Source organism: Streptomyces sp. NPDC002386 (assembly GCF_053593175.1).
The window spans coordinates 56,725-249,739 of sequence record NZ_JBSFBX010000014.1 but is presented as its reverse complement, the minus strand read 5'-3'; the positions used below and the strand labels follow the sequence as shown (position 1 = coordinate 249,739).

The following is a 193,015-nucleotide window of genomic DNA, read 5'->3' as shown; positions in this document are numbered from 1 at the left end:
CGCGTGACGGGCGGCCGCCCCCGTCCCCCAACACCCAGCGCCCACTCCCCCCCCCCCCCCCGGCCCCCGGGCGCTACCACCCACCACGGGTGATCCCTCCCGGCGGCCGGAACGCAATGCTTGCCGCTGAGGGGTTCGCGCGCCGCCCCGCCTGGCGGTCCGGAGACGCCCCGTCGGTCACGCGAGGAGGAGCCATGACCGAGTCGCGTGGAACGACACCGGGCACCGGACCGTCGCATGCGTTCGGCGGGGCGGCCGCAGATCCGGGACAGGGACCGGGAGACGCCATGACGGTGCTCGCCCGGTCGTGGCTCTGGATCCTGGGGTCGGCGCTCGTGACGATCGTCCCGGGTGTGCTGATCCTCGTCTGGCCGGACGAGACCCTGCACGTCCTCGCCGTTCTCATCGGCCTCTATCTGCTGCTCATGGGCGCGCTGCGGTTCGTCACGGCCTTCTCCCGGGAGGGAGCCGGGGAACGGCTGCCCGGGCTGCTCATCGCTCTGCTGTTCGTCCTGGCCGGGGTGCTCTGCCTGCGCAACCCGCTGCAGACCATCGCCGCGCTGTCACTGATCGTCGGGCTCGCCTGGCTGGTGTCCGGCATCCTCACGCTCTACACCGCGATCTCCGCCGAGGACCTCCCGCACCGCGGGGTGGTCCTCGGCGGCGCGCTGCTCGGCATCGTCGCCGGGATCGTGGTGCTCGTCCTGCCCACCGAGTCGGCGCGGGCGCTGACCCGGCTGCTCGGGCTGTGGCTCGTGCTGCTGGGCCTGGTCGAGCTCGCGGTCGCCCTCGCCTGGCGCTCCGCGACACGCAAGGCGGCCACCGCACAGGCCGCCCCGCGGAGCACTTCGTGAGACACCCCGCGGGCGGCACGGCCGCGCCTCCCCGGCCCCGGCCCGCCGCCGCGGGACCGCCGGACGGTTCCGGCGCACCGCCACGAGTACCACCGGACGGCGGTGACGCACCGGCCACGATCACCCGCCTGGGGTGAGGCCACCCCGCCCCGCCCCGCGCACGCTGGGATCGGCACACACCGGCCCGGCCGGCTGGACGGGCCGGAGCCCCGGACTGAGGAGAGAAATGAGCGCGCAGACCTACCTCGCGTACGACTATCCACTGCTGAGCGCCTTCTGGACGATGCTGGTGTTCTTCCTGTGGATCATGTGGTTCGTCCTGCTGTTCCGGGTCATCGTCGACGTCTTCCGTGACGACGGCATGAGCGGCTGGGCCAAGGCCGGCTGGACGCTCTTCGTGATCGTGGTCCCCTTCCTGGGCGTCCTCGTCTACCTGATCGCCCGCGGCAAGGGCATGGGGGAGCGGGAGATGAACCAGGCACGGGCCCAGCAGGCCGCCTTCGACTCCTACGTCCGGGAAACCGCGCAGGGCGGCGCGGAGCGCAGGAGCAGCGCCGACGAACTCGCCAAGCTGTCCGAGATGCGCTCGCGCGGCGACATCAGCGACGACGAGTTCCGCAGGGCGAAGGAACTGGTCCTCAGCGCCGGCGGCACCGGCACCGGCACGGGCACGGCCACCGGCACGGCGCAGCAGCCCGCTCGCGGCGTGCCGACCTCGTCCGGACGCTGAGCATCTCCCACCACGACGAATGGAGGTATTGGTATGACCGCGTCACCGCGCACCAGCTCGCACACCCGGACCGCCAAGCAGCAGTGGGCCGGCGGACTGACCGCCTTCGCGGGCATCATGCTCATGATCGCCGGACTGCTCAGCCTGTTCCGCGGCATCATGGCGATCGCCCAGGACGACGTCTTCGTCACGACCCCGAACTACGTCTTCAAGTTCGACCTCACCAGCTGGGGCTGGATCCACCTGGTACTCGGTGTGATCGCGGTGGCCGTCAGCTTCGGTCTGTTCGGACCGTCGATGTGGGCACGGGTCGCCGGTGTGGCCATCGCCGGGCTCGTCATCATCGCCAACTTCCTGTCCCTGCCGTACTACCCGGTCTGGTCGGTCGTGATGATCGCGCTGTCCGGCTTCATCATCTGGGCCCTGTGCGTCGTCAAGCGTGACGACGCCTCCGCGATGACCTAGCACCGGGGCCACGACCCCCCGTCACCGTCGTGCCGAGGAGGACGCATGGACAGGTATCCGCCCATCGCGGAGCACGGAATGGTGGGTGACCTCCAGACGGCGGCCCTGGTGTCGTCCGGCGGAACCGTCGACTGGTGGTGCACCCCCCGTTTCGACTCGCCCAGCGTCTTCGCCTCGCTGCTGGACAGCGAGCGCGGCGGTCACTGCCGGCTGGCGGCGGAGCATCCGGACGGCGACGGCATGTCCGTACGCCAGCTGTACCTGTCCGACACGGCGATCCTGGTCACCCGGTTCATGGGGCCCGGCGGCGTCGGCGAGGTCGCCGACCTCATGGTCCCCATCGACTCGGCCGAGCCCACCGGCCGGCACCGTCTGATCAGGATCGCCCGGGTCGTGCGGGGCACCCTGCCCTTCGTCCTCACCTGCCGGCCGCGCTTCGACTACGGGCGCGCCCGGCACTCCCTGACCCTCACGGACGGCCATGCGGCCGTCCTGCGGGGCCCGGGCACGGACCTGCACGTCCAGACCACCGGCGGCATCACGCTGCGGGCCGACGGCGACGACGTCACCGCCCGCTTCACCCTCTCCGCCGGTCAGGCCGCCGCCGTCGTCCTGACCACCACGGACGGGGGAGCCCCGGCTCCCGAGACGCCGTCCCTGGCCGGCGTCGCCGAGGACCTGGAGCAGTGCCGCGACTTCTGGCTCACCTGGCTGCGGTCCTGCACCTACCGCGGCCGCTGGCAGGAGGTGGTCAACCGCTCGGCGATCACCCTCAAGCTGCTCACCTACCGGCCGACCGGGGCACCCGTCGCCGCGGCCACCATGGGACTGCCCGAGCAGGCGGGCGGCGAGCGCAACTGGGACTACCGCTACACCTGGATCCGGGACGCCTCCCTGTCCGTCGGCACCCTGATCGACCTGGGCTTCCTGGACGAGGCGTACGCCTTCCGCCGCTGGCTGCGCGACCGCGTCGAGGCCGGCGGCACCACCTCGGGCGACCCCCTGCAGATCATGTACCGGGTGGACGGCGACCCTCACCTCACCGAGGAGACCCTCGACCACCTGGAGGGCTACCTGGGCTCACGGCCGGTACGGGCGGGCAACGCGGCAGCCGACCAGCTCCAGCTCGACATCTACGGGGAGGCCTCCGACGCCTTCGTGGTCGGCAAGGACGTCGGAGCGATCCGCGGCTGGAAGGCGCTGAGGGGCGTGCTGGACTGGCTGGCGGGCAACTGGGACCGCCCCGACGAGGGCATCTGGGAGACCCGCGGGGGCCGGCAGAACTTCACCTACAGCCGGCTGATGGCCTGGGTGGCGTTCGACCGGGGCATCCGCGCGGCCACCGCGTTCTCCCGCCCGGGCGACGTCGAGCGCTGGACGGCCGCCCGGGACGCGGTCTTCGAGCAGATCACCGAGCGCGGCTGGCACGACAAGCGGAAGGCCTTCGTGCAGCACTACGACACCGACGTGCTGGACGCCTCGCTGCTGCTGATGCCCCGGGTCGGCTTCCTCTCCCCGCACGACCCGGACTGGATCAGCACCCTCGACGCCATGGACGAGGAACTGGTCAGCGACAGCCTGGTCTACCGGTACGACCCCGCCGCGTCCCCCGACGGACTGCGCGGCTCCGAGGGCACGTTCAACCTCTGCAGCTTCCTCTACGTCGAGGCGCTCGCCCGCTCCGGCCGGCTCCTGCAGGCCCGGCACGCCTTCGACAAGATGCTCACCTACGCCAACCACGTCGGCCTGTTCGCCGAGGAGATCGGCCCCTCGGGCGAGCAGCTCGGCAACTTCCCCCAGGCGTTCACCCACCTCTCGCTCGTCACCGCCGCCAGGGCGCTCGACGAGGAGCTGAACCGGGCGAACGCGATGCCGAGCGACGGCGGGACGCGGCACCCCGGCGTCCACGGCTTCAGGGTGCCGCCCGAGGCCGCGGACGGAGGCACCGCGGGTGACTGACCAGGCGGTGCCGGCCGCGGTCCCGCCGGGGGAGCGGCGGGTCCTCGCCGCACTCGCCCTCGCCCAGTTCATCTGCAGCTTCGCCGGCTCCAACATGAACGTGATGATCAACGACATCAGCAAGGACCTGGACACCACGGTCCAGGGGGTGCAGATCTCCATCACCCTCTTCCTGCTGGTCATGGCCGCGCTGATGATCCCCGGCGGCAAGATCACCGACCGGTACGGCCGCAAACGGTGCTTCCTCGCCGGTCTCGTCGTCTACGCCGTGGGCGCGCTGCTGTGCGCGGTCGCACCGGGACTCGGTGTCCTCATCCTCGGCAACTCGATCCTCGAGGGCGTCGGCACCGCCCTGCTGATCCCGCCGGTGTACATCCTCACCACGCTGCTGTACCCCGACGTCACCTCCCGCGCCCGGGCCTTCGGGGTGATCATGGCGCTGGGCGGCATCGGCGCGGCGGCGGGACCGCTGATCGGCGGGCTCATCACGACCGGCATCAGCTGGCGGGCGGCCTTCGTGTTCCAGGCGCTGGTCATCGCACTGATCGTGTGGCTGAGCCGCGGTATCCGGGACCCCCTGCCCCCGGACCCGCACCGCGCGTTCGACACCGGGGGTGCGGTCCTGTCGGCCACCGGCCTGGTCCTCATCGTCATGGGCATCCTGGCGGCGGACAACGACGTCTGGCTGACGATCGCGCTGCTCGTCCTCGGCGGCCTCGTCCTCGCCTGGTTCTTCCGGTCCACGCGCGCGAAGGAACGGGCCGGCCGCGAGCCCCTGCTCTCGCTGAGTCTGTTCCGCGACCGCACCTCCAACCTGGGGCTCGTCACGCAGAACGTCCAGTGGCTGCTGCTCATGGGCACGTCCTTCACGGTGGCCGCCTACCTCCAGGTGGTCCGCGGTTACGACGCCATCCGGACCGGAGTGATCTTCACGGCGGCCACGCTCGGGCTGCTGCTGACCTCGCTGGCCGCCGAGCGGCTGGCCGAGCGGCGGTCGCAGCGGACACTGGTCATGACCGGCTTCGCGCTCTCCGTCGTGGGCGTGGCGGCCCTGGTCGCCCTGGTCGCCTCCTTCTCCACCGCCTGGGCCTTCGTGCCCGGGCTGCTGCTCATCGGGCTGGGACTCGGCGTGATGCTGACCCCGTCGGTGAACGTCGTCCAGTCGAGCTTCCCGGAGGAGCGGCAGGGCGAGATCTCGGGGCTGTCGCGCAGCGTGTCCAACCTCGGTTCGTCGTTCGGCACCGCCATCGCGGGCACCATCCTCGTCGCCGGGCTCACCACTGGGGCCTACGCCGCCGCGATGATCACCCTCGGCGTGATCGGCCTCGGCGGCCTCGCCGCGGCTGCCCGCCTGCCCCGCGCGCCGGGCCGCTCGGCAGCAGGGGACGCGACGGCCTCCACCGCGCCTGGAACCGGGGCCTCCACCACGCCTGGGACCGAGGCCGGCACCGCGCCTGGGACCGAGGCCGGCACCGCGCGTGGGACCGAGGCGGAACCGCCCGTCCCGGACCCCGGACGCCCCCCTGCCCCGCGCCGCCCGCACCGCGCGTGACATCATCGGCCCCGGTCAGGACCGACGCCGAACGCGGTGGCAGGAGCCGCACGAGGAGCACGATGAACCCCGGTCTCACCGCCCCGCCCGCGGTGGGCACCTCGCTGCTGGACGACTTCTCACTGGAGATGACCGGCAAGGACGTGCCGAAGCTGGAGGAGGCGCGCCACAGCATCCCGCCGGGCACGCGGATCAACGTCACCTTCCTGGCGGGCGAGGACCTCGCCACCCGGCTGGCCGCGGCCCGCGCGGTCAAGCGGCTCGGCTTCGTCCCGGTGCCGCACATCTCCGCCCGTCGCCTGCCCTCCCGGGCCCACCTGGAGGAGTTCCTGGCCGGCCTCGCCGCGGACGGCACCGCCGAGAACGTGTTCGTCGTCGGCGGCGACCCCGCCCGCCCCGAGGGCCCGTACCCGGACGCCCTCTCCGTGATCCGCACCGGGCTGCTCCAGCGGCACGGCGTGCGCCACATCGGCATCAGCGGCTACCCCGAGGGCCACCCCGCCATCACCGACCGCACGCTGTGGTCCGCGCTCACCGACAAGTCGGCGGCCCTCGGCGCCGAACGGCTCACGGGCGACGTCATCACCCAGTTCGGCTTCGACGTCGACCCCGTGCTCGGCTGGCTGGAGGCCGTCCGCGCCCGGGGCGTCGCCCTGCCGGTCCGCATCGGCGTACCCGGCCCGGCCGGGGTGCGCCGGCTGATGACCTACGCCGCCCGCTTCGGCGTCGGCACCAGCGCCTCCGTGGCCCGCAAGTACGGCTTCTCGCTGACCAACCTGATGGGCACGGCCGGCCCCGACCGCTTCCTGCACGCCCTCTCCCGGCACCACGACCCCGCCCGGCACGGCAGGGTGAAGGTGCACTTCTACACCTTCGGCGGGCTGCGGGCCACGTCCGAGTGGATAGCCCGGTTCCGGCACGGCGAACGGACGGACTGACCCCGCGGGGCGAATCGGCGGCCGCCTGGCCACCGGGACGTACGTGTCGGATTCTCGCCAGCGAGGGACCCCCGTGGTGTCCGATCCTTGAGCCATGCAGACAGGGCAGACAGGGATGCACCACGACCGGGAGCGCTGCGTACGTGCCGTGCGGTCCAAGGACGCGCGGTTCGACGGATGGTTCTTCACAGCCGTCCTGACCACCCGCATCTACTGCCGGCCGAGCTGCCCGGCCGTGCCGCCCAAGGCGGAGAACATGACGTTCCTGCCGAGCGCGGCGGCCTGCCAGCAGGCCGGCTTCCGGGCCTGCAAGCGCTGCCGCCCCGACACCAGCCCCGGCTCCCCGGAGTGGAACCTGCGCGCCGACCTGGTGGCCCGGGCGATGCGGCTGATCGCCGACGGGGTGGTGGACCGCGAGGGCGTACCCGGGCTGGCCGCACGGCTCGGGTACAGCGCACGGCAGGTGGAACGCCAGCTCCTCGCCGAGCTCGGCGCCGGACCCCTCGCCCTGGCCCGGGCCCAGCGCGCCCAGACCGCGCGGCTGCTCGTCGAGACGACCCCGCTGCCCATGGCGGAGATCGCCTTCGCGGCCGGCTTCTCCTCCATCCGGGCCTTCAACGACACCGTCCGCGAGGTCTTCGCCCTCTCCCCGAGCGAGCTGCGCGCCCGGGTGCCCGCAAACCGCGCGGCGAGCACCCCCGGCACCCTCGCGCTGCGGCTGCCGTTCCGTGCCCCGCTCAACCCGGACAACCTCTTCGGCCACCTCGCCGCCACCGCCGTACCGGGCGTGGAGGAGTGGCGGGACGGCGCCTACCGGCGCACGCTGCGACTGCCGTACGGACACGGCATCGTCGCCCTCACCCCGCGCCCCGACCACATCGCCTGCCGGCTCACCCTCGGCGACCCGCGCGACCTGACCGTGGCCATCAGCCGCTGCCGGCGCCTGCTCGACCTGGACGCCGACCCCGTCGCCGTCGACGAGCGGCTGCGCGCCGACCCGCTGCTCGCCCCGCTGGTCGACCGGGCACCCGGCCGCCGGGTGCCGCGCACCGTCGACGAGGCCGAGTTCGCCGTCCGCGCCGTGCTCGGCCAGCAGGTCTCCACGGCCGCCGCCCGCACCCACGCGGCCCGCCTGGTCGTCGCGCACGGCAAGCCCCTGGACGACCCCGAGGGCGGCCTCACCCACCTCTTCCCGTCCCCCGAGGCGCTGGCCGCCGTGGACCCCGAGACCCTGGCCATGCCCCGTACCCGCCGCACCACCCTCACCACCCTGGTACGCCGACTGGCCGACGGCACGCTGCACCTGGGCGTCGAGTCCGACTGGGCCGAGGCCCGGGCCCGGCTGCTCGCCCTGCCCGGCTTCGGCCCGTGGACGGCCGACGTCGTCGCGATGCGGGCCCTGGGCGACCCCGACGCCTTCCTCCCCACCGACCTCGGGATCCGGCGCGCCGCCCGGGAACTGGGCCTGCCCGCCACCCCGGCCGCGCTCACCGCCCGCGCCGGGTCCTGGCGACCCTGGCGGGCCTACGCGGTCCAGTACCTGTGGGCCGCGGACGGACACCCCATCAACTTCCTGCCCGTGTGAGGACGTTCACGATGAAGCAGCACACCGTCACCGACAGCCCCTACGGCCCCCTGACCCTCGTCGCCGAGGACGGCGTCCTCTGCGGCCTCTACATGGCCGGCCAGCGCCACCGCCCACCCGAGGAGACCTTCGGCGACCCCGACGACACCCCCTTCGCCGAGGCCCGGGAGCAGCTCTCCGCCTACTTCGCCGGCGAGCTGAAGGAGTTCACCCTCGAACTCCGCCTGTCCGGGACCCCGTTCCAGCGCGGCGTCTGGGACCGGCTGACCCGCATCCCCTACGGCGAGACCCGCTCCTACGGCGAACTCGCCACCGAGCTGGGCAACCCCGGGGCGTCCCGCGCGGTCGGCCTCGCCAACGGCAGGAACCCGATCGGCATCATCGTGCCCTGCCACCGGGTCATCGGCGCCGCCGGCGACCTCACCGGCTACGGCGGCGGCCTCGACCGCAAGCGCCGCCTCCTCGACTTCGAACGGGGACCGGCGCTGTTCTAGCCCCCGTCACGCGGCCGTCCGAGCCCCTGCTCCGGCTCGCCCAGGCGGCTCAGCAGAGCCGGCAGCGCCGTGCCGATCGGCTCGCGGACGATCTCGTCGGCCAACTCGTCGTACGGTGTCGGCTCGGCGTTGACGATGATCAGCCGCGCCCCGTGGTCGGCGGCGACGCCGGCGAGGCCTGCCGCGGGCTGGACCTGGAGGCTGGTGCCGACGGCGATGAAGATCTGGCATGCCTGGGTGATGGCGACCGCCTCGCCGAGGACGACCGGGTCGAGCCGTTCGCCGAACATCACGGTCGCCGACTTCAGGACGCCGCCGCACGTCAGGCACGGCGGGTCGGCCTCACCGGCCTCGACCCGGGCCAGCGCGTCCTCCATCGGCCCCCGGGCATGGCACCTGGTGCACACCACGCTCCGTGCGGTGCCGTGCAGCTCCAGGACCTTGCGGGCGGGCATCCCGGCGAGCTGGTGCAGCCCGTCCACGTTCTGCGTGATCACCCTGACCGGAACCCCGATGCGCTCCAGTTCGGCCACGGCCCGGTGCGCGGCGTTCGGTCCGCGGTCGCGCGCTCCGTTCGCGCGGCGCATCTGCCACGACCGGCGCCGGATCTCCGGATCGGCCATGTAGTACTCGTACGTCACGAGCTTCTCGGCCTCCGGGTCCCGCCGCCACAGCCCGCCCGGGCCGCGGTAGTCGGGGATGCCGGAGTCGGTGGAGATGCCGGCCCCGCTCAGCAGGGCGACGAGGGGCTTGGTCATACGGCCGAGGGTAGGACGGCGATCAACGGCACCGCGAACGGATATCTCGGGGTAAGGCCCCGGCGAGGGCACCGGCTGCTAACGTCCCGGCATGGCCAAGGTGACCGTCTCGCTCGACGCGCAGCTCGTCGTCGAGGTCATGGTGCTCGCCGGCGTCGGCAATCCGCAGGACGCCGTGGAACTCGTGGTCCGCGACTACATCGAGCGCGGACACCGCACCGAGGCGCGCGTCGCCGAGCGCGAGGAGGCGCTGCGCGACGTGGACGCCAGGCCCCCGGACCCGGAGGGCTGAACCCCCGGCCCCTCAGGCGACCCGGTGGCCGTTCTCCAGCTCCGCCGTGCCCGCGCCCTCCGCCAGGACGTCCAGCGCCGCCAGCACCCGGCGGCCGAGGGCGCCGGGCAGATGGTTGGGGAGGTCCTCGCGGGGCACCAGGCGCCAGGACAGCAGCTCCTCCTCCTGCAGCCGGATGGCGTCGAACTCGGCCCCGGTGAGGACTCCGCCGTCGTACAGGTAGGCCACCAGCGGCGGCCGTCCCGTGCCGGCCACCCAGTCCACCGCCAGCAGTTGGCCGAGCTCCCGGTCCAGGCCGATCTCCTCCAGGGTCTCGCGGCGGGCACCCTGGCGCGGAGTCTCCCCGTCGTCGGACTCGACGGTCCCGCCCGGAAGGGCCCACCCCTCGCGGTAGTTGGGCTCGACGAGCAGCACCCGCCCCTCCGGGTCCCGGAAGAGCGCGGCGGCCGCGGCGAGGACTCGGGGCAGGCTCGCGATGTACGCGGCGAAGGTGTCCGTGCTGGTCATCCAGGAAGGGTAACCGGACACCGGACGGCCAGGTCGTGTCCGCAAAGTCACGCCTGCGTCGCGGCGTCCGGCACGCACTCTCGCCGCACCGGCCGAAAGGCCGAGTACACCCGGTACGAGGGCATCCGGCCGGCACGCCGAGAGCACGGACCGGACGCCGCAACGCCCGCCCTGCGGGCGAACGACGCGGCTTCGCGGGCACGACCTAAGCGCCGTCGGTCGCCAGGCGCACGGTGCGTTCGGCCAGCGCACTGATCCGCACCCCGTCGAAGCCGAACACCGCGCTGCGCACCGTGTCCTGGAGCGGCTCGGTCCACCGGGCCGGGATCGCGGCCGCACCGGTCATCACACCGGCCACCGAACCGGCCGTCGCGCCGTTGGAGTCGGTGTCCAGGCCGCCGCGGACGGTGAGGGCGATGGTCCGGGTGAAGTCGCCGTCGCCGTACAGCAGCCCCGCGGTCAGGACGGCCGCGTTGGGGACGGTGTGGATCCAGCCGAGCCCGGACGTCTCCTCGGACACCGTGTCCAGGGTCTCCTCCCAGGACAGGCGGGCCCCGTGCAGGGACATCACCCGGCGCACGGTACGGGCCAGCCTGCTGCTCGCCGGGATCACGGCCAGGGCGCTCTCCAGCGCGTCGCGCACGTCCGGCGCGGTGAGCGCCGCGGAGATCAGCGCGGCCGCCCACATCGCCCCGTACACGCCGTTGCCGGTGTGCGACAGCACCGCGTCCCGGCGGGCCAGCGAGGCCGCGCGGCGCGGGTCGCCCGGGCAGGCCCAGCCGTGCACGTCGGCCCGGATCAGGGCGCCGATCCACTCCTGGTAGGGGTTGTCGTACGTCGCCGTCAGCGGCGGCTTCAGACCGTTCGCGAGGTTGCGGTACGCGGCCCGCTCCGCGGTGAAGGTCTGCAGGTACGGCAGCCCGAGCAGCCACAGGTCGCCGACCTGCTCGGTGCTGAAGCCGAAACCGTGGGTCTCCAGCAGGTGCAGGCCGAGGATCGCGTAGTCGACGTCGTCGTCCCGGCAGCTTCCGTGGACGCGGCCGCGCACACACCGGCGCCACTCGGGCCGCAGCAGGGCGGCGTCGGCCGGGTCGGCGGGCTCGGGCAGGTAGTCGGTGAGCGGCAGCGCGTCCGCCCGGCGCAGATAGCGGTCGATGCGATCGCGCGTCCACACCTCGCCCTGCTCGACCGGCTTGCCGAGCATGTTGCCCGCGATCCGGCCGAGCCAGCCGCCGTGGACGCGATCGGCCAGGTCCGGCCCGTCGTCGAGGTCACTCATGGCTGGTGCCTACCCGGTTTCCCCGGCCGCCTCCCGGCCGTTTCCCACCCTTCGGGCAGGGCATGGCGGCGCGGACGTCCTGCGGTTATGGTCACAGCGGCGCGACTGGCCCCGACGTGCGCGGGGCCCGGAGAGCAAGGGGAATGCAAGGTGGCGGACGCTGCAGTGAACGGGACCCGTCGGGTGCTCATCGCCGCGGACAAGTTCAAGGGCTCGCTGACGGCCGTGGGGGTCGCCGAGCGGGTCACGGCCGGGCTGCGCAGGGTCGTGCCCGGTCTCGAGGTCGAGGCGCTGCCGGTGGCCGACGGCGGCGACGGCACGGTGGACGCGGCCGTCGCGGCCGGCTTCGAGCGCCGTGAGGTCCGGGTGGCAGGGCCGCTCGGACAGGAGGTCCCGGCCGCGTACGCGCTGCGCGGCGACACCGCGGTCGTGGAGATGGCCGAGGCGAGCGGGTTGCAGCGGCTGCCGGCCGGCGTGTTCGCGCCGCTGACCGCCTCGACGTACGGCTCGGGTGAGCTGTTGCGCGCCGCGCTGGACGCGGGCGCGCGGACGATCGTGTTCGGCGTCGGCGGCAGCGCCACGACGGACGGCGGCGCCGGGATGCTGTCGGCGCTGGGCGCGCGGTTCCTGGACGCGGACGGGGAGCCGGTGCCGCCGGGCGGCGGCGGTCTCGCCGCGCTGGCGCGGGCCGACCTCTCCGGGCTCGACCCACGCCTGGACTCGGTGGAACTGGTCCTCGCCAGCGACGTCGACAACCCGCTGACCGGTCCGAAGGGCGCACCCGCCGTGTACGGCCCGCAGAAGGGCGCCACCCCGGACGACGTGGCGGCCCTGGACGCCGCGCTCGCCCACTTCGCCGAGGTGCTGGAGACCGCCGCGGGCCCGCGTGCCGCCGACTTCGCGGCGGCGCCGGGCGCGGGCGCGGCCGGCGGCATCGGCTACGGCGCCCTCCTGCTGGGCGCCCGGTTCCGGCCCGGGATCGAGGTCATGCTGGACGTGCTGGGCTTCGCCCCGGCGCTGGAGCGCGCCTCGCTGGTGATCACCGGTGAGGGTTCGCTGGACGAGCAGACCCTGCACGGCAAGGCTCCTGCGGGGGTCGCCGCCGCGGCCCGCGCGGCCGGGAAGGAGGTCGTCGCGGTCTGCGGGCGGCTCGCCCTGCCCGAGGAGGCGCTGCGGCGGGCCGGGATCGGCCGGGCGTACCCGCTGACGTCCGTCGAGCCGGACGTGGCGAAGTGCATCGCGGACGCGGGGCCGATCCTGGAGCGGGTCGCGGAGCGGATCGCACGGGACCTGCTGGGCTGAGGCAGGGGCTACGGCAGCGGGGTCAGCTCGCCGTTCGCGTCCCGGTAGTAGCTGCCGCTGGTGAGGCCCCACACCTTGTACTTGTTCTGCAGCCAGTGGTGCGAGATCTCGTGCACGACATCGGCGGGCCGTTCCCAGACCACGGAGTGTCCGGCGCCGTCGAGCTGGAACATCAGCTTGTGCGGTCCCTGGACCGCCTTGTAGAGGGCCGGCACGGAGAAGCGCTGGACGTCGGGCACGGGGGACGAGGCCGGGGTGTTGACGGTCCTGTCCAGCGCGCCGTGGACGAGCAGGAGGGGCACCCGGTCGCCGAGGACGGGGGTGCCCGGCGGGTTCTGGAACTTCGCGGTCTCGTTGTTCCAGCCCCACCAGTAGGAGTTGCGGTACCGGTGGATGCCCTCCGGCTTGCCCGAGGGGAGTATCGGGCCCCAGGTGCTGCCGACGGGGTCGTTCTCCATCATGGCGGCCCACACGCGGTCGACCATGCCGGGCTCCCGCTGGTACACGCTGCCCTGCTCGGCGTTCCACGCCGTCGTGAAACCGGTCTTGTTGCTGACGTGCATCGGGAAGCCGAAAGCGGCGGCGGGCAGGGACACGGGCAGCACGGCGGCCTCGGCCGGACGCCCGAAGGGGTGCGCCGGGTCCTCCGACCACCGTCCGAGCGGCGGGAAGATCGGGGCGAGCAGGAACAGGCTCTTGACGTCCTCGGGATGCTGCAGGGTGTAGGGCCCCATCACCGGCCCGGCGGCGGACCAGCCGATGAAGTCGATCGGGGTGGTCATCCGGGGCAGCGACTTGATGAAGGCGATCACGGTCGCCAGCTCCGCCCACTCGCTCTCGGAGTTGCCGAGCTGGTGCGGGTACAGCGGCGGTCCGGTGTACGGGCTCGGCAGCGGGTTGGGGGTGAGCGCGGCCCGCTGCGCGGGGTTGGCGTTGCGGGGTTCGTCCATCTTGGGGCGCGGGGACCTGCCGTTGCCCTGCAGGTCCATCATGAAGACGTCGTAGTGGTGCGAGGCGATCTGCTGGGCCCAGCTGTACGCGATGTCGGAGTCGGGGCCGACGAGGTCGTACCCGGCGACCACCGGCACGCTTCTGCCGTGCAGCATCAGCACCGGGGTGCGGGGCTGGTTGCCCTGGGTGCCGTCGTACTCCCGGACGTAGAGCTCCACGGCGTCGCCCTCGTTGGCCGGGATCGTGGAGATGTGCGGGACCTTGTGCTCGTGGAAAGTGGGTGCGGACATGGCCGCCTCCCGGTGAAAATCTGGCGAGTTCGGGGTAAGTGCCCCCTTTTCAACGCTCCTCCGCTCGCCGACCTCCTGCAACTCGGCCCCGTACAGGAGTACTTGATTGGTCAACGGGACGCCGAAGCGGCTCCCGAACGCCGAACGGGTGTGGCCCGAGTCCTCAGGACTCGGGCCACACCCGTCGGTGCCGGCGAGGGCGCTAGGGCAGCTGGGCCGCCCGCGACTCGCGGCGGTTGTCGCGGAAGTTGTTCACCCGGCGGGCCGTGGCGAACAGCGGGATCACCGCACCCATGACGAGCTGCAGCGCGCACCCGGTCTGCAGGAGCAGCTGTCCGCTCGGGGCGTCGAAGGCCCAGGCGGCCAGGAGGCCCATCGACAGGACGATCCACGACAGCATCGCCCCGGCGAGGCGGCCGCGCGGCTTCGGGTACTCGACGCGGCTCACCATCAGCCACGCGGTGCCCAGGATCGCCAGCAGGGTGGCCACGAAGGGCAGCTCCAGCAGGACGATCGAGACGACCGTCAGCGCGCCGAACGGCGAGGGCATGCCCTGGAACGTGCCGTCCTTCACCGTCACGCAGCTGAACCGCGCCAGCCTGAGCACCACCGCGAGGAGCACCACGATCGCTCCCAGCGCCGCGACTCTCTGGTGCGCGTCGTCCGCGACCATGCCGTAGACGAGGACGAAGTACGCGGGCGCCAGGCCGAAGCTGATCAGGTCCGAGAGGTTGTCCAGCTCCGCGCCCATCGGGGACGAGCGCAGCTTCCGCGCGACCAGGCCGTCGAACAGGTCGAAGACCGCCGCGCAGAGCATCAGGATGACCGCCGTGGCCGCGCTGTGGCGGGCCATGCCGGACTCCTGGCTGCCGGTGAGGTGCGGGATCAGGATGCCGGTGGTGGTGAAGTACACCGCCATGAAGCCGCACGTGGCGTTGCCCAGCGTCAGGGTGTCCGCTATCGACAGCCGGAGAGAAAGAGGCATCTCCTCGTCGTCGTCCACGTCGTCGGCCTCGGGCACCCAGCCCGCCTGGGTCTCCGGATCAATCACGGTCAATGCGAGTCACCCCAGCCACGGTCTTCTGTCCGACCTCGACCGCGACCTCCACGCCCTCGGGCAGGTAGAGGTCGACACGCGAGCCGAAGCGGATCAGACCGATGCGGTCGCCCTGCTCGACCTTCGTGCCCTCGGGGATGTACGGCACGATGCGGCGGGCCACCGCGCCGGCGATCTGGATCATCTCGATGTCGCCGAGTTCGGTGTCGAAATGCCAGACTACGCGCTCGTTGTTCTCGCTCTCCTTGTTGAACGCGGGAACGAAGCCGCCGGGGATGTGCTCGACCGACGTCACGGTGCCGGCGAGCGGCGCGCGGTTCACGTGCACGTTGAGCGGGCTCATGAAGATCGCGACGCGGGTGCGGCCGTCCTTCCAGGGCATGATGCTCTGCACCACGCCGTCGGCGGGCGAGATGACCCGGCCGGGGGCGATCTCACGCTCGGGGTCGCGGAAGAACCACAGCATGCCCGCCGCGAGCGCGGTGACGGGCACGGCGACGGCCTTGGCGGCGCCCGAGCGGCGAGCGCGGGCCAGGCTGAGGGCTGCGGTGGCGACGGTCGGAAGAAGCCACGGCGATGCTCCGCGCGCGAGGCGTGCGCCTACCAGGCTGTCGCGGTGTGCAGAGGTTTGGCTGTGGGGCATGGATGACCTTCGTAGCGGATGATGCCGCGCTCTGACGGGGGACGGCGGCTTTCCCGGGATCGTACCGGTCGCAGGTCACAACTGGGCAAGCCAGGAAGCCGAGTCGGCGGCTGAGGTGTATCTACGGGGTGTGATCTTCTTCTCGAAGAAAACACCCCGTACCCGGACAATCAGCCCTGGAAGCGATACTCCTCGAGCAGCCTGCGCCCGATGATCATTTTCTGGATCTCGGCGGTACCTTCACCGATCAGCAGCATCGGAGCCTCCCGGTAGAGGCGCTCGATCTCGTACTCCTTGGAGAAGCCGTAGCCGCCGTGGATCCGGAAGGCGTCCTCCACGACCTCCTTGCAGTACTCGGAGGCGAGGTACTTCGCCATCCCAGCCTCAAGGTCGTTTCGTTCCCCGGAGTCCTTTTTGCGTGCCGCGTTGACCATCATGGCATGCGCGGCCTCGACCTTGGTAGCCATTTCGGCCAGCTTGAACTGGATGGCCTGGTGCTGGGCGATGGCCTTGCCGAAGGTGTGCCGCTGCTGGGCGTACCGAACGCCCAGCTCGAAGGCGCGCTGCGCGACGCCGCAGCCGCGGGCCGCCACGTTGACGCGGCCGACCTCCACTCCGTCCATCATTTGGTAAAAACCTCGGCCGGTGACGCCGCCGAGCACCCGATCGGCCGGAACCCGCAGGCCGTCCATGATCAGCTCGGTGGTGTCGACGCCCTTGTAGCCCATCTTGTCGATCTTGCCCGGAATGGTCAGGCCGGGGCGGACCTCACCGAAGCCGGGCTCCTTCTCGACCAGGAAGGTCGTCATCGACTTGTGCGGAGCCGTGCCCTCGGGGTGACCTTCGTCACTTCGGACGAGAACGGCGACGAGGGACGAGGTCCCGCCGTTCGTCAGCCACATCTTCTGGCCGTTCAGGATGTACTCGTCGCCGTCCTTGACCGCCTTCGACGTGATCGCCGACACATCCGAGCCCAGGGCCGGCTCGGACATGGAGAAGGCGCCGCGGATGTCGCCGGCCGCCATGCGGGGCAGGAAGTGGTCCTTCTGCTCCTGGGTGCCGTGCTGCTTGAGCATGTACGCGACGATGAAGTGCGTGTTGATGATGCCGGAGACCGACATCCAGCCGCGGGCGATCTCCTCCACGCACAGCGCGTAGGTCAGGAGCGACTCGCCCAGACCCCCGTACTCCTCGGGGATCATCAGACCGAACAGGCCGAGTTCCTTCAGGCCGTCCACGATCGCTTGCGGGTACTCGTCGCGGTGCTCCAGCTCGGTCGCGACCGGGATGATCTCCTTGTCCACGAAATCGCGGACCGTGGAGAGGATCTCCTGCTGGACGTCGGTCAGACCGGCGGTCTGGGCGAGGCGCGCCATGGCTACTTCTCCGTCTTTTCCGAAGGGTCGTTCAGCTCCGGGCGGCCGGGCTGCTCGCCGCCGCGCTCCTTGATGTACGTCTCGGTGGGCACCATGACCTTGCGGCGGAAGACGCACACCAGGGTGCCGTCCTGCTTGTAGCCCTTGGTCTCGACGTAGACGATGCCGCGGTCGTTCTTCGACTTCGACGGCCACTTGTCCAGCACGGTCGTCTGGCCGTAGATCGTGTCGCCGTGGAAGGTGGGCGCCACGTGCCTGAGCGACTCGATCTCCAGGTTGGCGATCGCCTTGCCGGAGACGTCCGGCACCGACATGCCGAGCAGCAGCGAGTAGATGTAGTTGCCCACCACGACGTTCTTGCCGAAGTCCGTCGTCTTCTCGGCGTAGTTGACGTCCATGTGGAGCGGGTGGTGGTTCATGGTGAGGAGACAGAACAGGTGGTCGTCGTACTCCGTGACCGTCTTGCCCGGCCAGTGCTTGTACGTCGCCCCGACCTCGAACTCCTCGTAGGTGCGTCCGAACTGCATCGCGCTCAGGCCTCCGGGATCTCGAACTTGCTGGTGCGCTGCATGCCGGCGGCGCGGCCCTTGCCCGAGATCACCAGGGCCATCTTGCGGCTGGCCTCGTCGATCATCTCGTCGCCGAGCATCGCGGAGCCCTTCTTGCCGCCCGCCTCGGAGGTGTAGTAGTCGTACGCGTCCAGGATCAGCTCGGCGTGGTCGTAGTCCTCCTGGGAGGGCGAGAAGATCTCGTTGGACGCCTCGACCTGGCCCGGGTGCAGCACCCACTTGCCGTCGAAGCCGAGGGCGGCGGCGCGCCGGGCGACCTCGCGGTAGCCCTCCACGTTGCGGATCTGCAGGTAGGGGCCGTCGATCGCCTGGAGGTTGTTGGCGCGGGCGGCCATCAGGATCTTCATCAGGATGTAGTGGTAGGCGTCCGCCGGGTAGCCGGGCGGCTGCTCGCCCACGACGAGGGACTTCATGTTGATGGAGGCCATGAAGTCGGCCGGGCCGAAGATGATCGTCTCCACGCGCGGGGAGGCCTGCGCGATCTCGTTGACGTTGTTCAGGCCCTGGGCGTTCTCGATCTGCGCCTCGATGCCGATCTTGCCGACCTCGAAGCCCATGGTCTTCTCGATCTGGGTCAGCAGCAGGTCCAGCGCCACGACCTGCTGGGCGCTCTGCACCTTCGGCAGCATGATGCAGTCGAGGTTCTGGCCGGCGCCCTCGACGACGGTGACGACGTCCCGGTACGTCCACTCGGTCGTCCAGTCGTTCACCCGCACGACGCGGGTCTTGCCCGTCCAGTCGCCCTCGTTGAGGAACTTGACGATGGTGTGCCGCGCCTCGGGCTTGGCGAGCGGCGCGCACGCGTCCTCGAGGTCCAGGAAGACCTGGTCGGCGGGGAGGCCCTGGGCCTTCTCCAGGAAGCGGGGGTTGCTTCCCGGTACCGCCAGGCAGGAGCGGCGGGGGCGAAGGCGGTTGACTGTCGTCATGCGGGGACCTCCAGGGGGTCGAGCTTGTTCGCTTTCCGGATCTCGTCGGCTATGCGGCCGATGATCCCGGTGATGTCGAAGTCCTTCGGGGTGAACACCGCGGCCACTCCGGCGGCCCGGAGCTCCTCGGCGTCACCGTTCGGGATGATGCCACCTGCGATCACCGGTATATCTGTGGCACCGGCCACACGCAGGCGCTCCAGCACGTCCGGCACGAGCTGTGCGTGCGATCCGGACAGGATCGACAGGCCCACGGCGTGGACGTCCTCGGCCAGGGCGGCGTCCACGATCTGCTCGGGGGTGAGCCGGATGCCCTGGTAGACCACCTCGAAGCCGGCGTCGCGCGCGCGGACGGCGATCTGCTCTGCGCCGTTGGAGTGGCCGTCGAGGCCGGGCTTGCCCACGAGGAAGCGCAGCTTGCCGACGCCCAGGTCGCGGGCGGTGGCGTCCACCTTGGCCCGGACCTCGGCCATGGCCGAGCCGGCCTCGGCGGTGACGGCCACCGGCGCGGAGGACACGCCGGTCGGTGCCCGGAACTCGCCGAAGACCTCGCGCAGGGCGCCGGACCACTCGCCGGTCGTGACGCCGGCGCGGGCGCACTCCAGCGTGGCCTCCATCAGGTTGCCGGTGCCCTTGGCGGCCTCCTTCAGCCGGTCCAGCGCCTTGCAGGGACGCGGGTGGTTGAAGGGCGGCTGGTAGCGGGTGTCCCGCCAGTTCTCCAGGGAGGCGACGACCCGGGCCTCGACCGCCGGGTCGACCGTCATGATCGCGGTGTCCAGGTCGGCCGTGAGCGGGTTCGGCTCGGTCGTCTCGAAGATGTTGACGCCGACGATCTTCTCCTGGCCGGACTCGATCCGGGCCCGCCGCTCGGCGTGCGAGGAGACCAGCTGCGCCTTGAGGTAGCCGGACTCGACGGCGGCCATCGCGCCGCCCATCTCCTGGATCCGGTCCATCTCGGCCAGCGACTCCGCCACCAGGGCGTTCACCTTCGCCTCGATGACGTGCGAGCCCTCGAAGATGTCCTCGTACTCCAGCAGGTCGCTCTCATGGGCGAGCACCTGCTGGATGCGCAGGCTCCACTGCTGGTCCCACGGCCGGGGCAGACCCAGGGCCTCGTTCCAGGCGGGGAGCTGCACGGCCCGCGCGCGGGCGTCCTTGGAGAGGGTGACCGCCAGCATCTCGAGCACGATCCGCTGGACGTTGTTCTCCGGCTGCGCCTCGGTCAGGCCGAGCGAGTTGACCTGAACGCCGTAGCGGAAGCGGCGCTGCTTGGGGTTCTCGATGCCGTACCGCTCACGCGTGACCTTGTCCCAGATGCGGCCGAACGCCCGCATCTTGCACATCTCCTCGACGAAGCGGACGCCCGCGTTGACGAAGAAGGAGATGCGGGCCACCACGTCGCCCATGCGCTCCTGCGGCACCTGGCCGGAGTCGCGCACGGCGTCGAGCACGGCGATCGCGGTGGACATCGCGTACGCGATCTCCTGCACCGGCGTGGCCCCGGCCTCCTGCAGGTGGTAGCTGCAGATGTTGATCGGGTTCCACTTCGGGATGTGGGAGACCGTGTACGCGATCATGTCCGTCGTCAGGCGGAGCGAGGGCCCCGGCGGGAAGACGTGCGTCCCGCGGGACAGGTACTCCTTGACGATGTCGTTCTGGGTCGTGCCCTGGAGCTTGGTGATGTCCGCGCCCTGCTCCTCGGCGACGACCTGGTAGAGCGCCAGCAGCCACATGGCGGTGGCGTTGATCGTCATCGAGGTGTTCATCTGCTCCAGGGGGATGTCCTGGAACAGCCGGCGCATGTCACCGAGGTGCGAGACGGGCACGCCCACCCGGCCGACCTCGCCGCGGGCGAGGATGTGGTCGGGGTCGTAGCCGGTCTGCGTCGGCAGGTCGAACGCCACCGACAGACCGGTCTGGCCCTTGGCGAGGTTGCGCCGGTACAGCTCGTTGGACGCCTCAGCCGTGGAGTGGCCGGCGTACGTGCGCATGAGCCACGGCCGGTCCTTCTGACGCTCAGTCATCTATGACCTCCGGGTCCTCAGATGTTCCGGAAGCGGTTGATGGCGTCGATGTGCTCGGCGCGCATCTCCTCGTCGCGCACGCCCAGGCCCTCCTCGGGGGCGAGGCACAGCACGCCGACCTTGCCCTGGTGCAGGTTGCGGTGCACGTCGTAGGCGGCCTGGCCGGTGTCCTCCAGGGAGTACACCTTCGACAGGGTCGGGTGGATCTTGCCCTTGGCGATGAGGCGGTTGGCCTCCCAGGCCTCGCGGTAGTTGGCGAAGTGCGAGCCGATGATCCGCTTCAGCGACATCCACAGGTACCGGTTGTCGTACTCGTGCATGTAGCCCGAGGTCGAGGCGCAGGTGGTGATGGTGCCGCCCTTGCGGGTGACGAACACGGAGGCGCCGAAGGTCTCGCGGCCGGGGTGCTCGAAGACGATGTCGATGTCCTCGCCGCCGGTGAGCTCGCGGATGCGCTTGCCGAAGCGCTTCCACTCCTTCGGGTCCTGGGTGTTCTCGTCCTTCCAGAACCGGTAGCCCTCGGCGTTGCGGTCGATGATCGACTCGGCGCCCATCGAGCGGCAGATGTCCGCCTTCTGCTCGCTGGAGACGACGCAGATCGGGTTGGCGCCGCCGGCGAGGGCGAACTGGGTGGCGTAGGAGCCGAGGCCGCCGCTCGCGCCCCAGATGAGGACGTTGTCGCCCTGCTTCATGCCGGCGCCGTTGCGGGAGACGAGCTGGCGGTAGGCGGTGGAGTTCACCAGGCCCGGGGCCGCGGCCTCCTCCCAGCTCAGGTGGCCGGGCTTCGGCATGAGCTGGTTGGACTTCACCAGGGCGATCTCCGCGAGGCCGCCGAAGTTGGTCTCGAAGCCCCAGATGCGCTGCTCGGGGTCGAGCATCGTGTCGTTGTGGCCGTCCGAGGACTCCAGCTCGACGGACAGGCAGTGGGCGACGACCTCGTCACCGGGCTTCCAGGCGTTGACGCCCGGGCCGGTGCGCAGGACGACGCCGGCGAGGTCGGAGCCGATGATGTGGTACGGCAGGTCGTGGCGCTTGGCCAGCTCGTTGGTGCGCCCGTAGCGCTCCAGGAACCCGAAGGTGGACAGCGGCTCGAAGATCGAGGTCCACACCGAGTTGTAGTTGACGGAGGAGGCCATCACGGCCACCAGGGCCTCGCCCGGACCCAGTTCGGGCAGCGGCACGTCGTCCAGGTGGATCGACTTGCGCGGGTCCTTGTCACGGGTCTGCAGGCCCGCGAACATCTCCGTCTCGTCCTTGTGGACGGTGATCGCGCGGTACGACTCGGGGAGCGGCATGGCGGCGAAGTCGGCGGACGTGGCGTCCTTCGACTGGATCGCGTCCAGGATGTCCTTCACGGTCACGGTGTTGCCTCCGGCGGTGAGCGCCCTGAGGGAGGGGCGCTGGGGGATCGTCGGTGCTGCTGGGAGTGCTGCTGAGGGTTTTGAGGGTGTGCCGTCGGTTCGGCGGGGGTGGTGCTTCGGCAGCGCTTTGTGGCGCGGGAGGTTGCCTGTGACGCAGGCGTCCGGGCGCGCAGGCCGTCCGGCTTGCGGGGACAGCCGGCGCACGAATGGTCTCTGCGCGCCGGCCGCCCGGACTCCTTCAACGTATGACACCGCGTGTCATGCCGCAAGGCACTGAGTGCCAGAAGCTGCTCTCAGATGAAATCTTTACGTAACAAATGAGCGATGATCGATCGAACGGGCTCCGAAATCCCGCTGAAAAGCGCCCCTGACATGCCAAAACGGCCACCCCGAAGGGTGGCCGTCATCACAGGGCACGCGGTGTCTCAGCGCTCCTTGAGCGCCTCCTCGATGGTGCGCATGACCTCGTCGAGCGGGGCGTCGGTGCGGGCGACCGTCACCAGCACCTCACCGTGCGCGGAGACCGTCGCCGGCGCCGTGGTGGCCGCCGGTGCGGGCGCGGGGCCGCGGCCGGCGCCGATACCGGTGCCGAACGTCTTGCGCACGATCGCGAAGGCGTGGTCGAGCTGTGCCTCCACGTCGCCCTGGCCGCCGGCCCGCAGCCAGCGCCTGAGGACGTGGTTGTGGGCGGTGACGACGGCGGAGGCGGCGACCTCGGCGAGCAGCGGGTCGTCGTTGGCGTCGTCGGCGTGCGCGTGCTCGTCGAAGTGGCCCAGCAGATAGCGGGTGAACAGACGCTCGTAGCGGGCCACCGAGGCGATCTCCGCCTCGCGCAGGGTGGGTACCTCGCGCGTGAGCTTGTAGCGGGCGACCGAGATCTCCGGCCGGGCCGCGTACATCCTCATGACTTCCTTGATGCCGCGGCACACCGTGTCGAGCGGATGCTCGTGCGCGGGAGCGGCGTTGAGCACCGCCTCGGCGCGGATCAGGGTGTCGTCGTGGTCCGGGAAGATCGCCTCTTCCTTGGAGCGGAAGTGGCGGAAGAAGGTGCGGCGCGCGACCCCGGCCGCGGCCGCGATCTCGTCGACGGTGGTCGCCTCGTACCCCTTGGTCGCGAACAGTTCCATCGCTGCGGCCGCCAGCTCTCGGCGCATTTTCAGCCGCTGGGCGGCGGCGCGGCTGCCTGCGGCACTTTCCGGTGCGTCGGGCGTGGCTGGTGTACGTGAGGACTTGGCGGGCTGGGGCATGACCCGAACGTACTGCATGTGCGCGGCAGAATGCGCAGGTCCGGGGGATCCCCCGCCCGCGAGGGGCGGGGGAGTTCCCGCTGGGCCGAGCAGTCCGCCCCAGTCCGTCTCCGTGCGGGACCAGTCCCCGGCGCCGTCAGCGGCGGGCATACTCGCGGAAGCCGCGACCGGTCTTGCGGCCGAGGCAGCCCGCGGCCACCAGGTGCTCCAGCAGCGGCGCCGGGGCCAGCCCCGGGTCGCGGAACTCGCGGTGCAGCACCTTCTCGATCGCCAGCGAGACGTCCAGGCCGACCACGTCCAGCAGCTCGAACGGGCCCATCGGGTAGCCGCCGCCGAGCTTCATCGCCGCGTCGATGTCGTCCAGCGTCGCGTAGTGCTCCTGGACCATCTTGATCGCGTTGTTGAGGTACGGGAACAGCAGCGCGTTCACGATGAAGCCGGCCCGGTCGCCGCAGTCGACGGCGTGCTTGCGGATGCGCCCGCAGACCTCGCGGACCGTGGCGTGCACGTCGTCGGCCGTGAGGACCGTGCGCACGACCTCGACCAGCTTCATCGCCGGGGCCGGGTTGAAGAAGTGCATGCCGATCACGTCCTGCGGGCGCGAGGTGGCGCGGGCGCAGGCGACGACGGGCAGCGAGGACGTGGTGGTGGCGAGCACCGCGCCCGGCTTGCAGACCTTGTCCAGCGCGGCGAAGAGCTGCCGCTTGACCTCCAGGTCCTCGGCGACCGCCTCGACCGCCAGGTCGACGTCGGCGAAGGCGTCGTAGGAGCCCGCCGGGGTGATGCGGCCCAGCGTCTCGGCGGCCGCCTCGGCCGTCATCCGGCCCTTGTCGACAGAGCGCGAAAGCGACTTGCCGATACGGGCCTTCGCGGTCTGCGCCTTCTCCTCGCTGCGGGCGGCGAGGACGACCTCGTAACCCGCCTTGGCGAAGACCTCGGCGATGCCGGAGGCCATGGTGCCCGAGCCCGCGACGCCCACGGAGCGGACCGGACGGCCCTCGGCCCCGGTGCCGCCGGCGGCCGGCGTCAGCGGGTCCGGCACGACCGTCGCGCTGCCCGGCGCCTCGTAGGTGTAGAAGCCGCGCCCGGACTTGCGGCCGGTCAGGCCCGCCTCGCTGAGCTGCTTGAGGATCGGGGCGGGCGCGTGCAGCCGGTCGCGGGACTCGGCGTACATGGCGTCCAGGACCGTGCGCGCGGTGTCGATGCCGATCAGGTCCAGCAGGGCCAGCGGGCCCATGGGCAGACCGCAGCCGAGCCGCATCGCGGCGTCGATGTCCTCGCGGGAGGCGTACCGCGCCTCGTACATCGCGGCGGCCTGGTTGAGGTAGCCGAACAGCAGCCCGTCCGCGACGAACCCGGGGCGGTCGCCGACCGCGACCGGCTCCTTGCCCAGCTCGATCGCGAGGTCCGTCACCGCGGCGACCGCGGCCGGCGCGGTGAGCACCGAGGAGACGACCTCGACCAGCTTCATCGCCGGGGCCGGGTTGAAGAAGTGCAGGCCCAGCACCCGCTCGGGGCGCGCGGAGTCGGCGGCGAGACGGGTCACGGACAGCGCGTTGGTGCCGGTCGCGAGGATGGTCTCCGGGCGCACGATGCCGTCCAGCTCACGGAAGATCTGGTGCTTGATCTCGTACGACTCCGGGACCACCTCGATGACCAGGTCGGCGTCGGCCGCCGCGCGCAGGTCGGTGGAGAGGCGGACCCGGGCCAGCACGCCGGCGCGGTCCTGCTCGGTCAGCCGGCCGCGCTCGACGGCGCGGGCGGTGGCGGCCTCCAGGGCGGCGAGCGCCCGCGCGGTCTGGGCCTCGGCGACGTCGATGCCGATCACCTCGCGGCCCGCCTTCGCGAGAACCTCGGTGATGCCGGTGCCCATGGTGCCGAGGCCGACGACGGCGATCGTCTTGAGCGGGGACAGAGGGGTGTCGGACAGGGGAGTGGCCATCGCGGGACTCCAGGAATGAGGGTGACGACTGGGAACGCGCCGGGTGCGCCCGAAGGCGCACACCGGGGCGGAGAGGAGTGCGGGTGTTGCCGGGCTGCTGGCGCACACGCCCGGTGCCGGCACCACGGGCGTGCACACGCCCGGGAACGGCGGAATCCGACCGGCCCTGTCCCGGAGCCGGGTCGTACTGCGGTACCGAGGTACCGAACCGACCGGCGCACGACGGCTGCGTCACCAAACCGTCGTGAGCGAACTGCGAGTGGGTAACTCGCTCGTCTGAGCTTAACCGGCCAGTAACGAGCGCGCCAGCCCCGCGCCGCAGCCGACTTTGTGATGTAGCTCCCTCCGCCCCGGCGACCGGCCTACGCTGGCCCCGTGGACGAAGAGTTGCGATCGCTCACGGAACGCTTACGGCAGGAGTCGCACGCCTCGCCCGGCTACGAGCGGCTCTTGGCGACCGCGGACCACGACGAACTGGCCGAGGTGCTCACCGCGCCCGGACAGCCGCTGTGGGCCCGGGAACTGGCCGCGTTCCGGCTGGGCCGGGCCGGCGACCGGCGCGCCTTCGAAGCGCTCGTGCTGCTGCTCAACCACCGCGACCCGCCCCGCTGCGCCTCCGCCGCCCACGCCCTCGCCCGGCTCGGCGACCCGCGCACGGCCCGCGCCGCGGCGGCCCTCGCCACCAACGAACTGCGCGTCGCCTACGCCCTGCACCCGGTACGGCTCCTGGTCGAGCTGCGCGCCCCGGAGTCCGTGCCCGCGCTGATCACCACCCTGGAGCGCCGGCTGCGCCCGCACGACCCCTACCGGCGGGTGGCCCTCGCCTGCGTGGACGGTCTCGGCGCGCTCGGCGACGCCCGCGCCCGGCGGGTGCTGGGCGAGGCCCTCGCGCACCCGGCGCTCGCCGAGGCGGCGGTCCGCGCACTGGCGCGCATCCCGCGCCAGGCGCACAAGTGACGCCGGGTCAGCCGCCCAGCACCCGGGCGTACCGCACCTCGGGCACGAGTTCGCCGCCCGCCTCGAAGGGCTCCTCGGCGCCGTCCCAGCGGAAGCCGGCCCGCTCGTAGAAGCGGCGGGCGCGGGTGTTCTCCCTCAGCACCCACAGGAACATGCGAGGGTGGCCGGCGCACCGTTCGACCGCCTCCGCCAGCAGGGACCGGCCCACCCCGGTGCCCAGGTGGTCCCGGTCGACGTAGACGGCGTACAACTCGGCGTCCCCGGTGCGCACTTCTCCGTCGCGGTACGGCCCGCACGCCGCCCAGCCGACCACCTCGCCGCCCCGCTCGGCGACCAGGTTCACCACCGCGCCGTTCCCCTGCTGGAACCAGGTCCGCCGCTGCTCGGCGTCCCGGGCCACGTCCAGCGCGTCGAGATACGGCTGCGGCATGAGCCCGCGGTAGGCGTGCCGCCAGCCCCGGATCCGGATCTCCGAGACACGGTCGCAGTCGCCGAGGACCATCGGGCGGATGCTCAGGGAGGGGTCGTCCATGACCGCACCCTAGGGAACCGGTCCGCCCGGCGCCCGTGAATATCCGGCGGCCCGGCCGACACGGGGCCGGGCCGGCCGGTCAGCCGCGGAAGCCCAGCAGCCGGTGCAGCTCCGCGCCGCGCGAGGCCGTCGGGGCCGCCTTGCCGGACGGGGGTACGGGGTCCGGCGACCTCTCGCAGACCGCGTCGGCCGCCCCGGCCGTGCCGGCCTGGCGCGGGAGTCTGCCGTCGGACAGGTAGTCGGCCAGGTAGCGGTCCAGGCACGCGTTGCCGCTGAGGCTGATGCCGTGGTTGCCGCCGCCCTGCTCGACCACGAGCCGGGAGCCCGCCAGCAGCCGGTGGGCCGTCACCCCGCCCGCGTACGGCGTCGCCGCGTCGTCGGTCGCCTGGAAGAGCAGCGCCGGCGGCAGCTTCGTGTTGGCGACGTCCACCGGCCGCAGCGCCCCGGTCGGCCAGAACGCGCACGGCGCGTTGTACCAGGCGTTGTTCCAGGCCATGAAGGGCGCCTTCGCGTACACCCCCCAGGTCTCCGTCCGCCAGCGGTTCCAGTCGCGCGGCCAGGACACGTCACGGCACTGCACCGCCGCGTAGACGCTGTACCCGTTGTCGGCCGGGCCGTCCACCGCGCCGTAGTCCTGGTACGCCTTCACCAGCGGCCCGGTCCGGCCCTCGTTCGCGTACGCCGCGAACGCGGCCGCGAGGTGCGGCCAGTAGCCGTTGTAGTAGCCGCCGGGGATGAAGGCGTCCTCCAGTTCGGCGGCGCCCACCTTGCCGCCGGCCGGCTTCCTCGCCAGGGCCGCGCGCATCGCGTACCACTTGGCCTCGACCTTCGCGGGGTCCTTGCCGAGCCGGTACGTGGTGTCGTGCCGGGCGATCCACGCCATCAGGGCGCGGTGCCGGGCGTCGAAGGCGTAGTCCTGGCCGACGTTGTCCTCGTACCAGACGCCCGTCGGGTCCACGATCGAGTCCAGCACCAGGCGCCGCACCCGCTCGGGGTAGAGCTTGGCGTACACCGCGCCCAGATAGGTGCCGTAGGAGTAGCCGAAGTAGCTGATGCGCGGCGCGCCCAGGGCCCGGCGCACGGCGTCCATGTCACGTACGGCGTCGACGGTGTCGATGTACGGCAGCACGTCCGCGTACTTGCGGCCGCAGGCGGCGGCGAAGGACCGGGCGCGCTCCAGGTTCGTCCGCTCCAGCGCGGGTGTGGCGGGCACGGTGTCGGGCCGCACCGGCGTGAAGCGGCCCTTCGAGCAGTCCAGCGCGGGCGTGCTCTTCCCCACGCCCCGCGGGTCGAAGCCGATGACGTCGTACTGGGCCGCCACCGATCTGGGCAGGGCCGAGGCCACGTAGCCGGCGAGCCTCAGTCCGCTGCCGCCGGGGCCGCCGGGGTTGACCAGCAGCGGGCCCTGGGAGGTCGGGGCGGTGTGCGGGACGCGGGACAGGGCGAGCGTGATCTGCCGGCCGGCGGGCCGCGCGTGGTCCAGCGGCACCTTCAGCGTCGCGCACTGCAGGGCCGGGTAGTCGTCGGTGCCGCACTTCTTCCAGGTCAGCTTCGGCGCCGGAGCGGTGGGGGCCGCCTGCGCGGGGACGGCCGTGACCGAGCCCGCCACCATGGCGGCGGTTGCGCACAGCACGGCTGCGCGTGTCCTCATGGGTCCTCCCGGGACGGAGGGTGACGCGAACCGTGTGATCACGGTCCTCGCCGGATCGTCCCGGAAACGACGCCCCGCAGAACCCGTTCCGCCGATAGTTGACCCGGTTGGGCCGAGGGATGCCCTCCAACGCTCTCAGAGGAGGGTGAGCTGGGTCGGCTCCGCGGCGGCGGGCTCCTCGGCGGCCCCGGCAGGACGGATCCGCCGGGCCGCTCCCGCGCGCCCGGGGCCGATGCCGTACTCCTGGGCCAGCTCGTGCACCTGACGGGTGATGCGGCGCTGGTACCACTTGGGCGCGTAGGCGCCCTCCGCGTACAGCCGTTCGTAGCGGCGCACCAGGTGCGGGTGGTGCTGCCCGAGCCACGCCGTGAACCACTCCCGCGCACCCGGCCGCAGGTGCAGCACCAGGGGCGTGACCGAGGTGGCCCCGGCCGCCGCGATCGCCCGCACCGTCTCCCGGAGCCGGTCCGGGTGATCGCTCAGGAAGGGGATGACCGGCGCCATCAGCACCCCGCAGCCGATGCCGTGCTCGCCGAGGACCCGGACCACGTCCAGCCGCCGCTCGGGCGCGGGCGTGCCCGGCTCCACGGTGCGCCACAGCCCGGTGTCGGTGAACCCCACCGACACCGAGATCCCGACGTCGGTCACCCGGGCGGCCCGGGTGAGCAGCTCCAGGTCGCGCAGGATCAGGGTGCCCTTGGTCAGGATCGAGAAGGGGTTGGCGTGCTCGGTGAGGGCCGAGATGATGCCCGGCATCAGCCGGTAGCGGCCCTCGGCGCGCTGGTAGCAGTCGACGTTGGTGCCCATCGCCACGTGGTCGCCCTGCCAGCGCCGGGAGGCGAGCTGACGGCGCAGCAGTTCGGGGGCGTTCACCTTCACCACGATCTGGGTGTCGAAGCCGACGCCCGTGTCGAGGTCCAGGTAGCCGTGCGTCCTGCGGGCGAAGCAGTAGACGCACGCGTGCGTGCAGCCGCGGTACGGGTTCACCGTCCACTCGAACGGCATCCGGGAGGCACCCGGCACCCGGTTCAGGATCGAGCGCGCCCGGACCTCGTGGAACGTGATCCCGGCGAACTCGGGCGTGTCGAAGGTGCGGGTGGTCACCGCGTCCGCGCCGAACAGGGCGGGGTCGGCCCGGCGGTGTTCGGGCTCGCCTGTGAGGTTCTCCCAGCGCATGAGGCCTCCTCGGTAGCACTGCCGCACAGAATAGAACATCTGTTCCCATGATCGTGCGACCCCCGATTTGGGCGGCCGGGCACCGGGGTGGTTGGCTTGCTCCCACTTCGAGAAAACTGGTCCTGGAGGAACGCAATGGCGCAGGTCGAGGCCACTACGGAGCGGGTCGTCGCGGCGGACGCGGAGAAGGTGTTCGACGCCCTCGCCGACTACAGCGGCACGCGGCAGCGGCTGCTGCCCGAGCACTTCAGCGAGTACGAGGTGCGCGAGGGCGGCGACGGGGAGGGCACCCTCGTCCGCTGGAAGCTCCAGGCCACCAGCAAGCGGGTGCGCGACTGCCTGCTGGAGGTCAGCGAGCCCACCGACGGCGAGCTGGTCGAGAAGGACCGCAACTCCTCCATGGTCACCACCTGGCGCGTCACCCCCGCCGGCGAGGGCGGCTCCCGGGTCGTCGTCACCACCACCTGGCAGGGCGCCGGCGGCATCGGCGGCTTCTTCGAGCGCACCTTCGCGCCCAAGGGTCTCGGCCGGATCTACGACGCCGTCCTCGCCAACCTGGCGCGCGAAGTCGAGAAGTGACCGGGCGCGTCCACGCCTGACCCCAAACACCGTCCGGTGGAGGGGTGTTGTGCCCTCACCGGTTCGAGTGGATTCGCATCCCTTCCGAGCTTGTGCCGTAACTCGCCGTACTTGTCCGCAGTTGTCGTCTCGCGCGGTAATTGTGTGACAGGTGCGACGAGGGGAGCGGTACGTGGGTGGGACGACTCTGGTGCGGGACGAGCCGGTGACGGCACCCCCGGGGACACCCGCGCCGCCGGTGCCGGAGGCACCCGAACTCGGCGCGCGCCGCGTGCGGTTGGTCTTCCTCGGGCTGATGCTGGCGCTGCTGCTCGCCGCGCTGGAGCAGATGATCGTCGCCACCGCGCTGCCGAAGATCGTCGGTGAGCTGCACGGGCTGGACAAGATGTCCTGGGCGATCACCGCCTATCTGCTCACCGCCACCATCGGACTGCCGCTGTACGGCAAGCTCGGCGACCTCTTCGGCCGCAAGGGCGTCTTCCAGTTCGCGATCCTGGTCTTCGTGGCCGGTTCCGCGCTCGCCGGGCGGGCGCAGAGCATGGACCAGCTCATCGCCTTCCGCGCCGTCCAGGGCGTCGGCGCGGGCGGACTGATGATCGGGGTGCAGGCGATCATCGCCGACATCGTGCCGCCCCGGCAGCGCGGCCGCTACATGGGCCTGATCGGCGCCGCGTTCGGTGTCGCCTCCGTCGCCGGTCCCCTGCTCGGCGGCTACTTCACCGACCATCTGTCCTGGCGCTGGTGCTTCTACGTCAACGTCCCCTTCGGCCTGGTCACCCTCGCCGTGGTGAGCGCCGTCCTCAAACTCCCCAGGCCCCGCGTCCGCGCCCGCCTCGACGTGCCCGGCGCGCTGCTGCTCGCCGCCGCCTCCACCTGCCTGGTGCTGCTCACGAGCTGGGGCGGCACCGAGTACGCCTGGGACTCACGGGAGATCATCGGCCTCGGCGCGGGCGCCCTCGCCGCCACCGTCCTCTTCCTCGTCGCCGAGCACTTCGCCGCCGAACCCCTCATCCCGCTGCGGCTGTTCCGGGACTCCGTCTTCAACGTCACCGGCCTGGTCGGCCTGGTGACCGGCGTGGCGCTGTTCGGCGCCGCCAGCTATCTGCCGACCTTCCTGCAGATGGTCGACGGGGCCAGCGCCACCGAGTCCGGGCTGCTGATGCTGCCCATGATGGCCGGCATCGTCGGCGCCTCGATCATCGGCGGCCAGCTCATCAGCCACACCGGGCGCTACAGGCTCTACCCCGTCCTCGGCGGCGCCCTGTCCGCCGTGGGGATGTGGCTGCTGTCCCGGCTGGAGGTGGACACGCCCCGGCTGTACTACAGCATCTGGATGGCCGTCCTCGGCGCCGGCATCGGCCTGGTGCTGCCGGTCCTGGTGCTCGCCGTGCAGAACTCGGTGCGCCCCGCCGACCTCGGCACCGCCACCAGCGCCAACAACTACTTCCGGCAGATCGGCGGGAGCGTCGGCGCCGCCGTCTTCGGCACGCTCTTCGCCGGCCGGCTCACCGACGCCCTGCGGCGCGAACTGCCGCCGCGCGCGGGCGCCGCCCTGCCCGACCCCGAGTCCCTGACCCCGCAGCTCGTGCACGCCCTCCCGCCGGCGCTGCGCGACGCCTACATCCGCGCCTACGCCGACGCGATGCCCCGGATCTTCCTCTACCTGGTCCCGGTGCTCGTCCTCGGCCTGCTCATCGCCTTCTTCCTCAAGGAGAAACCGCTGGTGTCCCACAACGCCGCCGAAACCGAGCCCGTGACCACCCCCATTCCGCAGGCCCGCCACCAGGCCCCGGCCGGGGCGCCCCGCTCGCCGCACGCCGCCGGAGTCCCGGTCTGCGGCACGGTGCAGCACCCCGACGGGACCGTGGTGCCCCGTGCGGCGCTCACCCTCATCGACGTCGCCGGACAGCAGATCGGGCGCGGCGCGAGCGGCGACGACGGGCGGTACGCGCTCGCCACGCCCGGCGTCGGCTCGTACGTGCTGATCGCCGCCGCCGGCGGCCACCAGCCGCAGGCCGTCTCCGTCACCGTCGGCGAGCGGCCCGTCGAACTCGACGTCGTCCTCGGCGGCGCCGGACGCCTCGCCGGCAGCGTGCTCACCGCCGACGGCAGCCCCGTCCGGGACGCCACCGTCACCCTCACCAACGTGCACGGCGAGGTCGTCGCCAGCACCCGCAGCGGCCGTGAGGGCGGATACGTCATCACCGAGCTGGTGGCGGGCGAGTACACCCTCGCCGCCAGCGCGCCCGCCTTCCGGCCCGCCGCGCTCCCGGTGACCGTGCAGGCCGCCCGGGAGACCCGGCAGGACGTGGAACTCGCGGGCGGCGCGGTACTGCGGGGCACCGTCCGGGCGAGCGGCGGCCGCCCGGTGGAGGACGCCCGCGTCACGCTCCTGGACGCCGCCGGGAACGTCGTGGACACCCTCACCACCGGAGCCGACGGGGCGTTCCGGTTCGTGGACCTGTCCTCCGGCGAGTACACGGTCATCGCCGCGGGCTACCCGCCGGTCGCAACGGTTCTGCAGGTGGCGGGCGGCGGCCGCACGGAGCGCGATCTGCAACTGGGCCACGAGGACTGACGGGGGGCGCCCGCAGAGCGCCGAGCTGCGCGCCGGGGCGGTCCGGTGAATCCAATTCCAGGATTGCCGCACATCGCGACCGGCGGCCCCCGTACCGTAGTGGGCGGGCGGCACAGATCGTTTGCGAACAGCCGTGGGGAGAGAGGGCCGGGGCCATGGACCATGGCGGCGAGCGGGACACACCTCCCGGCCGCGGCGCCGGCGACGCCGCGGCAGGACGGATTCCGCTCGCCGTGGTGGTCGTCGACCGCGACGGTCTGGTGTCCCACTGGAGCAGCGGCGCGGGCCGCCTGTTCGGCGTCGGCCGGCAGGAGGCGGTCGGCCGCCCCGCGGTGGATCTGCTGCCGGTCTCCGGCGCGCTCTCCGACGACCCGCACGGCGACGCGATGCCGGACGCATACGGCCCCTACGAGGCGTACGACGGGCTCGGCCCCGATCTGGAGGCCTCCCTCGGCGGCCGTACCGCCTACCCGGCGGCCGGCCGGGCCCGTCAGTTCCCGCACAAGGACGGGGGGTCCGGGGCCGCGGCGGAGGACGGCGAGCGGATCGACGTGCTCTGGTGGGCCTACCCCCTGGTCGGCCCGGGCCCGTTCCGGCTGCTGGTGCTCGCCGCCGACGCCGCCCGGCTGCGCGAGGAGCGCGGCTACGACGACGAGACGGCCGAGCACATCTCGCCCGGCTTCGCCCGCCACACCGAACTGCCAGCCTCCGACGAACTCGAGCGCCGGCTCCCCGAGATCCTGCCCAACATGGGCCCGGACCTCAGCGGCCGCATCGTCTCCCAGATCCTCGAACTCGGCTATCCCGTACTGGAGTTCAGCCAGTTCGACCGCGTGCCCGTCACCCCGTACTGGGGTGTGCCGCGCCGCCCCGGCCGCAGCCGCGCCGAGGTCGTCGTACCGCAGCAGCGGACCGCGCCCGTGATCCCGGCCGGAGCCGAGCGGGACCTCGAGTACGCCGCCGTGCGCGAGCGGCTGGAGTTCCTCAACGAGGTCAGCTCCGGCATCGGCACCTCGCTCGACCTCGGCGAGACCATCCGCGAGGTCACCAGCGCCGCGGTGCCCCGGTTCGCGGACTTCGCCGGCACCCACCTGCGTTCGGCGGTGCTCGCCGGCGAGGGCTTCCCGGACGGCCCGCCGGACGCGAGCACGGTGATGCACCGGGTCTGGGTCGAGCACAACGACGAACCGGGCCGCTGGGACGACACCGTGCCGGTCGGCGAGACGTTCGCCTTCCCCGAGCACACCCCGTTCTACAAGTGCATGGTGACCGGCGAGCCGGTGCTGATACCGAAGGTCACCGAGGAGCTGTCCGACCGCATCTCGGGCGAGTTCGAGAAGCGGGACCTCAGGCCGCTCATCGGCGGCCGCTCCCTGCTGATCGTGCCGCTCAAGGCACGCAACGTCGTCCTCGGCTTCATGGTGCTGATGCGCCGCCCGGACCGCGCCGCGTTCGACGACATGGACCGCACCACGGGCGCCGAACTCGCCGCCCGCGCGGGCCTGGTGCTCGACAACGCGCGTATGTACACGTACCAGGAGAACGTCGCCGACACCCTGCAGGACAGCATGCTGCCGCAGGTCACCCCGCGGATGGCCGGCTGCGACGTGGCCACCCGCTATCTGCCCGGCGCCCGCCTCGGCCGGATCGGCGGCGACTGGTTCGACACCATCAAACTGCCCGGCTCCCGCACCGCCCTCGTGGTCGGCGACGTCATGGGCCACGGCCTGAACTCCGCCGCGATGATGGGGCAGTTGCGCACCGCCGTGCAGACCATGGCCACCATGGAGACCCCGCCCGCCCAACTGCTGCGCAACCTCGACGACCTCGCCCGCCGGCTCGGCGAGAACTACCTGGCCACCTGCCTCTACGCGGTCTACGACCCGATCCGCGGCGAACTGCACCTCGCCAACGCCGGGCACATCCCGCCCGTGCTGGTGCGGGCCGAGGACGGCCGCAGCGAACTGCTCGACCTGCCGACCGGGGCGCCCATAGGCGTGGGAGGCGTCCCCTTCGAGGCCACCGTCGTCCGGGTCGCGCCCGGTGACCGGCTGGTGCTGTGCACCGACGGCCTGGTCGAGGTGCGCGGTTCCGACATCGGTGAGGGCCTGGCCGCGCTCTGCGAGTCCGCCGCCCATCCCGCGGCCTCGATGGACGACGCCTGCGACACCATCATCCGGGCCCTCAACACGCACGGCGGCCGCAAGGACGACGTCGCCCTGCTCATGGCCCGGCTCAACGGCATCCCCGGCGACCACGTCGCCGAGTGGCACTTCGACGCGGACCCGGGCGAGGTCGCCCGGGCCCGTAGCCTGGTCCGCGACCGGCTGCTGGACTGGGAGCTGCCGCAGGCCGTGGAGACGGCGCGACTGCTGGTCAGCGAGGTCGTCACCAACGCCGTACGGCACGGTGGAGGCGGCCGGGTCGGACTGCGCGTGGTCCGCACCGACGCGCTGCTGTTCGAGGTCACGGACGACGAACCCGCCCTGCCCAGCATGCTCGCCGCGGGGGCGTACGACGAGGCCGGGCGCGGACTGCGGGTGGTCAGCAGGCTGGCCCGCGAGTGGGGTGCCAGCGCCACCGGACACCGCAAGACCGTCTGGTTCGAACAGGGCCTCACCGACGGGCGATGAGCGGGGGCGCGCCGTCCGCTCCGCGCGCTCCCCGCGACGGCCGCGGTCCGTGCATCCGGTGAAGGTGGCCTCCGGCCTCTTGCCCCGCACACGGCCGGCGCGATATCCCGATCACGCAACCGACCGTGGGGAGATCGCCATGAACGTCTCGGACAACTATCGCAACTCCTGGGAGAGTTACTGGCGGGAGACCGCCGACGGTACGGGAGAGGCGATCTGGGACTCCGACCCGTCCCTGAGTGCCGAGCCGCACAGCGAGCTGCTCCTGCCGTACGCCGACACCGGGCGCACCATAGTGGACCTGGGCTGCGGCAACGGCACCCAGACCCGCTTCCTCGCCACCCGGTTCGCCCGCGCCGTCGGCGTCGACCTCTCGCACGCGGCCGTCGAGCACGCCCGGCGCGCCACGGACGGCGGCCCGGTCGAGTTCCAGCAGCTCGACCTGACGGACGGCGGCGCCGTACGCGAGCTGCACGAGCGGCTCGGCGACACCCATGTGTACATGCGCGCCGTGATCCACCAGAGCGAGCCGCACGCCCGCGCCGCGGTGGCCGCCGCGGTCGCCGAGCTTCTCGGCACCTACGGACGCGCCTTCGTGGTGGAGCTGACGTCCGGGTCCCGCGACGTGCTCAAGCAGGCCGCCGGCGGGCCCGAGGGACCGGGTCCCAAGCTGCGCCGGGTCTTCCACCACGGTCTCAAGCCCGCCGACGCCGACGACGAGGAGATACCGCGCCTGCTCGGCGAGGCCGGACTCGAGATACTGGCCACCGGCGAGACCACCGTGCCGCAGACCGAGCACCTGGCCGACGGCACCCGCATCGACCTGCCCGCCCGCTGGTTCGTGCTCGCCGGCAAGTGACGAGGTCCCGGGGCCGGCGGTCCTGCGCACGGGGGTCGTAGCCGCCGCCCCGGGGCACCGCGTAACGTGCGGTGCATGAAGATCCTCATCAGTGCGGACATGGAGGGTGCCACCGGCGTCACCTGGCCGGCCGACGTGCTCCCGGGGACGCCGCAGTGGGAGCGGTGCCGGTCCATGTTCACCTCCGACGTGAACGCCGCCGTGCTCGGCTTCTTCGAAGGCGGCGCCGACCAGGTGCTCGTCAACGAGGCCCACTGGACCATGCGCAACCTGCTCCTGGAGCAGCTCGACGAGCGGGTCGAGATGCTCACCGGGCGGCACAAGTCGCTCTCCATGGTGGAGGGCGTCCAGCACGGCGACGTCGACGGCATCGCGTTCATCGGCTACCACGCGGGCGCCGGCATGGAGGGCGTCCTCGCCCACACCTACCTCGCGAACCAGATCACCGGGGTGTGGGTGAACGACGTCCGCGCGAGTGAGGGTCTGCTCAACGCGCACGTCGTCGCCGAGTACGGCGTCCCCGTCGTGCTCGTCACCGGCGACGACCTGGCCTGCGAGGACGCCCTCGGGTACGCGCCCGAGGCGCGGAAGGTCGCGGTCAAGGACCATGTGTCCCGGTACGCGGCGGTCTGCCGTACCCCGGCCCGCACCGCGGCCGACATCCGCGCCGCGGCCAAGGAGGCAGCGCAGCTCGCCGTCCGGTACGAGCCGGTGCCCGGCGGCCCGTTCACGGTCGCCGTCGAGTTCGACGCCGAGCACCTGGCGATGGCCGCGACCGTCGTGCCGGGCGTGGCACGCGTGGGCGAGCGCAAGGTGGCGTACACCAGCGACACCATGTACGAGGGAATCCGGACCTTCAAGGCGGTCACCACGATCGTCTCGGCCGCAGTGGAGGAGCAGTATGGCTGACCAGCAGGCACTGGACGAGGTGGTGGAGTTCACCTCCGGCCTGATCCGCATCGACACCACCAACCGGGGCGGCGGCGACTGCCAGGAGCGGCCGGCGGCCGAGTACGCGGCCGAGCGGCTGGCCGGGGCGGGCCTGGACCCCGTGATGCTGGAGCGGACCCGGGGGCGGACCAACGTGGTCGCCCGGATCGCGGGTACCGACCCGTCCGCCGACGCGCTGCTGGTGCACGGCCACCTCGACGTGGTGCCCGCCGAGGCCGCCGACTGGAGCGTCGACCCGTTCTCGGGCGAGATCCGCGACGGCGTGGTGTGGGGGCGCGGCGCCGTCGACATGAAGAACATGGACGCGATGATCCTCGCGGTCGTCCGCTCCTGGGCCCGGCAGGGCGTCCGGCCCCGCCGGGACGTCGTCGTCGCGTTCACCGCCGACGAGGAGGCCAGCGCCGAGGACGGCTCCGGGTTCCTCGCCGACGAGCACCCCGAGCTGTTCGAGGGCTGCACCGAGGGCGTCAGCGAGTCGGGCGCCTTCACCTTCCACGACGGCTCCGGGCGGCAGCTCTACCCGATCGCCGCGGGGGAGCGGGGCACCGGCTGGCTGAAGCTGACCGCGCGCGGCCGCGCCGGGCACGGCTCCAAGGTGAACAAGGAGAACGCGGTCACCCGGCTCGCCGCCGCCGTCACCCGCATCGGCGAGCACGAGTGGCCGCTGCGGCTCACCCCGACCGTGCGGGCCGCGCTCGGTGAACTCGCCGCCCTGTACGGCGTCGACGCCGACTTCGAGGACGTGGACGGGCTGCTGAGGAAGCTGGGCCCGGCCGCCAAGCTGGTCGAGTCCACCGTCCGCAACAGCGCCAACCCGACGATGCTGGACGCCGGTTACAAGGTCAACGTCATCCCGGGCGAGGCGGTGGCCTACGTGGACGGACGGTATCTCGCGGGCGGCGAGGAGGAGTTCCGCAGCACCCTCGACCGGCTCACCGGGCCGGACGTGGACTGGGAGTTCGCCCACCACGAGGTCGCCCTGCAGGCCCCCCTCGACTCGCCCACCTACGCGAAGATGCGGGCGGCCGTGGAGGAGTTCGCGCCCGAGGGACACGTGGTGCCCTACTGCATGTCCGGCGGTACGGACGCCAAGCAGTTCTCGCGGCTCGGCATCACCGGCTACGGCTTCGCGCCGCTGAAGCTGCCCGAGGATCTCGACTACCAGGCGCTCTTCCACGGCGTCGACGAGCGCGTCCCGGTCGAGGCGCTGCACTTCGGCGTCCGTGTCCTCGACCGGTTCCTGCGGACGGCCTAGACGATGGGGGACGACATGAAGCAGCCGTACGGTTCCTGGCCCTCGCCGATCGACGCGGCGCTGGCCGCGGCGCACGACGGGCAGCCGGAGTGGGTGGGCTTCGTCGGCGACGAGGTCTGGTGGACCGAGCCCCGGCCCGCCGAGGGCGGCCGCCGGGCCCTGGTGCGGCGCACGGCCGAGGGCACCGAGGAGTCGGTGCTGCCCGCGCCGTGGAACGTGCGCACCCGGGTCATCGAGTACGGCGGCCGGCCGTGGACTGGCACGGTCCGGGACGGCGCGCCCCTGGTGGTGTTCGCGAACTTCGCCGACCAGCGGCTCTACCGGTACGAGCCCGGCGGCGAACCCCGCCCACTCACCCCGCTTTCGCCCGTCGGGGGCGGACTGCGCTGGGCGGAGCCCCGGGTGGACCTCGCCCGCGGGGAAGTGTGGTGCGTGCTGGAGGAGTTCACCGGCGACGGACCGGACGACGTCCGGCGCGTCCTGGCCGCCGTACCGCTGGACGGCTCGGCCGCCGGTGACCGGGCCGCCGTACGCGAACTCACCCCCGAACGGCACCGCTTCGTCACCGGCCCCCGGATCTCGCCCGACGGCCGCCGGGCCGCCTGGCTGGCCTGGGACCATCCGCGGATGCCGTGGGACGGCACGGAACTGCTCGTCGGCGAGGTCGGTGACGACGGCACCCTGCACTCGGTGCGCACCGTCGCCGGCGGCCCCGAGGAGTCCGTCGCGCAGGTGGACTGGGCCGCCGACGGCGCCCTGCTGTACGCCGGCGACCGCGGCGGCTGGTGGAACCTGTACCGCGACGGCGCCCCGCTCTGCCCACGCGAGGAGGAGTTCGCCGGGCCGCTGTGGAAGCTCGGCCTGAACTGGTTCGCGCCCCTGGACAACGGCCTAGTCGCGGTCGTGCACGGCCGCGGCGCCGCCGTGCTCGGGATACTGGACCCCGAGTCCGGCGAGGTCGTCGACGCCGCCGGACCGTGGACCGAGTTCGGGCCCAGCCTCGCGGTCCACGGCGAACGGGTCGTCGCGGTCGGGGCCGGCGCGCGCACCGGGCCCGAAGTGGTGGAACTGGACACCCGGATCGGCCGCGCCCGGGCCATCGGAGCCCGCCACCGGGACGCCGTGGACCCCGCGTACTACCCGGAGCCCGAGACCCGTGTCTTCACCGGCCCCGGCGGCCGCGAGGTGCACGCCCACGTCTACCCGCCGCACCACCCCGGCCGCACCGCCCCCGACGGCGAACTGCCGCCGTACGTCATCTGGGCGCACGGCGGCCCCACCGGCCGGGTGCCGTGCGTACTCGACCTGGAGATCGCCTACTTCACCTCGCGCGGCATCGGAGTGGCCGAGGTCAACTACGGCGGCTCCACCGGGTACGGCCGCGCCTACCGGGAGCGGCTGCGCGAGCAGTGGGGCGTGGTCGACGTCGAGGACTGCGCGGCCGTCGCCCTCGCCCTCGCCGAGGAGGGCACCGCCGACCGAGGCCGGCTCGCCATCCGGGGCGGCAGCGCGGGCGGCTGGACCACCGCCGCCTCCCTGACCGGGACGGACGTGTACGCCTGCGGCACGATCATCTACCCCGTCCTGGACCTCGCCACCTGGGGGCCGGGGGAGACCCACGACTTCGAGTCGCGCTACCTGGAGTCGCTGATCGGTCCGCTGGCCGAGGTCCCCGACCGGTACGCCGAGCGGTCGCCCACCGCGCACGCGGACCGGCTCACCGCGCCGTTCCTGCTGCTCCAGGGCCTGGACGACGTGATCTGCCCGCCCGCCCAGTGCGAGCGCCTGCTCGCCGGCATCGAGGGCCGGGGGGTGCCGCACGCCTACCTGACCTTCGAGGGCGAGGGGCACGGCTTCCGGCGGGCCGACACCATGGTGCGCGCCCTGGAAGCCGAACTGTCCCTGTACGCACAGGTGTTCGGGCTGGACCCGACCCCCGCCGTGCCGAAGCTGGAGCTGGGCTCATGAGGGAACTCGACCGGCCGGAGAGGCTGGCCCCCGGCGCGCGGGTGGCCGTCGTCGCGCCCAGCGGGCCGGTGGCCGAGGAACGGCTCCAGGCCGGTCTCGACGTGCTGCGCGGCTGGGACCTCGATCCGGTGGTCGCGCCCCATGTGCTGGACCGGCACGGGGAGCTGGGCCACCTGGCGGGTGCCGACGCCGACCGGGCGGCCGACCTGCAGCACGCCTGGTGCGACCCGGCCGTGGACGCGGTGCTGTGCGCCCGCGGCGGGTACGGCGCCCAGCGCATGGCCGATCTGCTCGACTGGGACGCGATGCGCGCGGCCGGGCCGAAGGTGTTCGTCGGTTTCAGCGACATCACCGTGCTGCACCAGGCGTTCGCCACCCGGCTGGGCCTGGTCACCCTGCACGGGCCGGCCGCCGCGGGCGCCGACTTCATCAAGAGCGCCCGGGCGCAGGAGCATCTGCGGGCCACCCTGTTCGCCCCGGAGACGGTCCGCACCCTCGCCTCCGGCCGGCCCGCCCTGGCACCCGGGCGGGCCCGCGGGGTGACCCTCGGCGGCTGTCTCAGCATGCTGGCCAGCGACCTCGGCACGCCCCTGGCCCACCCCGGCGCCCGCGGCGGACTGCTGCTGCTCGAGGACGTGGGGGAGGAGCCGTACCGCGTGGACCGGCTGCTGACCCAGCTCCTGCGCTCCGGCTGGCTCGACGGCGTCGCCGGGATCGGGCTCGGCTCCTGGCACGACTGCGGCCCGTACGGCATGCTCCGCGCGGTCCTCGCCGACCGGCTCGGCGGGCTCGGGGTGCCGGTCGTCGAGGAGATCGGATTCGGGCACTGCGACGGGGCGTTGACGGTGCCGTTCGGGGTGCCGGCCGAACTCGACGCCGATGCCGGGACCTTCACGCTGGACGAGCCCGCCCTGCGCTGACCCGGGACCGGCCGGGCCCCGCACGCCGTGGGGCCCGGCCGGGGACGAAAATGCGCTGCGGTGCCCCGGCCGGTGACGCGTAGGCTGGCCGGATGCCGCACACCGCAGCCCACTACCTCGCCACCGGCCCCCGTGTGGGCATCCGCGCCTTCACCCTGGACGACGGCCCCGAGTTCACCGCCCGGGCCAGGGAGAGCAAGGACCTGCACCGGCCCTGGCTGTTCCCGCCGGACACCGACGAGGGCTACGCGAGCTACGCCGGGGCGCTCCTGAAGGATCCGGCCAGGGCCGGGTTCCTCGTCTGCGAGAAGGACACCGGGGACATCGCCGGGTTCATCAACATCAACAACATCGTCCGGGGCGGCTTCCAGTGCGGCGCCCTCGGCTACGGGGCCTTCGCCCACGCGGCCGGCCGGGGACTGATGCGCGAGGGACTCGGCCTGGTGATCGGCTACGCGTTCGGGGCGCTCGGCCTGCACCGGCTGGAGATCAACGCCCAGCCGGACAACGCCGCCTCCGTCGCGCTGGCCCGGGGCGCGGGCTTCCGTCTGGAGGGCTTCTCACCGGACATGATCTTCATCGACGGTGCCTGGCGCGACCACGAACGCTGGGCGCTGACCGCCGAGATGCGCACCGGCAACTGACCCGTCCGCCCGAGGGAGATCCATGCGAACGCTCGTCCTGCTCGACGCCCCCTCCAACCTGGGGCTGCGTCCGCCGGCCCCCGGCACCGTCCCGGGCTGCTACAAGCTGGCGGGAGCCCTCCGCGAGCAGGGCCTGCTGCGGCGGCTCGGCGCGCGGGAGGGCGGTGTGGTCGTACCGCCCCGCTACGACCGCGGCGACTGGCGGGAGGGCGACGGCGTGTTCAACGCGGCCGCGCTCGCCGGTTACACCGTGCGGCTCGCCGACCGCGTCGAACGCCACCTGCGCGCCGGGGAGTTCCCGATCGTGCTCGGCGGCGACTGCTCCATCCAGCTAGGAGCCTCCCTCGCCATGCGCCGCCTCGGCCGGTACGGGCTCGCCGCGATCGACGCCTCGCACGACTTCCGGCACCCCGGGAACTCCGGCCGGATCGGCGCCGCGGGCGGCGAGGAGGTCGCGATCGGCACCGGACGCGGCCAGGAGGACCTGACGAACCTGGAAGGCCTCCGGCCCTACCTCAGGGACGAGGACGTACGGTTCTTCGGCATCCGCGACGCCTTCACCGACGACCTGGCCGAACTCGCCTCCCTGAAGATGCCGGTCGCCACCGTCGGCGGTATCCGCGCCGAGGGCGCCGGGCCGGTCGCCCGGGCCGCAGCCGAGGCCTTCCGGGCCCCCGGACTCGACGGCTTCTGGGTGCACCTGGACGCCGACGTCCTCGACCCGTCCGTGATGCCGGCCGTCGACAGCCCCGACCCGGACGGCCTGCTGCCGGCCGAACTGGAGGAACTGCTGCGCCCGTTGATCGCGTCCCCGCGCTGTGTGGGCCTCAACGTCACCATCTACGACCCCGACCTCGACCCCGAGGGCACGGCGGGAGCCCTGCTGGCCGACCTGGTCGTGGCCGCCTTTGCGCAATCCTGACCGGCAGATCCCCTGGCCGACTCGCCGCACGCCGGGTTCCATGGTCATCGTGACGAGGATCCGACGTGAGGTCATCACCCTGCCCGCCGCGCGGTTGGGCCCCGACAACCCACTGCCTCCGCTACGCCCCCTCGACGAGGTGCACCGCGTCGACGACCGGGACCGCGGGGACATGCCCCGGGACATGGCCCGGCAGCTCGACCACGAGCCGCTGCGCAGCCTGCTGCCGGTGCGGCTGCGCGACGGTTACGGCAGAACCCGCGAGCCCCGCGCCCTCCAGGCGCTGGTGATCGAGAACGACCGGCTGCGCGCCACCGTGCTGCCCGGCCTCGGCGGCCGGATCGCCTCCCTGGTCCACCTGCCCACCGGACGCGAGCTCCTCTACCGCAACCCGGTGTTCCAGCCCGCCAACTTCGCGCTCAACGGCGCCTGGTACTCCGGCGGCATCGAATGGAACATCGGCGCCACCGGCCACACCACCCTCTCGTGCGCACCCCTGCACGCCGCCCGCGTCCCCGCCCCGGACGGCTGGGGGCACCGCCCACGCCGTTCGGGCAGCGGGGGAGAGATGCTGCGCCTGTGGGAGTGGGAGCGGCTGCGCGACCTGCCCTTCCAGGTCGACCTGTGGCTCCCCGAGGGGTCCGACTTCCTCTACGTGGGCGTCCGCATCCGCAACCCGCACGAGCACCCGGCGCCCGCGTACTGGTGGTCCAACATCGCCGTCCCCGAGGACCGCCGGGTCCTGGCCCCGGCCGAGGAGGCCTGGCAGTTCGGCTACGAACGCCGACTGCGCCGGGTACCGGTCCCCAGCCACGACGGCATCGACCGCACCCACCCCCTCAACAGCCCCTACGCCGCTGACTACTTCTACGAGATCCCGGACGGCCGGCGGCGCTGGATCGCGGCGCTGGACGCGGACGGGCACGGGCTGGTGCAGACCTCCACCGACGTGCTGCGCGGCCGGAAGCTGTTCGTGTGGGGCAGCGGCCCCGGCGGCCGCCGCTGGCAGGAGTGGCTGACCGAGCCCGGCACCGGCGGCTACTGCGAGATCCAGGCCGGCCTCGCCCGCACCCAGCTCGAACACGTCCGGCTGGAGCCCGAGAGCGAGGTGTCCTGGCTGGAGGCGTACGGCCCGCTGGACGCCGACCCCGACGGCCCCTCGTGGCCGGCGGTCGTGCGGGGGGCCGAGGAGCGGCTCGCGGCGGTCCTGCCGCGGGCCCGCGTCGAGCAGGCGTACGCGGACTGGAAGCCGCACGCCGACACCGAGCCCGGCGAGCGGCTGGCCACCGGCTCGGGCTGGGGCGCGCTCGAGGTACGGCGCGCCGACTGGAAGCTGCCCGGCACACCGTTTCCCGAGTCGGTCCTCGGCGAGGAGCAACAACCCTGGCTGGAACTGCTGCGCACCGGCTCGCTGCCCGAACCACGCCGGGTCCGCCCGCCCGGCGGGACCCTGGTCGCCCCGCACTGGCGGGACATGCTGGAGACCGTGCCCGCCACCCCGCACACCGAGTACCACCTCGGCGTCGCCCAGTGGCACGCCGGCGACCGCGCCCAGGCCGTGCGGAGCTGGGAGCGGGCCTTGCCGCTCGCCCCTTCGCAGTGGCCGCTGCTGCGCTGCCTGGCCGTCGCCGACCAGGAGTCCGGCCACCACGAGCGGGCCGCCGACCGGTACGCGGAGGCCTTCGACGACCTGTGCCGCGAACGCCGTGACGACGGGGAGGCCTGGACCGCCGCCGTGGCCGCGCTCGGCCGGGAGGCGCTCCAGGCGCTGCTGCGGGCGGGGCGCACCGAGCAGGCCCGCGCGGTGTGGGAGGGCCTGCTGCCCGCCGTGCGGCACCGCGGCGCCTTCCGGCTGCTGGAGGCGGGGCTGCTGCTCGCCGAGGGGCGACGGGCGGAGGCCCGGGCCGTCCTCGGCGAGGGGTTCGAGGTGGCCGATCTGCGGGAGGGCGCCGACGTGATCGAGCTGCTGTGGGCCCGGCTCACCGACGAGCCGCTGCCCGCCCGCCTCGACTTCCGGATGCGGCCGGACGCCGGCTGAGCGGACGGCTCAGCCGCTCTGGTCGACGTACTCGAAGATCGAGCCGTCCGGGTGCATCGCCAGCAGGTTCCGGCCCGCCGGGGTCGGCACCGGCCCGGCGATGACCCGGGCGCCCAGGTCGGTCAGCAGCCGGTGCGCCTCGGTCACGTCCTTGACGGCGATCGTCGCCGTCACCTTGCGCAGCACCTCCAGCTCCGCCTCCGGGCCGCTCATCAGGAGGAAGGAGCCGATCGCGGCCACCTGGACCCCACCGCGTTCGAACCGCAGCGCCTGGCCGCCCGCCAGCCGTTCGTAGAAGGGGACCGCGGTGTCGAGGTCGTCGACGCAGATGCGCAGTGTGGCGCCCAGAATCTCCATACGCCCGAGCCTAGTTGGGACGTCCGGGCCGGCGCAGGCCGTGTCCGCGCAGGGGTGCCCGGCGATGCCGTTACCGCCCCGGTCCGACGGGTAGGCGTACTCCATGGACCGTTTGGATCACCTGGAACATCTGGACAAGCACCTCGTCGAAGAGCTGGCACAGGTGGCACGCGAGACGGTACGCGACGAACTGCGCGAGCAGAGCCGCAAGCAACGCCGCACCGCCATGCTCTACGCCGCCTCCGGCGCCGTCGCCCTGTACGCGGGCGGCGCCCTCGCGCTCGCGGTGGGCCTCGCCCTGGCCGTGGGCCTGCCGGGCTGGGCGGCCGCACTGATCACCGCCGCGATCCTGGGCGCCCTCGCCTACGTGCTGCGCGGCGCCGCCCACCCGAAACACGGGCACGGCTCCGCCACCGCCCAGGTGGCGGCCGCCACCCACCCCGGCACCCCCTACCCCCCGATGCCCACCGAGGCCCCGCCCCCGCCGGACGACGTCCCCCACCACAGGGCCTGACCTCCACCCCCGCGCCCCGGACCACACCCCGCAAGGGGCGCGGGCAACCACCCGGCCACACCCCCCCGGCACCGTGAGCCGCGAAAGCAGACGGCCCCACCTCAGGAGGGCCGGGCGGCCACACCTCAGGGGCGCGGGGAACTGCGCGCCGAGCCACATCGCCCCCGCACCCGACCACGCCCCGGCCCCACGAGCGGCGAAAGCAGGCGGCCCACATCTCAGCAGGGCCGGGCGGCAACACCTCAGGGGCGTGGGGAACTGCGCGCCGAGCCACATCGCCCCCGCACCCGACCACGCCCCGGACGGCCGCCCGCGACCAGCGGCGATCCACGGACCCCGCGCCAAGCGCGCTTCGCCGACCGGGCGAAACGCGGGCGTGACCGGCGTCCGGGTGAGCCGGGCGGCGTTTGGGTGCGGCGGCCCCGGTTACGCGGAAGACCTGGAGGGGGCCACACCGCCGGGAGGACACCCGTGAATCGACCACGTGTCGTGATCGTCGGCGCCGGCTTCGCCGGGTACCGGACTGCCCGCACCCTCGCCCGGATCACCCGCGGCCGTGCCCGCATCACCCTGCTCAACCCGACCGACTACTTCCTGTACCTGCCGCTGCTGCCCCAGGTGGCCGCCGGGATCCTGGAGGCCCGCCGGGTCACCGTCTCGCTGCCCGGCACCCTGCGCGGGGTGCGGCTGGTGCTCGGGGAGGCCACCGGCGTCGACCTCGACCGGCGCACCGTGCACTACCGGGACCCCGAGGACGGCGCCGGGACCCTCGGCTACGACCGGCTGGTACTGGCCGTGGGCAGCGTCAACAAACTGCTGCCGATCCCCGGTGTCGCCGAGCACGCGCACGGCTTCCGCGGGCTGCCCGAGGCGCTGTACCTGCGCGACCACGTCACCCGGCAGGTGGAACTCGCCGTGACGGAGCACGACCCGGAGGTCCGCGCGGCCCGGTGCACCTTCGTCGTGGTCGGTGCCGGTTACACCGGCACCGAGGTGGCCGCGCAGATGCGGATGCTCACCGATCACCTGGCCGGCCGCGACCTGCCCGGGGTGGCACGGCCCCGCTGGATCCTGCTGGACACCGCGCCCCGCGTGCTGCCGGAGATGGACGAGCGACTCTCCCGCACCGCCGCGCGGGTGCTGCGGGCGCGCGGCGTCGACGTGCGCACGGGCACCTCCGTGAAGGAGGCCACCCATGACGGGGTACTCCTGACCGACGGAGACTTCGTGGCGTCGCGGACTCTGGTCTGGTGCGTCGGCGTCCGGCCGGATCCGCTGATCGACGCCGTCGGCCAGCCGCTGGAGCGGGGCCGGCTCATCGTCGATCCGTATCTCCATGTGCCGGGCCGCACCGAGGTGTTCGCCTGCGGGGACGCGGCGGCCGTGCCGGACCTGGAGCGCCCCGGCGAGTTCACCGCGATGACCGCCCAGCACGCCTGGCGGCAGGGCAGGGTGGCCGGTGAGAACGTGGCCTCCTCGCTCGGCCTCGGCCGGCGTCGGCGCGCCTACCGCCACCGCGACCTGGGTTTCGCCGTGGACCTCGGCGGGGTGCAGGCCGCCGCCAACCCGTTCGGCGTCCCGCTGTCCGGCCCGCCGGCGGGCGCGGTCACCCGCGGATACCACCTGGCCGCCCTGCCCGGCAACCGGCTGCGCGTGGCCGCCGACTGGCTGCTGGACGCCGTACTTCCCCGCCAGGGTGTGCAGTTGGGCCTCGTACGGTCCTGGTCGGTTCCGCTGGACACGGCATCCCCCGAGCTGGCGCGGGTACCCGGCGGCCCCGGACGGCCGGGTGAGGGCGCGCACGACGGTGACGGCGGCGGGATCGCCGCGAGCCGGCCCGCGGACGCGCCCGCGGCGGACCGGCCCGCACCCGCACCGCCCACCGAGCATCCCGCCCCCGGCCCGGTCCGGCGCACCGGCCCCGCGGATCCCGCGGGCCGCCCGGACCCACCCGAACCAGCAGAAGGAGATACATGAACACCGCCGAACTCGCCGAACTCGGGCAGCAGTTGCGCGTGGACAGCGTGCGGGCCGCCGCCGCGGCGGGCTCCGGGCATCCCACCTCGTCGATGTCCGCCGCCGACCTCATGGCCGTCCTGCTCGCCAACCACCTTCGCTACGACTTCGAGCGCCCCGGTCACCCTGCCAACGACCGCTTCGTGCTCTCCAAGGGCCATGCCTCGCCGCTGCTGTACTCCGCGTACAAGGCGGCCGGCGCCGTCGAGGACGGCGAGCTGCTGACCTTCCGCAAGCTCGGCAGCCGCCTCGAGGGGCACCCCACGCCGCGCCGGCTGCCGTGGGTGGAGACCGCCACCGGCTCGCTCGGCCAGGGTCTGCCGGTCGGCGTGGGCATCGCGCTCGCCGGGCAGCGCCTGGACCGCACCGGTTTCCGCGTCTGGGTGCTGTGCGGGGACAGCGAACTGGCCGAGGGCTCCGTCTGGGAGGCGGCCGAGCAGGCCGCGTACGAGAACCTGGACAACCTCGTCGCCATCGTGGACGTCAACCGGCTGGGCCAGCGGGGCCCGACCCGGCACGGCCACGACCTGGGCGCCTACGCCCGCCGCTTCCAGGCCTTCGGCTGGCACACCGTCGAGATCGACGGCCATGACGTCGACGCGATCGACCGGGCGTACGGCGAGGCCCTGTCGACGACCGGACAGCCCACGGTGATCCTCGCCCGCACCCTCAAGGGCAAGGGCGTCGCCTCCGTCGAGGACCGCGAGGGCCTGCACGGCAAGCCGCTGCCGGAGGCCGAGGAGGCCATCGCCGAGCTGGGCGGACCGCGCGAGCTGCACGTCCGGGTCAGCGAGCCGGCCGCCGCGGCGACGCTCCGCTCCCTCAACACCGAGGTGGTCCGGCTGCCGCGGTTCGACAAGGGCGAGGAAGTGGCCACCCGGGACGCCTTCGGCAAGGCCCTCGCCGCGCTCGGCACCGCCCGGGGCGACGTCGTCGCGCTGGACGGCGAGGTCGGCGACTCCACCCGCACCGAGGTCTTCGCCAAGGAGCACCCCGACCGCTTCTTCGAGTGCTACATCGCCGAACAGCAGCTCGTCGCCACAGCCGTCGGCATGGCGGCCCGCGGCTGGGTGCCGTACGCGTCGACGTTCGCGGCGTTCCTCACCCGCGCCCACGACTTCGTCCGCATGGCCTCCATCAGCGGCAGCGGGATCAACCTGGTCGGCTCGCACGCCGGCGTGGCGATCGGGCAGGACGGGCCCTCGCAGATGGGCCTGGAGGACCTGGCGATGTTCCGGTCCGTGTACGGCTCGACCGTGCTGTACCCGTGCGACGCCAACCAGACGGCCAGGCTGATCGCCGCCATGGCCGGCCTCGACGGCGTCCGCTACCTGCGCACCTCGCGCGGCAAGAGCCCGGTGATCTACGGTCCCGAAGAGGAGTTCCCGGTCGGCGGGAGCAAGGTGCTGCGCTCCGGTGAGCGGGACCGGCTGACCGTCGTCGCGGCCGGTGTCACCGTCCACGAGGCCCTGGCGGCCGCCGACCGGCTCGCGCAGGACGGCATCCAGGTCCGGGTGATCGACCTGTACTCGGTCAAGCCCGTCGACAGCGAGACCCTGCGCCGGGCCGGCGAGGAGACCGGCTGCCTGCTCACCGTCGAGGACCACCACGAGGAGGGCGGCCTCGGCGACGCCGTCGCCGAGGCGTTCGCCGACGGCCGCCCCGTGCCCCGCCTCGTCCGGCTCGCGGTGCGCACGATGCCGGGCTCGGCCGCGCCCGACGAGCAGCTCCACGCCGCCGGCATCGACGCCGCGGGCATCGCCGCCGCCGCGAAGCTGCTGGTCGAGGAGGCGGTCGTGGGATGAGCGACGACGGTGCGCGGACGATACGGGCGGGCCGCCGCTCGGTGCGCGTCCAGCGGCCCGGGAAGGTCCTCCTCCCGGGCGGCGCCGAGGGGTGCACGAAGGGCGATCTCGCCGACTACCACCGGTCCGTCGCGCCGTATCTGCTGCCGCACCTGCGGGGCCGTCCGCTGATGCTGGAACGGTATCCGGACGGCCTCGACGGCCCCCGCTTCATGCAGAAGAACACCCCGGACCACTACCCGGACTGGATCACCCGGGCCGAGGTCGCCAAGGAGGGCGGCACGGTGACGCACGTCGTGTGCGACGACACCGCCACCCTGGTGTACCTCGCCGACCAGGCCTGTCTCACCCTGCACCGCTGGCTCTCCCGCACCGACCGGGCCGCCGGCCCGGACCACCCCGACCGGCTGGTCTTCGACCTCGACCCCGCGCCGGCGCCCGACGGGTCCGCCGGGACCCCGGAGGAGACCTTCGCCCCCGTCCGCGAGGCGGCCGGCATACTGCGCGAGCTGCTGGACGAGCTGGGCCTGCCCGCGGCTCCGATGACGACGGGCTCCCGCGGTCTGCACCTCGTCGTCCCGCTGGACGGCCGTCACGGCTTCGACGAGGTGCACCGGTTCGCCCGTGACGTGGCCGAGTTCGCCGAGGCCGCGCATCCCGACCGGCTGACCACCGCCGCCCGAAGACGCGACCGCGGCGACCGCCTCTACCTCGACGTGCAGCGCAACGCCTACGCGCAGACGGTCGTGGCCCCGTACACGATCCGCGCTCTGCCCGGCGCGCCCGTCGCGGTGCCCCTAAGCTGGGAACAGGTGGCCGATCCAGGCGTCCACGCCCGCCGCTGGACCATCGCCGACGCCGCCGACCAGGCCCGCACCGACCCGTGGGCCGCACTGCCGGGCCGGGGGCGCGCCCTCGGGCCCGCCCAGCGCCGCCTCGCGGGACTGAAGGGCTGACGACGGCCGGCCGTGGCCGGTCCGAGCCCGCTTTCACCGCCTGTGACCTGCTCCTTAGCGAACCCGTACCCCCGGAATGTTTGGCCAAGGGATGAGCGGCCACACGCAGGGGAGAGGTGGCCATGACGAACACAAAGAACACGCAGCAGTCACAGGATTCACAGGAAAAGCAGAACTCGTCCCAGGCGGACGACGACGCGCCGCAGAGCGCGGCCACCGGCCGGCGGCCGCGCCCCATGGAAGTACTGCGCCAGGCGCGCGCCCAGCTCGCCGAGCTGACCGGGCTCCAGCCGGAGTCGGTGTCCTCCTTCGAGCAGACCGAGAGCGGATGGTCGATCGACGTGGAGGTCCTCGAGCTCGAAAGGGTCCCGGACACCATGAGCCTGATGGCGAGTTACCAGGTGGAGCTGGACGAGGAGGGGCAGCTGACCGGCTATCGCCGCGTCCGCCGTTACGAACGCGGACGTTCGGACGCGCGAGGCCGCTAGCCCCTTGTCCCTCGTGCCCGGCATACCACCGGCGCGCATCACCTGTCCGATCACCGAGAAGGAGGAATGGCCGGCATGACCGTAGTACCGGCACAACAGAGCGGCGGCGGAGGCGGCAGCAGCGGCCTCTACGACGTACTGGAACTGGTTCTGGACAGGGGGCTCGTGATCGACGCGTTCGTCCGTGTCTCCCTGGTCGGCATCGAGATCCTGAAGATCGACGTCCGCGTCGTCGTGGCCAGCGTCGACACGTATCTGCGCTTCGCCGAGGCGTGCAACCGCCTCGACCTGGAATCGGGCCCCAAGAAGAGCCCCGGCCTGCCCGAGATCGTCGGCGAGGTCACCGAGTCCGGTGCCCGTGGCAAGAGCAAGGGCGCGCTGTCGGGCGCCGCGGAGACCATATCCGGCGCCTTCCAGCAGGCCCGTGACGAGGGGCAGGAAGAGCGGCGGGAGTCCCGGCCGCGTGCCCGCAAGACCGCGGCCCGGCGTAAGGAGGAGTCGGAGTGAGCACCTACGTCTACGGCATCACCGCCCGCTCGCACCCGGCACTTCCCGACGGCATGTCCGGGGTCGGCGAGCCGCCGATGCCGGTGCGCGTGCTGACGGCCGGCGACCTCGCGGCCGTGGTCAGCGACGCGCCCGAGGGGCTGCGGCCCAAGCGCCGGGACCTGCTCGCGCACCAGAACGTGCTGGCGGAGACCGGCGCGGCCGGCTGCATCCTGCCGATGCGCTTCGGCAGCGTCGCCACCGACGACGACTCCGTCACCCAGGTTCTCGGCGAGCGTGCACAGCACTACCAGGAGCGGCTGCGGGAGCTGGACGGCAAGGTCGAGTACAACGTCAAGGCCACCCATGTCGAAGAGGCCGTGCTGCACCGCGTGATGGCCGAGAACGCCGAGGTGCGTTCCCTGGCCGAGGCCAACCGGCAGTCCGGCGGCGGAAGTTACGACGACAAGATCCGCCTCGGCGAGATGGTCGCGTCCGCCGTCAAGGCCAAGGAGGCCGAGGACGCGGCCGAGGTGCGCGGCGAGCTCGAAGCGGCCGGTTCCGCGCTGAGCGTCGGCCCCGAGTCGACCGGCTGGCTGGTCAACCTGTCGTTCCTGGTGGCCCGGGACACCGCCGAGGAGTTCCTGGCGGCGGTCGAGCGGGTCCGCACCAGCCACCCCCATCTCGATGTGCGGGTCAACGGGCCGCTCCCGCCGTACAGCTTCGTGGAGCCCGGCCCCGCCGAGCCCGCGGACAGCACGGCCGGCGCCGACGCCGGAGCGCAGTAACAGCGGGCGGCCCGGACGGAAGGAGGGACGACCGTGGGACTGATCAGCGAGGTGCTGCTGCTGCCGTTCGCACCGGTGCGCGGCGCCGGATGGGCGATCGAGCAGGTGTACCGCGAGGCGGAGCGCATCTACTACGACCCCGCCACCGTACGGGCCGAACTCGCGCGCCTCGAAGAGGAGTTGGAGGCGGGCGAGATCAGCGAGGAGGAGTTCGACCGCCGCGAGGACGAACTGCTCGACCGGCTGGAGACCGCCATGCGCTCCGGCGAAACCACTGGCAACGGGACAACGCGATGAATCGAATGGGACTCGGCCTCGCGATAGGGGCCGGCTACCTCCTGGGACGTACCAAGAAGCTCAAACTGGCCCTTGGGGTCGGCTCCCTGGTGGCCGGCAAGAAGCTGAACCTCACTCCGCGGGCCTTGGCGGATCTGCTCGGTCAGCAGCTCCGCGACAACCCGCAGTTCAAGGAGATCGGGGACCAGCTCCGCCAGGATCTGCGCGGTGTCGGCAAGGCCGCCACCGGGGCCATGGCCGAGCGTCAGATGAGCGCGCTGGCCGACCGCCTGCACGGCCGCACCAACGCGGTGCGCGACCAGCTCTCCGGCGTGGTGCCCGACACCGGGTCCGAGCCCGAGGAGCCGGAGGAGGACGAGGACGAGGACGAGGGAGCCCAGGAGGACTCCGCGGAGCAGGAGGACGAACAGCCCCGCCGCGAGGCCCCCGCCAAGAAGGCGCCCGCGAAGAAGGCGCCCGCGAAGAAGGCCGCCGCGAAGAAGGCGCCCGCGAAGAAGGCGCCCGCCAAGAAGGCCGCGGCGAAGAGCACGGGCGGCCGGCCGGCCGCCAAGAAGGCTGGAGCGGCCGCGAAGAAGACGGCCGCGGCCGGCGGCAGCCGCAGCAGCGGCCGGCGGCAGTCGAAGGGCGGCGATGACCGATGACCGAGAACGTCGGATCCGCGACGTCAGCCGCCGGCAAGGCCGCGGGCGGAGCGGCCACGAGCAACCCGTTGAGCGATCTGGCGCACAGCGAGGCGGCGGACCGGCTCAAGGCCGAGGCGCAGGACTACCTGGCCGCCCAGGCCGAGAAGTTGCTTTCCGGCTTCGGCCGCAAACTCGGCCAGGCCACGGGCAAGCTCAGCGACATCGCCGAGGGCAACAGCCCGGGCTTCGGCAAGCTCGCCCTGGACGCGGGCCGCAAGGTCGCCGAGGGCAAGGGCCCGCTGCGCTCCGCTCTGGAACTCGGGGTCTCGCACGCCAAGGACACCGTCATGGGCAAGCTGAAGGGACTCGGGGGCGGCGGCAAGCGCAAGAAGGGCGGGGGCAACAAGCCCACCGTCATCGTGGAGTCCGTCGACGTCGGTGTGCCGGTGCGCACCGCCTACGACCAGTGGACCCAGTACCAGGACTTCAGCACCTTCGCCAAGGGCGTGAAGAGCGCGAGCCGCGCCGACGACACGAACTCCGACTGGCAGGCCAAGATCTTCTGGTCCAGCCGGAGCTGGAAGGCCCACACGGTCGAGCAGATCCCCGACTACAAGATCCAGTGGCAGTCTGAGGGCGCCAAGGGCACCACGAAGGGCGTCGTCACCTTCCACCGGCTCGACGAGAACCTGACCCGCATCCTGCTGGTCATGGAGTACTACCCGAGCGGCCTCTTCGAGAAGACGGGCAACATCTGGCGCGCCCAGGGCCGCCGGGTCCGGCTCGACTTCAAGAACTTCGCCCGCTTCATCACGCTCAAGGGCGAGGCGGAGGACAGCTGGCGCGGGGAGATCCGCGACGGCGAGGTCGTCCGCAGCCACGAGGACGCGATGGCCGAGGAGGAGGAGTCCGAGCAGGAGGAGCCCGAGGAGGGCGAGGAGCCCGAAGAGGAAGAGGGCGAGGAGTCCGAGGAGCCCGAAGAGGGCGAGGAAGAGGCCGAGGAGGACGAGGAGGGCGAGGAGCCCGCGGCCGAGTACGAGGACGAGGAAGAGGGCCCCGAGGACGAGTACGAGGAGAAGCCCGAGGAAGAGGAGGAGTACGAGGACGTGGAGGAGGGCCCCGAGGACGAGTACGAGGAGGAGCCTGAGGAGGAGGAGTACGAGGAGGAGCCCGAAGAGGAGCCCGAGTACTCCGGAGGCAGGAGCCGTCGATGACGACTGCCAGCCGGTTCCCCGAGCCATACGGCCAGAGTGGCGGCGGGGCCAACCTCGCCGACATTCTGGAACGGGTGCTCGACAAGGGTGTCGTCATCGCCGGCGACATCAAGATCAACCTGCTCGACATCGAACTCCTCACCATCAAGCTCCGGCTCGTCGTAGCCTCGGTGGACAAGGCCAAGGAAATGGGCATCGACTGGTGGGAGACCGACCCCGCGCTGTCCTCCCGCGCCCGCCAGAACGAGCTGGCCAAGGAGAACGCCGAGCTCAGGGAGCGGCTGGAGCGGCTCCAGGAACTGGCACCCGGAAGCGTGCCGACGGAGGAAGAGGCCCCATGAGCGCACTGCGCTACGTCTACGCCGTCTGCCGCCCGCTCGACGCGCCCCTGCAGGCCGAACTGACCGGCATCGGGGGCGCCCCGCCGGCGCTGCTGCACCACCACGGGCTGGTCGCGGTCGTCAGCTCGGTGCCGGAGGCGGACTTCGGCGAGCAGGGGCTGCGGGCCCGTCTCGAGGACCTGGACTGGCTGAGCGCCACCGCCCGCGCCCACCAGGGCGTGATCGCGGCGCTCAGCACGGTCACCACCCCGCTGCCGCTGCGCCTCGCGACCGTCTTCCGGGACGACAGCGGCATCCGGGCGATGATCGAGGCCCGCGAGGACGACTTCCGGCGCGCCCTGGAGCGGCTCGATGGCCGCGTGGAGTGGGGCGTGAAGGTGTTCGTGGAGTCCGAGCCGGCCGAGCCGGCCGCCGCGCGGGCGGCGAAACCGGCCAGCGGCCGTGACTATCTGCGCAGCCGCCGGCGGCACAGCGAGGCGCACGAGGAGAGGTGGCAGCGGGCGGAGTCGTTCGCCCGGTCGCTGCACGAGCGGCTCAGCCGGCACGCCGAGGACGTCCGGACGCATCCCGCGCAGAACGCCGCGCTGTCCGGGGCCTCGGGACAGAACGTGCTCAACGCGGCCTATCTGGTGCCGCGTGCGGACTGCGAGGAGTTCGTGGAACTGGTGGACCGTACGAAGGACGAGACACCCGGTATCCGGGTGGAACTCACCGGTCCCTGGGCCGCCTACTCCTTCAGTGGGGAGGAAGCGTGACCGTCGTCGAGCGGCGTGAGATCGCACTCGTGGACCTGCTGGACCGGCTGCTGGCCGGCGGGGTCGTCATCACCGGGGACCTGACGCTGCGCATCGCGGACGTCGACCTCGTCCGCATCGATCTCAACGCGCTGATCAGCTCCGTGAACGAGTCGGTGCCCTCACCCTTCGAGGAGTTGCTGTGACCGCCCCCGCCCGCAAGCGGCTCGACCTGGAGCCCGACACGGTCGAACGCGACCTGGTCAAGCTGGTGCTGACCGTGGTGGAACTGCTGCGCCAGCTCATGGAACGGCAGGCGGTGCGCCGCTTCGACACCGGTGAGCTGACCGAGGACCAGGAGGAGCGGATCGGGCTCACCCTGATGCTCCTGGAGGAGCGGATGGCCGAACTCCGGGACCGCTACGGGCTGCGGCCCGAGGACCTGAACCTGGACCTGGGGCCGCTGGGACCGCTGCTGCCCCGGCAGTGAGCCTGACGAGCCGGACGGCCCCGGGGTTCTCCCGGGGCCTCGGTCATGCCGCCTTGCGGCACAGGATCTCGCCGTGCAGGACGCCGAACCAGGCGTCCTCCCGCCGGCCCCAGTCCCGCCAGGCCGCCGCCGCGGCCCGCAGCCGCTCGGGCGTGGCGTGCCCGCCCCGCACGGCCAGGTCCGCGTAGTCCGACTCCACCGTGCGGTCGGCCCACAGCCCGCTCCACCAGGCCCGCTCCTCGGGGGTGGCGAACGTCCAGGTGCTCGACGTCGCGGTGACGTCCGTCAGCCCGGCCGCCAGCGCCCAGGCCCGCAGCCGCCTGCCGGCGTCCGGCTCGCCGCCGTTGGCCCGGGCGACCGCCTCGTACAGGTCCAGCCAGTCGTCCAGGCCCGGCAGCGCTGGGTACCAGGTCATCGCCGCGTAGTCCGCGTCGCGCACCGCAATGTACCCGCCGGGCCTGGTCACCCGGTGCATCTCGCGCAGCGCCGCCACCGGGTCGCCCACGTGCTGGAGCACCTGGTGGGCGTGGACCACGCAGAACGTGTCGTCGGGGAAGTCCAGGGCGTGCACGTCGGCGACCGTGAAGTCCACGTTGCCGAGGCCGCGCGCCTCGGCGGTCGCCCGCGCCCGGTCCAGGATCGCGGGGGCCCGGTCGGCGCCGGTGACGCGGCCCTCGGGGACCAGAGCGGCCAGGTCGGCGGTGATGGTGCCGGGGCCGCAGCCGACGTCCAGGATCCGCATGTGGGGTTTCAGCACGCCGAGGAGGTAGGCCGCGGAGTTGGCGGCGGTCCGCCAGGTGTGCGACCGCAGCACCGACTCGTGGTGCCCGTGCGTGTAGACGGCGGTCTCCTGCGCTTCCGGCATGGCTGTGCCCCTTCGCCCTGGTCGACGGTCATCGGCGGCGGAGCCCTGTGACCCCGTCGCGCGGTACGCCGAACGGTACGCGCCCGTGCCGAATGATGAGATCTACGTTTCATCATGTGGACGAGCGCGTCGCGGGCGTGAGGCGCCGAAGAGGAGCGGGAAGCAGGTGGTCAGGACAGCGGCCGGTACACCGTCAGCGCCTCGGGCAGCTTCTCCACCAGCACGTCCCCGCCCACCTCGATCACCTCGCCGTCGTACGCCAGGGGCGTCCCGGGGGCGAGACCGGTCAGCCGCAGCCGGTTCACCTGGACCGCCGCGTGGGCCGGGGACCGGGTGAGCGGGCCGGCCGCGGCGGCCGCCATCAGACGCAGCGCCGGCCTGCGGGTGCCGTGCACCACCCGCACGTCCAGCAGCCCGTCCGCCAGGTCGGTCCGGCGTCCGGGCGCGAGACCCATCCGGTGGTAGACGCCGTTGCCCACGAACAGCAGCCACAGGGGGTGGCGCCTGCCGCGCAGTTCCACCGTCAGCGGGTGCCGGTCGGCGCGCAGCACCTTCATCGCGCCGAGCATCCCGGCCGGCCAGCCGCCGATCCGGGACGACCAGCGCTCCCGCTCGCGCACCAGCTCCGGATAGACACCCAGGCTGAAGGTGTTCAGGAAGAGCCCCTCGTGATCGCCCGCCACGAACCGGCCGGCGTCCACCCGGACCGCCTCGCCCGCCCGGACGGCGTCGGCCAGCGTCCGCTCGTCCTCCACGCCCAGGTCGTAGGCGAAGTGGTTGAGGGTGCCCCCGGGCAGCACCGCCAGCGGCAGACCGCGCCGCAGGGCCACCCCGGCCGCCGTGTTCACCGTCCCGTCGCCCCCGCATACCCCGAGCACCCGCGCCCGCGCGGCGGCCTTCTCCAGCTCCGCCTTCACGTCCTCCGGCGCGCACTCCACGATCTCCGCCCCGGGCAGCGCCTCGTGCAGCACCCGGACCCGGTCGGAGGTCCCCGAGGCGCGGTTGGCGACGAGCACCAGGCCTTCGCCGTCGGCCAGCGCCGGCGCCTCGGTCCGGGGCCGCGGCGGCGGCGCGACCTGGGTCCGGGTCGGGACCAGGCCCCGTACGGCCAGCGCGGCGCCCGCGCCCAGCGCCGCCCCCGCCAGCACGTCACTGGGATAGTGCACGCCCGTGTAGACGCGCGACATGGCCACGGAGAACGCCAGCGGGGCCACCGCCGCACCCCACCGCGGCGACTCCAGGGCGACCCCGGTGGCGAAGGCCGCGGCCGAGGCGGCGTGGCCGGACGGGAAGGAGGTGGTGATCGGCTGCCGCTTCAGCTGCCGCGACCGCGGCACCGAGTCCAGCACCGGCCGGGCGCGGCGCACCGACCGCTTGCCGAGGGTGTTGATGGCCAGCGAGGCCACGCTCAGCGAGGCCACACCCCGAGTGGCGGCCCGTCGGGCCCGCGGCGACCGGCTCGCCGCGATCGCGGCGGCCGCCGCGAACCACAGCACCCCGTGGTTGGCGCTCCGGCTGAGCCGGGGCAGCACCCGCTCGGCGCCCGGCCAGTGCCGGCTGGCCGCCGACTCGAACAGCCGGCAGTCGTACTCGAGCAGCTTGGACAGGGTGCGGAGGCGGGGCCTCGGGACAGTGAGGTCGACATCTGGGCTCATACGGGTCCGGTTACCCTGAAGTGCCCGCTTCTTGTGCCCGGACACGCCGGTCACCGGCCCGCTTTCACCGGTCCGCCCGACGGGCGCGTGAGGAGACACACCGGATGCGCCTGCTCCTGGTCCGCCACGGCCAGACCCCGTCCAACGTGGACCGGCTGCTGGACACCGCAATACCAGGCCCGGGGCTCACACCGCTCGGCGAGCGGCAGGCCGCCGAACTGCCCCGGGCGCTCGCGGACGAGGACATCGAGGCCGTCTACGTCTCCACCCTGCTGCGCACCCGGCTCACCGCCGCCCCGCTGGCCGCCGCCCGGGGCCTGGAGCCGATCGTCCGGGACGGCATCCGCGAGGTGACCGCGGGCGATCTTGAGATGCTGCCCGGCGGCTCCCCGGAGGGCAGTCTCTACCTGCGCACGGTGTTCGCCTGGGCCGCCGGGGACACCGCGCCGCGCATCCCCGGCGGGGAGAACGGCGAGGAGACCCTCGCCCGGTACGACGCGGTGGTCGCCGAGGCCGCCGCGAGCGGCGCCGGGACCGTCGCCATGGTCAGCCACGGCGCCGCGATCCGCCTGTGGACCGCGGCCCGGGCCGGCAACGTCGACGTCGCGTTCGCCGCGGCCCGCCCCCTGCGCAACACCGGCGTCGTCGTCCTGGAGGGATCGCCGTCCGACGGGTGGAAGGCCCTGGCCTGGGAGGGCGCGGCGGTGGAGCCGGCGGACGAGAGCGGCCCGGCGGGGGAACCGGTGGACGCCGGATAACGGTTTGCCCCTGCGCCGGGGCGGCCCACAGAATGCCTCCTCATGGGACATCTGGAAGCCGCGCACCTCGAGTACCACCTCCCCGACGGGAGGACGCTGCTCGGCGATGTCTCCTTCCGGGTCGGCGAGGGCGCGGCCGTCGCCCTGGTGGGCCCCAACGGCGCCGGCAAGACGACCCTGCTCCGGCTGATCTCCGGCGAGCTGAAGCCGCACGGCGGCACGGTGACCGTCAGCGGCGGTCTCGGCGTGATGCGCCAGTTCGTGGGCTCCGTACGGGACGAGACGACCGTCCGCGACCTGCTCGTCTCCGTCGCCCCGCCCCGTCTCCGCGAGGCGGCGCGGGCCGTGGACCGGGCCGAGCACGCCATCATGACCGTCGACGACGAGGCCGCCCAGCTCGGCTACGCACAGGCCCTGGCCGACTGGGCCGAGGTACGCGGCTACGAGGCCGAGACCCTGTGGGACATGTGCACCACCGCGGCCCTCGGCATGCCGTACGAGCGGGCCCAGTGGCGGCAGGTGCGCACCCTCTCCGGCGGCGAGCAGAAACGCCTCGTCCTGGAGGCGCTGCTGCGCGGCACCGACGAGGTGCTGCTGCTCGACGAGCCGGACAACTACCTCGACGTGCCCGGCAAGCGCTGGCTGGAGGAGCAGCTGCGGGAGACCCGCAAGACGGTGCTGTTCGTCTCCCACGACCGCGAACTCCTCGCCCGCGCCGCGGAGCGCATCGTCTCCGTGGAACCGGGCCCCGCCGGCGCCGACGCCTGGGTGCACGGCGCCGGCTTCGCCACCTACCACGAGGCACGCCGCGAGCGCTTCGCCCGTTTCGAGGAGCTGCGCCGTCGCTGGGACGAGAAGCACGCCCAGCTCAAGAAGCTCGTGATCAACCTCCGCCAGGCCGCGTCCGTCAGCCACGAGATGGCCTCCCGCTACCAGGCCGCCCAGACCAGGCTGCGCAAGTTCGAGGAGGTCGGACCGCCCCCGGAGCCGCCGCGCGAGCAGGACATCAGGATGCGTCTCAAGGGCGGCCGTACCGGGGTGCGCGCCGTCACCTGCGCGGGTCTCGAGCTGACCGGCCTGATGAAGCCGTTCGACCTCGAGGTCTTCTACGGCGAACGGGTCGCCGTGCTCGGCTCCAACGGTTCCGGCAAGTCGCACTTCCTGCGGCTCCTGGCCGGTCAGGAGGTGGCGCACACGGGCGAGTGGAAGCTCGGCGCGCGGGTCGTACCCGGCCACTTCGCGCAGACCCACGCCCACCCCGAACTGGCGGGGCGCACCCTGCTGGACATCCTGTGGAAGGAGCACGCCCAGGACCGGGGCGCGGCCATGTCCCGGCTGCGCCGCTACGAGCTGACCGGCCAGGCGGAGCAGTCGTTCGACCGGCTCTCCGGCGGCCAGCAGGCACGCTTCCAGATCCTGCTGCTGGAACTGGAGGGTGTCACCGCCCTGCTGCTCGACGAGCCCACCGACAACCTCGACCTGGAGTCCGCCGAGGCGCTCCAGGAGGGCCTGGAGGCCTTCGACGGCACCGTCCTCGCGGTCACCCACGACCGCTGGTTCGCCCGCTCCTTCGACCGGTTCCTGGTGTTCGGCAGCGACGGCCGCGTCCGCGAGACCCCCGAGCCGGTCTGGGACGAGCGCCGGGTGGAACGCGCCCGCTAGGGGGCGTCTCCCCGATCCTCGCGGGTCCGCGACGCCCTCCAGGGAGGCCCGGGGACCGGGATGTTCGTACAGTGGATGCAGGAGCGCGAGCCTCAGACACGACACGACGAGCGGGGCACCACCATGACCGGAGTCGAGCCCAGCCGACTGGACGACCAGCAGCTCATGAAGGAGCTGGAGACGATCCACCGCACGCGTCACGACACCCTGCTGTACGGCTCCAACGACGCGCTGCGGGCCCACAACGAGCGGATGGCGCAGCTCGAGGGCGAGTACCTGCGCCGCAACCCGCGCCGGCTGGTGAGCGCGGGCCGCACCCGCGAGGGCGCCCGGGAACGCGGCTGCGGCGAGGCGGTGACTCCGGGCACCTCCGGCACCTGATCCGGAAGACCCCTGTGGAAAGGGCCGGCCCGTGACGGGCCGGCCCTTTCCACTCGATGGACGGGGTCAGCCCGCCTCGCCCGCGAACACGTGCAGGAACGCGTCGCAGAACGCCTTCAGGTCGTCCGGCTTGCGGCTGGTCACCAGCTTGTTCGAGCCGTGGTCGCAGATCTTGACCTGCTCGTCCACCCAGGTGCCGCCCGCGTTGCGGATGTCCGTCCGGAGGCTGGGCCACGACGTCAGCACGCGGCCCCGCACGACGTCGGCCTCGACCAGCGTCCACGGCGCGTGACAGATCGCGGCCACCGGCTTGCCCTGCTCGAAGAACTCCCTCACGAACCCGACGGCCTTCTCGTCCATCCGCAGGAAGTCGGGATTGGCGACCCCGCCGGGCAGCACGAGGGCGCCGAACCCGGCGGCCGACGTCTCACCCACCACCTCGTCCACGGGGAACGTGTCCGCCTTGTCCAGATGGTTGAACGCCTGGATCTTGCCGGACGCGGTCGACACCAGCACCGGCTCGTGCCCGGCGTCGGAGGCGGCCTTCCACGGGTCGGTCAGTTCGATCTGCTCGACACCCTCGGGGGCCACCAGAAACGCGATACGCATGCTCTCTCACTTTCCTTCCACTGCGCGCGGAACGGTCTTCGGGGCCCGGGCGCGCCGCTTGCCCACTCCGGCCGCCCGGGTCCGGCTCACGCGCCGCCCACCAGCGCCTTGGCCAGTTGCTGCACGTTCTCGTAACGGTTCGAACGGGTCAGCCCCGCCACCGCGTCGACCAGCGCGCCGGGGGCGTTGCGGCGGCGCAGTGCCCGGGCCAGCTCGCCCGCGTTGGCCGGGAAGGAGTGCCGCCCCAGGTGCCGCGCCAGCTCCAGCCGCACCTTTCCCAGCGACGCGCCCGCCTGCCCCGGCGCCACGGGTCCGGCCCACACCTCCGGGTCGTCGTCCGCGGCGGGCTCCGGGTCGTGCCACTCCTCGGTGCGCGTCGGGTGCCCGGACCTGAGCAGGCCCTGCAGCTCGTGCTTCATCTCGTCGTCCCGGTGGACGTTCAGCCGGTCACTGCCTCGCTGCATGTTCTCCCTCCAGAGGGTCGAAGGTCCGCACCGCGTACCCGCCGGCCGCCGGCCGACACGGACTTCCCGGCATCCGTCCGCCGCCGCGCCCGGCGGCTTCCTCCCGCCGGGCGGGAACTCCCGCACCTTTGCCGTCAGCCTCCGCTCGATCGTCGATCCCAGGTCGGCGTCGCCCCTGAGATCGACTGGACCACGGCTCTCCGAGTGACCTGCGGGGGGCGCCGAAAACCTGCCCGGGCCGGGGATCGGAGTGCGGCGGGACGGTGTCACCCGCCCGGCGGTCCGTGTCCCGCGAATGGGGTCCGGCCGCGCGCGGTACGGCGCCGGGCGGGCTCTGATGGCAGTCGAGGGCACCGGCCGTGCCCCGCCGACCGTCGACCGCCGTTTCGCCGAGGAGCCGCTCCCATGCGCCGCACCGCCCGTGCCCTGTCCGTCGCCGTCCTGGCCGGCGCCGCGCTCGTCATACCCGGGCCCGCCGCGTTCGCGGACCCCGGAGCCGGGGAGAGCCCCGGCGCCTTGCGTCCCGAGGCCCCGGCCACCGTGCCCGGCCCGGTGACGGTGCCCGTGCCCTGCGACGGCACCGATGCGGGTGCCGTACCCCAGGACGGGTGCGCTTCGGGGGAGGTGCGGCAGACCCCGGCGCCGCAACAGGGGTTGGGGCAGACGCAACAGCAGACGCAGGAACCGGGGGACGGGGGGACGCAGGGGGATGCCCAGGGGCAGTGGGACCAGCAGCAGGGGCAGGGCGAGGGAGACGGGCTGTGGCAGGAACAGGGCCAGGGGGAGGGCCAGGACCAGTGGCAGAGCCAGACCCCGGGCCAGGACCAGGACCAGGACCAGAACCAGAACCAGAACCAGAACCAAGGTCAGGGTCAGGGTCAGGGGCAGGGCCAGGGACAGGGATGTGAGGAGGGCGGATCCTGCGAGGACGGCGGCGCAGACGGCTGCCGCGCCTCGGGAGGGGACGACGACTGCACGCCCGCGCACGTGGAGCACGGGGTGGAGGCGGGACAGGGCGGCACCTTCGGGGACTCGGTCCCGGCCCTGGTCGCCGGGGGTGTGCTGATCGCCGCCGCCTGCGCGGGCGCGGGCTACCGGATCCTCGGCCGCCGGCGGGCCGCGGGCGGCTGACGCCGGGCCGGCCCGGCACCGTGGCGGAAACGACCGCGATCACCGGCCATGGCGGGGCGCCCGGCGGGTACACACCCCTCCGAGGGCACCGCCGAGGAGCACCGGAAGCACCAGCCGCACGTCCCGCACCACCGGGACCGCCGAAGCTGCCGGGAAGCCAGTGGTGACGGCCGGGCCGAGGAGAGCACGGACCGGTACGGGACGGCGGACGGCACCACGACAGCGCGGAGGCGGACATGCGGCGGACCGACCAGGAGGGACACGGCCCCGTCCGCTACGGGCCCCCGCTGCCCGGCGACGGCCTGCCCGTCCTCCCGGAACTCGCCGCCGTCCTCGCCGCCGCGGCCCGCCGTGCCGAGGCCCAGCCGGTCGGCGGTTCCCCCGCCCTGCTGGAGGCGGCCTGCGGCTACTGGACCCGGCGCGGACTGCCCTGCGCTCCCGACCGGGTGGCCGCGGGACCCGGTGCCCCCGCCCTGCTGCTCGCCGTGACCGCCGCGCTGGCCGGGGACGGCGGCGACGTGCTGGTGCCCCGCCCCTGCGCCGCCTGGTGGGCGCCCTACGCCCGGCTGCTCGGCAGACCCGTCTTCCACGTGCCGACCCCGGCCGAGAGCGGCGGCGTCCCCGACCCCTACGCCCTGCTGGAGACCGTCCGCCGGGTCCGTGCCGAGGGCGGCGAGCCCCGGCTGCTGGTGCTGTCCGTCGCCGACGACCCCACGGCCACCGTCGCCCCGCCCGAACTGCTGCACGAGACCGTCGAGGCGGCCGTCGCCGAGGGCCTGCACCTGGTCAGCGACGAGACGTGGCGCGACACCCTGCACGACCCGCACGGCACCGTCCTGCTCAGCCCCGCCGAGATGCTGCCCGAGCGGGTCACCGTCGTCACCGACCTGGCCGGCGCCCTGCTGCCGCCGGGCTGGCCCGCCGCCGTCGCGCGCGTGCCCCCCGGCGCGGCGGGGGAGCGGCTCCACGCGCGCGTGCTCGACATCCTCACCGCCCTGGACGCCCGGGTCGCCACGCCCGTCGCCGCCGCGGCCGGATACGCCCTCGACGAGCCCGCGCCCGTCGCCGAGCGCCGCGAGGCGACCGTACGCCTGCACGCGCGCGTGGCCGCCGCCGCGCACTCCGCGGTCGTCGCGGCCGGTGCGCTCGCCCGGCCGCCGCAGGCCGGCCGCCACCTGTACGCCGATCTCGCGCCGCTGGCCGGGGCGCTCGCCCGCCAGGGTGTGACGGACGCGCAGGAACTCGAGGACTTCCTGACCGCCCGGCTCGGCATGCCCGCGCCCGGCGGCCACCGCTTCGGCGACGGCCTCGGCGAGCTGCGGGTCCGGCTCGCCACCGGGTCCCTGCTGGGCGGCACGGACGAGGAACGCACGGAATCCCTCACGTCACCCTCGCCGTTGGAACTGCCACACGTGCACCGCGCGTTGATCTCCTTGAGGTCGGCCTTCGACGGCCTCCGCGACGACGCTCAGCGACGGGAGCCTCCTCGATGACGCAGCAGACGCATGAGTCCGGGTCCACCGCCACGACGTCCACGACGACCGCCACCTCCACGACCACCTCGGCCGCCACGCCCACGACGCCCACGACGGTCACGCCTGCCTCCAGGGCCGCCCCGGCCGCGGCGGATCCGGAGAGCGGCCCGGCCGGGGCCCGCGCCCCCCGCACCCCGCTCGCGCCTCCGTTCCCACCGCTGGCCGAACCCCGCCCGCTGGGCGAGCACCGGGTGTGGCCGCGCACCTTCCACGACCGGCTCACCGCGCCCCTGCCCGGCTTCAAGGCCCTCGCCCGCTTCGCCCGCGAGGGCTCCGTGCGGCCCGGACCGGAGGGCCTCGCCGACATCCCGCGGGTCCCGTACGCCCCGGGCCCGCTGCCGAGCGTGGGCACCGGCACCCTCGCCGTCACATGGGCGGGACACGCGAGCTGGATCGTCCGGGTCGGCGGGCTGACCGTCCTGACCGACCCGGTCTGGTCCCGCCGCATCCTCGGCACCCCGGCCCGCATCACCCCCGTCGGCGTCCCCTGGGAGAGCCTGCGGCGCGTCGACGCGGTCGTCATCAGCCACAACCACTACGACCACCTGGACGCGCCCACCCTGAGCCGGCTCCCGCGCGACACCCCGGTGTTCGCCCCCGCCGGTCTCGGCCGCTGGTTCCTGCGCCGCCGGTTCACCCGCGTCACCGAGCTGGACTGGTGGGAGGGTGCCGAACTGTCCGGCGTCCGCTTCGACTTCGTGCCCGCACACCACTGGTCCAAGCGCACCCTCACCGACACCTGCCACAGCCTCTGGGGCGGCTGGGTCCTCACCGATCCCGACGGGCAGCGCCTCTACTTCGCCGGCGACACCGGCTACGGCCACTGGTTCTCCCGCATAGGCCGCCGCTACCCGGGGATCGACCTCGCCCTCATGCCCATCGGCGCCTACGACCCCCGCTGGTGGCTCAGCGACGTCCACTGCGACCCGGAGGAGGCGGTACGGGCCACCCTGGACCTGGGGGCGCGCAGGATGGCCCCGATGCACTGGGGCACGTTCGTGCTGTCGGCCGAGCCGGTCCTGGAGCCGCTGACCCGGGTGCGGACGGCCTGGGAGAAGGCGGGCCTGGCGCGCGAGGACCTGTGGGACCTCCCGGTGGGAGGCTCGAGCGTGCTCGAGTGAACCGGATCCCGCGCGAAGCTACCGCTCGCCCCCGCGAAGACGCCGCACGGCACTCGGCGCGGCGCTGACCATCACGGTCAGCGCCACCGCCGCGGCCACCCCTTCCCAGGGCTCCGGGAACAGGGAGCCACCCAGGATCCCGATCACCTGGTACGTCAGCGCCCACGCCAGACAGGCCGGCAGGTTGCCCCGGGAGAACCGCCGCAGGGGCCACTCGGCCAGCAGGCAGGCGAGCATCACCGGTATCCGCCCCGCGGGGACGAGCCGCGACAGCACCAGCACGGCGACCCCGTGCTCGGCCAGCTTCCCCTGCGCCTGCTCGAGGCGCTCCTCGGGGGCCCGCGACCGGATCGCCTCCAGCCAGCGCGAGCCGTTCTTCGACCGCAGACCGCGCCGGCCCAGCCAGTACAGCGCCGCGTCCCCCATGAAGGCCGCGAGGGAGGCCGTGACGAACACCAGCAGCAGCGAGAACGGCGCCGTCTGATGGAACGCCACCACCGCCGCCGTGCTCACCAGGGCACCGGTCGGCACCACCGGGACCAGCGCCCCGATCAGTACGAGCAGGAACAGCGACGGATAGCCGAGCGCCTGCTGCGTGGACTCCGGTGGCACGGACCGTGCCGAGGCGGCGGCCAGGGTGACCGCGTCCGGCAGCCATCTCACCGCGCGACCTCCAGCCGCACCCGCTCCCGGTGCCCCAGCTTGTGCACGGTCACCTCCGGGGCGGTCTCGGCCGCCAGGCGCACGAACTCGTCACCCGGCGCGTGGAATTCGTGCGGGCGCACTGCGTCCATGCCGATCGGCCAGTACGTCCCGTAGTGCACCGGCACCGCGGCACGCGGCGCCAGCCGGGCCAGCGCCCGGGCCGCCCGCCCCGCGTCGAGGTGCCCCGCCCCGAGGAACGGCCCCCAGCCGCCCACCGGCAGCAGCGCCAGATCCACCGGACCCACCTGCTCCGCCATGTCGTCGAACAGCCCGGTGTCCCCGGCGAAGTAGGTCCGCGCCTCGCCCGTGACGACGTACCCGAGCGCCGGCGAGCGGTGCGGGCCGACCGGCAGCCGGCGCCCGTCGTGCCGCGCGGGCACCACCCGCACCAGCAGGTCCCCGACCCGCACCTCGTCCCCGGGCGCCACCTCGGTGATCCGCAGCCCCCGTAGCCGGCGCAGTCCGGGTACCGCCCGTGGTGCGCCCCGGGGCACGAGCAGGCGCGTGCCCGGGGGGAGCGCGGCCAGCGAGGGCGGGTGCAGATGGTCGGCGTGCAGATGGGACACCAGCGCCAGGTCCGCGCGGTGGGCCTCGGCGGGGGGCACCGCGCCCCGGCGGCGGCGCAGATGAGCCAGCCGGGTGGCGAACAGAGGATCGGTGATCACGCGTATGTTCGAATCCTCGAGTGTGCAGGTGGCGTGCCCCCACCAGGTGATCTCCACCGGCACCTCCTTCGCCTCCTTCACGCGACTCCCCCGAAGCCTACGGGCAGGAGTAGGGTCGCTGGCGAAACCCGGAGGTGAGGGGGACGCCATGGGACAGTTACGGGGTGCCTCCGGCGGGGTCGCGCCGGTGCGGGTCACCGCCATCGCGAGCCTGACGCCCCTGGAGGAACTGGAGGCGGACCCCTTCCTGGTGGACTCCCGCAGCCAGCACGCGATGTGCGCCCGCTGGGCGGCGGAGCGCGGTTACGTCGTCGCGCGGGAACTTCTCGTCGGCGGGCTGCGTTTCGACCATTGCGCACTGTGGGACGGTGTGCGGCCCGGCGTGGACGTGTTCGTCGCACCCAGCCGGCGCGTTCTGGAGCGCGCCCTCTCCTCCGTGGAGGAGTTCACCGCCGAGTGCGCGCGGCGCGGGGTGCGCGTGGAGACGGTGGGGCGGGCCGAGCCGTCGTACGACGCGCAGATGAAGGCACGGGTGCACCGCAGGCTGTCGATGCCGACGGCCGGCTACGACGGACGCTGACGGCCCCGGCGCCGGCACCGTTCTCTCGGTGCGGCGCCCCGTCCGGAAGCGCCCGGCCCGGTGTGACAAGGTGGGGACCGGGGCCCGGTCGGACGGTCGAACGGGGCGGGACGTGAGGTGTGCGGGGCGTGCGGGACGTGCGGTGGCGGCGGATCGCCAGTCAGATCGGGCGGAGCGCCACGGTGTGGGCGGTCTCCACGCTCACCATGCTCGTGCTCGCCGGTCTGCTGCCCGACTTCAGGCTCCAGTCCGCCGACGGTGACAGCGCCACCCACATAGCCGTCACCGCAGCCTGCGGCGCCGGCGCCTTCGGTCTGCTGTCGGCCGTGGTCTGGCCGGTCCTGGTCCGGCTGCTGCTGCTGGTGCCCGCCCTCGTCCTCGGGCTGCTGGTCTTCTTCCTCAACGGCTCGCTGCTGCTGCTCGCCCTGCGCCTCAACCCCTCCGGCCGCCCCGAGGCCGCCCCGGAGACGGCCGTCGTGGTGGCCGCCGTGATGTCCGCCGTCGCCTCGGCCACCGGCGCCGCCCTCGCCGTACGCGACGACGATGCCTATCGCAGCCGGCTGCTGCGCCTCGCCGACCGCCGCCGAAGAGCCGGGCCGCCCTGCGCCCAGACCCCCGGTCTGGTCTGCGTCCAGCTCGACGGCGTCGGTCACGACGTGCTCACCGACGCCGTCCGCAGGGGCCTGATGCCCACGGTCGCGGGCTGGCTGGCCACCGCCGACGGCATGCGGCCCACCCACCGGCTCACCCCCTGGCGCACCGACTGGTCCAGTCAGACCGGCGCCAGCCAGCTCGGCATCCTGCACGGCAGCACCTTCGACGTGCCCGCCTTCCGCTGGTACGAGAAGGACCGCGGCGAGGTGATGGTGTGCAACCGCCCGACCAGCGCCGCCGAACTCCAGCGCCGGGCCGTCGAGCGGACGGGCGACGGGGGACTGCTCGCCGTGGACGGCGCCAGCCGCGGCAACCTGTTCAGCGGCGGCGCGGGGGAACAGGCCCTCGTCCTGTCCATCGCCATCCGCCGCCGGGGCCGGGAGAACCGCTCCCGCGCCGGCTACTTCGCCTACTTCTCCGACCCCGCCAACGCCGTGCGCACGGCGCTGTCCTTCGTCGCCGAGGTGGTCCGCGAGGTCGTCCAGTCCACCCGGGCCCGCGTGCGCAGGCAGCGGCCCCGGGTCGGCCGCGGCGGCCTCTACCCCTTCGTGCGCGCCTTCGCCACCGTCGTCGAGCGCGACGTCGTGGTGGCCGCCGTGCTCGGCGACATGCTCGCCGGCCGCACCGCCGTCTACGCCGACCTCGTCGCCTACGACGAGGTCGCCCACCACTCCGGTCCGCACGGCCGGGACGCCGAGAAGGTGCTGCGGCGGCTCGACCGGTCCCTCGCCCTCGTCGAGAAGGCCGCCGAGCACGCGCCGCGGCCCTACCGCGTCGTCGTCCTGTCCGACCACGGCCAGAGCCCGGGCGAGACCTTCCGCTCCCGCTACGGCCTCACCCTCGGCGACCTGGTCCGGGCCGGCTGCGGACTGCCCGTGCCGCGCCGTGCCGAACGGACCCGCAGCGGCGCCGAGGCCCGCGCCGCGGTCCGGGCCGCCCTGGGCAGGCCCGAGGAGGCCAACGGCGACGGGCACCGCCCGGCCCGGGGCACCGAACCCGTCGTCCTGGCCTCCGGCAACCTGGGCCTGGTGTCCTTCCCGGACGTGCCCCACCGCATGACCCGGGAGGAGATCGACGCCCGCCACCCGGGCCTGCTCACCACCCTCGCCAACCATCCCGGCATCGGCTTCCTGCTGGTGCGCAGCGAGAAGCACGACGGCCTGGTGCTCGGCCCGTACGGCACCGAGATCCCGCTGGCCCGCCTGGACGCGGAGCCCGGCCCGCTGGCCGCCTTCGGCCCCGGCGCCGCGGACGCCGTACGCCGCACCCACTCCTTCCCGCACACCGCCGACATCATGGTCAACTCCTTCCACGACCCCGCCGACGGCGAAGTCCTCGCCTTCGAGGAGCAGATCGGCTCCCACGGCGGCCTCGGCGGCGCCCAGTCCCGGCCCTTCCTGCTCTCCCCGCTCACCCTGTCCGCGCCGGCCGCCGACGGTGCGGAGCCGGCCGGGGCAGAGCAGGTGCACCGCGTACTGCGGCGCTGGCTGCTGGAGGTGGACGGCCCGCAGGTGCCGCTCACCACGCCCGCCGAGGAGGAGCGGGCCGCCTGACCGGCGAGCGGCCCGGTCCGCGGGGTACGGCGCCCCCGAGTGTGATCGGATGGGACGCGGTACCCGAACAACTCGGACCCCCGTGGAAAGGAAGAGCCGTGGCAACCACGCGCACCGCACACACCGTCTGGGAAGGCAACCTGCTCGAGGGCAACGGCGTCGTCACCTTCGACTCCTCCGGCATCGGCCAGCAGCCGGTGTCGTGGCCGTCGCGCGCCGAGCAGGCGAACGGCAGGACCAGCCCCGAGGAGCTGATCGCCGCCGCCCACTCCAGCTGCTTCTCCATGGCCCTCTCGCACGGCCTGGCCGGCGCCGGTACGCCGCCCACCCGTCTGGAGACCAAGGCCGACGTCACCTTCCAGCCCGGCGAGGGCATCACCGGCATCCACCTCACCGTCCGCGGCGAGGTGCCGGGCCTGGACGAGGACGGCTTCCGCTCGGCGGCCGAGGACGCCAAGAAGAACTGCCCGGTCAGCCAGGCCCTGACCGGCACGACCATCACCCTGACGGCCGAGCTGGCCTGACGCCCGCACGTCCCGCCGATGCCGCGTGCCCGCCGGGTGCGCGGCATCGCCGTTTCCTGGGCACCCGTGCATTGACAGCGCCGTACGCACGCTTTGTGCTGTAAGGGCGAAGGTGCCCTCGCGGAAGCGGAAGGGGACGGACCATGACACGTGCGGTCGGGATCGATCTCGGGACGACGAACTCGGTGGTGGCCGTCCTGGAGGGCGGCGAGCCGGCCGTCGTCGCCAACGCGGAGGGCGCGCGCACCACCCCCTCGGTGGTGGCGTTCGCGAAGAACGGCGAGGTGCTGGTCGGCGAGGTGGCCAAGCGGCAGGCCGTCACCAACGTGGAGCGCACCGCCCGCTCGGTGAAACGGCACATGGGGGACGCGCACTGGCGCTTCCCGGAGCAGGGCTCCGTCGACGGCAGCCGGCTGCGCGCGCAGGAACTGTCGGCGCGGGTGCTGCAGAAGCTGAAGCGGGACGCCGAGGCCTACCTCGGCGAGGACGTCACGGACGCGGTGATCACCGTCCCCGCCTACTTCGACGACACCCAGCGCCAGGCGACCAAGGAGGCCGGGGAGATCGCCGGCCTGAAGGTGCTGCGGATCATCAACGAGCCGACGGCCGCCGCCCTCGCCTACGGCCTGGACCGCGGCGAGGAGCAGACCGTGCTCGTCTTCGACCTCGGCGGCGGCACCTTCGACGTGTCCCTGCTGGACATCGGCGACGGCGTCATCGAGGTCAAGGCCACCAACGGCGACACCCACCTCGGCGGCGACGACTGGGACCAGCGGATCGTCGAGTACCTCGTCAAGAGGTTCAAGGGGCAGAACGGCATCGACCTCGGGGCCGACAAGATGGCCGTGCAGCGGCTGCGGGAGGCCGCGGAGAAGGCCAAGATCGAACTGTCCTCGTCCTCGGAGACGTCGATCAACCTGCCCTACATCACCGCGTCCGCCGAGGGCCCGCTGCACCTGGAGGAGAAGCTGACGCGCGCCCAGTTCCAGGAGCTCACCGAGGACCTGCTGGACCGCTGCAAGAAGCCCTTCCACCAGGCGGTCGCGGACGCGGGCGTGCAGCTGTCCGCGATCGACCACGTCATCCTGGTCGGCGGCTCCACCCGGATGCCCGCCGTCACCGGCCTGGTGAAGGAACTGACCGGCAAGGACCCGCACAAGGGCGTCAACCCCGACGAGGTCGTCGCGGTCGGCGCCGCGCTGCAGGCGGGCGTCCTGCGCGGCGACGTCAAGGACGTCCTGCTGCTGGACGTCACCCCGCTGTCCCTGGGCATCGAGACCAAGGGCGGCATCATGACGAAGATGATCGAGCGCAACACGACGATCCCGACCCGCCGTTCGGAGATCTTCACCACCGCCACCGACAACCAGCCCTCGGTGGGCATCCAGGTCTACCAGGGCGAACGCGAGATCGCCGCCTACAACAAGAAGCTGGGCGTCTTCGACCTCACCGGGCTGCCGCCCGCGCCGCGCGGGGTCCCGCAGGTCGAGGTCGCCTTCGACATCGACGCCAACGGGATCATGCACGTCTCCGCGAAGGACCTCGCCACCGGCCGCGAGCAGAAGATGACCGTCACCGGCGGCTCCGCCCTGCCCAAGGACGACATCGACCGCATGATGCGGGAGGCCGAGCAGTACGCGGAGGAGGACCGCAAGCGCCGCGAGACCGCCGAGACCCGCAACCAGGCCGAGCAACTCGTCTACCAGACCGAGCGGTTCCTCCAGGACAACACCGACCGCGTGCCCGCCGAGATCCGCACCGAGGTCGAGCAGGCGGTGACCGAGCTGAAGACCCTGCTCGCCGAGAACGCCGAGACGGCCGCCCTGCGCACGGGAGTCGAGAAGCTCGCCACGGTCAGTCAGCGGATGGGCCAGGCCATGTACGAGAACGCCTCGGCCGGCTCCACCGCTTCGGCCGGCTCCACCGCTTCGGCCGGCTCCGCCGGTGAGCGGAGCGCGCCCGGGGAGGAGGACGGCGTGGTGGACGCGGAGATCGTCGACGACGAACGGGACACCAGGGGCGGGGCGGCCTGAGCCGCCGGCCCCGGCGTCACAGGGACTCGCGGTACTCCCGCAGCAGCTGCCGGGTCCGGCGCGCGGAGGAGGCCCCGGCGGTCATGTGGTCCAGGACCTCCAGATGCGTGGAGACCTCCTGGCGGGAGTCCAGGTACAGGGCGCCGGTCAGGTACTCGGTGAACACCATGTCGGGCAGCTCCGGCTCGGCGAACCGGAACAGCGTGAACGGCGCGTACGTCCCCGGGTGCGGTCCGGACGCGAACTCGGCGAGCTGGAGCGTGACCCGGTCCCGGTCGGCGTACTCCAGCAGCCGGTCGAGCTGGTCGCGCATCACCGCGGCGTCGACGCTCACCGGGCGCCGCAGCACCGTCTCGTCCATGATCACCCACAGATGGGGCGGGTCCTCCCGCTCCAGCAGCCGCTGCCGCGTCATGCGCAGCGACACGTGCCGTTCTATGGTCTCCGGCCCGGTCTGACCGATCGTCCCGGCCTCCAGCACCGCGCGCGCGTACGCCTCGGTCTGCAGCAGGCCGGGCACGAAGTGCGGCTCATAGGAGCGGACGATGCGGGCGGCGCCCTCCAGGCTCACGTACAGGCTGAACCAGTCCGGCAGCACGTCGTGGAACCGCTGCCACCAGCCCGGCTGGTTGGCCTCCTCGGCCAGCCGGACGAACGCGGCCTGCTCCTCCCCGGCCGCCCCGTAGGTGCTCAGCAGCACCTGCACGTAGGGGATCTTCAGCGCGACCTCGGCCATCTCCATCCGCCGTACGGTCGCCGACGCCACCCGGAGCACCCGAGCGGCCTCCTCGCGGCTGAGCCCGGCCGCCTCCCGCAGTTCCTGCAACCGCTTGCCCAGCACCACCTGCCCCACGGTGGGCGCCGCCCGCCGCTCACTCACGGCCCGTCCTCCCCCCAGGTCCGAAGTACGGCGGAAGTCTGCCACGCGACGCCCTCCTCGCACACGTGGCCGAGTGGACCCGGCGCCGGGTTGGGTCGTCAACCGGCCAGTGTGTGGAGGTACTTGCTCGTCGACGGGTCGGCGGGCAGGAAGGTCTCGATGGCGAGTTCGGCGACCGTGACGTCCATGGGCGTGTTGAAGGTGGAGATCGACGACACGAACGACAGGACCCGCCCGTCGTGCTCGATGCGCAGCGGCAGCGCGAAGTACGCGGCCGGCTCGGCCGGTTCCTCGTCGGACGCGTCCTCGGGCACCGGATACCCGGCGACCTCCTCGTACAGGGCCCGCAGCTGGTCCGAGCGGTCCAGGGCGATCTGCCGCTCCATCTGCGCCAGCAGATGCCCGCGCCACTCGCGCAGGTTGCGGATGCGCGGCGCGAGGCCCTCGGGGTGCAGGGTCAGCCGCATCGCGTTCGGCGCCGGTGTCATCAGCTCCTCGGGAACCCCCTCCAGCAGCAGGGCGATGCCCCGGTTGGCGGCGACCACCGTGTACCCGGCGTCGACCACCAGCGCCGGGTAGGGCTCGTAGCCCTGGATGAGCCGTTCCATGCCGTCGCGCAGGGCGTCGAGTGCCGGGTCGTCCAGCGGGGTCTCCGGGTAGCGCGGGGCGTAACCGGCCGCCAGCAGCAGCGCGTTGCGATCCCGCACCGGTACCTGGAGGTGCTCCGCCAGCCGCAGCACCATCTCCTCGCTGGGCCGGGACCGGCCGGTCTCGATGAAACTGATGTGCCGGGCGGAGGAGTCGGCGCGCAGCGCCAGCTCGAGCTGGGACACCCGGCGCCGCTCCCGCCAGGAGCGCAGCAGCCGGCCGGCCTGGCCCTTGTCGGCGTTCGTGGCGGCGGAGACGGAGGGGCCGGTCGCGACAATGGTCATGCCGTCGACCGTAGTCGAGCGGCGCGCCCGACGCCGTGTCCCGCCCCGAAGCCGGTCCCCTCCGGGCGGGGCGGAGCCGAACGGAGTGCCCGCGCGGCCGAACGGAGTGCGCGGTGCACCGGACCGGGTGCCCGGACGGGCCGGCGTGGCAGGCTGAACGCGTACCCGAACGCTCCGGAGGGAGACCGCCCATGGCCGTGGAACCGCTGTCGCAGAAGGAGATCGAGGACCGGCTCGCCGAACTGCCCGGCTGGTCGCTGGACGGCGACCGGCTCACCCGCACCTACCGGCTCGGCTCGCACTTCGCGGCGACCGCCCTGGTGGTGCACATCGCCGGCATCCAGGACGAGCTGGACCACCACTCCGACCTCACCCTCGGCTACAACACCGTCCATCTGAGCGTGAACACGCACAGCGCGGGCGGCGTCGTCACCGAGAAGGACTTCGCCCTCGCCCGCAGGGTGGAGGACATCGCCCCCGGCCACGGAACACACTGACCGGGTGCTCGACTACGACGAGGAAGCGGACGCCTACGACGCCTCGCGCGGCGGTGAACCGCGCGCCGAGGCAGCGGCCGGGGCCCTCCTCGGCCTGATACCCGACCGGCCGGGCCGGCTCCTGGACGTCGCCTGCGGCACCGGCATCGTCACCCGGCGCCTGGCCGCCGCCCGGCCCGGGCTGCGGGTGACGGGCACCGACCTCTCCGCCGCCATGGCCCGCCGGGCGGACCGCCGCCTGCCCGGCACCGTCCTGCGGGCCGACTGCCGCCGGCTGCCCTTCGCCGACGCCACCTTCGACGCGGTCACCGGCGTCTGGCTGCTGCACCTGCTGTCCGGCCCCGCCGACGTGCGCGCGGTCGTCGCCGAGTGCGCGCGGGTGCTCAGACCCGGCGGGGTCTGGGTCACCACCGTCGACAAGGCCCAGGCGCACGACGTCGGCAGCGACATCGACGCCGTCCTCGCGCCCCGTCCCCGCCCCGCCGCCCAGGACGCCGCCGACGCCGTCGCCGGGTACGCCGCCGCCCGGGGACTCGTCCCGGCCGGGCGGGCCGCCTTCCCCGGCCTCGGCCAGGGACGCAGCCCGCGTACCACCGTCACGGACCTCCGGCGGGGCTGGTTCACCCTGCTGCCCCCGGACGACCCCCGCACCGAGGAGTTCGCCGCCCGGCTCGCCCGCCTGCCGGACCAGGACCGCCGCCGCCCGGACCCGGTCTTCTCGCTGCGCGCCTTCCGCAAGCCGGCCGTCGGCTGACTCCCGGGGGAGCGGCGACTCCCGGGCGAACGGTGCTGCGTTTCCCCGAGCGCGGCGAGCGGCGCCTTCCGAGCACGGCACGCGGCAACTCCCGGACGGGCGGCGGCGACCGGGAGGCGGACCCGTCGCCCGGACCGTCCGGCGCGCCCGGCAGCCGTCAGACCCCCTGGCCCGACCAGGCGTCGGGCCGCGGGGTCAGGATCGAGCCGACCACCGGACCGGACAGGGCCATGACGTCGGACACGAAGCGCAGACGTCCGACGCCGAGCCGCCGCAGCGCCCGGCCGTGGTCGGCGGCGACGACGGCGCAGACCGCGAGCAGCAGCAGTCGCCACCCGGCCAGCACCGGGCGGCGCGCGAGGCGGGGCAGCTCCATGAAGGAGGCGTGCAGCCGGGCGCAGTGGAACGGCACATGGCGCTCCTCGTCCGCGAGGACGCGGCCGGCCACCTCCGAGGCCAGCGGGTCCCCGGCGCCGTCGCGCAGGGCGCGGTAGTACCGCAGGGCCACCACCTCCGCGATCATCAGCACCAGCAGTTCGAGGCGCAGGCCCATCAGCCGCCGGAGCCGTACGAAGACCGTGTCGCTCCAGTGGCCGCTCAGCAGCGGCATCCCGCCCGCGGCCAGCAGGCGGGCGAGCATCCGGGCGTGGTTCTGCTCCTCGGCGACGAACAGCCGGACCGCGCGCGCGTAGTCGGGGTCGCCCGCCTGGTCCGCCTTCGCCACCAGGTTGGCGCCGTCACCGTCCTCCCCGACCTGGAAGCGCTGGACACCGGCCCACACCGCGGGATGCAGTGCCGCGCCCCGCCCCCAGTCGGGATCACCCTGGGCGGCCCGGCGTTCCCGCTCGTCCTCGAAGTCCCGCACCCACTTGGCGAACTCGTCCCCTCGCACGCGGTCTCCCCTCCCCGGACACGACCCTCGTGCCCTGGACAGGGACGACGCCCGGGGGTGGCGAAACGTTGCACCGCCGTCCCCGGGCGGGTGACGCCGGTCCGGTCAGGCGACCGCGCGACCCCGGACGCCGAGCCGCGACGACGCCGGTCCGGTGCCGGTTTCCGACCAGTCGCCGGTGAAGCCGAGGCCCACCGAGCGGCCGGTGCGGGCGGGGTGCCGGCGAGCAGGCCCGCGGCCGGCGCCGGCACGGCCGTGACAATGCGGGTTCCGCACACGGCGGGGGTCCTCTCTCGGGGGAGGGGGCGCAGGACCGGGGAATGTGACGGCCGGGCGGCCCCCTTCCGCGGAAGGGGACCGCCCGGCCGGGTGGCCCCGTCGTCCGGTGACGGGGCCGTGCACGCGGAGCGCCGGCGGGGACCTATTCGAGCAGCTCCGCGTACGAGCCCATGGCCAGGGCGATGTCGGCCTCGGCCCAGAAACGGTGGTACGTGAAGACGGGCGCGGCGCCGCCCTTGAGATAGGCCTCGATCTTCGACCAGGCCGGGTCGTTCTTGTAGAAGGACCGGATCGAGGAGAACGTCGACGACGAGTCGACGGCGTCGCCGTTGGGCATCCTGCCGCTCCAGCCGCTCGGCACGTACACGCTGTCGTCGAACCGGCTGTAGTCGCTCCGGGTCTCGGGGACGGCGATGCCGAGGCTGTCCTGGTGGTTGCTCCACATGCCGTCCAGCAGCGCCTTCGCCGTCGACTTCGCGGCCGTGTCACCGGACCTGGCCGCGTAGTACGTGAGTGTCTTGGCATAGGCGGCCGCCACGCCGACGTCGTCGGTGTAGTCGGCGACCGTCACATGGAGTCCGCTGTTGGAGCCGGGGCTCGAGGCGTTCCAGGTGTCGGGCTGGCCGGTCCACTGGAGGGTGGAGGGAATCCGGTAGGTGCCGTCCGGGTTGACCGTCGTCTTGGACAGCGCCCACTTGACCCACTTGTCGAGGACCGCCTTGGCCTTCGCGTCGCCGGTCTGCTGGTAGTACTCGGCGACCCGCTCCATCGACCAGGCCTGGAAACCGAACCACTGGTTGGACGGCGGATCGTGGTAGACCGGCTGCCAGTCGTAGTACATGCCGTAGAACGTCGGCGTGCCCGCCGGCGGGGTGGCGTACCGGCCCTGCCAGCTGTTGGTCGCGCCGCCCGCGATCGCGCCCTCGGACGACTGCAGCCACTGGTAGAACTCGAGCTGCCGGCCGAGCGACTTGCCCCAGTCGGCCGCGCCCGTCGCCGACTTCGGCTTCAGGTCGGCGTAGTTGCTCAGCGCGTACGCGGCGAGCGGGTTCTGGTAGCCGCCGTGCACATGGCTGGAGCCGATGCGCCAGGCCCAGCCCGCGCCGGTGTCGGCGGCCCCGCCCCAGGCGTAGTACCAGGACAGCAGGTAGTGCGAGGCGTCCTTGCCGGTGCCGGCCGCGCAGGCGGACGGACCGACGCAGTTGCCGATCTTCTTGAAGTACTTGTCGTACATCGCGTACCGCAGGTAGTCGCCCATCTTCGCGGCCTTGGCGACGGTCGCGGAGACGTCACCGCCCTTGCCCTGCGCCTTCGCCCACACGTCGGCCCAGTAGGCGGCCTGCACCGCGCGCGCGTCCGCGTCCGGGGCGTCCGTGTACTTCCACTGCCTGGCGTAGGAGGAGTCGCCGGTGAACAGGTCCAGATAGCCGTTGGTGCCGCCGTACTTGAAGGCGTCGCAGGTCGGCTGCGGGACCGTCTCCCAGACGGATTCCTGCGGGCCGCGCTGGAAGGTGTTGATGTACGACGGTCCGGTGGCCGTCGGTCCGGCCTCGCACTTGCCGGGCTCGTCGCCGTAGCCGTAGACGTTGTCGACGTCCTGGATCCAGTGCATGCCGTAGACGTCGTCCGTGCCGTACGCGCTCTTCAGTTCACCGGCGATCGGGTCCGGGCCCACCGAAACGCCCGTGTCGAGCTTTGCCGGGTACTCGTCCGGGGTGTCCTGTTCGGGCGCGTACGTGGCCGGCTTCGAGGCGTTGTAGAAGGAGTTCGTCGGCTGGTCGGCGTGCGTGGGGATCATGTACTTCTCCATGATCTCCCAGGCGCCGTTGAACTTGGACCAGTCGCCGGTCACCTTCCCGTACATGGCCTGCAGCCAGAGGAGGTAGCTGTAGGCCTCGGACGTGGTCTCGTGACCGTAGTCGGGTGCCTCGACGATCAGCGTCTCCACCGAGTGGTACGGAATGCCCTCGGGGGAGAAGTAGCCGTTCGCGGGGTTGGTGATCTTCCCGTACAGGTCCAGGAACCGGGCGTCGTACGCCTTCGACGCGGCCAGCTCCGTCACGGTGACCGTCGCCTTGGAGTGACCGGTCGCCGAGGCGGTGAAGGTGGCGCTTCCGGTACCGGCGGAGTCGGCGGTGACGGTCACCTTCTGCGCCGTGTTCCAGTTGGCCGGCGTGAAGGTCAGCGAGGAGCCGCCGGTGACCGACAGACCCGTGTTGCCGCCCGTGCGCGCGACGCCCACGGTCACGTTCGCGCTCGGCTGCGTGGAGAGCTTCACGTCGAAGGTGCCGGACTTGCCCTGCTGGACACCGAGCTGGGTGGGCGAGGCGACGACCGCCGGACCCGAGGCGACCGTGATGCCGACCGGAGTGGACTCGGCGGAGGCACCGAGGCTGTCGTACGCCTTCGCCACCAGCGAATGACTGCCCACGGCCAGGCTTGAGACCGAGAGCGAGTACGGCGCGCTGGTGTCCGTGCCCAGCAGCGTGGTGTCGTCGTAGAACTCCACCTTGGCCATCGTCGCGCCGTCGGCCGCCGCAGCGGTCGCGGCCAGGGGCACCGCGTCCCCCTGCGAGAAGGTCGCACCCGCGGTGGGACTGGTCAGCACGGTGACCGGCGGCTGGTGCGCCCCGGCACACGTGGTGCCGTTGACCGCGAAGGAGGCGGGCGCCGCGTTGGTCCCGCTGTACGTGAACTGGGCGCCCGTGGAGACCGCGGCCCCGGCGGCGATCGTGCCGTTGTACGAGGCGTTCTTCACGGTGACGGTCTGACCGGACTGGGACCAGCTGCCGTTCCAGCCGTTGCTCAGCCTCTGGTTGCCCGAGTAGCCGTAGGTCAGGGTCCAGCCGTCGATCGCGGCCGTACCGCGGTTGGTGAGGGTGAGGTCGGCCGTGAAACCGGAGCCCCAGTCGTTGGTCTTGTAGTCCACACTGCACTGGACGCCCGCCGCGTGTGCGGCTGTGGTGCCGGTGGCGAGCGTCGTCAGGGGCAGGGCGAGCGCCGCGAGGGCGGCGGTCCACCATCGCCGCGCGGCTCTGCGTCTGCGTCCGGGATCCATGGTGCTGGTTCCTCCTTGGGGCTGCGGCTCGAGGGGGGAGGTCAAGGCTTGAACCAGTGGGAGCGCTCCCATAGTGAGGACGACCCCGGGAGCGGTCAAGGTGCTTGAAGAGTCGAATTGATTTGACGGGCCCACTCCGGAAAAGTTCTTCAACTCCCCTGTGCAATCACGTCACTTGCCGCTACCTTCCAACGCACCAGTGGGAGCGATTCCATTCAGTCGACGCGTCCGCCACGGCGCGCCAAACTGCAAGGAGTCGCTCATGCGACACCCCCCGCGTTCAGTACTTTTAGCCGTCGCCGGTGCGACCGCGCTGCTCGGCGGCGTGCTCGTTCCGGTGGTCACGGCCGAGGGAGCCACACCCGCGTGCACGGTGGAGTACGCCGTGACCAGTCAGTGGGACAACGGCTTCCAGGGCTCCGTGAGGATCACGAACAACCAGGCCGCGATGGGCAGTTGGAAGCTCACCTTCGACTTCCCGGCCGGCCAGGAGGTCACCCGGGGCTGGAGCGCCGAGTGGTCCCAGTCCGGCACCACCGTGACCGCGTCCAACGCGAGCTGGAACGGCGGCCTCGGCTCCGGCGCGAGCGTCAGCGCCGGGTTCCTCGCCTCCTGGTCCGGCGGCAACGCCGTGCCGACGGCGTTCAGGCTCAACGGCACCACCTGCAACGTGGATTCCGGACCGACGGCACCCCCGCCGACCGGCCCGCCCCCGACCGATCCACCGCCGTCCGACGGCACCGCGCCCGCCCTGCACGTCTCGGGCACCAAGCTGGTGGACCCGGCCGGCAGGACCCGCAGGCTGCTCGGCGTGAACCGCTCCGGCGGCGAGTTCATGTGCGTGCAGGGCCACGGCATCTGGGACGGTCCGGTGGACGACTCGGCGATCGCGGCGATCGCCGGCTGGAAGGCCGACGCGGTCCGCATCCCGCTCAACGAGGAGTGCTGGCTGGGCCTCTCCAACGTCGAACCCCGGTACGGCGGCGCCAACTACATCAACGCCGTCAAGGACCTGGTGGCCCGCGTCGAGGCGCACGGCATGACGCCGATCGTCGAGATGCACTGGTCCCACGGCCAGTACACGGGCAACTCGGCGGGCTGCTCCGACGTGCACGCCACCTGCCAGAAGCCGATGCCCGACATGGCCTACGCGCCGTCCTTCTGGGCCTCGGTCGCCAGTACGTTCAAGGACGACGAGGCGGCCGTGTTCGACCTGTTCAACGAGCCCTATCCGGACCGGGCGGCCTCCAGCACCACGGACGCCTGGAAGTGCTGGCGGGACGGCGGCACCTGCCCCGGCATCTCCTACGAGGTGGCCGGAATGCAGGACCTGGTGGACAGCATCCGGGGTGCTGGCGCGAAGAACGTCGTCATGGCCGGCGGGCTCGCCTACTCCAACGACCTCAGCCAGTGGCTGACCTACAGGCCCGACGACCCGGCGGGCAATCTCGCCGCCGCGTACCACGTGTACAACTTCAACACCTGTGCGAGCGAGAGCTGCTGGAACTCCACCCTCGCCCCGGTCGCCGCCAAGGTGCCGCTGATCGCCGGTGAGATCGGCGAGAACACCTGCTCGCACGGGTTCACCGACCAGGTCATGAAGTGGTTCGACGACCGGAACCTGTCCTACCTCGGCTGGACCTGGAACACCTGGGACTGCTCCTCCGGACCGTCCCTGATCTCCAGCTACGACGGCACACCCACCGCGTACGGCGCAGGCCTGCGCGACCACCTGCGCGCCCTCAACCCGTAGATCCCGACGGACGACAGAAGGAACCCGCACCCATGAGTCCTACCAGAACCTCACTGCTCGCCGCCCTGGCGCTGGTCGCCGCGGCCTCCGGGACGGCGCTCGTCGCCGGACCGGCCGGCGCCGCGGCCACCTCCGTCCCCTGCACCGTCGCCTACCAGATACAGAACCAGTGGGACACCGGCTTCACCGCCAACGTCACCGTCACCAACAACGGCGCCTCGAAGTCGGGCTGGACGGTGAAGTGGTCCTACGCCGGCAACCAGAAGGTCACCAGCGCCTGGAACGCCAAGGTCACCCAGAGCGGTGCGGCCGTCACCGCCGCCAACGAGAGCTACAACGGCGCGCTGGTCAACGGCGGTTCCGTGAGCTTCGGCTTCCAGGGCACCTACAGCGGCACCAACGCCGTGCCCGCCACCTTCACCCTCGACGGGGTCACCTGCAACGTCGACGACGGCGGCAGCTCGGGCGGTGGCACGGGCGGCGGCACGGGTGGCGATACCGGCGGTGGCACCGGCGGCGACACGGGCGGCGGCACCGGCAGCCGCGTCGACAACCCCTACACCGGGGCCAAGGTGTACGTGAACCCCGAGTGGTCGGCCCTCGCCGCCTCCGAACCGGGCGGCAGCCGCATCTCCAACCAGCCCACCGCCGTCTGGCTGGACCGCATCGCCGCCATCAACGGGGTGAACGGCGGCATGGGCCTGCGCGCCCACCTGGACGAGGCCCTGAAGCAGAAGGGCTCCGGCGACCTCGTCGTCCAGCTGGTCATCTACGACCTGCCCGGCCGTGACTGCGCCGCCCTGGCCTCCAACGGCGAACTGGGGCCGAACGACCTCGACAAGTACAAGAGCCAGTACATCGACCCGATCGCCTCCGTCCTGTCCGACTCGAAGTACGCGGGTCTGCGGATCGCCACGGTCGTCGAGCCCGACTCGCTGCCCAACCTGGTCACCAACGCGGGCGGCACCGCGGGCAGCACCGACGCCTGCGCGACCATGAAGGCCAACGGCAACTACGAGAAGGGCGTCAGCTACGCCCTCGACAAGCTGGGCGCCATCCCGAACGTCTACAACTACATCGACGCCGGTCACCACGCCTGGCTCGGCTGGGACTCCAACCTCGGTCCCACCGTCCAGGAGTTCTACAAGGTCGCCACCAGCAACGGCGCCAGTGTGAACGACGTGGCCGGCTTCATCGTCAACACCGCCAACTACAGCGCCACGAAGGAGCCGTACTTCAAGGTCACCGACACGGTGAACGGCCAGACCGTGCGCCAGTCGAAGTGGGTGGACTGGAACCAGTACGTCGACGAGCAGTCGTTCGCGCAGGCGCTGCGGGACAAGCTGGCCGCGGCCGGGTTCAACTCCGGCCTCGGCATGCTGATCGACACGTCCCGCAACGGCTGGGGCGGCTCCGCCCGGCCCACCAAGTCCGGCCCGCTGACCTCCGTGGACGACTACGTCAACGGCAGCCGTACCGACCGGCGCATCCACGCCGGCAACTGGTGCAACCAGAGCGGCGCCGGACTCGGCGAGCGGCCCACCGCGGCGCCGGCCACCGGTATCGACGCCTACGTCTGGGTCAAGCCGCCGGGGGAGTCCGACGGTGCCAGCACCGCCGTCTCGAACGACGAGGGCAAGGGCTTCGACCGCATGTGCGACCCGACGTACGGCGGCAACGCCCGCAACGGCAACAGCCCCTCCGGCGCCCTGCCGAACGCGCCGCTGGCCGGGCACTGGTTCTCCGCCCAGTTCCAGCAGCTGATGCAGAACGCCTACCCGCCGCTCTCCTGACCGGCTGAACCTCCGCCGGGGCGCCGCCCTCACCGGCCGTGCCCCGGCGGATCCCTTTTTGCGGCACCGGCAACAGAACTGGCCCCGGCCCCGCGTCCCGGCGCACGCTGTCCGCGACCGGACGAGAGCGCCCAGGAGGCCGAACCCATGGCACACGAACACCACAGCCACCACCCGCACCAGGGCCACCACCACGGCGGCGACGTCGACTGGGGTGCGATGGCCGCGATGCTGGAGACGGAGGCCGAGGTGTCCACACCGGCCTACTCCCGGGCCCTGGCCTGGCTGAGCAAGGAGGTCACCGAACCCGGCCTGGTCGTCGACGCCGGCAGCGGTCCCGGGGTGCTGTCCGGTCTCTTCGCCGAGACCTTCCCCGGCGCCCGGGTGATCGCCGCCGACAGCTCCGAGCCACTCCTGGAACACGCCCGGGCCCGCGCCGCCCGCCTCGGCTACGGCGACCGCTTCGGCACCCTCGCCGGTGAGCTGCCCGGCGCGCTGCGGGAGCTGGAGTACCCGGCGGACCTGCTGTGGGCGAGCCGCAGCGTGCACCACCTCGGTGACCAGCGGGCCGCACTCACCGCGTTCGGCGAACGGCTCGCGCCCGGCGGCACCCTGGCCATCCTCGAGGGCGGCCTCGCCCCCCGCTTCCTGCCCCGCGACATCGGTTTCGGCCGACCGGGGCTGCAGGCACGTCTCGACGCCGTGCAGGAGGACCGGTTCGCCCGGATGCGGGCCGAACTGCCGGGCGCCGTCGCCGAGACCGAGGACTGGCCCGCGCTGCTCGCCGCGGCCGGCCTGAAGCACACCGGCACCCGCAGCTTCCTGCTCGACCTGCCCGCCCCGGTCCCGGACCGGGTCCGCGCCCACGTCGTCGCCGTGCTGACCCGGACCCGGGACATCCACGCCGACGCCCTCGACCCCGGGGACCGCGCCACCCTCGACCGTCTCCTCGACCCGGCCGACGACCGCAGCCTCCACCACCGCCCCGACGTGTTCGTCCTAGCGGCCCACACGGTGCACCGCGCGGTCCGGCCGGTGTGAACCGGCACGCCGCCCGGTGACGGGACTTGACCTGGAGAGCGCTCCAAGTGATGGACTCCCCGCGTTCACCGACATCCCAGGGGGAAACCATGAACGACTCTCCGGTCGCGCTCATCACCGGGGGCGGCAGCGGCATCGGCGCCGCGGTGGCCCGGCAGTTGCTGGACGCCGGGTACCGGGTCACCGTCACCGGGCGCGGCGAGCGGCGGCTGCGGGACTTCGCCGACGGCCTGGGCGGCCCCGCCGGGCTGCTGACCGTCGCCGGCGACGCGGCCTCCTACGACGACGTGCGGAACGCCGTCGGCCGCACGCTCGAGGCGTACGGCCGGCTGGACGTGGTCGTCTCCAACGCCGGCTTCGCCACCCACGACTCGGTCGCCGACGGCGACCCGGCCGGCTGGACCGAGATGGTCCTCACCAACGTCCTCGGCCCCGCCCTCCTCGTCCGCGCCTCCGTCGACGCGCTGAAGGAGACCGGCGGGCGGATCGTCCTCGTCGGCAGCGTCGCCGGATTCGTGCCCACGCCGGGCAATCTCTACGGCGCCACCAAGTGGGCGGTCACCGGGCTCGCCGAGAACACCCGGCGCCAGGTCACGGAGTTCGGCATCGGGGTCACGCTGGTCGCACCCGGCCGGGTCGAGACGCCCTTCTGGGACAGCTACGGCAGCCTGCCCCCGGGGCGTCTGCTGACCGCCGAGCAGATCGCCGGCTCCGTCGTCTGGGCGATCCGGCAGCCGGCCGGGGTCGACGTCAACACCGTCGTCGTGCGTCCGCTTGGGCAGCCCAACTGACATGTGCTGAAGGTCAGTTGTTCTGCAGGAACTGCCTGGCCAACTGGTCCCCGAGGGAGACGGCCGCGCTGTGGCTCTCGATGGGGGAGACCTTGGAGTTCTTGAACAGGATGTACGTCACGCCGGAGTCGACCCCACCGGTGGCCGGGTCGGGGTCGATGCCGAGCGCCTTGGCGGTGGCGTACGACGCCTCGCCGATGATCGCGGCGGGGCCGGTGTCCCCGACGACGGCGTACTCGACCCTGCCGTCGTAGACGACGGCGACCACGCCACCGCCCTTGATGCCGGCGCCGGAGTAGTCCCAGACACCGCTGGAACCGGGGACCACCACATAGGGCAGGGACTCGGCCTTGAGGGGCTTGCCGTCCGACTGGTGGAAGGCCGTGTCGTCCTGGTACCAGGGGTCACGGTCCTCGTTGCAGTCGGCGGTCCGCTGGCCGTCGCAGTCGATGTCCATGTCGGCCTTCCAGAACACCGCGCCGTTCTTGCCGCACACGGGGACCGTCGCCGAGGTCTCCTCGTCGGTCCGGTACTTGCCGTTGGAGATCTGCGAACAGGACGTCACCTTGGCGAGCAGGTCGGCCGCGCTGACCGTGCCCTCCTGGACGGAGGCCGGCGGGGCGCCGGCGGTGCTGCCCGAGGGGTCGCCCGGGGTGGGGTCGCCGGCGTGGGCCGGAAGCGCTCCGGCGGCGAGGAGAGCGGCCCCGGAGGCCGCGACGAGGGTCAGTGAACGCAGGCGCACTGTGGGGGGACCCTTCTGTTAGGAAAGTTTCCTTACCGGGTGCCTACAAGGTGGGGCATGCGCATGCCCTCGTCAAGCTTCCGTGCGAGAGTCGGCGAGGTGTTCGGTTTTGCGGGACTTTGCGTTACACGGAAGACTGGTCATGTGCAAGCGAGAGGCCACCGGGCACGCGGAGGCGAGATGTCATGTTCGTGCGCACCGTCTACGTGACCGGAGACCCGGCGAAGATCGACACGGCGGTCCGCGCCCTGAACACCGAGGGACGCGAACTGCTGGAGGAACGCCCCGGCTACCTCGGGGCCGGCGTCTTCACCGACCACGAGCTGGGCAAACTGCTGGCGGTGAGCTGGTGGGCCTCCGAGCAGGCCCGCAGCAACAGCGACACGGTGATGCGGCAGCACAGGGAAGCGCTGCTGGAGCCGTTCGCGGGCACCCTGTCGGTGGAGAACATGGAGGCGGCCGTCCACCGCTCGCTCCAGGTGCCGCGCATGGGCGGCGGTCTGCGCGTGTCCCGGGTGGAGTTCGATCCCGCGGACGCCGGCCTGTTCGTGGACACCTTCCGGTCCACCGTCCTGCCGCGTCTGGAGACCCTGCCCGGCCTCGCCCGGGCCGCCCTGCTCGTCGACCGGGAGCGCGGCCGGGGCCGGGTCGGCACCCTCTTCGTCGACCGTGCCTCGATGGCCGCCTCCCGGGCCGGGCAGGCGGCGGCCCGCCATGAGGCCGTGGCGAAGGCGCGGGTGAGCGTCGTGAGTCTGGAGGAGTTCGAGGTCGTGCACGCGGACGTGCACCTCGGCTGAGTCCGCGGGAGCCGGGAACGGCCGTCCGCGCCACCGGCCGGGCGGCGGCGCGGACGGCCGTTCACCGTGCGGGGTCAGCCCATGTCGAACGTGGCCGGGTCCGGGCCGAGGCGCCGGTCCTCGTTCAGGGCGCTGATCGCCGCGAGGTCCTCGTCGTCCAGGCTGAAGTCGAACACCTGGATGTTCTCCTTGATCCGCGACGGCGTCACGGACTTCGGGATCACGACGTTGCCGAGCTGGACGTGCCAGCGCAGCACGACCTGGGCAGGGGTGCGGCCGTGCTTCCGCGCGACGGCGACGATCGCCGGCACCTCCAGCAGGCCCTTGCCCTGGCCGAGCGGCGACCAGGCCTCGGTGGCGACGCCCTGCTCCGCGTGGAGCTCACGGGCCTGGTGCTGCTGCAGGTGCGGGTGCAGCTCGATCTGGTTCACCGCCGGGACGACCGAGGTCTCGGCGACGAGCCGGCGCAGGTGTTCGGGAAGGAAGTTGGACACGCCGATCGCCTTCACCCGGCCATCGGCGTACAGCTTCTCGAACGCCTTGTAGGTGTCGATGTAGGTGTCCCGGGACGGCAGCGGCCAGTGGATGAGGTACAGGTCCAGGTAGTCCAGACCCAGCTTCTCCATCGACGCGTCGAACGCGCGCAGCGTGGAGTCGTACCCCTGGTCGCTGTTCCAGAGCTTGGTGGTGACGAAGACGTCCTCACGGGGCAGGCCGGAGGCGGCGATCGCCTTGCCGGTGCCCTCTTCGTTGCCGTAGATCGCCGCTGTGTCGATGCTGCGGTACCCGGCCTCGAGCGCCGTGGCGACGGCCTGCTCGGCCTCGTCGTCCGGCACCTGCCAGACGCCGAAACCCAGCTGGGGCATCTCGACGCCGTTGTTGAGGATGATCGGGGGGACCTTGCTGCTCACGAGCTCGTTGATCCTTCGGTTGTCGACAGGTGGTACTCCCATCGTCAACGATCACGGGCCGCGATGCATTCCTGACGGCGCGATCCGCGCCGGGAAATCCCGGCCGGTGCCGCCGGCCCGCGGCGCCTCAGGCCTGGTACAGCGCCTCGACCTCGCTCACGTACGCCTTCTCGATGGCCTTGCGCTTCAGCTTCAGCGACGGTGTGAGCAGGCCGTGCTCCTCGGTGAACGGCTGCGCCAGGATGCGGAAGGTGCGGATCGACTCGGCCTGCGAGACCAGGGTGTTGGCGGCCACGACCGCCCGCCGCACCTCCGTCTCCAGGTCCGGGTCGCGCACGAGCTGCGCGGGGCTGAGCCGGGGCTTGCCGCGCATCTGCAGCCAGTGCTCGACGGCCTCCTGGTCGAGGGTGACCAGGGCGGCGATGTACGGCCGGTCGTTGCCGACGACGATGCACTGGTTGATCAGCGGATGCTCGCGCACCCGCTCCTCCAGCACCCCCGGGGAGACGCTCTTGCCGCCGGAGGTCACCAGGATCTCCTTCTTGCGGCCGGTGATCGTCAGATAGCCGTCCTCGTCGAGGGCGCCGAGGTCACCGGTGGCGAGCCAGCCGTCGTGCAGGGTCCCGTCGGTGGCCTTCTGGTTGTTGAGGTAGCCCTGGAACACGTTGCCGCCGTGCAGCCAGACCTCGCCGTCGTCCGCGATGTGCACGGTGACACCCGGGATGGGCTGCCCCACGGTGCCGTAGCGGGTGCGCTCGGGCGGGTTGGCGGTGGCGGCCGCCGAGGACTCGGTCAGGCCGTAGCCCTCGTAGATCTGCACGCCGGCCCCGGCGAAGAACAGGCCGAGCCGCCGGTCCATGGCGGAGCCGCCGGACATCGCGTTGCGGATGCGGCCGCCCATGGCCGCGCGCACCTTGGAGTACACGAGCTTGTCGAAGAGCTGGTGCTGCATCCGCAGACCGGCCGACGGGCCGGGTCCGGTGCCCCACGCCTTGGCCTCGACGGCGTCCGCGTACTTCACCGCGATGTCGACGGCCTTCTCGAAGGGGCCGTCCCGGCCCTCCTTCTCCGCCTTGCGCCGGGCCGAGTTGAAGACCTTCTCGAAGATGTACGGCACCGCGAGGATGAACGTCGGCCGGAAGGCCTGCAGATCGGGCAGCAGGGCGGCCGCGTGGAGCTGCGGCTGGTGGCCGAGGCGGACCCCGCCGCGGATCGTGGCGACCTCGACCATCCGGCCGAAGACGTGCGCGAGCGGCAGGAACAGCAGGGTGGAGGCCTCGTCGCCCTTCTTGGTGTGGAACACCGGCTCCCAGCGCCGGATGACCGTGTCCGCCTCGTACATGAGGTTGCCGTGGGACAGCACGCAGCCCTTGGGGCGGCCGGTCGTGCCCGAGGTGTAGATGATGGTCGCGACCGACTCCGGGGTGATCGCCTGCCGGTGCCGGTGCACCACCTCGTCGTCCAGGTACGCGCCGGCGTCGTACAGCTCCTGCACACACCCGGAGTCGAGCTGCCACAGCTCACGCAGGTGCGGCAGCCGGTCGATCACGGTGGCGATGGTCATCGCGTGGTCCTCGTGCTCCACGATCGCCGCCGTCACCTCGGCGTCGTACAGCATCCAGAAGCACTGCTCCGCCGAGGACGTCGGATACACGGGCACCACGTGCGCGCCGATCGTCCACAGCGCGAAGTCGAACAGGGTCCACTCGTAGCGCGTACGCGACATGATGGCGACCCGGTCGCCGAACCGGATCCCCCGGGCGAGCAGGCCCTTGGCCAGGGCGAGGACCTCGTCCCGGAACTCGGCCGAGGTCACGTCCCGCCACTGCCCGGACTCGTCCTTGCGGCCCAGCGCCACGTGCAGGGGGTCCGTCCGGGCATGTTCGAAGACGGCGTCGGCCAGTCCGCCCACCGGCGGCGCCGACGTCAACGGAGGGGTGGTGAACTCGTGCAATCCCTCGCTCCCCGTCCTTGCTTTTCGGTCATTTCCGCGATGCTCCGCACGGCGCCGTGAAAGCTACCCCACCCGTCAGCCGGGCGGGAGGGGTGCGGAAATCGAGCAAACCTCGCCTTCCTACCCGCCGACGAGCGGAAAATGCCCTCACATGGGTAAGGGCCGGACACAATACTGACGGGTCAGTAACTTTCGGAACCGTAATCTCCACCGAATCTGTACGACGCGCTTACTGCGCGCGGACCTGGCCCGACGGCCGCGACGGCCGTCCCCCGTCGTGCGGGCCGCCCTCCTCCGTCGGTCACCCCGTTCCCGCTGCGGACGAGGCGACTCGCCCGTCAGCGCCCTTCGCGCCGCCGGCCGTGCAACCGGTCGCCGCCCGCCAGGATCGCCGCCGCAAGCGCGTTCGCGGCGGCGTCCGCGGCGCCCCGGCGCCTGCCGTGCACCAGCACGAAGTCGACCTTGCCCAGCTCGGGCAGGGCCGGGCGCTCCGGCAGCCGGAACAGGCCGGGCGGGATCAGCCGCCGGGAATGGGCCATGACCCCCAGCCCGGCGCGGGCCGCGGCGACGAGACCGTTGAGGCTGCCGCTGGTGCACACGATCCGCCACTCGCGGCCCTGGGCCTCCAGCGCCTCAAGGGCGCGGGCCCGGGTGATGCCCGGCGGGGGATACACGATGAGCGGGACCGGGCGGTCGGGGTCCAGGCGCAGGTTCTCGGCGCCGATCCACACCAGGTCGTCGCGCCACACCAGTTCACCGCGCGGGTCCTCGGGCCGCCGCTTGGCCAGCACCAGGTCCAGCTTGCCCGCCGCGAGCCGCTCGTGCAGGGTGCCGGACAGTTCCACGGTCAGCTCCAGGTCGACCTCGGGATGGTCGTGGCGGAAGCGCTCCAGGATCTCCGGCAACCGGGTGAGGACGAAGTCCTCCGAGGCGCCGAAGCGCAGCCGCCCGCGCACCCGGGTGCCGGTGAAGAACGCCGTCGCCTGCTCGTGCACCTCGAGCATTCGGCGCGCGAAGCCCAGCATGGCCTCGCCGTCCTCGGTCAGCTCCACCGAGTGGGTGTCCCGTGCGAAGAGCTGGCGGCCGGCGGCGTCCTCCAGCCGCCGCACGTGCTGGCTGACCGTCGACTGGCGCAGCCCCAGACGCCGGGCGGCCTGCGTGAAGCTCAGCGTCTGCGCCACGGCCAGGAAGGTGCGCAGCTGGGTCGGCTCGTACACACCACCAGCCTAGCCGTGGTCATCGCGGAACATGATGACAGTCAGAGTGGTGTGCCGGATTCCCGATCGGCGCGGGGAGGAGGACGATGGAAAGGGCCCCTCCGGGCCCGTGGACGTACCCGACGAACAGCGAGTGGAGCACCGTGAAACGCCCGCACTGGCCGAGCTGGATGCCGATCGACCCGTACATCGTGCTGCTGATCGGCACGGTGGGACTGGCGGCGCTCCTCCCGGCCCGCGGGACGGGCGCGGACGTCGCCTCCGGGGCGTCCACGGCGGCGATCGCCTTCCTGTTCTTCCTCTACGGCGCCCGGCTCTCCACCCGCGAGGCGCTGGACGGCCTGCGCCACTGGCGTCTGCACGGCACCGTGCTGGCCTGCACCTTCGTGATCTTCCCGGTGCTGGGCCTCGCCGCCCGCGGACTGGTCCCGGTACTGCTGACCCAGCCGCTGTACCAGGGGCTGCTGTTCCTGACCCTGGTGCCGTCCACGATCCAGTCGTCGATCGCCTTCACGTCGATCGCCCGCGGCAACGTGCCCGCCGCCATCTGCGCCGGCTCCTTCTCCTCCCTGGTCGGCATCGTCGCGACCCCGCTGCTGGCGGCCGCCCTGCTGGGCAGCAGCGGCGGCGGGTTCTCCGCCGACTCGCTGGTGAAGATCGTGCTGCAACTGCTGGTGCCGTTCCTCGCCGGGCAGGTGCTGCGCCGGTGGATCGGCGGCTTCGTCGCCCGGCACAAGAAGGTGCTGGGCCTGGTCGACCGCGGCTCGATCCTGCTGGTCGTCTACACCGCGTTCAGCGAGGGCATGACCCAGGGCATCTGGCACCAGGTCAGCGCGGTCCGGCTGGGAGCGCTGCTCGCCGTCGAGGGCGTGCTCCTCGCCGTCATGCTGCTGCTGACCTGGTACGGCGCCCGGGCGCTCGGGTTCGGCCGGGCGGACCGGATCGCGATCCAGTTCGCCGGTTCGAAGAAGTCCCTCGCCTCCGGTCTGCCGATGGCGAGCGTCCTGTTCGGCGCCCACGCCTCGCTGGCCGTGCTGCCGTTGATGCTCTTCCACCAGATGCAGCTCATGGTGTGCGCGGTCATCGCCAAGCGGCGCGCCCGCGATCCGGAGGCCGCCGACTCACCGGCCGGGCCGGCCGCGGCGTCCCGCACGGCGGTCGGTACCGGATCCCGCTGAGCCCCGCCCGGCCGATGCGGGCCGTCGGCCCCCGGGGGCCGACACCGAGCGTGGGTCCAGGGGCCGTCGTCGGCCGTGGACCCTCATGGCCGTCGCGGGCTGTGGACCGTTGTCCGGGCGTCGGGCGTGGCTCCCGTGTCCGAGGGCGGCCGGGCACACGCGGCCTGCGGCGGCCGTTGCGCTGGGGCCCGTCGCGGGCCTGCGACCCCGGAGCCGGCCGTCGGCCGGGGCGCCGGTGTCGGCCGTCAGCCGGGGCCCGGTGTGCGTCGGCAGGCGCTGATCCGGCGCCCGTCGTCAGCCGTGGCCCCGGCTCGCCGGTTCAGCCGCCGACCCGGTCCAGCGGCAGCCACAGCACGGTGTCCTTCGGGGACCGCAGCACCTTCGGGTCGGACAGCTCCGCGTCGGACAGGGCGCGGTTCCAGAAGCGCACCTCGTCTGTCGCGCCGGTGAAGAAGGCGCGGCTGTCCATGCGCTGGCCGATGTGCACCCCGAAGGGGGAGTTGCGGCTGACCGAGCCCGGCACGTCGGCGGCGGCCGTCTCCGTGCCGTCGACGGACAGCGACAGCCGGCCGCCGCCCCGGCGCAGCACCGCGTGGTGCCACTCGCCGTCGTTGTGCGCGGTCGTGGTGCGCACGTAAGCGGTGCGCGGCGCGGCCGCGCCGTCCCGCACCGTGATGAGGCCCTGCACCCTGCCGTTCGCCGGCTCGCCGCGCAGCCACACCTGGGGCTGGCTGGTGCCGATGCCGCCCATCCACAGCAGCGGCTGCTCCCCGGCGGCCGCCGTGTAGCGGAACCACAGCGACGCGGTGAACTCCCCGGCGCCGAGCGGAAGCCCGGCACGGAAGGGCAGGCGTACGGCGTCGTCGGTGCCGTCGAACCGGAGCGCGCCGCCCGACACGCCGTCGGTACTCGCGGCGCCGCCGAGTACCGCCGCCGGGCGGGCGTGCGGGGCCAGGTCGACGGTGTGCGGATCGGGGCCGCGGCGCGGGGCGAGCCAGTCCTCGGTGAAGCGGGCGAAGCGGATCTCGTCGCGCGCGTCGGCCGCCCCGCCCTCGTACAGCAGGCCCACCGTGTCCCGGCCCGCCCGCACGAGGTCCGAGTAGCCGGACCAGTCCGCGGTGACGACGGTGCCGCGGTCCACGCCGTCCCAGGTGCGGCCGCCGTCGTAGGAGGAACGGATCATCATCGTGCGGCGGCGGTCGGGGTCGGCGGGGCAGGAGAGCAGCAGTCGGCCGCCCAGCCGGAGCACGGCGCCCTGCACCTGCGGCGTGTAGAGGTCCGGCAGGCCGTGGAAGGGCGCGGCGAAGCTGCCGCCGCCGTCCCGGCTGACGGCCTGGGTGCGGTGGCCGAGGTCGGTGCCGTCCTGCTCCCGGCCGCTGACCAGCACGGAGCCGTCCGTGCGCTCCGTGAGCGTGAGTTCGGACGGCTTCTGCCGGAACGTGCCGTCGGCGGCGATCGGCCAGGTGTCGGTGGCGCCGACACGCCAGTGGCCGCCGTGGTCGTCGCTGACGACGAGCGCCGCGTGGTTGGCGGTGACCCGGCTGCCGTCCCAGGTCTCGGTGTTGACGCCGAACACCAGCCGGCCGGCGTACCGGCCCCGGGTGAGCTGGATGCCGTGCACCGGCCCGGTCGCGTACCAGGAGTTCCAGTCGGGGGGCAGGATCTCGGGGCTCAGGTCACGCGGCTCGGACCAGGTGAGGCCGTCGTCGTCGCTGTACTGCAGGTGCGGGGTGCGGTCGCAGGGCACGGCGCAGCCGGCGCCGTCCGTGCGACCGGTGTTGTACGTCTCCGCGAGCCACACCCGGCCGGTGTCCCGGTCCACGACCGGCGCCGGGTTGCCGTGGGTGTCCCCGGCGCCCTCGTTGACCACCCGCAGCGGGCCCCAGGTGCGGCCGCCGTCGGTGGAGCGCTTGAGCACGATGTCGATGTCGGCCGCGTCCCCGCAGTTGAGGACCCGGCCCTCGGCGAACGCCAGCAGCGAGCCGTCGGCGGTCCGTACGACCGCCGGGATCCGGAAGCAGGCGTAACCGGGGTCCTGGGCGGCCTTGAAGAGCACCTGCTGCTCGAACTCGGGCGCCGCTCGGCCCGGTTCGGCGTGTGCCGGTCGGGGATGGGCCAGCGGTGCCGCGAGCAGCGCGGCCGTGACGGCGGTGACGGCCGGCGCACGTCCGAGGCGGGCGCGAAGCACCGATCGTGCACGGGCGCGGAGACCTGACGGCATGGCGGGGCCTGCCCTTCGTCGGCCGGACAATCGGACATCCGGACATCCCATGTCCAACATGCGCTCTGTCGACGGTAGTTGGGGCCCCCTCGCCCCACAAGGAGCGTGCGCCACCGGAAGTGCGCGGCGCCGCTACGGCCGCAGGACGACCTTGCCGAGGTTGGTCCGTGCCGCGATCGCCTCGTGCGCCTTCGCGGCGTCCTCCAGCGCGAACTCGCCGTGCACGGCAGGCTTCAGGGTGCCGTCGGAGAACAGCCGCCACAGCTCCCGTCGCCACCGCTCGTACAGCTCCGGCCGGCCGCGGGCGATCAGCGCCATCTGGAAGCCGATCACCGACTTGGCGCCGACCAGCAGGTCGTACGCCCGGACCGTGCCGCCGCCGGAGCTGTAGGCCACCAGCCGGCCGTGCGGGGCGAGCGCGGCGAGAGCCGGGGCGAGCAGGTCGCCGCCGACCGCGTCCAGCACGCAGTCGTACGGCTCCCCCCACCGTTCGTCGCCGTACCGGACGCAGTCGTCCGCGCCGAGCGAGCGGACGAAGCCCGCCTTCGCCGGATCGGAGACGGCGCCCACCACCCGCCGCGCACCGCGCACCCGCGCCAGCCGCACGGCGAGCTGCCCGACCCCGCTCGCCGCGGCCGTGACCAGCACCGCCTGCCCGCGCACCGGACCCGCGGCGTCCAGCGCGCCGAGGGCCACCAGTCCGCTGCGCACCAGCGCGACCGCGTCGACACAGGTCGCGTGGTCGGGGACGGGGGAGGCCATCGCCTCCCGCAGCAGGGCGAAGTCGGCGTAACCGTGGCCGAAGCACAGCCCGGTCACCCGGTCGCCGGTCCGGAAGCGGCTCACGCCCTCGCCCGCCGCCACCACCGTGCCGGCGACCTCGCCGCCCAGTGGTACCGGCTCGGCGGCCTCGGTCACCTTGCGGACGACGGGCAGCGTGACCCCGACCGCCTCGCAGCGCACCAGCAGCTCCCCGGCGCCGGGCTCGGGAACGGCGGCCTCCTCCACGAAGAGCGGACCGCCGGCGGACTCGTAGCGGACGCGACGCATCGCAGCCTCCAGACGCCGGACGCGTTCCGGCGGGTCGTTGGGAACACCCATGAATTCATTGGGAGGCCCAACGGTACCGGAGGATTCGTTGGGAAGTCCAAGGATTTCTGGCTAGGCTGCCGTCATGGCCGAAGCACCCCTCCCCGCCATCCGTGCCCTGCCCAGCTGGGTCCTCGGCCGGGCCGCCGCCCGTGGCCGCGCCCTGGTCGCCGACGCCCTCGCGGCCGAGGGCATGAGGATGTGGCACCACGTGGTCCTCTCCGCCGTCCGCGATCTGGCGCCCGTCGCCCAGGCCGACCTCGGCCGCGGGGTCGGCCTCGACGCCAAGGACCTGGTCGGCGTCCTCAACGACCTGCAGTCCGCCGGTCTCGTCCTGCGCGACCCGGACCCCAAGGACCGGCGCAAGAACGCCGTGTCCCTCACCGAGGACGGCGCCCGTCTGCTCGGCCGCTGCGAGAAGGCGGCCCGCGAGGCCAACGACGAACTGCTCGCCCCGCTGTCGACGACTGAACGCGATCAGTTCATGGGCCTGTTGATCCGGATTTCCGGCACCGTCGGCTGACGGCGGTTAACGTTCCGTCATGACCGCAGCCCCCGCGCTCGATCCCCGGCGCACCGCCCTCGTCCTCGTCGACCTGATGGACCGCGTCGTCGCGCTGCCCCTGGAGCCCCGCAAGGGCACCGAGGTGCTCACCACCGCGGAAGAGCTGGCCACCGCCTTCCGCGCGGCCGGGTCGCTCGTCGTGCTGATCCGGGTGGAACGCCCCGCGGTCGCCGAGCAGCCGCCCGGCAGCGGTCTGGTGGCCGGGCTGCGCCGGGACGGCGACGTGGAGGTGGTCAAGCGCACCATCGGCGGCTTCCAGGGCACCGACCTCGACCAGCGGCTGCGCGAACGCGGCGTCGGCACCCTGGTGTTCGGCGGCATCGCCACCAACCTCGGCGTCGAGTCCACCGCCCGCGCCGCCGCCGACCTCGGTTACGACCTGGTCTTCGTCGAGGACGCCATGGCCGCGCTCACCGCCCCCGAACACGAGGCCTCGGTCCGGCTCGACTTCCCCCGGCTGGGCACGGTGGTCAGGGCGAGCGACGTCCACCTGACGCGCGGCTGAGCGGGACGCGCCGGCGCGGTCCACGTACGGCGGGGAGGCCGATCGCCCGCCGCCCGCGTGCGGCGGAGGTCTGGTCGACCGCTCTCAGGCACGGCCCGGAGGCCTCCCGGCCGCGCCCCACGCGCGGCCGGGAGGCCCAAGGGCCGCCCGTCGATCAGCGGGGCCCCCGCGGCGCAGGGGGCACTCCCCGTCGGCAGAGGCCCCGCCGTCGTGCCGCGGGGGACCGGTCAGCTCTGCGTGGCCGTGGCCGGCAGGGCGACGCGGTCCTCGCCCGCGTACACGTTCATCGAACTGCCCCGCAGGAAGCCCACCAGGGTCAGGCCCGACTCGGCGGCCAGGTCGACGGCCAGCGACGAGGGCGCCGACACGGCCGCGAGCACCGGGATGCCCGCCATCACGGCCTTCTGCGCCAGCTCGAACGAGGCACGGCCCGAGACCAGCAGGATCGTCCGCGACAGCGGCAGGTCACCGTGCTGCAGCGCACGCCCGACCAGCTTGTCGACCGCGTTGTGCCGCCCCACGTCCTCGCGGACGTCCAGCAGCTCCCCGTCCTCGCGGAACAGGGCCGCCGCGTGCAGGCCCCCGGTCCGGTCGAAGACCCGCTGGGCCGCCCGCAGCCGGTCGGGCAGACCCGCCAGCAGCTCGGTAGTGACCCGGACCGGGGGAGTGTCGGCGATCGGCCAGCGCGTGGTGGTGCGGACGGCATCCAGGCTGGCCTTGCCGCACAGCCCGCACGAGGAGGACGTGTACACGTTCCGCTCCAGGCTGAAGTCCGGCAGCGCCACGCCCGGGGCGGTCTTCACGTCGACCACGTTGTACGTGTTCGAGCCGTCCGCCGTCGCACCCGCGCAGTACACGATGTTCTGGAGGTCGGACGCGGTGCCCAGCACGCCCTCGCTCACCAGGAACCCGGCCGCCAGCGCGAAGTCGTCGCCCGGTGTGCGCATGGTGATCGCGAGGGGCTTGCCGTTCAGCCGGATCTCCAGCGGTTCCTCGGCGACGAGCGTGTCCGGCCGGGTGGAGACCGCTCCGTCCCGGATACGGAGGACCTTGCGGCGTTCCGTGACTCGTCCCATGTCCTGATCAGCCCCGGTTCTGTACGTGCTGGTGGCCGAAACGGCCCTTGATGCAGAGGTTGCCGTGGGTCACCGGGTTGTCGTGCGGTGAGGTGACCTTGACGATCTCATTGTCCTGCACATGGAGCGTGAGGTTGCAGCCCACACCGCAGTGGGCGCACACCGTCGTGTCTCCGTCTCCTTGATCCATTCGGCCGCCTCACGGGGGCGTCGACAGGTCGGCCGAGGACACGAGCGGTTCCAGGACTATCCTGCGGCTGTGCCGGGCCCGGGACTCCGGCGGACCCAGCAGCGCGTCGGCATCCGTCATGAAGGCGAGGCCGCGCCGCAGCGCGGTATCGATCCACACCGGCGCCCGTACCGACCAGCGCAGCGAGGCCACCCGCACCCGCTCGCCGACCACGACGCCGTGCCGCTCCAGTACGGAGGAGTGCCCGGCAAGGGTTCGCGCGGCGACCGTTGAGCGCCTGCCGCATACCGTTCACCGCATACGGTCGACGGCGCGTCTTCTCAGCTTCCGGAACCGGTCCTACCGTTCGGCGCCATGAGCAGCCCCCCTGTCGCACCCCCGGGCTGGAGCCGCTGGCTGGTCCCGCCCGCCGCCCTGTCCGTCCACCTTTCCATCGGCCAGGCCTACGCCTGGAGCGTGTTCAAGCCGCCGCTCGAGACCGCACTGCACCTCGACGGCACCCGCAGCGCGCTGCCCTTCCAGCTCGCGATCGTCATGCTCGGGCTGTCGGCCGCGTTCGGCGGCACGCTGGTCGAGCGCAACGGGCCGCGCTGGGCGATGACCGTGGCCCTCGTCTGCTTCTCCTCCGGCTTCCTGCTCTCCGCGCTCGGCGCCGAGACGCGGCAGTACTGGCTGATCGTCCTCGGCTACGGCTTCGTCGGCGGGATCGGCCTCGGCATCGGCTACATCTCGCCCGTTTCCACCCTGATCAAGTGGTTCCCGGACCGACCCGGCATGGCCACCGGCATCGCCATCATGGGCTTCGGCGGCGGCGCGCTGATCGCCTCGCCCTGGTCGGCGCAGATGCTGGAGTCGTTCGGCACCGGCCACTCCGGGATCGCGCTCGCCTTCCTCGTGCACGGACTGACGTACGCCGTCTTCATGACGCTCGGCGTGCTGCTCGTACGCGTGCCCCGCCCCGAGCGACCCGCCGAGGGAGCCCCGGCCGCCGACGGCGGTGTGCGCGTCTCCGCCCGCGGCGCCGTGCGCACCCCGCAGTTCTGGTGCCTGTGGGTGGTGCTGTGCATGAACGTGACCGCGGGCATCGGCATCCTGGAGAAGGCCGCGCCGATGATCACGGACTTCTTCGCGGACGGCTCCACCCCGGTGTCGGCCTCGGCGGCCGCCGGTTTCGTCGCGCTGCTGTCGGCCGCCAACATGGCCGGCCGGATCGGCTGGTCCTCCGCCTCCGACCGGATCGGCCGCAAGAACATCTACCGCGTCTACCTCGGTGCCGGTGCCGTGATGTACCTGCTGATCGCCCTGTTCGGGGACAGCTCGAAGCCGCTGTTCGTGCTGTGCGCGCTGGTGATCCTCTCCTTCTACGGCGGCGGCTTCGCGACGATCCCCGCCTATCTGAAGGACCTCTTCGGCACCTACCAGGTCGGCGCCATCCACGGCCGGCTGCTCACCGCCTGGTCCACGGCCGGTGTGCTCGGGCCGCTGATCGTCAACTGGATCGCCGACCGCCAGGAGGAGGCCGGGAAGCACGGACCGTCGCTGTACGGGCTGTCCTTCGGCATCATGATCGGCCTGCTCGTCGTCGGTCTCGTCGCCAACGAGTTCGTCCGCCCCGTGCACGTACGCCACCACGTCCCCGCCCCGAGGGAGGCAGCAGATGCCCAGCGACAGCAGCCCGCCTAGCCGGTCCGGCCTGATCCTCCTCGCCTGGCTGTGGGTGGGGGCACCGCTCGCCTACGGGGTGTACGAGCTGGTACGGAAGGCCACGCAGTTGTTCACAGGGTGAATGTTCGGGCGTCCGAGGGTGTGACGGAAGCCGACAACTCGGATGCCCGAATCCTGTGCCCTCGCCTGCCGCCGTACTCGTGAGTCACTGACCAGACTGATGGATCCCGCTACCCACGGCAACGAGGGGATCCCCGACATGCACGGCTCGCGCATCGCGGCCATCGGCCACTACCAGCCCGCCAGGGTGCTCACCAACGACGACCTGGCCGGCATGGTCGACACCAGCGACGAGTGGATCCGCGGCCGAGTGGGCATCCGGACCCGCCACATCGCGGGCCCCGACGAGCCGGTCGACGAACTCGCCGCGCACGCCGCCGCCAAGGCGCTCGCCGCCGCCGGGCTCACGCCCGGTGACATCGACCTGGTGCTGGTGGCCACCTCCACCGCCATCGACCGCTCCCCGAACACCGCCGCCCGGGTGGCCGCCCGTCTCGGCATCCCGAGCCCCGCGGCCATGGACGTCAACGTCGTCTGCGCCGGGTTCACCCACGCCCTCGCCACCGCCGACCACACGGTGCGGGCGGGCGCCGCCACCCGGGCACTCGTCATCGGCGCCGACAAGATGTCCGAGGTCACCGACTGGAGCGACCGCAGCACCTGCGTCCTGGTGGGCGACGGGGCCGGGGCCGCCGTGGTCGAGGCGTGCGCGCCGGGCCGGCAGCCCGGGATCGGGCCGGTGCTGTGGGGATCGGTGCCGGAGATGGGCAACGCCGTGCGGATCGAGGGCACCCCGCCCCGGTTCGCGCAGGAGGGGCAGAGCGTGTACCGCTGGGCCACCACCCAGCTCCCGCCCATCGCCCGGCGCGCCTGCGAGCGGGCCGGACTCGACCCCGCCGACCTCGCCGCGGTCGTCCTGCACCAGGCCAACCTGCGCATCATCGAGCCGCTCGCGCGGAAGCTGGGCGCCGTGAACGCCGTGGTCGCGCGCGACGTCACCGAGTCCGGCAACACCTCGGCCGCCAGCATCCCGATCGCCCTGTCCAAGCTGCTCGAACAGGGCGCGGTCCGCAGCGGCGACCCGGCCCTGCTGTTCGGCTTCGGCGGCAACCTGTCGTACGCGGGACAGGTCGTCCGCTGCCCGTGACACCGTGCGCACCGGCGTGTGACGCGTCCGGCTCCCCCCGTCCCTGGCCTTTTGTGCGCGGCAGACTGTAGGCGATAGACAATCGATGCTGGCTCCATGGGCGCATGGCTGGGCACCGGCCTGCCGAGGAGGGGGACCGCGATGTTGTCGGCCGGACTGCCGCAGGGAGCCCTGCCCAAGCTCGAACGGCCCGGACCGCTGCGCGACCGTGTCTACGAGGCCCTGCTGGAACTCATCACCACCCGCGCCCTGCGGCCCGGCCGGCACCTGGTGGAGAGCGAACTCGCCGGGCACCTGGGCGTCTCCCGCCAGCCGGTGCGCGAGGCACTGCAGCGGCTGAACACCGAGGGCTGGGTCGATCTGCGGCCCGCCCAGGGCGCGTTCGTGCACGAGCCGACCGAGGAGGAGGCCGACCAGCTCCTGACGGTCCGTACGCTCCTGGAGGCGGAGGCGGAGGCGGCCCGGCTCGCCGCCCTGAACGCCGACCAGAAGGGCACCGACGCCCTGGAGGAGCTGTGCGCCGAGGGCGAGCGGGCGGTCACGGACGACGACGTGGACCGCGCGGTCGCCCTGAACGCGGCCTTCCACGCCAAGATCATGGAGCTGGCCGGCAACGCGGTCCTCGCCGAACTCGCCGCCCAGGTCGACCGCCGGGTGCGCTGGTACTACACCCCGGTGGCCCGCCGGCGCGGCAGCCGGTCCTGGATCGAGCACGGCGAGCTGATCACCGCTATCACCGCCCACGACGCCCCGCGCGCCGCCGACCTGATGCGGGAACACACCGAACACACCCGCCGCTCCTACCACGAGCGCGACACGGCCTGACCGCACCGGCCCCCCCGCTGAAAACCGCCCGTCGTCGGCTACGTCGCCGGATTCACCGCCCCCGAGGGCCGCGCCACAGGCCGCGCGGGCGCCATCGTCCCCGGCTCGCCCGGCACGGCCCGTGCGAAGAGGGCCGCCCTGGAGGCGGCCGGCGTCCGCGTCGGCGCCACCCCGACCGAGACGGCACGGCTCGCCCTCGCCCTGCTGTGCGGCCGCACGTGAGGTCACTCATAGTGCGGACGCGGTCACTTTCGCGGATGTTGCCGCGGCAGTAACTTCCTTGCCGCGCCCCGGCCCCCGCGGTCCTCCGCCGGACGGCCCCGGTGCCTTACGACGTCCTGCCCGCACGGCGGCGCGAGCCGTGCGGCCGGACCGGCCACGCACCTCCCGCCCCCGACCGTGCACCGGAAGCGGAGCAACCGAATGGCACCCACCCTCACCCTCAAGAACGGCACGTCCTGGACCGAGGCCTGGCAGCGCTGCCTCGCCGCCGCGCCCGAGGCCTTCCGGGACGACCGCGTGCTCAACCTCTGGAACGCCGCCTGGCACGCCGACGGCCGGGCACTGCCCGCCATCAGCCCGGTCGACGGCACCCCCATCGCCGGCCCGCCCCGGCTGGACCGGGCCACCGCCCGCCAGGCCGTGGCCGCCTCCCTCGACCAGCACCACGCCTGGCGGCACGTCCCGCTGGCCGAACGCCGGGCCCGGGTCGCGGCCACCCTCGACGCCCTCACCGAGCACCGCGAACTCCTCGCCCTCCTCCTCGTCTGGGAGATCGGCAAGCCCTGGCGGCTCGCCCGGGCGGACGTGGACCGCGCCATCGACGGGGTCCGCTGGTACGTCGACGGCATCGAGCCGATGCTCGCCGGACGGGCCCCGCTGGACGGCCCGGTCTCCAACATCGCGAGCTGGAACTACCCGATGAGCGTCCTCGTGCACGCCCTGCTGGTCCAAGCGCTCGCCGGCAACGCCGTCATCGCCAAGACCCCCACCGACGGCGGGGTCGCCTGCCTCACCCTGGCCTGCGCGCTCGCCGCCCGCGAAGGGCTCCCCGTCACCCTGGTCAGCGGCAGCGGGGGAGAGCTGTCCCAGGCCCTCGTCCGGGCACCGGAGATCGGCTGCGTCTCCTTCGTCGGCGGCCGCGACACCGGCGCCGCGGTCGCCACGGCCGTCACCGACCTCGGCAAACGGCACATCCTCGAACAGGAGGGCCTGAACACCTGGGGCATCTGGAACTACTCGGACTGGGACGCGCTCGCGGCCGTCGTCCCGAAACTCTTCGACTACGGCAAACAGCGCTGCACGGCCTACCCGCGCTTCGTGGTCCAGCGCGACTCCTTCGACGCCTTCCTCGCGGCGTACCTGCCGGCCGTCCGCGGGGTGCGGGTGGGCCACCCCCTGGCGGTGGAGCGGGGAGACGACCCCTGCCCGGAGCTGGACTTCGGCCCCTTGATCAACGCGGCCAAGGCGAAGGAACTGCGCGACCAGGTCGCCGAGGCCGTCGACCGCGGCGCCGTACCCCTGTACCGCGGCAGCGAGGCCGACGCCCGCTTCCTCCCCGGCCAGGACACCTCGGCCTACGTCCACCCCGTCACCCTCCTCAACCCGCCCCGCTCCTCGCCCCTCCACCACGCCGAACCGTTCGGCCCGGTCGACACGATCGTCCTGGTCGACACAGAGGCGGAGCTGCTGGCCGCGATGAACGCGTCCAACGGCGCCCTCGTCGCCACCCTCGCCACGGACGACCGGGCCACCTTCGACCGGCTGGCCCCGCAGATCCGCGCCTTCAAGACCGGCCACGGCACCCCTCGCTCCCGCGGCGACCGCGACGAACTCTTCGGCGGCTTCGGCGGCTCCTGGCGGGGCGCCTTCGTCGGCGGCGAACTCCTGGTCCGCGCGGTGACCCGGGGACCCGTGGACGAGCGGCCGCCCGGCAACTTCCCGGAGTACCAGCTCATGCCCTGACCCCACGTCGCACGTACCCGCACGGTCACTGTCCGTGCGGGGCGGCGGGCGGGTCCGAGAAGGCGCGCCGCCCGCCGCCCATCCCACGGATACGCAGGTGAAACGCACTCCGAAGTCTTGGTATTGTTGTCCATGTCGCCGCGGGGAACACCCCCGGTCAGGCGGCAGACACCTTGTCCGGGTGGCGGAATGGCAGACGCGCTAGCTTGAGGTGCTAGTGCCCTTTATCGGGCGTGGGGGTTCAAGTCCCCCCTCGGACACTCACCGTGGGAACACGGACACAGAGGGCCACGACCTGCCGGGTCGGGGCCCTCGTCGCGTTCCCGGTCCGCGGGTGCCGCTCGCGGAGCGGGCGGTCGCGTCTTCGCGCGGTACACGGCCCCGTATCGTTGGCCTCATGAGTCGCTGGAAGGACCTGACCGGGGAGACGTCCGGACAGCACTACGCCGCACGGTTCGAGGCCCTGGCCCGCAGCGGGACGGACGTGCACGGTGAGGCCCGGTTCTGCGCCGCGCTCGTGCCCGCCGGAGCGCGCGTGCTGGACGCCGGGTGCGGTACCGGACGGGTCATGATCCGGCTCGCGGAACTCGGGTACGACTGTGTCGGCGTCGATCTCGACGCGTCGATGCTGGCGGTGGCGCGGGAGCAGGCGCCTCGACTGCCCTGGTTCCAGGCCGACCTGACCCGGTTCGAGCCCGGCCTCCTCGGCGTCGCGGCGGACTTCGATCTCGTGGTAGCCGCCGGCAACGTGTTCCCGTTTCTCACGGCCGGCACCGAGGCCACGGTGGTGGGGCGTCTGGCCGAGGCCCTGCGTCCGGGAGGTCTGATGGTCGCGGGCTTCGGCCTGGACGAAGTCCACCTGCCCGTGCCGCCCGGCATCACGCTGCCGGAGTACGACGACTGCTGCGCCGCGGCCGGCCTCACCCTCGTCGACCGCTTCGCCACCTGGGACGCGGACCCTTACGACGGCGGCGGCTATGCCGTCAGCGTCCACCGCAGGTGAGGATTCGCGGGACGGCGTGATCACCCGCGCCGACCGGGTGTCCGTCGGGCGCTCGCTCCGAGAGCACGGACAACTCGCTCTGAGAGCACGGACAAGAGGGCCTCGACCGCTGCGGTCGAGGCCCTCGTTCCGTGTGCGCGCACGACCCGCGTCAGCCGCTCAGCCGTCCGCCTCCGGTCCGGCGGTGCCGGCCTCGGGTTTCTCGGGCTGGGCGTAGAGGATGTCGCGAGCCTGTTCCGCGGCGCGGGCGAGGCTCTCGCCGACGAAGTCGACGAAGCGGGCGATGTTCTCGAGGCGCGCGGCGGCCGGGGTGTCGGGACCGAGCAGTGCGACTCCCCGCCGTGCGGTCTCGGCGAGCTCGGCGTTGGACCGGGCGGCGGCGATCATTCCCTGGTACCAGACGTCGTTGTCGACTATGTAGCGCTCGCGGCGGCGTTCGTCGCGTTCCCGGCGGATGAGGCCCTGGCTCTCGAGCTGCGCGATGGCCTTGGAGATCGACGCCGGGCTGACCTCGAGGTGCCGGGCGAGCTCCGACGCGGTGAGGCTGCCCGTGTCGTCGGTGTAGAGGCAGGTCAGCACGCGGGACATCATCTTCGGCAGGCCCTGCCGCATCAGGAGGGTGGTGAAGGCCTCCTCGTACTCGCGTACCGCCTCGGCGTCGCGGCCGTGGGCTTGCGGAGCCGCCTGCGTGTCGCGGGGGGCGGTCTGCCTGCGGCGGTGCGCGCGGTGTTCGGTCGCGCGGTGGGCGAGGTCGGCGCGGTAGCCGGTGGGGCCGCCGTTGCGCATCACCTCGCGGGTGACGGTCGAGGTCGGACGGTCGAGACGCCTGGCGATCTCCGCGTAGGCGAGGCCGTCGGCCAGTCCCAGCGAGATCTGCTGGCGTTCCTGCTGGGTGAGTCGGCCTCCCGGCATCGCGGTCTCCTTCGTGTGTCCGTAGCGGACCCCATCATAGCGTTCACTCTTGCTCCATTGCAACGAGTGTGGCGTGTGTCGTTGCATTGCTGCTACGACCGTTGCAACGATATTTGCACTCTCACCTGCAGCTATTGCTCCGCAACGCAACAAGTATGTTGCTGAAGTCGTGAACGCAACGTAGCTTTTCCTCTGTCGGAAACGACGGGCCGCACGGGCCCGACGACACGGATGAAGGAGCACACCATGCAGAAGTTCGACACCCCCGCCCCGGTCTCCGCCGTTCTGGACATCCCCGCGGGACACATCCGGTTCATCGCCGCCGACCGGACCGACACCACGGTCGAGGTACTGCCCGCCGACGCCTCCAAGGGGCGGGACGTGAAGGCCGCCGAGCAGATCGAGGTCGCCTACGCCGAGGGCGTCCTGCGGATCGAGGCCCCGGCGGCGAAGAACCGGATCCTCGGCCACTCCGGATCGGTCGAGGTGACCGTCCAGTTGCCCGCCGGCTCCCGGGTCGAGGCGAAGGCGGCACTCGCCGAACTCCGGGGCGTCGGACGTCTCGGCGACGTCACCTTCGAGGGCGCGCAGGGCTCGGTCAAGCTCGACGAGACCGCCGCCGCGCACCTCACCCTCCAGGCCGGCGACGTCACGGTCGGCCGCCTGGGCGGCCCCGCCGGGATCAGCACCCAGAAGGGTGACATCAGCGTCGCCGAGGCCCAGCGCGGCGAGGTCACCCTGAGCACCCAGCACGGCGAGATCACCGTCGGCGCCGCCCGCGGAGTCTCCGCCTCCCTGGACGCCGGCACCGGCTACGGCCGGGTCCACAACGCGCTGCGGAACGCCGACGGCGTCCCCGGCCTGACGATCCACGCCACCACCGCCTACGGCGACATCACCGCCCGCAGCCTCTGAAACCGCAGACACCGAACAAGGGGGCACCTCTCATGACCGACCTGGCCATCGCGGCGAACGGGCTGCGCAAGTCCTACGGCGACAAGACCGTCCTGGACGGCGTCGACCTGGCCGTACCGGAGGGAACGATCTTCTCCCTCCTCGGCCCGAACGGCGCCGGCAAGACCACCGCCGTCAACATCCTCTCCACCCTCATCTCGCCCGACCCCGACAGCGGCCCCGTCCGCGTCGGCGGTCACGACCTCGGCACGGCGGGGCAGGCCGTGCGCGCCGCGATCGGCGTCACCGGACAGTTCTCCGCCGTCGACGGTCTGATCACCGGCGAGGAGAACATGCTCCTCATGGCGAACCTGAACCACCTCACCCGGCGCGAGGGGCGCCGGGTGACCGCCGGACTGCTGGAGCGCTTCGACCTCACCGACGCCGCGAAGAAGCCCGCCTCCACCTACTCCGGCGGCATGAAGCGCCGCCTCGACATCGCCATGACCCTGGTCGGCAGCCCCCGCATCATCTTCCTCGACGAGCCGACCACCGGCCTCGACCCGCGCTCCCGGCACAACATGTGGCAGATCATCCGCGAACTCGTCACCGGTGGCGTCACCGTCTTCCTCACCACCCAGTACCTGGAGGAGGCCGACGAACTCGCCGACCGCATCGCCGTCCTCCACGGCGGGAAGATCGCCGCCCAGGGCACCGCCGAAGAACTCAAGCGCATCGTTCCCGGCGGACACGTCCGGCTCCGCTTCACCGATCCCGCCGCCTACCAGAGTGCCGCCACCACCCTGCGCGAGGTCACCCGGGACGACCAGGCCCTCGCCCTGCACCTCCCCAGCGACGGCAGCCAGCGCGAACTGCGCTCCATCCTCGACCGGTTGGACGCCGCCGGCATCGACGCCGACGAACTGACCGTGCACACCCCCGACCTCGACGACGTCTTCTTCGCCCTGACCGGCGGCGCCGGCATCCCGAACCAGTCCAAGGAGAACGCCCGATGAGCACCCTCGCCCTCGCCCTGCGCGACTCCTCCACCATGCTGCGCCGCAACCTCCTGCACGCCCGGCGCTACCCCTCCCTCACCCTGAACCTGCTGCTCACCCCGATCATGCTGCTGCTCCTGTTCGTCTACATCTTCGGCGACACCATGAGCGCCGGCATCGGCGGCGGCAGACCGGACCGCTCCGCCTACATCGCCTTCGTCGTCCCCGGCCTGCTGCTGATGACCATCGGCAGCACCGTGGTCGGCACCGCGGTCTCCGTCTGCAACGACATGACGGAGGGCATCATCGCCCGCTTCCGCACCATGGCGATCCACCGCGGCTCGGTGATCGTCGGTCACGTCATCGGCAGCGTCCTGCAGGCCGTCGTCAGCGTCGTCCTCGTCGGCGCCGTCGCCGTGGCCATCGGCTTCCGCTCCACCGACGCCACCCTCTGGGAGTGGCTCGCGGCGTTCGGGCTGCTCGTGCTCTTCTCCACCGCGCTCACCTGGATCGCCGTCGGCATGGGCCTGGTCAGCCCCAACGCCGAGGCCGCGGGCAACAACGCCATGCCGTTGATCCTGCTGCCGCTGCTGTCCAGCACCTTCGTCCCCATCGACGCCATGCCCGGCTGGTTCCAGCCGATCGCCCGGTACCAGCCGTTCACCCCCGCCATCGAGACCCTGCGCGGTCTCCTCCTCGGCACGGACATCGGCAACAACGGCTGGCTCGCCATCGCCTGGTGCCTCGCCCTCGCCGTCCTCGGCTACCTCTGGTCCACCAAGAGGTTCAACCACGACCCCAGGTAACCGCCATGACCACGCGGGGCAACCCCGCGACCCGTCCCACCCCAGGGCGGCGTACACCGGCAACTGTCGGAGTGCGCCGCCCCGTTCGTCTGCCGCGCCACCCCTCCCGCGCCACCACTTCCGCTCTTTCGCGCACGCGACCGCACACAGGAGGGAGGATGGCCGCCATGACGGATGAAGGCCCCTCCATCGACCGCACGAGGCCGAGCATCGCCCGCGTCTACGACTACCTGCTCGGCGGCACGGACAACTACGCCGTGGACCGTGAGATCGGCGACGTGTTCAAGCGTGACCTCCCTGGTTCGGTGGCGATCGCCTTCGCCAACCGGGCGGCGCTCGTCCGCGCGGTCGCGGAGATCGTGACGACCACCGACGTAAGGCAGTTCATCGACCTGGGCAGTGGTCTGCCGACCGCCGACAACGTCCACCAGGTCGCCCAACGGCACGCTCCGGAGTCCCGGGTCGTGTACGCCGACATCGACCCCCAAGTGCTGCTTCACGGACGGGCGTTACTGGAGGAGAACGACCGGACCCGGGTCGTCGCGGGCGACGTACGCAACCCCGAGGCCGTCCGTACCCACCCGGAGACCCTGGAACTGATCGACTTCGACCGCCCCGTCGCCGTCATCCTCAGCGCCGTCCTCCACCACGTCAACGACGACGAGGACCCGGCCGGCATCGTCCGCTACTGGCGCGACCAGGTGCCCCCGGGCAGCTACTTCTTCCTCAGCCACTTCCGCTCCGGCGACAACCCGGAGACCACGGAGGCCGAACGGGTCCTCCAGCGGACCTTCGGCCGTGGCCGGTGGCGCACCGACGAGGAGATCGAAGCGCTGCTGGACGGCCTGGAGATCCTCGACCCCGGGATCGTTCCGGCGTCGCTGTGGCGGCCAGACGCCGCTGACGGCCCCGGGCACAGCGGCGGCGAACGAGAGATCAGCGTCTGGGAGCGCCTCATCGCCGCGGGGCTGGCGCGGAAGTCGGGCTAGCCGGCGGAGGCGGACTCGGCCCCCAAGGACGACGGCCGCCCCGTCGTCCAGGAGCCGTCGAACCGGTGAGTGGTGCTGCCCCCGGGGCAGTTGGCTTGCATACTGATCTCGATCAACGCTGCCTCCCCCCGGTGGGGGGGCGGGCGCGCGGCGCGGGGAAGTCGGTGATCGCCTCCTACGCCACAGCCAATAGGCGGGCGTGGCAACGACCTTCCGACCACCCGCACCGCGGCATGCACCGCAGCCACTTCGTTCACCAACCGCACCCCCGTACGGAGTCACCCCATGTCCCGATGCAGACGTGCCGCCGGCACCGCACTCCTCGTCGCCGCGGTGCTCGCCGTCGGCGGCTGCGGGAGTGACGCCGAGCCCTCCGCCGCGGACACCGCCTCCACGAGTGCCCCTGAGGACGTGACCGGGGACGCGTCGACCCCCTCCGAGAGCGGGTCGGACTCAAAGCCCGCACCGGAGGAGACGGCCGCCGCGGACGACACCTCGATCGAGGACACCCTGAGAACCGCCGGCGTCGACGACGACCTGGTCAACCGGCTCGGAGAGGTGGGCGACGCCAACAACTACGGCCTGGGGGAGGGCGTCGAGACAAGCCTGGAGGACCGCCGGCAACTCGCGGTCACCCAGGTCGACACGTGCCGCAACGTGTCCGTCGGCTACCGGACCTGGAAGGGCGTGCGGTACTCGGACGAGGCGGGCGGCGCGACCGAGGAACAGGCCGCGGCGATGGCCGACTTCCTGCGGACGGAGTTCTGCCCGCACGTCGCACCGTTCAAGGAAGCGGCTCTTCCCGAGCAGGCTCTGCGCGGGCCGGCCGAGGACGACGACGGCGGCCGGGGACTCGCCTCGCCGGTCACCTGGTGGGACGGACGCTACCCGCGGGTCTCCTGGTCCAAGGCGTGCGCGGCGCAGACGGGAATGCCCGTCAGTGACCCCGTGGCCTACCGCATCGCCGAGGACGAGGTCGTCTGCGCCACCGTGCCGCCCGCCGCCGCGCTGAGGAAACACCTCATCGACCTGGACATCGTCTTCGCGTCCCCCGTCGGCGAGGACCGGGCCCTGCGGGCGGCGCTGGCCCTGCTGCCGTCCGACGCGGCGGCGACCGAGCCGACGGAGGGCACCAATCCCGACTGGTCCTACATGGACGGTGGCTGCCTGAACATCAACATCCGTACGGCCACGATGAAGAAGGTGCTGGACGGACTGCGGGACGATCCGGAGCCCTGGGCATCCGCCCTGTACTACTCCGAAGGGCAGATCGAGGACGGAGCCGTCGGCGACTACACCGGCAAGGTCAAGCAGATCTCGCTCTCGACAGGCGCCAACGAACCCGGAGCGTCGGGCGACCTGACCTGCTGACGGTCACGGCGCCCCGGAAACTCCGGGAACTCCTCCCCGGGCGCCGATTACCTTGGAGGCATGGCCCACGCGAAGACCACCTACGTCTGCCTGCCCTGCCGGGCCTCCTACAAGCAGTCCTACGGCCCGGACAGGCGGCGGATCTGCCCGCGCTGCGCCCAGTCGCTGATCCACGTCGGCTCCGCGTTCGCCGCACCCCGCCGCCGGGACACCGCCGCCTGGCGGACGCTGTCGGTGCTGCTGCACGCCGGTGTCCGGTTCCACAAGAGCTGCTGCGACGGCGGGCCTGGTTACCGTCCCCGCAGCCTGAGCGAGATCCGCGAGCGGATGGCGTACGCCCGGCGCAGTGGCGAGCCGTTCGCCGAGGCACTCGTCCGGCACGAGGTCCCGTGACGGGTAGGTGGATCGAGGGGGCGCCGGTGGTCGAGGACCGACCGAGCACCCGCGCGGAGTCGCTCAGCGGGGGCAGCCCGGGGAGGTCTTCGCCGTGCCCCGGCCGGCATCGCCTCCGCGCTGACCGCACCCGCCGCACCGAATATTCGCTACTCGCCGCCCGGTCCCTTTCCTAGACTCGACACGCATCGCGCACCCCACCCGCACATCGGCGGCGTGCTCGGTGCGTCCACCCAACCGTGATCACCGAGGGGAGCCCGGCCGTGCGTGACCGTACCGCCGTCGTCGTTCCCCCGTCGCGGTCCGAGGTGATCCTGGTGTCCTCGTCCGTCCGGTGCCCGCTGCGCGGCCGGCACCGGATGCCCGCGACGACCCACTGACCCGGTCCCGCAACTCGTAGGCCGTACAGGCCGTCTCAGGGTTCCCCGTGTCTCCTCGTCCGGGAAATCGCGCCGCCCCTTTCCTGATCCGCAGAAAGGCCACGGGCCGTGCGCACCAACCTCAGCACCCTCGCCAACGTCCGCAACCTCGGCATCCTCGCCCACGTGGACGCCGGCAAGACCACCGTCACCGAGCGCGTCCTGTATGCGACGGGCACCACGCACAAGCGCGGGGAGGTGCACGACGGCACCACCGTCACCGACTTCGACCCGCAGGAACGCGACCGCGGCATCACCATCTTCGCCGCCGCCGTGAGCTGTGCCTGGGACGGTCACCGCATCAACCTCATCGACACCCCGGGCCACGTCGACTTCGCCGACGAGGTGGAGCGTTCGCTGCGCGTCCTCGACGGGGCGATCGCCGTGTTCGACGCCGTCGCCGGGGTCGAGCCGCAGAGCGAGTCGGTGTGGCGGCAGGCCGACCGGCACGGTGTCCCGAGGATCGCCTTCGTCAACAAGCTCGACCGTGCCGGCGCCGACCTCGACCGTGCCGTCGGCTCGATCCGGGAGCGGCTGCATCCGGCCCCGCTGGTCGTCCAGTTGCCGATCGGCGCCGAGGACGGCTTCACCGGCGTGGTGGACCTGGTGCGGATGCGCTCCCTGGTGTGGGCGGACGGTGAGAGTACGGCGGTGGAGGGACCGGTGCCGGAAGAGCTGCGCGAGGAGGCGCTGCGACGGCGCCGGGCGCTGGAGGAGGCGGTCGCGGAGCTGCACCCGGCCGCGCTGGAGGAGTTCTGCGACCACGAGACCCTGTCCGCCGCCACCCTCGCCGCCACGCTGCGCGACCTCACCCGCACCGGTGACGGCGTGGTCGTCCTGTGCGGCTCGGCCTACCGCAACCGCGGCATCGAACCGCTGCTGGACGCGGTGGTGGCCTATCTGCCGTCTCCGCTGGACGTGCCCGCCGTACGCGGTGTGCACGAGGACACCGAGCAGCGGCGCGCCGCCGACCCCGAGGCGCCCTTCGCCGCCCTGGCGTTCAAGGTGAACACGGGCGGCACCGGACGCCTGACCTACGTACGCGTCTACTCGGGCGCCGTCGAGAAGGGAGACACCGTGTGGGACCCGGGCACCGGCCGCACGGAGCGGGTGGCGCGGATCCTCCGGGTCATGGCGGACCGGCACGCCCAGCTGGACCGGGCGGTCGCCGGTGACATCGTCGCGCTGGCGGGCCTGAAGTCGGCGCGGCCCGGCTCGACCCTGTGCGATCCGGGCGCCCCGCTGCTGCTGGAACCGCCCGTGGCCGCGGAGCCCGTCGTGTCCGTGGCCGTGGAGGCGCGGCGTGCCACGGACACCGGGAAGCTGGCGGCTGCGCTGGCACGGCTGGCGGAGGAGGACCCCTCGCTGGTGGTGCGCACCGACGCCGACACCGGGCAGACGGTGCTGTCCGGAATGGGAGAGCTGCACCTGGAGGTGGCGGTGGAGAAGATCCGTCGCGACGGCGGACCCGAGGTCACGGTGGGCCGTCCGAGGGTCGCGCACCGCGAGACCGTCGTGCGCGGCGTGAGCGGTCACCTCCACCGGCACGTCAAACAGGACGGCGGTGCGGGCCAGTTCGCCCATGTCGTGCTGGACGTCGAGCCCCTGGGGGCCGAAGCCGGCGCCACCGGCTTCGAGTTCAGGTCCGTCGTGGTCGGCGGCCGGGTGCCGCAGGAGTACGTGCGCGCGGTGGAGGCCGGCTGCCGGGACGCCCTGGCCGAGGGGCCGCTCGGCGGTCATCCGGTGACGGGGCTGCGGGTCACGCTGACCGACGGCTCCACCCATGTGAAGGACTCCTCCGACATGGCGTTCCGCACCGCCGGCCGGCAGGGGCTCCGCGCGGCGCTGAGCGTCTGCGCGCTGAGCCTGCTGGAGCCGGTCGCCGAGGTCACGGTCACCGTGCCGGAGGACGCGGTCGGCGGCGTCCTCGGCGACCTCGCCGCTCGGCGCGGCCGGGTCACCGGCTCCGGGACGCGGGGCGGAGCGGCGGTGCTCACGGCCACCGTGCCGCTGGCCGAGCTGTTCGGCTACGCGACCCGGCTGCGCAGCCGTACCCAGGGGCGGGGCACCTTCACCACGCGGGCGGCCGGTTACGCGCCGGCGCCGGCGCCGACACCGCCGGTGAAGACGCCGGTCCGGTAGCGGGCCGGCCGGCGGATCCGACGCCCACGCGAGTGAGACCGCCCGCGTGCCGCGCGCGAATCGTCCGCGCGCCGCACGGAGACCGCACGTGGGCCGCACCACGCCCGAGCGCGAGGCGTGGTGCGGCCCGCACGCGCCCGGGGCGAGGGAACGGCCTGCTCCGGGGGGCGGCGGAACGGAGAATCACCCCTGCCGGGCGATGCGGTCGCCGTCCGTGTCGGATGAGGTGGGCGTCGGACACCTCTGTCGATGCCGTACGGAAGGCGTGAGCCATGTGCCGCTGGCTGGCCTATTCGGGAACGCCGCTGGTCCTCGACGAGGTCCTGTACCGGCCGAAGCACTCGCTGATCGACCAGAGCCTGCACGCCAAGATGGGGGTCGAGACGACCAATGGCGACGGATTCGGCATCGGCTGGTACGAGGAGCACGCGCGTACGCCGGCCGTGTTCCACGACGTCGGCCCGGCCTGGAGCAACCGGAACCTGAGGGAGATCGCGGGGCACGTCCGCGCACCGCTGTTCTTCGCCCACGTCCGGGCCTCCACCGGCACGCCCGTCCAGCAGACCAACTGCCACCCGTTCCGCTACGACCGCTGGATCTGGATGCACAACGGCGCCATCGCCGGCTTCCACGTACTGCGCCGGGCCCTCCTCCTGGCCGTCGACCCGGAGCTCTTCCCGTCGATCGAGGGCAGCACGGACTCCGAGGTGATGTTCTACCTGGCCCTCACGTTCGGTCTGGCCGACGACCCGCCCGGGGGAGTGGCGCGCATGGCCGGCTTCGTCGAACAGCTCGCCCGGGAGCACGGGGTTGCGCCCCCGCTGCAGATGACGATCGCGGTGGCCGACGGGGATCAGCTCCTCGCCTTCCGGTACGCCAGCGAGGGCACACCCAGGTCGCTCTACTACAGCAGCAGGGTGGAGGATCTTCGGGCCCTGCACCCGGACACCGATTTCCTGCGGGGTGTGTCCGACGAGACCCGCCTGGTGGTGTCGGAACCCCTCGGTGATCTGCCGGGTGCCTGGCACGAGGTACCGGCCGGCACCTATGGCGTCGTCCAGCCCGGCCAGGACCGTCTCCAGGAGTTCCAGCCCGAGATCCCCTGAGGGCCGCGCCTCACGTACACCCGGACCCGCACCGCAGCCGGCTCCACACCCGCACCCTCCTCACACCAGCCGCCGGTCCAGAGCCACCCGCCAGGCCGGTGACGGCACCGGCCCGGCGGGTGGCCGTGGCCGGCTGCCGCCGCGGGTGAAGAACGCGGCCAGCGGAAGCACCGCGGCGCCCACGGTGACCGCGTCCGGGCCGAGCCGGCCCAGTTCGACGCCGACCCGTCCCGCCGGGAACCGCAGGGCCCGCGCGAGGGCGTGCTCGCGGACCTGGTCCAGGAACGCGCCCCCCAGCTGCAGCCCCGCCCAGCCGCCGATCAGCAGCCGCTCGGGCTGGAAGAGGTTGATCAGGTCGGAGAGGCCCGCGCCCAGGTACTCGACCGTCTCGTCAAGCACGGCGGCCGCCACCGGGTCGGGTGCGCGGCCGTCGGCGGGGCGGGCCGCGGCGAGCAGTTCGGTCAGCGCCGTCTCCTCGTCCGCGCCGGCCGAGGGGCCCCCTCCCGCCTCCCGCCACCGAGCCACCAGCGCCTCGGCGCCCGCGTACGCCTCCAGGCAGCCCCGGGCGCCGCACCGGCACCGGCGCCCGCCCACCCGTACCGTGAGGTGCCCCCACTCCACAGCCCGTCCCTGGGCCGCCTCCTCCGTGACGACGCACGCGCCGACGCCCGAGCCGAACAGGACCACCACGGCGTTGCGCGCTCCGCGCCCGGCGCCGAACCACATCTCGGCCTGTCCGAGCGTCTTCGCGCCGTTGTCGATGAAGTACGGCACCTCCGGCGGCAGTTGGCCGCACCCGGAGCGCCGGAGCAGCCGCTCCAGCGGCACCGCGTCCCAGCCGATCGTCTGCCCGTGGACGACCGCGCCCTCCGCCTCCTCGATGATGCCGGGCACGCCTATGCCCACGCCGAGCAGATCACCGGCGACCGGCCGGCCCGCGCCGAGCACCTCGGCGATGCCCTCGTGCACGTGGTCGAGGACAGCTTCGACGTCGTAGCCGCGGGGTCCCAACGCCCGCTCCGCCCGGGCGAGTTCGCGCATGCCGAGATCGAACAGCTCCACCCGGACCCGGGTCTCGCCGACGTCGACGCCGATGAGGCACCCGCTGTCCGGCCGTATCCGCAGCAGCCGGCGCGGCCGGCCCGCCTCGGAGCCGACGCTGCCCGCTTCCTCGACCAGGCCGTCGCCCAGCAGTTCGGAGACGACGTTGCTGACGGAGCCCGAACTCAGCCCGGTCGCCGGGACCAGCGCCTGCCGGCTCATCGGTCCATCGAAATACAACCGTTGCAGAACGGTGCCCCGGCTCTCCCGCCGCAGGTCACGCACCGTACGGCCGCCCAGCCCTGCCACCCGACCTCCCTGGTTCGCGCTCGAATCCGGCCCGCCGGACCGGATACCGCTGCCGGATCCCTTGACGAGCGTTTCTCTTGAGGTTTAACTCACATCCTAAATTAAGCCATGAGGGGCTTCGGAAGCCGAACGGGGTGTCGGCCTTCACGACCAGCCCCGAGGGGTATCGACTCCCGGAAAGGGACACCAGGAGCCATGCGCAGCATCCGAGCCGCGGCCGTAGGCGCCGTCACCATGTCTCTCGCCCTCGCGGCTACGGCCTGCGGAGGCGGTTCGTCGAGCGGCGGCGGGTCCAACGACTCGCCGAAGACGCTCACCTACTGGGCCTCCAACCAGGGCGCCAGCATCGCGGTCGACAAGAAGGTCCTGCAGCCCGAACTCGACAAGTTCCAGAAGCAGACCGGCATCAAGGTGAAGCTGGAGGTCGTGCCCTGGTCCGACCTGCTCAACCGCATCCTCACCGCCACCACCTCCGGTCAGGGCCCGGACGTGCTCAACATCGGCAACACCTGGAGCGCCTCGCTGCAGGCGACCGGCGCGCTGCTGCCCTGGGACGCGGAGAACTTCAACAAGATCGGCGGCAGGGACCGGTTCGTCGACTCCGCGCTCGGCTCGACCGGCGTCCAGGGCAAGGACCCGGCCGCGGTGCCCCTGTACTCGATGGCGTACGCCCTCTACTACAACAAGGAGATATTCGCCGACGCCGGCATCTCCAAGCCCCCGGCCACCTGGGACGAGCTGGTCGCCGACGGCAGGAAGATCAAGGCGAAGGGCAAGTCCGTGCTCGGCGCTGAGGGCGCCAACGTCTCTGAGAACATCCACCACGTCTTCGTCTTCGCCAAGCAGCACGGCGCCGACTTCTTCACCGCCGACGGCAAGCCCGACTTCACCAACCCCAAGGTGGTCGAGGCCGTCAAGCAGTACGTCGACCTGATGGCCAAGGACAAGGTCATCCCGACCGGTGACGCCGAGTACGCGCAGAACCAGTCCGTCAGCGACTTCGCCAAGGGCAAGCAGGCCATGCTGCTGTGGCAGTCCGCCGCCGCCAACCTCAAGTCGCAGGGCATGAGCGAGGACGCCTACGGCATCGCCCCGGTACCGGTGCAGTCCGGCACCCCCGGCACCGGCGCGCAGACCAACTCCATGGTCGCCGGCATCAACATGGCCGTCTTCAAGAACAGCCACAACCTCGACGGCGCGACGAAGTTCGTGAAGTTCATGACGAGCGACGACGAGCAGAAGATCCTCAACAAGGCCTACACCTCCATCCCGCCGGTCAAGGGGGCCCAGGCGGACGCGGCCTTCAACTCGCCCTCCAACGCGGTGCTCAAGACCACCCTCGGCACCAGCGCGGCGGCTCTGCCGCAGGTCGCCTCGGAGTCGCAGTTCGAGACGGCGGTCGGAACGGCCGTCAAGGACCTGTTCGCCGACGCCGCCGCCGGTCGCGCGGTGACCACCGGCTCCGTCAAGGCCAAGCTGGAGAAGGCCCAGCAGCAGATGCCGGCGGCGTGACCCGAGATGACCTCCACCGCTCTGAAGGAGCCGGTGAGCCGGACGTCCCCCGGTGCGGCGCGCGAACCCCGCCGCCGCACCGGGCGGATCCGCCGCATCGGACTGCCCTACCTGCTGCTCCTGCCCGCCCTGCTGCTCGAACTCCTCGTCCACCTGGTGCCGATGGTCATCGGCATCGTGATGAGCTTCAAGGAGCTCACCCAGTTCTACATCCGTGACTGGGGCAGCGCCCCCTGGTCCGGCCTCGGCAACTACCAGGTGTCGATCGACTTCGACGCGCCCGTCGGCGAGGCGCTGCTGCACTCGTTCTTCGTCACCATCGGCTTCACCCTGCTCTCGGTCGGGCTGTGCTGGCTGATCGGCACCGCCGCCGCGATCTTCATGCAGGACACGTTCCGCGGCCGCGGACTGCTGCGCGCCCTGTTCCTGGTGCCGTACGCGCTGCCCGTCTACGCGGCCGTCATCACCTGGGTGTTCATGTTCCAGCACGACAACGGCCTGGTGAACCACGTGCTGCACGACCAGCTCCACCTCACCGACAAGCCGTCGTTCTGGCTCATCGGCGACAACAGTTTCTACGCCCTGCTCACCGTCTCGGTGTGGAAGGGCTGGCCGTTCGCCTTCCTCATCGTGATGGCCGGCCTGCAGAACATCCCGAAGGAGCTGTACGAGGCGGCCGCGCTGGACGGCGCCGGGGTGTGGCAGCAGATCCGCCGCATCACCCTGCCGTCGCTGCGACCCGTCAACCAGGTGCTGGTCCTGGTGCTGTTCCTGTGGACGTTCAACGACTTCAACACGCCGTACGTGCTGTTCGGCAAGGCGGCCCCGGAGGCCGCCGACCTCATCTCCGTCCACATCTACCAGGCCTCGTTCGTCACCTGGAATTTCGGCGCCGGTTCCGCCATGTCGGTCCTGCTGCTGCTCTTCCTGCTGGTCGTGACCGGCGCCTACCTGCTGTTCACCTCACGCGGACGGAGGGCCGCCGATGTCTAGTCCCGGCACCGCGACACCCGGATCGCCCATGGCGCCGCCCCGTTCCTTCCTGTGGGCGCGGCGGATCTTCCTCACCCTGATCACCGGCTTCGTCCTGGTGCCGGTGTACGTGATGGTGTCCAGCTCGCTGAAACCGCTCGCCGACGTCACCGGCAAGTTCCGCTGGCTGCCCAGCGGGCTGACCATCCGCCCGTACATCGACATCTGGTCCACGGTCCCGCTCGCGAAGTACTTCGTGAACTCCCTGATCGTGGCCGGTGCGGCGACCGTCTGCTCGGTGGTCATCGCGGTGTTCGCGGCCTACGCGGTCAGCCGCTACGAGTTCCGGGGCAAGCGCGTCTTCACGGTCACCGTCCTGTCCACGCAGATGTTCCCCGGCATCCTCTTCCTGCTCCCGCTGTTCCTGATCTACGTCAACATCGGCAACGCCACCGGAATCGCCCTGTTCGGCTCCCGCGGCGGCCTGATCCTGACGTACCTCACCTTCTCCCTGCCGTTCTCCATCTGGATGCTGATCGGGTACTTCGACTCGGTGCCGCGCGACCTGGACGAGGCCGCGCTGGTGGACGGCTGCGGCCCGCTGAAGGCACTGCTCAGGATCGTGGTGCCGGCGGCCATCCCCGGCATCGTCGCGGTCGCCGTGTACGCGTTCATGACCGCGTGGGGAGAGGTCCTCTTCGCGTCCGTCATGACCAACGACGCCACTCGCACGCTCGCCGTCGGTCTCCAGGGCTACTCCACCCTCAACGACGTCTACTGGAACCAGATCATGGCCGCCTCGCTGGTCGTCAGCGTGCCCGTGGTGGCCGGCTTCCTGCTCCTGCAGCGCTATCTCGTCACCGGTCTGACGGCCGGCGCCGTCAAATGACCAGCTTCCCGTACCACGAAGGGACTTCCGTGTCCGAACGCATCGACCTCGCCGCACTCCCGCACGACTTCCTGTGGGGCACGGCCACAGCGGCCTACCAGATAGAGGGGGCCGTTGCCGAGGACGGCCGTTCGCCCTCCATCTGGGACACCTTCTCGCACACCCCCGGGAAGATCGCGAACGACGACAACGGCGACGTCGCGTGCGACCACTACCACCGCTGGCGCGAGGACATCGATCTGATGCGCCAACTCGGCACCAACGCCTACCGGTTGTCCGTCGCCTGGCCGCGGGTGGTCCCCGGCGGCTCCGGAGCGGTGAACGCCACGGGCCTCGCCTTCTACGACGAGCTGGTGGACGGCCTGCTGGAAGCGGGCATCACCCCGGCCGTCACCCTCTACCACTGGGACCTGCCCCAGGCGCTCCAGGACCGCGGCGGCTGGCCGGAACGCGCCACCGCCCTGGCATTCGCCGAGTACGCGTCGGCCGTCGCCGAACGCCTCGGTGACCGCGTCAAGCTCTGGGCCACCCTCAACGAGCCCTCCTGCTCGGCCTGGATCGGACACCTGGAGGGCACCATGGCCCCCGGCTGGACCGACCTGACCGCTGCCGTCCGCGCCTCCTACCACCTGCTCCTCGGCCACGGCCTCGCCACCCACGCGATCCGCGCCGCCGTCCCCGACGCACAGGTCGGCATCGTCAACAACCTCTCCACCGTCTTCCCCGCCACCGACCGCCCCGAGGACCTGGCGGCCGCCCGCCGCCACGACGGCCACGTCAACCGCTGGTGGCTCGACCCGGTGCACGGCCGCGGTTTCCCCGCCGACATGGTCGAGACGTACGGCGTCGAACTCCCCGAGCAGCCGGGCGACATGGAGACCATCGCGGCTCCGCTGGACTGGCTGGGCCTGAACTACTACTTCCCGGCCTACGTCGCCGACGACCCCGACGGTCCCGCGCCACACGTCCGTTCGGTCCGCCGCCCCGACGTCCCGCGCACCGGCATGGACTGGGAGATCGACGCGAGCGGCATCGAGACCCTGCTGCTGCGCCTCACCGAGGAGTACGGCGCCCGGAAGATCCACGTCACCGAGAACGGCTCGGCCTACCCGGATCTGGTCCGCCCCGACGGCACCGTGGACGACCCGGAGCGCCAGGAGTACCTGGAGGGGCACCTCGCCGCCTGCGCCTCCGCCGCCCGCAAGGGCGCCCCGCTGGCCGGCTACTTCGCCTGGTCGCTGCTGGACAACTTCGAGTGGGCGTACGGCTACGACAAGCGCTTCGGCCTGGTCCACGTCGACTACCGCACCCAGGTGCGCACGATCAAGGGCAGCGGACACCGGTACGCCGACATCGTCCGCGTCCACCGCGGCCAGAGCCGCCGGGCCGCCTGAGGCCGTCCGTCACGCCGGGCCGGTTCAGGCCCCCTCGATGCGCCGGGCCGCCTGAGTCCGGCCCGGACGACCGGTGGGCGCGGGGGCGGGAGCCCGCGCCCACCGGTTCCGCGCCACCCGTTCCCCAGACTGTCATGCACGCGTCATAGCTCGCATCGCCGGATCCCCACCCCCGCCGAGGAGAGCCGCATGCCATCCCGAATCCCGCGCACCCTGCTCGCCGCCGCCCTGTCCACCGTGGCCTGACCTCCAGCAGCCGAGGTGGACTGGGTGCGGGTGGAGCAGAAGGGGTGACACCGGCCACACCCCGGGGCGGGCAGCCGGGCCGCTCACCGGTCGCCCGCCCCGGGCCCGGGCCCCGGGGGGTGCGGCCGTGCCCGCGTCCGGCGACGGGTGGCCTTCAGCACAATTTGCCCGATAACGGTGGGTGAATGTGTATAAGTGGATCGACGGGCGGTTGTGCCCCCTGGGTAACCCGTCCCGGACAATCCGAGATCAACGGCATGGGAGAAGAGTTTGACCCCGGTACGAATACGACGCACCAGGCTGGTGGCTGCGGCCGGCGTACTCGGCGGTGTGCTCGCAGTGACGGCTCTGGGCGGCACCAGCCACGCCGCCACCGGCGGCAACGGCGCCGGTGACCAGCAGCAGACCCAGACCCCGGTGGCTTCGGCGACCCCGGCCGCTCCGGACACTTCCGCGGCCCCGGGGGCGTCCGCGCCCTCGGCGGCCCCGACCGCCACCCAGGACGTCTCCGACGCCCGAATCAAGATCACGCCCGGGCAGGGCGCCCACAACGTAGGGATCGACGACCCCGTCAGGGTGACCGTCAGTGACGGCAAGCTCACCAAGGTGACCATGACCGCCGTCGCGACCGGTGCCGAGGTCCGGGGCACCCTGTCCGCGGACGGCACGTCCTGGAAGCCGGACGGCCCGCTGAAGCGGGCGACCAGGTACCAGGTCGCCGCGGAGGCCAAGGACGCAGGGGGCCGCTCGGCCGCCGAGAACGCCACGATCGCCACGGTGTCCCCGGCCAACGACTTCATCGGTCACGTCTCTCCCCTGAACGGCTCGACCGTCGGCGTGGGCATGCCGGTGTCGGTCACCTTCAACAAGGCGGTCACCGACAAGGCCGCCGTGCAATCGGAGATCCAGGTCAGCTCCAGCAGCGGCCAGCAGGTCGTCGGCCACTGGCTCAACGACGGCCGTCTCGACTTCCGCCCCGAGACGTACTGGAAGCCCGGCTCGACCGTCACCGTCGACATGAACGTCGGCGGCGTCCACAAGGCGGTCACGTTCAAGATCGGCCGGAGCCAGATCAGCACGGTCGACGCGAAGACGAAGCAGATGACCGTCGTGCGGAACGGCAAGAAGATCAAGACCGTCCCGATCTCTTCCGGCAGCCCCGAGCACCCGACGTACAACGGCCAGATGGTCATCTCCGAGAAGTTCCGGCACATCCGCATGAACGCCGCGAGCGTCAACCTCACGGAGAAGGACGGCAAGCCCTCGTACGACATCGCCGCCGTGCCGCACGCCATGCGCCTGTCCGACTCGGGCACGTTCATCCACGGCAACTACTGGGGTGCCGACTCGGTCTTCGGCAAGGTCAACACCAGCCACGGCTGTGTGGGCCTGAAGGACGTCAGGGGCGGCGGTGACAGCACCAAGCCCGCCGCCTGGTTCTTCGACCACTCGCTGATCGGCGACGTCGTGATCGTCAAGAACTCCGACGACAAGACCAAGCTGGCGCCGGACAACGGCCTCAGCGACTGGAACGTGCCGTGGAGCGAGTGGGTCGCGGGCGGCGCGGCCAACTGACCGCCGGACCCGATTCCGCGCCCGTGAGGGTGCGTCCTCTCCGCCAGGCGGCGGTCGACACCAAGTCGGCCGCCGCCTGGCGCTTTCAGGGCACCCGAGGGGCCCTGCCTCCAGGTGTCCGCCTTTCGTCCCCGGCCGCATCAACGCCGCGGAGAAGACCCTTACGGACTGCGAGGTGCATCCGAACCACATCGCGGACGCGATCCGGAGCAACCCCAACTACCACGGTGAACCGGTGCGCCTCATCTCCTGCTACTCCGGCGCCGACGCGAGACCGCCCGAGATGCCCCTGGCGCAGTCCGTCGCCAACGAGCTCGGTGTGCCCGTGACGGCCCCCACGAGCAAGGTGGGAACGTCCCCCCAGCTCGGCCTCAACCAGGCCCTATCGGCAACACTGGCTGCTGGCGCACCCACCTGCCCATGGCCCACCAGGGCAGGCTCACAGGAGTGGAAATGACCAAGCGAGCGGGCTTCTACCGGGAGATCGGCGGTCGGGCCACCACGGCGGACGATGCGCCGTCGCTGCGAAACGCCGTACAGGACAGTGGGCCCTGGGACGAGGACCGTGTCCTCGCCTACCTGGGATCGGCCCTGGAGATCTACTCCACGATGGGCGCCGAGCGCGACGTTCTCACTGGCGAAGAGTGGATCGTGGGCTCCGGATCCCTGATGACGGACGGCACCTGGCTCTGGCCCGTCGATCTTACGCACTACGTACGGCGTCACCACGCTGCCCTGCCGCATGAATTCCTGGAGCACATCCGGACCAACAACTACACGGTGCCTGTCGTGCCCGACGAACGGGCCAGGCACATTTTCCAGGAGGAGTTCCCGGACCACGCCCCCGCCGGGGCCCCGTCCAAGGTTGCGGGCTTCTTCACTTGGTACGTGCCGAAACTGGACAGCGCGCATGCCCATCGACTGGTTACGCATCTGGAGGACGCCGGGCTCCCCGCCGTGCACCCGCTGACCAATGCTCTCTTCGGGTTCCGTGAGACGCCGGTCGGAAACCGTGAGCCGCTGATGGGCGATGGCGAAGCCCTGGCCGCTGCCTTGGCCGACGATCGGTACCCCAAGTGCGAGTTCACCTGCTGGAAGGGTTGCGACCAGTCTCTGAGCGGCATCGTGCGACGTACGGACGAGACGACGCAGAGCATCACGCTGCGCCTCACAGACGTCCCCGTGTCGGACCGCGAAGAGGCGGTCGCGGCACTGGTGCGCACGCTCGATCAGGATGCGGCCTTCTGCCGCGGGTTCGTCATCGACCGAGCCGGCGTTTCGGCTTCCCACGACTGGGACCGCATCCTCGTCGGCGACGGAGGGAACTTCACCGTGTGGCCCGACACCGTCGGCATCCTCCGGGATCGCGTGGGTGACCACCCTGAGCTGGCCGACAGCAAGCCGACTGCATACGGCCCACTCGATGTCTTCCACCGCGTGTGAACCTTCGACCGCCCTACCGTCCCCGGCACTGGTCCGACGGTCATGATCGGGATTCCGGCCATTCAGGGTACGGAAGGCGCGCTGACGACGCCCGCTCGCGGTGTCTCCGGCCCCTGGCGTGGAAACACCCCAGAGCGGGGTCCCCGTCACCTGCGGTCCTCTGCCGCCGGGCGGCAGCCTCACAGGCCTCAGCGGCGACTACGGCCCACTGTTCCCAGTGAGAGGTCGGCACCGCTCCGGCTGCTTTTGCGAGGTATCTACGGCCGGAGCGAGGAGCCGATGTCATCCACGTGGACATAGTGGTCCGACTCGCGGACACGGACGGAGGGGGCAGCCCGGTGGAGGCCGCCCCCGGGCTGGTTCATGCGTTGTGCTTGGTGTGGTCCAGCACCTTCATACCGGCGCCGAAGACGCTGATGAGGACCAGGCCGCTGCTCCCGAGGATGCCGCGAGGGGTATCACCGAGAGCCATCATGACAAGGGCGGCGCCCAGGGAAGCCACAAGGGAGACGAGGATGACGATGGTGATGCTGTACACCGAGCGGTTGGGCACCTGCGGAGCAGGGTTGGTCGACAATCTTCCTCCATTGACTCATCAACATGCTCGCCGGACGCGGGCATGACTCGCCGATGCGAGAGCTTCCCAGTGACGTGGGGCAGGCCGAAGCTCTGCAGTCGACTGGCCGCGATCAGATCGCGTGAGGCGAGAACGCCAATGGAGTGCCTGAATCAACAGGACTTGCTGAACTTCCAAAACCTTACTTGACCATCAACTGATGTGCAATCGGCTGGTGTTCGTGGAAGCCGCGGTCCGCTGATGCGCGTGAGGAAGACGTGGCATTTCCGTGCTCCTGGCTCTCGGTTGGCCTCACTGGACCGACGAGGTGCGTGCGGCCGACGTCTGGAGGGCGCACCGGCAGCGTCTTCAGTGGGCACACCGAGCCCTCCCCGCACAGCGTGTGGCACCGTCCGATCGGAGTCACGGAAACCAGGAAGGGGCCGAACCGGCCAAGGCTTCCGACACTGCGGCGCGTGAGGTCTTTGATCGGATGGCCGACGAGTTCCGTGCCGCCCGCGAGGCCGGTGATCTCGGGCGGGCGAAGCAGGTCCGCAGTGACATGGGACCCGTCTACGCCTGGCGTCTTTCCCCCACCCGGAGACCGCGAGGCGGTCACTGGCCTGATGCGTGACTGCAAGCAATGAGTGCGAGACCAGGAGCCGAAGCCTGCCGTCGATCCCTCGCTCCAGGCCGTACGGGCCATCATCCAGGACCTCGGAACGCGCAGGCGTGCGCTGACCACGACCGAACTCGCTTCCGCTCTCGAGAAGATTGACCGACTCCGTCGCCGCCGCTCCAAAAGCCTGCCGAAGTCGGAAAGAGGCCGAGCGTCTGAACAACTGCCCATGGACGCGCTTCGTCCTCTCGCCGCCCGGGTACGCGCGGTTCTCCATGACGTGACACGTGCCGGAACCGCGGTCACTTGGGGAGACTTGAGCCGTCGACTGGACGGGGAACTGCCCCGACTTCATCCGGACGACCAGCGAGAGATCCTGCTGTTGGTCGACGGTGGTACACCTGCGAACGAGCCGTTGCTGTCCGCGCTGGTCGCCGGTGCCGATCTGTCACCGCAAGGCCTCTACCGGCACATCCGCAGATGAGAAAGCTCCTCATTTCCTGCCCGCCTCTGGCGAACGGTTCACTGTGTGGATGTGGGCTGATCGGCGCCACGTACGCGGGGGGTTGTCGTTTTCGGCCATTGGTCTCGGGAGTCGAACGCACCATCGACTCCTGCAGCTCGTCGACGTGACGTGGTTCTATCTACTTCGCGCCGTTTGGGTCACTGAACCGGAGAGGCTGATTCTCGTCCGCATGTGAACGGAATCGACGGGAACCGTGTCGATCTTTGCCTGTTTTCTCTGACAACTTGTGCAGGTCCGGTGGCCGTTGGGGCTGTCGGCGCTTGTCTTCTTGTGGGGGAAAGCCATGCGCACACGTGCCCTCGGCACGTCTCTTCGTCATGCCCGGAAGAGATCAGGATCGGCCGCAGCGGTGGCAGCGGTGACGGTGGCGGCCCTGGCGGCGGCCGTGCTGCCGGCCTCGACCGCGAGTGCCGCCGACGGGAAACCGGTGTCGAAGTGGGGCAAGAGCAGCCCCGACTTCACGATGCCGCCGGTCAAGGTCGGCCCGAACCGGCCGGTGAAGTCGGAGCCGACGGAGAGCCCGACCGGTGCCGCGTACGACTCGTGGCTGCGCGAGCAGCGCGCCCACGCCAAGGGTCCCGCTTCGAGCCGCAAGAAGCACGCCGGTGTCGCCTCGGAGGCGTCACTGGTGGTCTTCGTCCCGGAGGGGCAGGGCGCTGTTCCCTGGCACCGCTCCACCGGCTTCGCCATCACCGACTCCCTTAACGCGAAGATCGACTACTCCACCGGCAACCTGATGCTGACGGCGACGGACTTCGACATCGCCGGTGTCGGACAGAGCCTGCGACTGGCGCGGACGTACAACTCGCTGGACGCCCCGTGGGGCCGGGTCTCGCAGCGCTGGTGGCAGCAGTACGAGCGTTACCTGTCCTTCTTCAGCAACGAGGTGGTCTTCTACGACGCCTCCGGTGCCACTGTCCGCTTCACCAAGAACAGCGACGGCACCTTCACCACCCCGAAGGGCTACTCGGAGGACCTGAAGAAGAACTCCGACGGCACCTACACGCTGTCGAAGTGGAAGTCGGGGTCGAAGGAGACGTACGACGCGAACGGCTCCCTGATCAAGGTCACCGACCGCAACCACGGCAGCATCACCGTCGCCCAGCACGACGAGAGCGGCGAGAACAAGGGATTCAAGCTCACCGAGACGCGCTCGGGCCGCTGGATCGACCTCGTAGCGACCAGCGCCTCGCAGTGGCAGGCCAAGGACAACACCGGCCGCACCGCCGTCTACAACCTCGACTCGAGCGGCAACCTGGCCACCACCACGGACACCGAGGGCAAGACCGTCACCTTCGGCTACGACGACTCGGGCCGCGTCGAGAAGATCACCACCGCCGAGGGCCGCGTCACCGTCTTCACCTACGACGACGCCAACCGCGTCACCTCGATGCTGCGCGCCACCGGCTTCAACGCCTCCGGCAGCACGGGTCCGACCTGGACGTACACCTACAGCGCCACCTCCCCGACGGCCGCCGGCACGACCACGGCCAAGGACCCGGAACTGCACGCGACGAAGTACGACCACGACGGCGACGGCCAGGTCACCGACGTGACCGACGCGCTGGGCCACAAGCGGGCGACGAAGTTCGACGCCAACCACAACATCGACACCGCCACGGACGCGATGGGCTCGGGCACCACCCCGGGCAAGGTCACCGACTACGGCTTCAACTCCCGCAACAATCTCGAGACCGTCGCCATGCCGACCGGCGGCAAGACGGTGAACTCCTGGCAGACCATCGCCGGTGGTGACGTCCCGAAGGACTCCACCAACGCCGACGGCGAGAAGACGAGCTTCACCTACGACACGGTCGGCAACACGACCTCGGTGGCCCAGACCGGCACCGGCGGCGGCAGCGTCTCCTACGACTACAACCCCGCCACGCCCAACTGCGGCGGCTTCGAGGGCCAGCGCTGCGCGCAGAAGACGAAGATGACGTCGACGAAGACGGTCACCACCGACTTCCACTACGACGCCAAGGGCAACCTCGACTGGGCCAAGCCCCCGGCTCCGCTGGACAAGACGACCTACACCTACGACGCCCTCGGCCGCACCGAGACGATGACCGACGCGCGCGGCATCAAGAGCGTGTACGTCTACGACAACCGCGACCGCATCAAGACCGTCTCCTCCACCAACGACACGGTCCGCTACTGGTACGACGGCGACGGCAACCTGACCCAGCGCTCGGACGGCACGGGGACGGTGAAGTACGACTTCGACCCGCTGCAGCGCGAGACGGTCCGCCACCTCCAGGACGGCTCCCAGACCCTGCTCGCCTACACGGCGGCCGGCAACGTGGACTACTACCAGGACCCGGCAGGGACGATCGACTACACCTGGAACGAGGTCAACAAGCTCACCGAGCTGAAGGACCCGCAGGGCGCGGTGACCAAGTACGCGTACAACAACAACGACGTCCGCACCTCCACCACCTACCCCGGCGGCACGGTGCAGAAGGTCGACGTCGACGACTCCAGCCGCCCGAAGTCCATCAAGGTGACCTCCGACCAGGGCACCCTGGTCGACCTCGGCTACACCTACGGCTACGGCACCAACGCCGCCACCGACGGCAGCAAGATCCGCACCAGCACGGACAACGTCACCGGCCTGAAGCGCACCTACTCCTACGACGGCGCGGGCCGCTTCTCCTACGCCGAGGAGGAGAAGAACGGCACGATCGCCGACTCCTGGCAGTACTGCTACGACCTGGCCGGCAACCTCACCTCCCAGGGCACCGACCAGGGCTGCCCGCGCGGCACCACCTACACCTACAACGACGCCCAGGAGCTCACCGCCAAGTCCAGCACCAGCGGAAGCTGGTCCTACGACGCCATCGGCAACGAGACCGCCGGCGCCTCCACCGACGACTACACCCGCACCGGGGAGACCTGGACCGACTACTCCCAGATGTCCTCGATCACGGTGAACGGCAAGGCGTACGCCGGGCAGTACGGCTCCACCGACCAGAGCGAGCGCATCCGCCTGGGTGACACCTACTTCCACAACGGTCCGCTGGGCCTGTCCGCCAAGTCGACCGCCGGTGTGGACATGGGCTTCAACCGCGAACCCGGGGGCACGCTGAACTCCATGACCACCGGGGGCAAGAGCTACTACTACCTCACCGACGCCATCGGATCGGTGATCGGTCTGGTGGACGTGGACGGCAACAAGGTCGACACCTACACCTACAGCCCCCGCGGAGTGCGCATCCTGGCCCAGTCCTCCGAACCGGTCGCCCAGCCCTACCGCTTCGCCGGCAACTACCAGGACCCCACAGGCCTCTACCACCTCCAGGCCCGCTACTACGACGCCAACGTCGGCCGCTTCACCCAGCCCGACCCCTCGGGCCAGGAACAGAACCCCTACCTCTACGCCGAGGGCGACCCCGTCAACCGCATCGACCCCTCTGGGCTCCTCGACTGGGGCAAGTACGGGATGGAGTGCGTCAAGGGCGGTGCTCAATCGACGCTCATCGGTCTGGCCACCGGCGTGACGGAGACAGGTGTGGGAGCTCTGGCCGCATTCGGCGAGGGGTGCGCGCAGAACGTGGCGGTGGAGGCAGTCGGTGACTACGTCGACCAGAACGCGGGAGAGGCGTTGAACTGGCTGGGCGACGCGAAGGACTTGAAGGATCTCACCAAGGCCGGCCTGAAGGCCTTGTGACAGCCGAAGTCCGGGACGGCTCGTCGAGCCGTCCCGGACGTGACCGTAGGAGACTGGATGAACAGCGTGAACTCTGTGGAAATGGCTCGCGGCGCGCTGGCGGGGGCCCTTCCGACATGGCTTCTCGTGGTGATCGTCGTGCTGCTTCTGGCGGTGGTCGTCGTGCGCCTGCGCAGTAAATGACAATGGCGCGCCAACGCCTGGGACGTGAAGAGAGCCGCTGTGACGACCAGAATAGGTCGACGTTGCGAGTGGCTGCTTCCGAGGCCGTGGTGCGCCACGGCCCGACCCCTCAGGCCAGGAGAGGCGAACCCCTGCCTTCACACCTCTCAGGTGATGGACACCGTCGACAAGGGGGGTGCCTATGTCTCCGACGAAGGAGCTCTCGTGCGGCGTTCCGCTGAAACGTCACTGGCCTACAAGGGCCTTGACGGTGTTCCTCTCTGGCTCCTGTTCGGGATCGCCATTGTGGCTCTCATCGTCTTCGGAGTCGTGCAGGCTCGCAGGAGGAAGTAGAAGGTGAGGGATGAGCAGTGGGCGGAGCCTTCCCAGGTCTCCGCCCACTGCTCATCGATCGGTGTACGCCAGTCCTGTGGCCCTGTCTGTATGGCGAACGGTGACTCCAGCGGCAGCGGCGGGCTCACCCCTGGTGGCCAGGAATCTTGCCCATGATCGTGGAATTTCTCGCAGCCACAGGTCTTGTCGCGGTCGAATGGCAAGAAGCAGGAGGCATCGGCGTGCACAGACTTCTCCTACTGGCCGACAACCGGCCTGACGGGCCTTCCTGGTCCCCCTATCTGGCCGTCGGCCTGTGGGTCCTTTTCGGGCTCGTCGCGCTCGGCCTCTACACCCGGGACCGGCGACGGCGACGCGGCAGGTAGCGCCGGGCGGCGCGCCGATCCCGCTGGGCATGACGCTCGACGGGCGCTGGCCGCCGTGCCCGGCTGGGGCGAGTCCCGCGCGCTCCGCCACCGGTTCCCTCCCGACGAGAATCCTTCATAGCCTTCGATGCGCCCCGGCGCGCGCCTCGACTTTCCACCTCGCCGACCGGCTGAGGCTTGCGACACCTTCACGGCCGCCCACACCAATCTGCCGGGCTCGTGGCGGCGGTCGGTGACGCCCAGTTGTCGACCGGAGCGGTAACGAGGAGCAGCTAGTGATCGGACTCCGCATCGGGGTGGCAGGGTGTTCGGACACCCTCGATCGGCCCGCGCATTCCTACTCCGGCGGCGTAGGCGTCTCGGCGTTGCGGTACATCGCCTGTACGTCCAGTTCGAGTTGTACGGTCGGGCCGACGACCGCGATGCCGCGGGCCAGCATGGAGCGCCAGTTGAGGGTGAAGTCCTCGCGGTGCAGCTCCGCCTTCGCCAGGGCCGCGCAGCGCAGCTCCTGTTCGTAGCCGCCGTTCACCGTGCCGAGGTACGTCGTGTCCAGGCCCACCGAACGGCTGGTGCCGTGCATGGTGAGCGTGCCGTTCAGGGTCCAGCGGGAGCCGCCGCGGTAGACGAAGCGGTTGCTGGTGAAGTCGATGTACGGGTAGCGCTCGACGTCCAGGAAGTCGGCCGAACGCAGGTGGTTGTCGCGGGTCTTGTTGCCCGTGGCGATGCTGGATGCGTCGATGCGCACCGAGACCTGGGAGTCGGTCACGTCCGGGGTGACGCGGATGCCGCCGGTGAAGCGGGTGAAGCGGCCGTGGACGTGGGCCATTCCGACGTGCTTGGCGATGAACCGGATCGCGGTGTGCGGCGGATCGAACAACCAGGTGCCGGCCGGGGGGAGTTCCAGCTGACGGGCCGGAAGGAGCGCGACGCGGGCCGGGGGGAGCACGGCGCCGGCGGCTATGTCGACGTTGCTGCGGGCCGGAGTGAGGCCTTCCGCCGAGGTCATCACGCTGTAGGCGCCGGGTGGCAGTGCCGCCATGAACAAGCCGTACGGGTCCGTGGTGCCGCGCGCAACGACGCGGTGGCTGTCCAGCGCGGTCACCGTGACTTCGGCGCCGGGCATCGGCTGCCCCATGGGATCGACGACCTCGCAGCCGTACGCGCCCGCGCCGGCCGGCAGTGGCACCGCCAGGCCCGGCGCGGTGCCGGAAGCGTCGTGGGAACGCCGACGCCGGAGCAGTCCGAGGGCCATGCTGTTCACCTTTCCTCGTACGTGTCGCCACCGCGGGACCCCGTAACTGCGTCGTGTTCCGCGGTTGCCCATGCACGCCTGAAGCTGGTTGCAGGCGCGATGATGTCAACTGTTCAACGATCATAGGAGGACGGTTGGGGCGGGTTGTCGCCGTCGGTGAGCCGGACCGAGGGTGTGTGCCGTGCTGAATCGCCGTGGAACGCCGTGATCACGGGCTGCGCGGGCGTGGCCGACTGCCGTTACTTTGCATCAGTGCTGTGGCGAAGGACACCTCGAACGACGCCCTTGTTCACGGGTGCCTCGCGGATCCGTCACGAGGGCCACACGCGCCGCGGCCGTCCGCCCCGACGGCGCGCCGGGCCGCCGGGCGAACCGGCGGGCCAGCGTAGGAGCCGCTGCGCTTGGTGCAGTTCGGGCCCTGCACGTGCTTGGTCTCCACCAGGCAGCCGTCGACAGGGCGTATGCCCGGCGGGCCGCGTACGCGAGGGCAGGCGGGAAGCGACCCCCAGGCACCGGGGCACGGCATGGGCACGCCCCGGTACGGAATCGATAACGTCCACCCGCCTCTCCGCAACCGTTGCGCGCCCCGTGTTGTCTGAAGGCAGGCGCCGCCCGGGACGCCCCTGCCATGTGCCGCGTCGACATTCCGGATGTGCAAAAGGCTGACGGAAGCGTGGAGGAATCCTGCTCCTCCCGCTTGCTCGGACGCGGGGAAGGGAACGGACCGGTTTTCTCACCCGGGTCGGAGGCTGGTTGACTTCTCGCACGCGGACCGCTGAGAGGGGAGCCTCCGGCCTGCCGGTTCGTGCACTGGAACACCGCTGGGCTCACCGAGGGACGTGGACGTGGAGCAGTTCGCTGCGGGCAGGGTTCTGCGCGGCAGGTACCGGTTGGACGGGGTCCTGGGCAGAGGTGCGATGGGGCACGTCTGGCAGGGGACGGACGTGTATCTGGAGCGTCCTGTCGCGGTGAAGACCGTCGCGGCGGATCTCCTGGCCCTGCCGGACTGGCGCCCCACCGCCCTGGCACGCTTCGAGAGGGAAGCCAAAGCCGCCGCTCGGCTGGATCACGCCAACATCACCACCGTGTACGACGCGGCCGTCACCGAAGACGTCTGCTGCCTGGTGATGCAACTCGTCGACGGGACGACGCTCGACAACGTCGTCGACGGCTCCGACGACGGGCGCCTGACCGTGCCGGCCGCGGTCTCCGTGGCCGCGCAACTGTGTTCCGGTCTCTCCGCCGCGCACGCCGCCGGCCTGGTGCACCGCGACCTCAAGCCCCAGAACGTCATGGTGTCCACCAGCGGTCTGGTGAAGATTCTCGACTTCGGACTCGTGAAGGTCCTGTCCGACACCGACCCGCGGCTCACCATGACGGGCGAGACACTCGGCAACGTGTCCTACGCCTCGCCGGAGCTGCTGGCCGGCGACAGCCCCCTGAACGACAGCAGCGATCTGTACGCGGTGGGGTGTCTGCTGCACTACATGCTCACCGGCCGGCCGCCCTTCTACGGCAGGGTCCCCGCCGAGCTGGTGACCCAGCACCTCACCGCGCCTCCTCCCCGCCTGGCCGACCGCGGTGTCGAGGCCCCGGCCGCGCTGCAGGACCTGCTGCACGCACTGCTGGCCAAGCGGTGCGAGGATCGTCCCGGTGGTGCGGCGGAGGTCTACACGGCCCTCGCCGCGCACCTGCCGGTACCCGATCCCGCGCTGGCGACCAGGAGGATGCCGCCGGAGGATCCCCGGCGGCCGTTCCTGGTGCCCCAAGGGCCGATCATGCCGCGTTAGCCGAAACGAGTCCCGGCACGATCACCGCGCCGGTCACGCCGCGACCGGCGGCCGGACCCTGATCAGCTCCGCGAGGAATGGGCTGGGCTCTCCGTGCCAGAAGATGTCCAGGCTGTCCCGGGCGCGCGTGGCCGCCACGAAGAGCAGGGACCGAGCGCGCTGCATCTCCGTCCGGTACCGCGCCGGGTCCGTGGTGCGCCGCTGCTGGACGCTCGCACGCGGCACCAGCCCGTCGGCCACACCCGCGATGATCATGCGCTGGTACTCGAGCCCCTTGAAGCGGAACATCGTGCCGATGTGGACGCCGCTGTCGCCACGGGGCCCGTCCGGGCCGATCTCCAAGGCGCGGATACCGTGCTGGGCCAGTGTGTACGCGGCTTCGCTCGCCATCTGGTTGGTCGGTACGGCGATGGCGATCTGCTCGTGCGGCACCTGGCCCCAGGACTCGATCAGCGCGGTGATCGCCTCGCGCTCGTCCTGCCAGTCGCTCAGCCGGTGCAGGTCCGGGAGGGCGCCGCTGAGGACCGAACGGTACCCGGCCAGTTTCTCCGTGCTGCCGTCGAGGTCGTCGTACGTCTCGTCGCCGAGCACGTTCAGTGCGGAGCGCAGGATCTGCCGGGTGGTGCGGTAGCTCAGCGACAGCTTCGACGACCGGCCGCGGATGTTGATGCCGAGGCTGCCGAGGGTCACCTGGTTCTTGTAGATGCGCTGGTGGGTGTCGCCGACCAGGAAGAGGTCGTTGCGGTCCGGAGCGGTCATCGCGCGCAGCATCTTCCAGTGCGCAGGCCTCAGGTCCTGGGCCTCGTCGACCACGATGTGCCGGTACCGGTAGCGCAGCCAGCCTCCCGAGCCGTCGGCGACGTGGATGTTGTCGAGGCCGCCCGCCTCCTCACGCCGCCGGTCGATGGCCTGGATGCGCCGGGCGCGTTCCACCTCGAGTTGCGCCGCGCGCTCCGCGACCTGGTCCCACGTCTGCACTCCGAGCCGGTCCAGGCGCTGGGTGAACCGCTCGGTGAGCTGCCAGATCTCCGCGCGCTCGGCACGGCTCACGGTGCGTCCGCGTCCGGCACGGCGGGCACGGAAGTAGTCCGTGCGGGAGGTGACGGCCTGGCCGAGGATCACCTGCGTCCACTCGTCGTTCAGGAACTCCGCGTCCCAGCCGTCCTGACCGAGCTCGTCCAGGAGCGAGCGCCATTCGCGGACCGCCTGCGCCTCGTCGACGATCCGCTTGCGGTTGCCGGGCTCCGCCTCCCGCACGGTCCGCAGCGCGAGCTGGTCGACATGGCTGATCTCGACGCGCGAGAGCAGCGCCTCACCGCCCAGGGCGAGCAGCCGAGACCGCAGGTCCGCCGCGAGGTTCTTGTTGTACGTGGTCAGCAGCACTGGCTTGTTCCGGCCGGCCGGTAGCCGCTCCACCAGGTGCTTGACCCGGTGCAGCGCCACGATGGTCTTCCCGGTGCCGGGCCCGCCGCCCACGCGGGCCGGACCGCTGTAGTCCCGCGTGACCAGCCTGGCCTGGGTGGGGTGCAGGAACACCTTCCAGCGCCCGAAGTCCTCGCCCTCCAGCGCCTCGCGCAACGCGTCGTCGGTCGTGGTGACGATGGTGGCGGGACGTTCCACGGCAGTCTGGAAGTCCTCGACGTCCACCGGCTCCGGGGCCGCGACGGGAGCGGTGACCTGCTCCAGGACGTCGTCGTACTCCTTGCCGTCGTACAGCGCCAGCAGCACCTCGCCGGTCAGCTGCGGCGCGTACTCGACGAGCCCGAGAAGCTGGTCCTCCGTGGTCAGCGCGGCGACCACCGGGATCAGGGACGGGGCCACACCCAGGTCGGTGAGCTGCTGCTCCGACCACTTCGCGAAGAGCGGTTCGGGCGCGGCCGGCCCGGTGGGAGGCGCGGGTTCGGCGGGTACGGCGGGCTCGGTGGGTGCGGCGGTCCGCGGGGCCGCGGGACTGAGCACCTCCTGCTGCACGACCTGGAGGTCCACGTACTCGATGCCGCCGGTGATGCGGTTGACCGAGTAGGTGAGCCGGTCCAGGTGCGCGTACACGTCCTTGCGGTGCTTGACCGAGACGATCAGCCAGTCGTCGTCGGCCAGGCGCAGCAGCAGCGCCCGGTACTCGTCGTTGACGCGTGCCGAGTACAGCTTGTCGTGGCCCTGCAACTGCTTGAGCCGCAGGCCCGCGGAGTCGGGGTTGGTCTTGAACTTGTGCTGGAAGTCGTAGATCGCTCCCTTGACCGGGCGGGGAAGCTTCAGGATCTCCCGGTCCGCCTTGTCGAGCAGGCGCAGCGTCGCGTTCTTGCCGGTCACGGCTGTTCGTTCTCCCCGGTGTCCGTGGTGGTGCCGTCTGGCTGGTTACGACCTTCGCGGTCGCCGGATGGTTGTGCGCCGTCGAGGCGGCGCAGGATGTCGTCGACGGTCCAGTCGGCGGCGGGCCGCACCTGCCAGCCGGCCGCGGCGAACGCACGGTCGCGGTCGACGGCCTCCGGATCCTCGTCCTCGCCCTCCGGTGGGCGCGGGGCGAGGACGACGCCGACGCGTGCGCCGGGCCAGGCCAGCTCGGCCAGCCAGCCGTTCTCGTCGAGTTCGTAGCCGTCCTCGGGAACCGGGGCGCCCTGGGCGGCGAGGGCCTCGGCTAGCGCGAGCAGGCCGGGCTCGTCCGGGTCGAGGTACTCGATGACCCGGTCCCACGCCGTGTCCCGGGCGGGCGCAGCGACGCCCGCCGGAGCGGCCTCGGCCGCGGCGGGGGCCTTGGGCGACGGGACGGTGGTCGCGGCCGGCGCGGTCGCGTCGCCGGCGGTCGCCGTGGTGGCCAGGCTTACGCGCACGCTCTCCAGGACGCCGCTGCCGCCCGTGACCGCCAGCGTCTCGACGGGGAACCCCTCCAGGCGGCCGGTCGTGAGCTGGACGGCGTCACCGCCGCCGGCGTCCAGGAACTGCAGCAGATTGGACCAGTACAGCCAGGCTCGCCAGCGCCGCTTGTGCGCGTCCTCCTCGGCGTGCACGCCGGGCGCGTCGTCGAGGAGGACGATGCCGGTCCACGCGGGGGGCTTCGCCCGGCCGTCCGCGGCGAACACCAGCGGCAGCCCCGAGCGGTCGGTGGCCCTGAAGAGCTGCACCGGGCCGCGCGGCCCCGCGGGCGTTCCGCCGCGCAGCGCCGTCGTGATCTGCTCGGCGAGCACGTCCGCCGGCAGCGCGACGGGGTCGGCACCGGCGCCCCTGAAGCCCGCGAGGGCGGCCTCCGCCCGCCACTGCCAGCGCCTGGCGTCCGGCCGGCGCAGGTACTCCACGAGCTGCACGGCCGGATTGACCCACACCGTCTCCGCGAGCTCGCCGGGAAGCCCGCCCCACACCTTGGCGTAGTACGCGCGGGCCACGGCGCGGGCCTGGTCGCCGTACGGCTCCCACACCGGGTCGGCCGGGCCGACGCCCGCCTGGCCGGTGTCCCGCACGCGGCGCTGCCACTCCTTCACGTCGCCGTAGGTGAGCTGGAAGACCCTGAGCCCTTCCGCCCGCAGCCGCGTGCGCTTGTCGGCGTCGTCGCCGACCCGGTTGTGCTCCCGGCCGGCGTGGAACTCGTAGCCGTCCAGGTAGACCGCCACGCGCGGACCCGGCGCGTCGACCCGTTCGAAGAGGACGTCGGGCCGGGTGCCGTCCAGGACGCGCTGCTGCGACACCCGCCAGCTCAGCGTGGAGCCGTCGGTCGCGGTGAGGCGCAGGTCCAGCGCGTGCGTGCCGGCCGGGGTGATGTAGGCGTCGCCGCTGGCACGGCTCTCGGGCAGCCCGGCCCACTCCCGCAGCGTGTCTATGAACAGTACTTCGAGATCGCTCTCGGCCTGCCGGTGCATCGGGATGTGCTGCGTGGTGGCGACGGGCGAGGTCCGCCAGCGCTCACCGTCCGCACCCAGCAGCTCGTCCAGCATCTGCCGGACCTCGTTGCGGCTGACCTTGTCGTAGTCGGCCGGCGGCACCCGGCGCAGCAGGCAGCGGTGGCAGCCGTCGAGCCCCTTCTCCAGGCAGCCGCAGTTCTCGATCACCTCCCGGGCCTTCAGCAGGACCTCGCGGAAGCCGTCGGAGGTCGCCAGGCGGTGCAGGTATCCGGTGCCGCCGGGCAGCCGGTCGTACACCACGAGGAACCGGCGCGGCCAGTCGCGGTCCTCGCCGTCGGGCATGGACGCGGCGGTGATGTCGATGTGGTCGGGATCGCCGCCGTAGCGGGCCGCTATGCCCGCGAAAAGCGCGGCGGTGAACGAGGCCAGCCGCTCCTTGGCCCGCGCCACGGACGCGGGCAACAGGATGCGGACGGCCTCCGTCGTCAGCTCGTGCGCCAGCAGAAGCGGCACGTCCAGCCCGGCACCCTGCTCCTCCCCGCCGCCGCGCAGCCGCCGGCGCGGACACCACAGCTGGTGGTGGGCGCTGGCGCGGGTGGAGCGGGCGAGGGACGCGGTGAGCGCGTGCTGCGACTGGTCGACGACCGGCCGCCCGTCGGCAGTCGCACCACCGCAACTGGTGCACACGTAGAACGGGTTCAGGCGCACGTCGTCCCCGGCCAGCGGGACGGTGCTGCTGCCGTCCTGCCGGTCGACGCCGAGGTTCAGCGTGCGGACGACGGCCTTGCGAGTGAAGTCCGCGCCGAAGACCGCGGTCTCGTGCCGCCACGATCCGGCCGTCAGGTGCGCCGGGTCGATGTCGACGGTGGTGAGTACCGCGTACCGCTTCCGCTCCCGCTCGTCGCGGTCGTCCCGGACCCGGGCGTCGTCCCGCTTGTCCCGGGACATCACCCGCCGGGGCCGGAGCACGTGGTGGACACAGCCTGCGTCGGCTATCTCCCGCGAACCGCACCGCGGGCACGGCGAGGTGTCGTTCTTGGGATCGCCGTGGGTGCGCGCGTACCCGCACGCCGGGCACAGGCGCCACACCGCCCAGGCGCGCCGCTCCGGGCTGCCGATGTCGAGGGCGCGCACGACGTGCCGGTACCCGTTGACGTAGAAGCTGTTGCCGGGCGCGAGTTCGGTCAGGGACAGCTTGCGGGACCGCTCGTAGTCGCGCACCTCGCTGCGGTACACCCAGTCCCGGCGCTCGTCGTCGCCGTCCGGGGTCTCCGCGTCCTCGTCCCCGGGCGCCTCCTTCCAGTAGAGCGTGGCCTCCAGCGAGGTCGTCGTGTCGGTGAGGCTGTAGTTGGGCAGCAGGCCCAGTTCGACGAGGGCGCCGTGCGCGCTCGCCTGGCTCAGCTCGCGCAGCAGCTCACCGGTGGCGCGCCGCTCCGCGAGCAGTTCGCGCCGCTCGGCGCCCTGTTCGCGGTCCTCGGCGAGTAGACCGTCCATCGCGGCGTCGATGGCGGCGATACGGCGGCGCAGCTCCTCGCGGCGCGCCGTCCACTCCTCCTCGGCCTCCTGCAGGGCGCGTGCGATGCCGCCGGTGGCGTAGCCGCGCAACTCGTCCGCGGCGTGCGCGGACACCCCCCGGTCGTCGTCGGGGCCGCCGGGCGCCTGCGGGAACAGCGCCAGGAACTCCTCCACCAGCCGGGCCCCGTGGGTGAGTGCCGCGTCGGACAGGTCCTGGCACCAGCCGGTGGTGCCGAACAGCGCCGACGACAGGCGCGGCACCGGCATGAGCGGCTCGCCGTCCGAGGTGGTGAGTTCGCCGCGCGCCGCCCGGTCCAGCAGATGCGCCGTGTACTGGCGGCGCAGGATCTCGACGGCCGACAGGTAGCAGCCCGGCGGCACGATGTCGCCGGCGATCATCTCGGTCGGGTCGTCCAGGTAGTACCGGTCGCGGGCCCGGCGTCCCCCGAACGCGACCACCAGGGCGTTGCCGGTCCTGCGCCCGGCGCGCCCGGCACGCTGCACGTAGTTCGCCGGACCGCCCGGCAGCGAGCCGAGCAGGACGGCCGACAGGTCGCCGATGTCGATGCCCAGTTCCAGGGTGGGCGTGCACGACAGCACGTTGGGGTCGGTGTAGTGGGTGCCCTGCCGGAACGTCCGCTCCACGCGCTCCCGTTCCGGCCGGGTCAGCATGCCGGTGTGCTCGGCCGTCACGACCCGGTAGGTGCCGCCGGTCAGGTAAAGGCGGCGGTAGTAGTCGGCCCGGTAGTCGCGCTCCAGGCTGCCGCCGAAGCCGCCGCTCCCCGCCCCGCTCGACGACAGGGTGTGCTGCGGCGGGGTGAGGATGCCGGTGCAGCGCCAGCGCGGGCAGGGGTGCCCGTACCAGCGGGTGCGCCGCTCGGGCGGCACCACCTGCTGCCAGCCGCACTCCTCGCACGACACGAACGCCTTGTTCACCAGCTCGTCCGCCAGCAGCCGCACCTGGATGTGGCCCGGCTGCAGCCCGTAGACGCGGGTCGTGCGGTCCTTGGCGGTGCGCACCGACAGCACGCCCTCGTCGGCGAGGACGGGGAGCAGCCGGCGCAGGTACTCGGTCGCCTGCGCGGTGTCCAAGCCGAGGCAGCGCCGCGTCCAGTCCTGGTACCAGGTGCCCCGGCCGGTGACGGTGTCGAACTTGGTCTTCTCCCTGGGCCCGTCGAGGAGGAACCTCGGCGGCGCCACGTACCCCTCGGGGAAGGCCGGCATCCCCTCCGGCCGCTGCCCGGAGATCAGGTACTGGTTGACGCCCGCTTCCCTGATCCAGGTGTCCAGCCACCGGTGCCGCACGCCGCCGCGCAGCCGCAGCCGCTCCAGCAGCCCGCGCACGTACGCCATGTACCGCTCGGGCGTGGGCAGGCCGCCGTCCAGGCCGAGCTGCCCCGGCAGGGTGAGGTGCAGGTCGCGGGCGAGCGCGACGATCCGGTCGGGGTCGGCGACCACCACCTCCGCGGCCGTGGTCCGGGTCAGCTCCAGGGTGCGGCCGAGCCGGGAGCGCAGCCCGAACTCCATGACGGTCGCGAACGCGAGCCGCTCCCCGATGAGCTTCCAGGTCCGCGCGTCCCCGGTGCCGCGCCCGGACAGCAGCCGGTCCACGCCCGGTTCGTCGTGCAGGTCCGGCGGGACGACCGCGGCGAGCGTCTGCGGGTCGTCCACGGAGTCCAGGACGTCGCCGATGAGGTCGTTGAGCGGCACCGGCATACCGGAGTCGTCCAGCTGGTGCGCGAGCAGCGAGCGCAGCGAGAACTTGTACGACGCGTTGGCCACGTATCCGGCGCGATGTGCCGCGTCCTGGGTGGAGTCGTTGAACAGCAGCGTCTTGCGCTCCTCCGGCGCCAGCGCGATCTCGTGGCCGCCGGTGAACAGCTGGGTGACGGTGGCGGAGGCCAGCGCGGCGAGCGCGGTGCCGAGGAACCGGATGCCGTTGTCGGTGTTGCACGCCGGGCAGGTGTCGTCCTTGGCGGCCTGGTCGGCGGTCTTCTTTTCGAGGATCGCCCGCGCGAACCAGGCGTCCTGCAAGCCCTCCCCGTCTCCGGCGACGGGCATGCGATAGGTGCTCTGCGCCCCGTCCAGCACCACCACGGAGAGCGGATCGGCGCCGCCGGCCTGCTTCGGCGCGTCGCCGGTGAGCGCCGCGAGGGCGTCCCGCGCCTCGGCGGCCGTCGCCGAGATGAAATACCGCAGCCGCCGCTTGTCCCGTCCGACGGACGCCGACCAGATCTTCGGCGGACTTGTCTCCAGCTTCTGCGGATCGGCCTCCGGGGACAGCGCCGCCCAGCCCGAACGCCCGCACACACGGCAGTAGATGGCGGGAAGATGGGCCTGCGCCGGCCGCTGCACGGTGTCCGAACCGGGCAGCGCCTCGGGCCGCCGCGAGTCCACCGCCGGCCATTCGTCACCCTCGGCCGACTCCTCGGACGCCGACGCCGCGGTGAGCGCGGAGCGCCGCGCGACGGCCCGCTCGTCCTCGTACCAGCGGAACTCCGGACGGCCGCTCACCCCGCTGAGCACCCGCCCCACCGGCCGGACCCACAGGTGCGCCTCGATGTGCAGCAGCGGACGCGGCCGGCGCTCGTCGGACTCCGGGTCCCGCGCCGACGACAGCAGCGCCACGAACCGCGACAGCGCCTCCAGCGCGAGCCGCGGGTTCTCCCGCGCGGTGCGCGCCCACGCGTACCCGAAGCGGGCCATGCGGTCGCGCAGCCCCCACTCGTCGAGCGGCTCGCCGTTGAGCAGCGCGAGCACACCGTGGGTGAAGTCGTGCTTCTTCAGCAGCCGCCCGATCTGGAAGGCGTCCATCCCGCGCCGCCCCAGCAGCCGCGCGGCGAGCCCGTCGAGGTCGAGCCGGTCCGGGTCGGACTCTACGCCCGGGCCGCCCGAGACCTCGATGACCTCCTTGGGGCCGGGCGGTTCGGGCAGCTCGTAGTCGATGTCCCCGACGAAGTCGTCAGCGCTCAGCCGCTCCTCGCCGATCACCGAGTCCGGCCCGAACGGTACCCCGAAGACCTGCTCGGCGACGGTGAGGATGCCCCCGGTGTCGCCCCCGCCCTCGCCGAGCGTCGCGGAGGTCGCCACCGGGCAGATCGACCCGAGCGGCCGCTCCGGCTTCGAGGCGCCCACGGCCGACGCGAGCCGGCGCAGCAGCATGGCCACGTCGGTGCCCTGCGCGCCGTCGTAGGTGTGGAACTCGTCCAGTACCACGTACGCCGGGTCCGCGCCCTCCCACAGCGGCCGGTCCTCGGCCCGCTGCAGCAGCAGGTCCAGCATCTTGTAGTTGGTGATCAGCACGTCGGGCGGCGACTGGCGCATCTCCTCGCGCCGCGTCATCACCCGCCGGAAGTCCGTGTCCGGCTTGTCGCCGATGTAGAGACCGGCCGTCACCTGCGCCAGCTCCGGCTGCGCCAGGTAGTCGCCGATACGGCCCGCCTGGTCGGTGGCGAGCGCGTTCATCGGGTAGAGCAGCACGGCCTTCACCCCGCGCCGGCCCAGTGCCTTCTGCCGCCGGCAGTGGTCGAGCACGGGGATCAGGAACGACTCGGTCTTGCCGGAGCCGGTGCCGGTGGTCACCAGGGTCGGCTCGGCCGCCCCCTGGTACGTGCTCAGCCGCTCCCACGCCTTCGCCTGGTGCCGCCACGGCCTGAACGACGGCTGCCACTCCAGCGCCGACCGCCAGCCGTCGTCGGCAGGGTGGAACGGCGTCCTGATCCGCAGGTACGGCCCCCGGAAGATCCCCGTCTCCGGATCCCCGAGGAACCGCTCCAGCGCGAGCCGCGTGTCCTCGTCGGCCAGTGCGTACGTCGTCGTGAGGTACTGCGTCAGACTGCCGCGGAGCTGCGCGGAGGCCAGGGTGGGCTTCACGAGGACCTTTCGGGCAAGGCGGTATCCGGGACCGCCGACAGGCACCCCTGTGACAGCCGGCGCCGGCACCGTGACGATCTCCGTCAAAAATAACGCCCACCTCGGACATCGGCGCCCACCTGGTCGAATCCCGGACCTCCACGACGGCGCGAGTGGCGCGAAAGCCGCAAAAGGTCGTGGTGGACTTCGCGCGCGAGGGACCTGTCCTCTTCGGCCGACGGAGGTGGGCGCCGAAGGGGCCGGCCGTGAACCCGCCCGTGGCGTACGGCGTTGGCGCACAGCTCGGAGGCGCTCAGGGTCAGCGGTTCGTTGACGCCGCTGTCGTAGGGGTGGCCGGTCGGGAGGGAAGCCGTTCGCCGGCACCGCTGTGCCCACCGTGCCGTTCGTACACGCGCTTCGAACGGCGGCGAGGGCAGCGCCCGGTGCGAGCGGACCCGCGGTGTGGAGCAGGTTGGGTGGGTCAGTGGCATAGTGCCGGCACACCTGAGGCTGCCCGCGTGGTCGGAGCTGGACGCGGCGCTGTCTCCGGCACATGTCCTGCCTGCCAGAACAGGCGATCTGTCGCGATCGCACCGTCAGGTGCGCCCGGCCGTCAGTGTGTGGCCGATCCCGATAGTTCATTCCTCCCTGACGCTGATTAGGCTGATCATCCGATCAATGCGCCGAAGTGACGGCTCCGGTGCGCGAGGAGGACAACGGGGGATGGGCTACACACTGCCCAACTGGCTGGACGAAGTTCTCGACTTCATCGGAATCAACTTCCCCAACGTCGATGAGGACGACTACCGCGACATGGCGGACGCCATGCGTGACTTCGCGGAGAAGTTCGAGGGTCACGGGGCCGACGCGCACAGAGCGTTCTCCCGTGTCCTGTCCTCCTCCGAGGGCTGGGCCGTCGACGCGATGGAGAAGCACTGGAACCAGGTCAAGGCGGGCCACCTGGAGAAACTGCCCGAGCTCGCCCGTCTGTTCGCGGACGCCTGTGACGTGCTCGCAGAGATCATCTTCTGGATGAAGACGAAAGCCGAGGCCGAACTGGCCGTCATGGCCGGGTCGGTGGGCCTGTCGATCGGCCTCGCCTGGGTGACTGGCGGCCTGTCGGCGGTCCTGGGTGCGGCCGAGATCGCGGCGATGCGCCAGGTAGTCAAACGCATCCTCGACGAGGCCGTGGACCGGATCGTCGACGAGGTGATCGCGAAGGTCACCGAGCCTGTCAACGCCAAGCTGGAGGCGATGGTCGAGGACATGGTCCTGGACCTGGCCGAGGGAGCCTTCTCCATGCCGCCCGCGGACGGAGGTGGCGGCGGGCATGGGGGAGGCAAACACGGCGGGATGCAGCTCGCCTCGGCCGGTGGCTCAGGTTCGTCCGGTGGCGGAAAGACCACCAAGATCGACCATGTCGAGTTCGAGGATGGCGCCGGCAAGGTCTCCCGGCACGGAAGCGACATGCACACCGCGGCCTCCTCCCCACTGGGACGGGTGAAGGGAGCGTTCGGCCGGAGCAAGGGTCGTGACCCCTTCACCCAAGTCTTCGACAGTGTGCTGCACGGCGCGATCAAGGGCTCGGAGAAGGCCCTCAAGAAGATCTCCAAGCACGTCACGGAGACCGTCCCGGACCGGGTGAAAGCCACCTCACGCCTGCACAAGGGCAGGGACCTCGACATCGGCGGCAGACTCGACGCCATCGACGGCGGCAGGAAGGGCGGCGGTGACGGCCGAGGCGGACGCACCCGTCTGGACGGCACGGGCAAGCGCCTTCCCGGGTCCCTCAAGGACGCACTGGCCAACGCGCGCGCGAGGGCCGTCGCCCTGACCCGGCGACGCTGCAAGACCGACCCGGTCGACGTGGCCAGCGGCGAGATGGTGATGTCCCAGACGGACCTCGCCCTGCCCGGAATCCTGCCTCTGATCCTGCGGCGCACCCATGTGTCCGGCTACGGCTACGGCCACTGCTTCGGGCCGAGCTGGGCCTCGACGCTCGACGAACGCCTGGAACTGACGGGCAGCGGCGCGGTCTGGGCGCGGGAGGACGGCTCGCTCCTCGTCTACCCGCGGGTGCCCGCCTCCCCGGACGATTCCGTCGAGCCGGTCGAGGGCGAGCGCGTTCCGCTCACTCACGTCGACCGAAACGCGCTGGGTGAGGTCACCTACGCCACCACGGACCCGTACTCCGGTCACATACGCCGGTTCGTCGGCAGCCCCTACACCTCCGGTGGCCTGTACTGGCTCAGCGAGATCGAGGACCGCAACGGCAACACCGTGCAGATCGTCCGCGACGACGAGGGCCTGCCCAGTGCCGTCCTGCACGACGGCGGTTCCGACGTGCGCGTCACCTGCGACCGGGCGAGCGGCCGGGTCGCGGCCCTGGAACTGCGCACCGCTGACGGACCGGTCAGGGTCGCGTCCTTTGGCTACGACGACGGCGACCTGAGCGAGGTCACGTCCTTCTCCGACACCGTACCGCTGCGGCTCACCTACGACGACGAGCACCGGGTGACGTCGTGGACCGACCGCAACGACCACACCTACGCATACGTCTACGACGCGGAGGGCCGGGTCGTGGAGACGATCGGTCCTGACGGGGCGCTGTCCTCGCGCTTCTCCTACGACACCGCCGAAGGCGTCACCCGGTTCACCGACTCGACCGGCGCGGTCATCGTCACCCGGCTCAACGCACTCGGCCAGACCGTCTCCGAGACCGATCCCCTCGGTCACACCGTCCACTTCCTGTGGGACCGCTACGACAACCTGCTCGAGCGCACCGACCAGCTCGGCAACACGGCCCGCTTCACCTGGGACGAGCGGGGAAACCTGACCCGGATCGGTTTCCCCGACGGCACCGCGTCGACGACCCGCTACAACGCGCTCAACCTCCCGGAAGAGATCACCGAGGCCGACGGAACTACTTGGCACCAGGCCTACGACGTGCGCGGAAACCGCACGAGGATCACGGCGCCGGACGGCACCGAGACCCACTTCACCTACGACGCGCGGGGCGCGCTGCTCACCCTGACCGATCCGACCGGCGCGACGGAGCACCTCACCCACGACGAAGCCGGCCTCGTACTCTCCCGCACCGACGCCCTCGGCCACACCGCGTCGGTGGAGCGCGACCCCTTCGGCAGGCCGGTCCGCGCCACCGCCCCCGGCGGCGCGACCACCCTGCTGCGGTGGCTTCCCCACGGGTGGCTGGCCCAGCGCGTGGCACCGGACGGCACCGAGGAGCGCTGGACCTGGGACGCGGAGGGCAACTGCACGTCGCACACCGGCCCCACCGGCGCCGTCACCTACTTCGAGTACACCCACTTCGACCGGCTCGCCGCCCGCACCGGAGCGGACGGTGCCCGGTACTCCTTCGCGTACGACACCGAACTGCGCCTGACGGAAGTCCTCAACCCGCAAGGACTGAGCTGGAACTACACCTACGACGCGAACGGCAACCTGACATCGGAGTCCGACTTCGACGGGCGCACGGTCACCTACGACCATGATCCGATGGGCCGGCCCGTCTCGCGCACGACACCCCTCGGCGCCCGGGTGTCCAACGAGTACGACGCCATGAGCCGCGTCGTCGCCAAGGACGTGGCGGGCCGACGCACCGTCTACACGTACGACGCCGCCGGCCGCGTCAGCTCTCTGACCGCACCTGCATCCACGCTGACCCTGGAACGCGACGTGGTCGGCAGGGTCGTCGCCGAGACCGTGGACGGGCGCACCACCCGGTTCGCCTACGACGCCGCGGGAAGGCGCGTCACGCGCACCACCCCCACCGGCGCGGTGACGCGGCTCGCCTACGACACGGTGGGCAACCGCACGGAACTGCTCAGCTCCGGCCACGCCCTGACCTTCACCCACGACGCGTGGGGCAAGGAGCTGACCCGCCGGTTCGGACCCGCCGAGGCACCGGTCACCCTCACTTCCGGGTGGGACGACATGGGCCGGCTCACCTCGCAACACCTGTCCGCGGGCGGCCGGCCCCTGCGCGCCCGTGCCTACGGCTACCGCTCCGACGGCTGCCTGGACCGGATCACCGACGAACTGCGCGGCATCAGGAAGCACTTCGACCTCGATCCGGTCGGACGCCCCTTGCGCGTCACGGCCGAGAACTGGTCGGAGTCCTATGCGTACGACGGTGCCGGGAACGAGATCAGTGCCGAGTGGCCCGACCACGCTGCGCGCCCGGACGGTCGGGGTGAGCGCCTCTACGAGGGCACCCGGGTCGTGACCGCCGGACGGATCCGCTACGAATACGACGCCGCGGGCCGCACCACTCTGCGCCAGAAGACGCGACTGTCGAAGAAGCCGGACACCTGGCGCTACACCTGGGACGAGGAGAACCGTCTCATCGCCTGCGTCACCCCTGACGGCACCCGGTGGACGTACTCCTACGACCCGCTGGGACGGCGCACGGCCAAGCACCGCCTCGCCGGCGACGGGCACACCGTCGTGCAGTCCGTTCACTTCACCTGGGACGGCACCCGCCTGGCGGAGCAGACGGACACGGCCCACCACGTCACCACCACATGGGACTACGAGGGCCACCGCCCCCTGACGCAGCTCGAACGCCGCATCGAACCCGAACAGGAGCCCCAGGCCGAGGTCGACGCGCGCTTCTTCGCGATCGTCACGGACTTGGTGGGCGCGCCCAGCGAACTCGTCGACGAGCAGGGTGCGATCACCTGGCGCGGCCGGTCAACGGTCTGGGGCGCCACGGGCTGGAACAGGGACGCGGAGGCATACACTCCGCTGCGCCTGCCCGGCCAGTACGACGACCCGGAGACCGGCTTCCACTACAACTACCAGCGCCACTACGACCCCGACACGGCGCGATACACGAGCCCCGACCCGCTCGGCCTGGGACCGGCGCCCAATCCGGTCGCGTACGTCACGAACCCGCACACCCGGATGGACCCCGAGGGCCTGATCGCCAAGGGGTGCACCGAGAACGGCGGCTGGTACAGCGGCATGAAGCCCGCGAACCTCCTGAACGAAAAGAAGGAGCGGATCAACCCCGTCGACCAGGAGATCAACCACATCCCGGCGAAGGCGTCCTACTCCCATCTGGACATGCCCGGGTTCCGCACCAGCAAGAACGGCGGCGGCGCCGGAATGGGCCCCGCGATCCGCATGGACGCCGAGGACCATCGGGAGCTGTCCAGCACGGGCTCCAGCAAGGAGAGCGACGAATGGCGTGCGAAGCAGCGGGCGCTGATCGACGCCGGGCGCTGGGACCAGGCCATGAAGATGGACATCGACGAGATCCGCGAGCTGTACGGCGACAAGTACGACACCCACATCAAGGACATGGTCGACAGCCTGAAGAACAACAGGAAGTTCCAGGCCATGCTGGAGAAGAAGGGCTGGACGATAAACTACGACCTCCTGAAATGACGTCGTGGAGGAGCGAGGGGTAGGCAATGGATCTGGTACTCGACCCGCCGCGCGGAGTCGCGCCGATCCTGCTGGGCATGACGCTCGACGAGGCGGTCGCCGCGGCGTCCGGCTGGGGCGAGCCCCGCGTGCTGCGGCGCCCGAGCCGGAACTCCGCGAAGGCGTCCTGGACCCTCGACCACGTCGGCGTACAGGCCCTGGCCGAGGGCGGAACCCAGGTCACCGCGGTCGAGCTGTGGTGGCCCGGCGAGGGCCGCACGTCCAGCACGCGCGTCCTGCTCGAAGGGGACGAGGTGTTCACCACCCCGGCCGCGGACCTCTTCCGGCGCGCCACCGAGCGGGGCTGGACGGTCGACACCTCGGAGCCCGAGTACCCGGTGATCCCGGGGGTCTCGCTGGGCTTCACCCGGCAGACCTCCCAGGAGGTGGAACGGGACGCCGACGGCCTGCCGAGGTACGTCACGTCGGTACTGGTGGGCGGTAAGGACTATTACAACTACCGGTACGAAGAGCACGGCTGACCACGGCTCGACCTTCAGGACGGTGTAAGCCGTTCGACGTGCTCACCCGGGAGTGGTCTGGGTTGTTCTCACGGACGCCCACACGGTCTTGCCGGGGCCGTGGCGGCGGTCGGTGACGCCCCAGTCGTCGGCCAGGGCCGTGACGAGGAGCAGGCCACGACCGGACTCGGCGTCAAGGTCCCCGGCGGCCGTGACGACGGGCCGGCGTTCGGCGCGGGTGTCCGAGACCTCCAGGCGGAGTTCACCCCCGACCTCGGTGGTCAGCCGCACGTGGAAGTCCCGCCCCGGAACCCGGCCGTGCCGTACGGCGTTCGCGCTCAACTCGGCGGTGATCAGCGTCAGCGCTTCGTTGACCTCGCTGTCGTAGGGGTGGCCCCAGGCGTCCAGGCAGTGCGAGACGAACCGCCGGGCCAGGCGGGCGCCCCGCGGGGTGGACGTGAACGCCATCGCGAACTCGTTCGTCCCCGTGGGGCCGGGGAGAGGGAAGAGCGTCGTGTGCATGCGGCCAGCGTCGCGGCCGTATCGGGCGTGTCACCAGGAGCGACGCCTGTACGGCCGTGCGCTGTACACGGCGTTGGGCCGCACCGGGGGAGTGGCGTGCGGGCGGTGCCGCACGACGGCGTCAGCCGCGGTGGCACCGCTCCCGAAGCTCCGCGAGGATGGCCTTCTCACGGGAGTTGACGTCACCGTCCACGGTGGCCACGCGCTCCGCCGCGTCGAGGACGTCACCGAGATCACCCGGCTCGGCGTCCACGCGCTTCCACACCTCGGCGGGGTCGATGTCGACGACGCTCGCCAGCCTCTCGTCGACCACCTCGTGCCGCTCCCGGACCAGCCGCACGAGATGCCGCATCAGCAGCGCCTCGTCGTCCGCGATCTTGGCCTTCGCGTTCGCCCTGAGCACGAGCCACGCGACCCACAGCAGCAACTGCGGGTGGCGACTGCGCTCGCAGATTCCCCCGGCGATCTCGATCACCCGCGCCTCGTTCCGGAACACGGCCCGCGCGTGCCGGCCGGCGAGGAGCGTGGTGTAGCGGTTCAGCAGGACGGCGAGGGGGACGCCGACGAGTGGGATGCCGATCTTGATGACGTTGCGCTGCAGGAGGTGCTTCCCGACGACGGGGAGCGCCTTCCCGGCGGTGATCGCCGATCCTGAGTAGAAGCGCTTGACCAACGGCCGCACGAGGGCCGGGACCGCCTTGGCGACACCCTCACGGGCCGCTTCCCCGCTCTTGATCGTGAAGGCCACGCGGATGAGCTTCCACAGGTCCTCGGGGTCGTGCACGTCGAGCGGGATCCGGTAGAGGACGGAGATGTCGTAGGCCAGGCGGAGCTGGAGCTGGGTGGTGAACGCGACGTCGACCATCATGGTCGCCACGGCAGCGGGGACGGTCGCCGGTGAGGCACCGCCGAGGCTGCCGATGGTGGCGGCGACGGTCGCCGTGTAGGCCCCGGCGGAGAGCCCGCCTTCGAGCGCGGCGTACCGGGCTGCCATCTTGATCCGCTGATCGACGATGGCGTCCGCGGGCACGCCCGCGTACCGGTCCTGGAAGTACTGCCAGTCGACCTTCTGGGTGTACGAGTTCATGGCGTGGGCGGCGAGCTTGGTGAACCAGTTGCCCGACTTGATGTCGTCAGCGCTCAGACCCTTGACGAAGCCCCTGATCTCGTCCTGCTCCTGCTCGACGACCTTCCGGTCGGCAGTGTCGTCGGCTTCGTCCGTGTCGGTGTCGGCAGCGTGCGTCGGAGCGTCTGTCATGGCGCGTTCCCCCCAGACTGTTTCGCGGTCGGCTGGCCTGTGGGTGCGGGCACCCCTGCTGCCGTCTCCGCGCGTTGATTCGGCGAGCGGTACAACGCCCGTTCCCATTAATCCCGTTGGGGCGCAACCCTAGCGTGTCGGTCGGCGAGCGGTGCCGTGGTGCGTTACGCGGGTGAGGGTGTGCAGGGGGTGCTGTACCGGGGGCGGGCAAACGCTCGTACGTGGCATGGGGGAATCTGGGCGTGAGCTGCGTGCTCCGGTTCTGACTCCATGCGAGTCGCTGGGGCTCTTCGAGAGGATGCCGGGAGCCATGAACGCCGACTACAGCTACTCCCCGTAATCACGCAGGAGCTTGTTGAGATTACGAATTTTGTCCACGTCTGCCTTTGGCAGCGGGTCGCTGCTGTTGAAGTGCATGACGTTGTTGCGGATCTTCCGGACCTCCTCCAGCCAGTCGATGAACGTCTTCCGGTGGAGACGCCAGCCCAACTGCTCCCAGCGCTCAGGATTTTCGAGTACGCGCTGGTAGTCGCCCACCGTGAGATCACCGAAGGAGGTGACACGTTCTTCATCCGGATCGCATAGGGCGCTGACCTCCTCAAGCGTGAAGGTTCCCGCGATGATCTGCCGCAGCCTGCGGTCCATCTCGCCGATTATCAGGAAGTGGCTAGCGAGGTCTCCGTAGGCCTGGGCGACATCGGCCGCTGTGACGATACCGGCGATCTTGTTCTGCTGGTCCTTCACGAGTACGAAGTCCGACTCGGCCAGCATGGGAAGGACGTCTATCAGGTCATGGTCGTAGCGGACGACGTGGGGCTCCACTACGGCGTGGGAGAACGGTGCGTCTGGGTCGGCGTGCCAGGCCCTCGCAATGGACTTCCAGGAGACCGCACCACGCAGGTTATGAGGGCTGGTGAGTACGGGAAGCTGCGAGAAGTCATAGAGGGTCATCAGCGTGATCGCCTCCTCGAAGGTGGCGGTCGGCTTCACGCTCACCACGGCGTCCCCGAGCGCCGAGGGAAGCGTGCCCACGGTCAGCCCTGTCTCCGGCGACGCGGCATCCGCGGGCAGGCCGGTCAGCATCCTGAAGGGGGACTCCGGGGCTGAGTCGACGTCCTTCTCCTCTTCAGCGGCCTCTTTCACCAGTCGCACGGTCGTGGTGAGCGGCACCTTGTCGAAGCCCGGTGAGGTGACCATGCCGTGGTTGGCGAGTTCCGCCTCGATATGGTCGTTGACCGCGCCGCGTCCTGTCGCCCCCCACCAGCTCAGCAGTTCCTGCACGGACATCGACTGCGGTTGGCCCGCCTCCGCCAGTTCCGCGGCCGCCTTGAGTCGGTCGTGCCGCTCGGCGGGCGACAGGAACAATCTGGGCGTCGAGTGCTCCCTGCCGTGGGCGTTGACCTCAGAGGCCGACATGTCCAACAGTTGCTGCCGTAGCCGGGAGAGAGAACGGCCGTCACTCAGCACCCAGGCGTGCCAGCCGGCGAAGGCGCCCCCGCCTGCGGCTATGTAAGCGGCCCGGGAGGGGGAGCGCGCTTCTTCGCCGTTCTCGAGGCGGAGCCAGCCCTTGGCGGTGACCGTGGCCTCGTAACTGGCGCCGATCTGCGGCCGATTGAAGGTCAGGGTATCCCCCTCCTTGAGCAGCCCATGCCGCAGCAAGTCGGAGATCTGGACCCGGCGGCCATCGAGCAGGTAGCTGGCCCGGGACGGCTCCTCGCCGCCCAGACTCTGGTGCGGTTCGGTCATGTTCCCTCGTCTCTTCACCGGCGAGCTTGGTGAACCAGTTGCCCGCTTGATGCCATCAGCGCTCAGCCCCATGACGAAGTTCCCGATCTCGTCCTGCTCCTGCTCGACGACCTTCCGGTCGGCTTCGTCCGTGTGGGTGCCGGCAGCGTGCATTGGAGCGTCTGTCATGGCGCGTTCTCCCCAGGCTTTTCACGCGGCCGGCTGAGCTGAGGGGTGCGGGCACCCCTCAGCCGTCTTTGATTCGGCGAGCGGTACAACGGCCGCTCTGTCCTCCCCTTGAGGCGGAACCTTAGCGTGTCGGTCGGCGACCGGTGCCGTGGTGCGTCACGCGGGTGAGGGCGTACAGGGAGGTGCTGTACATGGGGGACGGACGCTCGTACGCGGTACGGGGGACTTGGCTGCGAGCGGCGGGACAGCTGCGCGGCGCATCCCTACAGTGAGCCGTAGGTGACGGTGGGTGTGGTGCTTGCGGCGGGCTGCGGTGCGGGCGCCTGTGTACGGGGTGAGGTGAGAGGTCTCCGGTGACTGCTCATGGTGGTGAGAGCGAGGCGGGCATCCTCCGGTGCTTCGGGCAGCAGTTACGGCTGCTGAGGACGAACCGGGGGCTGACGCGGGCGGAGTTGGGCACGCAGCTCGGCTACGGCGAGGACATGGTTACGTCGGTGGAGCTGGGGCGGCGCATCCCGAGGCCGGAGTTCATCGACCGCGCGGATGCTGTGCTGGAGGCCGGCGGGCTGCTGACGGTGATGAAGGAGGAGGTGGCGCGGGCGCGGTATCCGGCGTTCTTCCGGGATGCGGCGAAGCTGGAGGCGGAGGCGGTTGAGCTGCATGTTTATGCCAACCAGGCTGTGCCGGGGTTGTTGCAGGTCGAGGAGTACGCGCGGGTGGTATTTGAGATGTGGCGACCCCTCCTGGACGAGGAGACCGTGAACCAGCGCGTAGCTGCTCGGCTGGTTCGCCAGGAGTTGTTCTCGCGCCGCCCCATGCCGACGATCAGCTTCGTCATCGAGGAGAGCACTCTGCGTCGGCCGTTGGGTGGGAGCGCGGTGATGCGGGCTCAACTGGAACAGATCCTTCTGTACGGCCAGCAGCGCAACGTCGAGATCCAGGTCATGCCGACCGACCGGCGGCAACATGCCGGAATGGGAGGCCCGTTCACCTTGATGGAGACGGGCGACGCCCAGAGGATCGCCTATGTGGAGGTGAACGAGCACAGTCACCTCTACAGTGAGCGGCCGGTGGTCCGGGGGTTCGAGGAGCGGTACGGCATCCTGCGCGCTCAGGGCCTCACGCCTTCGGAATCACTGGCCTACGTTCAGAAGCTGTTGGGAGACCTATGAACACGGAAGACGCGAGCCGACAGCCTCGCTTGGAACTGCATTGGTTCACTAGTAGCTACAGCAGTGGCGCGGGCGGTGAGTGCGTTGAGGTTGCTCTGGAGGCTACTGCTGTCCATGTGCGTGACTCGAAGCAGGTGGCGCAGGGTGGGCCTGTGCTGAAAGTCGGCTCAGCGGCGTGGTCGGCGTTGCTTGCGGCGATGTGAGATTGTTGCCGCTGTGAACCAGTCAACCAAGGTCGAGGTTCCGGAAACGTAACGACGGCCGGCAAGGTGGGCGCTTCTCTCAAGGAAGCGCCCACCTTCGCTATGAGGAACGGCACTCAGGCCACATGGCTCCCAGGTTGGGTCCAGCGGCCAGCGGCGATCTCCTGGTCCAAGCGAGCCTGGAAGTGCGCGTGCGCGGCTCGCATCTCGGCCTCACGGTCCGCCTTGTAGAAGGGGGCCTTGTAACCTGCGGGGGGTGGGGTTTTAGGGCTCTTCAAGTGAGCCATGAGGTCGGCGTAATCCGTTCGGCCTTGACCGTATCCGTAGGCAAAGCTGTTGTTGGCAACACGACGACCTGTGGCGTCAAAATACATCTCAGCTTCTCGCTCGACTACTTTTGGAAAGCGAGCAAGATAAAGCGCGACAAGTTGGTCGGCCGTGAGGCCAAGCCAAACGGCGACGAGGGCGTCTAGCTCAACGAGTGCGGCACGGCGTTCGTGCTCAGTGCGTAGTGGGGTGTGGTGATCCCAGACAGGCGTCAGTCCGAAGGCCAGGGGGTTGAGGGCGTGCCACTCACTATTCGCCCAATCCTCGTTACCCGCCCATCGAGGATCGAATAGTTCTGCCCAGATGTCGGCGTAGTGGTTCGTGAGGCAGTTCAGGCGGAGGGTCCGCAGGGTCAGAGCGGAGGCCAGAGGGTGACGAGCGTCCGCGAAAGGCATGCGGACAGCCTCGGCAGCCCTTACCGTTTCACGACCTGTGATGCGTAGAAGATAGTCCAGTGGGAGTGAGGACCAAAAGCCCGCCTGCAGCACGGTCTGTTGATTAGTCGTCAACGCCAGGGAATGCACTACTGAAACGTGTGCAGGCCCAGGTGGAATGATGACTGGAATTAGAGAGCGCTCGCTGGTGAGGGGAGTCATGCGACGCCATGCAAGCCGGAAGAATTCTGTGTAGCGTTTCCCCTCCCATGCAGTCTGTGCGGCGAGATATTCTGATTCCTTCGATGCGCGCACATAGTTGGTCCGCTGGATCGTGTCCTCAGGCAGGCGAGTCAAATCATAGGCGGCGAAATCGTCCTTGTTGCGGCAAGGATTATTTGGTTGTTTGGCGATCGGCGTGGCTAGTTGAAAATGTGACCCTTGTAGGATCAAGTCAGTCACAGCGCTTATATCTTGCGTAGCCCAGCGGATCAGACCGTCCCTCTTGGCGTTAGTTTCGTTGAAGCCGCCGCTGGGTTGTCTCGACCCGTGCGCTCCCAATCGGTCAGGCCACTCTGTGAGACTAATGATAGCTGCCTGCTCATCGGTGGTCACTGGATAAAGCAGTGATGCGGCTGCATTATTAATCTCGTCATCTGCTGCTAGGCGGTTCCAGATGGTGAGTTGATCTGTATCAACGCGGACGAGACGTCGGCGATGTGGTCGGACGTCCCAGGTTCCCTCGTGCTTAAGGCCTGGCAGAGGGCCTGTGTCGTCGTGGCTAAATGAGTCCAGCAGAGTTTGTGGTGCGTATAGCCATGAGGCGTGAATAAATGACGGCTCCTGAGGGTGGCCGTAGACATTGATACTGAAGAACTTCTCGTCTTTCACCTCCTCGAATAGCTTACGCTTGTTTGAGAAGTGTCCATGAACTCGGAGGTGGCGGTAGGCGGCCTCGCGTAGCTTCCCATCCTTCACGCCGTTCATGTGTGAATCCATGTGGATAAGGGCAGAAATGCCTGCCATGCTCGCATGATCCCAAACGCGACAGATGAATGCCCGATAAAGGTCCGGGCGTGTCTCGTTGATTAGAGGGTAAGTGGAGAGCGAGCCGAGTATTGTGGCCATACCAGTGACGCTGGTTCGTTCACTCAAGTAGAAGTCGATGCTGTGATTGTGAATGCTGAACGTCTCGTTCTTTCGGAGTTGCCACTCCTCCGCACTTGGCTTATCGCTCAACTTGAACCATGGTTCCAGCTCGGCCAGCACTGCATCCTCCTGCCAGTCCGGCCGAACCCAAGGTGGATTACCCACCTGCAAGTCATACCCGCCTTGTGAGAATACATGCCCGAATTCCAACTCCCAATGGAAAAACTTCTGCTGCTGAGCCACATCCCGCGCAAACCCCGCCCACGGATACCGCGACTCCAGCGAGTAGAAACGCTCCATGCCCATCCACTCGGGCAGTTCGTCCTCGTACCGCTCCAGTTCGTCCAGCGTGTCGAACTGGGCCACCAGCGAGTCCGCAGCCACGTCCTGCGTACCCAACAACGACTCGGCGAAGTCCAGCCAGTCGTCCAGCGAGGCCAGCGGGATCACCGGGCGGCGCTCGCCTCGGATCTGCTCCTTACGGCTACCGCTCCGCGTGCTCTTCGACTTGATCTCGACGACCTCAACCCTGCCGAGAAGGTCCTCCCTCTCATACGTTTCCCGCGCAGGCGCACTCGGCTGGGCCGGAACCGGAGCCGGGGTCGTCGACACGACCCACTCACCCGACTGCGAGGCAACCTCCGCCGCCCGCACATACGCCTCATGGGAACCGTCCAGCAGCGCAGCCTCCTGCACCGGCCAGAACCACAGCGCGCACCACGCGTCCATCAGCGTCTTCAGGCGCCAGTACGGGGTGTCGACGGCCTCCAGGTCGGCCTTGACCTTCTCCCTCGGCACCGCAACCTCAGGCGACCGCAGCCACCCGTCCTCCGCCCCCCACACATCGATCCGCCGCGAGATCTCCCGCTCCGAAATCTCCAGCCGGCGCACGACCAGCCCCCACAGGTACTCCGCCCGCCGGGCCAGCCCCTGAAGCCGCTTGGTTTGCGTGGCACTCGGAGACTTGGTGATCGCCTTCCGCCAGGCAGCCAGCGCCTTCGACTCCGCCGGAGCCAGCGCCTTCGCCTCCTTCTCGGCCGCGACCGCGCCCCACTCCTTCGCCGGAAGCAGGAAGTGGTGCACCGCTCCCTCAGGCAGCGGCGCCCCCGCCAGCGCCTCCGACAACGGGAACCGCTCCGGAGTCGTGCCCAGCCAGCCGCCCTTCTTCAGGCGCTCGGCGGAGTACACCTCCCGGCGCCCGCCGATCAGCGAGTTGCCGCGCCGCAGGTGCAACCCGAACCACGGCGCCTCCATCCCCGGATGCATCGTGTTCAGCCACAGCGACACCTCCGCCAGCTCCACGGCCGTGTTGTTGAGGTCGACGCCGTAGGAGTTGTGCAGCGCGATGTACGCCTTGGCCTTCTGCAGCTCGACCGCGTACTTCTCCGTGTCGATGGCGACGCCCAGCTCGTCCTGGCGGCGCCGCAGGTACTCCGCCGCGACCTGGTTGATCGCCTCGTTGAGGAACGCGCCCGAGCCGAGCGCCGGCTCGCAGATCTTCCAGTCCAGCAGTTCCCGCGCCTCGGTCACCGTGTCGTCCTGGTCCAGGCGGTGCTGCAACGCGAGCTGGACCGTCACGCGGGTCAGGGATTCCGGCGTGTAGTACGACGCCGACGTCTGGCGGTCACGCCCCGACAGGCGGTACACGAACGCACCCGGCGCGTACCGCACGCGCTCCTCCACGCCCGTGTCCTCGTCCTTGTGCCGGACGAACACCTCGTCGGGGTACTCGTCGGCCTTGGTGGCCGGGATCAGCCAGGCGCCGTCCTTCGGGTCGCCGTTCTTCGCGACCTCGTACAGCTCCTCGCCCGCCACGAAGCCCGAGTACGACATCAGGCCCTCGTACACCGCGCCGAGCTGGTTGATGCCGAGCTGGGCGTACGAGATGAAGCCGCCGCGCTCGCGCCTCTTGCCGCGTGTCAGCATCAGCAGCCGCAGCACCCGGTACAGCGTCTCGTTGCGCAGGCGGGTGTCGACGAAGCGGTCCCCGCCGTCGGTAACAACCTCGGCCTCGGTGTCCACACGGGGGTCGGGCACGGCGTCCCGCCCGATCAGCCGGATCGCGTCCGGCTCGAACAGCTTGGAGTGCAGGGGCTCGAACCGCAGGCCCAGGTCCTCGGACGTCTTCGCGGTCACGGCCTCCGCCGACTCCGCGTCGACGCCGTGGGTGCGGCGCGGGCGGTAACCCTCCTGGACCTTCCGGAAGAGCAGGTCCAGCGACTCGTACAGGTAGAAGCCCTGGCGGGACTTCTCGTCCACCAGGTCACGCTCGGCGATCAGCTCGCCGAGGCGGCCGAGGCCGTAGCCCATCTGGTACTCGGGGTAGTCCGAGGGCAGGATGCCCAGCTCGGGGCGGGCCTCCGCGTACAGCAGGAACAGGATGCGGTACAGGTAGCGCAGCGACTCTCGGGTCAACTGGCGTCCCAGTTCCGGGAGTTCCTTCACCTGCTCCGGGCGGACGCCGGCCTCGCGCAGGCGGTCCAGGACCTCGTTCGCGATCAGCTCGACGCTCAGCCGCAGGCCGTCCCGCAGCTCACTCGACACGCCCACCGCGTGCTTCGTCGACTTGTCGAGAAGAGAGGCGAGGGGGTTCTCGCCGCCCTCCTCCGGCGTGCGCAGCGAGTCCGCGCCGAACAGCGCGGCCACCGTGTCGAGTTCGCCGCCCACCTTGGTGTCGTTGCGCTCCAGCGCCATGTCCAGCGACACCGCCAGGTACCGGCCCTCGCCCCATGCGGCCCGGTCGGCGAGCACGACGACGCCGCCGACCAGCAGCAGGACGTAGCGCGGGGCGTCCTCGCAGGCGAACAGGAAGGACGCCAGCTTGGAGCCCGTGCTGATCGTGTGCCGGCCGTCGAGGCGCAGCTCCGCCAGGAGGCGTCCCGCGCCGTCCGGGTCCAGCGCGTCGTCCGGCTCGGCCGACCAGCCGCAGTCCAGCGCGACGAGGTCCTTCTCGGCGTGCGCGACCGTCACCTCGTACGACTGGTCGGCGCGGACGACGGTGATCGTGCCCGGCTTGGCGTCGAAGCCGAGGGCGTGCAGCACCTCCGCGTTCAGCGCGTGCACGCGCTCGCACCACCCGGGGGCGTCGTAGGTCACGGCGTCGTCGCCGGTCGCCGCGCGCTCCTCGTCCATCGTGAAGTAGGAGCGGGCCGCGAAGTAGGGGCGGCGCAGCGCCCGCAGGCCCGCGCGCGGGGTGACCGGCAGCGCGCCCTCGGGGCGCTCGGCGTCGGCCGCGTCCTCCTCGCGCTGCTTCCAGTCGGCGAGCAGACCGGACTTGAGGTCCTTGGGGAGGACCTCGGCGAGGTAGTGCGCGGAGAAGTAGTCGCCGCGGTTGACCAGGCTGTCGTACGTCATCTTCGAAGAACCTCTGCGAGATCGGTCAGGCGGCGTGGGCCGGGGCGAGGACGGCGAGCAGGCGCAGCATCGGGCGGCCGGTGGTGAGGAGGGAGTCCGCGAGGGAGGCGAGGCGTTCGCGGGTGCCCGTCACCGTGCCCGTGGGCCCGGAGGCGCCACCGCTCGTCAGCGTCGGCTGCTCCCACGCGCCCAGGCGGGTCTTGTACTCCTCGATGGGGGCCCGCAGCGGTTCGTCCCACGCCTCGCGGCGCTGCTCCAGGAACGCCTCCGCCGTGTCCAGGACGCCGGGGATCGCCTCGGCCAGGCCGGTCGTGTCGTGGGCGAGGCCCGGGTTGGCCATCGTCGGGCCGACCTTCGCGCCGCGCAGGACCGCCACCATGTCGTCGTCGACCTCGCCGTCCGCGGTGACCGCCATCCACTTGACGACGGTCGGGCGGCCGAGCGCGTTGGAGTAGATGCCCTGGACGAGGTACGTGGGCCGCGGCACGTCGGCCGTCAGCACCGGCGCCTCCTGGCGGTCCAGGCGGACCAGGACCTTGTCCGTGAGCCACTCCATGACCGGGTGCAGGTCGGTCAGCAGGGAGATGTCAGGCCAGCTGGAGGTCGCCGAGGCGCGGGCGCGGGTGAGGCTGCTGTCGGCGAGCCGGCGGTTGAAGGTGACCTTCAGACGGTCGCGCAGGCCCTGCTCGCGGACGTAGTCCGGGGGCAGCCCCTTGAGGCGGTGGACCAGGTCGGAGGGCGGGACGAAGGAGAGCAGGCCCGTCTCGGGGTCGACGGACAGGTCCAGCCGGTCGTGGGCGTCCGGGTAGACCTCGCGCAGCGCCTCGTCCAGGAACTCGCGGGCGGAGGCGAACAGCCGGGGTACGTGCGCCCTGGGCACCGACCCGGTCCCGTCGCCCGCGTCGCTCGCGGCGTCGTCCCCTTCCGGCTCCTCGTTGACGGGGCCGAAGAAGTCGGCGAGGAAGTCGTCCACGGCGTCGTCGTCGCCGGTGTCGGCGGCGCGGTCGGTGTCCAGGGACTCGTCCACGGTGCGGCCCCGCAGCAGGTCCTGGATGAGGGACTTCTCCTCCGCCTCCGCCCGGTACAGGCCGGACACCGCCTCCGCCGTGCCCAGGGACTGGTGGGCCTGCGCCTCGCGCTCCAGCAGGCGCTCGGCGACGAGGGTGTCGTCCTTGGCGCCGTCGACGGAGCTGGTGAGGATCAGCGCCCGGAACTGCGGCTGGTGCGCCTGCCCGTAGCGGTCGATGCGGCCGTTGCGCTGCTCGATGCGGATGAGCGACCAGGGCACGTCGTAGTGGATGAGCTGGTGGCACTGGCGGTGCAGGTTGACGCCCTCGGAGGCGACGTCGCCGGTGAACAGGATGCGTACCGGCGTGTCCGCGAGGCCGAAGTCCTCCACGCACTGCATCTGCTGCTCGTCCGACAGGCCGCCGTGCATCACCCGGGCCGCCTCCTCGGCTACCTTCCCCCTGAAGCCGAGGGCCTGCGGCACGGTCCGGGCCAGCCACTCCAGGGTCTGCACGCGCTCGGAGAAGACGACGACCCGGGTGTCCGACTTCGGGCCGACCCCGATCTCGCGGAGCTGCTCCAGCAGGGCCTTGAACTTGCCCGAGTCCGCCTCCGTCATGTCCGACGCCAGCTCCTGGAGCCGGTGCAGGGCCGCGCGTTCGGCGGACGTCGACTCCGGGGCGTTCTTCTTCTCCAGCGTCCTGATGCGCGTGTTGACCGTGGCCTTCAGCGCCGCGTGGGAGGAGAGGAAGGACTTCAGCAGCGTGTACGGGAACAGGGGCACGTCGCTGACCGACTTCGAGCCGTCGGACGGCAGCCACACCGCGGCCAGCTCCTCGAAGATCCGCTCCTCGGCGGGGGTGGCGGTGATCCGGATCGAGCGGGAGGGGCCGCGGTCCGCCCACTGGCCCTTCATCTGCTCGCGCACCTCGGGGCTGACCTTGGTGCGGCGGATGAACAGGTGCTTGATGTCCTCGGCGCGGTAGTGCTCCGGGTCGCGGATCGCCGCCGGGTCGAGCAGGGAGATCAGCTCGGCGAAGGAGCGGGCGTCGCCGTTGTGCGGGGTGGCGGAGGCCAGCAGCAGGGCGTCCGTGTGCGGGGCCAGGGTGCGGGCGAGCTGGTTGCGCAGGGAGCCTTTGTTGATGAGGTTGTGGGACTCGTCGATGACGACCGCGTCCCAGGTGATCCGCTCCAAGTGGTGCTTGTACTGGTCGGTGTTCTTCAGGGTGTCGATGGAGACGATGACGCGTTTGAAGTACGTGAACGGGTTCCGGCCGGCCGGGATCTCCCGCTGGATGCGCTCGATGCCCACCGAGTCGAGGCGCACCAGCGGGATCGCGAACCGCGTCCACAGCTCGTGCTGGAACTGCTCCAGCACGTGCTGCGGGGTGACGACGAGGATGCGCTCGCCGCGGCCGCGGCGGATCAGCTCGGCGAGCGTGAGGCCGATCTCCAGGGTCTTGCCGAGGCCCACGACGTCCGCGATGAGCATGCGGGGACGCAGGTTGCGGCCCGACAGGGCGAGCTGGGCGGGGCGCTGCTGGTAGGGGAGCGAGTCCAGGAGGAAGGAGTCGGCGAGCGCCAGGCCGCGCTCGGCCTGCGGCAGCGGTGTCTTGCGCAGCACCGCCTCCAGGAACAGGCGCGAGCGGCGGAAGTTCGGCGAGTCGTCCCGCACCAGGCGCGTCCGGCGCGGGTCGAGCAGTTCGATCCGGTCCAGCCCGGTGAAGAACACCGCCTCCTGGTCGCGTACGAAGTCCGAGGCGCCCACGGCCTCGATCCGGGCACCGTCGTGCTCGGTCCGCGTCGCGTTGCGCACCAGCCACACCTCGTCGCGCACGAGGATCTGGGCACCCGGCGGGAACTGGGCGTCCTGGTCGCTCGCCGCGGGGGCCGTGGTGGCCGTGGTGAGGTCGGCGGTCACTCGGGTGCCTCCTGGGTCGTCATGTCGTAAGGCTGGGTGGAACCGCGTCCGGCTCGGCGGCGGTGTCGCCGTGCGGCCGGTGCGGGCACCGGTCGGGGGAGGCCGTACGCCTGTGTCACGGTCAGGGGGTCCGGCTCGGTGCGAAGGCCGCTCCCGCCGCGTAGGCGGCCCGGATGCGCTCCGCCGTCCTGCGGGCCTGGACGGAGTGGCGCAGGGTGCGCGCCGGTTCCGGGCGGTGCCGGGGCGGCTCCGGGGGACGGCCCGGTACCGGCTGCCTCCCGTGGGTGCCGTCCGCCGGGGCGCCGTGACCTGGGGCGTCGGGTGCCGGGGATGCTGTCGGCTCGTGCGGCACGGGCTCCGCCGGGAGCGTGGGAGTCGGTTCCTCCACGTCGGCAGAGGACGCCGGCTCCTGCGGGGCCGTCGGGGCGGTCGTCGCGGGAGGGTTCTCGAAGGGCACGGTGGGCGGCGGCGCCGTCCGGGGGGCCGGCCCGGACGGCGGCGCGGCCGGGCCGTGCTGCCGGGCGGTGTGGGCGGTGAGCCGGCGGCGGGCCTGGGCGATCTTCAGGCCGTGCGCCTCGATCACCGCGCGGCACCGCTGCACCACCTCGGCCAGCGAGGGACGGTCCTGCGCGCGGTGGGCCAGCATGTCCTTCAGCAGCGGCACCAGGTCGGCGGGCGCGTCGGAGAGGTCCGGGGCCGACTCGGGGTCGGTGACCAGGTGGAAGACCATGTACGGCGTCGCCGCCTGGTGCGGGTAGTGACCGGTCGCGGCGAACAGCAGCACCGCGCCGAGCGCGTAGACGTCCACGGCGGGCGTCAGCGGCTTCTCGCCGGCCGCCTGCTCCGGGGCCATGCAGACCGGGGTTCCGACCACCTGGTGGGGTGCGGTGAGCGACACCTGCGACTCGGTGAAGGCGGCCAGGCCGAAGTCGATGATCTTCGGGCCGTTGGGGCCGAGGAGGACGTTCGCCGGTTTGAGGTCCCGGTGCAGCAGGTCCTGCGTGTGCACGGCGGACAGCGCCTCGGCGAGGACGGCGCCGAGCGCCGCCGTGAGGACGGACGGCAGCGGTCCCTGCGCCTCCACGTGACGGGCGAGATCCGGGCCGTCCACGTACTCGGTGGCCAGCCAGGGCCGCTCCGCCTCCGCGTCGGCGCCCAGGAACGCCGCGATGCGCGGACCCCAGATGGTCTTGAGGACCTCGATCTCCTGGGCGAACCGCAGGCGGGACTGGGAGTCCACGACCGCCGGCTTGATCACCTTCACCGCGGCGGGCTCACCCCCGGGCGACTCCCCGAGGAAGACCTGTCCCATGCCGCCCTGGCCGATACGGCCGAGGAGCTCGAAGTCGCCCAGCGAGCCGGGGTCCTCGGGGTTCAGCGGCGTGATCTGCACGTGTGTCCTCGAATTCGGTCTCTCGCGAGCATCTGATCAGCCACGATGCGCGCGTGAAGACACGGTAGTGGATACGACCGGTGTCAGGTACAAGGAATGCGGGACGGAGATATCAACCCCGCGCGGTGAAGAACCTGTGAGGGTCTGTCCTCAGGGTGCGGAGCCGCCCCCTCGCGGGTGCGCTGCCGTGCCCCCTTACTCGCGGGACGGCAGCAGCTGCCCGCCGGTCAGGCCCCCCGACAGCAGCGTCACGGTCTCCTCCGCCAGCCGCGTGGCCCGCCGCGCTTCCGCCAGTAGCTCGTGCACGCGCCGGAAGGCCTCCCCGTACCGTCGCTGCTCCTCCAGCGGCAGCAGCGGCACGCGCAGCCGGCCGGGGGTGACCGTGAGCACCGTACTGCCGGTCGACGCACCCGCGATGTTGTCCTCCGCGCCCAGGAACCCGGCGAGGAACCAGGGATCAAGGCGTGCCTGGTCCGGACGCAAGAGGTGCAGGTGGGGGCCGAGCAGTGCGCCGGCCTCCGCCTCGCCCGCCACCCGGGCCATGGGCCCGCCCCCGCTTGCGATCGCCCGTACCACCACGTCCCCCGGGGCGATCGCGGGAGCCGTGTCCGTGCGCAGGTCCGCCGGGTCTCCGGTCGGGCCCGACCCGCCCGCGATGTCGGCGTGGGTGAGGACGGGGCGGTCCGCCGGGCCTTCGTCGCCGGGTTCCGCGCGTCCCCGTGATCCGTCCGGGACCGTCCGCAGCAGCGTCAGTGCGCCCCCGCGGGTGAGGTCCGAGGTCGTGGCCGTACGCCACTGCCGGGCCGAGGCTCCGGCCGGGCTCCAGTCCTCGTACCCCGCCGCCGCGCCGAGGGACCGTGCGGCCTGCACGAGGTTCCGGCGGGTCGCCTCCACCTCGGCGGACAACCGGTCCGGGTCGACCTCGGCCCGCGAGGCGCGGACGAGGCGTGCCGGGGCCAGGTCCACCACGTCGTCCAGGAGGTCGACCAAGCCGACCGCTCCCGAGATCCCGGGCTCGCCTTCGAACGCGTCCGGGTCGCTGTCGAACGCCTCCCACGCGCCGAGGACCCGTGCCGTGATCCGGTCCCAGTCCAGGGCGGAGGCGCGGCTCCCGCCGCGCGTGCGCGTGCCCGCCGCTCTGCCGCCCGCTGCTTCCGTCTCCGCGTGCGCCGCGTCGACGAAAAGCACCGACCTGCGCTCCTGGCCTCCCGGTTCGGGCCGCTGCAGGACCCAGATCTGGAGCCCGATGTGCAGCGGAACCGCCGCGCCGACCGGCAGTCCGATCACCGCGCGCAGCGCGCCGCTGCGTACAAGCTCCGCCCGTACGCGGCGCCCGGACGCACGGGCCGCCGTGGCGGGCGGCAGGAGCAGGGCCGCGCAGCCGCCGGGGGTCAGGTGGGCGAGGGCGTGCTGTATCCAGGCCAGCTCGGACTCGGCGCGGGCCGGGACGCCGTATGCCCAGCGGGGGTCGTACGCCAGTTCGTCGTGGCCCCAGTCCCGGACACCGTACGGCGGGTTGCTGAGCACCGCGTCCGCGAGGAGGTCGGGGAACGCGTCCGCGCGGAGGCTGTCGCCGGCGCGCACGGTGACCTTAGCGTCCGGCGCCGTCAGCATCAGGCTCACCGCACTCCGCTGAGCCTGTACGGGCAGCACGTCCTGGCCGTACACCTCGCGGGCGCCGCGACGGGCGGCGGCCGCGAGCAGGGAGCCGCTGCCGCAGGCCGGGTCCAGGACGCGGTCCGGGTGGCCGGGGACCAGACGCGCTAGAAGGTCCGCGAGCTCGGTCGGCGTCCGGTAGGCCCCGCTCGCCGCGCTCTCCTCCAGCTCCCGCTCCGCGAGCACCCGCAGGGTGGCCTGGCCGCCCTCCTCCTGTACGCACGCGTACAGCGCACGCAGGACCTCCGCGTCGGCCGCCTCGAAGCGGACGGTGTCCGAGCCGGGTACGGCGTCGGCTACGCCCGCCGCGTCGTGCTCGGCGCGAGCGGCGAGGTCCGCGTCCGGCAGCCGGGCGGCGGCGGTCAGTTCGTCGGCCGTGCGGCCGGCCGCCGCGAGGACGAGGAGCAGCAGGTCCGACGTGCCGACACCGGCGGCCCGCGCGTGCAGGCGGAGGGCCGTCCGCAGCTCGTCCGACGGGGTGGCCGCGGAGGTGTGACCGCGTGAGGCCAGCCAGTCGCGCACGGCCTGGAGGTCGTACAGCGGGCTGGCCTCCGTACCGCCCGCGGGCGCCGGGAAGTCGTCGTGCCGACGGCGCCAGTTGCTGACGGTGGCGCGCGTGACCCCCGCGATGCGGGAGATCTCGGCGGCCGTCACCTGAGCGGATGGCTGGGGCATGGCGGTCGTCCTGGGCCTCTGGGTGGTGGACACGGCAACAACCTATAGCAGTCGTCAAATCTGTCAACTTGTTTGACGATGCTTTCAAGCATGTGCTTCTCTGATGTTGCTTCCGGTTGGAAGCGTGCATCAGGCCGCGGATTCCGTGCTCTCGGCATTCGCCTTCTTGGCTCACGTCTGTCTGTTTCTCGTCGCACCGCATGGGGGGACCCACTCATGTCCACGCCTCCTTGGGCCCAGCCGCCCTACCCGCAGGTCCCGGAACCGCCGAAGAAGAAGAGCAAGGCCAAGGGCTGCGCCGGTGCCGGCTGCCTCGGCTTCGTCGCCGTCCTGGTCCTGGGAGGCCTGATCTCCGTGGCCGGCGGCGGCAAGTCCGGCAGCGCACCCTCCGCCCACGGTCCGGCCGCTGCGCCGTCGCACGGGCACCACGGCGCCAAGTCGGCTGCTCCGCAGTCCGAGGCCCACAGGAAGAAGCCGCAGACCGTCACCTACGAGGTCACCGGCACCAGCGGCGCCGACGTCCAGTACGGCCCGGCCGGGTCCAACGCCCAGGGCAAGGTGCCCATGAGAGTGATCAAGGCGCTCCGTAATCCTCAGTACTACGCGATCACCGCGCAGCTCCAGGGCGGCGGACACGTCACCTGCCGGCTGAAGGTCAACGGCAAGGTCATCTCGCGGTCCACCGCGTCGGGCGGCTACAACATCGCCTCCTGCGAGATCAGCAAGGACATCTTCAGCGGCAAGTGGAAGGACACGAACGCCGGCTGACAGGCGCGCAGACGCGGGACCACGTCCGGGGGGAAGGCGAGGAGCGCGTCCAGCGCCACTCGCCGACCGCCGCCGCGGTCGCGTCCGACCGCCCCTGCCCGGGCGGCTCCCGCCCGACCCGATTTCCCGGATCCACCTGGGGGAGAACCGCTTGACCGAGACGGACGAGCCCGAACTGACCGTGTACCACCGCCACCTGGCGCGGCTGCCGGCGCGCGACGACCGGGACCACTTCCGGGCCCTGCTCGTCCAGGCCCGCCACATCACCACCGCGTCCTACGAGACCACCCTCTACGACCACCAGCAGACGTTCCGCCTCCTGTGGCGCCATCTGCAGCGCAGCGGCCACCTGGGCCTCGCCCACCGTGAGGTCCGGGCACGTCTCGCCTCCGGTCGGGCGTCCCCCGACGAGCGCGCCGATCTGGAGCTGTTCCTCACGGTCTACGCGCAGACCCGCCCCGGCGCGTGACCACGCGCCGGACGCCGGCGGGCGACCCGCTCCGCCCGCCGCCTCCTGCCTCACCTCCTCTTCGACCCACGCCCGAAGGACACCCGTGAACCGAGCCAACGTCATCGCCATCGCCGCCTGCGGGTTGACCGCCCTGTCGGTCACCGCGGCCGTCGTGGACCACGTCAGCAGCCACTCGGCGCTGACCGCCGCCCGCCGCCGGGCGGCCGCGGCCGACCACCGTGCCCGGCAGGCCGAAACCCGCCCGCCCAAGGTCGTCACCAAGACCGTGGACAAGCCCGTCTTCGGCCGCTCCACCCTGCTCGGCGCCTACGCGGCCGGCGTCATCTCCGGTGGCGTGTACACCGACGACGGCAACACGACCTACACCTCGAGCGACAGCACCTGCTCGTAGGAGTACTCCCAGATCTCGCAGGAGCCCAACGGCGGCACCGTCCATCGGGACCTCTTCATGAAGGCCTGTCTGAACAACGTCAACGACACCGCCAAGGCCGACACCGCGCCTTGACGGGCGGCACCCGGCGGTTGCCCGCGGGGGAGTACCTCGCGACCGACCGGCGCCCCGAGGCGAAGAGGGCCGGCGGCCGGACCGCTCCGGCGCCCGCGACTCCGCTGCGCGCGGATGCCGAGACACCTCGTCAACCTGCGAAAATACGATACGTGTAAAGGCTATGTAATGGTCGTGTGCACAGCTACTCTGTCGGCGTGTACGACATGATCGACCCGGTCGCCGCTCGCCGTGCGGCCATAGCCGCCGAGAAGGAGCGTCTGGCCCGCGCGCGCGAACGCCGACGCGACGGCGGAGCGGCAGGCGCGAGCGGATTCGTCCAGCGCAAATGGCGCTGGGTCGGTGTCGACGGCGGCGAAGCCGTCGACACGGTGCTGCACGTGCTGAAGGACATCGCGCAGGCTCCCTCGCTGACCGAGGACCAGCGCGCTGTCCTGGCGGAGGCGCTGGAGGGGGCACCGGACCGGGAAACGCTGTTGCCGACGGTACGGGCGGGACTGGCCGGCCTGGAACCGGATGCCGTACTCCACCACCTGCGCGCCCTGTGGGCGGCCGGGGTGCGGTGGCTGAACGAGGCGGGGCTGGAGCGCTGCCGCATCCTGTGCTCGAGCACACCCGGTCAGGAACTGTCCGGTGGAAGGTCGCGCGCGGTCTCGGGCGGCCCCGCCTTCTCCCTGTTCGCCACCGCCGCCACCCGCGGCGCCATACCCGTGCCCAACGCGTTCCTTTCCCAAGTGCTCCCCTGGGCACCCCTGTCGGTCCTCGACGACCTCGTGGACCACGGTGGCCTGCTGCCCGAGGACACACCGTGGACGGCTCGCGACGAGCAGGAAGCGGTGTACCTGCAGGCACGTCTCGACCCCGGCTCGATCAGCCCGCGACAGGCCGAGCGGCTCGGATGGGAGACGCTGCGGCGTCGCCGGGCCTTCCTGGCCGGCGAGACGATCACCCGGCGGGAGCCCGAGGACGTGTGGGACCTGCTGTACGACGTCGTCATCGACGTCCAGCTGTCCTCCCTCGACGCTCTCGACGCGGCCCTGCCACGTGCCCAGCAGATCCAGTTGCGGAACCTCAGGTCCGGGGCGCTCGTCGGGCAGTGGGACGGCGACACCATCCGCGACCGGGGACTGTGGAAGCTGATGGCCGCGCTGTGGCGGCCGACCACGCCCGTCGACCCGCGGCGCAGCGACTTCTACGCCCTGGTCGCCCTCAACCGGGCCTACGACCTGCTGAAGTCCGGCGATCCGGAGGAGGCACTCCGCCAGGCCGAGTCGTTCCGGGACCGGAAGAGCGGCGCCGCGCTGCCCTCCCGCATCATGGACGAGGCGTACACCATCGCCGCCTACGCCGCCGCAGTCGTCTCGGCGGGGACCGCCGACGACCGCGGCGCGAGGGAGCAGCTGGCTCTCGCGGAGACGTACGCGGAGCAGGCGGCGCAGCACGGCGACCCCGTCGCGGAACGCAACCTCGCGCGTGTCCGCGCCTGGAGGGCGACTACCAGGAACAAACGGGAACCGGTGACGAACCCGTTCCTCGAACTCGGACTGGACCACGGGGCGGAAGGCTGGGACCGCCACTGCAGGAACCTCTTCCGCGAGTACGAGCGGGACGGAGACCACGCGGCCCAGGCCCGGCTGAACCGGGCCGAGGACCGCATCCATGAGGCCGCGCGCCACGAGTCCGGCTTCGACGTCTTCTTCCAGGTGCCGCTCGACCCGGCCCGCTACGAGTGGCCCGACGCCGTGCCCAGGCGACCGGTGCCGCCACTCGAACCCCTCGCGCGCCGGACCGGCCCGACGAGCGGTGCGGACCTCGAATCCATCCGGGCCTCGGCGGCCGTCGAACTGCTCGACGACTTCCGCAGCAGCGCACCGCATCTCGACCGTCACCGGCCCACCCGCTGACTGACGGTGCTTTCCCCCTGACGACGCACGATGGTGAGCGAGGCAGAACCAGGTCATGGCACCCCGGAGGATCAGGGCGCAGCGCAGCGCCGTGAAGAAGCCGCCCAAGAACCAGCGGTTGCACCGCCTCTGTCCCCACTGCGGACAGGTACAACAGGGCACGGGGCAGAAGCCCCCGCCGCACAAGCCCGGCGGGCGGGCGCGCCGCAGGGAGAAACGCCGCGAGACGGCCGAGTCGTCCCCCGTCGTGGAGCAGCGCACCGCGCCCGAGCCCATCGACGCCAAGAGCATCATCCAGGGAGTCGTCGAGCGGGTGCCCGCGGCCCTCGCGGACGCGAACGTCGGGGCAACCACGCCGTCGACCGCCCTGAACGTGGCCGTGCGCAAGGCGGTCCTCGACGAGTTCCGCACCCGCGCGCAGTTCGCCGGACGGCTCGCGGAGATCGACGCGCTCGTCTGGGGACGGAAGGCGGACGGCGGCGAACTGCTCGGCGGAGCCCTGCGGGAGCACCTGCGGGAACTGCGCATCACCAGGATGACCGAACCGGAGGAGAGCGACCGGTTCGTCGTGACCGAGGGCGAGGGCGAGGCGTTCGAGGTGCTGCGCCCGGCGTACGTGGACGAAGTGACCGGCAAGGTCATCCTGGCCGGTCACCTGCGGCGGGTCTCCCGACCCGCAGTGGGGGAGGAAGAGTGACGACCGGCATCGACTTCGGCACCACCAACTCGGTGGCCGCCCAGTGGAACGGCGAGTACGTCGAGATCCTGGAACTCGGTGGAGGGGGGCTCGACGCGGACTGGGAGCGGCCGGGCTTCGAGAAGCTCTACCCGTCCGTGGTGGGCACCAGTTCCCTGCGCACCGGAGCCCTGTTCGGCTGGGAAGCCAAACTGAGGTCCGAGAAGGCGGTCGAGGCGTGCAAGCGACTGCTGCGCGAGGAACCGCTCGTGACGGTCGGCGGACGACGCTTCGCCGCCACCACCGCGGCCGCCGGAGTGTTCCGGTCCATGGCCGCGGCCGCCGAGGAGGAAGCCGCGACGGAGACCCGTGAAGCCGTGATCACCGTGCCCGCCAACGCGACGGGAGCGGCGCGCTTCCGCACCCGGGAAGCCGCGCGGGCGGCGGGTATCGCCGTCAGGACACTGCTCAACGAACCGACGGCCGCCGCCATCGCCTACGCGCACACCATGGAGGAGGACGGCGAGTTCCTCGTCTTCGACTGGGGCGGCGGGACCATGGACGCCACCCTGCTCCTGCACGAGGGCGGATTCTTCGACGAGAAGGCCAGCCGCGGCGTCAACCAGCTCGGCGGACTGGAGATCGACACGCGGCTGCGCCGCATGGTGCTCGACCGGGCACCCGCGCGCAGGAAGTGGTCGGAGTCCGAGCAGCGGCAGTTCGCCCTCGACATCGAGCGCAACAAGATTTTGCTGTCCTCCCAGGAGTACGTGCGTATCACCACCCCGGACGGGGCCGCCGTGGAAATCGGCCAGGACGAGTTCTCCGCCGCGATCCAGGACCTGATCAGCCGTGCGCTCGACCCGGTGGAGGAATGCCTCGACCAGGCGCGGATCGACCCGAGCGAACTGAAGGCCGTGCTCATGATCGGCGGAAGCAGCCAGATCCCGGCCGTGCGGGACGCCGTGGCCGAAGCACTGGACTGCGAACTCGTCGGCGCGGACCTGTGCCACCCGATGACCGCCGTCGCCGAGGGGGCCGCCATCTGTGCTGCCGCCATGGACGGAGAGCTGAAGAGCATCATCCGCGTCGTGAACACGCACGCGCTCGGCACCATCACTCAGGACCAGTACGGCAAGCGTGAGTTCAGCGCACTGATCGACCGCAACCAGCGCCTCCCGCAGCAGCGGGTCAAGAGCTACCAGCCGTCGCGGGACGGCGTGTCCAAACTGACCGTCGAGGTGTGGGAAGGCGACCCGGACCGGCCCGTTGACCACCCGGACAACGTCAAGCTCACCGAACTGCCCCTGGACTTCCCACGGCGGTCCCAGGCCGAGGACGCCGTGTTCGACCTGGAGTACACCTACAGCAAGGAAGGACTGCTGTCGGTGCGGGCCACCCTGCAGAAGACCGGGGAGGTGCTCCTCGACGGCGAGGTCAGGGTCTTCGGTGACAGCACCGTCCCTCCGGAGATCGAGAAGGAACTGCGGGAACTCCTCTCGCTGCGCACCACGGGCCGCGAGGCTCCCCGCCCGACCCATCCCCAGCCCGCGCCGACCGCGGAGGCCGAGGACCGAGCCGGCGGTGCGGCCACGGGGACGGCGGTCCGGCCCACGCCTGCGTCAATGGCCCAGTCGGCGGCTGCTCGCAAACAGCCGGCGGCGGCCCTGGTGGTGGACGGGTCCAACCTCGCGTGGAACGGTCGTCCGCCACGTGCCGCCGGCGGGCGCCCCAGCTTCCAGGCGCTGCAGGCAGCCATCAAGTCCCTCCGATTCAAGAACGCCGACCGGGACATCCACGTCGTCATCGACGCCACTCTCCGGCACGATGTCGCGGACGAGGAACGCCCGCTGGTGGAACAGGCGATAGCCGCCGGTACGGTGGTGCAGCCTCCGGCGGGAACGGAGGGCCGGGGCGACGCCCTCGTCATCAGCATCGCGGACGAGATCGGCGGAGTGATCGTCTCCAACGACAACTTCGCGCCCTTCCAGAAGGCCAACCCCTGGCTCCTGGATTCCGGCCGGGTGCTGGGCGCCACGCACTCCCAGGGTCTTTGGGTGTTCAACCCACGCAGGCCGAATTCCGTTCTGGCCGCTGGGCGTCGCCGCTGAGGAACGTACCTGCCGCGGTGCGAATCCCGACGCCGCCTGCCGAGGACTTCGGCAGGCGGCAGCCGTCGGCAGCGTCCGACGGGACTGCTTCGCTGCGGCACTGCCCGGCCGGGTGAAACAAGGCACCTACGACGGCGCGGGCCGACCCTCCCACGCGAGCGAGGCCAAGTCTGGCTCACCGACTCCTGGAAGTACCGCTACGACCTGGTCGGCAACCTCACCTCCCAGGATGGCTCTTCTTGAGGTGGTTCGCGATGCTGGCAGGCGCGCCCGTGTAGCTGCACGAAGGGCATGTCTGCCACACGCCCTCGGATACGGCTCGGGCGCTCACCGAGTGACCTGGGCCGTATCCGTGTCCGTGCAGCAACTGGGCTACGGACGAACCGTACTCGACCGCCAGCAGCGCGGCCTCCGCCACCTTGTCGTGACCGGGGGCGAAGAACGAACCGGCTCCGACCGGCTTGGCGCAGCCGCACCAGCAGGTGCCGGTCGGAGTGAGGCGGGGAAGCGGCTTCGACGTCATGGCATCACCGTAGATCGGTGGACGTGTCTTGATGGGTGCTTTCGCGCGTTCGGCGGTAAGAGGCCAAGCGGCGGCTGCACGAGGACGTGGGGTGGGAGTACACGCCACCGCCGCCTCCCGCACCGCCCGGTTACCACCCCTTCTTCCTCGCCCGCGACGAGTTCGCAGGAGCCGGGTTCAAGGACGAGGCGTAAGCGGGGATGCGGGCCCATCCGCCCGAGGGGTGCGAACCCGTCGACTGGGGCTGCTCCGCCCTCAGGTGCGAGCGGCCGGGGACGACCCTGCTGGACACGGTCGCGAGTACGGTCGCGGAGATCCGCCGTGAGCACGGCCTGGTCTTGAACGACATGGGCATCGAGAAGCCCCAGGAGTGGCTCGGTGACGACAAGAACGGCTGTGCGGCGCAGATCGTGGGGCATCTGTTGCTGATGGCCGCTCACCGGGCCTCGCTGCTGGGGTACGGGCGCAGGGATCTGGTGCGCCTGCTCGACGCGGGGGTGGAGTAGATGGGTTTCGGTCGAGGTGACGGTGAACCGGGCGTCGTCACCGACCGTATCCCTCTTCCATGGGAGGATCGCTCACCATGAGCGCGTCGGCGGCCGTCAGGAGTCTGCGTGCCGCCGTGTTCGCCGCGGTGTGCGTGCTGCTGGCCGCCGCCGGGCACGGGCTGGCCGTGGGGGACATGCCTCCGCTGTGGGCCGACGCGGGTGTCTTTCTGAGTGTGTTCGCCATCGGCTGGGCGCTCGGTGGGCGTGAGCGGTCGCTGGCCGGGATCGGGGCGGCCATGCTGGTCACCCAGGCCGGGCTGCACTTCGCCTTCGGCGCGGCTCACCGGGTCAACGGCTCCGGCGGGAGTACGGACGTCATGCACATGGCGTCCATGCACGGTCACACCATGACGGCGACGCACGCCCACTCCACGGCCGATTCCGCCACGGCCGCCCACCTTCTCGCCGCCCTCCTGGCCTCCTGGTGGCTGCGGCGGGGCGAGGCCGCCCTGTGGTCGCTGCTGCGGCGGGCGGCCGGGCTGGTGCCGGGGCTTGTCGCGTGGTGGCGGGGTGTTTCGCCACCCTTTCCGTACGGACCTGCCGTGCGCGTCCCGGCCGGGCCCGACTCGCTCCGCCTGACCCTGCTGCTGCGGCATGCGGTGCACCGGCGGGGGCCTCCCTCTGCGATCTCGTACTCGGTCTGACCATCCGGCACACATCACTCGTACGGAGATCCACTCAGCCATGTCCGTCTCACCCATGTCCATGAACATGTCCGCGACGCGTGTCGTCCTGCGTCGAGCCGCGGCCGTCACCGCTCTGACCGCCACCGCAGTCCTCGCGGCCGCCGGCGCCGCTTCCGCGCACGTCACTGTCCACCCGGAGAGCTACGAGAAGGGAGCCACCGACGGTGTGCTGACCTTCCGGGTGCCCAATGAGGAGGACGCCGCCTCCACCAGCAAGGTGCAGGTCTTCCTGCCGACCGACCACCCGGTCCTCGGCGTCATGGTCCATCCGCAGGATGGCTGGACCCCCAAGGTGACCACCACCAAGCTGAAGACGCCGGTGAAGACCGATGACGGCACCATCACCGAGGCCGTCTCCCAGATCACCTGGACCGGCGGGAAGATCGGGGCGGGGGAGTACGAGGACTTCGACGTCGCCTTCGGGGAACTGCCGGACAATACGGGTCAGTTGACGTTCAAGACGTTGCAGACCTACTCCGACGGCAAGGTCGTTCGGTGGATCGAGGCGCCCAGTGGTGGTGAGGAGGCCGAGAATCCGGCGCCCACGCTCAAGCTGACGGAGGGGGGAGAAGAGGCTCCCGCTCCTGCGGCGGCGAAGGGCGGTGATTCCGACACCGTGAGGACGGCGGCGACCGACGGGAGCGACGGTACCGCCCGGGGGCTCGGTGTCGGGGGACTCGTCGTGGGGGTGCTGGGGCTGGCCGCGGCCGTCTTCGCCCTCGTGCGGGGGCGGTCCCCGAAGGCGGACGCCTAGCCGGCCACGGGTCAGCGGCGGATCAGGCCCAGGTCCGTCGCCGTGGCCACGGCGGCCGTGCGGGAGTCGACGCCGAGTTTGGTGTAGGTGCGGGCCAGATGGGACTTGACGGTGCCCTCGGTGAGGTGGAGCCGCCGGCCGATCGCCTGGTTGGAGAGGCCCTGCGCGACCAGGGTCAGGACCTCCGTCTCACGCCGGGTCAGGGCGACGGCGGGTGCGCGGAGGCGGTTCATCAGGCGGTCGGCGACGGTCGGGGCCAACGCGGTGCGGCCCGCGGCGGCCGTGCGTACCGCCGCCGCCAGCTCCTCGGGGTGTGCGTCCTTGAGGAGGTAGCCGGTGGCGCCCGCCTCGATGGCGGGCAGCGTGTCGGCGTCGGAGTCGTAGGTGGTGACGATCAGGACCCGCGGCGCGCCGGGGCGGGCGGTGATGAGGGCGGTGGCCTCGGCGCCGCCCATGCCCGCGCCGAACTGAAGGTCCATCAGGACCACGTCGATGTCACCCTCGGCGGCGCGGGTGACCGCGGCCTCGGCGGTGGCGGCCTCCGCCCGCACGACGATGCCGGGCTCGGTCTCCAGCACGGCGCGCAGCCCCGCCCGTACCACCGGGTGGTCGTCGGCCAGCAGCAGACGGATGGGGCTGCCGGACACGGTGGGGGAGGGGCCGCCGGGTACGTCTCGGCCGGGTTCGCGGGGTACGGCCGGCCGAGGGTTGCCGGTGACTTCCCGACTGTGGTTGCGGGGCACGTCCGGGCTGGGACCGCCGGTCACGTCCGGGCTGCGGTCGCTGGGTACGTCCGGCTTGGAGCCGTCGGCCGTGTCCGGCCGTGGGTGGCCGGCTACTTCCGGGCTGGGGCCGCCGGTCAAGTCCGGCCTGGGGCTGTCGGTCACGGGTGGGCCTCGGGTCGTTCGGTTCGTTCGGTTCGTTCGGTTCGCTCGGGTTCGACGGATTGGGGCGCGTGCGCGCCCGGGGCGCGTGGGTTCAGAGGCAGCTGGGCTGACAGGGACGTGCCCCGGCCCGGGGACGAGCCGATGGTGAGGGTGCCGCCCAGGGCGTCCATCCGGGCGCGCATCGCGGCGAGGCCGAAGCCTCCGTCGCCCGGGTCGGGGGACGGCAGCGCGTCGGGGTCGAAGCCGGTGCCGTCGTCGGCGATGTCCACGCAGACGTGGTCGTCCAGGTGGGTGAGGGTGACGTCCGCGGTGGTGGCGCCGGCGTGGCGGACGGTGTTGGCCAGTGCGGACTGGGTGATCCGCAGGAGGGCCACCTCGTGCGCGGTGGGCAGGGGGGCCGGGGCGCCGGTGACGTGGAAGCGGACGGTGAGGGGGTGGCGGGCGGAGGTCGTGGCGCACAGGCGTTCCAGGGCGCCGGCCAGCGTGGTGCCCTCCAGGGCCGGCGGGGTGAGGGCCGCGACGAAGCGACGGGCCTCGGCGAGGTTGTCCACGGCCGCCTGCCGGGCCTGGTCCACATGGCGGGCGGCGGCCTCGGGCCGCTCCGGCAGGGCGCGCTCGGCGGCGCGCAGCAGGAGCTGGATGCTGGACAGGCCCTGGGCGAGGGTGTCGTGGATCTCGCGGGCCAGTCGTTCGCGCTCGGCGAGCACGCCGGCCGTGTGCTGGGCCCGGGCCAGGTCGGCGCGGGTGGCCGTCAGCTCCTCGATCAGCCGGCGGCGCTGTTCGCTCTCCCGGTACAGCGCCTGGTACCCCCACACCACCGCGACGGCCACGGCGGCGCCCAGCGCCGGGCCGATCACCATCGCGACGCTGAAGGCGTGCTGGTGGGCGGCGAAGGCGGTGATCGCCGCCAGCGCGGTCGCCACGACCGCTGCCAGGGCGGACCGGCGCGGCAGCAGGTGGAGCTGGAGGAAGTACAGCGGAAAGGCCAGCCAGACACCGTCGGCGGACAGGGCCAGCAGCACCAGCCAGGCGGCGCCGAGGCAGGCCAGCCACACCGTCGCCGACCGCCGTGACCGGCGTACACCGCGCAGCAGCGGGCCGGCCGCGTACACCAGACCGCAGGCGACGGCGGCGGCGACGGTCGCCCCGGGACGCGGCCCGCCGTCGGTCAGGGCCCGCCCGGCGGCCAGCGCGAGCAGGCCGGCGATCAGCAGGTGCAGGCACCAGGCCAGGACCCGGCCGGTCGGGATCGGGGCGGGGGCGGGGGGAGAGGAGTTCACAGTGCGTCCAGGCTACGGAGGCGGACCCCCGAGGGGCCTCCATCGAAAGTTACAACCCGGATGCCGTCTTTCCGGCCGGTGAAGTGGGGTCCCTTGCCAGATGCCCGGCCGGGCGGCCGTCGGCGACGGTGGGGGCGTACCGATTCGACCACCGCTTCCGTCGTTGAGAGGACAGGCCACCCCCGTGTTCGTCGCCTGGAGAGACCTGAGGTTCGCCAAGGGGCGCTTCGCCCTGATGGGAACCGTCATCGTGCTGATCACCCTGCTGGTCGGTCTGCTGTCCGGGCTGACGGCCGGGCTCGGCAGGCAGAACGTCTCCGCGATCACCGGGCTGCCGGCGGACCGGATCGCCTTCCGGGCGCCCACCGGCGGGCAGGGCCTGTCCTACTCCGAGTCCACCGTCACCGCACGCCAGTGGCGGCAGTGGGCCGGGGCGCCCGGCGTCGAGCGTGCCGAACCGCTGGGGATCACCACGACCAGGGTCACCGCCGGGGGCCGGAGCACCGCGGTCTCCGTGTTCGGCGTCGAGCCCGGTTCCCCGCTCGCTCCGGACGGCGGACGGATCGACGACCGGTCCGCGGTGCTGTCCACCACGGCCGCCGACGACCTCGGTCTCGCCCCCGGCGGCTCCCTCACCCTGGCCGGGCACCGGCTGACCGTCGCCGCCGTACGGGGCGACGCCTCCTTCAGCCACACCCCGGTGATCTGGACCAGCCTGGACACCTGGCGGCGGACCGCGCCGCCCACGGACGCCGCGGACGGCGCCACCGCCACCGTCATCGCCCTGCGCACCGCCGCGGGGGCCGACCTCACGGCCACCGACCGGCGGGCCGGCACCAGGACGGTCTCCGTCGAGGACTCGCTCTCCGCGATCGGCTCCTACACCTCGGAGAACGGCTCCCTGCAGCTCATGCGCGGTTTCCTGTTCGCCATCTCGGCGCTGGTCATCGGGGCCTTCTTCACCGTGTGGACCATCCAGCGCAGCGGCGATGTCGCCGTCCTCAAGGCGCTCGGCGCCTCCACCGCGAGCCTGCTCGGGGACGCCCTGGGCCAGGCCGTCGTCCTGCTGGTCGGCGGCACCGCGGCCGGCACCGGCATCGCCGCCGCCGTCGGCGCCCTCGTCGCCGGCTCGGACGTACCGTTCCTGCTCAGCCCGGGCACGGTACTGCTGCCCGCCGCGGTGATGGTCCTGCTCGGCAGCCTCGGTGCCGGCCTGTCCATCCGCCGCATCACCTCCGTCGACCCGCTGACCGCCCTGGGGAGCGCCCGATGAGCCTCGAGCTGACCGACATCACCCTCACCTACGCGGACGGCGAGACCCGGCTGACCGCTCTCGACCGGGTCACGCTGCAGGTCCCCCGGGGCAGCCTCACCGCGGTCGTCGGCCCCTCAGGCTCCGGCAAGTCCAGCCTGCTGGCCGTCGCCGCCACCCTGATCACGCCCGACGCCGGAACCGTGACCATCGACGGCACGTCCACCACGGGACTGAGCCGCGGCGAACTGACCGAGCTGCGCCGTCACCGGATCGGCATCGTCTTCCAGCAGCCCAACCTGCTGCCCTCCCTCACCGCCGCCGAACAGCTCCAGGTCATGGCCCGGATCGACGGCCGGAGCCCCGGCCGGGCCCGCGGGCGTGCCCTCGAACTCCTCGACGCGGTGGGCCTCGCGGACCGGGCCCATCGCCGGCCCCACCAGCTCTCCGGCGGCCAGCGCCAGCGCGTCAACATCGCGCGCGCCCTGATGAACGACCCCACCGTCCTGCTGGTCGACGAACCCACCAGCGCCCTCGACCACGAACGCGGTGCCGCGGTCATCGGGCTGATCACCCGGCTCACCCGGCAGCGGGCCACCGCCACCGTCCTGGTCACCCACGACCGCAACCACCTGACCGCCGCCGACCGGATCGCCGAGGTCCACGACGGACGCCTCCGCCGCCCCGCACCGACCGGCTGACGGTACGAGACGGCGGAGGCGTGCCGGTGTCCACGGCGCCCTCAGCGCGTGGCCAGCTCCAGCTCCCGCACCAGCGGCTCGCCGACCGCTCCCTGGCCGGCCGCCTCCTCGGCGACCGCCCCCTCGCGGGCCGTCCGCCCGCCGTCCGCACGGGAGCCGCGCCACAGCCACAGCACGTCCCGGCCGAACGACCACACCAGCGAGCCCAGTGACAGCGCCACGATGGCCAGGTTCACCGGATGCGGCAGCAACTCCGCGCCGGCCAGCAGCAGGCATATGCCCTGGAGGGCGGCGACCGTCTTGCGGGCGAAGGACGGCGGCAGCGACGCGTTCAGCCACGGGGCGACGCGGGCCGCCGCCACGAACGCGTACCGCATGCCGCCGATCAGCAGTACCCAGGGCCCCTGCTGCGTCGCCACGTAAACGCTCAGCACCAGGATCAGGAACGCGTCGACCTCCATGTCGAAGCGGGCGCCCAGCGCGGTGGAGGTGCCGGTGCGGCGGGCCACCTTGCCGTCGACGCCGTCCAGCAGCAGCGCCACGGCGGTCAGACCGACCAGCAGCGTCACCGGCGGTGCGCTCTCGAAGGAGTCCGCGACCAGCGCGGTCACCCCGCCCACCAGGGTGGCGCGGCCAAGGGTCACCCGGTTGGCCGGGCCGAACGAGCTGAGCCGGGAGCGGTGCAGGGCGCGGGACAGGACCGCCCAGGTGGCGAACGCGAAGACCAGCCCCGTCAGCCAGCCGGCCGGCCCCATGCCGATCGCCGACCCGAGCAGGGCGAGCAGCAGGAGCTGTACGCCCGCTCCGACAGCGGTCTCCTGCTGGAGCCTCGCGTCATACGTGTTGTTCAGGGCCACCGCACACCCTCCGGCCGAGTGACAGAGTCGATCAACGCCGCGTACTGTGCGCGGCCTGTGCACATCTCGGTACGTGAACAACTTCCCGATCGTTCAGGAGGATGCCGATGAACCGGTCGGCCCGCGCGTTCTGGCTGAGCTCCCCGGGGGCCGGTGAGCTGCGCGACGTCACCCTCGCGGAGCCGGGCGAGGGCGAGGTCCTGGTCCGCACGCTCTACTCCGGAGTGAGCCGCGGCACGGAGACGCTGGTCTTCCGCGGCGGCGTGCCCGACTCCCAACACGCCGTGATGCGGGCGCCGTTCCAGGAGGGCGACTTCCCCGCGCCGGTGAAGTACGGCTACCTGAACGTCGGCGTCGTCGAGGAGGGTCCGCGAGAGCTGATCGGCCGTACGGTCTTCTGTCTGTATCCGCATCAGTCCCGTTACGTCGTTCCGGTGAACGCCGTGACCGTGGTGCCCGACCGGGTGCCCGCCGAGCGTGCCGTGCTCGCCGGGACCGTGGAGACCGCCGTGAACGCACTGTGGGACGCGTCGCCCCTGATCGGCGACCGGATCGCGGTGGTCGGCGGCGGCATGGTCGGCTGCTCGGTCGCCGCGCTGCTCGCCCGCTTCCCCGGCGTACGGCTGCAGCTCGTCGACGCCGACCCGGCCCGCGCCGAGACCGCCGAGGCGCTCGGCGTCGACTTCGCCACCCCCGGCAGCGCGCTCGGCGGGTGCGACCTCGTGGTGCACGCCAGCGCCACCGAACAGGGCCTCGCCCGTGCCCTGGAACTCCTCGCCCCCGAGGGCACGGTCGTCGAACTCAGCTGGTACGGCGACCGGCGCGTCAGCCTGCCGCTCGGCGAGGCCTTCCACTCCCGCCGGCTCACCGTGCGCAGCAGCCAGGTCGGCACCGTCTCCCCGGCCGCCCGCGCCGGCCGGGGCTACGCCGAACGGCTGGCGCTCGCCCTCGACCTGCTCGCCGACCCGGCCCTGGACGCCCTCATCACCGGCGAGAGCTCCTTCGAGGAACTCCCGGAGCTGATGCCCAGGCTCACCTCCGGTGAGATACCGGCCCTGTGCCACCGCATCACCTATCCCGGCAGCGGGCCGGCCCGGACCGGCAGCAGCGGCCTGACCTGAGAAAAGAGTGAGAGGAGGCTGAACACGGGGAAGCGAGAAGCCGTACTACACGGCAATCCCCCGGCAGGTGACCGCCGGGGGCATCAGACGCGCCGCACCTGGAGGGTCGTCCGTTGTTCAGCATCACCGTCCGCGATCACATCATGATCGCCCACAGCTTCCGCGGCGAGGTGTTCGGGCCCGCACAGCGCCTGCACGGCGCCACGTTCCTGGTGGACGCCACGTTCCGCCGCGAACAGCTGGACGATGACAACATCGTCGTCGACATCGGCCTGGCCACCCAGGAGCTGGGCGCCGTCGTCGCCGAGCTGAACTACCGCAACCTCGACAACGAGCCGGAGTTCGCCGGAATCAACACGTCCACCGAGTTCCTGGCCAAGGTCATCGCCGACCGGCTCGCCGACCGCGTCCACGAGGGCGCCCTCGGCGAAGGGGCCAGGGGCCTGGCGGGACTCACCGTCACCCTGCACGAATCGCACATCGCCTGGGCGAGTTACGAGCGTGCCCTGTGACGGAGACGACCGTGAAAGCCGGCGGGGCGCCCGCGAAAACCATCGGGGCGCCCGCGAACACCGCCGGGGCGCCCGGGAAGGCCGCCGGGGCGACGGTGAAAGCCACCGGGACGCCCGCGGAGACCACGCAGAAGGCGCGGCTCACCTACGTGCCCGCGCAGCCCACCGCCCTCGAGAACGTCGGGATCATCCCCATGTCCCTGCGCACCGTGCACTTCGTCATGCCGGGCGGTGTCGACGACCCGGCCGCGCCGAGCGGCGGCAACGCCTACGACCGCCGGGTCTGCCTGGACCTGCCGGGCTTCGGCTGGCAGGCCGTGCGGCACGCCGTGCCCGGCAGCTGGCCGCGCCCCGGCCGCGCCGACCGCGACGTGCTCGCCCGCACGCTGCGGGAACTCCCGGACGACACGGTCGTCCTGCTCGACGGCCTGGTCGCCTGCGGCGTGCCGGAGATCGTCGTCCCCGAGGCGGAGCGGCTGCGGCTCGCGGTGCTGGTGCATCTGCCGCTCGGCGACGAGACCGGCCTGGACCCGGCCGTGGCCGCCGCCCTGGACGCCCGCGAGCGCGTGGTGCTGCGGGCGGCGGGCGCGGTGATCGCCACCAGCGACTGGGCCGTCCGCCGGATCGTCTCCCACCACGGCCTCGACCCGCAGCGGGTGCATGTCGCGGCGCCCGGCGCCGACATCGCGCCCCTCGCACCGGGCACCGACGGCGTCTCCCGGCTGCTCTGCGTCGCCGCCGTCACCCCGCGCAAGGGCCAGCACCGGCTGGTCGAGGCGCTGGCCGCCGTGACCGACCTGCCGTGGAGCTGCGTGTGCGTCGGCGGGCTCACCCAGGACCCGGAGTACGTCGACCGGTTGCGCGGTCTGATCCGCGAACGCGGCCTCGACGACCGGCTGCTGCTCGCCGGGCCCCGGGCCGGCGCCGAACTCGACGCGGCGTACGCGTCGGCCGACCTGATGGTCCTCACCTCGTACGCGGAGACCTACGGCATGGCCGTCACCGAGGCGCTCGCCCGGGGAATCCCGGTGCTGGCGACCGACGTCGGCGGAGTGTCCGAGGCGGTCGGCCGCGCCCCCGACGGCGGTGTCCCAGGCATCCTCGTCCCCCCGGAGGACCCGGCGGCGCTCGCCGCCGAATTGCGCGGCTGGTTCGGGGAACCCGATGTACGCCGCCGGCTCAAGGCCGCGGCCCGCGGCCGCCGCGCGGCACTCGACGGCTGGGCGACCACCGCCCGCAGCCTGGCCGGCGTCCTCGGCCGGCTCCCCGAGGCACCGAGGAGGGCGGCATGACGGACACACGGACGGTGGCCGGGGGCATCCCGGCCCAACCGGGCCCCGGCGGAGCCGAGTTCGTGCCGGACGGCGAGGAGGCCGCGATGGGTGCCGGTGCACACGAGAGCGACCCGGCCGGTGTGATCGCCGGTGCCGGTCCCGTCACCGGCCCCGGCGAACGGGCCACCGTACGGCTGCGGGACGGCGAGCCGCAGGAACCGCCCCGGTACGCCCCCGAGTGGCTGCGGCTGCGGGAACCGGCCGACGCGGCGGCGCGGGCCACCGAGCCGCTGGACACGCTGCGGATCGGGCTGGCCGAACGGCCCGGCGGGGCGGGCGGATCGGCCGTCCACGACCTGGGCTGCGGCACGGGTTCGATGGGCCGCTGGCTCGCGCCGCGGCTGGACGGCCCCCAGCACTGGGTCCTGCACGACCGCGACCCGTACCTGCTGCACTTCGCCGCCGCGGGTTCTCCGCGCGCCGCCGCCGACGGCAGCCGGGTCACCGTCGAGACCCGGCGCGGCGACGTCGCCCGGCTGACCCCGGACGCGCTGAACGGGGCCGCGCTGGTGACCGCTTCCGCGCTGCTGGACGTCCTCACCCGCGAGGAGGTCGAGACCCTCGCCGCCGCCTGCGTCGACGCGGGCTGCCCGGCGCTGCTCACCCTGTCCGTCGCGGGCCGGGTCGAACTCACCCCGCCGGACCCGCTGGACGCCGAGATCGCCGAGGCGTTCAACGCCCACCAGCGGCGCGACGGGCTGCTCGGCCCGGACGCGGTCACGGTGGCCTGCGAGGCGTTCACCGAGCGCGGGGCGACCGTACGGGTGCATCCGAGCCCGTGGCGGCTCGGGCCGGAGGAGTCCGCGCTGACCGCGCAGTGGCTGCGGGGCTGGGTGGGCGCGGCCGTCGAGGAGCGGCCCGAGCTGTCCGAGCGAGCCGAGCGCTATCTGCGTGAGCGGCTGGCCGCCTGCGAGGCCGGTGAGTTGAACGTCGTGGTCCACCACAGCGATCTGCTCGCGCTGCCCGAGCCGGTGGGCGGGGCGTCGTCATGAGCGGACAGGCGGTGGAGACCGGCGCGCGGCCGCGCCGGGGGAGGGCGGCGAAACCCCGCCTGGCACGGGTGATCCCGCATGCGCGGATCAGGGGCGTGCGAGGTGGCACCACGGCTCACGCGGTGAGCGAGGCGACGGCGCCGGCGGAGACGTCCGCGCCCGGGACCGCCCGGCGCGAAGCCCCCCACCGCCTGTTCCGCGGGCTCGACTCCCGTGTCGTCCGCACCCACTTGGGCACGGTCGCCGGCGTGGCCATCGTCGCCGGGCTGCTGTGGCGGCTCGGCACGGGTGTGCTCCTCGACGGGCTGCGGCGGATCGACTCGGCGTCGCTGCTGCTGGCCCTGGGCATCGGGCTGGTCACCACGGTGTTCAGCGCGTGGCGCTGGCAGTTGGTGGCCCGGGGCCTGCGCATCCGGCTGCCGTTCGGGCCGGCGGTCGCCGACTACTACCGGGCGCTGTTCCTCAACGCGGCCCTGCCCGGCGGGGTGCTGGGCGATGTGCACCGGGCGGTCCGGCACGGGCAGAGCGCCGGAGACATCCGGCGCGGGGTGAAGGCGGTCGTGCTCGAACGGGTCGCCGGTCAGGTCGCGCTGGCCGTGTTCGGCGTGGTGGTGCTGGTGGCCCTGCCGTCGCCGGTGAGGGACGAGGTGCGCGGGCTCGCGGCTCCGGTGGCGCCGGCCCTGGTGGGTGCGCTCGCCGTCGTACTCGCCGTCCGGCTGAACCGCGCACCCTCCCGCCGCGGCGGCGCCCTGCGTTCAGCGCTCGGTGAGGCCCGCCGGGGGCTGCTGTCGCGCGAGGCCGGACCCGGGGTCGCGCTGTCCTCCGCCGTCGTACTGGCCGGGCACGTCGCGATGTTCGTCGTGGCCGCCCGGATCGCCGGGTCGGCCGCGTCCGTGCCGGTGCTGCTGCCCATCGCGGTGCTCGCCCTGGTCGCCATGGGGCTTCCGCTGAACGTCGGTGGTTTCGGCCCCCGCGAGGGCGTCACCGCCTGGGCGTTCGGCGCCGCCGGGCTCGGCGCGAGCAGCGGGGTGGCCGTCGCCGTGGTGTACGGGGTGCTGAGCTTCGTCGCGAGCCTGCCCGGAGCCGCCGTGCTCGTCGCCCGCTGGTACACCGGGCTGCGCGGCTACCCCCGCGCCGCTACCGGGCCGGAGTCCGAGGTGAGCAGGTCGAAGAGGGCGCCGAACGAGTCCACCAGGCCGGCCAGCAGTTCCTTCCCCTTCTCCGCCGAACCCAGCGAAGGGCGGCCGATGACACCCGATTCGGTGTAGGCGGACATTCCCACGGTGAGGAGATGACGACGGTCGTCAGCGGTGAAATCGGCGGACTCGTAACCAGGGCGGACGAATTCGGGGTGAGCGTGCAGCAGAATGGACGTCTCGATCTCGCCCGCGTGCATGTCGGTGAGCAGGGAGGTGAGCACACCGGACCGCTCCCGCGCCGCCTCCCAGTCCTCGGCGGCCGGGAACAGCGCCATCCGCTCCCCGCGCGCGGAGGCCTCCTGGACGACGTTGCCCAGCACGTAGTTGCCGCCGTGGCCGTTCACCACGACCAGCGCCTCGACACCCGATCGGCGCAGCGAGTCCGCGATGTCCCGGACCACCGCGTGCAGGGTCACCGCGGAGATGCTGACGGTCCCCGGCCAGTCCGCGTGCTCGTGCGAACAGCCGATCGTCACGGGCGGAAGGAGGTGCACCGGATACGCGCCGGCGATCTCCCGGGCCACGGCACAGGCGACGAGCGTGTCGGTCGCCAGCGGAAGGAAGGGGCCATGCTGTTCGAAGCTGCCGACGGGAAGGACGGCGACCTGTGTTGAAACGCCCGCCCCCCGCATCCGTACGTCTTCCGTAGTGTCCGCCGGTACCACCCCGACGCCGGCCGTCCGCGCGCCCGAACCACTCATCTTTCCCGGCCCTTCGTCTCTGCTTAGGAATCAGATCATGACAGAAAACCTCGGTGTCCTCGGCGAGAAGTCCTCGCGGCGCTCGGGCGCGGAACGCGTCGTCAGCGCGCCGCTGCCCACCGTGTACGGGCAGTTCCAGGCGATCGGCTACCTGGACCACGACCGCGGTGACGAACAAGTCGCCCTCGTGTACGGGGAGATCGGGACCGAGAGCGTGCTGACCCGGCTGCACTCGGAGTGCCTGACCGGGGACGCGTTCGGCTCCCGTCACTGCGAGTGCGGCGACCAGCTGGCCTCGGCCCTGCGCGCGGTGGTCGCCGAAGGCAGCGGCATCGTCGTCTATTTGAGGGGACACGAGGGCCGGGGCATCGGCCTGCTGGCCAAGCTGCGCGCGATGGCCCTGCAGGCGGAGGGCCTGGACACGGTCGAGGCGAACCTGGCGCTCGGCCTGCCGGTCGACGCCCGCGACTACGGTGTCGCCGCCGGGATCCTGCACGACCTCGGGGTGCGGTCGGTCCGGCTGATGTCCAACAACCCGCGCAAGCGGGAGGCGCTGGTACGGCACGGCATCCAGGTCGCCGAGCAGGTGCCGCTGCTGATCGAGCCGTGCGAGAGCAACATCACCTACCTGCGGACCAAGCGCGAGCGCCTGGACCACGTCCTGCCCCATCTGGACGCCGTCGCCCACGGGTCCTGAGCGGCCGGGCCGGGGGCGGGGCGGGCGTCGCCGGCCGCCCGCCCCGCCCCCGGCCCGGTCCCACTCGCGCCCGTCAGCTGTGCTGTCCGATGCGGTCGACCACCTGGATGTCCTTCAGAGTCCTGGTCTCGTAGTAGTAGTTGACCTGCTTCCACTCGCCGTGGATCTTCTTCGGCGAACTCCCCTCGGTGCGCAGGCCCAGATAGTCGTAGGTCCTGCGGTCGAAGAGGAAGGTGAACGACGCCTTCGGGTGCGAGACTCCGACGGCCTCGCGGCCGGCGACGTCGGCGTCGTGGTAGTCGAGCTTGATGTGGGGAAGCTTCGACAGCGCCTCGAAGGTCCCGGCCTGCAGGCCGGGGGGCATGACACGCGGCCCCATCAGCAGCATGCAGCCCTCGAAGAAGGCCATCACATCGTCGGCGGGCGCGCCCGCGTTGCCCCGGAACATGGCCAGCAGCTCGTCGGGGTCCGTCGGCATCTTCTGCAGCTTGGAGTAGACCGTCGGAGGCCACCTCACCTCGTGCTTGCCGAGCGGAGGGTCGTGGTGGACCTTTCCGTGCTCCTGGCGCAGGGACGGCTTCGAGCCGTCCACCGACATCCAGCTCTCGTCGGTCCACGTCCTGGTGGGCCCGCCCTTCACCGGCACCTGGGTGATGTAGGTACGGGTGTAGAAGTACTGGTCGTCGCGCGGCACGGGGAGGTGGCTGCCCGCGGCGCGCGATCTGTCGGCGGCCCGGCGCAGCACCTCCGCCGCGCTGACCGCTTCCAGCCGCGGCGCGCGGTCGCCCTCGTCGTCGAGTGCCACGACCACGGCGCCCGCGGCCGCCGCCGTCAGGCCGGCGAACGCGGTGCGGAGCACGATCCGCCGGCTCAGCCGGCCCGCACGGGGCGCGGTGCCCTCCGACTCCCGTGTCATGGCGGCCTCCAGGCGGGCCCGGGCGGCGGTGCGGGCCTCCTCGGACGGTCCCGGCCGCCCGGCGTCCCACGCGCGCACCGTGGTCAGTTCATCCATGATCGGTTCCCTTCTCAGGTGCGGTCGAGGTGGTGGCCTCCGGGGCGCCCAGTGCCCGGCGCAGCCTGGTGCGGGCCCGGTGGAGGCGGGAGCGCACCGTGCCGACGGGCAGGCCCAGCGCCTGCGCGGCCTCCGCGTAGTCGAGCTCGCCCCAGGCGACGACCAGCAGCACGTCCCGGTAACGGGCGGGCAGTTCGGCGAGGGCGCCGGCCAGCACGCCGTGCGCCTCCGCGGAGTTGGTGACCCCGTCCTCCGGGCCGGCCTGCTCCTCCCGCCCCTCCGACAGCGACGCCATCCGGGACAGTGCCCGCAGCCGGCGTGCCTCGTCCCTGCGGTGACGGCCGATCAGGTTGGTGGCGATCCCGTACAGCCAGGGCCGGGCGTGCGGATGGGACACGTCGTAACGCCGCCGGCGCTGGAAGGCGATCACGAAGGTCTCCGCCATCAGGTCGTCGGCGGTGTCGGAGCCCAGGCGCCGGGCGATGTAGCGGTGGATGTCGTCGGCGTGGCGGTCGAAGATCACGGCGAACGTGTCGGGCGTCTCCCAGGACCGCTCGATGACCGAGCCGTCGGAGGCCCCGCTCGCGTCCGCCGCCACATCCGGGGCGGGCAGCAGGGTCACGTTCCACCTCTGCGATTCATGTCGCGTCCTCGGGTCTCGGGGTCGTGTGGTCACCTGCTGTTCGCCGCTGCGCGGCTACGAGTTCCAGACAGTCGAGTGATGTGCGTCACATAATTGCGGGCGCGGGTCGGCAGATGACGCAGGAGCCACCGCCCAGGCCCGTCCCGGGGTCCGCGGCGAGACGCCACATGCGGAGCGGACCGTCCAGCACGGACTCGTCTCCGGGGCTGTGGCCGAGCCAGTCCCGACCCTGGGCGGCGGCCCGCTCCGCCGGGCCGAACGACAGGGCGCGTTCGACACGCGGCAGTGCGGCGCGCACGTCGCCAGAGGTGAGCAGGAGGTTTCCGCACCAGCCCGGCAGGTAGCCGGGGGGTCAGACCACGAGGGATTCGTGCACCAGGCGGCGCAGGTCCGGGAAGACCTTCAGGTTCTTCGGGCGGACCTGGGTCATGAACTGGACGGTCAGGTCGTGGGCGGGGGCGATCCAGAAGGCGGTGGTGGCTACGCCGGTCCAGCCGCAGGTACCCGGGCTCGTGGGGGCGAGGGTGCGGGTCGGGTCGACGACGACGGAGACGTTGAAGCCGAAGCCGAGCCCCGCGTTGTGGCGCTCCTGGTGGACGGGGGCGCCGAAGGAGTCGAGCTGGGCGCCGCCGGGCAGTTGGTTGCGGGTCATCAGGGCGACCGACCCGGGGGACAGCAGGCGGGTGCCGTCCAGCTCGCCGCCCCGCCGCAGCATCTCCATGAACCGGTGGAAGTCCCCGGCGGACGCGACCAGGCCGCCGCTGCCGGACAGGAACAGCGGCCGGCCCCGTACCGGCAGCCCCGGGACCGGGGTGATGCCGCCGTCCTCCGTCTCGCCGTACAACTCGGCGAGCCGGTCGGCCTGTTCGTCCGTGATGTGGAACCCGGTGTCCGTCATGCCGAGCGGGCCGAGGATCCGCTCGGCGAAGAACTCGTCCAGCGGTTGGCCCGAGACCACTTCGATCACCCTGCCCAGCACATTGGAGGCGACGGAGTAGTTCCACCGCGTGCCCGGCTCGAACTGCAACGGCATGCGCGCGTACACCTCGACGGTCTCGGCGAGATCCTTGCCCGGCGGGACCGAGTACTCCAGGCCCGCCTCGCGGTACAGCGCGTCGACGGGGTGCTTGTGGTAGAAGCCGAAGGTCAGGCCCGCCGTGTGGGTGAGCAGATGCCGGATCAGGATCGGGCCGCGGGCCGGGCGGGTGCGCAGGTCCGTGCCCGAGCCGCCCTCGTACACCCGCGGGGCGGCGAACGCGGGCAGGTGCCGTTCGAGCGGGTCGTCCAGGCAGAGGCGGCCCTCCTCCACCAGCAGCAGCACCGCGACGGCGGTGACCGGCTTGGTCATGGAGTAGATCCGCCACAGGGTGTCCGTCCCGACCGGCAGCCCGGCCGCGCGGTCCCGGTGACCGTAGGCGGTGAGGTGGGCGACGCGGCCGCCGCGGGCCACGGAGACCAGGTAGCCGGGCAGCCGCCCGTCGTCGACGAGGCGGGCGAAGTGCCGGTCCAGGCGGTCGAGCGCCTTCGGGTCCAGTCCGGCCTCACCCGGGTCGGCTTCCTGCCGCAGCTCTGCCATCGCTCTCCTCCGGTCGCGTCGTACCCGCGCGGCACGACCGCCGTTCCCGCCGGAACGGCCGCACGGTCTCATCGTCGCGCAGGAACGCCGGGACGGACCCCGTCGGCGGCGGGTGTGATCGACATGACGTCCAGGCCCGGCGAGCACCGGCAACGCCTTTCCCTGTCCCACGCCCTTCGGGCGGGAATGCGCGGCCCGTCCCGGCGGGTTGATCCAGGTATGACTCAGGACGCCACGCAGGACGACGCACTGCTGAAGCTGCTCGGTGAGGGGCACGGCGGGGTGCTGGTCACCCTCAAGAAGGACGGCAGGCCCCAGCTGTCCAACGTCGCCCACGTCTACTATCCGGACGAGCGGGTCATCCGCGTCTCGCTCACCGACGACCGGGCCAAGACCCGCAACCTGCGCCGCGACCCCCGCGCGTCCTACCACGTCACCACCGCCGACCGGTGGGCCTACACGGTCGCCGAGGGCACCGCCGACCTCTCGCCGGTCGCCCGCGATCCGCACGACGAGACGGTCGAGGAACTCGTCCGGCTCTACCGGGACGTCTCCGGTGAACACCCGGACTGGGACGACTACCGGGCCGCCATGGTCCGCGACCGCCGGCTGGTGCTGCGGCTGCGTGTCGAGCGGGCGTACGGCATCCCGAAGCGCTGAGCTACGGCGTCGCGGCGGCGGTCCGCGCCTCGATCGCCCGCAGTACCGCCACCATGTCCTCGCCGCCGTGCCCCAGGGACACCGTCTCCTCGAACAGGGCGTGACAGGCGTCCAGCAGCGGCGAGGCCAGGTGCGCCTCGCGGGCCGCCCCGGCGATGAGCCGGTTGTTCTTCAGCACGTCCAGCGCGGCCGCCTGCACCGCGAAGTCCCCCTCGCGCAGCTTGGGGGACTTCATCCGCGAAACCGCGCTGGCCATGGGGCCCGCGTCCAGCACGTCCAGGAACAGCCCCCGGTCCAGGCCCTGCCGCCCGGCGAAGTGGAACGCCTCGGTCAGCCCGGTCACCAGAGTGATCAGGAAGAGGTTCACGGACAGCTTCATCAGCAGCGCGTTCGGCGCCGCACCGCACACGAACGTCTCCCGGCACAGCGGCGCGAGCAACGGCCGTACTACGCCGACGGCGGACTCCTCGCCCGCCAGCATGGCCACCAGCTCGCCCCGTTCCGCCGGGACCCGGGACCCGGAGACGGGCGCCTCGACGTACCGGCCGCCGGCTGCCCGCACGTCGGCCTCCAGGGCGCGGGAGTACTCGGGGGAGGTCGTGCCCATGTGGACGACGACGTGCCCGGCGACGCGGGCGGCGAAGCCGGGGGTGCCGCGGCCGAGGACGGCGTCGACCGCGGCCTCGTCGGCCAGCATCAGCAGTACCACCTCGGCCCGCGCGAACACCTCGGCGGCGTCCGCCCCGACCTCCGCCCCCGCCGCGCGCAGCGGCTCGGCCCGCCGCGGCGTGCGGTTCCACACCACGAGCGGCGTGCCGGACGCCGCCAGGCGGAGCGCCATGGGCCGTCCCATCACTCCGAGACCGATGAAACCGACGTGCACGACGTTCATGGGGCGCCCCTCGCTCCGGGGGAGTTCCGCGCGTGGGACCTCCGGGCCGATTATGACCGTCGTCATAGTAGCGGGGGTTATGACGCCGGTCATAGAGTGGAGGTGAGGGCGATCGGAGGTCCGTCATGGCGGAGTCGCGGTACGGACCGCGTGAGCGGATGGTGTTCAGCGCGGCCCAGCTGATCCGGCGGGACGGCGTCGCCGCGACCGGGATGCGGGACGTCGCCGCCCTGGCCGGGGCGCCGCGCGGCTCCCTCCAGCACTACTTCCCGGGTGGCAAGGAGCAACTGGTCAACGAGGCCGTGACCTGGGCGGGCCAGTACGCCGGCAAGCGCGTCGCCCGTTTCGTCGCGGGCCTGGACGAGCCGACGCCGAGCGGGCTGTTCGCGGCGATGGCCGCGCAGTGGACGGACGAGTACCGGGTGGACGGCTTCGCCGCCGGCTGCCCGGTCGCCGCCGCGACCGTGGACCGCGCCTCGTCGGGCAGCTCCAATCGCGCGGCGGCGGCGGACGCGTTCGCGGCCTGGCGCGGCCCGGTCGCCGAGGCGCTGACCGGCATGGGGGTCCCGGCGGCACGGGCGGACTCCCTCGCCACCCTGATGATCAGCACCCTGGAGGGCGCGATCCTCATGGCCCGGGCCGAACGGGACGTGCGTCCGCTGGACTCCGCCGTCCGCGAGCTCGGCCCCCTGCTCGACGCGGCGGCGGGCCGCGCGTAGCGGCGGCGGCCCCCGCGTTCCCGGGCGGGCCTCGGCGGGAGCGGGGGCGGGGACGGACACGGCGGCTAATTAACCTACTGGATAGTCATTCGTAGTGGGTGGGATGCGCCCGTGTTTCCCCGCTGTCAAGGGCCCGTGCGCGAGCGCGGTCGCCGGCGGCCGGGAGCGGGCGCGGCCGGCGGCCGCCGCCCCGGGGGCCGCGGGTCAGTCCGCGGCCCGCTCCGCCGTGAGATAGGCGATCACCATGTCGCCGAGCATGGCGCGGTAGTGCTCGCGCTGCGCCGGGTCGACGAGGTCGCGGCCGAACAGCGCGCCGAAGGTGTGCCGGTTGGCCACCCGGAAGAAGCAGAACGAGCTGATCATCGCGTGCAGGTCGACGGCGTCCACGTCGGCCGTGAACAGCCCCGACTCCCGCCCCGCGGCCAGGATCCGGCGGATCACCTCGAGGGCGGGGGAGCCGATCCGGCCGAGCTTCTCCGAGGCGGCGATGTGCTCGGCGCCGTGGATGTTCTCGATGCTGACCAGGCGGATGAAGTCCGGGTGCTGCTCGTGGTGGTCGAAGGTGACCTCGGCGAGCCGCCGGATCGCCGCTACCGGGTCCAGGTGCTCGACGTCCAGCTCCTGCTCGGCCTCGCGGATCACGCCGTAGGCCCGTTCCAGCACGGCCGTGAAGAGCTGTTCCTTGCCGCCGAAGTAGTAGTAGATCATCCGCTTCGTGGTGCGGGTCCGGGCCGCGATCTCGTCCACCCGGGCGCCGTCGTAGCCGGCCCGGGCGAACTCCTGGGTCGCGACGTCGAGGATCTCGGCCTGGGTGCGGGCGGCGTCCCGCGTCCGCCCGCCGGGTCGTACCGGTTCGTCGACGCTGGTCATCGGGTTCCTTCGGGCGTAGGGCCAGTGCCGGTGATTGTAGAAGCAGGGGTGGGGCGGCCCGTAAGGGTCTTCCTGAAGCCGGTCACGGCTGATATCGCTAACGTACTGGTTCGTACATTAGTGAGCGCGCCACTGAGACGCAGCGCGGCCCGGGCCGTAGGACGACCCGGGCCGCGTACGCGGGACGCGCCGGCGGCGCCCCCGCGCTCAGTCCTTCTTCGCCGTCTCCACGGCGTGGCCGCCGAACTGGTTGCGCAGCGCGGCGATCATCTTCATCTGCGGGGAGTCGTCCTGGCGGGAGGCGAACCGCGCGAACAGCGAGGCGGTGATCGCGGGCAGCGGCACCGCGTTGTCGATGGCGGCCTCCACGGTCCAGCGGCCCTCGCCGGAGTCCTCCGCGTACCCGCGCAGCTTGCCCAGGTGCTCGTCCTCGTCGAGGGCGTTGACCGCGAGGTCCAGCAGCCAGGAGCGGATGACGGTGCCCTCCTGCCAGGAGCGGAACACCTCGCGGACGTTGTCCACCGACTTGACCTTCTCCAGCAGTTCCCAGCCCTCGGCGTACGCCTGCATCATGGCGTACTCGATGCCGTTGTGGACCATCTTGGAGAAGTGCCCGGCGCCGACCCGGCCCGCGTGGACGTAGCCGTAGGGACCCTCCGGCTTGAGCGCCTCGAAGACCGGCCGGAGCCGCTCCACGTGCTCCTTGGCGCCGCCGACCATCAGCGCGTAGCCGTTCTGCAGGCCCCACACACCGCCGGAGACGCCGGCGTCGACGAAGCCGATGCCCTTGACGCCCAGTTCGGCCGCGTGCTTCTCGTCGTCCGTCCAGCGGGAGTTGCCGCCGTCGACCACCGTGTCGCCCTCGGACAGCAGGT

160 protein-coding genes, 1 tRNA gene and 4 pseudogenes (1 of these 165 cut by a window edge) are annotated in these 193,015 nt (G+C 72.0%); 105 read left to right on the top strand and 60 right to left on the bottom strand.

Features of this window, described 5'->3' with window-relative positions; translation table 11 throughout:
• The first annotated feature begins 194 nt into the window (after positions 1-194).
• The 8 genes from ACWCPN_RS26985 (at position 195) to ACWCPN_RS26950 (ending at position 8,577) form a co-directional block, all read left to right on the top strand.
• A complete protein-coding gene (locus ACWCPN_RS26985) occupies positions 195-854 on the top strand; it encodes an HdeD family acid-resistance protein (protein ID WP_451211021.1) in 660 nt (219 codons plus the stop codon).
• 226 nt (positions 855-1,080) lie between these two features.
• Positions 1,081-1,584, top strand: coding sequence for an SHOCT domain-containing protein (locus tag ACWCPN_RS26980; protein ID WP_451211018.1), 504 nt, complete (start codon positions 1,081-1,083; stop codon positions 1,582-1,584).
• 33 nt (positions 1,585-1,617) lie between these two features.
• Entirely contained in the window at positions 1,618-2,049 is a 432-nt protein-coding gene (locus ACWCPN_RS26975) for a DUF7144 family membrane protein (RefSeq protein WP_451211015.1), read from the top strand.
• Between the two features lie 45 nt (positions 2,050-2,094).
• Positions 2,095-4,008 (top strand): glycoside hydrolase family 15 protein, encoded by a 1,914-nt coding sequence (locus ACWCPN_RS26970; RefSeq protein ID WP_451211012.1) that lies wholly within the window; start codon positions 2,095-2,097, stop codon positions 4,006-4,008.
• The gene (locus ACWCPN_RS26965; RefSeq protein ID WP_451211009.1) at positions 4,001-5,560 is read left to right on the top strand and encodes an MFS transporter; all 1,560 of its coding nucleotides are present in this window, start codon (positions 4,001-4,003) and stop codon (positions 5,558-5,560) included. The genes ACWCPN_RS26970 and ACWCPN_RS26965 overlap by 8 nt, the downstream gene beginning before the upstream one ends.
• Positions 5,561-5,622: 62 nt before the next feature.
• Positions 5,623-6,498: a methylenetetrahydrofolate reductase gene (locus tag ACWCPN_RS26960; RefSeq protein WP_451211006.1), complete on the top strand. Its 876-nt coding sequence runs from the start codon at positions 5,623-5,625 to the stop codon at positions 6,496-6,498.
• Positions 6,499-6,613: 115 nt separating this feature from the next.
• Positions 6,614-8,083 carry an AlkA N-terminal domain-containing protein gene (locus tag ACWCPN_RS26955; protein ID WP_451211054.1) on the top strand — a complete coding sequence of 490 codons (1,470 nt, stop codon included), beginning with the start codon at positions 6,614-6,616 and terminating at the stop codon, positions 8,081-8,083.
• A gap of 11 nt (positions 8,084-8,094) precedes the next feature.
• Positions 8,095-8,577 (top strand): methylated-DNA--[protein]-cysteine S-methyltransferase, encoded by a 483-nt coding sequence (locus ACWCPN_RS26950; protein ID WP_451211003.1) that lies wholly within the window; start codon positions 8,095-8,097, stop codon positions 8,575-8,577.
• On the opposite strand, the gene ACWCPN_RS26945 is transcribed toward ACWCPN_RS26950, so the two are convergent.
• Positions 8,574-9,335 (bottom strand): SIR2 family NAD-dependent protein deacylase, encoded by a 762-nt coding sequence (locus ACWCPN_RS26945; protein ID WP_451211000.1) that lies wholly within the window; start codon positions 9,333-9,335, stop codon positions 8,574-8,576. The genes ACWCPN_RS26950 and ACWCPN_RS26945 overlap by 4 nt on opposite strands.
• A gap of 91 nt (positions 9,336-9,426) precedes the next feature.
• On the opposite strand from ACWCPN_RS26945, the gene ACWCPN_RS26940 reads away from it, so the two are divergent.
• The gene (locus tag ACWCPN_RS26940; protein ID WP_199212677.1) at positions 9,427-9,627 is read left to right on the top strand and encodes a type II toxin-antitoxin system VapB family antitoxin; all 201 of its coding nucleotides are present in this window, start codon (positions 9,427-9,429) and stop codon (positions 9,625-9,627) included.
• 12 nt (positions 9,628-9,639) lie between these two features.
• On the opposite strand, the gene ACWCPN_RS26935 is transcribed toward ACWCPN_RS26940, so the two are convergent.
• Both ACWCPN_RS26935 and ACWCPN_RS26930 read right to left on the bottom strand, forming a co-directional pair.
• Positions 9,640-10,134, bottom strand: a complete 495-nt coding sequence (locus ACWCPN_RS26935) for an NUDIX domain-containing protein (protein WP_451210997.1) — start codon at positions 10,132-10,134, stop codon at positions 9,640-9,642.
• Positions 10,135-10,339: 205 nt separating this feature from the next.
• Positions 10,340-11,413: an ADP-ribosylglycohydrolase family protein gene (locus tag ACWCPN_RS26930; protein ID WP_451210994.1), complete on the bottom strand. Its 1,074-nt coding sequence runs from the start codon at positions 11,411-11,413 to the stop codon at positions 10,340-10,342.
• Between the two features lie 165 nt (positions 11,414-11,578).
• Between ACWCPN_RS26930 and ACWCPN_RS26925 the strand changes: the two genes are divergently transcribed.
• Positions 11,579-12,715 carry a glycerate kinase gene (locus ACWCPN_RS26925; protein ID WP_451210991.1) on the top strand — a complete coding sequence of 379 codons (1,137 nt, stop codon included), beginning with the start codon at positions 11,579-11,581 and terminating at the stop codon, positions 12,713-12,715.
• A gap of 8 nt (positions 12,716-12,723) precedes the next feature.
• Here the strand turns inward: ACWCPN_RS26925 and ACWCPN_RS26920 are convergent, their stop codons facing one another.
• From ACWCPN_RS26920 to ACWCPN_RS26875, 10 genes are all read right to left on the bottom strand, one after another.
• Entirely contained in the window at positions 12,724-13,956 is a 1,233-nt protein-coding gene (locus ACWCPN_RS26920) for an alpha/beta fold hydrolase (RefSeq protein ID WP_451210988.1), read from the bottom strand.
• 202 nt (positions 13,957-14,158) lie between these two features.
• Positions 14,159-14,977, bottom strand: coding sequence for a CDP-diacylglycerol--serine O-phosphatidyltransferase (gene pssA, locus ACWCPN_RS26915; RefSeq protein ID WP_199213713.1), 819 nt, complete (start codon positions 14,975-14,977; stop codon positions 14,159-14,161).
• A 22-nt stretch (positions 14,978-14,999) separates the two neighbouring features.
• Positions 15,000-15,656, bottom strand: a complete 657-nt coding sequence (locus ACWCPN_RS26910; RefSeq protein WP_199212681.1) for a phosphatidylserine decarboxylase — start codon at positions 15,654-15,656, stop codon at positions 15,000-15,002.
• Positions 15,657-15,826: 170 nt separating this feature from the next.
• A complete protein-coding gene (locus tag ACWCPN_RS26905) occupies positions 15,827-17,032 on the bottom strand; it encodes an acyl-CoA dehydrogenase family protein (protein WP_451210985.1) in 1,206 nt (401 codons plus the stop codon).
• Between the two features lie 2 nt (positions 17,033-17,034).
• A complete protein-coding gene (locus ACWCPN_RS26900; RefSeq protein ID WP_199212682.1) occupies positions 17,035-17,559 on the bottom strand; it encodes a MaoC family dehydratase in 525 nt (174 codons plus the stop codon).
• A 5-nt stretch (positions 17,560-17,564) separates the two neighbouring features.
• Positions 17,565-18,527, bottom strand: a complete 963-nt coding sequence (locus ACWCPN_RS26895) for an HpcH/HpaI aldolase/citrate lyase family protein (RefSeq protein WP_451210981.1) — start codon at positions 18,525-18,527, stop codon at positions 17,565-17,567.
• Positions 18,524-20,551, bottom strand: a complete 2,028-nt coding sequence (locus tag ACWCPN_RS26890) for a protein meaA (RefSeq protein WP_199212684.1) — start codon at positions 20,549-20,551, stop codon at positions 18,524-18,526. The genes ACWCPN_RS26895 and ACWCPN_RS26890 overlap by 4 nt, the downstream gene beginning before the upstream one ends.
• Positions 20,552-20,568: 17 nt before the next feature.
• Positions 20,569-21,906 (bottom strand): crotonyl-CoA carboxylase/reductase, encoded by a 1,338-nt coding sequence (gene ccrA, locus ACWCPN_RS26885; protein WP_199213714.1) that lies wholly within the window; start codon positions 21,904-21,906, stop codon positions 20,569-20,571.
• 431 nt (positions 21,907-22,337) lie between these two features.
• Complete coding sequence (locus tag ACWCPN_RS26880; protein WP_199212685.1) at positions 22,338-23,177, bottom strand: TetR family transcriptional regulator; 840 nt, start codon at positions 23,175-23,177, stop codon at positions 22,338-22,340.
• Between the two features lie 118 nt (positions 23,178-23,295).
• Complete coding sequence (locus ACWCPN_RS26875) at positions 23,296-25,101, bottom strand: 3-hydroxyacyl-CoA dehydrogenase family protein (protein ID WP_365123858.1); 1,806 nt, start codon at positions 25,099-25,101, stop codon at positions 23,296-23,298.
• A gap of 375 nt (positions 25,102-25,476) precedes the next feature.
• On the opposite strand from ACWCPN_RS26875, the gene ACWCPN_RS26870 reads away from it, so the two are divergent.
• Positions 25,477-26,058, top strand: a complete 582-nt coding sequence (locus ACWCPN_RS26870) for an adenylosuccinate lyase (RefSeq protein ID WP_451210977.1) — start codon at positions 25,477-25,479, stop codon at positions 26,056-26,058.
• 7 nt (positions 26,059-26,065) lie between these two features.
• On the opposite strand, the gene ACWCPN_RS26865 is transcribed toward ACWCPN_RS26870, so the two are convergent.
• From ACWCPN_RS26865 to ACWCPN_RS26855, 3 genes are all read right to left on the bottom strand, one after another.
• Positions 26,066-26,590: an N-acetyltransferase family protein gene (locus ACWCPN_RS26865; RefSeq protein ID WP_451210974.1), complete on the bottom strand. Its 525-nt coding sequence runs from the start codon at positions 26,588-26,590 to the stop codon at positions 26,066-26,068.
• A gap of 79 nt (positions 26,591-26,669) precedes the next feature.
• On the bottom strand, positions 26,670-28,241 hold the full coding sequence (locus ACWCPN_RS26860; protein ID WP_451210971.1) for an alpha/beta hydrolase: 1,572 nt from the start codon (positions 28,239-28,241) through the stop codon (positions 26,670-26,672).
• A gap of 135 nt (positions 28,242-28,376) precedes the next feature.
• Entirely contained in the window at positions 28,377-29,417 is a 1,041-nt protein-coding gene (locus ACWCPN_RS26855) for an Rv2578c family radical SAM protein (RefSeq protein WP_392401179.1), read from the bottom strand.
• Positions 29,418-29,552: 135 nt separating this feature from the next.
• Here ACWCPN_RS26855 and ACWCPN_RS26850 point away from each other — a divergent pair, with 135 nt between their 5' ends.
• From ACWCPN_RS26850 to ACWCPN_RS26800, 11 genes are all read left to right on the top strand, one after another.
• Complete coding sequence (locus ACWCPN_RS26850; RefSeq protein ID WP_451210968.1) at positions 29,553-29,996, top strand: SRPBCC family protein; 444 nt, start codon at positions 29,553-29,555, stop codon at positions 29,994-29,996.
• A gap of 172 nt (positions 29,997-30,168) precedes the next feature.
• Positions 30,169-32,574 (top strand): MFS transporter, encoded by a 2,406-nt coding sequence (locus ACWCPN_RS26845; RefSeq protein ID WP_451210965.1) that lies wholly within the window; start codon positions 30,169-30,171, stop codon positions 32,572-32,574.
• 155 nt (positions 32,575-32,729) lie between these two features.
• Complete coding sequence (locus ACWCPN_RS26840; RefSeq protein ID WP_451210962.1) at positions 32,730-35,207, top strand: SpoIIE family protein phosphatase; 2,478 nt, start codon at positions 32,730-32,732, stop codon at positions 35,205-35,207.
• Positions 35,208-35,346: 139 nt separating this feature from the next.
• The gene (locus tag ACWCPN_RS26835; RefSeq protein WP_451210960.1) at positions 35,347-36,066 is read left to right on the top strand and encodes a class I SAM-dependent methyltransferase; all 720 of its coding nucleotides are present in this window, start codon (positions 35,347-35,349) and stop codon (positions 36,064-36,066) included.
• Positions 36,067-36,141: 75 nt separating this feature from the next.
• Positions 36,142-36,975 (top strand): M55 family metallopeptidase, encoded by an 834-nt coding sequence (locus ACWCPN_RS26830; protein ID WP_199212694.1) that lies wholly within the window; start codon positions 36,142-36,144, stop codon positions 36,973-36,975.
• Positions 36,968-38,272 (top strand): M20/M25/M40 family metallo-hydrolase, encoded by a 1,305-nt coding sequence (locus tag ACWCPN_RS26825; protein ID WP_451210957.1) that lies wholly within the window; start codon positions 36,968-36,970, stop codon positions 38,270-38,272. Before ACWCPN_RS26830 ends, ACWCPN_RS26825 begins: the two co-directional genes overlap by 8 nt.
• 15 nt (positions 38,273-38,287) lie before the next feature.
• Complete coding sequence (locus tag ACWCPN_RS26820; RefSeq protein ID WP_451210954.1) at positions 38,288-40,240, top strand: LpqB family beta-propeller domain-containing protein; 1,953 nt, start codon at positions 38,288-38,290, stop codon at positions 40,238-40,240.
• Positions 40,237-41,160 (top strand): S66 peptidase family protein, encoded by a 924-nt coding sequence (locus ACWCPN_RS26815; protein ID WP_451210951.1) that lies wholly within the window; start codon positions 40,237-40,239, stop codon positions 41,158-41,160. Before ACWCPN_RS26820 ends, ACWCPN_RS26815 begins: the two co-directional genes overlap by 4 nt.
• Positions 41,161-41,252: 92 nt before the next feature.
• Positions 41,253-41,804 carry a GNAT family N-acetyltransferase gene (locus ACWCPN_RS26810; protein ID WP_199212698.1) on the top strand — a complete coding sequence of 184 codons (552 nt, stop codon included), beginning with the start codon at positions 41,253-41,255 and terminating at the stop codon, positions 41,802-41,804.
• Positions 41,805-41,826: 22 nt separating this feature from the next.
• A complete protein-coding gene (locus ACWCPN_RS26805; protein ID WP_199212699.1) occupies positions 41,827-42,726 on the top strand; it encodes an arginase family protein in 900 nt (299 codons plus the stop codon).
• 40 nt (positions 42,727-42,766) lie between these two features.
• Entirely contained in the window at positions 42,767-44,764 is a 1,998-nt protein-coding gene (locus ACWCPN_RS26800) for a DUF5107 domain-containing protein (RefSeq protein ID WP_451210948.1), read from the top strand.
• A 9-nt stretch (positions 44,765-44,773) separates the two neighbouring features.
• On the opposite strand, the gene ACWCPN_RS26795 is transcribed toward ACWCPN_RS26800, so the two are convergent.
• Positions 44,774-45,121: a VOC family protein gene (locus ACWCPN_RS26795; protein ID WP_451210945.1), complete on the bottom strand. Its 348-nt coding sequence runs from the start codon at positions 45,119-45,121 to the stop codon at positions 44,774-44,776.
• A gap of 103 nt (positions 45,122-45,224) precedes the next feature.
• Here ACWCPN_RS26795 and ACWCPN_RS26790 point away from each other — a divergent pair, with 103 nt between their 5' ends.
• The 14 genes from ACWCPN_RS26790 to ACWCPN_RS26725 all read left to right on the top strand — a co-directional run bounded on the left by ACWCPN_RS26790 (position 45,225) and on the right by ACWCPN_RS26725 (position 55,873).
• The gene (locus ACWCPN_RS26790) at positions 45,225-45,635 is read left to right on the top strand and encodes a phage holin family protein (protein WP_199212701.1); all 411 of its coding nucleotides are present in this window, start codon (positions 45,225-45,227) and stop codon (positions 45,633-45,635) included.
• A gap of 471 nt (positions 45,636-46,106) precedes the next feature.
• Positions 46,107-47,612, top strand: a complete 1,506-nt coding sequence (locus ACWCPN_RS26785; protein ID WP_451210942.1) for an NAD(P)/FAD-dependent oxidoreductase — start codon at positions 46,107-46,109, stop codon at positions 47,610-47,612.
• Positions 47,609-49,456 carry a transketolase gene (locus ACWCPN_RS26780; protein ID WP_451210938.1) on the top strand — a complete coding sequence of 616 codons (1,848 nt, stop codon included), beginning with the start codon at positions 47,609-47,611 and terminating at the stop codon, positions 49,454-49,456. Before ACWCPN_RS26785 ends, ACWCPN_RS26780 begins: the two co-directional genes overlap by 4 nt.
• Entirely contained in the window at positions 49,453-50,412 is a 960-nt protein-coding gene (gene ligD / locus ACWCPN_RS26775; protein ID WP_451210936.1) for a non-homologous end-joining DNA ligase, read from the top strand. The genes ACWCPN_RS26780 and ligD overlap by 4 nt, the downstream gene beginning before the upstream one ends.
• A 122-nt stretch (positions 50,413-50,534) precedes the next feature.
• Positions 50,535-50,900: a gas vesicle protein GvpO gene (locus ACWCPN_RS26770; protein WP_451210933.1), complete on the top strand. Its 366-nt coding sequence runs from the start codon at positions 50,535-50,537 to the stop codon at positions 50,898-50,900.
• A 75-nt stretch (positions 50,901-50,975) separates the two neighbouring features.
• Positions 50,976-51,407 carry a gas vesicle structural protein GvpA gene (locus ACWCPN_RS26765; RefSeq protein ID WP_451210931.1) on the top strand — a complete coding sequence of 144 codons (432 nt, stop codon included), beginning with the start codon at positions 50,976-50,978 and terminating at the stop codon, positions 51,405-51,407.
• Positions 51,404-52,174 carry a GvpL/GvpF family gas vesicle protein gene (locus ACWCPN_RS26760; protein ID WP_451210928.1) on the top strand — a complete coding sequence of 257 codons (771 nt, stop codon included), beginning with the start codon at positions 51,404-51,406 and terminating at the stop codon, positions 52,172-52,174. The genes ACWCPN_RS26765 and ACWCPN_RS26760 overlap by 4 nt, the downstream gene beginning before the upstream one ends.
• A gap of 33 nt (positions 52,175-52,207) precedes the next feature.
• The gene (locus ACWCPN_RS26755; RefSeq protein WP_451210926.1) at positions 52,208-52,471 is read left to right on the top strand and encodes a gas vesicle protein GvpG; all 264 of its coding nucleotides are present in this window, start codon (positions 52,208-52,210) and stop codon (positions 52,469-52,471) included.
• Positions 52,468-53,112, top strand: coding sequence for a DNA primase (locus ACWCPN_RS26750; protein ID WP_451210923.1), 645 nt, complete (start codon positions 52,468-52,470; stop codon positions 53,110-53,112). Before ACWCPN_RS26755 ends, ACWCPN_RS26750 begins: the two co-directional genes overlap by 4 nt.
• Positions 53,109-54,308, top strand: coding sequence for an SRPBCC family protein (locus ACWCPN_RS26745; protein ID WP_451210921.1), 1,200 nt, complete (start codon positions 53,109-53,111; stop codon positions 54,306-54,308). Before ACWCPN_RS26750 ends, ACWCPN_RS26745 begins: the two co-directional genes overlap by 4 nt.
• Positions 54,305-54,649: a gas vesicle protein gene (locus ACWCPN_RS26740; protein ID WP_199212706.1), complete on the top strand. Its 345-nt coding sequence runs from the start codon at positions 54,305-54,307 to the stop codon at positions 54,647-54,649. The genes ACWCPN_RS26745 and ACWCPN_RS26740 overlap by 4 nt, the downstream gene beginning before the upstream one ends.
• Positions 54,646-55,404 (top strand): GvpL/GvpF family gas vesicle protein, encoded by a 759-nt coding sequence (locus tag ACWCPN_RS26735; RefSeq protein ID WP_451210917.1) that lies wholly within the window; start codon positions 54,646-54,648, stop codon positions 55,402-55,404. The genes ACWCPN_RS26740 and ACWCPN_RS26735 overlap by 4 nt, the downstream gene beginning before the upstream one ends.
• The gene (locus tag ACWCPN_RS26730; protein WP_365123909.1) at positions 55,401-55,589 is read left to right on the top strand and encodes a gas vesicle protein; all 189 of its coding nucleotides are present in this window, start codon (positions 55,401-55,403) and stop codon (positions 55,587-55,589) included. The genes ACWCPN_RS26735 and ACWCPN_RS26730 overlap by 4 nt, the downstream gene beginning before the upstream one ends.
• Entirely contained in the window at positions 55,586-55,873 is a 288-nt protein-coding gene (locus ACWCPN_RS26725; protein WP_199212708.1) for a gas vesicle protein K, read from the top strand. Before ACWCPN_RS26730 ends, ACWCPN_RS26725 begins: the two co-directional genes overlap by 4 nt.
• Positions 55,874-55,916: 43 nt before the next feature.
• Here ACWCPN_RS26725 and ACWCPN_RS26720 read toward each other — a convergent pair whose 3' ends face one another.
• Together ACWCPN_RS26720 and ACWCPN_RS26715 are read right to left on the bottom strand one after the other, a co-directional pair.
• Positions 55,917-56,738, bottom strand: a complete 822-nt coding sequence (locus ACWCPN_RS26720; RefSeq protein ID WP_451210913.1) for a methyltransferase domain-containing protein — start codon at positions 56,736-56,738, stop codon at positions 55,917-55,919.
• A 170-nt stretch (positions 56,739-56,908) separates the two neighbouring features.
• Complete coding sequence (locus tag ACWCPN_RS26715) at positions 56,909-58,393, bottom strand: phosphatase PAP2 family protein (RefSeq protein WP_451210910.1); 1,485 nt, start codon at positions 58,391-58,393, stop codon at positions 56,909-56,911.
• Positions 58,394-58,497: 104 nt separating this feature from the next.
• Between ACWCPN_RS26715 and ACWCPN_RS26710 the strand changes: the two genes are divergently transcribed.
• The 3 genes from ACWCPN_RS26710 to ACWCPN_RS26700 are packed head-to-tail and all read left to right on the top strand — an operon-like array spanning position 58,498 to position 61,194.
• Positions 58,498-59,151: a histidine phosphatase family protein gene (locus ACWCPN_RS26710; protein ID WP_451210907.1), complete on the top strand. Its 654-nt coding sequence runs from the start codon at positions 58,498-58,500 to the stop codon at positions 59,149-59,151.
• Positions 59,152-59,193: 42 nt separating this feature from the next.
• Complete coding sequence (locus ACWCPN_RS26705; protein ID WP_451210904.1) at positions 59,194-60,813, top strand: ABC-F family ATP-binding cassette domain-containing protein; 1,620 nt, start codon at positions 59,194-59,196, stop codon at positions 60,811-60,813.
• Positions 60,814-60,873: 60 nt separating this feature from the next.
• Positions 60,874-61,194 (top strand): DUF6158 family protein, encoded by a 321-nt coding sequence (locus tag ACWCPN_RS26700; protein ID WP_199212711.1) that lies wholly within the window; start codon positions 60,874-60,876, stop codon positions 61,192-61,194.
• 66 nt (positions 61,195-61,260) lie between these two features.
• Here the strand turns inward: ACWCPN_RS26700 and ACWCPN_RS26695 are convergent, their stop codons facing one another.
• Together ACWCPN_RS26695 and ACWCPN_RS26690 are read right to left on the bottom strand one after the other, a co-directional pair.
• Entirely contained in the window at positions 61,261-61,803 is a 543-nt protein-coding gene (locus tag ACWCPN_RS26695) for a type 1 glutamine amidotransferase domain-containing protein (protein WP_451210899.1), read from the bottom strand.
• An 86-nt stretch (positions 61,804-61,889) separates the two neighbouring features.
• Entirely contained in the window at positions 61,890-62,267 is a 378-nt protein-coding gene (locus ACWCPN_RS26690; protein ID WP_451210896.1) for a DUF2795 domain-containing protein, read from the bottom strand.
• A gap of 405 nt (positions 62,268-62,672) precedes the next feature.
• On the opposite strand from ACWCPN_RS26690, the gene ACWCPN_RS26685 reads away from it, so the two are divergent.
• The 3 genes from ACWCPN_RS26685 to ACWCPN_RS26675 all read left to right on the top strand — a co-directional run bounded on the left by ACWCPN_RS26685 (position 62,673) and on the right by ACWCPN_RS26675 (position 66,054).
• The gene (locus tag ACWCPN_RS26685; RefSeq protein ID WP_451210893.1) at positions 62,673-63,398 is read left to right on the top strand and encodes a hypothetical protein; all 726 of its coding nucleotides are present in this window, start codon (positions 62,673-62,675) and stop codon (positions 63,396-63,398) included.
• 236 nt (positions 63,399-63,634) lie between these two features.
• Complete coding sequence (locus ACWCPN_RS26680; RefSeq protein ID WP_451210890.1) at positions 63,635-64,891, top strand: aminotransferase class I/II-fold pyridoxal phosphate-dependent enzyme; 1,257 nt, start codon at positions 63,635-63,637, stop codon at positions 64,889-64,891.
• Complete coding sequence (locus ACWCPN_RS26675; protein ID WP_451210887.1) at positions 64,888-66,054, top strand: MBL fold metallo-hydrolase; 1,167 nt, start codon at positions 64,888-64,890, stop codon at positions 66,052-66,054. Before ACWCPN_RS26680 ends, ACWCPN_RS26675 begins: the two co-directional genes overlap by 4 nt.
• 18 nt (positions 66,055-66,072) lie before the next feature.
• On the opposite strand, the gene ACWCPN_RS26670 is transcribed toward ACWCPN_RS26675, so the two are convergent.
• Together ACWCPN_RS26670 and ACWCPN_RS26665 are read right to left on the bottom strand one after the other, a co-directional pair.
• Positions 66,073-66,717, bottom strand: coding sequence for a DedA family protein (locus ACWCPN_RS26670; protein ID WP_451210884.1), 645 nt, complete (start codon positions 66,715-66,717; stop codon positions 66,073-66,075).
• On the bottom strand, positions 66,714-67,487 hold the full coding sequence (locus ACWCPN_RS26665) for an MBL fold metallo-hydrolase (RefSeq protein ID WP_451211050.1): 774 nt from the start codon (positions 67,485-67,487) through the stop codon (positions 66,714-66,716). The genes ACWCPN_RS26670 and ACWCPN_RS26665 overlap by 4 nt, the downstream gene beginning before the upstream one ends.
• Before the next feature lie 85 nt (positions 67,488-67,572).
• On the opposite strand from ACWCPN_RS26665, the gene ACWCPN_RS26660 reads away from it, so the two are divergent.
• The 4 genes from ACWCPN_RS26660 (at position 67,573) to dnaK (ending at position 72,768) form a co-directional block, all read left to right on the top strand.
• Positions 67,573-68,004, top strand: a complete 432-nt coding sequence (locus ACWCPN_RS26660; RefSeq protein ID WP_199212716.1) for a hypothetical protein — start codon at positions 67,573-67,575, stop codon at positions 68,002-68,004.
• 128 nt (positions 68,005-68,132) lie between these two features.
• A complete protein-coding gene (locus ACWCPN_RS26655) occupies positions 68,133-70,211 on the top strand; it encodes a phage holin family protein (RefSeq protein ID WP_451210881.1) in 2,079 nt (692 codons plus the stop codon).
• Between the two features lie 98 nt (positions 70,212-70,309).
• Positions 70,310-70,735: an OsmC family protein gene (locus ACWCPN_RS26650; RefSeq protein WP_199212717.1), complete on the top strand. Its 426-nt coding sequence runs from the start codon at positions 70,310-70,312 to the stop codon at positions 70,733-70,735.
• A gap of 143 nt (positions 70,736-70,878) precedes the next feature.
• Positions 70,879-72,768, top strand: coding sequence for a molecular chaperone DnaK (gene dnaK, locus ACWCPN_RS26645; protein WP_451210878.1), 1,890 nt, complete (start codon positions 70,879-70,881; stop codon positions 72,766-72,768).
• A 16-nt stretch (positions 72,769-72,784) separates the two neighbouring features.
• Here the strand turns inward: dnaK and ACWCPN_RS26640 are convergent, their stop codons facing one another.
• Together ACWCPN_RS26640 and ACWCPN_RS26635 are read right to left on the bottom strand one after the other, a co-directional pair.
• Entirely contained in the window at positions 72,785-73,648 is an 864-nt protein-coding gene (locus ACWCPN_RS26640; protein WP_451210876.1) for a helix-turn-helix domain-containing protein, read from the bottom strand.
• A 98-nt stretch (positions 73,649-73,746) separates the two neighbouring features.
• Entirely contained in the window at positions 73,747-74,580 is an 834-nt protein-coding gene (locus ACWCPN_RS26635; RefSeq protein ID WP_451210873.1) for a helix-turn-helix domain-containing protein, read from the bottom strand.
• A 191-nt stretch (positions 74,581-74,771) separates the two neighbouring features.
• Between ACWCPN_RS26635 and ACWCPN_RS26630 the strand changes: the two genes are divergently transcribed.
• Positions 74,772-75,077, top strand: a complete 306-nt coding sequence (locus ACWCPN_RS26630) for a 4a-hydroxytetrahydrobiopterin dehydratase (RefSeq protein ID WP_451210870.1) — start codon at positions 74,772-74,774, stop codon at positions 75,075-75,077.
• A 4-nt stretch (positions 75,078-75,081) separates the two neighbouring features.
• Positions 75,082-75,831, top strand: coding sequence for a class I SAM-dependent methyltransferase (locus tag ACWCPN_RS26625; protein ID WP_451210867.1), 750 nt, complete (start codon positions 75,082-75,084; stop codon positions 75,829-75,831).
• Between the two features lie 157 nt (positions 75,832-75,988).
• Here the strand turns inward: ACWCPN_RS26625 and ACWCPN_RS26620 are convergent, their stop codons facing one another.
• Together ACWCPN_RS26620 and ACWCPN_RS26615 are read right to left on the bottom strand one after the other, a co-directional pair.
• A complete protein-coding gene (locus ACWCPN_RS26620; RefSeq protein WP_451210864.1) occupies positions 75,989-76,723 on the bottom strand; it encodes a ferritin-like domain-containing protein in 735 nt (244 codons plus the stop codon).
• Positions 76,724-77,144: 421 nt separating this feature from the next.
• The gene (locus tag ACWCPN_RS26615) at positions 77,145-80,060 is read right to left on the bottom strand and encodes a glycoside hydrolase family 48 protein (protein ID WP_451210861.1); all 2,916 of its coding nucleotides are present in this window, start codon (positions 80,058-80,060) and stop codon (positions 77,145-77,147) included.
• A 262-nt stretch (positions 80,061-80,322) separates the two neighbouring features.
• On the opposite strand from ACWCPN_RS26615, the gene ACWCPN_RS26610 reads away from it, so the two are divergent.
• The 4 genes from ACWCPN_RS26610 (at position 80,323) to ACWCPN_RS26595 (ending at position 85,438) form a co-directional block, all read left to right on the top strand.
• Entirely contained in the window at positions 80,323-81,813 is a 1,491-nt protein-coding gene (locus tag ACWCPN_RS26610) for a cellulose binding domain-containing protein (protein ID WP_451210858.1), read from the top strand.
• A 32-nt stretch (positions 81,814-81,845) separates the two neighbouring features.
• Complete coding sequence (locus ACWCPN_RS26605) at positions 81,846-83,606, top strand: glycoside hydrolase family 6 protein (RefSeq protein ID WP_451210855.1); 1,761 nt, start codon at positions 81,846-81,848, stop codon at positions 83,604-83,606.
• Positions 83,607-83,753: 147 nt separating this feature from the next.
• Entirely contained in the window at positions 83,754-84,647 is an 894-nt protein-coding gene (locus tag ACWCPN_RS26600) for a class I SAM-dependent methyltransferase (RefSeq protein ID WP_451210852.1), read from the top strand.
• 89 nt (positions 84,648-84,736) lie between these two features.
• A complete protein-coding gene (locus tag ACWCPN_RS26595) occupies positions 84,737-85,438 on the top strand; it encodes an SDR family oxidoreductase (protein ID WP_199212722.1) in 702 nt (233 codons plus the stop codon).
• 13 nt (positions 85,439-85,451) lie between these two features.
• Here the strand turns inward: ACWCPN_RS26595 and ACWCPN_RS26590 are convergent, their stop codons facing one another.
• Positions 85,452-86,180: a glycoside hydrolase family 75 protein gene (locus tag ACWCPN_RS26590; RefSeq protein ID WP_451210849.1), complete on the bottom strand. Its 729-nt coding sequence runs from the start codon at positions 86,178-86,180 to the stop codon at positions 85,452-85,454.
• Positions 86,181-86,365: 185 nt separating this feature from the next.
• Between ACWCPN_RS26590 and ACWCPN_RS26585 the strand changes: the two genes are divergently transcribed.
• The gene (locus ACWCPN_RS26585; protein ID WP_199212724.1) at positions 86,366-86,977 is read left to right on the top strand and encodes a hypothetical protein; all 612 of its coding nucleotides are present in this window, start codon (positions 86,366-86,368) and stop codon (positions 86,975-86,977) included.
• Between the two features lie 74 nt (positions 86,978-87,051).
• Here ACWCPN_RS26585 and ACWCPN_RS26580 read toward each other — a convergent pair whose 3' ends face one another.
• From ACWCPN_RS26580 to ACWCPN_RS26570, 3 genes are all read right to left on the bottom strand, one after another.
• Positions 87,052-87,888, bottom strand: a complete 837-nt coding sequence (locus tag ACWCPN_RS26580) for an aldo/keto reductase (protein ID WP_451210847.1) — start codon at positions 87,886-87,888, stop codon at positions 87,052-87,054.
• A gap of 127 nt (positions 87,889-88,015) precedes the next feature.
• Positions 88,016-89,842, bottom strand: a complete 1,827-nt coding sequence (locus tag ACWCPN_RS26575; RefSeq protein ID WP_392292480.1) for an AMP-dependent synthetase/ligase — start codon at positions 89,840-89,842, stop codon at positions 88,016-88,018.
• 338 nt (positions 89,843-90,180) lie between these two features.
• The gene (locus ACWCPN_RS26570; RefSeq protein WP_451210844.1) at positions 90,181-91,059 is read right to left on the bottom strand and encodes a LysR substrate-binding domain-containing protein; all 879 of its coding nucleotides are present in this window, start codon (positions 91,057-91,059) and stop codon (positions 90,181-90,183) included.
• A gap of 143 nt (positions 91,060-91,202) precedes the next feature.
• Here ACWCPN_RS26570 and ACWCPN_RS26565 point away from each other — a divergent pair, with 143 nt between their 5' ends.
• On the top strand, positions 91,203-92,237 hold the full coding sequence (locus tag ACWCPN_RS26565; protein WP_392401240.1) for a bile acid:sodium symporter family protein: 1,035 nt from the start codon (positions 91,203-91,205) through the stop codon (positions 92,235-92,237).
• Between the two features lie 319 nt (positions 92,238-92,556).
• On the opposite strand, the gene ACWCPN_RS26560 is transcribed toward ACWCPN_RS26565, so the two are convergent.
• Together ACWCPN_RS26560 and ACWCPN_RS26555 are read right to left on the bottom strand one after the other, a co-directional pair.
• Positions 92,557-94,458 carry an exo-alpha-sialidase gene (locus ACWCPN_RS26560; RefSeq protein ID WP_451210842.1) on the bottom strand — a complete coding sequence of 634 codons (1,902 nt, stop codon included), beginning with the start codon at positions 94,456-94,458 and terminating at the stop codon, positions 92,557-92,559.
• 132 nt (positions 94,459-94,590) lie between these two features.
• Positions 94,591-95,508, bottom strand: coding sequence for a quinone oxidoreductase family protein (locus ACWCPN_RS26555; RefSeq protein ID WP_451211046.1), 918 nt, complete (start codon positions 95,506-95,508; stop codon positions 94,591-94,593).
• A gap of 124 nt (positions 95,509-95,632) precedes the next feature.
• On the opposite strand from ACWCPN_RS26555, the gene ACWCPN_RS26550 reads away from it, so the two are divergent.
• Complete coding sequence (locus ACWCPN_RS26550; RefSeq protein WP_451210840.1) at positions 95,633-96,070, top strand: MarR family winged helix-turn-helix transcriptional regulator; 438 nt, start codon at positions 95,633-95,635, stop codon at positions 96,068-96,070.
• A 19-nt stretch (positions 96,071-96,089) separates the two neighbouring features.
• The gene (locus tag ACWCPN_RS26545; protein ID WP_451210838.1) at positions 96,090-96,617 is read left to right on the top strand and encodes an isochorismatase family protein; all 528 of its coding nucleotides are present in this window, start codon (positions 96,090-96,092) and stop codon (positions 96,615-96,617) included.
• A gap of 227 nt (positions 96,618-96,844) precedes the next feature.
• On the opposite strand, the gene fdhD is transcribed toward ACWCPN_RS26545, so the two are convergent.
• The 3 genes and pseudogenes from fdhD to ACWCPN_RS26530 all read right to left on the bottom strand — a co-directional run.
• The gene (gene fdhD / locus ACWCPN_RS26540; RefSeq protein ID WP_451210835.1) at positions 96,845-97,693 is read right to left on the bottom strand and encodes a formate dehydrogenase accessory sulfurtransferase FdhD; all 849 of its coding nucleotides are present in this window, start codon (positions 97,691-97,693) and stop codon (positions 96,845-96,847) included.
• Positions 97,694-97,700: 7 nt separating this feature from the next.
• Positions 97,701-97,862, bottom strand: a pseudogene (locus ACWCPN_RS26535) (2Fe-2S iron-sulfur cluster-binding protein); the annotation flags it as partial.
• 135 nt (positions 97,863-97,997) lie between these two features.
• Positions 97,998-98,111: pseudogene (locus tag ACWCPN_RS26530) on the bottom strand (molybdopterin dinucleotide binding domain-containing protein); the annotation flags it as partial.
• 126 nt (positions 98,112-98,237) lie between these two features.
• Between ACWCPN_RS26530 and ACWCPN_RS26525 the strand changes: the two are divergent.
• From ACWCPN_RS26525 to ACWCPN_RS26490, 8 genes and pseudogenes are all read left to right on the top strand, one after another.
• The gene (locus ACWCPN_RS26525; RefSeq protein WP_451210832.1) at positions 98,238-99,566 is read left to right on the top strand and encodes an OFA family MFS transporter; all 1,329 of its coding nucleotides are present in this window, start codon (positions 98,238-98,240) and stop codon (positions 99,564-99,566) included.
• Positions 99,541-99,669 carry an MFS transporter small subunit gene (locus ACWCPN_RS26520; RefSeq protein WP_365123979.1) on the top strand — a complete coding sequence of 43 codons (129 nt, stop codon included), beginning with the start codon at positions 99,541-99,543 and terminating at the stop codon, positions 99,667-99,669. The genes ACWCPN_RS26525 and ACWCPN_RS26520 overlap by 26 nt, the downstream gene beginning before the upstream one ends.
• A gap of 138 nt (positions 99,670-99,807) precedes the next feature.
• Positions 99,808-100,755: a beta-ketoacyl-ACP synthase III gene (locus ACWCPN_RS26515; protein WP_365124283.1), complete on the top strand. Its 948-nt coding sequence runs from the start codon at positions 99,808-99,810 to the stop codon at positions 100,753-100,755.
• A 141-nt stretch (positions 100,756-100,896) separates the two neighbouring features.
• On the top strand, positions 100,897-101,580 hold the full coding sequence (locus ACWCPN_RS26510; RefSeq protein ID WP_451211043.1) for a GntR family transcriptional regulator: 684 nt from the start codon (positions 100,897-100,899) through the stop codon (positions 101,578-101,580).
• A 27-nt stretch (positions 101,581-101,607) separates the two neighbouring features.
• Positions 101,608-101,802: pseudogene (locus tag ACWCPN_RS26505) on the top strand (succinate--CoA ligase subunit alpha); the annotation flags it as partial.
• Between the two features lie 201 nt (positions 101,803-102,003).
• Complete coding sequence (locus tag ACWCPN_RS26500) at positions 102,004-103,545, top strand: aldehyde dehydrogenase family protein (protein ID WP_451210829.1); 1,542 nt, start codon at positions 102,004-102,006, stop codon at positions 103,543-103,545.
• 175 nt (positions 103,546-103,720) lie between these two features.
• A tRNA-Leu gene (locus ACWCPN_RS26495) sits at positions 103,721-103,805 on the top strand.
• 137 nt (positions 103,806-103,942) lie between these two features.
• The gene (locus tag ACWCPN_RS26490) at positions 103,943-104,548 is read left to right on the top strand and encodes a class I SAM-dependent methyltransferase (protein WP_451210827.1); all 606 of its coding nucleotides are present in this window, start codon (positions 103,943-103,945) and stop codon (positions 104,546-104,548) included.
• A 159-nt stretch (positions 104,549-104,707) separates the two neighbouring features.
• Here the strand turns inward: ACWCPN_RS26490 and ACWCPN_RS26485 are convergent, their stop codons facing one another.
• Positions 104,708-105,460, bottom strand: coding sequence for a helix-turn-helix domain-containing protein (locus ACWCPN_RS26485; protein WP_451210825.1), 753 nt, complete (start codon positions 105,458-105,460; stop codon positions 104,708-104,710).
• Between the two features lie 246 nt (positions 105,461-105,706).
• On the opposite strand from ACWCPN_RS26485, the gene ACWCPN_RS26480 reads away from it, so the two are divergent.
• The 8 genes from ACWCPN_RS26480 to ACWCPN_RS26445 all read left to right on the top strand — a co-directional run bounded on the left by ACWCPN_RS26480 (position 105,707) and on the right by ACWCPN_RS26445 (position 114,578).
• Entirely contained in the window at positions 105,707-106,375 is a 669-nt protein-coding gene (locus ACWCPN_RS26480; RefSeq protein ID WP_451210822.1) for a DUF4097 family beta strand repeat-containing protein, read from the top strand.
• A 32-nt stretch (positions 106,376-106,407) separates the two neighbouring features.
• Positions 106,408-107,370: an ATP-binding cassette domain-containing protein gene (locus tag ACWCPN_RS26475; protein ID WP_451210819.1), complete on the top strand. Its 963-nt coding sequence runs from the start codon at positions 106,408-106,410 to the stop codon at positions 107,368-107,370.
• Positions 107,367-108,158, top strand: a complete 792-nt coding sequence (locus ACWCPN_RS26470; RefSeq protein WP_451210816.1) for an ABC transporter permease — start codon at positions 107,367-107,369, stop codon at positions 108,156-108,158. Before ACWCPN_RS26475 ends, ACWCPN_RS26470 begins: the two co-directional genes overlap by 4 nt.
• A gap of 158 nt (positions 108,159-108,316) precedes the next feature.
• On the top strand, positions 108,317-109,147 hold the full coding sequence (locus tag ACWCPN_RS26465; protein WP_451210813.1) for an SAM-dependent methyltransferase: 831 nt from the start codon (positions 108,317-108,319) through the stop codon (positions 109,145-109,147).
• Between the two features lie 285 nt (positions 109,148-109,432).
• Positions 109,433-110,518 (top strand): hypothetical protein, encoded by a 1,086-nt coding sequence (locus tag ACWCPN_RS26460; protein WP_451210810.1) that lies wholly within the window; start codon positions 109,433-109,435, stop codon positions 110,516-110,518.
• Between the two features lie 60 nt (positions 110,519-110,578).
• The gene (locus tag ACWCPN_RS26455) at positions 110,579-110,911 is read left to right on the top strand and encodes a deoxyxylulose-5-phosphate synthase (RefSeq protein WP_451210807.1); all 333 of its coding nucleotides are present in this window, start codon (positions 110,579-110,581) and stop codon (positions 110,909-110,911) included.
• Between the two features lie 488 nt (positions 110,912-111,399).
• On the top strand, positions 111,400-113,472 hold the full coding sequence (gene fusA, locus ACWCPN_RS26450; protein ID WP_451210805.1) for an elongation factor G: 2,073 nt from the start codon (positions 111,400-111,402) through the stop codon (positions 113,470-113,472).
• Between the two features lie 272 nt (positions 113,473-113,744).
• Positions 113,745-114,578, top strand: coding sequence for a class II glutamine amidotransferase (locus tag ACWCPN_RS26445; protein WP_451210802.1), 834 nt, complete (start codon positions 113,745-113,747; stop codon positions 114,576-114,578).
• Positions 114,579-114,638: 60 nt separating this feature from the next.
• Here ACWCPN_RS26445 and ACWCPN_RS26440 read toward each other — a convergent pair whose 3' ends face one another.
• Entirely contained in the window at positions 114,639-115,928 is a 1,290-nt protein-coding gene (locus ACWCPN_RS26440; RefSeq protein ID WP_451210799.1) for an ROK family protein, read from the bottom strand.
• A gap of 195 nt (positions 115,929-116,123) precedes the next feature.
• Between ACWCPN_RS26440 and ACWCPN_RS26435 the strand changes: the two genes are divergently transcribed.
• From ACWCPN_RS26435 to ACWCPN_RS26410, 6 genes are all read left to right on the top strand, one after another.
• On the top strand, positions 116,124-117,440 hold the full coding sequence (locus tag ACWCPN_RS26435) for an ABC transporter substrate-binding protein (RefSeq protein WP_451210796.1): 1,317 nt from the start codon (positions 116,124-116,126) through the stop codon (positions 117,438-117,440).
• A gap of 6 nt (positions 117,441-117,446) precedes the next feature.
• A complete protein-coding gene (locus ACWCPN_RS26430; RefSeq protein WP_451210793.1) occupies positions 117,447-118,433 on the top strand; it encodes a carbohydrate ABC transporter permease in 987 nt (328 codons plus the stop codon).
• On the top strand, positions 118,426-119,301 hold the full coding sequence (locus ACWCPN_RS26425; RefSeq protein WP_451210790.1) for a carbohydrate ABC transporter permease: 876 nt from the start codon (positions 118,426-118,428) through the stop codon (positions 119,299-119,301). The genes ACWCPN_RS26430 and ACWCPN_RS26425 overlap by 8 nt, the downstream gene beginning before the upstream one ends.
• Complete coding sequence (locus ACWCPN_RS26420) at positions 119,298-120,695, top strand: GH1 family beta-glucosidase (RefSeq protein ID WP_451210787.1); 1,398 nt, start codon at positions 119,298-119,300, stop codon at positions 120,693-120,695. Before ACWCPN_RS26425 ends, ACWCPN_RS26420 begins: the two co-directional genes overlap by 4 nt.
• Before the next feature lie 576 nt (positions 120,696-121,271).
• Positions 121,272-122,516: a L,D-transpeptidase gene (locus tag ACWCPN_RS26415; RefSeq protein ID WP_451210784.1), complete on the top strand. Its 1,245-nt coding sequence runs from the start codon at positions 121,272-121,274 to the stop codon at positions 122,514-122,516.
• A gap of 453 nt (positions 122,517-122,969) precedes the next feature.
• Entirely contained in the window at positions 122,970-123,959 is a 990-nt protein-coding gene (locus ACWCPN_RS26410; protein WP_451210781.1) for a hypothetical protein, read from the top strand.
• A gap of 361 nt (positions 123,960-124,320) precedes the next feature.
• On the opposite strand, the gene ACWCPN_RS26405 is transcribed toward ACWCPN_RS26410, so the two are convergent.
• Positions 124,321-124,536, bottom strand: a complete 216-nt coding sequence (locus ACWCPN_RS26405; RefSeq protein WP_365124048.1) for a hypothetical protein — start codon at positions 124,534-124,536, stop codon at positions 124,321-124,323.
• A 1,587-nt stretch (positions 124,537-126,123) separates the two neighbouring features.
• Here ACWCPN_RS26405 and ACWCPN_RS26400 point away from each other — a divergent pair.
• The 3 genes from ACWCPN_RS26400 to ACWCPN_RS26390 all read left to right on the top strand — a co-directional run bounded on the left by ACWCPN_RS26400 (position 126,124) and on the right by ACWCPN_RS26390 (position 130,211).
• Positions 126,124-129,330, top strand: coding sequence for an RHS repeat-associated core domain-containing protein (locus tag ACWCPN_RS26400; protein ID WP_451211040.1), 3,207 nt, complete (start codon positions 126,124-126,126; stop codon positions 129,328-129,330).
• A gap of 57 nt (positions 129,331-129,387) precedes the next feature.
• Positions 129,388-129,513: a hypothetical protein gene (locus ACWCPN_RS26395; RefSeq protein ID WP_351668917.1), complete on the top strand. Its 126-nt coding sequence runs from the start codon at positions 129,388-129,390 to the stop codon at positions 129,511-129,513.
• A 554-nt stretch (positions 129,514-130,067) separates the two neighbouring features.
• Entirely contained in the window at positions 130,068-130,211 is a 144-nt protein-coding gene (locus ACWCPN_RS26390) for a hypothetical protein (RefSeq protein WP_393434133.1), read from the top strand.
• A gap of 337 nt (positions 130,212-130,548) precedes the next feature.
• Here ACWCPN_RS26390 and ACWCPN_RS26385 read toward each other — a convergent pair whose 3' ends face one another.
• A complete protein-coding gene (locus ACWCPN_RS26385) occupies positions 130,549-131,463 on the bottom strand; it encodes a YceI family protein (RefSeq protein WP_451210777.1) in 915 nt (304 codons plus the stop codon).
• Positions 131,464-132,308: 845 nt separating this feature from the next.
• Here ACWCPN_RS26385 and ACWCPN_RS26380 point away from each other — a divergent pair.
• Positions 132,309-133,253 (top strand): serine/threonine-protein kinase, encoded by a 945-nt coding sequence (locus ACWCPN_RS26380; RefSeq protein ID WP_389301044.1) that lies wholly within the window; start codon positions 132,309-132,311, stop codon positions 133,251-133,253.
• Positions 133,254-133,286: 33 nt separating this feature from the next.
• Here the strand turns inward: ACWCPN_RS26380 and ACWCPN_RS26375 are convergent, their stop codons facing one another.
• Together ACWCPN_RS26375 and ACWCPN_RS26370 are read right to left on the bottom strand one after the other, a co-directional pair.
• On the bottom strand, positions 133,287-135,563 hold the full coding sequence (locus ACWCPN_RS26375) for a UvrD-helicase domain-containing protein (RefSeq protein ID WP_451210774.1): 2,277 nt from the start codon (positions 135,561-135,563) through the stop codon (positions 133,287-133,289).
• Positions 135,560-142,471 carry a DEAD/DEAH box helicase gene (locus ACWCPN_RS26370; protein WP_451210772.1) on the bottom strand — a complete coding sequence of 2,304 codons (6,912 nt, stop codon included), beginning with the start codon at positions 142,469-142,471 and terminating at the stop codon, positions 135,560-135,562. Before ACWCPN_RS26370 ends, ACWCPN_RS26375 begins: the two co-directional genes overlap by 4 nt.
• A gap of 702 nt (positions 142,472-143,173) precedes the next feature.
• On the opposite strand from ACWCPN_RS26370, the gene ACWCPN_RS26365 reads away from it, so the two are divergent.
• Entirely contained in the window at positions 143,174-147,862 is a 4,689-nt protein-coding gene (locus tag ACWCPN_RS26365; RefSeq protein WP_451210770.1) for a DUF6531 domain-containing protein, read from the top strand.
• A 26-nt stretch (positions 147,863-147,888) separates the two neighbouring features.
• The gene (locus tag ACWCPN_RS26360; RefSeq protein ID WP_451210767.1) at positions 147,889-148,383 is read left to right on the top strand and encodes a hypothetical protein; all 495 of its coding nucleotides are present in this window, start codon (positions 147,889-147,891) and stop codon (positions 148,381-148,383) included.
• Between the two features lie 42 nt (positions 148,384-148,425).
• Here the strand turns inward: ACWCPN_RS26360 and ACWCPN_RS26355 are convergent, their stop codons facing one another.
• The 3 genes from ACWCPN_RS26355 to ACWCPN_RS26345 form a co-directional block, all read right to left on the bottom strand.
• Positions 148,426-148,884: an ATP-binding protein gene (locus tag ACWCPN_RS26355; protein ID WP_451210764.1), complete on the bottom strand. Its 459-nt coding sequence runs from the start codon at positions 148,882-148,884 to the stop codon at positions 148,426-148,428.
• 121 nt (positions 148,885-149,005) lie between these two features.
• The gene (locus ACWCPN_RS26350; RefSeq protein WP_451210761.1) at positions 149,006-150,142 is read right to left on the bottom strand and encodes a hypothetical protein; all 1,137 of its coding nucleotides are present in this window, start codon (positions 150,140-150,142) and stop codon (positions 149,006-149,008) included.
• A 327-nt stretch (positions 150,143-150,469) separates the two neighbouring features.
• The gene (locus ACWCPN_RS26345; protein WP_451210758.1) at positions 150,470-152,056 is read right to left on the bottom strand and encodes a restriction system modified-DNA reader domain-containing protein; all 1,587 of its coding nucleotides are present in this window, start codon (positions 152,054-152,056) and stop codon (positions 150,470-150,472) included.
• Between the two features lie 353 nt (positions 152,057-152,409).
• Between ACWCPN_RS26345 and ACWCPN_RS26340 the strand changes: the two genes are divergently transcribed.
• A complete protein-coding gene (locus ACWCPN_RS26340; protein ID WP_451210755.1) occupies positions 152,410-153,228 on the top strand; it encodes a helix-turn-helix domain-containing protein in 819 nt (272 codons plus the stop codon).
• Positions 153,225-153,431, top strand: a complete 207-nt coding sequence (locus ACWCPN_RS26335; RefSeq protein ID WP_451210752.1) for a DUF397 domain-containing protein — start codon at positions 153,225-153,227, stop codon at positions 153,429-153,431. Before ACWCPN_RS26340 ends, ACWCPN_RS26335 begins: the two co-directional genes overlap by 4 nt.
• Positions 153,432-153,547: 116 nt before the next feature.
• Here ACWCPN_RS26335 and ACWCPN_RS26330 read toward each other — a convergent pair whose 3' ends face one another.
• The 4 genes from ACWCPN_RS26330 to ACWCPN_RS26315 all read right to left on the bottom strand — a co-directional run bounded on the left by ACWCPN_RS26330 (position 153,548) and on the right by ACWCPN_RS26315 (position 165,288).
• A complete protein-coding gene (locus ACWCPN_RS26330; RefSeq protein WP_451210749.1) occupies positions 153,548-158,635 on the bottom strand; it encodes an Eco57I restriction-modification methylase domain-containing protein in 5,088 nt (1,695 codons plus the stop codon).
• Between the two features lie 25 nt (positions 158,636-158,660).
• The gene (locus ACWCPN_RS26325) at positions 158,661-161,564 is read right to left on the bottom strand and encodes a helicase-related protein (protein WP_451210746.1); all 2,904 of its coding nucleotides are present in this window, start codon (positions 161,562-161,564) and stop codon (positions 158,661-158,663) included.
• A gap of 121 nt (positions 161,565-161,685) precedes the next feature.
• Positions 161,686-162,957 carry a serine/threonine-protein kinase gene (locus tag ACWCPN_RS26320; protein WP_451210743.1) on the bottom strand — a complete coding sequence of 424 codons (1,272 nt, stop codon included), beginning with the start codon at positions 162,955-162,957 and terminating at the stop codon, positions 161,686-161,688.
• Positions 162,958-163,152: 195 nt separating this feature from the next.
• On the bottom strand, positions 163,153-165,288 hold the full coding sequence (locus ACWCPN_RS26315; protein ID WP_451211038.1) for an N-6 DNA methylase: 2,136 nt from the start codon (positions 165,286-165,288) through the stop codon (positions 163,153-163,155).
• 216 nt (positions 165,289-165,504) lie between these two features.
• Here ACWCPN_RS26315 and ACWCPN_RS26310 point away from each other — a divergent pair, with 216 nt between their 5' ends.
• The 6 genes from ACWCPN_RS26310 to ACWCPN_RS26285 all read left to right on the top strand — a co-directional run bounded on the left by ACWCPN_RS26310 (position 165,505) and on the right by ACWCPN_RS26285 (position 171,724).
• Positions 165,505-166,056, top strand: a complete 552-nt coding sequence (locus ACWCPN_RS26310) for a hypothetical protein (RefSeq protein ID WP_451210740.1) — start codon at positions 165,505-165,507, stop codon at positions 166,054-166,056.
• Between the two features lie 151 nt (positions 166,057-166,207).
• A complete protein-coding gene (locus ACWCPN_RS26305) occupies positions 166,208-166,525 on the top strand; it encodes a hypothetical protein (protein WP_451210737.1) in 318 nt (105 codons plus the stop codon).
• An 85-nt stretch (positions 166,526-166,610) separates the two neighbouring features.
• Positions 166,611-166,919, top strand: coding sequence for a hypothetical protein (locus ACWCPN_RS26300; RefSeq protein WP_451210734.1), 309 nt, complete (start codon positions 166,611-166,613; stop codon positions 166,917-166,919).
• Positions 166,920-167,209: 290 nt separating this feature from the next.
• Positions 167,210-168,937: a hypothetical protein gene (locus tag ACWCPN_RS26295; RefSeq protein ID WP_451210731.1), complete on the top strand. Its 1,728-nt coding sequence runs from the start codon at positions 167,210-167,212 to the stop codon at positions 168,935-168,937.
• A 55-nt stretch (positions 168,938-168,992) separates the two neighbouring features.
• The gene (locus tag ACWCPN_RS26290; RefSeq protein ID WP_389301087.1) at positions 168,993-169,634 is read left to right on the top strand and encodes a hypothetical protein; all 642 of its coding nucleotides are present in this window, start codon (positions 168,993-168,995) and stop codon (positions 169,632-169,634) included.
• Positions 169,631-171,724, top strand: a complete 2,094-nt coding sequence (locus ACWCPN_RS26285) for an Hsp70 family protein (RefSeq protein WP_451210728.1) — start codon at positions 169,631-169,633, stop codon at positions 171,722-171,724. The genes ACWCPN_RS26290 and ACWCPN_RS26285 overlap by 4 nt, the downstream gene beginning before the upstream one ends.
• Positions 171,725-171,941: 217 nt before the next feature.
• On the opposite strand, the gene ACWCPN_RS26280 is transcribed toward ACWCPN_RS26285, so the two are convergent.
• On the bottom strand, positions 171,942-172,247 hold the full coding sequence (locus tag ACWCPN_RS26280; RefSeq protein ID WP_451210726.1) for a hypothetical protein: 306 nt from the start codon (positions 172,245-172,247) through the stop codon (positions 171,942-171,944).
• 200 nt (positions 172,248-172,447) lie between these two features.
• Here ACWCPN_RS26280 and ACWCPN_RS26275 point away from each other — a divergent pair, with 200 nt between their 5' ends.
• From ACWCPN_RS26275 to ACWCPN_RS26265, 3 genes are all read left to right on the top strand, one after another.
• Positions 172,448-172,753 (top strand): amidase, encoded by a 306-nt coding sequence (locus ACWCPN_RS26275; protein ID WP_451210724.1) that lies wholly within the window; start codon positions 172,448-172,450, stop codon positions 172,751-172,753.
• Positions 172,754-172,830: 77 nt separating this feature from the next.
• A complete protein-coding gene (locus ACWCPN_RS26270; protein WP_451210721.1) occupies positions 172,831-173,439 on the top strand; it encodes a hypothetical protein in 609 nt (202 codons plus the stop codon).
• Between the two features lie 67 nt (positions 173,440-173,506).
• Complete coding sequence (locus ACWCPN_RS26265) at positions 173,507-174,235, top strand: YcnI family protein (RefSeq protein ID WP_451211035.1); 729 nt, start codon at positions 173,507-173,509, stop codon at positions 174,233-174,235.
• An 11-nt stretch (positions 174,236-174,246) separates the two neighbouring features.
• On the opposite strand, the gene ACWCPN_RS26260 is transcribed toward ACWCPN_RS26265, so the two are convergent.
• Positions 174,247-174,882, bottom strand: a complete 636-nt coding sequence (locus ACWCPN_RS26260) for a response regulator (protein WP_451210718.1) — start codon at positions 174,880-174,882, stop codon at positions 174,247-174,249.
• 236 nt (positions 174,883-175,118) lie between these two features.
• A complete protein-coding gene (locus ACWCPN_RS26255) occupies positions 175,119-176,402 on the bottom strand; it encodes a sensor histidine kinase (protein WP_451210715.1) in 1,284 nt (427 codons plus the stop codon).
• Positions 176,403-176,586: 184 nt separating this feature from the next.
• On the opposite strand from ACWCPN_RS26255, the gene ACWCPN_RS26250 reads away from it, so the two are divergent.
• Both ACWCPN_RS26250 and ACWCPN_RS26245 read left to right on the top strand, forming a co-directional pair.
• A complete protein-coding gene (locus ACWCPN_RS26250) occupies positions 176,587-177,675 on the top strand; it encodes an ABC transporter permease (RefSeq protein ID WP_451210712.1) in 1,089 nt (362 codons plus the stop codon).
• Positions 177,672-178,355, top strand: coding sequence for an ABC transporter ATP-binding protein (locus ACWCPN_RS26245; RefSeq protein WP_451210709.1), 684 nt, complete (start codon positions 177,672-177,674; stop codon positions 178,353-178,355). The genes ACWCPN_RS26250 and ACWCPN_RS26245 overlap by 4 nt, the downstream gene beginning before the upstream one ends.
• Before the next feature lie 41 nt (positions 178,356-178,396).
• On the opposite strand, the gene ACWCPN_RS26240 is transcribed toward ACWCPN_RS26245, so the two are convergent.
• On the bottom strand, positions 178,397-179,212 hold the full coding sequence (locus tag ACWCPN_RS26240) for a CDP-alcohol phosphatidyltransferase family protein (protein ID WP_451210706.1): 816 nt from the start codon (positions 179,210-179,212) through the stop codon (positions 178,397-178,399).
• Positions 179,213-179,319: 107 nt separating this feature from the next.
• Here ACWCPN_RS26240 and ACWCPN_RS26235 point away from each other — a divergent pair, with 107 nt between their 5' ends.
• The 5 genes and pseudogenes from ACWCPN_RS26235 to ACWCPN_RS26215 form a co-directional block, all read left to right on the top strand.
• On the top strand, positions 179,320-180,333 hold the full coding sequence (locus tag ACWCPN_RS26235) for a dehydrogenase (protein WP_451210703.1): 1,014 nt from the start codon (positions 179,320-179,322) through the stop codon (positions 180,331-180,333).
• A 113-nt stretch (positions 180,334-180,446) separates the two neighbouring features.
• Positions 180,447-180,845, top strand: coding sequence for a 6-pyruvoyl trahydropterin synthase family protein (locus ACWCPN_RS26230; protein WP_199212747.1), 399 nt, complete (start codon positions 180,447-180,449; stop codon positions 180,843-180,845).
• Between the two features lie 95 nt (positions 180,846-180,940).
• Positions 180,941-182,137, top strand: a complete 1,197-nt coding sequence (locus ACWCPN_RS26225; protein ID WP_451211033.1) for a glycosyltransferase family 4 protein — start codon at positions 180,941-180,943, stop codon at positions 182,135-182,137.
• Positions 182,138-182,223: 86 nt separating this feature from the next.
• Positions 182,224-183,171 carry a methyltransferase domain-containing protein gene (locus ACWCPN_RS26220; RefSeq protein WP_451211030.1) on the top strand — a complete coding sequence of 316 codons (948 nt, stop codon included), beginning with the start codon at positions 182,224-182,226 and terminating at the stop codon, positions 183,169-183,171.
• Positions 183,168-184,241: pseudogene (locus ACWCPN_RS26215) on the top strand (lysylphosphatidylglycerol synthase transmembrane domain-containing protein); the annotation flags it as partial. The gene ACWCPN_RS26220 and the pseudogene ACWCPN_RS26215, both read left to right, overlap by 4 nt.
• A 53-nt stretch (positions 184,242-184,294) precedes the next feature.
• Here ACWCPN_RS26215 and ACWCPN_RS26210 read toward each other — a convergent pair.
• The gene (locus tag ACWCPN_RS26210; RefSeq protein WP_451210700.1) at positions 184,295-185,071 is read right to left on the bottom strand and encodes a creatininase family protein; all 777 of its coding nucleotides are present in this window, start codon (positions 185,069-185,071) and stop codon (positions 184,295-184,297) included.
• A 37-nt stretch (positions 185,072-185,108) separates the two neighbouring features.
• On the opposite strand from ACWCPN_RS26210, the gene ribA reads away from it, so the two are divergent.
• Positions 185,109-185,768, top strand: coding sequence for a GTP cyclohydrolase II (gene ribA / locus ACWCPN_RS26205; protein WP_451210698.1), 660 nt, complete (start codon positions 185,109-185,111; stop codon positions 185,766-185,768).
• A 73-nt stretch (positions 185,769-185,841) separates the two neighbouring features.
• On the opposite strand, the gene ACWCPN_RS26200 is transcribed toward ribA, so the two are convergent.
• From ACWCPN_RS26200 to ACWCPN_RS26190, 3 genes are all read right to left on the bottom strand, one after another.
• Positions 185,842-186,780 (bottom strand): CU044_5270 family protein, encoded by a 939-nt coding sequence (locus tag ACWCPN_RS26200; protein WP_451210695.1) that lies wholly within the window; start codon positions 186,778-186,780, stop codon positions 185,842-185,844.
• A complete protein-coding gene (locus ACWCPN_RS26195) occupies positions 186,773-187,402 on the bottom strand; it encodes an RNA polymerase sigma factor (RefSeq protein WP_451210692.1) in 630 nt (209 codons plus the stop codon). The genes ACWCPN_RS26200 and ACWCPN_RS26195 overlap by 8 nt, the downstream gene beginning before the upstream one ends.
• A gap of 373 nt (positions 187,403-187,775) precedes the next feature.
• Positions 187,776-188,999 (bottom strand): serine hydrolase domain-containing protein, encoded by a 1,224-nt coding sequence (locus ACWCPN_RS26190; RefSeq protein WP_451210689.1) that lies wholly within the window; start codon positions 188,997-188,999, stop codon positions 187,776-187,778.
• 219 nt (positions 189,000-189,218) lie between these two features.
• Between ACWCPN_RS26190 and ACWCPN_RS26185 the strand changes: the two genes are divergently transcribed.
• Entirely contained in the window at positions 189,219-189,659 is a 441-nt protein-coding gene (locus ACWCPN_RS26185) for a TIGR03618 family F420-dependent PPOX class oxidoreductase (RefSeq protein ID WP_451210686.1), read from the top strand.
• 1 nt (position 189,660) lies between these two features.
• On the opposite strand, the gene ACWCPN_RS26180 is transcribed toward ACWCPN_RS26185, so the two are convergent.
• A complete protein-coding gene (locus ACWCPN_RS26180; protein WP_451210683.1) occupies positions 189,661-190,551 on the bottom strand; it encodes an NAD(P)-dependent oxidoreductase in 891 nt (296 codons plus the stop codon).
• Positions 190,552-190,676: 125 nt separating this feature from the next.
• Here ACWCPN_RS26180 and ACWCPN_RS26175 point away from each other — a divergent pair, with 125 nt between their 5' ends.
• On the top strand, positions 190,677-191,270 hold the full coding sequence (locus ACWCPN_RS26175) for an LmrA/YxaF family transcription factor (protein WP_392292522.1): 594 nt from the start codon (positions 190,677-190,679) through the stop codon (positions 191,268-191,270).
• 204 nt (positions 191,271-191,474) lie between these two features.
• Here the strand turns inward: ACWCPN_RS26175 and ACWCPN_RS26170 are convergent, their stop codons facing one another.
• Together ACWCPN_RS26170 and gnd are read right to left on the bottom strand one after the other, a co-directional pair.
• Positions 191,475-192,140, bottom strand: coding sequence for a TetR/AcrR family transcriptional regulator (locus ACWCPN_RS26170; protein WP_451210679.1), 666 nt, complete (start codon positions 192,138-192,140; stop codon positions 191,475-191,477).
• Positions 192,141-192,347: 207 nt separating this feature from the next.
• On the bottom strand, positions 192,348-193,015 hold the 3' portion of the coding sequence (gene gnd / locus ACWCPN_RS26165; RefSeq protein ID WP_451210675.1) for a phosphogluconate dehydrogenase (NAD(+)-dependent, decarboxylating). Its footprint extends 217 nt past the window's final position; only the last 668 of its 885 coding nucleotides appear in the window; its start codon lies beyond the right edge, outside the window; it ends in the stop codon at positions 192,348-192,350.

Coding starts and splice junctions, on each gene's coding strand:
- ACWCPN_RS26985 (WP_451211021.1), top strand. CDS start 195: ATGACCGAGTCGCGTGGAACGACACCGGGCACCGGACCGTCGCATGCG.
- ACWCPN_RS26980 (WP_451211018.1), top strand. CDS start 1,081: ATGAGCGCGCAGACCTACCTCGCGTACGACTATCCACTGCTGAGCGCC.
- ACWCPN_RS26975 (WP_451211015.1), top strand. CDS start 1,618: ATGACCGCGTCACCGCGCACCAGCTCGCACACCCGGACCGCCAAGCAG.
- ACWCPN_RS26970 (WP_451211012.1), top strand. CDS start 2,095: ATGGACAGGTATCCGCCCATCGCGGAGCACGGAATGGTGGGTGACCTC.
- ACWCPN_RS26960 (WP_451211006.1), top strand. CDS start 5,623: ATGAACCCCGGTCTCACCGCCCCGCCCGCGGTGGGCACCTCGCTGCTG.
- ACWCPN_RS26955 (WP_451211054.1), top strand. CDS start 6,614: ATGCACCACGACCGGGAGCGCTGCGTACGTGCCGTGCGGTCCAAGGAC.
- ACWCPN_RS26950 (WP_451211003.1), top strand. CDS start 8,095: ATGAAGCAGCACACCGTCACCGACAGCCCCTACGGCCCCCTGACCCTC.
- ACWCPN_RS26945 (WP_451211000.1), bottom strand. CDS start 9,335: ATGACCAAGCCCCTCGTCGCCCTGCTGAGCGGGGCCGGCATCTCCACC.
- ACWCPN_RS26940 (WP_199212677.1), top strand. CDS start 9,427: ATGGCCAAGGTGACCGTCTCGCTCGACGCGCAGCTCGTCGTCGAGGTC.
- ACWCPN_RS26935 (WP_451210997.1), bottom strand. CDS start 10,134: ATGACCAGCACGGACACCTTCGCCGCGTACATCGCGAGCCTGCCCCGA.
- ACWCPN_RS26930 (WP_451210994.1), bottom strand. CDS start 11,413: ATGAGTGACCTCGACGACGGGCCGGACCTGGCCGATCGCGTCCACGGC.
- ACWCPN_RS26920 (WP_451210988.1), bottom strand. CDS start 13,956: ATGTCCGCACCCACTTTCCACGAGCACAAGGTCCCGCACATCTCCACG.
- ACWCPN_RS26910 (WP_199212681.1), bottom strand. CDS start 15,656: ATGCCCCACAGCCAAACCTCTGCACACCGCGACAGCCTGGTAGGCGCA.
- ACWCPN_RS26905 (WP_451210985.1), bottom strand. CDS start 17,032: ATGGCGCGCCTCGCCCAGACCGCCGGTCTGACCGACGTCCAGCAGGAG.
- ACWCPN_RS26900 (WP_199212682.1), bottom strand. CDS start 17,559: ATGCAGTTCGGACGCACCTACGAGGAGTTCGAGGTCGGGGCGACGTAC.
- ACWCPN_RS26895 (WP_451210981.1), bottom strand. CDS start 18,527: ATGACGACAGTCAACCGCCTTCGCCCCCGCCGCTCCTGCCTGGCGGTA.
- ACWCPN_RS26890 (WP_199212684.1), bottom strand. CDS start 20,551: ATGACTGAGCGTCAGAAGGACCGGCCGTGGCTCATGCGCACGTACGCC.
- ACWCPN_RS26880 (WP_199212685.1), bottom strand. CDS start 23,177: ATGCAGTACGTTCGGGTCATGCCCCAGCCCGCCAAGTCCTCACGTACA.
- ACWCPN_RS26875 (WP_365123858.1), bottom strand. CDS start 25,101: ATGGCCACTCCCCTGTCCGACACCCCTCTGTCCCCGCTCAAGACGATC.
- ACWCPN_RS26865 (WP_451210974.1), bottom strand. CDS start 26,590: ATGGACGACCCCTCCCTGAGCATCCGCCCGATGGTCCTCGGCGACTGC.
- ACWCPN_RS26860 (WP_451210971.1), bottom strand. CDS start 28,241: ATGAGGACACGCGCAGCCGTGCTGTGCGCAACCGCCGCCATGGTGGCG.
- ACWCPN_RS26855 (WP_392401179.1), bottom strand. CDS start 29,417: ATGCGCTGGGAGAACCTCACAGGCGAGCCCGAACACCGCCGGGCCGAC.
- ACWCPN_RS26850 (WP_451210968.1), top strand. CDS start 29,553: ATGGCGCAGGTCGAGGCCACTACGGAGCGGGTCGTCGCGGCGGACGCG.
- ACWCPN_RS26840 (WP_451210962.1), top strand. CDS start 32,730: ATGGACCATGGCGGCGAGCGGGACACACCTCCCGGCCGCGGCGCCGGC.
- ACWCPN_RS26835 (WP_451210960.1), top strand. CDS start 35,347: ATGAACGTCTCGGACAACTATCGCAACTCCTGGGAGAGTTACTGGCGG.
- ACWCPN_RS26830 (WP_199212694.1), top strand. CDS start 36,142: ATGAAGATCCTCATCAGTGCGGACATGGAGGGTGCCACCGGCGTCACC.
- ACWCPN_RS26825 (WP_451210957.1), top strand. CDS start 36,968: ATGGCTGACCAGCAGGCACTGGACGAGGTGGTGGAGTTCACCTCCGGC.
- ACWCPN_RS26820 (WP_451210954.1), top strand. CDS start 38,288: ATGAAGCAGCCGTACGGTTCCTGGCCCTCGCCGATCGACGCGGCGCTG.
- ACWCPN_RS26815 (WP_451210951.1), top strand. CDS start 40,237: ATGAGGGAACTCGACCGGCCGGAGAGGCTGGCCCCCGGCGCGCGGGTG.
- ACWCPN_RS26810 (WP_199212698.1), top strand. CDS start 41,253: ATGCCGCACACCGCAGCCCACTACCTCGCCACCGGCCCCCGTGTGGGC.
- ACWCPN_RS26805 (WP_199212699.1), top strand. CDS start 41,827: ATGCGAACGCTCGTCCTGCTCGACGCCCCCTCCAACCTGGGGCTGCGT.
- ACWCPN_RS26800 (WP_451210948.1), top strand. CDS start 42,767: ATGGTCATCGTGACGAGGATCCGACGTGAGGTCATCACCCTGCCCGCC.
- ACWCPN_RS26795 (WP_451210945.1), bottom strand. CDS start 45,121: ATGGAGATTCTGGGCGCCACACTGCGCATCTGCGTCGACGACCTCGAC.
- ACWCPN_RS26790 (WP_199212701.1), top strand. CDS start 45,225: ATGGACCGTTTGGATCACCTGGAACATCTGGACAAGCACCTCGTCGAA.
- ACWCPN_RS26780 (WP_451210938.1), top strand. CDS start 47,609: ATGAACACCGCCGAACTCGCCGAACTCGGGCAGCAGTTGCGCGTGGAC.
- ligD (WP_451210936.1), top strand. CDS start 49,453: ATGAGCGACGACGGTGCGCGGACGATACGGGCGGGCCGCCGCTCGGTG.
- ACWCPN_RS26770 (WP_451210933.1), top strand. CDS start 50,535: ATGACGAACACAAAGAACACGCAGCAGTCACAGGATTCACAGGAAAAG.
- ACWCPN_RS26765 (WP_451210931.1), top strand. CDS start 50,976: ATGACCGTAGTACCGGCACAACAGAGCGGCGGCGGAGGCGGCAGCAGC.
- ACWCPN_RS26750 (WP_451210923.1), top strand. CDS start 52,468: ATGAATCGAATGGGACTCGGCCTCGCGATAGGGGCCGGCTACCTCCTG.
- ACWCPN_RS26745 (WP_451210921.1), top strand. CDS start 53,109: ATGACCGAGAACGTCGGATCCGCGACGTCAGCCGCCGGCAAGGCCGCG.
- ACWCPN_RS26740 (WP_199212706.1), top strand. CDS start 54,305: ATGACGACTGCCAGCCGGTTCCCCGAGCCATACGGCCAGAGTGGCGGC.
- ACWCPN_RS26735 (WP_451210917.1), top strand. CDS start 54,646: ATGAGCGCACTGCGCTACGTCTACGCCGTCTGCCGCCCGCTCGACGCG.
- ACWCPN_RS26720 (WP_451210913.1), bottom strand. CDS start 56,738: ATGCCGGAAGCGCAGGAGACCGCCGTCTACACGCACGGGCACCACGAG.
- ACWCPN_RS26715 (WP_451210910.1), bottom strand. CDS start 58,393: ATGAGCCCAGATGTCGACCTCACTGTCCCGAGGCCCCGCCTCCGCACC.
- ACWCPN_RS26710 (WP_451210907.1), top strand. CDS start 58,498: ATGCGCCTGCTCCTGGTCCGCCACGGCCAGACCCCGTCCAACGTGGAC.
- ACWCPN_RS26705 (WP_451210904.1), top strand. CDS start 59,194: ATGGGACATCTGGAAGCCGCGCACCTCGAGTACCACCTCCCCGACGGG.
- ACWCPN_RS26700 (WP_199212711.1), top strand. CDS start 60,874: ATGTTCGTACAGTGGATGCAGGAGCGCGAGCCTCAGACACGACACGAC.
- ACWCPN_RS26695 (WP_451210899.1), bottom strand. CDS start 61,803: ATGCGTATCGCGTTTCTGGTGGCCCCCGAGGGTGTCGAGCAGATCGAA.
- ACWCPN_RS26690 (WP_451210896.1), bottom strand. CDS start 62,267: ATGCAGCGAGGCAGTGACCGGCTGAACGTCCACCGGGACGACGAGATG.
- ACWCPN_RS26685 (WP_451210893.1), top strand. CDS start 62,673: ATGCGCCGCACCGCCCGTGCCCTGTCCGTCGCCGTCCTGGCCGGCGCC.
- ACWCPN_RS26680 (WP_451210890.1), top strand. CDS start 63,635: ATGCGGCGGACCGACCAGGAGGGACACGGCCCCGTCCGCTACGGGCCC.
- ACWCPN_RS26675 (WP_451210887.1), top strand. CDS start 64,888: ATGACGCAGCAGACGCATGAGTCCGGGTCCACCGCCACGACGTCCACG.
- ACWCPN_RS26660 (WP_199212716.1), top strand. CDS start 67,573: ATGGGACAGTTACGGGGTGCCTCCGGCGGGGTCGCGCCGGTGCGGGTC.
- dnaK (WP_451210878.1), top strand. CDS start 70,879: ATGACACGTGCGGTCGGGATCGATCTCGGGACGACGAACTCGGTGGTG.
- ACWCPN_RS26635 (WP_451210873.1), bottom strand. CDS start 74,580: ATGACCATTGTCGCGACCGGCCCCTCCGTCTCCGCCGCCACGAACGCC.
- ACWCPN_RS26630 (WP_451210870.1), top strand. CDS start 74,772: ATGGCCGTGGAACCGCTGTCGCAGAAGGAGATCGAGGACCGGCTCGCC.
- ACWCPN_RS26615 (WP_451210861.1), bottom strand. CDS start 80,060: ATGGATCCCGGACGCAGACGCAGAGCCGCGCGGCGATGGTGGACCGCC.
- ACWCPN_RS26610 (WP_451210858.1), top strand. CDS start 80,323: ATGCGACACCCCCCGCGTTCAGTACTTTTAGCCGTCGCCGGTGCGACC.
- ACWCPN_RS26605 (WP_451210855.1), top strand. CDS start 81,846: ATGAGTCCTACCAGAACCTCACTGCTCGCCGCCCTGGCGCTGGTCGCC.
- ACWCPN_RS26600 (WP_451210852.1), top strand. CDS start 83,754: ATGGCACACGAACACCACAGCCACCACCCGCACCAGGGCCACCACCAC.
- ACWCPN_RS26595 (WP_199212722.1), top strand. CDS start 84,737: ATGAACGACTCTCCGGTCGCGCTCATCACCGGGGGCGGCAGCGGCATC.
- ACWCPN_RS26585 (WP_199212724.1), top strand. CDS start 86,366: ATGTTCGTGCGCACCGTCTACGTGACCGGAGACCCGGCGAAGATCGAC.
- ACWCPN_RS26560 (WP_451210842.1), bottom strand. CDS start 94,458: ATGCCGTCAGGTCTCCGCGCCCGTGCACGATCGGTGCTTCGCGCCCGC.
- ACWCPN_RS26555 (WP_451211046.1), bottom strand. CDS start 95,508: ATGCGTCGCGTCCGCTACGAGTCCGCCGGCGGTCCGCTCTTCGTGGAG.
- ACWCPN_RS26550 (WP_451210840.1), top strand. CDS start 95,633: ATGGCCGAAGCACCCCTCCCCGCCATCCGTGCCCTGCCCAGCTGGGTC.
- ACWCPN_RS26545 (WP_451210838.1), top strand. CDS start 96,090: ATGACCGCAGCCCCCGCGCTCGATCCCCGGCGCACCGCCCTCGTCCTC.
- fdhD (WP_451210835.1), bottom strand. CDS start 97,693: ATGGGACGAGTCACGGAACGCCGCAAGGTCCTCCGTATCCGGGACGGA.
- ACWCPN_RS26525 (WP_451210832.1), top strand. CDS start 98,238: ATGAGCAGCCCCCCTGTCGCACCCCCGGGCTGGAGCCGCTGGCTGGTC.
- ACWCPN_RS26520 (WP_365123979.1), top strand. CDS start 99,541: ATGCCCAGCGACAGCAGCCCGCCTAGCCGGTCCGGCCTGATCCTCCTC.
- ACWCPN_RS26515 (WP_365124283.1), top strand. CDS start 99,808: ATGCACGGCTCGCGCATCGCGGCCATCGGCCACTACCAGCCCGCCAGG.
- ACWCPN_RS26510 (WP_451211043.1), top strand. CDS start 100,897: ATGTTGTCGGCCGGACTGCCGCAGGGAGCCCTGCCCAAGCTCGAACGG.
- ACWCPN_RS26500 (WP_451210829.1), top strand. CDS start 102,004: ATGGCACCCACCCTCACCCTCAAGAACGGCACGTCCTGGACCGAGGCC.
- ACWCPN_RS26490 (WP_451210827.1), top strand. CDS start 103,943: ATGAGTCGCTGGAAGGACCTGACCGGGGAGACGTCCGGACAGCACTAC.
- ACWCPN_RS26485 (WP_451210825.1), bottom strand. CDS start 105,460: ATGCCGGGAGGCCGACTCACCCAGCAGGAACGCCAGCAGATCTCGCTG.
- ACWCPN_RS26480 (WP_451210822.1), top strand. CDS start 105,707: ATGCAGAAGTTCGACACCCCCGCCCCGGTCTCCGCCGTTCTGGACATC.
- ACWCPN_RS26475 (WP_451210819.1), top strand. CDS start 106,408: ATGACCGACCTGGCCATCGCGGCGAACGGGCTGCGCAAGTCCTACGGC.
- ACWCPN_RS26470 (WP_451210816.1), top strand. CDS start 107,367: ATGAGCACCCTCGCCCTCGCCCTGCGCGACTCCTCCACCATGCTGCGC.
- ACWCPN_RS26465 (WP_451210813.1), top strand. CDS start 108,317: ATGGCCGCCATGACGGATGAAGGCCCCTCCATCGACCGCACGAGGCCG.
- ACWCPN_RS26460 (WP_451210810.1), top strand. CDS start 109,433: ATGTCCCGATGCAGACGTGCCGCCGGCACCGCACTCCTCGTCGCCGCG.
- ACWCPN_RS26455 (WP_451210807.1), top strand. CDS start 110,579: ATGGCCCACGCGAAGACCACCTACGTCTGCCTGCCCTGCCGGGCCTCC.
- ACWCPN_RS26445 (WP_451210802.1), top strand. CDS start 113,745: ATGTGCCGCTGGCTGGCCTATTCGGGAACGCCGCTGGTCCTCGACGAG.
- ACWCPN_RS26435 (WP_451210796.1), top strand. CDS start 116,124: ATGCGCAGCATCCGAGCCGCGGCCGTAGGCGCCGTCACCATGTCTCTC.
- ACWCPN_RS26430 (WP_451210793.1), top strand. CDS start 117,447: ATGACCTCCACCGCTCTGAAGGAGCCGGTGAGCCGGACGTCCCCCGGT.
- ACWCPN_RS26425 (WP_451210790.1), top strand. CDS start 118,426: ATGTCTAGTCCCGGCACCGCGACACCCGGATCGCCCATGGCGCCGCCC.
- ACWCPN_RS26420 (WP_451210787.1), top strand. CDS start 119,298: ATGACCAGCTTCCCGTACCACGAAGGGACTTCCGTGTCCGAACGCATC.
- ACWCPN_RS26410 (WP_451210781.1), top strand. CDS start 122,970: ATGACCAAGCGAGCGGGCTTCTACCGGGAGATCGGCGGTCGGGCCACC.
- ACWCPN_RS26400 (WP_451211040.1), top strand. CDS start 126,124: ATGCCGCCGGTCAAGGTCGGCCCGAACCGGCCGGTGAAGTCGGAGCCG.
- ACWCPN_RS26395 (WP_351668917.1), top strand. CDS start 129,388: ATGAACAGCGTGAACTCTGTGGAAATGGCTCGCGGCGCGCTGGCGGGG.
- ACWCPN_RS26385 (WP_451210777.1), bottom strand. CDS start 131,463: ATGGCCCTCGGACTGCTCCGGCGTCGGCGTTCCCACGACGCTTCCGGC.
- ACWCPN_RS26365 (WP_451210770.1), top strand. CDS start 143,174: ATGGGCTACACACTGCCCAACTGGCTGGACGAAGTTCTCGACTTCATC.
- ACWCPN_RS26360 (WP_451210767.1), top strand. CDS start 147,889: ATGGATCTGGTACTCGACCCGCCGCGCGGAGTCGCGCCGATCCTGCTG.
- ACWCPN_RS26355 (WP_451210764.1), bottom strand. CDS start 148,884: ATGCACACGACGCTCTTCCCTCTCCCCGGCCCCACGGGGACGAACGAG.
- ACWCPN_RS26350 (WP_451210761.1), bottom strand. CDS start 150,142: ATGACAGACGCTCCGACGCACGCTGCCGACACCGACACGGACGAAGCC.
- ACWCPN_RS26345 (WP_451210758.1), bottom strand. CDS start 152,056: ATGACAGACGCTCCAATGCACGCTGCCGGCACCCACACGGACGAAGCC.
- ACWCPN_RS26335 (WP_451210752.1), top strand. CDS start 153,225: ATGAACACGGAAGACGCGAGCCGACAGCCTCGCTTGGAACTGCATTGG.
- ACWCPN_RS26330 (WP_451210749.1), bottom strand. CDS start 158,635: ATGACGTACGACAGCCTGGTCAACCGCGGCGACTACTTCTCCGCGCAC.
- ACWCPN_RS26315 (WP_451211038.1), bottom strand. CDS start 165,288: ATGCCCCAGCCATCCGCTCAGGTGACGGCCGCCGAGATCTCCCGCATC.
- ACWCPN_RS26310 (WP_451210740.1), top strand. CDS start 165,505: ATGTCCACGCCTCCTTGGGCCCAGCCGCCCTACCCGCAGGTCCCGGAA.
- ACWCPN_RS26290 (WP_389301087.1), top strand. CDS start 168,993: ATGGCACCCCGGAGGATCAGGGCGCAGCGCAGCGCCGTGAAGAAGCCG.
- ACWCPN_RS26280 (WP_451210726.1), bottom strand. CDS start 172,247: ATGACGTCGAAGCCGCTTCCCCGCCTCACTCCGACCGGCACCTGCTGG.
- ACWCPN_RS26275 (WP_451210724.1), top strand. CDS start 172,448: ATGCGGGCCCATCCGCCCGAGGGGTGCGAACCCGTCGACTGGGGCTGC.
- ACWCPN_RS26270 (WP_451210721.1), top strand. CDS start 172,831: ATGAGCGCGTCGGCGGCCGTCAGGAGTCTGCGTGCCGCCGTGTTCGCC.
- ACWCPN_RS26265 (WP_451211035.1), top strand. CDS start 173,507: ATGTCCGCGACGCGTGTCGTCCTGCGTCGAGCCGCGGCCGTCACCGCT.
- ACWCPN_RS26245 (WP_451210709.1), top strand. CDS start 177,672: ATGAGCCTCGAGCTGACCGACATCACCCTCACCTACGCGGACGGCGAG.
- ACWCPN_RS26235 (WP_451210703.1), top strand. CDS start 179,320: ATGAACCGGTCGGCCCGCGCGTTCTGGCTGAGCTCCCCGGGGGCCGGT.
- ACWCPN_RS26220 (WP_451211030.1), top strand. CDS start 182,224: ATGGGTGCCGGTGCACACGAGAGCGACCCGGCCGGTGTGATCGCCGGT.
- ACWCPN_RS26210 (WP_451210700.1), bottom strand. CDS start 185,071: ATGAGTGGTTCGGGCGCGCGGACGGCCGGCGTCGGGGTGGTACCGGCG.
- ribA (WP_451210698.1), top strand. CDS start 185,109: ATGACAGAAAACCTCGGTGTCCTCGGCGAGAAGTCCTCGCGGCGCTCG.
- ACWCPN_RS26200 (WP_451210695.1), bottom strand. CDS start 186,780: ATGGATGAACTGACCACGGTGCGCGCGTGGGACGCCGGGCGGCCGGGA.
- ACWCPN_RS26190 (WP_451210689.1), bottom strand. CDS start 188,999: ATGGCAGAGCTGCGGCAGGAAGCCGACCCGGGTGAGGCCGGACTGGAC.
- ACWCPN_RS26185 (WP_451210686.1), top strand. CDS start 189,219: ATGACTCAGGACGCCACGCAGGACGACGCACTGCTGAAGCTGCTCGGT.
- ACWCPN_RS26180 (WP_451210683.1), bottom strand. CDS start 190,551: ATGAACGTCGTGCACGTCGGTTTCATCGGTCTCGGAGTGATGGGACGG.
- ACWCPN_RS26175 (WP_392292522.1), top strand. CDS start 190,677: ATGGCGGAGTCGCGGTACGGACCGCGTGAGCGGATGGTGTTCAGCGCG.
- ACWCPN_RS26170 (WP_451210679.1), bottom strand. CDS start 192,140: ATGACCAGCGTCGACGAACCGGTACGACCCGGCGGGCGGACGCGGGAC.